This window comes from Mesorhizobium sp. WSM4904 (assembly GCF_029674545.1).
Classification (GTDB): domain Bacteria; phylum Pseudomonadota; class Alphaproteobacteria; order Rhizobiales; family Rhizobiaceae; genus Mesorhizobium.
The window spans coordinates 5,195,451-5,412,737 of sequence record NZ_CP121354.1; the positions used below are offsets into that span (position 1 = coordinate 5,195,451).

Here is a 217,287-nt window from a genome sequence, read left to right on the forward strand (position 1 = left end):
AGACGGGTAGCTGATCTTTGGCACAGTCCCTTCGAAATTCCGAAGGCAACCGCGTTGGCCCGGGCGGTGTCGAGGAGGCCGCCCATGGGAGGAAAGGAGGCCGTGCCGCGGACATATACGCGGCGCGGGCCTTTCGAGACTTTGGCGATGGCTTTGCCGCAGTGCTCTTGCCGGTATACCTGGCGTCGATCGGGCTTGGACCTCTCGAGATTGGCGTTGTCGCCACCGTCGCGCTCCTTGGTTCGGCACTGCTGACGCTCGGCATCGGGTTCCTGGCGGTGCGGGCAGATCGGCGCACCCTGCTTTTGGCCGCATCCGGCCTGATGATCGCAACCGGGCTGGCTTACGCACGATCGAGCACCTATGCAGTCGTTCTGCTCGTGGCCTTTCTGGGCACGATCAACCCCTCCTCCGGCAGCGTCAGCATCTTTGTACCGCTGGAGCATGCCGTCTTGTCGCGTCTCGTCGCGGATGCGGACCGCACGAAGGCTTTCGCACGCTACAGCCTGTTGGGCGCACTGGCAGCAGCGCTTGGCGCCCTTGCCGCAACCAGTCCGGACTTCCTGGTGACGATCGGCATGTCGCGGACCATGGCGCTGAAGGCAATGTTTGTCCTCTATGCGGTTCTTGGCGTGGCGGGGGGCCTGGTGTACGCGCGCATTCCAGCCGGTTCGAAAACATCTCCACGGGACCGGCCCACCGCGGCACTTGGGCCGTCGCGCACCATTGTCTACAAGCTGGCGGCTCTGTTCAGCATCGATGCGTTCGCCGGCGGTTTCGCGGTGCAATCGCTCATGGCTCTGTGGCTGTTCAGCAAGTTCGGGCTTTCGCTATCGACCGCCGGGGTGTTCTTTTTCTGGTCGGGTGTTTTGTCGGCGGTTTCATTTCCGGTCGCCGCATGGCTGTCGAACCGCATCGGGCTTGTGAACACGATGGTGTTCACTCACATCCCGTCAAGCATCTGCCTGATCCTGGCCGCCTTAGTGCCGAACCTCGATGCCTCCCTGGCATTTCTTCTTGTACGCGCGGCGCTGTCCCAGATGGACGTGCCGACCCGCTCCTCATATGTGATGGCGGTCGTCACGCCACCGGAGCGGCCCGCGGCGGCGAGCGTTACCTCGGTGCCACGCAGCCTCGCCGCCGCCGCTAGCCCCGCCATTGCCGGCGCGCTATTTGCCGCGGGATTCGAAGCTTGGCCTCTGGTGATCTGCGGTGCCCTCAAGATCGTCTATGACTTGGCCTTGCTTTGGGCTTTCCGCCACATCAAGCCACCCGAAGAACGATGAGGCTGGGCCTGTCCGCAAGACGGCAGCAAACGGCCCGATTTCGGGCTGGGCGACCTGAATTCAGCCACCTCTGAACGCAAAAGCCAGCGGCCTCAAGCAACCAAGAACTGGCGCACCGCGGCGCCGATCAGGATCAATCCTGTTCCGATCTCCAATAGCGTCGAGATACGCGCGGTACTGGATCCGAAGCGCTGAAGAACGACGGCGGAGCCTCTGCGAAACAGGACAGCCAGGCCAACGACGACACCAAGGGTAACCGCCACACCGGCCATCATGGCTATCGCGAAGACGATACCCGCCCACGGCACTCCGCGCGCTATCGCGAAGGTCATCACGAAAAGCGTCAACGGACACGGGATAAGCCCCGCCATGATACCAAACGCTTCCCCTTCATGGGCATGATGTTGGTGACGGCCGCGCAGCGCGCGCCAGATCATCCAAGCGCCTACGAGCCCGAGCAGCCCGCGGCTGAGAACTTCCAGCGCCGGGGCGCGGCCGACGCTGCCCAGCGCAATCGAGACCACCGGCAGCGCCAGCAGCGCAATCAGGACGGCAAGCGCGATATGCGTGAGGGAAAGTGCCAGCGATACCAGCAATCCTCGCGACAGCTTCACTTGCGATCCGGTGATATAGGCGGCAAGCAGCGTTTTGCTGTGGCCCGGCGTCAGCGCGTGGGCCGCGCCGAACACCACGCCCATCGGCAGCACAGCAAACAGGGCAAGCCAGTTGCCGTCAGCGGCGAAGGATTTGAGGTGCTGCGCCACCGCCAGGTAGATCTCGCGCTGGTAGTCGAAGAGCGCCTGTATCATCAATGCACGTGCTCGTGGTGACCTTCGGGCTCCACCATGGCGAAGGGCAGATCCTCGCTGTCAGCGCCGGCCGAAAGCTGCAGCCTGGCGCTGAATTCGTGCGGCTCGGCCGGGGCGGCCAGGCTCTGCAGGTAGTGGTGGTCGCCGCCGACCGGCGACAGCGGCAGGCGCTCGACCGTACCGCCCGGCCGCTCGATGGCGACGTTCGCCTGCAGGCCCTCGGCGTGGCGCGACAGGCGCAGGCGCATGCGCTCGCCCTGCGGCGTGTCGACGATCTCCAGCAGCCCGCTGGCGAGCTTGCCCGACACCAGGAACGGGTCGGGCGCGTGATGGTGGGCACCTTCGGCGCTCGACTCGGCGAAACGGACCGTGGCGACGTCGAGCGCCGGAATGTGTGCGAAAAGCTCTGCTTTCAGCGATGCGGCGATGTTGTTCGCGGCGGCGAGCAGCAGCCCGTCATTGACCGCGATCGCCACGTCGACATGCAGCTTGTGGCCGAGCCAGCGGGCCTTCGCCTCGGTCACCTTCTCGATGCCCGCGACATGTTCGGCAGCGTGATGGATCTCGTCGACCAATCCGGGCTCCACCCCGTCGAGCATGCGGGTCAGCACAGAGCGCGCCGACTGCCAGACGATGCCGAAGATGGCGGCTGTGATGATGAGGCCGATGATCGGGTCCGCCAGCGGAAAGCCGAGCCAGACGCCGATCGCGCCTGCGACGACGGCGAGGCTGGTCAATCCGTCGGTGCGGGCGTGATAGCCGTCGGCGATCAGCGCGGCGCTGTTGATCTCACGGCCGACGCGGATGCGGAACACGGCCACCGCCTCGTTGCCGAGGAAGCCTATGACGCCGGCAGCCGCGAGCCAGCCGAGGAACCGCACCGGCTGGGGATCGAGCAGGCGGTCCATCGCCTCGTATCCGGCGACAATCGCGCTCGCCAGGATGATGAGTACGATGACGATGCCGGCCAAATCCTCCACCCGGCCGAGGCCGTAGGTGAAGGTGCGGGTCGGCTTGCGGCGCGCCAGCACGAAGGCGATCCAAAGCGGGATAGCGGTGGTCGCGTCGGCGACGTTGTGGATGGTGTCGGCAAGCAGCGCCACGCTGCCCGAAAACACGACGACGACAACCTGCAAGGCCGCCGTGATCGCCAGGATGACGAATGACCATTTGATCGCCCATATGCCGCGATCGGTGGTGGCGATCGTGGCGTCGATCACGCCATGGGTGTGGCCGTGCGGGCCATGATGATCATGGCCGTGCCCGCCATGGTCATGACCATGTGCCCCGAACCCGAACCAGTCCAGAAGCTTTTCCCACATGGCGGCCTCACAAATATTTGGTGAGCTGCTTCAGCTCCTTGAGCGTGTCCCTGGTCGGCTCGCCGCCTTCGACCAGGCAATGCTCCATGTGGTCGTGGATCAGCTCGCGCTTGGCGTTGCCGACCGCGCTTTCGACGGCATGAAGCTGTTGCGCGAGGTCGAGGCAGGAGCGTCCCTGCTCGAACATGGCGAGCACGGCGGCGAGATGGCCATGCGCGCGCTTGAGCCGGGCGATGATGTCGGGATGGGAGCTGTGTATCGTCATGCGATTATCCTATCCCCCAGGGTAGGATAGGCAATGGACGAAACGCCAACAGTTCTGGTTGGCCTTGCGTGTCCATCCCCGGCCGATCCGTCGGGAGAAACTAGTGCCGCTTGAAGTACTGTACCTCGCGCTCGTGCTTCTCGGCGGCCTCGCGCGACTTGAAGGTGCCGAGGTTGCGGCGCTTGCCGGTCCTCGGATCCACCTTACGCGAATAGAGACGGTATTCGCCGGACTTCAGCTTGCGGATCATGGCGAGCTCCTCTGCGGTTTCATAGCCCTAATCCCCTGGCGCTGTCGGGGGTTCCAGCCGGGCCGAACGTGATCCATTTCACGGAAGGGATGGCCCGAATGTCGGAATCGACGTGGCAGCGACACAATTCGGTCGGATTATTTGTACTCAAATGACTTCCGCTACGTTATGTTCGCGTTGCGAGCATGCCGGACTGAGGAGGAGGGTGAGATGGTGACGGCGAAGCTTCACGGCGTCGAACTCGTCAAGGGCCAGAAGTGGACGGTGCGCGTCACCGCCTACGGCACCACGCTGACCTTCCCCTTCGAGGCCGAGCAATATGCGCGTTCCTATGCCGACGGCCAGGCCTTCCGCCTCGGCGTCGAAGTGGTCGAGCTCAAGGACTGCGCCTGAGTTTCATCGCCAAGCCGTCTCGTTCTTCTTCTCGTAGTCGCTGAACGCCTTTTTCAGCCCGCCCAGCACCTCGGCGGCGGTTTCGAACATAGCCCTCAACTGCGGCTCATCCACCTTGGCGATATCCTGGCGCAGGTGGTCCATCGTCTCCTGCAGCCGGATTTGCATGTTGTGCGTGTGGTGACGAGGGTCTTTGTCGCGTTCACTTGCCATGAGGGCGCTCCTTCCATTTGCTGATCCACCCGCCGGCGGTTCGGCGGTTGCAAACTCAACTCGCAAGGATATTATCGGTTCCCGATATCGAAACTCGATAGTGTGGAGTTGGCGGTGGCGATGCAGCACCAGGAGCTGCTGGCAGGATTCATAAGGCTTCACATCCTGCACCACGCGGCCGAAGGCGATCTCTACGGGCAATGGATGATCGAGGAACTGGCGCGCCACGGTTACCGCGTCAGTCCCGGCACACTCTATCCGATGCTGCATGCCATGGAGCGCAAGGGCTATCTCGAGTCCCGAATCGAGCGGACAGGCCGGTCGCAACGACGCCTCTACACAGCCACCCGCCACGGCCTCGAGGGCCTGGCGGCCGCGCAGGACAAGATCAGGGAGCTGTTTCGTGAAGTCGTCTCAGGACGCAGCGTCTGAACCGAGACATCGGGTCACCGCATTCCCGACCGGCGCGGCCTGGGAGGTGCTCGCGGCTTTCACCAAACTGGGCGTGAGCTCGTTCGGCGGGCCGATCGCCCATCTCGGCTATTTCCGCGACGAATTGGTGCTCCGGCGCAAATGGATCGACGAGGAAGGCTACGCCGACATCGTGGCGCTCTGCCAGTTCCTGCCTGGCCCCGCAAGCAGCCAGGTGGCGTTTGCGCTCGGAATGCTGCGCGCCGGTCCGTTGGGCGCGGCGGCCGCCTGGATCGGCTTCACGCTGCCTTCCGCCATCCTGCTCGTTCTCTTCGCCTATGGATCATCCGCTTTCGCGGGAACGGCCGAGGCCGGCCTGTTGCACGGCCTGAAGGTGGTGGCCGTTGCGGTCGTCGCGCAAGCGGTGTGGGGCATGGCGCGGAGCCTCACGCCGGATCGTGAAAGGGCGGCAATCGCGCTTGCGGCAGTGCTGATCGTAACTTTCGCGGCCAGCTCCGTCGGCCAGATCGCCGCGATCGCTCTTGGAAGCCTTGCCGGATTATGGCTGTGCCGAAGCGGAAGCACACCGGCGATCGGTGAGTTGCATTTCCGTGTTTCCAAAGCGTTCGGCATGCTGGCGCTCGGTGCCTTCGCCCTGCTCTTCGTGCTGTCGATGCTGCTTGCGGGACAGGCCCAGGCCATCGCGCTCTTCGCAGCCTTCTATCGCGCGGGTTCGCTGGTCTTCGGCGGCGGGCATGTGGTTCTGCCCTTGCTGCAGGCGCAGGTCGTTGCACCCGGCTGGGTGGACAACAACGCCTTTCTCGCCGGCTATGGCGCCGCCCAGGCGGTGCCGGGTCCGCTCTTCACCTTCGCGGCCTATCTCGGAGCGGTCATGGGGCCGGCGCCGAACGGCATCGCCGGGGCGACGATCGCGCTTGTCGCGCTCTTCCTGCCCGGGCTGCTGCTGGTCGTCGGAACGCTGCCGTTCTGGGACGACTTTCGCTCAAGGCCGACGGCCCAGGCGGCGATGCGCGGCGCGAACGCGGCCGTCGTCGGAATTCTGGGCGCCGCCCTCTACAACCCGGTCTGGACCAGCGCCATCCGCGTGCAAGGCGACTTCGCGCTGGCGCTGGCTGGCTTTCTCCTGCTCACCGTCTGGAGGGCACCCCCGTGGATCGTGGTCGTTTCGCTGGCGGCGGCGAGCATGATCCTTGCTTTGACCTGAAAGGAGCAAGACCATGGCAACAGTGAATGTCCGCTACATCGTCGACGATGTGGACGCGGCCATCGCGTTCTACACGAAAGCGCTCGGCTTCTCCGTCGTGATGCATCCGGCGCCGAGTTTCGCCATGCTGGACAAAGGCGACCTTCGACTGCTGATCAACGCAACGACCGGGCCGGGCGGCGCGTCCCAGCCGATGCTCGACGGCCGCAAACCGGCACCCGGCGGCTGGAACCGGATCCAGATCGAGGTTGCGGATATCGAGGACGAGGTCGCCCGTTTGAAGGCCCTCGGCGCCCGGTTTCGCAATGACACGGTTGCCGGGATCGGCGGCAAGCAGATCCTGCTCGACGACCCCGCCGGCAATCCGATCGAGCTGTTCGAGCCGCCACGCAAGTAGCTTCGCCATTCCGTAGCCGGCTATTTCGGACGAGCAACCGCGGATGGATCGTAGAGAGGGATATCGCTCGATCCTATCTGCCCGTACGCCAATGGCGGTGCACCCTCACCCCGCTCGCATTCGCCCCATATCCTGCGTACCAGCGCTCGCAGGCGATGCCGTCGTGGTCGGCGTCGTGCGTCGCTCAATTAAAATTAGCAATCCATTGTATTCAATGCAAATCAGGGTCATGCTCGACTTGTTCATGAAACCACATGCGCAGCATGCGGGTTCAAACGGAGTAAAGCGCCATGGAATTTGCTGTCTGCTACGACCACAGCGGGACCGAGCTGGCGCGGTCGATCTTCCTCCATATCACGGCGTTCCTCGTGATCCTGGCGCCCTTGGCCGCGGGCGCGGCTGATCACGATATCGCGCGCGGATTCCGTCGAGCGGCTTCAGATCGCGTAACGGCGTGAGGGTCGTTGCCGGTTAGGACGAACCCAGCTTCGACATCTTCGCGGAAAAGCGCGTCGACCTCGAGTCGGACACTTTGGGCGACATGCATCAGTTCCAGTAGCGGAACACCCTGCCCATTCTGTTGGGCATCATGAAAATCTCCTCCGCGTGCGAAAAGCCGGCGTCCCTGCCCATCGCAAGCCATGTCGCGACGGTTTCCGGGAAATCGGCCAGAAGCATGTGCCTTTCCATCGACGCGAATTCCTCGTCGGAAACGGCCGACCATTCGTCGCGCAGCAGGGAGAAGCGCGCAAGCCAGGCGGCGCGGTCCTCTCCCTCGAAGAGAGCCGGCTCCCAGATGGCGAACAGACCCAGCCCTCCCAGGGCTCTGTGGGCGTCCCGCATCAGTCTCGCCTTGCCTTCGGTCGGCAGATGATGCAGCGACATGCCGATCCAGATCACATCGACCGGCTCCGACCATTTCGCCATCGCCTGCGCGAAATCACCGCAACGCAGCTCGACGGGACAAGGAAGGCTGTCGAGCGCCTGCGCCGCAAGCCGCAGCGACGCCTCCGACAAGTCGATGCCGACATAGTTGCCGATCGCCATGGTCCTCAGCATCGCCGCTGAGGCGCTGGCATCCCCACAGGCAACGTCAAGGAACCGGAACGACGCCGGCGCCTGCTCGACGAGCAGGCCGCGAAGAAGGCCATAGACCTCGCGATGGTACATGAGGTTCGCACCCACGACCCTGCGGTAGGTGTCGAGCTCCCTGTTGAACATGTCCTGCGAGCCGGCGACCTTCGTGTCCATCGTCGCCGGCATGCTTTCGGTCGATGCGCTTGCCATGATGTCCTTCCTCGAACCTCGATGAGCCTGGCAGAGCGGTTCGTCGGTTCACCGAAACGTCGAGCTGCTCTAACTCTTTGTTTTCACGCAATTCCGGACGGAAACGGTCTTCACGCTTTTTCTGGAATCGCTCCAGCACCCCCACCCGATGCGTGGAGATGCAGGGCGCGGAACACCGCGGTGTGGCCGGGCGTCGCCACGCCCAGTTTCATACCCAATTCGTGCATGCGCCCGGACAGCCAGGCGACCTCGATGGGCTTGCCTCTGTCGAGGTCGTTGGCCATCGACGATTTCACATGTGGAGGGAGCACGGCCCACCTCGCGACGACACGGTCCTCGAACCCTTCGGCCAAAGGATGGCCGGCAGCGGCGGCGATCGCCATCCCCTCGTCACGCAATTGCTCGATGAAGATGCGGGCTTCGGCATCGGCCAGGATCGGACCGATCCCCGAACGCATGAGCGAGGTACCGCCGGAGAAAGCCGCAAGCACCACGAACTTCTCCCAAAGCACGCTGTCGATGTCGGCAACCGGCTTCAGATCGAGCCCGATGGCTCGGTTGCAAAGCGCCTGAAGATCGTGGATGAGAGGGTCGCCATGCCCGCCGACGAGGATATCCCGGTGCCCGCCAGCATGGACGATTTCTCCGGGCTTGCCGATGAAGCCGGAAAGGTAAGTGGCGCCGCCGATCACCTTGTCGCCGCGAACATGGCGGCGCAGAATCTCGATGCCGTCGATGCCGTTTTGCAACGTCACGACGCGGGTATTGCCGGCAATCAGCGGTCCCAGAGCCGCTGCGGCCGTCTCGGTGTCGTAGAGCTTGACCGCGAAGATCACAAGATCGACGGGGCCGATGTCGGCCGGAGCGGCGCTCGCGGACACGGTGGGCAGGAAGACGTCGCCGGTGTCGCTCCGAATTCGCAGGCCGTTCCGGCGCATTGCTTCAAGATGCGCACCCCGAGCAATGAAGCTGACGTCGCCCCCTGCCTCGGCGAGCCTTGCGCCGACATAGCCGCCGATGCCGCCCGCTCCCATCATTGCGATCCGCATGCCGTCCCTTTCGACGCCAGCTGCCGCTATCGCCGCGACGCCGGAACGCATCCGCGGGTCACTACAATATTAGCTGTTTCTTTATTAACTTGCCAGTCGGCGCTGCGGTCGCCCGGTTAACCTTCGCCATGGGCACGGACCAAGGTCGGTGTCACAATCGTCGCACCTGGCCTATAATCCTTGCCGGCGGCGGGGTGATTCATGCGTATGCTCAGGGAGATCTTGAAACGACTTGTGCAAATCTGGAGCGGGCGTTCGCTGGCCTGGCAATTCGTGATTGCCGGAGGCATCGTCCTTCTGGCGGTGATGCTGGTTGTTGGCCTGTGGGTGACATCGCAGATCCGCCAAGGCGTCATGCATAATTCCGCCACTACCACCGCGCTCTATGTCGACAGCGTGATCGCGCCGCTGTTGCCTGACCTGCGCAAGAGCCAGGAGTTGGACTCCACCGTCAAGCGGGCGCTGGACGAGACGCTCGGACAGGGAGCCTTGGGAAAGCGGCTGGTGTCGTTCAAGCTGTGGCGACGCGACGGCACGATCCTCTATTCGAAGGATTCCGACCTCATCGGCAAACGGTTCAAGCCGAACCCCAACCTGATCGCCGCCTTCGCCGGCAACGTCATGGTCAAATACAACCAGTTGGAGGACGAGGAAAACGACAAGGAACGGGCGCTCGGCCTGCCGCTGCTCGAGATCTACAATCCGGTGCGCGAGCCTTGGTCCGGCGATGTCGTCGCCGTCACGGAGTTCTACGAACTGTCCGGCGACTTCGAGGAATCGCTGCGCGCCGCCCTGTTGTGGAGCTGGCTGGTGGTGGCCGCCGCCACCGCGGCCTCGCTGGCGCTTTTGTCGGGCATCGTGTTTCGCGGCAGCCGAACCATCCAGACACAGCGCGCGGCGCTGGAGGCCAAGGTCGCCGAGCTGCAGACAGCGCTGGCGCAGAATTCGTCGCTGCGCCAGCGCGTGCAGCGTGCCTCGCGCCGCGCCACCGCCATCAACGAGCGGTATCTGAGACGCATCGGCGCCGACCTGCATGACGGGCCCGCGCAGCTGGTGGCGCTCGCCGCGCTCAGGATGGACAGCCCGGTGCTGGTCGATCCGTCGACGCCGAAACCGCAGCGCGAGGCCGAGATCGCCGGCATCCACAAGACGCTCGGCGAGGCGATGCGCGAGATACGCGGCATCTGCAACGGCCTGGTGCTGCCGCAGATCGAGACGCAGGCAGTGGCCGACATATTGCGGCTGGCGGTGGCCGAGCATGAGCGCCGCACCGACACCAAGGTGCTGCTCACCCTGCCGGAGCGCTTGCCGGAACTCGGCACCTCGGAGAAGATCAGCATCTATCGTTTCGTGCAGGAAGGGCTGAACAACGCCTACAGGCACGGCAAGGGCAAGGGCCAGCAGGTGAGAGCCACGATGAAGGGCGGCAAGCTGCTGGTCGAGGTGCAGGACACCGGACCGGGCTTCGATCCCGCAAGGAGCGAAGGCCTCGGACTCGCCGGCCTCAGGGAGCGCATCGAAAGCATCGGCGGACAATTCGAGACGCTTTCGGGTCCTGGAGGAACGAGACTGGTAATCACATTGTCTGTCGAGGAGCAGCCGTGAACACACCCATCCGCATCGCCATTGTCGACGACCATCCGCTGTTCCGCGAGGGCGTGGCGCGCAGCCTCGGCGAGATCGGCGGCTTCGAGCTTGTAGGCGAAGGCGCCAGCGCCGAAGATGCCGAAAGGCTGGTCCGCGCCAGCGCGCCCGACATCCTGATGCTCGACATCAGCATGCCGGGCGGCGGGCTCAATGCGCTGGCCAGCATCCTTTCCGCCGCCCCCGAGCAGAAGATCGTCATGCTGACGGTTTCGGAAACAAACGCCGACGTGGCGCAGGCGCTGAAGGCGGGCGCGCGGGGCTACGTGCTGAAGGGCGTCGGCTCCAAGTCGCTGGCCGAGATCCTGCGCGACGTCGCCAACGGCCAGAGCTACGTCTCGCCGACGCTGTCGGCCCGGCTGCTGTCCGACCTGTTGCAGCCCACCGGTCGCAAGCCCGATCCGCTCAGCCAGCTTACCGGCCGCGAGGCCGAAATCCTGAGGCTGGTGGCCGAGGGCCTGAGCAACAAGGAAGTCGCCGCCCGGCTGTCGCTGCAGGAAAAGACGGTCAAGCACCACATGACCAGGGTGCTCGCCAAGCTCAACGTGCGCAATCGGACGGAAGCGGCGCTGCTGATGCATGAGGCGAAGGAAAGGTGACGGAATTGAGGAATTGAGGAATTGAAGAACTGAAGAACTGAAGAACAGAGGAATCATCGGGAAGCCTGGCCGCCGATGCTCCAATTCTCCAGTTCTTCAATTCTCCCGTTCCTCAGTTCTCCAGTTCCTCAGTTCCTCAGTTCCCCTAAACGCAAATCACCCCCGTCTTCCGGAAGACGGGGGTGACATGCAAGGGTACGGGAAAAGGGGGTAGCTTCTCTCAACCCTCACAAGCTTAGCAGGCGGGCCAGATCCTCCTGTGTCGCCCGCCGTTCGACGATGGTGCGGCCTTGCGCATCGGTCATCTCGAAGCGGCCGTTCTCGATCTCCTCCTTCATGCCGTTGCGGTGGATCACCGTGATCTTGTTGCCGTCGATCTCGACGGTATCGCCGGTATTGGCATCGACATGACTTGCCTTGCCCGGGTTGGTGTTGCCTTTGCCGCTGTTGTTGCCGGGGCCGGCATTGGCATTGTTGCCACCAGCGTTGCCGTTACTCGAATTGCCCCCGCTGCTGTTGCCGCCGTTGCCGCCGCCATTGCCGCCGCCGCCGCCATTGCCTCCACCATTGCCGTTGCCGGCATAAGCGGCAGGCACAAGAAGCTTGGCCGCGCTATCGGGGGTGAAATGAGAGGTCGCGACGAAAAGCGCCAGCGCGACCGTGGCGCGCAGCGTGATGCGGGCAAGCCTTCTGAAGGCGGGATCGCGCATGCTGTCCTTTTCATGCCGGTCCCGCCTCGGCCATGCCGAAGTTCCGCTCTCGACCAAGCCAAGGCGGAACCGGTGTCTTCACCAGGAAAGGATTCACAGTTTGGTAAGGCTACGGAAGCGGCCCACGACCCATGCCATGTCCAGTCGGACTTTTTTTGCGGCCGTTTGGGGACCATTGTCGCAACCACTGGGAGAACAGCTCGAAGCCGCGACTGCCGCAGCGTTAACCAAATCGCTTGGAAATTCGCCGGCAATTCACTATGACTGGGGCTTGCGAGAACCACGCGGACGCTCAAACGAACCGCGGCATCCTATGGCGCAAAGCGTCACCTGGGCGCAAAAAGGCGCTGTAACACTTTGATTGCGTATGGATTCTCCCCCGACCAGTGGGGCCATGCGCCAAGGGTCCGTCTATCCGGCAACCGTGCCCAAGGGCCCAAAAAAGTACCCCCGCCAAAGGGCGGGGGCAAGGTGAGCAGCGGGAGTTCTGTCATAAGACGATCAGGACCGAAGAGACGAAGCAAAAGGTGGCAACCTGATTTTGCAGCGCTGGCCTTTGGCCCCTTAACGATCTAATCCAGATAGAACCTCGCTCTCACAAACTCTCTTCTCACAAACTCTTCAGGCGACTGAGATCGGCCATTGTGGCCTTGCGCTCGACGATGGTGCGACCAAACTTGTCCTCCATCCTGAAACGGCCGTTCTCGATCCTCTCCTTCATTCCGTTCCGGTGCGTGACCTGGATGCTGTTGCCACTGACCTCGACCTTGTCGCCGGTCGCCGCGTTCACATGATCGTCGATATCGGCGGTGCTGGCGGCACTGTTGGAGGCGCTGTTCGTCGCGCCCTTGCTGTTGCCGCTGTTTCCGCCGCTGTTGCTGTTACCCCCGGCGCTCCCGCTATTGCCGTTACCGTTCGAACCGCTGTTTCCGTTGCCGCTGTTGCCGGCGCTATTTCCACCGCCGTTGCTGCTGCCGCTGTTGCCGCCGGAGTTGCCGTTAGAGCCGCCGTTCCCGCTATTTCCGTTCCCGCTGCCGTTTCCGCCGCTATTTCCGCCGTTGCCGCTATTTCCACCGCCATTGCCATTGCCGCCTTTGCCGGCATAGGCCTTGGTCACAACAGAACCGTCTAAGGAGAGTTGAAGAGGCGCGACAAACAACGCCAGCGCAGTGAGCGCCCGCAAGCCAAGCCTGCAGCCCATGCGCGCTGCGCGCATCCCATTCTCCCCATACCGGCCATCCAGCCCTTCGGCCGAACTACCCCACCGGCAATGTCGCAGCATCAGCATCCCCAATCAGCGCGTCATGGGGAAGTGGCCCACGACCCTTGTCTTGTTTTCTCAGACCTTTTCCGCAAAGGCATAAGACCTAAGTCTTATCTCAACCACCGGATGTGGTCCGGCGCAGCTGCGCGCACGGCTTTTTCCTCGCCCTGCCAGCGGCTTAAAGCACGCCGCGATCGTTCTCCCAAAACCGCTGCGCACTTTTGGGCGACATGCGTCCTTGGTTTACGCATGTCGTTCTCCCAAACCGCTGCGCACTTTTGGGCGACATGCGTCAGCCGGGCGACGGAACCGGCGCCCTCGCCGTCACGGCCGCGCCGAAAGCGGCGGCGATCACGGCGCCGATACCAGCGCATTGCAAGGCGCTCAAGCTCTCATGCAGGAAGAGAAAGCCGGTCAGCGCGCCACCGGCAGGCTCCAGACAGACGATCATGCCATAGACTTTCGCCGGCATTCTGGCCAGCACCATCATCTCCAGCCAGAAGGGCAGCGCGCTGGAAAACAGCCCGACGACGACCGCGCCCGTCATGACATGCGGGTCGGTGAGATAGGGTTGCGCGGCGGTGAAGCCGAAGGGCAGCGCAACAAGCGCCGCGATCGCCATGCCATAGGCCGAGGTACGGGCGCCAAGCCCGGCGCCGGCCTTCTGCGCGAAGATGATGTAGAGCCCCCAGCAGCAGCCTGCGGCAAGCGCGAGCAGCACCCCCGCCGGATCGAGCCCGCGGCTGACATCGGCCACATGGTCGACGTCAGCAAACGGCGAAAGCAGCACGATGCCGGCGACCGCCAGCACCACCCAGACGAGGTCGAGCAGGCGCCTGGAGCCCAGCGTCGCGACGAAAAGCGGGCCGGTAAATTCGAGCGCGACGCAGACGCCCAGCGGAATGCGTTCGAGCGCGGCATAGAAGAGCAGATTCATGACCGAAACGGTGACGCCGTAGGCGGCAAGCCAGGGCAAACCTTGGCGCGTCGGCAGCACCTTCCACGGCCGCAGCACCGCCGCCAGCATCAGCGCGCCGATGGCAAGCCTCAGCATCGTCGTGCCCTCCGCCCCGAGGACCGGGAACAAGCCCTTGGCGAAGGCGGCGCCCACCTGCACCGATAGAATGGCGCCAAGCAGGCCGAGGACGGGCAAGGCGCCCAGCCGCGCCTGCGGTTTTGCGATCGACGTCGGCGTCACTTCCTCTCCCCGCCAGCATGGTCGGATGCGGAGATAGGGCCTGGCGGCCGCGCTGTCGTGAGGCAGCGGGCGGCGGATGCTGGGACAGGGCGAGGCGACGACCACCGCCCTCTCCCCGAGGCCTGCTGCGCTGCACAAAGCATTGAAATCCAAAGGCTCTTTGGTACGTAGCGACGTAAGAATCAATGGTTACGCCGGAGACCTCCGTCCAGTATCAGGCGTTTCCCGCCGTGGTTGCCGGCAAACCTTCTCACCATCGTTGGCGATAAATACTTCCGTGAGGATCAGACCAACTGCCCATAAATATATGGGACCATTGGACAGTTCAGATCGTAATTTAAGGGGCAACTATTCCCCCGGTTGTCGGCATCACATCTTTATTTCAGCGCTGTAAGCATTTTGTGTTGCGCTGCAACATCGACCGCGACAATCGTGGGCCGGGGGCATGCCCAGTGGAGGATGCCATTATTTTGACCCGCATGGGCATTCGGCTGGCCGGCAAGGATTGCACCCTCGGCTCGGACGGAGATTCGTCGGCAGGCAGCGGTAGGATTTGCGCGGCCTATGCCGCCTGGCACCACGGACCTTGTGGAAGCCGCTGATGGCGAACGCGCGTGATGTCCAACTCGATTCGCTGCGGGCCGTTGCCGTGACGCTGGTGCTCTACGCGCATTTCCTTGCGCCCAACGGCACGTCCTTCCTCGGCCATCTCGGGGTCAGGCTGTTCTTCGTGCTTTCCGGCTTCCTGATCACCCGGCTTTTGCTGGACGCGCGCGATACCCACGCATTCGCCGCGGGACCGGCGCTGCGTTCCTTCTATGCCAGGCGCGCGATCCGGATCTTCCCGCCCTATTTCGCGGTGCTGGGGCTCGTCTGGCTCACCGACCTGGAGCAGTCCAGATCCTCGCTCGCCTGGCATGCGCTCTATCTCTCGAATTTCTGGTATGCGCTGCGCAACGATTGGAACCCCTGGCTGCTCTGCCATTTCTGGAGCCTCAGCATCGAGGAGCAGTTCTATCTCGCCTGGCCGCTGATCGTGCTTCTGGCGCCGCGCAAGCGCATCGAGGCGATCACCATCGGCGTCATCTGCTTCTCGCTCGCCTACCGCTTCTACTGGCCGATCGCGGCCAATCCGGCGCTGGCGCGGGACCTTTTGCCGCCGGCCTCGATGGACGCGCTCGCCTGCGGCGCCCTGCTTGCCGCGCGCCGCGCCAGGGGCGCGGACATCCCGCATTGGATGCGGCTCTCCTGGCCGGCCCTGGCGGCGGTTTTCCTGCTCGTCGTCTGGTCCGATCCGGGGCCGGCGAGCTCGACATGGGAGTGGCCGCGCTGGGTGCTGGTGCAGGTGCTGCCGCTGGCGCCGCTGGCGGCGATCGTCGCCGCCTGCTCGAACGGCCTCGGCGGCAGGCTCGGCCGGCTGGCCGAGCTGCCGCCGCTGCTCGCGCTCGGCCGCATAAGCTACGGCGTCTATCTCTACCACCCGATCCTTCTGGCCTATGCCGTCAAGGCGCAGCCATGGATCCCGCTCAACGTCTCGGAACAGGGACCGGGCCGTTTCCTGGTCGCCGGCGCCGCCACGCTGATCGCCGCCTCGCTCTCCTGGACCTTCTTCGAGAAGCCGCTCAATGGGCTGAAGCACTATTTCCCCTATGTGGCGCGGTCGGGCGCGTCGGACGACGCCAAATGGACCAGCCGCACGGCTGGCGCGCTCGAGCTTCAGCGGACGGAGGCAAGGCGATAATGGCAAGCGCTCCTCTCATCTCCGTGCTTTTGCCGGTCTACAATGCCGAGCCCTATGTCGGCGCTGCAATCGGTTCGATCCTGCGGCAGGACTACGGCCGGTTCGAAGTCATCGCCATCGACGACGGCTCGACCGACCGATCGCTGGAGATCCTCGAGCGCTCCCGCAAAGCCGACAGCCGCGTGTCCATCATCTCGCGCGAGAACCGCGGCCTGGTCGCCAGTCTCAATGAGGGGCTGGCGATCGCGCAGGGCGATCTCGTCGCGCGCATGGACGCCGACGACTTCGCCTATCCGTGGCGGCTGTCGCGCCAGGCGGCGCTGTTTGCCGCGCGGCCGGAACTCGGCTTCTGCGGCGCGCTCGTCGATCCGCTGCTGCACGGCCGCATCGCTAAGGGGCGGCTCGATCCGGTGTTCCGGCTCGGCCTCCCGGTGCTGTCGAAGTTCTTCACGATCTTCATCCACCCGACCGTAGTCTACAACCGCCGGGTCATCGGCGAGGCCGATCTGCACTATGACGGCGTCTACCGGCATGCGGAGGATTTCGACCTCTTTCGGCGGCTCACCGACCTCTATCCGGCTGCCTTGATGGAGGAGAGCCTGCTGGTCTACCGCGGGCATCCCGGCAGCGTGACCAGCCGGCACACCAGCGAGATGCGGCGTACGCATCTCAGGATCGTCGGCGAGAACCTCGAGCGCGAGGGCCTGGCGGAAGACAGTGAGGATTTGCGCGCCATCGGCGATCAGGTTTCCTTCGACACCGTGGCCCGGGCGGCAGCCTTCATCCGCGCGCTGGAAGGGCGGATTGCGGCGCTGCCCGCGGCAGTGCGGCCGGGCTACGAGGCCGGGGCGCTCAACCTCTTCTATTTCCTCTATCAGCTCGTCAACGACGAGGAGCAACCGGCGTTCACGCATGAGCTTCTGACGCTGAGCGCGAAATGGAAGGCGATCCGCCGCCGCGAGCAGTATGCGCTGCGCCCCGGCGCCTGGGCGCCATGGCTCAGCCAAGCCTCGATGTGGGCGGGCAAACGCGCTGACTGGGTCGCCTACCGCTTCAAATCCGCGCCGGCGGCGTCCGTGCTTGCGCCTTATCGGATGGGGGCGGCATGAGGCGAGGCGTCGCAACCGCCAATCTCCCCCCTTGTGGGGGAGATGTCCGGCAGGACAGAGGGGGGCGCTGTCCCGCCCTACTTTTCAGCCATTGGCGGCCCGACTTCGCCAGTCTGAAACCAGCCAACCATCAAAGCAGGCGTTCCTTCGCGCCCCCCTCTGGCCTGCCGGCCATCTCCCCCACAAGGGGGAGATTAGCAGCTTCGGCGCCCCGCTCGCCCCGCGACGTCACAGCGCGGAGCTCTCCCCATGAACGCCGAGCGCCGTCCATTGCCGTGGCACCCGGTCCTGCCTGCCCCTCCCTGGCCCAGGCAGCGGCCGCAGGTCTCCTTCATCGTCTGCACGCGCGACCGCGCGACGGTGCTGAAAGCCTGCATCGACTCGATCCGCGCCGCCTGCCGCGCGCACCCAGCCTTCGCCGCCGAGCTGGTGGTGGTCGACAACGGCTCGCGCGACGGCACGGCCGATTATCTTTCGCGGATCGCCGCGACCTCCGACATCGCGCTGACCGCGATCCGCGAGCCGCGTCCCGGACTGGCGGCGGCGCGCAATGCGGGGCTCGCCCGGGCGCGCGGACGGGTGCTGGTCTTCATCGACGACGATTGCAGGCTCGACCGCAACTACCTCGTCGACCTCGAGCGGCATTATGCAAGCGGCGAGAAATGGCTGATCCGCGGCGGCCGCGTCGAGATCGGCGACGCGCGCGACCTGCCCTTCACCATCAAGCGCTGCGAGGAGCGCCAGCGGCTGACGCCGGCCGTCCATCCGGGCGGCTTCGTGCTAGGCTGCAACATGACCATGCATCGCGACGTCGCCGCCCGCATCGGCCCCTTCGACGAACGTCTCGGCGCCGGCGGGGCGCTGCGCTCGGCCGAGGACACGGATTATCTGGTGCGCGCCGTGCTTGCCGGCATGGCGGTGGAATATGTGCCCGACATGACGATCTTCCATCACCACGGCCGGCGCGACCGCAAGGCGGTCGACCGGCTGCACCGCGACTATCATTTCGGCAACGGCGCGCTCTGTCTCAAGCATCTGCGCCGTGCGCCCTGGCTGCTTCGCCACTTCTACTGGGCGATGCGGTCGGCCATGCGCGAGCTGATCGGCGGCCCGCGCTTCGACCAGGAGCTCAGGCTGTCGCACTGGCCGATCGTGCTGATGAACCTCGCGGGCGCGGCGAAGTTCATGGTCCTCATGCTGGCCAGGCGGCCGGATCGGCAGCCGCAGCCGGCCCAGGAAACCACCGAGGCCAAGGCAGAGGCCGGCGCACGATGAGCGGGCGCAAGATGAGTGAGCGCAAGATGCTGGGGCTGTCGATGCTGCGACGGGCGCTCGACCGCCGCCAGCTCGGCCTGCTGCCCGTCGTCGTCGCGCTCGGGCTGGCCGGTGCTGCGCTCGAAGGGTTCGGCATCGGGCTGATCATCCCGCTGCTCGGCATCATCATGGGGCATGGCGAGGCGACCGGCATGGCGGGCCTGTCCGCCCTTCTGCAGAAGGTCGGCGCCGGGCTTGGCGAGCGCGAGCGGCTGATCGCGATTTCGGCCGCGATCCTCGGTTCGATCCTGCTGAAAAACCTGCTGGCTTTCGCCAATTCGGTGCTCACCGCGCATATCTACGGCAAGGCCGGCCAGGCGATCCGCGGCGCGCTGGCCGAACGGCTGCTCGATGTCGGCTATCCGTTCTTCCTGAAGGAGAGTCCGGGCCGGCTGCTCAACATCATCTCCAGCGAATCCTGGCGCGCCTCGGACGCCATCCAGGGGATGCTCGGCGCCATCGTCAGCGCCTCGGCAGCACTCATCCTGCTCGCCTTCCTGCTGCTGCTCTCCTGGCAGATGACGCTCCTGGTGATGCTGGGGCTGGCGCTCGTCCAGGCGGCGCATATGGCGCTGTCGGCGCATCTCAGAGCACCAAGCCGCAGCGTTTCGGCACGCAATAGCGCCTTGGCCTCGCAGATGCTGCATCTGGTCCACGCCGGCCGCCTGATCCGCATCTTCGGCCAGGAGGAGCGCGAGAAGGCGGCGTTCGACAGGGCGTCCGACAGCGTGCGGCGCGCGGCCTTCCTGCTCGCCAACCGCCAGGCCGCGCTGGCGCCGCTGACGGAGGTGCTGCACGCCATGCTGTTCCTGGCGGTGGTGATCGGCGCCTGGCTTGCGGGCTTGAGCTTCCCGCTGGTCGCGGCCTTCCTCATCCTGCTCTACCGCTTGCAGCCGCATGTGAGAGCCCTGCAGATGATCTGGAGCCAGTTGCAGGGGCTTTCGGGCTCGCTGGAAGAGGTGACCTGGCTGCTCGACCCCGAAGGCAAGCCCGCCCCGCCGCAAGGCAGCCGTCCGTTCACGGGCCTCGGCGAGAAGATCGCCTTCGAGGGCGTGAGCTTCAGCTACGCCAATGAGGAGCAGCGCGCGGCGGTGCTGCATGCGGCGAGCTTCGATATCGTCCGCGGCCGCTCGACGGCGCTGATCGGCCGCTCCGGCGCAGGCAAGACGACGATCGTCAACCTGCTTTGTCGCTTCGTCGAGCCGGACGGCGGCAAGATCCTCGTCGACGGCGCGCCGCTCGGCGAGATCGACCCGGCCGAATGGCGGGCCCACATCGCTCTCGCCAGCCAGGAACTGGAGCTGGTAGACGGCACCATTCTCGACAACATCACCTACGGCAAGGACACGGCCAGTGCGGAAGAGGCTGGCCGCGCGGCCATGCTTGCCGAGGCGCACGACTTCATACAAAGGCTGCCGCAGGGCTACCTGACCGTCGTCGGCTATCGCGGCGTCAATCTGTCAGCCGGGCAAAGGCAGCGCATCGCGCTCGCCCGCGCGCTACTGCGCGACCCGGATATCCTCATCCTCGACGAAGCCACCAACGCGGTGGACGGGCTGTCGGAAGCGGCGATCGTGGAAACGCTGAAATCGCGCGCCGGCCGCCGCACCACCATCGTCATCAGCCACCACCACTCGACGATCTCGTTCTGCGACGACCTGGTGATTTTGGAGCATGGCAGGGTGAAGAAGCAGGCGCCGTTCGCGGAGCTGGCAGCGCGCAGCATGGATGAGCTTTATCAGCCGGAGTGAGGCTGGAATCTCCCCCCTCGAGGGGGAGATGTCGCCGAAGGCGACAGAGGGGGTCGCCGCGCATGGAGCGCCAGCGCCTTGCGTGCCGTGAGATGAGGCCGGCGATTTACGTGAGACGACCCCTTCTGGCCTGCCGGCCATCTCCCCCTCAAGGGGGGAGATTACGCGCTCGTAAGTTTTACCCAGCCATCGCCAGCGGCACGGCGCTCTTGTTGGGGATCTGGATGTCGATCTCCAGCGTCGACATGGTCGCGCCGCGGTCCATCGAGACCTGGAGGTAGTCCTGGTCGATCTGCACGTGCTTGGCGATGACCGCCATGATCTCCTCGCGCAGGATGGAGACCAGGTCGGGCTGGCCGCGGCTCTGGCGCTCATAGGCGAGCAGGAGCTGCAGCCGCTCGCGCGCCACCGGCGCGCTGGTGCGCCGCTTGAAGAGGTCGAGGATGCTCATGCCGCCCTCCTTCCGAGCAGCCGGTCGAGGAAGCCCTTGCGTTCGAAGGGGACGACCACCGGCAGGTCCTCGCCTTCCAGGCGTCTTGCCGCTTCGAGATAGGCCTTGGCGGCGGAATTGATCGGCTCGCTGAGCGTCACCGGCGAGCCGAGGTTCGAGGCCCGCAGCACATCCTGGCTTTCCGGGATGATGCCGAGCAGCGGCGTCGACAGGATCTCCAGCACGTCGTCGATCGACAGCATCTCACCGCGCGACGCGCGCGCCGCGTCGTAGCGGGTGACCAGCACGTGCTTCTGGATCAGCTCGCCCTGCTCGGCCTTCATGGTGCGGGCGTCGAGCAGGCCGATGATGCGGTCGGAGTCGCGCACCGAGCTCACTTCCGGGTTGGTGACGATGACCGCCTCGTCGGCGAAGCGCATGGCGAGCTGGGCGCCGCGCTCGATGCCGGCCGGGCTGTCGCAGAAGACATAATCGAACACCGAACGCAGCCGGGTGATGACTTCGGCCACGCCCTCTTCGGTCAGCGCGTCCTTGTCGCGCGTCTGCGAGGCCGGCAGCAGATAGAGCGTCTCCAGCCGCTTGTCGCGGATCAGCGCCTGCGAGAGCTTCGCGGTGCCCTGGATGACGTTGACGAGGTCGAACACCACGCGCCGCTCGGCACCCATGATGAGGTCGAGGTTGCGCAAGCCGACGTCGAAATCGACCAGCGCCACCTTCTTGCCGGTCTTGGCCACGGCAGCGCCGAGCGCGGCCGTCGAGGTCGTCTTGCCGACGCCCCCCTTGCCCGAAGTGACCACGACTACCTTGCCCATATATCCAGCCTCCATTGGCGATTTTTACTCATGACCGTGCCGGGCACGGCGGATTCGTTAACAACTTTGGCACGCGAAACCGGTCCGAAGCTTGCCGCCCTAACAAACTCAGCCGAGCGGCACCACGCACAGCGCATCGTTGTCGAGGAAGGCCTGCACGGCCTTGCCGCGCGAGACGCCTTCCATTTCCTCGGCCGTGGTGTACCAGCCGTCGACGGCGAGCAGCTCGGCCTCGTTCTTGCGGCAGAAGATGCGCGCCGAAACATTGCCCTCCGAGCCGGCGATAGCGCGGCCGCGCAGCGTGCCGTAGACATGGATCGAGCCGCCGGCGACGATCTCGGAGCCGGACGCGACCGAGCCCAGCACGATGACGTCGCCATGCGGGTGGAAGACCGACTGTCCGGAGCGGATCGGCGCCTTGATCATCAGCGTGCCGGCGGCGGGCTCGTGCCGCGCTTCCACGGTGCCCTGCCCCGACCTCGCCGGTTCGGCCTTGGTTGCTTCGGCGACTTCAGCGTTCTCCGCATCGAGCTTTGCCAGCTCATCCTGCGGTGCCCTCACCTGCCCCGGCTGCACGTCTTCCACAGCGGCCGTCTCGACCGTGATTTCTTCCGCCTTCGCCTTGCGCGCGGCCCTGCCCAGCAGCCCTTCGGCGGTCGCCTCCTTGGCGCCGGCAAGCAGCGGCGGCAAATCGGGCCCGAGATCGGCGCCCTCGAGCTCGATGGCGTAGACGCGGATGCCGCGCCGGGCGAGCGTGCCGACCAGCGCCGCGATCTCCTCCGGCCCCGGCTTCAAAGTGTTCAAATCGAGCACCACCGGGCGGCCGGCAAAATAGCCCGGCGAGTTGCCGATCCAGTGGTCGAGACCCTCCAGCCAGTCGTCGATGGGAGCTTCCGGGGTGAGAGTGAAAGCGACGAACGAGCGGGCGCGGAAGCGGATGGATTTGTTGTGCAAAGGGGCGGCGAATGTCACGGCCAGACGAATCCTTACTCAATGGTTAAAGGGTGCCGGCCGAATGGTTAACAAAAGGTTAATTTTGTGGGTGCGGGCCGTTAAGGAACTGGCACGGCTAAGTTTTGTGGCGGGGCGGTCACACGGGCCGTCCTTGCTGTCATGCATGTCGCTCTCGAAACCGCCGCACACTTTGGGCGACATGCTTTGAGCCCCCGCGTCGGGCATGTGAAGTTCCTAATATACGAAAAGACGCCGTACCGGCACCATCCGACACGGTTAATTTTTCATTTCCTCCAGGGCAAGGAGACGGGGCATGCGCATCAATCAGGCAGGCAGCAGGCGGGCAGGCAGCAGGCGGGCAGGCAGAGCAAGCGCAACAATCGCTGTGCTGCTGCTGCTTACGGGATGCGCGGCATTCCGGATGAGCGGCGGGGACAGGTACCAGACGAGCGCCATTGCCGCCTACCAGGCGAACGGCATAGACCAATGGCTGACAACGGAAAATGCCGACGCGGTCGTCAACGCGATGGCGGCGAAGGGAATGATACCGGAGACCATCGACTGCCGATTCGACAGCAACGTTCCGGGACAGCTGGCCTACGGCACGAAATTCACCTGGAAGCGCGCGCCGGCAAACTCGCGCTACCATTGGGAAGTCGGCGATCCGGCCTACCTCGCGAGCAAGGAGGTCAAAGCCAACAGGGTCGGTCTTCGCCGCGCCTATGCGAAACTCGTCCAGGACCCCGTTACGGGGCAAAAGGTCGGGTGCTCGATCTGGACGAGTTAGGCGGCAGATTGGCTTGAGCCTCGCCGCCCAGCGTGAGCGCGGCGGCGGTGGCTAACCGCTGCGACCTTGGCGCCATGAATGAGGCTGCGGAGATCACATCGCCGCCGATAGAGCGAGCGCTGCCATGTCCCGAAGCCGTCCGTCACAAAGGCCATTGATAATATTATTTGTCGCGCCTTGTCGTGACCTCGATCAAGCGCTATGCTTTTTCAAATCGATCTTGTGGAACGAATGTTGTTTCCGCGCCTTGGCGCCCTGACGATCTTCCCTCTCAATTTCGAAGACTGCGACGTTTGGCATGAAGCCAAGCGGCGATGATTTGCGTCGATTTGAAAGGAAAATCGTATGACTACCGGGACCGTGAAGTTTTTCAACACCACCAAAGGCTTCGGCTTCATCGAACAGGGCAATGGGCAGCCGGACGTGTTCGTCCATATCTCCGCCGTCGAGCGAGCCGGAATGCGCTCCCTGGCCGAGGGCCAGAAGGTGAGCTTCGACATCGTGAAGGACCAGCGGAACGGCAAGAGTTCCGCGGAGAATCTCCAGGCGGCCTGAGTGCATCCATGGCCTTTGACCACGGATGTACTGGCATCTGGTCTTGGAGCGCTTTGGTTTTCACGCATGTCTCGAAACCGGTTCCCACTTTCGGGAGACATGCTTTGTGATCTCACGCATGTCCTTGTCCCGAAACCGGTTCCCACTTTCGGGAGACATGCTTTGGTAGAGGGTCGGGCTTGCCCGGCCTTCTTTGTTTCAAGCAGCGAGGTAGACCATGGCTGAAACTGGTTTGTTCAAGCCGAAGGGCGACGCCAAGAGCGAAGCCACCGCGAGGACGGCGCGCGCGATAATCGATGGGGAAACGGCAGCCCGGCAGGCAAAGACAGAACGGCTTCGCGCGGCCAGGCTCGCCCGCGGGCCTGTCGAAGCACCGCCAAAGAAAAAACCAGCAAGGCGGAAATAGCGGCGGCCGCTTCGCAGTTTCCTGGAATTGCACTCTTTGTTCGCGCAAATCCGGACGGAAAACCGCTACGCACTTTTCCTGGATTGCACTCTTTTGTTCACGCAATTCCGGACGGAAAACCGCTTCGCACTTTTCCTGGAATTGCTTATAGCCTGGCTCTTAGTCTGGGATCGGCAGCGGATCGTCAGCCGCCGCATTCGCCGAGCCGGCAAGGGCAGCGGCGAGGATCTTGCGAACCTCGTCAGGCATCAAAAGGCCATCCGTTCCGGTCTTACGAAGGATCTCGTCGATCAGCCTGCCAGCATCGATGCGGTTGTCGCGGAAGAACCGCCGGGAAAGGTTCGGCAGCCTTGCGCCATCGTCGCGCGGAACCTGCCTCGGCTTACGGGCGACCATAGGATGCCCCCTCGCCCGGAAATCCGAACTGCCGCATGATCCTGGCGATCTGGTCGTCATTGCCGCGCGAGGCGACGTTGGTCAGGTGCAGCGCGGTCTCCTGCGTTCCGGTCCAGGCAATGGGGGACCAGTCGCGCGGGACCTTGACGTAGGAACTGCCCGCGCGCCGGCCCATCCAAAACAGCCAGACGTCGTCGGCATTGGGACAGAGTTTCAGGAACAGGGCCTCGTCCGTCACTTCCGCGGAAAGCGAGCCGGGTGGATAGAGCACCCCGCCAACGCCGGTCGGGAACAGCAGCCGCGGGTCGGCTTCTTTGTCGAAATGCCATTTCTCGTAGGGAGCCAGATCACCATACTGGTCGAATTTGACGGCATGCGCGCGGTGGCACACGATCGTCTTGTCGCGGGCAAGGGCAACGAGGGCCTCGAGCCAGCGTCCCGAATAATAGACGTCATCATCCGCGGTGACGATGGTTGCCGTGGGGAACTCGGCGAGCGCCGGGATTATCTTCTTGTATGAGCGGATGTTCCTGCAGGTGCGGATCTCGAGACCGGCCGCCTGAAGGTCGAGCACGGCATCAGGCAGCGCATTGAAATCCTCATGCGCGACCCACAGAATGGTCCGGTCGGCCTGGACGGATTGCGCAAGAAGGCATTTCAGCGTCAGGGCCAGGCTCGGATAGCGCTTGGGGTACGAGGTCAGCGACACGACCAGTTCCTGCGGCAAGCCGTGGGAGCGGCCCTGCCGCCTCGCCATCCAGCGGACGGAGATGGCCAGCCACGCCACGATCGGGGCGACGCTATCCAACAGGCTCGCTCGGAAGCGAATCAGGCGCCAGGACAGGCTGTGCGCCAGCCGGTCCAGCAGCCTGGCCGGCAGGCCTCCGCCGGTTCCAAGAAACCACGGCGAGAGCTCTGGAAGGCGCTTCAGCGCCAGATAAGCGAGATAAGGAATGGTGACGCTTGCAAGAAGCAGTGCCGGCTCGTTCGAAATCCCGATGTCGCGCAGCGAATATTGGATGAACTGATGCAGGAACATGATGACGAGCGAGGCTTCGCCCAGCCTGGCGAGCGGTCCGGTCATCCACGAGACCGGCTCGAAAGACCGCATGATTATCAGGACGGCCAGAGACATGGCCAAGGCGATCAGAAGCCCGAGCAGCGGCAAGCCGAAGTTTGAATATTTCATGCTGAACGAGAAGTCCGCGCCGTGGCTTGCGGCAATTCCCGCGGTGAGACCGACCACCGCGATATAGGCGCAGGATGCGAGAATCCCGGGCCGCCTGCGGCCGATCAGATGCCCGAACCAGTAGCACCCTATCGCCAGCGGAACCGCAGCGATTGCCAGCGGGGAATAGTTTCCCGGCCACATGGCCTGGATGGTGTAGGCCAGCGCGACCGATAGGCCGACGAAGCCCAACATCCTGGGATCGGATGGACCCTTGGTGCGGTTGGCGGCCTCGTTGTAGATCAGCTGCGTGAAAAAGAGGCAGGTGACAAACCAGAAGACGCCGAATTCGCGCACCAGGTGCATGCCGCCGCGGAGGTCATTGGCCAGCACCGCCCGAACCTGCCACAGCGCCGGGATCTTACCGGCGGCGGCATCCCGCGCGATCACGGCCGCCGTCAACAGTGCCAGGAAGGCGACGTAGGGGACCGCAAGCGAGAGCAGCTTCTTGCGCAGCAGAGGTGCTGTTTCCGCCGGCTTATAGAGATAGCCGGACAAGACGAAGAACAGCGGCATATGGAACAGAAATGCCGCCCTGGTGAATTCGGCGTTGAAGACGCCCGGGCCCTCGCCGGCGACATGCGCCGCAACGACCAGTAGAATCCCAAAACCCCTCGCCGCATCCAACCACGCTTCGCGTCGCTGCATCCCCGAGCCCCACCTAATTTAGGCAAGGCTAACTCGCGTCTTTCGCAGGTGCAACGTAAATTTGTGCACTGCGCAATTTTTTGGTGTGGACCGCGGTCAATCTTGCATGAGCGGCACGAGGCGATCGAGGACGTGCTTTATGAGGGACTCAACCAGGCCGGCGGCTCTTTCTCGGCCGAACATTGGGTTGGGCTCGACAAGCGCGGACGGTTGTGGGCTGGGGCGCAGGCGCTTATCTCCCGCTTGCGAGGAGGCGCGCGTCGAAGCTCCTACGCCGTCAGCGGCATCGCCGGCAGGACCTGCCGCATGGAGCTCGGCGCGAAGCCGAACATGCGGCGCGCGGTGCGGCTCAGATGCGCGGAATCGGCGAAGTTGGCGGCATGCGCGGCGTCGGTCCATGAGGCTCCGGCGTAGCCGAGCTCGAGCGCCCGGTTGAGCCTGGTCCAGAGAAGATAAGCGCGGAAGGAAATGCCGGTTTCGGCGACGAACAGGTGCCTGAAGCGTCCGGCCGAGAGGCCGACGTGGCCCGCCACGGTTTCAAGGTCGAGCGGCTCGGCCAGCCGCGTGGCGATGAAGGCCGTGGCGCTGAGAATGCGCGGATCGGCCCCGCCTGGCGGAACAGTTCCGGAAAGGGCGTAGAGCACTTCGAGCGCTGCGGCTTCGAGTTCTTCGTCCGTTTCGCCGTCGTCGAATTTCGAGCGCAGCGCCCGCGCGTGCGGTTCGATCTCGGCGGGCGGCACGCCGACGATGCGCTTGCTGCCGAAGCGGTCGATCAGGCCGCGGCCGAGCGCCGATTCCGGCGCGCAGAACAGATGCGCGATCATCCTACCCGGCGCCTGGAAGGTGTGCGGCAGGTCCGGCGGGATGACGGCGGCTGCATAGGCCTGCCACGGCACGCTGTCGCTCGTCCGGAACTCGACATGGTCGGAAAGAGCGATGCCGACCTGCACGGCGTGGTGGGCGTGCAGCTCGCTCGGTCCGAGGGCCTGCCCGATCCACAGGCTGCCGCCCGCCCAGAAGATGATCCTGCCTACGCCCACAATCCCCATCGCGACGGTATCGCACAAATCGCCAAAGCCGGCAGCCCCTACGTTCAATACAGCGAGGACACGGGCGGACATTCGGCGCGCCACCGAAGAAACATGGAGCCAAAAATGTCGACCACGCATTTCAGCGGCGGCCTCACCGCCATCACTCCCGACCGGCACGATGCCGCCGGCGGGCAACCTTCCAGCCAGTGGGGATGTCTGCGCCTCTCCTCCCGACTGTTGCTTGCCGGACAGATCCTCCACATCGTCGTCACGCAGTTCCACGCCGGCGGCGACGCCAACGACCATCACGCCATCTTCGCCACCTATGCCGAGAACGCGATCTGGAGCGCCGTGCATGTCGGCCAGTTCGCCGGCATGGCGATGCTGCTCGCCGGCCTGGTCGCGCTGTCCTTCGCACTGGATCAGGAGGACGAAGCGGTGCGCTGGCTGGGTCGCGTGGGCGGCGCCGCGGCGGTGGCGGCGCTGGCACTCTACGGCGCGTTGCAGGCCGTCGACGGCGTGGCGCTGAAACAGGCCGTGAACGCATGGGCGAGCGCGCCGGAGGCCGAGAAGGCCGCGCGCTTCGCCAGCGCCGAGGCGATCCGCTGGCTCGAATGGGGAATGCGCAGCTACCAGGATTTTGCGATGGGGCTCGCCTTGCTGCTCTTCGCGGCCGCGATCGCCCGCACCGCCTGGACTGCGCGGCCGGTCGGCTGGCTGATGGGCCTTTGCGGCCTCGCCTATCTGGCGCAGGGCTGGGTGGCCGGCACGCAAGGCTTCACGACCGCGCAGTCGGCCGCGATCGTGCTTTCCTGGGTTCTCGGCCTGGCGTGGATGATCTGGCTGGCCGTCGTCGCTTCGCGGCGCCGTCGCGAAGGCGAGAAGCCCAGCGACTGACAAGCCTCCAGGACAGACGGAACACGACGGTGGTCCAGCTGGGGTCACGCGACAGGTTCGCCTGCCACCAACCGTTTTGCTGCGGCCGCAGCGGCGCTGCAATAGCTCTGGTCGCCATGGATCAGGACCATCACCATGGCGCCTTCGATCAGCAGGGAAAGCTCGCGCGCCCGCGCCTTCGGGGCCGCTACATTCGCCTGGACAAGCAGGGTTTCCAATTGCTGCTCCATCAGCGCCTTGTGCCGTCGGGCGATGGAGCGCGCGGGATGGCCTGACAGGTCGGCTAGCTCGATGGCCAACCGGGTGAAACCGGAGCCCGCCCAGCGCGGCTTGGAAGACCATTTGACCAAGCCTGCGAACAGTTTGTCGATCAGCGCGTCCGCGCCGCCCGACAGGTCGATGCCGTAATTCTGGAAGTCGGCGAAGGTGCGCTCGTGCTGCGAGGCGAGCACCGCCGTCAGCAGCGCGTCCTTGCTGTCGAAGTGATAGTAGAGCGTGCGCTTGGTGACGCCTGCGGCGTCCGCGATCTCGTCCATGCCGACACGGAAAAAACCGCGGCGGCGAAACAGCTTATAAGCCGCCTGCAGGATTTCGGGCCTGGTCTGCTCGGACGCTCTGGGCATGGGGCGCGCTGCCATCGCCGGTAAGTATACTCGCTAGTGAATTTACATCAGCGGGCGCGCGGCCTTCAATGATCAGCGCAAGCTAATATTCGATGGGAGGACGACGATGGAACGGGTAGTCCCCACGGTGCTCGATGTCCCGACAGGGATCGTGACACTGCCTGACACGGCCGGCGCAGCGTCGGTGGCGCCAAGGCTCATGACGAATATGACCTGCATCGAGGACCTGCGCAGGGCGGCGCGTCGCCGGGTGCCGCGCGTCTTCTTCGACTATGCCGAGGCCGGCTCCTATGCCGAGCAGACGCTGCGCGCCAACCGCACCGACCTCGAGCGCATCACGCTCAGGCAGCGTGTGCTGGTCGACGTCGAGCGTCGCGACACGGCAACCACCATCCTCGGCCAGAAGGTGTCGCTGCCGGTGGCTCTTGCGCCGATCGGCCTCGGCGGCATGCAATGGGCAGATGGCGAAATCCTCGCCTGCCGCGCCGCGAAAGCCGCGGGCATTCCCTATACGATGAGCACGATGTCGATCTGCTCGATCGAGGACGTTGCCCAAGCGGTCGGCGAGCCGTTCTGGTTCCAGCTGTATGTGATGAAGGACCGCGGCTTCGTACGCTCGCTTGCCGAGCGCGCGCACGCGGCCCGCTGCAGCGCGCTGGTGCTCACCGTCGACCTGCAGGTGCTGGGGCAGCGACATGCCGACGTCAGGAACGGGCTTTCGGTGCCGCCGGCGCTGAAGCCGCGCACCATCCTCGACATTGCCAGCCGACCGGGTTGGGCTGCCCGCATGCTCACGGCAAAGCGCTGGACCTTCGGCAACCTCGCCGGCCACGTGAAGGGTGAGGACGGCGTCAAGGCCGTTGCGGACTGGGTGGCTCATCAGTTCGATCCGGCGCTGAACTGGAGCGACGTCGACTGGATCAGGAGCATCTGGCCCGGCAAGCTGATCATCAAGGGCGTTCTCAACGTCGACGATGCGCGCAGCGCCAGCAAGGCCGGCGCCGACGCCATCGTGGTGTCCAACCATGGCGGCCGGCAGCTCGATGGCGCGCCCTCGACCATCTCGATGTTGCCCAGGATCGCCGAAGCGGTAGGCTCGGAGGTGGAGGTGCTGTTCGACGGCGGCGTGCGCTCGGGCCAGGATGTGATGCGGGCGCTGGCGCTTGGCGCCAGGGCCTGCCTGGTCGGTCGCGCCTATGTCTACGGCCTCGGCGCCGGCGGCGAGGCCGGAGTGGCGACGGCCATCGACATCCTGCGCAAGGAACTATCCGTCACCATGGCGCTGACGGGGACGCGCAGTGTCGCCGAGATCGATGGGAGAGTGCTGAACTAGCAGCTGGCCCTAGAGGGCGGCGCGAAAGACTTGACCGCCGGACGCCGGGGAGACAGCACGCCCCTTTTGGAGCCAGTCGGAGCCGAGACGGAGAAGGGGAACTCGCTACAACGCCCCCTCGCCGCCCCGCCGCACTCGGTCCCTCGCTCCGCCAAGGAGGGACCAAAGCCAACTCAAGCCGCCAACTGCACCTCGCGCGCGGCGGCGATCATGACGCCGGCGAGCAGGCCGTAGGCGGCTGTCCAGGCTTCGCGCATGTCGGCCGTGAAAGCCTCGCCGAGGCCTGTCTCGAGCGTCTCGATCAGCGCCTGGCCGACGATCGGGTAGTGGCGCTCCTCGACGCCGTAGCCGACGTGGCGCCTGGCGAGATCCTGGACGGTGGGCAGGATGGTCTCGGCGCGGGAAAGCCCGTGCACGACGAAACCCAACGCCGCCATCAACTTGGCGCCCTGCTTGCCCATGTCGGTCGCGTGAAACAGCGCCTTGAGGCTGCCGTCGATGGCAAACAGCTTCTCGTAGAACAAGGCGGCGGCCGCCGTCTTGATCGGCACGACCTCGCGAAAACTATCCTGCACGAGCTTGATCTGGTCGGGTGTCATCGGCGCGCTCCTCGGCGTTTTTTTCCTGCGCGAGGATCATGCCCAGGCGTTTCGCGGGGATGCCGGTTGTGGAGGCTTTGTGTTTCAGGCTTGTCTCTGCGAGGTATCGGGTTCCGCTCGGTCCTTGCGTCACGCAAAGCCAACCGGAAACGAGTGGCGCGAGGCACCCCCTCTGGTCTGCCGACCATCTCCCCCTCAAGGGGGGAGATCGCCGCGTCCGCGATGGCGCCTCCTTCACCGTGGCGATTGGCGCCTTTCAGTGGTTGCTCTGCAAGGACGAGGAAAGCGCCCTACTCGCATTGCCGGCGCGGGCCGCCGTCATAGGGCTGGTAGGTATTGTCCTGCGGATCGTAGGTGCGGTAGCGGCTGAAGCAGTAGTCGACATGGTCGCCCGACATTTGCGGGCCCAACAGCCGATCTCTGGGGGCCGGTTCCCCAGGCGCGATCTCTTCCGGCGGGCCGCCGTAGGTGGCGGCGTAGCCGTCCCGCGTGGGGGCGTAGCCTTCCATCTCGGCCTGGTCGTCGGCCGTCGCGCCTTGATCGACTTGCCCATTCTGGCCTGCATCGGTCGAAGCGGTGCTGTCGCCACCGGGATCGAAATAAGGCGAGACGCAGGGGCGCAGTTCGCCGCTGTAGGAGCGGTAGCTGTTTTCTTCCGGACGGTAGCTGCGGTAGCGGTTGGCGCACCATTCGAGATGGGCGGCGGGCAATTGCGCCTGCTGGGCCGGAGGCTGCTCGGAAGGCTGGACGGCGGCATCGGGCTGGCCCGTCTGCGACGCGCTGGGCGGGGTGACATCGGGCAAGGGTTGCAATTGCTGCGGCGCGGCGGTTTGCGGCGTTGGGAGAGCGGCGGTCTGCGTGCCGCTATTCGCCTTGGCGCCCTCACCGGCCTTGGCAGGCGCGCCGGCCGACTGCTGGGCCGGGATGCGTTCAAGATCCTGCTTCGCCGGATCGACCGGCTGGGCATCCTTGGTCCAAAGCTCGGAAACGCCGATCGCCGGCGTCGCCTGGCGCACCGGCTTGGCGGCCAACAGCCAGGTGGCGAAGGCAAGCCCGCTGGCGAACACGGCCAAGGTCAGCACGAAGCCGCCGACAATTCCCAACAAAGCCTTCACGCTGCACTCCTTAAGCCCCCGCGCATAGAATGCGGGGCGCGGGACGGAAGTTCCTTGCAGAGAGCGAGGAACTGATCCCTGAAAAGTCGGCGGGACAGCGCCCCCCTCTGTCCTGTCGGACATCTCCTCCACAAGGGGGGAGATTGGCGGTTTCAGCGCTCCGCTCAATTCTGCCAAGTGGACAATTAGCGAAAGTCGCGGTGAGGTCTGATCTCCCCCCAAGTGGGGGAGATGTCTGGCAGGACAGAGGGGGGCGCGAAGGAACGCCGTGCTGATGTCGTCAAGCCACCACTTCCTTGTAGTCCCTCACCTTCCCGTCCTGCCCGCGAATCCGCCATATCCCGCCATCGCAACCTTCGATATGGCCTGCGCCGAGGGGCACCTTGCCGCCGCCATCGGGCAAATCGATGACATAGGTCGGATTGCAGACGCCGGAGAGCCGGGCGCGCAGTTCGGCGACCAGCGCCTGGCCCTCGGCAATCGTGGTGCGGCGGTGCGCCATGCCGCGCGCCAGGTCGCCATGATGCAGGTAATAGGGTTTTACCCCAAGGCGATACATCAGCTCGCGGCAGAGCTCTTCCAGAACCTCGACGCGATCGTTGACGCCCTTCAAGAGAACGCTCTGGTTGAGCAGCACGAAACCGGCCTGCCGCATCGTGCGGCAGGCTGCCTCGGCTTCGGCGGTCAGCTCCCGCGGGTGATTGAAGTGGGTCACCACCGTCACCATCAGCCTGCCCTGCAGGGCCGCCACCATGCCTGGCGTGATGCGCGAAGGCAGCGCCACCGGCACGCGGGTGTGGACGCGCAAGAGCCGCACATGCGGGATAGCCTCAATGCGGGAGCGGATTTCGGCGAGCACCTTGTCTGGCAGCGACAGCGGATCGCCGCCGGTCAGGATCACCTCGCGGATCTCCTCATGCCCGGCGATATAGGCGAGCGCCGGCTCCAGCGCTTCCCGTGTGTAGCCGCGGCCGATCGATGTCAGCGACTCCTTCCGAAAGCAGAAGCGGCAGTAGACCGCGCATTGGTAGGTGGGAAACAACAGCACGCGGTCGGCATGGCGATGCGTCAGACGCGGCACCGGGCTGAATTCATGGTCGCCGATCGGGTCGTCGAGCTCGCCCTCGGTGGCGACGAGCTCTTGCGGCGACGGGATCACCTGGGCGCGGATCGGGTCGTCGGGATCGTTCCAGTTGATCAGGTCGAGATAGGATTTCGGCACGCGCACCTTGTGAGCGGCCGCGGCTTCCTGCGCCGCCGCGCGCTCGGCCGGCGAGAGCGGCAGCGCCGCAAGATCGCGCACATGGCGCACACCGGCGCGGACGTCGTCCTGCCAGGCAGCGTCGGCGTCGCGTGCGGCGGCTGGTTGTTTGAGGTCTGCGGTCATTGAGGGTCTCGGGATGATTTTGAGCGGGATATCGTCCGGATGGGCAGCAGGGTCAACCGCCAGCGTTGCCCCAGCGCCGCAGACGCTGCGTCTCGCCTCGGCCCTTCGGATAGTTGTTTCGGCGGAATGGTATATTAGTCTGCGTTATCCGGGGCTTCGGGGGACGCGAATGGATTTCAACGCAGGCCATGGCTACCTCCTCATCGGCGGGCTCATCCTGGTCGGCGCCGGGCTGCTGATCCTTTCGCTGATCGTCAATCTGCATGTGGCGCGCAGCGTGCGCGACGACATACGCCACCGCGAAAAGCTGCTGGAATATTACCGCAACATCTTTTCGCAGTTGGGCGTGATCCTGATCGGCATCGGCGTTTCGCTGTTCATCTTCTTCTTCCAGCAGAACTATCAGGACCAGCGCAAGCGCGAGACGGAGCTGCAGCAGGTCTTGGCCAGGCTCGCCGCGCGCGTTGCCCGCGGCGCCGCCGTCATCGAAACGCTCGGCGAGTTCGACGAGGTGCTGGACCAGGGCGGCGCCTATGTCGGTCCCGAACTCGGCGGAAACAACGCCGCGATCAGCGCCAAAGGAGCCGAACTCGGCAAGCAGGTCGAAAAGATCCTGCTGGTCGAACGTGACATCGATGTCCGAGATTTCGATATCCTGAACCTGTCGCGCGACCTCGAAAACACCTTCGTGGTCAACGAGCTCGATCCGACGCTGTGGTTCAACATCGTGCGCGACGAGAACGAGATCAAATACGCCACGACGCAGCTCGGCCTCGACTACAAGGACCTGCATGACGCGATCGGCGACGAGCCGGTCGAGGCGGCGGTCGCCAAGCCCGACAAGGAACAGAAGATCAAGCACGAGGTGCTGGACATATTCTATGACGCCGACCTGCTGCGCCAGCGCAGCAGGCGGTTTCTCGCCCGCGCCTGCTGGCTCTTCAGCAAAGGCAAGAGTTTCGTCGCGCTTCGACCGGCCGACGCGATCGAGGCCGACGCCAAGTCGCAGCAGGAATGGATCGACCGCGCGAAACCGATGCTGACGCAGACAAAGTCGGGCAGCGGCGATTGTTTCAAGCTGCTCCGCTACGGGCAGGCGCGCTGACCTGCTGCGTTATTCGCCCACGCGCGGCAACGTGCCGAGGCGATTGTCGTCGAGGAAGTCGATGGTGATCGCGGACGCCTTGCCGTCGGCGCCGACGACGAAGCTGACGCCCGCCGGCCTGTCCGGCGTTTCGGCGTCGGGATAGGTCAGGAATAGGTCGCCGTCATAGTGCCTCAGCACATAGGACCGCGCCCCGGCCGGCCCGAGTTTGAGCACAAGGCCGTCTCCCGTACCAGATACGACCGCGTCGCCGATGAAGTCATTGGCATAGCGGCCGGCATAGGCGCTGGCCGGTGCCGCCGGCCGCGCCGGTGACGGCGGCGCGGCATATCTGGCCTTGGCCGCCTCGACCACCGGACCGAACATGTCGGCGTAGATCGCGTCCCACGCCTCGATCCAGTCCTGCTCGACTTTGCCGTCGAAGACCAGATCGGCAAAGCTGTCGGACAGCCCCTCCGGCACGCCTGTCGGAAAGGCGTTGGCAAGAATGACGATGCCGAGCTTGTCCTTCGGGAAGATCGTCACCAGGGTGCGCGCGCCGACGCTGAAGGCGCCCGCGTGTCCCCAGCTCAGGCCGTGCCGGCCGAACTCGACGTTCCAACCGAGGCCGTAGAAGGATTCGCCGCCGGAGACCGGGTTCTTGCCGCGCGTCATCAGCGGCACATGCGTCTGGTCCAGCGCATCGGCGGCAATCAGCGTCTTGCCGGCATAGACGCCGTCGCCGAGCAGCAGGCGCACCCATTGCGCGAGGTCGCGCGCGGTAGAGCTGACGCCGCCGGCAGGCGCCTGCGCGTCCGGATCGCGCTTGATCTTCGCCGCCCAGGCGCCATCCACCTTGACGTGAAGCGCGGCACGATTGGCGCGCTTGATGAAATCGGCGTTCCGGGAACTGGTCGAGGCCATGCCGAGCGGACGATAGAGCTTTTCATCGGCGACCTCCTCCCAGGATTTGCCCGTCGGCCTCGCGGCGGCGACTGCGCCCTCGGTCAGCCCGAAATTGCTGTAGGAGTAGCCGGCGCGAAAGCTCGACGATGGCGGCACGAAGCGCAGGCGGTCAAGGATGGTGGCGCGGTCGTAGCCGATGTCCTCGAGGTCGTCCCCGGCGGTGCCCGGAAGCCCGCTGCGATGGGCGAACAGGTCGCGGATGGTGAGCTCGCTGGTCGGATAGGGATCGGCGAGCCGGAAGCCCGGATCGAGGTCGGCGATCCTGGAATTCCAGGACACGACGCCGTCGCTGACCAGCGCCGCCACGACCGTGGCGGAGACCGGCTTGGAAAGCGAGGCGATCTGGAACACGGTATCGGCGTCGACGGTCTCGGGTTTGCCGGCCTCGCGAAGGCCGAAGCCTTTCAGGAAGACAATCTCGTCGTCGTGAACGACCGCGATAGCGAGACCGGGCACGGCGCCGTCCGCGACTGCGCTCTGCGCCAGCGCCTCGAGCTTCGACAGGGCGACCGTGATCCGTTCGGGCGTGATGGCGTCGGCCGATGCCGCATGGGGCCAAAGCGCCATGATGGCGATGACGGCCCAAACCCTCAAATGACAGAGATTCCAATCAGGCCGCAAGCTCGCGCCTCCCCTCCCTGCATTCACCTTACGATTGTACAGGTCGGCGCTGTAGCGGCCAAGCCCTTCGCCGGAGGGCTCACCTCTCCACGTTCCTGGAGGCGCAAGGCCTGCGCCTGCCCTGATCCCTAAATCTCCGCGTAGATCTCCAGCACGTTCCCGTCGGGATCGCGGAAGAACAGCGTGCGGTGGCCCCAGGGCTGGTCGGTCGGCTCCATCTCGATGGCGACGCCCTTCTCCCGCAGGGCCCTGGCGCATTGGTCGACATCGGCCGGCGCGACGCGGAAGGCGAGCTGCAGCGACAGCGCGCCCGCCGGCGCCGGCGCATCGTCGAACATCACGCCGCGCTTCGTCAGCGCCAGCAGGCAGGAGCCGACCTGGTAGGCGGTCCAGCCCTCGCCCAGGGTCGAATGGACGGGAAAGCCCATAATGTCCTCGTAGAAGCCGCGCATCGCTTTCATGTCGCGGGCGAAGATGACGGTGTAGTCGATGTTCCTGATGTTTTTCAGCGCATTCATTTTTGGATCCTTGGCCAGTCGGCCGCGTCAGGTGCGACCGGTGCGTTGTCATACGCGCTGCTCCATTTATACTGGTAGCCAGGTGGTACAAGATGAGTGGCGCTGCCGGTAGCGCCGCTACCCCTTTCGAGGTACGGGCATGCTGGAACGAGCGGCCGAGGCCGACAGGCGCAAGGAGCTCGGCCGCTTCCTGCGCGCCATGCGCGAGCGGGTGGAACCTTCGCGGCACGGCATCAGCACCGGCACGCGCAGGCGGGCTTCCGGCCTGCTGCGGGAGGAGGTGGCGCTGCTCGCCGGCATCAGCGCCACCTGGTACACGTGGCTGGAACAGGGACGTAACGCCAATCCCTCCGCGCAGGTGCTCAATGCGCTCGCCGATGTTCTGAAGCTCCTGCCGATCGAGCGCGAGCACCTATTCAAGCTCGCGAAGCCGGAATGGCTGCCCGAGGCTTCGCCGGCGGGCAACCCCTCGCCCGAGCCGTGGATAGCCGGCCTGCTTGCGACGCTCTTGCCCAACCCGGCCTATGCGCTGAACCGCGCCTGGGATTTCATCGGCTGGAACGACGAGGCGGCAAGCCTGTTCGGTGGGTTCGACCCGGACGATCCGGCGAAGCGCAACCTGCTCAAGCGGCTCTTCCTCGATCCCGCCTGGCGCCAGCTGTTCGCCGACTGGGAGGTGGTGGCGCGCTCGGCGATCGCGCAGTTCCGCGCGGCGACGGTCGGCTACGCGGCGGCTCCCGACATCCGCGCCGTGCTCGATCCGCTCAGGGCGCTCAGCCCGGAGTTCGCGCAGCAGTGGGCCGAGATGCGGGTGGAAGAGGCGCCGATCTGGTCGAAGGGGCTGGTCGGGCCGTCGGGCGAAGTCGCGACCTATGATTACTTCATGCTGACGCCCGCGGGTGTCGGCAAGGAGATGACGATCAGCCTCTACCGGAAGCGTGTGTAGACAGCTCAGACGCGGATTCCGGAATGGACGCTAACTTGCTGGTTGGGAAGGCTTTGACCGACGAAAGCTTGCGTTCCTTCGCGCCCCCCTCTGTCCTGCCGGACATCTCCCCCACTTGGGGGAGATCGGATGTCTCGCCCGGTTTCGCCAATCTCCAACGTTGCGGGAGGATCGCCGTCAGCGGAACTGCCAATCTCCCTCCCGTGGGGGAGATGTCCGGCAGGACAGAGGGGGGCGCCGTAGAGAGCAACGTCGCTCGCCCGCCAGAATCCCCACCTTCGCCGCAATCGACCCGCGCCGTGTTTTCGGGCAATCTCTCATCAACCCGCGCCATGGGGAGATGGCGTGCCGCCTAGGGAGGATTGCCATGACCGAAATGCCGGCAGCGCTGCCGCGCTATGAGGACGCCGTGCGGCGCTTCCGCATCGAAGACGAGATCGCAAGGCTCGACGGCGATCCGGCGAGCGGCGTCAACGCCTATGTCGAATGCTGCGGCCGCTACACAGGCGAAAACCGGCTGGCGCTGCGCGCGATCTCGGCCGGCGGCGAGTTGCGCGAATTCAGCTTCGACGATCTCGGCGACATGTCGGGCCGCGTCGGCACCGTGCTGAAGGGCCTCGGCGTGCGCCCCGGCGATGTCGTTGCCGGCATGCTGCCGCGCATCCCCGAACTGGTGGCGCTGATCCTCGGCGTGTGGCGCGTCGGCGCGGTCTACCAGCCGCTGTTCACCGCTTTCGGGCCGAAGGCCATCGAGCATCGGCTGAGCTACAGCAATGCGAAGCTGGTGGTGACCAACCCCGCAAACCGCGGCAAGCTCGACGAGGTGGAAAACCATCCGCGCATCGCCACCGTCCTCGCTCCCGGCGACGCCCTGCCCGAGGGCGATATCGATTTCCGCGCAGCAACCGCCGCCGCCTCCCCCGAGTGCGAGCCGGTGATGCGCAATGGCTTGGACCTGTTCATGATGATGTCGACCTCCGGCACGACCGGGCACCCGAAAGGCGTGCCGGTGCCGCTCCGCGCGCTGCTTGCGTTTGGCGCCTATATGCGTGACGCGATCGGGCTGCGCGCCGACGACATCTTCTGGAACATCGCCGATCCCGGCTGGGCCTATGGACTCTACTACGCCATCACCGGGCCGCTCCAGCTCGGCATCGCCACCACCTTCTACGAAGGCGCCTTCAACGCCAGAAGCACCTACGAGATCATCGAACGACTGGGGGTGACCAGTCTCGCCGGCTCGCCCACTGCCTATCGTCTGCTGATGGCGGAAGGGCCAGAGGCGGCCAGCCGCGTCAAGGGCAAGCTGCGCGTGGTGAGCAGCGCCGGCGAGCCGCTCAACCCGGAAGTGATCCGCTGGTTCGACGCCCATCTCGCCGCGCCCATCCACGACCATTACGGCCAGACCGAGAACGGCATGATGGTGAACAACCATCATGGGCTCAGCCATCCTGTCCGCGCGGGCTCGGCCGGCTTCGCCATGCCGGGCTACCGCATGGTGGTGCTGGACGAAGCCGGCAACGAGCTCGGTCCCAACCAGCCGGGCGTGCTGGCGGTCGATATCGCCAGGTCGCCGCTGCGGTGGTTCGACGGCTACCATCAGGCGGAGACGCCGGCCATCGCCGGCGGCTACTATCGCACGGGCGACACGGTGGAATACGAGCCGGACGGCTCGGTCTCCTTCATCGGCCGCGCCGACGACGTCATCACCTCGGCCGGCTACCGCATCGGGCCGTTCGATGTCGAAAGCGCGCTGATCGAGCATCCGGCGGTCAACGAGGCGGCGGTGGTCGGCGTGCCCGACCCGCAGCGCACCGAGATCGTCAAGGCCTTCGTGGTGCTGGCGCCGGCCTACAAGGGCAGCGAGGCACTCGCCGAGGAGCTTGCCCAACATGTCAAGAAGCGGCTCTCGGCGCATTCCTATCCGCGCGAGGTCGAGTTCGTCGCCGAACTGCCGAAGACGCCGAGCGGCAAGATCCAGCGGTTCCTGCTGAGGAAGGCGGAGGTGGAGAAGCGGAAGGGGTGATGAGTGCTGATCTCCCCCCTCGAGGGGGAGATGTCGCCGAAGGCGACAGAGGGGGTCGTCTCACATAGGTCGCCAACCTCTCGCCAAGGAAGGCGTCGGCGCTCCACGCGCGGCGACCCCCTCTGGCCGCTCTGCGGCCATCTCCCCCTCAAGGGGGGAGCTTCGCCGTCGGCTCCCGCCGTCTTTTTTTGGCCCGATCTTGTCTTCAAATGTGCGTCTGTCATTGGGTAGAACGCAGCGCGGGGGTTGCATCATGCGGTTGATATGGACGCTTCTGTTCGCGCTCGCGGGCGGCACGGCTTTCGCGGCCTCGCCTGAGGACGACTATATCGCCGCGCGCGACAAGGCGATTTCCGACATCGCGACACTGGAGAGCTCGAACGCTCAAGTGGAAGCGCTCGATGCCGCGAATACCAAGGCGCAGGCCGATCTCGAAAAGCGTCTTTCGGCCATTCTCGGACCGCTTTCGGTCAAGGATTTTCCGGCAACCGGCACCATCAATCTGGAAAGCCTGAGCGCCTCCGATATCGGCTTCGGCATGCTCGACGGGCTGCGTTACGCCAAGAGCGACGAAGGCCCGAGCATCGTGGCGACGACGCGGGGGCTCGCCGACCGCTGGCTGCAGTCCAGGGCCGACGGGGACGATGAAAGCCTCAGGCTGCCCACCAGCCTCGACGAGGCGCTGAAGCTCGACGGCTTCTACACCCAGGCGATCGGCGCCGATGCCGCCTTCGTGAAGACGCTCGACTTTCCGCTGAAGAAACCGGAAGGCGCCGATATCGCCGTCGCCCGGCTCGGCGGCTGGACGCAGGATGTCGGGCCTATCTACGACCAGCAGGTCGTCATCGCGGTCGTCAAGGGCGACCGCGTGCTGATCGCCGAGGCGCCCGCATCACCGCCCGTGCCGAAGATCGCGGCCTGCGAAGCCATTTGGACCACGGCGGACGCGACCGCCCAGAAATTCCAGGAGACCTATCAGGGCTCGGACCTCAAGGACCAGCAGGCCTATGATTCCGCCAATGCCGCCTGGGAAAAAGGCGACGGCGACTATCGCGCCTGCATGGCCGCGCGCCTGCCGGGCGATCCGGCCTTCCCGGCGCTGCTTGCCGAGGCGCAGCAGCTTGCCGACCATATGGCCGGCAAGTAAGGGCTTACCGGCCTTCAGCTCGCGTTGGCACGCATGCTACGCCGGTTGTTGCGCCGCGCGGTCGGGCGCGCGGCCTCCGCGATGATGCCGTTGGTTATGGGCACGACGTCCTTGCGCGACCTGGCATCCGTCACCCTGTGCAGCCGCTCGTAGGGCAGCAGCTCCTGGATGCGGGCATTGAGCGTCACGATCTCGGCGCGCAGATCCTCGCATTCCTGCTTCTGGATATCGAGCTGGATCTGCTCGGACGCCTGCTGCAGGGAAAGCTGCGAGAGATTTGTGCTGACCACCGACAGGTTCTTCTTGTCCATTTCGCTCTCGTTCCTGAGAACCGCCAGCCGTTCCTCCGCGATCTGCCGTTCGGTCACGGCATCGTTCAACTGCGCCCTGAGCCTCGTCATCTCGGCCGCGGCTTCGGTCTTGTCGTTCGAGGCCTGCTCCAGCCGCGATTGCAGCTCCTGGATCTCGGAACGCAATCCGCGCATCTCCGCCTGGCTCCGCGCCAGCTCGGCCGCCCCGTCGCTTTCGGCGATGCGGGCTGCCTCGGCCACTTCGGCAAGCTTGGCCTGCGTCGCCTCCAGCGACTTCTGCAGCCGAGCCTCCTCCTTTTCGTGGCTGCCGATCTGGGCCATCAGCTCGGCAATGCGCGCGGTTTCGTTGGCGTGGGTCGCCGAGAACTCGTCGAACTTGTGCCGGGCCTCCGCCTCGCGCTTTTGCGCCTGCTCCAGGTCGACCGAAAGACCGACCTGCTTTTCGCGCAGCAGCTTGTTCTCGGCGGCACGCTTGTCGGCTTCGACGGTCTTGGCCGTCAGCGTCTTGACGATCTCGCCGAATTCCGCCTCGCGCCTGGCGCTCTCGTTGCCCATCTCGACCAGCTCGAGCCGCACCGCCGCAAGCGCCTCGCGCAGCGCCTCCCGGTCCTGTACCAGGCTTGCCTCGCGCTGCTGCCAGGCCTCGGCCGCGCCGTCGCGTTCGCGCTGCTTCCTGGCGGCATCGAGCAGTTGTTCCGACATGGTCTTGTGCTCGGCGCTCAGAGCGGCGTTCGCCAGCTCCAGCTCGTTGGCGCGCAGCGCGTCGCGATGCAGGACATTCAGGATGTCGCGCGTCATCTGATGCGCGGTGGCGATTTCCGCCAGCCTCGCCTCGATCTCCTCCAGATGGCCCTGTCCGTCGCGGAAAAGCCCGGAGACCGCTTCCAGCGCGGCCAGCCGCGTCTGGGTATGCGGCGTCAGCCGCGAGGCCACCGCCTCGGGCTGGCTCTCGGTCGGAGGATCCTCATCGCCCGGCGCCGGATCGGCGACCATGTCGTCCTCACTCGACGTCTGTTCGTCAGCCGCAAGACATTCCTCGAAAGCTTCCGCCAAATCCGACTGAAGCTCTTGAAATTCCTTGTCTACGTTTTCGGCCCGCTTGATCAGGGATTTGAAATTCATAACGGCACACCTCTTACGCTCACACCCGCCGTATTAATTAACGAATTGCTAATCTAGCCCTTTGCATTCCGTACGGGAACCCTCTCCAAAAGACGGAAGAAATTAAGGTTATCGCACCTTTCCAGAGGCTTGCGCGATGTTCCGCCAGCGACATCTGCGCCAAGCGCGGTAAGTGGTTCCAGTGGAGCAGCGTTCGGCGGAACGACATCGACGCGCGTTGCATGGCAGTGCCAGCCCGGCTCGCGTAAGAGGCAATCATCCCACGCTGTCGTCAGCACCCGCGCCAGCGTCGGCCGTTCCGTATGGCGGGGGTTGTTGCCATCAGTCCAACCCCCGCGCCGTAATATCAGCTCTTGATTTCGATACGCTTGGCCTGCGACTGCGCCTTCGCGGTCTTGGGCAGCGTAACCGTCAGCACACCGTTCTTGAAGCGAGCATCGATCTTGTCTTCTTCGATCTCATAGCCCAGCGGGATGCGACGCTCGAAGCGACCATAGACGCGCTCCGAGAACTGCCGTTCCTTGTCCAACGTCTCAGAGCGCTTTTCGCCCTTCAGCGTCAGCACGCCGTCATCGAGCAGGACCTCGATGTCCTGCTCCTCCAGGCCTGGCACTTCGGCCGCCACCCTGATCTCCTTCTCGTTGTCGGAGATCTCGACGCTCGGCCAGCCGCCACCGAGGGCCGAGACGCCGCCCAGCGACGGGATGCCGGGGCCGAAGCCGCGGAAGACGTCGTCGAACAGCCGATTCACCTCGCGATGCAGCGACAGGAACGGATCGCGTTCGCCATCACGAAAGACACTCGGTAGCTGGTTGCCATTGCTTCGGCCCCAGGGAATCAGATCACGGACACTCATTGCTTTCCTCCTTTCCGTTCGTCCGGAAGACAATGCCTCAAGCGCCGGGACACATCACCCCGGCGCTCCGCACGTAGCGCCGAGAAGAGGCCTCAGGCGGCCTGTTTCTCTTCGATCTTTTTCGTCGCGGCTTTCGGCACTGCCTTGTCCGCCGCGATGTCGATCCGGCGAGGCTTCATTTCTTCCGGAATCTCGCGCTTGAGATCGATCGTGAGTAGGCCGTTGACGAGGCTGGCACCGACGACCTTGACATGGTCGGCAAGCTCGAAGCGGCGCTGAAACGCGCGGCCGGCAATGCCGCGATGCAGGTACTCACCTTTGTCTTCGCCTGCCTTCTGACCAGAAACCATGAGCATATTCTGCTCCTGGGTAATGGCCAGTTCATCCTGGCTGAAGCCCGCCACCGCCATGGTGATGCGATAGTCGTCTTCGCTTGTCTTAGCGATGTCGTAGGGTGGCCAGTTATCGGCGGTTTCGATACGGCTTGCCGTCTCGAGCGCACTCAGCATTCGATCAAAGCCGATGCTCGACCGGAACAGGGGAGAGAAGTCGAAACTGTTTCTCATAGCTACATCCTCCATTGAGCAACATAGATACGAGGAGCGCCAAGGACGCGGCGCTCCTTGACCTTGCCGGCCTATTGCAAGCGCCGGCGAAAATCGATTTGGGAATTGATTTCCCTTGCGTCAAGGGGCCTGAGCCGTTCAGCTTTGCACCAAGAACCTGCGCCCGGGACCCGCCTTCAATGCATGGCAATAGCCCATCTAAGGGTCTTACAGGGCGATGGTGGGCGGCGCGCACGAAGAAGTGCAGCGCCCTCGCAGCGCCCTCAAAGCCGCATAGTCATCGTAGAAGATGTCATGCATCCAGGCGGTCAATAATTTGCCGACGGTTACCCGTGCGCGTCGACTGCGCGGCCGCGGCGTCCAGTTGGCATAGCGCATTCATGATCTGATCGAAGGAGACCGGCAGATCGCTTCCCGGAGCCAGCCGCAACGCCGGGACGGATTCAACGGCACAGGCATCCGAAGCCCAGGACGACAGGATTGCCCGCTTTTCCTGAAGGTCAAGGGTGTCGTCCTTCACGACCTCGTCGGGGTGCTTGAAATGCCTTGCCGGCGACAGCAGCCGGTCCAACGCAAGGTCACATGTTTCGGGAACAAGAGAAGGGATTATCGGCGAGACATCCTGTCGGTTCATCTGGTCCTCCGTCTTCCAAAACTCCTTTCGACAGCTTCAGCTTCAATGCGCAGAGGGCGCTCGAATGATTTTGTTCCGCCTTCCGGAAAATTCAAGCGGAGAAGCACCGTACCCGTTCTGATTAGGCTCATGTTTTCATGGCATTAGCACTCGCATGGCGTGAGTGCTAAAAATTTTTTCGCGGCCTCTTGAAAAACCAGAAAGGGCAAAACCACATCCACATGCGCGCGATGCCGAAAGGATCGCGAGCCCTGCTCCGGTCCTTCCGGTCCGGAGTGGAGGAACCTCTCAAAATCTGTTTGTCCCGAAGGAGAACGATATGAAGTTCCATCCATTGCATGACCGTGTTCTGGTCCGCCGCGTCGAGGCAGAGGAGAAGACGGCCGGCGGCATCATCATCCCCGACACAGCCAAGGAAAAACCGCAGCAAGGCGAGATCATCGCCGTCGGTCCCGGCGCCCGCGACGAAAGCGGCAAGCTCGTCGCCCTCGACGTCAAGGTCGGCGACCGCATCCTGTTCGGTAAGTGGACCGGCACCGAGATCAAACTCGACGGCGAAGACCTGCTCATCATGAAGGAAAGCGACGTGATGGGTGTGATCGAACAGACATCCGCGCTCGGAAAAGCGGCCTGAGCCGGCCCAACTCTATCCGGTCAACGAAAGCTGCCTGCTGAAGGAGTGTTCCAATGGCTGCCAAGGAAGTGAAGTTCCATTCCGACGCCCGTGAGCGCATGCTGCGCGGCGTCAACATCCTCGCCGACGCGGTAAAGGTGACCCTCGGCCCCAAGGGTCGCAACGTCGTCATCGACAAGTCGTTCGGCGCCCCACGCATCACCAAGGACGGCGTCACCGTCGCGAAGGAAATCGAGCTCGAGGACAAGTTCGAGAACATGGGCGCGCAGATGGTGCGCGAGGTTGCATCGAAGACCAGCGACATTGCCGGCGACGGCACGACCACCGCGACCGTTCTCGCCCAGGCCATCGTCAAGGAAGGCGCCAAGGCCGTTGCCTCGGGCGTGAATCCCATGGATCTGAAACGCGGCATCGACAAAGCAGTCGAGGCTGTTGTCCAGGAGTTGAAGACCAACGCCCGCAAGGTGACCAGAAATGACGAGATCGCCCAGGTCGGCACGATTTCGGCCAATGGCGATGCCGAGATCGGCCGCTTCCTAGCCGAAGCGATGCAGAAGGTCGGCAACGAAGGCGTCATCACCGTCGAGGAAGCCAAGACCGCCGACACCGAGTTGGAAGTCGTCGAAGGCATGCAGTTCGATCGTGGCTATCTCAGTCCGTATTTCATCACCAATCAGGACAAGATGCGCGTCGAGCTGGAAGAGCCTTATGTGCTGATCCACGAGAAGAAGCTCTCAAATCTGCAGGCCCTGCTCCCGGTGCTGGAGGCGGTGGTGCAGTCCGGCAAGCCCCTGCTGATCATCGCAGAGGATGTCGAGGGCGAGGCGCTGGCGACGCTGGTGGTCAACAAGCTGCGCGGCGGCCTCAAGGTCGCGGCCGTCAAGGCTCCGGGCTTCGGTGATCGCCGCAAGGCCATGCTGGAAGACATCGCCATCCTCACGGGCGGCACCGCCATCAGCGAGGATCTTGGCATCAAACTGGAGAACGTCACGCTGGAAATGCTCGGTCGAGCCAAGAAGGTAGTGGTCGAAAAGGAGAACACCACGATCGTCGACGGCGCCGGCAAGAAGGAGGAGATCCAGGGTCGCGTTACGCAGATCAAGGCGCAAATCGAGGAGACCACCTCGGACTACGATCGCGAGAAGCTGCAGGAGCGTCTGGCCAAGCTTGCCGGTGGCGTCGCGGTGATCCGCGTCGGCGGCTCGACGGAGGTCGAGGTCAAGGAGCGCAAGGATCGCGTCGACGATGCCATGCATGCGACCCGCGCCGCGGTCGAGGAAGGCATCCTTCCGGGTGGCGGCGTGGCGCTGCTCAGGGCCGCCAAGGCGCTCGACGCGGTGGCCGTCGACAACCCTGACCAGAGATACGGCGTCGACATCGTGCGGCGCGCCATTGAGGCTCCCGCTCGCCAGATCGCCGAAAACAGCGGGGCGGAAGGCTCGATCATTGTCGGCAAGCTGCGCGAGAAGACCGACTTCGCCTATGGCTGGAACGCCCAGACCGGCCAATATGGCGATCTCTACAGCCAGGGCGTCATCGACCCTGCCAAGGTCGTGCGCACCGCGCTGCAGGACGCCGCCTCGGTCGCCGGCCTGCTCGTCACCACCGAAGCGATGGTGGCCGAGAAGCCGAAGAAGGAAGCCGCGCCCGCTATGCCCGCTGGGGCCGGCATGGACTTCTAAGACGCTGACCAAAGGCCCGCACCCAGCTTCGGGAGCGGGCCTCGTGCGACAGATTGGGAGGCCATCATGGATGCGATGAGCGGTACCGGCCCGGTCCCGGCACCGACACATAAGCCGGGCGAGTTCCTCGCCTATGAGGCGGAGTGCCGAAACGCCCTGCAGCCGCAGCTTGCTGCATTGCTCGACGCGGCCGAAGCCGCCGGCTGGAGACGCCGTACCGCCGCCTCGACGCTGATGTTCCTGGCGGCGCAGCAGGTGTCGGCGACGGCAGGCGCTAAGGGCTGAATAAGGAACTGGGCCTCGTCCCGCCAGGCGGGGTCCTTCGTCAATTGCACCGCATCGATGACCGCATTCGATACGGGCATGCTGAAGGAGGTTACTGTGATTGCGGGACGTTTGCGTGAATGCATGAAGGTGCTGAGGTGGGACGCCGTCGACCTGGCTCAGGAGCTCAACCATCCGCAAAGCGAAGTGGCACGGTGGGTCGACGGCCGTGCGCGGATACCGCTCGCCGTTGGCGCCTGGATCGAGGCGCTGGTCAAGGCCCACAAGGCGCTCCCGCCGCCGGGATTGCTCCAATCCAAAGCCGTGGCGCACACCGGGCCGGCCGCGGCGGTTCAAAGCCTCGAGGCCAATATCCTCAACCATCCGGAATCGCACGGCATCGTGCTGCTGCAGTCGCCCTATCCGCGTCGCCATGCATCCGGGGGACTTCGCCCCGGCCCGATGGCGGTGCAGTCGAAAGGAGGTTCGGACCATGGCCCACGACCACTTTGAAGAACCTGTCACCATTCTCGTCGGCATGGGCTTGCCAGTAAGGCTCGAAACCGTGATGGAGGCGCATGCCCTGCTTCAGGACTGGCCTTCGGCGAACAGGAACAGCGCGCATGAGATCGCGCTCAACGCCTGCAAAGCCGGCATTGCCGGGGAGATCGACGCGGAAACGGTCAGGGCAACCCTTGTTGCCTTCGCGCGCCGCCACGATATTCTGGTGCCGGACATAGTTTCGCAGGCGCCAGCGGCGCTGGCGGGCGGTACCCTTAGTACAAACAGCAACGGCTGAAAGATTGATGACCCTCCGCGCGCAGGCGCGGCGGATAGAAAGACTAGCGCAGGAATTCTGAATGACGACGGATACAAAGACGACGGAAACCAGGACATTCGAGGCGGACGTCTCGCGGCTGCTGCACATGATGGTGCATTCGGTCTATTCGGACCGGGACGTCTTCCTGCGCGAGCTGATCTCCAACGGCGCCGACGCCTGCGAGAAGCTGCGCTTCGAGGCGATCACCCGCCCCGAGCTGCTGGGCGAGGACGCAAAGCCGCGCATCACCATTTCGGCCGATCCCGACAACAAACAGCTTGCCGTCGAGGACAACGGCATCGGCATGGGCCGCGACGAGATGGCCGAGGCGCTGGGCACCATCGCCCGCTCCGGCACGCGCGCCTTCATCGAGCGCGTCGAGGCCGGAAAGGCGAGCGAAGACTCGGCACTGATCGGCCAGTTCGGCGTCGGCTTCTACTCGGTCTTCATGGTGGCCGATCATGTCGACGTGATCAGCCGCCTGGCCGGCAGCGAGGAAGCCTGGCGCTGGTCGTCCGACGGCAAGGGCACCTACGAGATAGCTTCCGTGCCGCTTGCCGCGGCGCCGAAACGCGGCACGCGCGTCGTGCTGCATCTGATGGAGGATGCAGCCTCCTACACCACGCCTTACCGGCTGGAGGGGCTGGCCAAGTCCCACTCCGGCCATGTGCCGGTGCCGATCGCGCTTGTCGAGAAGCCGGGCGCGGAGCCGCGCGACATCGCCGACGGCACTGCGCTGTGGGTACGGCAAAAGAGCGAGATCAAGACGGAAGAATACACCGACTTCTACCGCAGCGTCGCCGGCCAGTATGACGAGCCGGCCGCCACCATCCACTTCCGCGCCGAGGGCCGGCAGGAATACAGCGTGCTCGCCTTCGTGCCGGGTTCACGGCCGTTCGATCTGTTCGACCAGGACCGCAAGGGCCGCATGAAGCTTTATGTGCGGCGCGTCTTCATCACCGACGATGCCGACGTGCTGCCGCGCTACCTGCGCTTCGTGCGCGGCCTGGTCGATTCCGCCGACCTGCCGCTCAACGTCTCGCGCGAGATGATCCAGGAAAGCCCGCTGCTTGCCGCAATCCGCAAGGGCGTGACCAACCGCGTGCTTGGCGACCTCGCCAAAACAGCCGAGAACGATGCCGAGGCTTATAGCAAGATCTGGGAGAATTTCGGCGTCGTGCTCAAGGAAGGGCTCTACGAGGATTACGAGCGGCGCGAGCAACTGCTGAAGCTTGCCCGCTTCCGCTCCACCACCTCCGGCGAAACCCTGCGCAGCCTAGCCGACTATGTCGCGGCGATGAAGGAAGGGCAGAAGGCGATCTTCTTCATGGCCGGCGACGACCGCGCCCGGTTAGAGGCCTCGCCGCAGCTCGAAGGGTTCCGGGCGCGCGGCATCGAAGTACTGCTTTTGACTGATCCGGTCGACAGTTTCTGGACGACGATGGCGCCGGAATTCGACGGCAAGCCGTTGAAGTCGGTGACGCAGGGTGCCGCCGATCTGTCGGAGATCCCCCTGCTCGACACCGGTTCGAAGCCGGATGCCGAAATCTCGTCCGAGATCGCGACCTTCCTGGCCTTCGTGAAGACGGCGCTGGGAGACGAGGTCTCGGATGTGAAGGCCTCCGATCGGCTCACCGAAAGCGCTGTCTGCCTGGTCGCGCCGGAGCACGGCCCCGACCGCCAGTTCGAGCGGCTGCTCAACGCCGCCGGCCGCCTCGACAAGGCGGCCAAGCCGATCCTCGAGATCAACCCGCGGCACGAGCGGGTCGCAGCACTCGCCAAGCTCGGGGTCGAGGAGCGGAGCTTTAAGGAAGACGCCGCGCATCTCCTCTATGACGAGGCGCGCGTGCTCGACGGCGACAAGCCGGCGGACGCCAAGGCGTTCTCGGCGCGGCTTGCGAGGCTGATCGAGCGCGGGTTGGCGAAGGGATGATTTGGCGGCCACGGCTCTCCCGCCAGGAAGAGTGCGCCGCCCCTCACCTTTGTCATCCTAGGGCGAAGCAAGGAGCGTAGCGACGCAGCGCAGACCCTAGGATCCATGCCATAGCCTGTGAGCGTTGCCGCGGTCCAGAATTCTGACCTGCCGCATTCCTCGGCAACCGTTACGGCATGGATCCTCGGGTCAAGCCCCATAGGCGCTAACTTAGCAATCGATGTGCGATGGCGCGTCGTCGTCGGGGTGGTTCGCGCAAGCGGTGGAGCAGCAGGTCGAGGGAGATCAACCTGGTAGGCCCCAGTAATACAGCCATCGAGATGTTGGAGATTGCCAAGGCCACGAGACGCCAGATCGGCAGGGCGGATCGGTTCAGGCGGCCAGGGGGAGAGAGTCCGGCGCCTCGGGATCGAGGGCCGGCAGGTCATCTTCGGCCAGCAGGGCGGCCAGCAGAGCGGTGTTGATCCACAGGCGAGCCAGGTCGGGATCCTTTGCGCGGAGATCTTCCAGACCCACCAGCGACTTCATGCGTTTGAACGCCAGCTCGATCTGCCATCGCAGACGATAGGTCGAGGCGAGCCGCTCAGGCGGCCAGTCATCCGGCGGCAGCGATGTCAACAGCACCAGATAGCCGGCCATCTCAATGCCGGCCTGGCTGGGTTTGTATCTCGCCTTGGCCGCCAAACGGCGCGCCGCTCGTCTGGCCTTCTCAGCCGCCTCGGGCGGCATGGGCAGGATCACCACCCGAGCGGGTATCGCGACCCTGGACTTGCCGTCCTGGACGCCCACCGAAAGATCGAGCACGCCCTTCTTGCCCGCTTCACGGCACAGCGCCAAGCGATCCAATAGCCGGCCTTGGCCATCCAGCAGGCGTGGATAGTTTGAAGGGGCACGAACCAGAAAATCAGCCCCTGCCTCGATTACCCGAGCCAGATCGTCGGCCTTGGGCGTGGGCACGGTCGGCGATCCGAAGCTCTCCGGCCCTGGCGCCGCGCGACAGCCGCTCGGCTTCATGGCGATCCGTGACCTCCACCGAACAGAGCTTCAGCGTTGCAAGATCGAACACCGTGTGCACCATCCAATAAACCCGCTTGGGACCAGGCGGCGCAACTACCGTGGCCCACCACCGCCATCATCCGCAGGCCTCCGTACAAGCCGGCGAAGGCTTCGGGGCAGCGCTCGGCAAGCAATTCCGAAACCAGGCCGCCCACCCAATCAGCACTGGCCTTCAGACGCTTCAGCATCGCCACGTCCGACATCGACGCCACTCCCCGCTGCTCGGCCCAACCAGCCAGCATCCGAAGCGAGAAGCGACCCAGCACATAGGCAAAACACAGCCGCAGCAGGTCAGCAGCGCTAGCCACCTGCCGTTTGCGCAGCAGCGCCCCAGCCTCCCGCGCGCTGGTCTCCAACTCTTCTGCCGAGCCCAATCGTCCGACCAGCTCGTCCCAATCCAACGCTTGCAGCGAATCGCTCATAACCACGGTGAATCACTCACCACGATCACCGTCAAGCCTAAGTTAGCGCCTATGGGGTCAAGCCCGAGGATGACGACCGGATAGGCGACGACTGCCATCGGCAGAGGCCGCGTCGCTCCTAGGCCTTTCCCCTACCCGCGCAGTCCCGGCGCTTCCTGGCCGGTGCGGGCGACATACTCCGTGTAGCCGCCGCCATAGGTGTGGATGCCGTCGGGCGTGAGCTCCAGCACGCGGTTCGACAGGGCGGCCAGGAAATGGCGGTCGTGCGAGACGAAGAGCATGGTGCCTTCATATTGCGCCAGCGCCTCGATCAGCATCTGCTTGGTCGCCATGTCGAGGTGGTTGGTCGGCTCGTCGAGCACCAGGAGGTTCGGCGGATCGAACAGCATCAGCGCCATCACCAGACGCGCCTTCTCGCCGCCTGACAGCACGCGGCACTTCTTCTCGATCTCGTCGCCGGAGAAGCCGAAGCAGCCGGCAAGGGCTCTCAGTGGCGCTTGGCCGGCCTGCGGGAAATTATTCTCCAGCGTCTGGAAGACGGTGCGCTCGCCGTCGAGCAACTCCATGGCGTGCTGGGCGAAATAGCCCATCTTGACGCTCGGCCCGCGTGCGACGGTGCCCTCATCCGGCTCGGAACCGCCGGCGACCAGCTTCAGCAGCGTCGACTTGCCGGCGCCGTTGACGCCCATCACGCACCAGCGCTCGCGGCGGCGGATCTGGAAGTCGAGGCCCGAATAGATCGAGCGGCTGCCATAGGATTTGTGGATGCCCTTCAGCGTCGCCACGTCCTCGCCGCAGCGCGGCGCCGGCTGGAACTCGAAGGCCACCGTCTGGCGGCGCTTCGGCGGCTCGACGCGGTCGATCTTGTCGAGCTTCTTGACCCGGCTCTGCACTTGGGCTGCATGGGAAGCTCGCGCCTTGAAACGCTCGATGAAGGCGATCTCCTTGGCGAGCATCGCCTGCTGGCGCTCGAACTGCGCCTGCAGCTGCTTGTCGGCCAGCGCCCGCTGCTCCTGATAGAATTCGTAATTGCCGGAATAGGAGGTCAGCGCACCGGCGTCGATCTCGATGATTTTGGAGACGATGCGGTTCATGAACTCGCGGTCGTGCGAAGTCATCAGCAGCGCGCCGTCATAGTCCTTCAGGAATTTCTCCAGCCAGATCAGGCTTTCGATGTCGAGATGGTTGCTCGGCTCGTCGAGCAGCATGACGTCGGGCCACATCAGCAGGATGCGGGCGAGCGCGACGCGCATCTTCCAGCCGCCGGAAAGTTTCGCGACGTCGCCGTCCATCATTTCCTGGGAGAAGCCGAGGCCGTCGAGCACCTCGCGAGCGCGGCCGTCCAGCGCATAGCCGTCGAGCTCCTCGAAGCGGTGCTGCAACTCGCCGTAGCGCTCGATGATCTGGTCCATCTCGTCGGCGCGGTCGGGGTCGCCCATGGCGTGCTCGAGCTCGCGCATCTCGGCGGCCACCGCACTGACCGGACCGGCGCCTTCCATCACCTCGGCGACGGCGCTCATACCACCCATGTCGCCGACGTCTTGGCTGAAATAGCCGATGGTGACGCCGCGATCGACCGAGACCTGGCCTTCGTCCGGCTGCTCCTCGCCGATGATCATGCGGAACAGCGTCGTCTTGCCGGCGCCGTTCGGGCCGACGAGGCCGATCTTCTCGCCCTTCTGCAAGGCGGCCGAGGCTTCGATGAAGACGATCTGTCGGCCGTTCTGCTTGCCGATGTTTTCGAGACGGATCATGGGGCGGTCCGGGTAAATGCGCTTGGGTGGCGGGATTTGGCCGGGGCATACGCGAATGAGGGTGCGGAGGGAAGAGCGCAAACGCCGCAGTTGAGCTGATCTCCCCCCTGTATGGACTGGGGACATCGCGAACAGGTGTGCGAAGACATCGCGAACAGTTTCCCATGCTAGCGCTGGAACTGGTTGAGGTCGATGGTTTGGATCTTCTGGTGTCGGAAGAAGACATCGAAGACGCCGTCGATTTCGGTCGGCCTGAAGGCGACGACCTTGCCGGCGACGGCGTTGCAGATCTTGAAGGCACGCCCGAACAGCGAGGTCGCTCCCTTCTGCTGGATTTTGCGCAGGAGGTCGCCGGCGGCGTAGTCGAAGGGCGCCACGGTCTCGCAGAAGTCGCGGCCGGAGGGCCGGTAGCGGTCGAGCGGCACAGCGCCGGCAAGGCCGTCGTGCGGGCGCTTGGTGTTGTAGAGATGGCGCCAGCTGTCGAAGGCGCTCTGGGCGTGCTGGAGGCTCTCGAAGGGCGGCCCCTGCAGCGCCTCGGCCTTGAGGGAGCGGTGGAAGCGCTCGTCCTTGCCCAGCGTCTGGGGATGGTAGGGCCGGGAATGACTGATGGCCACGCCCACCTCGATCAGCCAGACGCCGAGCACGGTGAGGTTGTTGCGGCCGCCGTCGCCCCAGGGCGGGCCGTTGTCGATGGCGATGCGCCACGGCAGGCCATAGCGCCGGAACGCCGTGATCAGCCGCGCCTTGACGGTCTCGGTCGTCTCGTCGGAGCAGGCCTCCAGGGCCAGCGAGAAGCGCGAATGGTCGTCGAGCACGGTGAGCGGATGCAGCCGTCCCTGGCGCAGTGGCACATGGCCCTTGAAGTCCATCTGCCACAGATCGTTGGGGGCTTCGTGCTCGAAGCGGATGAAGGGCTGAGCGCCGCCGCCCAACGCACCCAGCTCGACGCCGTTGCGCCGCAAGATGCCGCTCACCGTCGAAGGAGCAATGGCGCCGATGCCGTCGCGCTCGAGCACGCCAGCGATCTTGCGCCCACCCCAGGCCGGGCATTCCTTGCGCAGCGACACAACCGCTGCTTCCAGCGACGGCGGGCTGCGCCGCGGGCTCGACTTTGGCCGCCGCGAACGCTCCGCCAGCCCGGCTACGCCTTCCGCACCAAACCGCGCGATCAATTTGTGCCCGCAGGTTCGTCCGATCCCGAAGCGACGGCACAGCGCGCTCACATTCGCCCCTGGCGCCAGCGCCAGTCTTACAAACTCTTCTTTCTGGCTCATCACGCTCCTGGCCTCGAATGGCACCACGAACCTCCCCGCGCAAAACGCACGAAACTGTTCGCGATGTCTTCGCACACCTGTTCGCGATGTCCCCAGTCCATACACCCCCTTGAGGGGGAGATGGCCGGCAGGCCAGAGGGGGTCGTCTCACATAGAGCGCCGACGCCTTCGGTCTCCGCAAGAAAGACGCTGGCGCTTCACGCGCGGCGACCCCCTCTGTCGCCTTTGGCGACATCTCCCCCACAAGGGGGGAGATTGGCGCTTCGGCGCCGCATCCTACTTTGCGTCGTGAAAGATAATGCCAACCGTATGCCGCTGCCCCGACCGCAAGCGGCTGACGCCGTGGCGCAGGTTCACCCGGTAGTAGCCACGCGTTCCTTCGACCGGCCGGTTGTGCACGGCGAAAATCACCGCATCGCCGCGCTTGAGCGGCACGACTTCGGCGCGGCTTTGCATGCGCGGGCGCTGTTCAGTGAGCACGAATTCGCCGCCGGTAAAATCCTCGCCTGGCTCGGACAGGAGGATCGCCACCTGCAGCGGAAAGGCGAGCGCGCCGTAAAGGTCCTGATGCAGGCAATTGAAGTCGCCGGGGCCGTATTGCAGCAAAAGCGGCGTCGGCTTGGTCTGGCCCTCGTCGTGGCAGCGCTTCAGGAAGGCGGCATGGTCGGCGGGGTAGCGAAGGGCCACGCCCATCTTCTCGTTCCAGTCGTTGGCGACGGTGGCTAGCCGCGGATAGAGCTCGGTGCGCAGGCCCTCGATCAGATCGGGGAGCGGATAGCGGAAATAGCGGTACTCGCCCTTGCCGAAGCCGTGCCTGGCCATCACCACATGGCTGCGGAAATGTTCTTCATGCGGATAGAGGGAGGCGATTTCGGCGCATTCTTCGGGCGAGAGCAGGCCAGGCATGACCGCGCAGCCTTGGGCATTGAGCTCGGAAACCAGAGCGCGCCAGTCCTGTGCTGCGACGCGGGATTCGGCGGAGCGGCTGGCACGCTTGGTGTTCAGGGAGTGGATGGTCATGGGTTGGCTCCATCGCTTGGTTGTCCCGAAGATGGGGCGAAGGAAATGCCGCGGCCACCCGATTCTTGCTGAGCCGGGCGCCCTCTCCTTCTCCCCTTGTGGGAGAAGGTGGCCTCGCGAAGCGAGGTCGGATGAGGGGTGCTGGAAGGAATGAGGCGGCGGCGATTTCACGCTTATCGCCAAGCTGGAACACCCCTCATCCGTCTCGGCGCGATCGCGCCGAGCCACCTTCTCCCACAAGGGGAGAAGGAGAGGGTTTGCGATACCTCTCCAACTCCTGATCCATATCCACCTTCACCGCACTGGTGAACATGCAGGTCGCCACCATGATGCCGGCGAAGGCGACAAGGTTGACCAAGAGCGTCTCGTCGTAGCGTGCCTTGAGCGCGACCCAGATTTCATCGGGAACGGCATTCGCGTCGGCGGCGATTGCCCGACCGAAGCCGATCAGCAGCGCCTCGTCGGCGGTCGGCTCGATCGCCTCGGGATCGACGCCGCTATCGATCAGCGCGCGGCGGAAGAAAGTGACTGGGACCTCGGCGCGCATCGTCTCGGCGATCGCCTTCGAAAACAGCCATACCGCGCGGTCGTCGAGCGCGGGTTTGAGCAGGTCGCGCAGCGTGAACCACTCGGCGTAGATGCGGTGCGCTGCCGGCGAATGAAGCAGGATGCGCTTCATGCTGGTCATGCGGCCGCGCAGCGCAAGCTCGCGGTCGTGCTCGGCACGGATTTCGGCGGAAGCGGTCGTGTAGTCGATCGGGGAAAGATGCGCCATCGCCGTCACCCGAGCGTGGTGTGAAGTTGAGGCGCCCCGCGCAGCGTGTTGGAGACGGTGCAGATCGTCTCGGCATCCTTGACGATGCGCCGCTTGGTGGCCGCGTCGAGATCGCCCGCGATCTCCAGCCTGACGTTGAACGTCTCGACCCGCGAGGGTTCGTCCTTCGCCTTCTCGCCGCTGACCTGCGCCCTCACCTCGCCAAGTCGGTCGGCGACGCCGAGGCGCGTTGCGGCGATGCGGGCGCTCAGCACCATGCAGGCGGCCAGGGAGGCATAGAGCAAGTCCAGCGGGTTGAAGCCGGGCGCGCTTACCGAAGTCACCACATCCACCGCGCCGCCGGTAGGCGTCGTGACGGTTGGAAGGCCGCCGGGCGGAAGGATGGCGAGCGCGCCGACTTTTCTGGTCCTCACCTTGAGCTCGCTCATGGAATGTCCTTCGTCCAATCTGTCGAGCATCAATAGCGGACGGGAATTCATCTCTGCAATCGCCGAAGCTTGGCGCTGCCCCTCATTGTCCTGCCGGACATTTCTCCCCGTATAGTGACGGGAAGAAAGGGCTTGGCGCCGGCGGCGGCTCTTGCCTTCTCCCCGTTCACGGGGAGAAGGTGCCCGAAGGGCGGATGAGGGGCAGCGCGACGCTGCGGAGTCGACGCCGACGCCCTGCGAAAACCCCCTCTCCGTCCGCTGCGCGGCCACCTCTCCCGCCTTCGGCGGGGGAGAGGAAAGGCACCTCACTTCGTCAGATCAAGCGCCGCCGTCAAATCCCCCATCGGCGGCTCGTTGTTGGCGGCCAGCGCCTTGTCGCGAGCGACGAGGCCGGGCAGTACCGGCAGGTCGTAGCGGGCGGTGATGAAGCGCGGGATCGAGGTCGTGTCATACTGCGTGTGGTCGACCGTGCCCATCTTGGCATAGGGCGAGATGATGAAGGCCGGAACGCGGTTGCCCGGGCCCCAGCGGTCGGCCTTGGGCGGCGCGACGTGGTCCCAGAAGCCGCCATTCTCGTCATAGGTGACGACGACCAGCATATGCTGCCATTGCGGGCTCTTCTCCAGATGCGCGACGATATCGGCGAGGTGCTTGTCGCCGGACGACACGTCGGCGTAGCCGCCATGCTCGTTCAAATTGCCCTGCGGCTTGTAGAAGGTGACGGCCGGCAGCTTGCCGTCGTCGATCGCCTTGATGAACTCGGCGCCGTCGAGGCCGCCATCCTTGAGGTGTTCGGCCCGCGCGGCCGTGCCCGGCGCGTAGGCCGCGAAATAGTTGAAGGGCTGGTGGTGGAACTGGAAGTTCGGCACCGGCGTCGCGTTCTTACCGTCGAGCGCCGCCTGCCAGGCGCCGCTATACCAAGCCCAGGAGATACCTTTCAGGGACAGCAGATCGCCGATGGTGATGTCGTGCTGCGGCGGCAGCGTGGTCGGCGCGGCCGGATCGGCGAGCGCCTTGTCGCCGCCCTCCGCCGGCTTGTTGGCGCTCGGCTGGTAAGGCGGCTGCATGGTGTTGACGACATAAAAGTCCGGCGTGATCGCGCCGTCATTGGCGAATTTCGGCACGCCGCCAAGTGCGGAGGCGGGCGAGTTGTTGGCCACCTTCAGCGTCACGCCGTCGGGCTCGACGACGGCGATCTGGCCCTTCGCCGGGCTGGTGTCGGCATGCGGATAGAACGGCACGCAGGCACAAGCCAGCAGGAAGTGGTTGAGGAAGGAGCCGCCGAAGGCGCCTTGGAAGAAATTGTCTGCGAGCACGTATTTCTTGGCCACCGCCCACATCGGCAGCACCGAGCCGTCATAATGGCCCATCACCAGCGCGCCGGAATCGGCCCAGGCGACGAACTTGTCGTTCTTGCCTCCGTCGATCTGCATCTGCTCCTGGTAGAAGCGGTGCCAAAGATCATGCGTGATGACGTTGGTGCCCTCGTTGAAACCCTTGGGATCGTCGATGGCGAAGACAGCATTGGCGAGATGCGCGGTCTGGGCTTCCGTCACCGCAGGGGTCACACCCTTGCCGGTCAGTCCGCCCCAGGCCGGCGGCAGCTCGGAAAGCGGCTTGCCGTCGCGGTCGAGCTGGCGCGCCTGGTCGGTCGAGACGTTGGCGAGGCCATTGGCGCCGGAGAAGCCGCCATAAAGATTATCGAAGCTGCGATTCTCGGCATAGATAACGACGACGGTGTCGATCTTGTCATAGCCGGGAGGAGCCGCCTGGGCAGCAGCGGCGAACGATGCCAGCGCCGTCGAGGCGAGGCAAAGGGAGAGGAAGGACCGGATCATCTGGGGATGCCTCGTGGCTGGGGAATGGCTGGAGGAACCAGCCGACGCTAGGGCGGGTGCTTGTCAGCTTTGTGACAGGGGGTGGAGCGCGATGGGTATTAAGCGAACCTGCTACGCTGGCGAGACAGCGCCCCCTCTGTCCTGCCGGACAGAGGGGGCGCGAAGGAACTCGACGCGCGCAAAATGACCACGTCCCAAATGTCATCAATCCGTAGCAATCCACGCCTACGCAAAGCCATGACACGCTGGACCTCCGTCGCCTTCGCAACGCTCGCTGGCGCCATCCTCTGGCCGGCCGACAGCCTCCCGTCCGGCAGCGTCCACCCCGGCCCGATGACGCGCGAGCAGGCCTATGCGCGCGCCGAGGCGCTGACGGCGCTCGGGCGGCAGATGTTCTTCGACCCGTCGCTATCGGCCTCGGGAAAGCAGGCCTGCTCGTCCTGCCATGATCCCAACCGCGCCTTCGGCCCGGCTTCGGCCTCGCCGGTCGAGATGGGCGGACCGAAACTCGACCAGCCCGGCCTGCGCGCCGTGCCGTCGCTGCGCTACCTGCAGGCGGCGCCGGCCTTCACCGAGCATTTCTACGATTCCGAAGACGAGGGCGACGAGAGCGTCGACAACGGTCCGACTGGCGGCCTGACCTGGGATGGCCGCGCCGACCACGGCAAGGACCAGGCGAGGATCCCGCTGCTTTCGCCTTTCGAGATGGGCAACAAGAACGAGGCACAGGTGGCCGCCAGCTTGCGCAAGGCGCCCTATGCCGAGGCCTTCAAGGCGGCGTTCGGCGCCGACGTGTTCGACCGCCCGCGGGACGCCTTCGACGCCGCGGTGGAGGCGCTCGGCACTTTCGAGCAGAGCAGCGCCGACTTCTATCCCTATTCCAGCCGCTATGACGCCTTCCTCGCCGGCAAGGCGCAGTTGACGGCGCAGGAGCTGCGCGGCCGCGTGCTGTTCGAGGACGAGACCAAAGGCAATTGCGCGAGCTGCCATCTCAGCGAGCCCGCCAATGACGGCGAGCCGCCGCAATTCACCGATTACGGCCTGATCGCCATCGCCGTGCCGCGCAACCCGGCGATCCCGGCAAACGCCGACCCCAACTATTTCGACCTCGGTCTCTGCGGCCCGTTGCGCACCGATTTCAAGGGCCACGGCGAGTATTGCGGCCTGTTCAAGACGCCGACGCTGCGCAACGTGGCGCTGCGCAAGAGCTTCTTCCACAACGGCTATTTCCACACGCTGCGCGAGGCGGTGGCCTTCTACGCCAGCCGCGACAACGACCCCGGCCGCTGGTATCCGAGGAACGCCGACGGCACGGTCGACAAATTCGACGACCTGCCAAAAGCCTACTGGGGAAACCTCAACACGGACCCGCCCTTCAACGGCAGAAAACCCGGCGACAAGCCGGCGCTGACCGACACCGAGATCGACGACATCGTCGCTTTCCTCGGCACGCTGACGGATGCGGATCAGGCGGGACAGTAAGGCGGCGAAGGCTCCGCCGCCTTGGTACAGTGCCCAGAATTTGCCGTTCAGCCTCGAATCGAGGATATCGGACTAAGGTGGGCCTCTATGTGGGCCAGATCACAGGATCAACATGAAACGCCTGTCATATTAGGCGCTCTTCATGGATGGAGTCTCGCATGAGATTCGTCGCGATACAGGAACCGACCGGCAGTTGGGCCGTGTTTGATACGGCCAATGAGGAGCCCGCCGAATTTGCCGGCCGCGTGCTCATCGGCCTGACGCCGCATGAGGCCTGGCGGCTCACGGCAGCAGCGAATGATGAAGCGGGGGGCAGGGATATCGACGCACAAGGCCCATTTCGGGACCAGTGAGGCGGAACGCCAGATATTCCCGCGTTCCAAGGAAAAGCGAAAGCGAACAAGCGGTTGAAGCGGCACGCTGCGAGATCGATTCAGGCAGCGCGCCTTGAAATGCCCCTCAGCCGGCCGGCGCGTAGCGGCTCACCACCATGCCGCAGGCATAGGCTTTGGACCCGAGCAGTTTCAGCCTGGCGAAGCCGCCCTGGTCGAAGATGCGGCGGCCGGCGCCCAGCACCGCAGGATTGATGAAGAGCTGGAACTCGTCGACCAGCCCGGCGGCAATCAGCGCCGAGGCGAAGCCGGCGCCGCCGAACACGGCGATGTCGCCGCCCTCGCCCGCCTTCAGCGCATTGACCTCGCGCGGCAGGTCGCCGCCGGCGACACGTGTGCGCTCCCAGCGCGAGGCCTTCAGCCTGTCGCTCAGCACCACTTTTTGCGCTTCGACGATGCGCTGGGCGAAGGCGTGGAAGCGATCTTGCGGATACTTCCTCGCCGCATTGCTCCAGTGGCCGACATAGTCATCCTCGGCCATCTTGCGGCTGAGCAGAATGGTGTCGACGGTGTCGAAGACGGCGTTGAAGTCCGCCTTCAGCTCGTCGTCCCAGTCGCTCTCCTCGCCCCAATCCCAGAGCTGCCAGCGATGGTCTTCAACCGCGCCGACGAAGCCGTCGACCGACATCTGCATCTGCAGGATAAGCTTCTTCATCTCCGGGCCTCCTCATGTCCCAATTGATTTACTTTTGGAACTGTTTGACGCGTGGGACGAATGATGTCAATAGTAAAGTGATTTAAAAATGGAACCGAATTTATGTCAACCAAGGAAAGGTCCGGCTGTCCGATCAGCCTGTCGCTCGAGCTTATCGGCGACCGCTGGACGCTGCTCATCATCCGCGACCTTGTCTTCGCCGGAAAACGGCATTTTCGCGAATTCCTGCAGTCGGACGAAGGTATCTCGTCGCGAACGCTGGCCGAGCGGCTGCAGACGCTGCAGGACGAAGGCATCCTCACCCGCAGCGACGACCCCAGCCACGGGCTGAAGGCGATCTACCGGCTGACGGAAGCGGGCATCGACCTGCTCCCGGTGCTGGCGACGCTCGGTGCCTGGGGCAGCAAATACCGCAAGGCGGACGGTGATCTCGCCCGGATCGCCAGGGAGCTCGCGGCCGGGGGCGAGCCGGCACTGGCGCGGATGAAAGAGAAACTGCGGGCGGAGCATCTGGGGTAGCGCGCCGCAACTGCCGATCTCCCTCCTCGTAGGGAGATCGTAGCCTCTCAGTTTTGCCTGACAATTAAAAGTTGACTCTTTCACTCATCTTGAATAGCGCTGCGCGCAGCTATCGGAGATGGGGATCAGGGGTGATGACGAACCGGCGCGTTCTGGCGGGGCTTTTGCTGGCAACGACTTTCCTGCGTGCGCCACATGTGCTGGCGCAGGAGAAACAGGACGTGCTGGCGCCGATCCAGATCGAGGGCGAAGCCGGCACCGGCAGCGCCGGGTTCGACGGCTACAAGGCCAAGGAGGACGCCAGCGCCAGCAAATCCGACCAGCCGCTGGAAAAGACGCCGCAAGCGGTGAGCGTGGTCGGCAGCCGACAGATCGAGGACCAGGCCGCGCGCAGCGTCGTCGAAGCGACGCGCTATTCGCCGGGTATCCGCTCAGAAACCTTCGGCAACGACACCCGCAACGACTGGTTCCTGATCCGAGGCTTCTCCTCGCAGGTCAGCAGCTACTTCCTCGACGGGCTGCAGTTGCAGTCGAGCGACAGTTTCGCCACCTGGAAGGTGAATCCTTACCTCCTCGACCGCATCGACGTCCTGCGCGGGCCGTCGTCGGCACTCTACGGCGCCTCGAATCCGGGCGGTCTCATCAACCTCGTCTCCAAGCGGCCGACGTTCCAGAACCGCGGCGAGACCGCGATCGGCGTCAACGAGTTCGGCAATATCTGGACCGGCCTCGACGTCGAGGGCGTCAACAAGGACGGCACGCTCGCCTACCGCTTCATCGCCACAGGCAATTATGGCGGCACCCAGGTCGACTTTACCGACAACGACCAATTCGCCATCATGCCGGAAGTGACCTGGAAGCCGGACGAGGACACCAGCCTTACCGTCTATGCCAACGTCTCGAAGCTGAAGACGCGCGGCCAGAATTTCTTGCCCTATGTCGGCACCGTGGTCGACGCGCCATTTGGAAAAATCCCGCGCGACCTGTTCACCAGCGAGCCCGCCGTCGACAAGTTCGAGCGCTCGCAGCAGATGATCGGCTACGAGTTCGAGCACCGCTTCGACAATGACGTGACGGTCAGGCAGAACCTGCGCTACGGCCATCTCGAGGTCGATTTCCGCAACGTCTATGGCGAAGGCTGGGTGAGTCCGCCGACCACCACCACGGCGTTGCTCGATCGCGCCAACTTCCTGTCGAAGCCGGACCTCGGCCTGTTCACCGTCGACAACCAGGTCGAATGGAAGACGTCCACAGGCTCGATCGACCACACGCTGCTTCTCGGCCTCGACTACAAGCGCTTCGACCTGCATGACGAGTCAGGCTTCGAGGACGCGCCGCCGCTCGACGTCTTGAACCCGGTCTATAACGGCGCGCCGCCCGTCGCCTCGCGCTACGACCAGTCGAACAGCTTGCAGAACCAGACCGGCCTTTATGCCCAGGACCTGATGACGATCGACCGCCTGAACCTGGTTTTCAGCGGCCGCTACGATGACGCCCATACCACGGTCACCGACCGCCCGACCGGCATGCGCGCCAGCTATTCCGGCGACGCTTTCAGCGGCCGCGCCGGCGCCATCTACAATTTCGACAACGGCATCTCGCCCTATGCCTCGATCTCGCGCTCGTTCCTGCCGCTGACCGGCAAGGATTCCTCCACCGGCGAGGCCTTCAAGCCCGAAACGGCGGTGCAATACGAGGTCGGCGTCAAATACCAGCCGACCTGGCTGAGCGATGTGCTGCTCACCGCTTCGCTGTTCGACCTGACGCGCCAGAATGTCGTGACCAGCGACGGCGTGCTGTTCAACCGGCAGATCGGTAAGGTGAATTCGCGCGGCGTCGAGCTCGAAACCATCGGCCAGCTCACGCCCGACCTGACGCTGACCGCCGCCTACACCTGGTACGACCTCAAGATCAAGGAAGGCAATCCGGCCGAGATCGGCAAGGTGACGACCGGCACGCCGGAACAGTTCGGCTCGCTCTGGCTCGACTATGCCGTTCCCACCGACCGCCTGCCGGGCATTACCATCGGCGGCGGGGTACGCTATGTCGGGTCTTCCTTTGCCGACAGCGCCAACACGCAGAAGGTGCCCGACTATGCCGTGGTCGACGCCGCGATCCGCTACGAGAAGGACAACTTCAAGGCTGCGCTCAACGTCTCCAATCTGTTCGACAAGGTCTATGTCGCTTCCTGTAACATCACTTGCTTCTACGGAGAGAGCCGCGAGATCAGCCTGACCATGGGCTATAAATGGTGACGATTGGTAGGCACTCACTCGTGATCGCAAGGCTCTTGGCGTCGTTGCTCGCGCTGCTGCCGGTGCTGCCGGCGGTGGCCGATGAAGCCGTGCCCGCGCATGCCGAGCGGGTTGCGACGATCGACTGGGGAACGGCCGAGACACTGCTGGCGCTGGGCGTCACGCCGGTCGGGCTTGCCGAAACCGCTGGCTATCGCGACTGGGTCGGCTCGCCTGCCCTGCCCCCCGATGTCGCCGAACTCGGTCTGAGAGCCACGCCAAGCCTCGAATATCTGGCGGCGCTGAAGCCCGACGTCATCCTGTCCACACCGCAATTCACGGCGATCGAGCCGGTGCTCGGCAAGATCGCGCCGGTCATCAGCCTCGCAACCTATACCGACGACCTCGAGCCCTACCGCCATGCGCAGGAGAACACGAGGCGGCTCGGTGCGCTTCTCGGCCGCGAGCAGGCGGCGACCGATCTCGTTGCCGCCACCGATGCGCGCATCGCCAAGCTCAAGGATGCCGTCGGCGCGGCGGCGACCAGGCCGGTGCTTGTGCTCTACTTCCAGGACGACCGCCACGCCTGGGTGTTCTGCCGCGGCAGCCTGTTCGACGATGTGCTGAAGCGCGCCGGGCTGAAGAATGCCTGGACCGGCCCGGACAATTTCTGGGGTTTTGCCAATGCCGGCGTCGACCGGCTGTTTGCAATCCGCGACGCGGCCGTGCTGGTGATCGAGCCGGTGCCGCCCGCCGTGCGCGCCAAGCTCGAGGCGCGCGACGGGCTGCTCGGCCAGTTGCCGGTGTTCGCGCCCGGCAACCATGCGATCCTGCCCAGCGTCTGGGGTTTTGGCGGCCTGCCTTCGGCCGGCCGTTTCGCCGACCAGCTTTTGCAACACGCAGAGCTTTTCGAGCGCGGCCATGCTTCATGACCGCCGCCGGCTGGCGATCCTTTTCGCGGGCGGCGTCTATCTGCTGCTCGCCGCCGGGTTGATCGCCACCAACATCGCCGATATCCAGGGCAGCGAAGCGGTGCGCGCGCTGCTCCTCGACTATGCCTATTGGCCGCGGCTCACCGTTTCGCTGCTGGCGGGCGCGGCCCTCGGCCTGGCCGGCGTCCTGATGCAGCAGGCGCTGCAGAACCCGCTCGCCGCGCCCGAGACGCTCGGCGTCAATGCCGGCGCGCATCTGGCGCTGACCGTCGGCGTGCTTGCCGCGCCCGCCTTGCATGCCGCTCATCCCGAGCCGCTCGCGATTGCCGGCGCCCTCACGGCCTGGGGGCTGATCGCGGCGATCGGCTGGCGGCGCCGCGCCGATCCGACGACGCTGATCCTCTCAGGCTTCGTCGTCAGCTTCGCGCTCGGCTCGGTCTCCAGCCTCTTGACGCTGCTCAACCAGCAATATCTTGCCTCGATGTTCATCTGGGGCGCCGGCTCGCTGGTCGAGGACGGCTGGACCGGCGTCGAGCAACTGGCGCTGCGCGTCGCTGTCGGCGCGATCGTCACCGCCGCCCTGGCGCGACCCCTGCTGATCCTCGGTTTCGGCGAGCAGCAGGCAAAAAGCCTCGGCCTGTCGAAGCTCTCGAAGCCGCTGCTGCTTGCCACCGCCGTGCTGCTGTCGGCAAGCGTGGCGGCCGCCGTCGGCATCATCGGCTTCGTCGGGCTGGCGGCGCCGCATCTGGCGCGTGTGCTCGGCGCGGAAAAACTCGGCGAGCGACTCGTCGCCGCGCCGCTGGCCGGTGCCGGCCTGGTGCTCCTCGTCGACCAGCTCATCCAGCGCCTGCCGCCCGACCAGGCGGCGAACCTGCCCACCGGCGCCGTCACCGCGCTGATCGGCGCGCCAATGCTGATCTTCTTGCTGAGACGGGTGCCGCGCCTGATGCTGGAGACAGGCGGCAGGATCGTCACTCGTCTCGGCGGCGGCAGCGCAGGGCGGCCGATGGTCGTGCTTGCCGGCTTGGCCATCCTGCTCGCCCTTGCGCTTGCTCTTGCCTTCCTTCTTGGCCGCGCACCCGATGGCTTCGGTCTCCATCCGGAGGCGTTTGCCTGGCGCCTGCCACGCGTCGTCGCCGCCTGCGGGTCGGGGCTTGGGCTCGGCGTCGCCGGCTGCCTCGTCCAGCGCCTGTTCGCCAACCCGATGGCGAGCCCGGAAATCCTCGGCATCGGCGGCGGCGTCGCCATGGGGTTGATCGCGGTGCTGCTCATCTTTGCCGATGCCGGCGCCGGGCTGCAGCTCTTCGGCGCGACGGTCGGCGCGCTTGTCGTCACCGGCACCATACTGCTGCTCGGCCTCGACCGCGGCTTCACGCCGGAACGGCTGCTGTTGACCGGCATCGCCATCACCGCCCTGCTCGACGCTTCGAGCCTGCTGTTTCTCGCACTTGGCGATCCGCGCTCCGGCCAGGTGCTCGCCTGGCTGAGCGGCTCGACTTATTGGGTGGAACCCGACTTCGCGATCGTCGTGCTCCTGGCCGGCCTCGCCGGGCTGGCGCTCTCGGCGCTTGCCTGCCGCTGGCTGGAGATCCTGCCGCTCGGCGCCGGCGTCGCGACCGGCCTCGGCGTTCCGCTTAGCGCCGCGCGACTGGCGGTGCTGGTGCTGGCGGCGATCGCGACGGCGGCCGCGGCGCTGGTCGTCGGCCCGATGAGCTTCGTCGGGCTGCTCGCGCCGCATCTGGCCGGGCTGATGGGCCTGCGCCGCGCCGGGCCGCAATTGTTCGGCTCGGCGATAGCAGGGGCGGCGCTGGTGGTGTTCGCCGACTGGACCGGCCGCGTTGTGTTTGCTCCGACGGAGTTGCCGGCAGGGGTGCTGTCGGTGCTGATCGGAAGTTTGGCGGCGATGGGGGTTTTGCTCGGCAGGAAGGCGGCGAGCTGAGATTGCGAGACAATCTGCCTCGTCCGCGCTCTACGGCGCCCCCCTCTGTCCTGCCGGACATCTCCCCCACTTGGGGGGAGATTGGCAGTTCCCGCGACGGCGCCGCTTCTTCAACGCCGGGAGATTGGCGAAGACCTGCGTCATCCGATCTCCCCCCTTGTGGTCCCACAAGGGGGGAGATGTCCGGCAGGACAGAGGGGGCGCGAAGGATCGCGGCGCTGAAATAACCGACTCTGTCAGCAAGCTCATTATCCGCCGTTTCCGCTTCGCCCTGCCTGCGCTAGATTCGCATTTGCAACAGGATCGCCGCCATGATCGTCCAGGCCTGCATCAACGGCGCCCGCGCCGCCGATTTCCATCCTGCCCTGCCGCTCGACCCGGACGCCATGGCGCGTGACGGCGCCGCCTCGGTCGCTGCAGGCGCAGCCGAACTCCATGTCCACGCGCGCGGCGCCGACCGCCAGGAAAGCCTCGCCCCGGAAGCGATGGACCGGACGGTGGCGGCGCTGCGCCGTGCCTGTCCGGGCACGCTGATCGGCGTCTCCACCGGCGCCTGGATCGAAAAGGACGACAGGCGCACGCTCGCGGCTATCGCCGCCTGGCACGAGTTGCCCGACTATGCCTCAGTCAATCTCAGCGAGGCGGCGGCGCCCGAGGTGATGGAGGCCCTGCGCGAGCGCGGCGTCGGTATCGAGGCCGGGCTGGCCTCGATCGGCGACGCGCTCAGGCTCGCCAGCCTCGATCACGGCCGCCGGGTGCTGCGGGTGCTGATCGAGATTTCCGAGCAGACGCTGGACGAGGCCTTTGCCGTCGCCAACGGCATCGAAAAGGTGCTGCAGCGCGAGGGCATCCACCGCTCGATCCTGCTGCATGGCGAGAACGCCACCGTGTGGCCTTTTGTTCAGCGGGCGGCGCTGCGGAAATTTTCGACCCGCGTTGGGTTGGAGGATGGCAAGGAGCTGCCGGACGGCAGCGTGGCCGACAGCAATGTGGCGCTGGTGGCGGCGGCGGTGGGGATTTATCGCTCGCGGTGAAGGTAGCTGGTTAGGCCAGCGGGACAGCGCCCCCCTCTGGCCTGCCGGCCATCTCCCCCACTTGGGCTACGCTATGCACATCTTCTGTGACTGGCGTGACTGATCGGGCCGAGGCTTGATTGCCACGTGGTTCCCCCAATCCGTCGCTGCTTCGCAGCGCCACCTTTCCCCCCTCCGGAGGGAAAGGAAGGGGAGCGTTGCTGGACGAGCGTTGACGGCAAAAAGCCTGGCGCCTTTCCTCTACCCCGTCGATCGGGGGAGAGGTGGCTCGGCGAAGCCGAGACGGAGTGGGGGTCGACCAGCGCTATATCAGACAATGCATGCGCCAAGCCGCCATGCACGCTATCGCCAAAGACCAGCCGCTTGGAAATGTGTGCATCCCCTGCGAAATCTCACTGCGTGTCCGCGTTGGCCCTCAGCTCGGCGCGCTTCTCGTCGGACACCACGGCGAGATCCAGCACCTTCTGCAAGCCCGCGGCGTGGCGGAAGTTCGGCTCGGTCTGCACGCCGCTGCCAACGGCATCGACGAAGCGCTGGTAGTTGGTCGGCACGGTGCCGGCATCGAGTTCTTCCCATTTGGCGTTCTCGACATTCTCGCCGACGCAGGCCTTGAGCAGCGAGCCGTTGAGATTGTGCACCACCTCGATGCCGCCCTTGTCGCCATAGACGCGCAGCCTGAGCTCGTTCAGATGACCGGTCGCCCAGCGGCTGGCGTGCACGACGCCGAAGGCGCCGTTGGCGAAGTCGAGCGTCATGGCGAAGCTGTCATTTGCGTCGAGCTGATATTCGCCGATGCGGTTGTCCGGCGCCTTGTCGAAGGCGCGCAGCCGGCAGAAGACATGGTCGATGTCGAGCGCCGCGCCATAGCTGGCGAAATCGAGGATATGGATGCCGACGTCGCCGAGCACGCCGTTGGAGCCATGGCCGCGCGACAGCCGCCACAGCCATTTCGGATCGGTGCGCCAGTCGCCCCAGAATTTCGACACCAGCCAGCTCTGCAAATAGGACGCCTCGACATGGCGCACCGTGCCGATCTCACCCGCCTGCACCATCTTCCGCGCCTTCTGCAGCGGCGCCACGTTGCGATAGGTGAGGTTGACCATGTTGACGATGCCTGCGGCCTCCGCGGCATCGGCCATCTCGCTCGCCTTGCCGAAATTCTCGGCCAGCGGCTTTTCGCACAGCACCGGCTTGCCGGCGGCGATCAGCGCCATGGTGGTTGGGTGGTGGATGCGGTCGGGCGTGACATTGGCGACGGCGTCGAAATCGCCCCAGTCGAGCGCCGCCTCCAGCGAGGTCAGGCGCTTCGGGATGTTGTAATTGTCGGCGAATTCGCCGACGCGGGCCGGGTCGACATCGACCGCGCCGACGATGTCGACGCCCTCGATGGCGCTGAAGCGGCGGGCATGTTCCTGCGCCATCCAGCCGGTACCAAGTATCAAAAGCCGCATTTTCTTGCACTCCGAGCAAATTGGTTCGATTCAAATGATGCGGCGCAATGTGGCCTAAGCCTCGTCGTCGCGCAATTCCCGAGTGCTTCTAGCGGAAACCGGCCTCGCCGGATGCGTGCAGCTTGCCGCCGCGCTCGACGATCGGCTCCAGCGCCTTCTCGACCGGCACGTTCGGCGCGTCGAGGATGGCCGGCTTCGAGCCTTGCGGGTTATGCGCCCACTTCACCGCGTTGCGCAGCACCTTGTGCACGGTGGCGTCGTGATAGGTCGGATAGGTCTCATGGCCAGGTCGGAAGTAGAAGACGTTGCCCGCGCCGCGCCGGTAGGTCAGGCCCGAGCGGAACACCTCACCGCCCTGGAACCAGGAAATGAAGACCGTTTCCAGCGGCTCGGGAACGGCGAACTGCTCGCCATACATCTCCTCGTTCTCGAGCTCGAAATACTCGCCGATGCCTTCGGCGATCGGATGGCTGGGGCTCGTCACCCAGAGCCGCTCGCGCTCGCCGGCCTCGCGCCATTTCAGCGTGCAGGGCGTACCCGTCAGCCGCTTGAAGATTTTCGAGAAATGGCCGGAATGAAGCACGATCAGCCCCATGCCTTCGAAGACGCGGCGGGCGACGCGCTCTACCACCTCATCGGCCACCGCGCCGTGGTCCTTATGGCCCCACCAGACGAGCACGTCGGTCTCGGCAAGGCGGGATTCCGGCAGGCCGTGCTCCGGCTGCTCCAGCGTCGCGGTCGATGCGGAGATCGCCTCGTCGGCGTTGAGCGCGTTGGCGATGGTGGTGTGCATGCCTTGCGGATAGATGGAGGCTACCACCTCGTTGGTTCGCTCATGGATGTTCTCGCCCCAGACGACAGCGCGTATTGTCATGGTTTCCTCGTGCACGATTGTGAGGGTGGAGCCGCCCCGGCGGTCATTCATAAAGACTTAGGGCTGTATTGGAAGGGTGTTTCGAGCGCCGCGCTTGCGCCCCGGCCTCGCAAGTTCGTCATTCTAGGGCGGAGCAAGGAGCGAAGCGACGCGCGCAGACCCTAGAATCCATGCCGTGACCGCTGCCGAAGAGCAGAGCGGTGCAGAACAAAGGATCGTTCTGCACCGGAGCGACGTTCATATGTAATGGCATGGATTCTAGGGTCTGCGCTCCGCTTCGCGTCGCTTCGCCCTAGAATGATGGGTGGACGGCCCCTTGCGGCATCGAATGTGCCAAACTGGTCGTGTTGGAACCCAGCGGAGGAGACCGTCCGTCATGCAAGCTATCAGATTTGGAATCGATTTGGCCAAGAACGTGTTTCAGGTGCACGGCGTGGATGCAGCCGGGCAGGTGGTGGTGCAGCGCCAGCTGCGGCGCGCGCAGGTGGAGAAGTTCTTCGCCGCGCAGCCGCCGGCGCTGATCGGCATGGAGGCGTGCGGCTCGGCCCATCATTGGGCCCGCACGCTGAGCGCGCTCGGCCACGAGGTCAAGCTGATGCCGCCGGCCTATGTGAAGCCCTATGTTGCGCGCAACAAGAACGATGCCCGCGATGCGCAAGGCTGTTGCGAGGCGGTGAGCCGGCCCGACATGCGCTTCGTGCCGATCAAGACGGTCGAACAGCAATGGGCCCGAGCGCTGCATCGCACACGTGACCTTCTGGTGCGCCAGCGCACGCAACTGGCCAACGCCATGCGTGGGCAGCTCTATGAGATGGGTCTGATAGGTGCCAAGGGGGCCGCAGGCATCGAGGCCCTGCTGCAGCGCATCGAGGCAGCCGATGAAGCCATTCCCGCGGCGCTGTTGATCTGTCTGGCGCCTCTGGCCGGGCAATGGCGGGCGCTGGATGGCGAGATCGGCAAGCTGGACAAGCAGATCCTGGCTCAGGTCAGGCAGCAGCGAGCGGCCTTGCGGCTGACGACGATCCCGAGCGTCGGCCCGATCATCGCGCATGCAGCCGTCGCCACCATCGGCGATGGCCGCCAGTTCGCTTCGGCCAGGGACTTCGCCGCCTGGCTGGGCCTGACCCGCAAGAGCCATGACACCGGCGGCAAGCACAGCTTGACGGGCCATATCAGCCGCGCCGGCGACAGGGACCTGCGAAGGCTGCTCATTCTGGGCGCCAGTTCCTGGTTGCGCCAGGTCAGGGCCAAACCCGACAAGGGCTCACCCTGGGTTCGCGGCCTGCTGGCCAGGCGGCCGGTCAAGGTCGCCGTCGTCGCCCAGGCGGCCAAGACCGCCCGCATCATCTGGGCAATGCTGCAATCGGGACAGGAATACAGGGCGCCGACTGCGGCATAAACGCAAATCGAGGCCCTCAACAAGCGTAAGGAGCAAAAAGCAGCACGGCAAAATGGTCAGGACCTGGGTCGAGACACTCCGCCTTCGTCATCGCGATACAAAGCGCGCTAGAATGATTGGAACTCGATCCGCGTAACCCTTGCGGGCCAGCGGTCTTCGAAATCGACCGCACTAAAGGCCGAATACATGACCGCTCCAGACCTGCGCCGTCGTTGCCATTTTGCCTCTTGCCCAAAAGGGGCCGTCCATACATGACGAATTCACACCGCCAATTGGCAAGCGGCCTTTGCCGTGCGCAATATTGGCAATGGGCGAAGTGCTTGTAGGGACAGCGATCTTTGCTTGTCTGGCCGGGGCCTCGCTGGTCAGCCTGATGGTGCACGAGCGCTTCCCCGCCCACCACCGCCAGGACGACACCAGCGCCGTGGTGCGACTTGCCGCGAACCTCTTCGTGGTGATGTCGTCGCTGGTGCTCGGCCTGATGATCAATTCGGCCAAGAACACGTTCGAGGCCATCGACGGCAATGTCCACGCCTTCGCCACCGATCTCATCCTGCTTGACCGAACGCTCCGACAGTACGGACCGGAGACGGACAGCGCCCGGCAATCGCTCACCGCCTATGTCCAGCGCGTCGTCGACACTTCCGCCGCCGACAACGACACGACCGTCGTCCCGAACAAGCTGTCGGAGCTGCTGCTCAATCAGGTCGGCGATATCCTGGCGGGCTTGACGCCCGCGGACGCCAAGCAGACCGCCGCGCAGCAGGCCGCGACACAGCAGCTGCGGAAGGTGATCGAGCAACGCTGGATGCTGGCCGAGCAGTCCGAGGGCGCCATCCCCGCGCCGCTGATCGCCTTGCTCGTCGCTTGGCTGACACTGATCTTCGCCAGCTTCGGCTTCCGGGCACCGCGCAACGCCACCGTCGTCTGCACTTGCCTCATTTCCGGGGCGTTGGTGGCCGCGGCGATCTATCTGATCATGGACATGGACACGCCCTTCTCCGGCCCGATCCAGGTCTCGCCGGCGCCGCTGCAAAGGGCGCTGGCGGAACTGACGCAGTGAAATCACCCGCCACCCAATGCTTCAATCAGCAACTTTGCCGCCACCGCCGCGCCGTCAGGGCGGATCAAGTGAGCGGCCGCGCCTGCCCGGACACGGGTCTCGGGCGCCAGCGCCGTCTCCAGCGCCTCGGACAATGACTCCGCTGTTGGCGTCGGGCCGTCATGCGCTGCGCCTATGCCGAGCTCAACCACCCGCCGCCCCCAATAGGACTGGTCGCCGATCTGGGGCACCACCACCTGCGGCGCCCCTGCCCGCGCCGCGGCGACGGTCGTGCCGGCGCCGCCGTGATGGATGACCGCCGCCAGCCGGCCAAACAGCGCCTGCTGGTTGACATCGCCGACGGCGAAGCAATCGTCGCGCTCGTCGATCGGGCCGAGCTCTGCCCAGCCATGCGCGATGACCGTGCGCCGGCCCTTGGCGCGGATCGCCTCGATGGCCGCGCGTCCGGCTTCGCTCGCGACCGCAATGGAGCCGAAGCCGACATAGACCGGCGGCGCGCCGGCTTCGAGGAACGCCTCCAGCCCGTCGGGAAGCGGCCGTTCGTCGGCCAAGATCCAGGCGCCGGTCTGCAGGGCGCCGATCAGGTCCGAGGGCAGCCAGGGCCCGAGCGTCGGGTCGCAGGCAAGCAGGACGGGATCGCCGTAGACATAGTCGCGGACGTTGTCCAACGGAGGCAGCCCGAGCGACGCGCGGTGACTGTTGATCGCGCCGCCGAACAGCGCGTTCTTGGTCCGGATATCATGGTCCCAGAGCGCCATGTTGTCGGTCACGCCAGCAGGAAGCGGATGTCCGGGATACTCAAATGGCCGGTTGTGCGCCGACGGGAGCCAGATCGGACAAAAGGTGCCAAGGATGTAGCGGATGCCCCGCTGCTCGGCGACCAGCCGCGCCGCGGCGCAGGAAGGAAAAAGGCCGCACGCCACCACTGCATCGCAGCCTTCGGCGGCCGCCATGAGCGTATCGTATTGCCTGGCGACGATCTCGGCCGCCTGGCCGGAGATAAGCTTGGCCCGGCCCTCGGGCGACGCCGATCTCCTGCGCCGCATCATCTCCTTTGTCCATTCACGCACCGGCGCGAAGGCCGGCGCCAGCGGCACGCCGGCGCGGGCGCACAGCGCGGCAAATTCCTCATCACCGGGGACGCTCACCCGCACCTCGGCGCCGAGCGCCTGCAGTCGCGAGCCAAGCGCCACCACTGGCTCGACGTCGCCGCGCGAGCCGTAAGTCGACAACAAAATCCGCATTCGGGAATTCCCTTTCCTAAAATTCAGGCCAAGGGCAGCGTACATACGGCACGTCCAGGGTCTTGCCGCAAGCCCGGGGTGCGCCATATCTATATCCTGGGAGGGGCGGATATTTTTTTGTGCTCGCAATCCCCGCAAGTCGATGATCTCACTGTCGCGCGTGTTCGGTGCGCCGACCGTGGCATGGACCATTTGGCCAAGCAGAAGCAGGCGATGGCGACCAGTTCGCTAGCGCAGGATCTTGAAGATTGCAGGCTTGTCGGAGGGTCAGCGCAAGCGCTGGGGATTAGCTGAAGCCTCTCAACCTCGTCATCCCCAGGGCGAAGCAGGAGCGAAGCTCCGTCGCGGAGACCCTGTGATCCTGTTACCTTGATCGAAGGGTGCAAGCGGAACAGAATTCTGCATCGCTGCAGCGCTCTGAAGTCACGGCATGGATCCTCGGGTCTACGCGGTATGCTTCGCTTCCCGCTCCGCCCGAGGATGACGAAGGTCTGGCGTTCGTCATCCCGGAGCGGATCAAGGACTGAAGCGACCCGGCACAGACCCTAGGATTGATGACGTTCGGGAGGCTTCAGCTGATCCAAACGTCGTGAAATCCTGATCAGCCCTGGCGCCCTTCCTGGGCGACCTGGGTGGGCGACCTGGTGAGCCGCGGGACGACGACGAGGCGCTTGATCTTGCCTTTCTTGTAGGCGGACAGGAAGCGCTGATAGTCCTTGAAGACGACGCAGCCATTGGATTCGGCGCGGCCGCCTCGCAGCATGTAGGTGTGGGCGAGCAGGCCGTTGCGGTTATATTTGTTGTTGCCGCTGGTCGGCGTCAGCCGGATCGCCTCGACCCCGTGGAAGCGCGATTCACGCATCGACAGATTGTAGGTGTCGGGCGGCGTCGGGCCGACATTCTTGCGGTTGACGAAGCGCGGCTGGTCGACCATCGAGCCATACCCGGAATGCGCCTCGAGCTTCGAACCGTCGGGCATGTAGACCGTCGCCGCCGAGATGTCGTAGACGGCGACGCCGTTGCCCGTCGAAGGCGAATTGAACAGGCTCCCGAAAGCCCTGCCGAGGCCGCCGCGCTCGGGCGTGTCCGGCTTGGCATAGGCGAGCATCTCGGAGGGCTGCGCCTTGCTGCGCTTGGCCGGCCCGGCATTGATCGGTTTCGAGCCCTGCACGCCCGGAAGCTCCTGCTCGGAACTCCTCAGCGAACGCGGTGACTGCGGGCCTTCCGCGGTATCGACAGCGGCAGGCTCCGAGCTGGCAGGCTCCGGCTTGGTAGCTTGGGGCTTTGCCGCCTGGGTTGCCTGCGGCTTGGCCGGCTCCGGCTTCCGCGCGGCATTCTGTTCGGGCGCCTCCGTTGCGCGCTCGAGCGTGGCGCGCGGCCTCAGGCCGGGCACGTCGACGCTGTCTGGCAATTCATCCTGCGGCGGCAGCGAGGCGACCTGCACTTCGCCCTGTATTCCGGCGTTGTAGGGGGCGTCGGCCGTAAGGTCCGGCGCACCGCCGTTGGCGAGCGCGACGGCGGTCGGCACGTCAGCCGTCTCCTCAGGCATGACATTGGCCAGCGCCAGCGCCAATTCGGACGCACGCTGGACATCGACCTGATTTGAGCCGAAGCGTGCCTCGGCCGGGCCGCTCTCGGCCAGGTCGGGCTGGGTCGGATCGGTCCGGGCCGGGCCGGTCTCAGCCGCGCCGCCAAAGCGGTTCGCCGCCGGCAGGCTCGCAAGCAGGAAAGGCGCGCGCTCGGCGCGCTGGAAGGCATCGGCAAGTTTCTGCGGCGAAAGCCCGGCGCGCTTGACGACGCTGTCGAAACGGTCGGCGACGTCCGCGGCGGAAGCTACCTTCACGGCCTCCTCACGCGCAACTCTGAGCTTTTCAAACGCGACGCTGTCCGGCGCCGCCGGCTTCAAGCGCGCCGCCTTGCCGTCGTTAACCAGGGTGGTGCGAGTCGGGGTGGCGTGCGCGAAGCTGGTGGCGAGGCCGAGGCAGCCGGCATCGCAGCCGCCGGTGAGCGAACCCGTCTTGTAGGGGCCCGTCGCGGCCAGGCGCGGCGCCCAGGCATTGGCGAGCTTGCGGCGCTGGTCGGCGAGCGCGATGTTGCGCGGCGCAAGCAGGCTCTGCGGCAATCCGTTGGAAGCAGCGGTGAGAGAGGTGCTCACCGAGTAGAGGCCGGCCATGGTCGCCACCGACCACAGGGCAAGGGCGGCGCCGACAGCAGGCACCAGAACCCAACGATGACCACCAGATTTTTTCGAAGTTACCCCCTCTTCAGGAGTGTCACCCCGGTTCTTCAAACGCAAAAACGCCATACGACCACTCTCAATCGGCATGCCGGTTTGCGGACCTGGCACCCGTCACGATCACAGTTCGCCTGGTGCCCCCTGCACCTTCACGCGTCTGTTGCCGATTGATTCAAAAGATGGACAAAGATGGTTAACCAATCCCTCCACCAATCGCCACTGTGGCGACGGTCCATACGAAAAAAGAGCCCTCCATGGTCTCCGCCACGGTAAAAATGCTCTCCCTCGCCTGCTTTTGCTGCCCGTTTTTGCGGGCCGAGTCAAGCAAACACAAGGGTTTTGCCCTTTCGGGCAATCGCCGGCTACAGATGGATTGAGGTTAAAAAGCGGCAGGAACAGCGCGGCGAGATGCGACATCCCTTCGCGAGCGGGACGCAACGCGAGCCCGCGCTGCCGGATGGCATGTTTCGGCGCGTGCCGAAAATCATTGACAGACTACTGGCCAGGTCGCTTCACGCTCTGGCCGAGTGGCGCTTCGAAAGCGACTGCCATAACTCCGCTTCGGCGGTGAAGCCGTTCTGGAAAGCTTCTATGACTTCGCAGGCAAGCTGTTGTCTTTGGTCCCCGTCTTTAAGGGCCAGACGGCGCTCGTCGCACAACTGGTCGAATACCCTTTGAAGAAGTTCCAGCTCGATCGGCGTGAATACGCCGCTGTGTTTGGTGAAAGCCATCACGCTTCCTCCCCCGCAGATGGGCGAAAGCATGATCTACTCTTCCGTGTGCCTTGGCTCGGTGCGGACGACAAGGCATTTTACACTCTTCGCGGTGGCGTAGCGATTCCTTTGTGATCGAAGATCGAATTTCAAGCCGCCCCGCAACTTGTCAGCCGGAAGAGCCTGAGCCCGTTCAGCCTTTGAATCGCTTATCCAGCCTAACTGTTTGTTTTTACGCAGTTCCCTGGAGCAGCTTCAAACATCGTCAGGCGTCCGGCATTCAGTGCATTTCAGCCGGTCCGTCGGCGACGCCGACGTGATGCCGGTAGACCATTCCCCAGCCCTTCCAGCCGGTGAACAGAAGGATGAGGACGACGATTAGCGACAGGACCAGTCCGACCGGCACCACCGCCGCTTCTCCGTGGATATATCGAAAGTACCAGTTGTAGAGCTCGATCAGGACGACAATCACGTTGCCGCCGGCGTGAAGCCATACATCCCGAAGATTACGGATCTGAGCGTCGCCCAGTATGTCGGTCAGGCCGGCAAGAGCGGCCAGCGCGGCCATGATCAGACCGGCCCCGAGGAGCCAGAGCGACGGCGCGACCCAGGCCGGATTGCCGGTTCGCCAGAAGACGAGGTCGCAAACGAAGGTCGCGACGAAGAAGGCGATCGGGAACGGTATCAGCATTGCATGGACGGGATGGCCGGCAATGCTTGCCGTGCTGTGCGGATTGTGGGGAATCGTATGGTCAGCCATCGTAATGCCTCCCGCAGGCGTGGCGAGCGCCGCCCTCGGGCCACATCACAACTCATCGCAGGCTTGGCGGCGAAAGCCGGATACATAGCGAACTCCGGGTGCACCGGAATGTTCCATCAACCCGCGGCAGCCGACATAGCCGCATATGCCGTTGGCCGCCTCTCGGTCGAAACCGAGCCAGAACAAACTTTGTATGCTACCCTTGCGGACCAGACGGAACTGTGGGTGACGGCAATGCTGGAAACGGACAAGGTCTTCGCCGGCTCGATCCCGGAAAACTACGACCGCCACATGGTGCCGTTGATTTTCGAGCCGTACGCCGCCGATCTTGCGCGACGGGCAGCGTCGCTATCGCCCGGTGCCGTCCTCGAAACCGCCGCGGGCACCGGGGTCGTCACCCGCGCGTTGGCGCCAAGACTGTCTCCCGGCGCGACCTATATCGTGACCGACCTCAACCAGCCGATGCTCGACCATGCCGCTTCGCGGCAAGGTCCCGACCGCCGCATCACATGGCGCCAAGCGGATGCGCTGGCGCTGCCGTTCGAGGATGCGGCCTTCGATGTCGTCTGCTGCCAGTTCGGCGCGATGTTCTTTCCCGACCGCTCGACTGCCTATCGCGAGGCAAAGCGCGTTCTCAAGCCCGGAGGGCGCTTCCTGTTCAGCGTATGGGACCGCATCGAGGAGAATATTTTCGCCGATGACGTGACGAATGCGCTCGCAAGGATCTTTCCGAACGACCCGCCGCGCTTTCTGGCACGCACGCCGCATGGCTACCACGACAAGGACTTGATCCGCAGCGAGCTGGAAGCAGCGGGTTTCTCCCAGGTGGAGATCGAGACGCGAGCAGCGCAAAGCCGCGCGTCCTCGCCGCGCGTTCCTGCCGTCGCCTATTGCCAGGGAAGCCTGCTTCGCAACGAAATCCAGGCCAGGGATCCGGCAGGACTGGAGGCAGCGACGGATTACGCCACATCCGCGATTGCGGACCGGCACGGCAGCGGCGAAGTCGCCGCCAAGATTCAGGCACATGTGATCTTGACTGTGGCCTGAGGCAGGTTATCGAGCCAGGCCTGAAACGGCCAAACCGGGGACCGTTTTCGTCTTGCCGCTTAGCCGCGCTCCCAGGGTCAGTGTCCGCGGAAAGTTACGGACGACCGCCTCCATCAGCGCGGCGCCGCCGGGGCCGAGCGCCATGCGGGCAATCGCTTCAGCGGCAAGGACACGCGTCGAGAACAGTCCTCGCCAGGCCGCTTCGTAGCGCCTCCCGGCTGCCTCTCGCCCCGCCTTCCCTCCGGCCACCCTGCCGAGCTCCTCCGCCAGAAGCCAGCCGGACTGAAGCGCCATCGATATGCCCTCGGCGATGATCGGATGCGACTCGCCGGCGACGTTGCCGACGCGGAAGATGCCCTTTTCGTAGCCGGCGCGGATGCCTGGCCGGATCGGGCCGGCGGCAAGCCACGGACCGTCGAGGCGGGCTTGCTCCAGGGCATCCCGCGCTCCCCGGCATGTCGCCATGATGTGATGCCCGACGGCTTCGGCCGCCGAGACATGGCCGCCACGTTCGGCGGCAAGGCTGCCGCGCAGCCGGGCCAGCCTATCGCGCCTTATGCAGCAGGAGACCGACATGCGGCCATGGTCGGCAAGGACCATGCCGCCATAGCCGCCAGGGAACGTCAGCAGCGGCATCAGGTCGGAGGGCAGCGACGAATTGGTGAAATGCGCCTTGAAGCCGAGCAGGTCCGAGTGGCGATTGACCTTTCCGAGCTGGCTTGGCAGCGGCCCCGGCTCCCACGAGCCGTGCGCGGCAACGACCACCGGCGCCCGCAGGATCGTCGCCTCGTCGCCGGCCTTGCCGCCTGTCGGCTGGATCCGCACGGCCTGTCCGTCGCCATCGCGTTCGATGGCGACGGCACGGCAAGGCTGGAAGACTTCAGCGCCGGCCGAGCATGCCGCGTCGAGCAGCAAGGTGTCCAAAATGTCGCGGCCGAGCGCGCGGCCGAAGCCGTCTCTCGCTGGCCCGGATCGCGCGCCCGGCATCGGGGCCTCGATTGTGGTGTCGCCGGAAAACAGGCCGACCCGGCGGATTTCGGGACCGGCCTCGGCGCGCCAGGCATCGCCGATCCCCAGCCTGTCGAGAAGCGCGAGATTGCTTGCCGAGATGTATTCGCCGCACACCTTGCGGCGCGGAAACACGTTCTTCTCCACGATCGCGACGGCCCATCCGCGCCGGGCCAGCGCCAACGCCGCCGAAGCGCCGGCCGGACCGCCGCCGATAACGATCGCATCATGGGTGGATGGCCGCTTCATGCCGCATTCCTGGCCGGCATACGCGCTTCGCCGGCAAAGACGTGCGAGAAAAGCCCGGCGCGCCGCTCCTCGAGCGGGATGCCGCCGGCGGCGCTCCAGAGGTCGGAAAGCTCGCTGGCGCGGAAGCCGGCGCGCACGCTCTGGGCGGCGTCGTGCCTGGTGACATCGTTGGCGCCGATTGCCGGCAGAAGGCGGGTCGCGGTCAACGCCAAGCCCGCGCGGAGCGGTTCGGTCGCCAGGATGAGCGGAGCCTTGCGTTGCAGCCGCGAAAACAGGCGCAGCAGTCCGTCGTCGTCGAAATGATGCAGGAAGAGATTGACCGTGATCGCGTCGAAGGGCCAGTCACCGGCGTTCCCCATCGGGTCCTTCTTCGCCCAATCGAAGACGTCGGCGGTGATGGTTTCGAGCCGCCATCCCAGCGCGGCAAAATCCGCCGTGAGCTCCGGCGTGACAAGGCCGACGCGATCGAGCATCGTCAGTTCCACGTCGCGCCAGTCCCTTGCCATGCGCCGCGCCACCTTCAGCATGAAGGTGCCGTCGCCGGCACCGATCTCCAGGATGCGGCCGGGCGGCCTCGGCAGAAATTTCCGCATCAGCGACGCCATGATCGGCGCGTGGAGCATCAGCGCGTTGATGCGGGCGATATCGCGGCGCGAGCGGCGCGCCCGCGCGTCGTCGGGCGGAAGCCCGTCCAGGATTTCCGGAACGAGGCTGCGCGTGGCGAGCGCACTCATGAGACGGTCCTGAACAGCATAGTTTCGGCCGTCAGCCCCGGTCCGAAGGACATGCCGCAACCGAGCAGGCCGGCCGGCTTCTTCAGCATCTCCTCCATCACGAACATGACGGTCGGCGACGACATATTGCCGTATCGGCGCAGCACCTCGCGCGAGGGCTTCAGCGCGGCGGGCTCGAGGTCGAGCGCCCTTTCGACGGCATCGAGAACGGTACGGCCACCGGGATGCACGGCCCAGAGGTCGATCGCCTCAGGCGGCCGGCCGCCCAGGATGGCGTCCTGGTTGCCGCGCAGCGCTTGCTGGACCGCCGCCGGCACCTTGCCGGAAAGAACCATGTCGAAGCCGTGGTCGCGGATATCCCAGGTCATCAGGTCGCGCTGCTCGTCGGCGACGGCGCAGCGGAAGGAGTCGAGCTCGATGCCGGGCGGCTCGGCGGTTATGAGCGTCGCCGCACAGCCATCGCCCCACAGGCAGAAGGACAACAGCTTCTCCAGCTCGGTGGTTTCCCTCAGATGCAGCGTGCAGAGCTCGATATTGACGAGAAGCACCCTGGCTTGCGGGTCGGAGCGGACGATGTGGCGGGCAAGCTTGAGACCGTTGACGGCCGCGTAGCAGCCCATGAATCCGATGATCGTGCGCTCGACATCGTCCGGCAGGCCGCAACGCTGAACCAGGTCGAGGTCGATACCGGGCGCGGAGAAACCGGTGCAGGTGGTGACGATGAGGTGGGTGATGCGCGACGCCTCGTTGCCGAGATGGAGCCCGTCGACGCCGTTTTGCGCCAGAACGGGCGCGGCTTCGCCGAACATCGCCATTCTGGCGGCCGTTCCAGGAAACGCGCCGCGCCTGAAGGTTCCGCCGAGATCGGCCGACGGCCCCTCCGGGTCGAGAGCGGGCGCAAAGCAGGAAAAGCGGTGCTCGATGCCGGCCAGGCCGGCCAGGCGTTCGAATATCCTCCTGCGATCGTCGGCCAGCATCGAGGCGGCGTAGCGCAGGTAGAACCGATGGACTTCATGTTCCGGAACCGCTGTCGCGATCCGGTTGATATAGGCGTTGGCGGACATGTACTGTCTCCCTGGGCTTCGGGCGCGATGCGCGCTGTTGCCGGAGGGGTTTCTTTGCTCATGAGCGCCCTTGTAGGCGCCAGGCTCTGAGCGTTGCCTGTTCGATAAACGTTTCGGAAAACCTGTTTCTTCCCAGGCGCGCGATTCCTAACCTCGAAGGTTTGGAAGGGATGATAGGCAAAATCAAAGTGTTACAGCCTTTTCCGTGCCTGGCAGGCAAGGACTTTGGTCGATCTCTTGGGCCGATCTCTTGGGAGCCGATCACTTGCTGCCCTGCACCGCTCCCGGCACGATCAAGGCTCCCTGGTCGCGCTCGGAATATCTGAAGCCGATAAAGAACAAGGCAATGATGACGAGGCAGACCGCCAACACGGTGGCGAGGATCCTTCCCGGGTTATCGGCAGGCGGTTTGTCTTCCATGGCAGTTCGCCTCGCATAATAAACCCTGCGAGAGCGGCAAGGGTTCCGAGATCCAGGGCGCGTTCGTCGGATCTGGGAGTGGCGAGCGCTCCGCCGCGATCACGTGGCATCGATGACGACAATCAGCCCGCCGCCGCCCTTCTCCTCGACATTGTTGTTCGTCGTGTGGTGTGGGATGTGGCAGTGGATCAGCCATTTCCCCGGGCGCCGTGCCGTCCAGACGACATCGTAGCGCTGGCCCGGCCCGACATTGATGGTGTCGGCAAGGAAGCGGGCTGAGGGAGAAACCGTCTCGCCGTCGCGGGCGACCACCTCGAACGGTCCACCATGGATGTGCATCGGGTGGATGAAGCCGTTGTTGGTGCCGATGAAGCGGACCTTGAGCGTCTCGCCGACCTTCATATGGATGGTGTCGGTCGCTGGATAGGCCTTGCCGTTGATTGTGAAGAAGTTCGGCATGCCGCCGTCCATCGGCATCGAAGGATAGGTCAGGCCTTCCCGCACCAGCCATTCCTGCAGCTCGATGACATAGTCATGGTCGGCCGCGACCTCGTCGGCTGGGTTGGCGGGATCGATGATCAGCGCACCATAAAGGCCGAGCGCCTGGGTTCGGTCGGGCTTGGCGTGCGGGTGATAGAAATAGGTGCCGTGCTGGGTGGCGGTGAATTCATAGGAATAGGTCTGTCCGGGCTCGATCGGCGGCTGGGTGATCTCGGCCGGCCCGTCCATCTGGTTGGGCAGGATCAGGCCATGCCAGTGCACTGTCGTCTCCTCCGGCAGTCCGTTGGTGACGTTGATGCGCACCCGGTCGCCCTGGCGGATATGGATGCGCGGGCCTGGAATCTGGCCGTTATAGGCATAGGCGTCGACCGTCACGTCCGGCAGGATCTGCCAGCGGACCACCGACGGCCTAAGCTCGAACACCTTGACGCCGTTCTCCATGCGGAAAGGCAAATCCTTGTCGCCCTTGGCCGCGAGGCCGTAGGAGGCGGTCACCAGGCGCGGATCGGCCGCCGCCATGTCGCGCATGGTGTCGGCCGGCGTGTCGCGGTCCATGATCATGCCCTGCGGCATGATCACCCCGCCGACATCGCGGGCCGAGAGCGTGAGGTTCAGCCAGTTCGCCGGTGCCGCCAAGCCGAGCGCCAGCGCCAGCGCCGACACCGCGCCGAGCGCCGCGATCTGCGGCGTGGTCGCGTCCGAGCGCATGTGATGGCCAGCGTTGCCTTTGCTCTTGTGGGAGGCGGTGTCGTGCCCTTGCTCGTGGCGGCCGTGACCGCTCGCGTCGCCCTGCTGCATCTGCATCCGCGCGTGTTCCCCCACGGCTGACAGTTGTCTATGGCCTGCTCGGGCTTTCTGCGCGCGCTCGGTCATTAGGCCATGCTTCAACTCGCGCGCGACCAGCCAGACATTGGCGGGATAGGCAAACGCGAAGCCGGCGATCACGCCAAGCGACATAACGCCCCAGAACAGAAGCTCGGTCGGCTCCATGGCGCGCATGTCGCGGCCCATCATCAGGAAGCTCATGACCGGCGCCATGCCGGCCATCATGAAGTTCATCGAGATGAATTCGGGCAGGAAGCTGTTCTTCACATTCTCCCAGTAGCTGCCGCCCATCATCGATTTCATGAACAGCGACTGGAAGATGAAGAGGCCGAAGGCGAAGCCGGCAAGATATTCGACAATGAGGTCGAGCCACATCGGCAGGCCGAGCGTGGCGGTAACGACCGCGGCAAGGATGATGCCGGTGGCATCGCCGGCCACGCAATGGATGGTCGAGCCGACGCCCTGCTTCCAGAGGGGCCCGGTGAAGGCCTCATGCTCGCCGGGGCGCGGCTCCTTGTCGGCAAGGACGTAGAGCAGCAGGCCAAGTGGCCCCATATAGAGCGTCACAAGGATGAAGCCCCATTTCATCACCACCGGCTCGGGATTGTTGCGATACTGGTCGAAGCCGACATAGAGCGTCGAGGTCAGCGCCAGCACGAACCATGCAACGAGGAAATAGTCGATCGGTTGGATAAGCATGACCCGGCTTCTCGGGTTGGTTTGATGAAACGGCTGGTTGCACCTGCGGGTGAACGCCGCCGAGGCCATTACGATCCATCCGCCGAAATTTCCGGCTTCAACCGCCGGACCCCGCTTGACCTTCCAGCAACTGGAACCCCTAGTCTGCGCAAGCGGTCGCCATGGCGGCGTCCTCCCCAATCACGATCGAGGAGAAAAACGGTGCATCGACGCGGCTTTCTGGTGGCGGGCCTGATAACGGCTCTGGCGGGTTCTCGCGCGCTGGCGCAGATGAAGATGGACGGCATGTCAGACATGGATTCCATGCAGGGCATGGGCGGCCATGCTGGCCACGACATGGGCGCCATGGCGCAGGCGCCCGCTGCTCTGCCCGAAGGCGAGGCGCTGCGCGAATTGCCGCCGCTTGCCAACGACGCCGGACAGGCTGGCCTGTTCAGGGCGCGGCTGACGGCGGAGCCGGCCACGGCTCGCTTTGTCGCGGACAGGGACACGCCGATCCTTGCCTATAACGGCATGAGCCCAGGGCCGCTGATCGAGGTCTATGAAGGCGACAGAGTCGAGATCACCTTCGCCAACCGGATCGGGGACGAACCAAGCACCATCCACTGGCATGGTATGCCGGTGCCCGCCGATCAGGACGGCAATCCGATGGACCCGGTGGCGGCGGGCGCGGACCGCGCCTATGCCTTCGAGCTGCCGGAGGGCAGCGCCGGCTCCTATTGGTATCACCCGCATCCGCACGGCCGAACGGCCGAGCAGGTCTATCGCGGCCTTGCCGGCGCCTTCGTCGTCAAGGCCAAGGCCGATCCTGTTCCGGCCGCCTATGGCGACACCGTGCTCATGTTCACCGACCTTCGCCTTGCCGCCGACGGATCGATGCCCGACAACACCATGAACGACCTGATGAACGGCCGCGTCGGTGACCATGTGCTGGTCAACGGCCAGAAGAACCCGCGGCTCGCCGTGGCGATGGGCGCGAAGCGGCGCCTGCGGCTCTACAACGCCACCAATGCGCGCTTCCTCAGGCTCGCTTTCGCCAACGCCGCGATGACGGTGATCGGCAGCGACGGCGGCCTGCTGGAGAAGCCGGTGGCGGCCGACGAGATCCTGCTCAGCCCGGCCGAGCGCGTCGAACTGGTCGTCGCCTTCGACAAGCCGGGAACCGCTTCGCTCACCACGCTTGCCTATGACCGTGGCTGGATGGGTCCCGGCCGGCCCAAGGACGCCGGGCTGACGCTGCTGACGGTCGATGTCTCGAACGCACCGGCCGAGGCGATGCCGCCGCTGCCCGAGCGGCTGAGGCCGATAGCGCCGCTTGGCCAGCCGACGGTCAACCGCCGGCTTGTCTTCACCGAAACCATGGCGATGAACGCCACCGGCATGGAGATGGGTTTTCTGATCAACGGCAAGGCCTTCGACATGAAGCGCGTCGACATCGTCGCCAAGGTCGGCGAGATGGAACTGTGGGAAATCGTCAACCAGGCCGACATGGACCACCCGTTCCATCTTCACGGCACGCAGTTCCAGGTGGTCGAGCGCGAGCGCGACGGCAAGGTCTCCAAACCGCCTTATCTGGCGTGGAAGGACACGGTCAACGTGGCGCGCGGCGAGACGGTGCGGCTCGTGACGCGCCAGGAACGGCCGGGGCCGCGCATGTATCACTGCCACATCCTCGAGCATGAGCAGCTCGGCATGATGGGCATCGTCGACGTGCAGGCATGAGGTTCCGCGCCGTTCTCGGGGCGGCCATGCTTGCGCTCGCCGGCCCGCCGACCTTTGCTCCGTCGCTGGCGGCAGGTCCGGACAATCCGATCGTGGCGGCACGCCAGGCCTCGATGAAGGAGATGGCGGCCGCCGCGAAGGCGATCGCCGAGATGTTCGACGGCAAGCGCGCCTATGAGCCGGCGGCGTTCAAGGCGGCGGCGAAAACGCTCGGCGCGCGCACCGGCCCTGCCCTCATCGCCGAGTTTCCCGCCGGCTCGCTCGGCGCGCCGTCAGCCGCCAGGCCGGAGATCGACCAGGCCCGACCGGAGTTCGAGGCGCTCGCCCGCCATGTCGGCCGGCTCGCCGACGCGCTCGCCGCCAAGGCAGATCAGGCGCCGGCCGCGATCACCAGCGACATGCGCATGGGCGCCATGCTGCCGATGGACGGCGGCAGCCTGCTCGGCAAGCGCCCGGGCGCCGCCGAGACCGATCCGGCAAAGCTGCCGGCCGAGCATCTCCTGCATCTCATCCTGCAGGATTGCTCGAGCTGTCATTCGAAATTCCGGCAAAAGACGGAGTGAGGCGCGCACCGGGCGGTCCGGCCATCGGCAAACGCTTGTTCTGCACAATAAAATCAGCTTGTGCTAATATACGGAATGCCATGCTCATCCGTGCATGACAGGTTTAGGGAGGATGCGATGAAAACGATGAATCGCAGGTCTGCAATCGCTCTCGGCGTGACCGCAGCGACGGTGGCGCCCCTGTTCGCAACGGCGACATTTGCGAAAACCAAGAAGTACGGTGCGAACGAAGGCAAGGAGATCGCGCCCGGCGTCAGAGTGGTGGAAGTCGGCACCGGCAATTCCGACATTCCCGCCTATAAGAGCATTGCAATCGTCGACGTGGTGTTTCAGCCCGGAGCACACGCGCCTCAAAGCGTGATGGACAACGACATGGTGTGCACGATTACCTCCGGCGCATTCACCATCAAGAAGGTGGACAAGGAGTTCAAGCTGAAGGTTGGCGACATGTACACCTGCTCCAAGGGCAAGACCGACGAGGCGACGAACACAAGCAAGGAGGTCGGCGTCCATCGCATCGCCATGCTGATCCCGGCGTAAAAGTGATTCCTGCGCAGAAGTGATTCCTGCGTAGGAGACTGAGGCGGTTCGGCGTTAGGTAGGGTTCGCTGAACCGCCCCAATCGTTTGTTTTTATGCGCTTCCGCTCCCCCAGTCGGACCATATGACGCCGCATTGCCATCGCCGTTCACGAACCGCAGCGCTGCCGCTCGGCAAGCCGCATCACAAAAGTGACGTTCTGACGGAGCTATATGCCAGGGCTCATACAGCCAACACAGGGTTCTGGTCATGGATGCCAGCGAACTGCAGGCCATAGGCGACACGCTGATGCGCCTCGTCACACCCGAAATGACACCGAAGGAACTGGTCAAGGCCGTCCGCAAGGTGCATCCCGGCGCCAAGAAGAAGGACATCGCCCGCGCCGCCTTCCACGCCATCATCGCCAATGCCGACCAGGATCTCGGCAAATCGAGGAACCTGCAGGCCTTCGCGCTCGCTGAGCGCACCCAGCAGGCGGAATAGCGACCACCGAGGATAGCTGCAAATTGCACCGATCGAATTGTGAGAAAATTAATAAGCTATTTCTAATATTACAGGTCACCCGGCAACAAACCCGGCGACGGACCCCATGACAAAGAACCTCGGCAATGCCAAGCCCAACGCTCCAGCGAGAGAGATGAAACCCTCACCGCTCGGCAGGATCGCACCGGCGCTGTTCCCGCTGGTGGTCGTGGCGCTGGGCTATGTCGTCGGCAAGCAGTTCTTCGGCTTCTGATCCGAGGCTCGCCTCATCCCCGGCAAACCGATTGCAAAATGCAATCGGATGTGCATCCTTGACCTCGAACAGGTCACAAAGGAGGCGCGGATGGCCAGGATCATCTATTCCATGCTGATGTCGCTGGACGGCTATATTGCCGGGCCGGACGGGAGCATCGACCTGCCGGTGCCCGAGGAAGAACTGCACCGGCATTTCAACGAGGACATGCGGCGGACCGCGATCATGCTCTGCGGGCGCCGCCTGTACGAGATAATGCGCTTCTGGGACGATCCTGAGCGGGAGAAAGGCGGCGAGGTCGAGCGCGATTTTGCCCTGGCCTGGCGCAGAACGCCGAAGGTCGTGTTTTCGACGACGCTCCGCGAGGTTGGCGCCAATGCGCGCCTGGCGGATGGCGATGCAGTGGCGGTGGCAAGGTCACTCAAGGCTAAGACGGATGGCCAGATCGGCGTCGGCGGCGCCGAATTGGCCGGGCATCTGGCCCGTGCTGGCCTGATCGACGAGTATCGGCTCTACATGCATCCGGTCGTGCTCGGCGGCGGCAAGCCGTATTTTCGGCATAGCCAGTCGTTCACGCTGGCGCCGCTCGGCACGCAGCGCCTCTCCCAGGGCGTGACGCTGCTGCGCTACGCCCCAGCCTGAGCGCGGCAGGTTCAATGCCGGTCAGCGAAACAGGATCGGGAGGCCGCCGCTTCGGCCGTTTGCCCTCCCCTTGCTGCTTTGGTCCTAGGGCCTAGGTCGTTCTTGCCCTTGCATGAGCGCGAGCGCATCTTCGAGATAGCCGGCAGGCTCGCAAACTCCGGTCAGGCCCGGCCGCCGAACCCAATACACCCCCCCAGGCTGCCGGGCCGCCGGCGTGGCGCTTGGGTCTCGGAACCTGTGTTTTTGCGTGACGACCAGCGGTTTCTCGATATTCTTGTTTCCGTTGTCAAATCGGCGCGTTACCGGCGACTTTTCTCCTACTAAAGACCAAGGAACGGAAACCTTGCGGCAACCCTTCGGGCGTTGAATCGTATTGCTGTTCGAGGATTGAATTCTTGGGCAACGAGCTGGAGCTGCACATGGTGGCAGGCGAACCAGACAGTGTCCGCGTGAAATTCATCAACGCCCAATGGCTGGTGCGCGTCGTCGACGGCGGCAGGCTGACCCATCAGTTGTTCGACATCCACGCGGAAGCCGAAGCCTTCGCCGAGGAGGAACGCCACCGGCTGGGCCTGCCCGGCGAGCCGCCGGCAGAGGAGCCGGTCGAGACGAGGCGGCGCAGCGGGCGCGGGCGCTGACATTTCCTATAAGGTTAGCGCTCTACGGCGCCCCCCTCTGTCCTGCCGAACATCTCCCCCTCAAGGGGGGAGATTGGCAGCTTCAACGCCCCGCTCAATCCTGCAACGTCGGTGATTGGCGAAAGCCGACGCGACATCCGATCTCCCCCTTGTGGGGGAGATGGCCGGCAGGCCAGAGGGGGGCGCGAAGGAGCGCGGCCTCGGCGATTGGCGATCCTTGAAACCGCCCTTACGCCTTCACGCGCTTCAGCGCCTGCGCCATGCAGTGGATGCCGCCGCCGGTCTTGGAGATCTCGCTCATGTCGACGGCCGCGACCTCGAAGCCCTGCGCCTTCAGCTTTTCGATCAGCGTCTTGCTGGAAGTCGGCGCGATCACCCTGTCCTTGCCGAGCGACATGAAGTTGCAGCCGAGCGCCATCGTGTCCTGGAAGGGCACGTCGATGATCTCGTGACCCTTGCCCTTCAGCCAGTCGACGATGCCGGGCTCGGTGCAGGCGAGGCACACCGCAGTGAGCTTTTCGGCGATCGGCACCACCATCAGGTCGATGTGGACGTAGTATTCGTCGATGAAGGCGATGCGGGTTTCCCAGCCTTCCTTGTCGAACCAGGCCTGCACCTGGCGCGCGCCCTCCTCCTGGGTGCGGGCGCCGCCGCAGCCGATCAGCACCACACCCTCCTCGATGACGTTGAAGTCGCCGCCCTCGAAGGTGCCGGCCGTCACCATGTCGTAGATCGGGATGCCGAGCTTCTCATAGGTGCGGATGGCGGCATAGTTCTCGCCGCGCCGCCACCAGTTGGCCATGGCGGTGATGAAGGCGCCGTAGGGCGTCATGACGCTGGAGTCGCGCGAATAGACCTGCATCGGCAGTTCCGGCGTCGGCTCGTGCCAATGGATGTTGACGCCGAAATGCTCATAGGCCGCGACGAGGTCCTTATGCTGCGCCTGCGCGATCTGGACGTTGCAGGGCGCCTCGCGCAGATGTTTCCTCGACAGCGAACTGGTCGACAGATGCCGCAGGAAGTTGGGCGAGCCGAGCAGCACGTCGGTCAAGACATCGGTCTCGTTGGCGAAGCCCCAGGCGGTCAGCGGCTTGGTGCCGCCGGCGGGGTTGCGGCGCTGCAGCGAGAAGGGTTCGGCGACGATGCGGTCATGGACGGTCATGGGGTTCTCCTCGATTTGATATTGGTCATGCGGTGGAAGCGGACGGGATCCACCAGTCGTGTCCGCGCGGCGTGGTGACATATTCCGGCCAGCGGAAGTTTGTCGGCGGTTGGTAATCGCAGAGCGGCGCGATCCAGTTCGAGCCGCCGACGCCGCCGCCGGTGCGGGCGACGAACTCGTCCATCGCGGCGTCGCGCGCGGCCTTGTCCTCCAGCAGGCGCAGCGCGGTCAGCGCGACCGTCTTGGAGGCGCAGGTCACCATCGGGTCGATGGTGGCCGGAATGCCGCCCAGCGCATTCATCACCCAGGAAGGATAGGCGTGGCCGTTGGCCGAACGCAGCGCCGGCCGGGCGACGTAAAAGCGCGCCGTCGGCGCATGCCAGCTCATGTCGGTATAGTCGTCGGAGGTCGAGTTCACCTGCGAAGGCGGCAGGTCGCGGCGCAGGATCGCCTCGGCTTCCTGCGGCGCAATCAGCCGCTCCAATTCGTCAATGAACGGATTTTCGGTCGCCTCGCCGCCGGCATTGACCTGGACCTCTCGGGCGATCGCTTTCGCTTCTTCGCTCCACCGCGGCGGGCCGACAGCGGCGAGCGCTGCGTAAGTGATTTCGGCCATGGCGTGGTTGGCGAGGCCCGGCCGCGACTTCGACACCCAATGACGCTCGTAGCGGCAGCCGCTCATCCTGGCCGCCGCTTCCGCGTTGCGGTCGAGCACGGCTGTCACCTGCTCGGCCATACGAAGCGTCGGCACGCGGATCATGTACTGGATCTCGGCAAGGCCCGCCGGCAGGTTGTCGGCGGTCGCCTGGCCAGCGGTGAGGATCGCCTCGCTGATCGACCAGCCGCCCTGGTGCGTCAGCATGGAGTCGCGCAGCGCCTTGGAAGCCATGCACATCATCATCAGCGCATCGTTGGCGCCGGGCGCGCGCACTGCCGAATGCGCCTGCGGGATCGGTGCGCCGTCGCTTGCGCGAACCCAGTTTTCCGGCTCGTCGCAGATGAAGCGGTAGATCATCGCGTAAGCCGCGCCGCAATGCGTGTCCCAGCGCGCGGTGTTGCAGAGCGGCAGCATGTAGAAGGGATGGAAGGAAATCATGCCGGCAAGGCCGTCATAATAGCCTTTCGCGGCATGGATCGGCTTCGAGCCCCTCACCTTCTCGGCCGGCTCGCCGGTGAAGCGCAGCGTGCCTTTTATGCCATGCTGCTGCATCGCCGCCTTGGCGGCGAGCAGGCCGCCGAGGCTACCGATGCCGAGGCCCGAATGCGGATCGGTGTGGCCGCCGGCCTCGAAGCCCAGGCCGGGCCTCGGCTGCTTCACGGTCGCGGCGTCCTGGCAATTGCTGGGCACGGCGTCGTATTCGGCATACATGCCGACTGTAGGGCCATCCCCGTTCGTCCAATGGGCGCAGAAGGCGGTCGGCATGCCGCCCGAGCCTTCCTCGACCGAGAAGCCCTCGCGCTTCAGCCGGTCGACATACCAGGCGGCCGACTGGTACTCGCGCCAAGCGGTTTCGCCGAAGTCGAAAATGGTGCGCGTCCAGGCCGACAGCAGCGGCTGGATGCCGTCGATGCAGGCGAGCGCGGTTTCCTGCGCTGAAGTCGTCACCGGTTCCTCCATGCCATAAAGAAAGCAGTGAAGCGGCTCGTCAAAAAGTGATATGTTTTCCCGGCTCGTGCAAATTCGGTTCACCTGAGGCATCTTGCGAATACCTTCCACGCAGGCGCTGCGCGCCCTCGACAGCTTCGCCCGTCACGGCAGCGTGTGGCGCGCCGCCGACGAACTCCACCTCACCCGCAGCGCCGTCTCGCATCAGTTGCGGCTGCTCGAACGCGACCTCGGCTTCGATCTCTTGCAGCGCATCGGCAAGGGCGTGGCGCTGACGCCGCGCGGCCAACGCTACGCGGCGGATGTGCGCAAGGCGCTGACCGTGCTCGGCGACGCGGTGACACAGGGCGGCGGCACCGGCGTCGGCGGCTCCTTCGCCATCTCCTGTCCGCCGGGCTTCGCCTCGATGTTCCTGTGCACCCACATCGGCGAATTCCAGCAGATGTATCCGGACGTCGCGCTCTCGGTGCTGACGCCGCGGCGGCTCGACGACGTCAGCAATCCGGAGGCCGACGCCTTCATCGCCTTCGGCGTCGGCAACTGGCCGAACCGGGCGGTGGAACTGCTGTGCGAAGTCTCCTTCACGCCGCTCTGCAGCCCGACGCTGCTCAACAAGATCGGCGGATTTTCCAAACCCGCCGACGTGCTGCGCGCCAATCTGCTGCATCTCAGCGACACCGAGGACTGGGCGCGCTGGCTGGCGCTGTCCAAGGTGGAAAATCCCGATACCGAGGGCGGCATCTTCTTTTCCGACATGAACCTCGTCTTCTCGGCGGCGATCGCCGGCCAGGGGATCGCCCTGGGCGACGAACTGACCGGCCGCAGGGCGCTGAGCGAGGGCCGGCTGGTCAAGCCGTTCGAAGCGACTGTCCCTTCGCCGCGCGCCTATTTCCTGGTCTTCGAGCATGCCAAGGCGGGCCACCCCGTGCTCAATGCCTTCAGCGAATGGCTAAGGGCGAAGCTGTCGGAGAACAGGCTTTAGAGGGATTGAGCGGGCCGCCGACAACGCAGGATGTGAGACGGCGCTCAAGCCTTTCGGATCGTCATCCTCGGGTTTGACCCTGGGCTTGACCCGAGGATCCTGTGACGATCGCGAAAGGCACGCCCGATCAGAATTCTGCACCGTTGCAGCTCCCATAGGTCACGGCATGGATTCCAGGGTCTGCGCGCGTCGCTTCGCTCCTTGCTCCGCCCTGGAATGACGACGGCATGAACGCTTTCGCCAATCGCGAACGTCGGCGAGCGCGCCGAAAGCGCGCGTCTGTACACGCTGTTGCCACCTGCCAATGTGGGCCATCCGTGAATCAAATTTGCCGATCAGGCGAAAACTATTCGGTTGCGGTGAGCCGCCGGCGTGCCTACGATTTCAGACGAGACTGAGGATAGAGGCAGGATGCAGCAACCCGGCCGGGCCGCAGAGATCAAGGCGAACGGGATCGGCAAGAGCTTCGGCTCGTTCCGGGCGCTGGACAATCTGACGCTCGATATCGGCCGCGGCGAGTTCCTGACGCTGCTTGGGCCGTCCGGTTCCGGCAAGACCACTTTCCTGATGATTTTGGCCGGCTTCGTTCAGCCGAGCGAAGGCCGCCTCTTCAGCGACGGCACCGACATCACGGACCGGCCGGCCGAGCAGCGCGCCGCGGGAATGGTGTTCCAGGGCTACGCGCTGTTCCCGCATATGAGCGTAGAGCAGAACATCGCTTTCCCGCTCAAGGTGCGCAAGAAATCGGCTTCCGAGATCAAAAGCCGCGTCGGCGAGATGATCGAGCGCGTCGGGCTCAAGGGCCACGAGAAGAAATTGCCGGCGCAGCTTTCCGGCGGCCAGCAGCAGCGCGTGGCGCTCGCCCGCGCGCTGGTGTTCGAGCCGGGCGTGCTGCTTCTCGACGAGCCGTTCTCGGCGCTGGACAAGAGCCTGCGCGGCCAGATGCAGGCCGAGATGAAGCGGCTGCACCAGGAGACCGGCACCACCTTCGTCTTCGTCACCCACGACCAGAGCGAGGCGCTGGCGCTGTCCTCGCGCGTCGCCATCTTCAACCACGGCAAGCTCCTGCAGGTCGGCAGGCCGGACGAGGTCTACGACCGGCCGGCCAACCGCTTCGTCGCCGAGTTCCTGGGCGAGATCAACATGCTGCCGGTGAAGGGCGTCAAGCCCGCCGACAATGGCGCCACCGGTGTTTGCGAGGACCGCGCGGTCAACATGCGCTGCAAGGCGGAAGCGATCAAGGGCGATGCCATCCTGGCCATCCGTCCGGAGCACATGTCGATCGCGCCCGAAGCTTCTGCCGGCGAGAACGGCATCGCCGCGACCGCCGTCGCCTCGACCTATCTGGGTGCCGCGACCAAGCTCGACCTCACCACCCGCCAGGGCGCGAAGGTCACCGTGTCGGTGCCGAACGAGGTTGCGGCCTCCGCTCTCAGCAAAGGCAATTCCGTCTGGCTGACCTGGCCGGCGGAAAAGGGTTTCCTCCTGCCGGACGGAGGACAATGAGCGCCGACGCGGCCTGAAATCGCCGCACCGGCTTCCGGACCAGATCAACGAAAACAAGGGGAACTGAAATGAACGATACCAAGAAGCAAACCATCGAATCCCTCGCCGAGAGGGCAAAACGCGGCGAAATCTCGCGCCGGCAGTTCGCGCAGCTCGCGGGCCTGGTGCTTGCCGGTACGCCGATGCTGCTGCGCTCGACCAGCTCTTTCGCCGAGACCAAAGGACTGGTGCTGGTGAACTGGGGCGGCGACGCCATCACGGCTTACGATGCCGCCTACGGCCAACCGTTCACCAAGGACACCGGCATCCCGGTCAAAATGGACGGCTCAGGCCCGACCGAGGGTGCGATCGCGGCGCAGTTCAAGAGCGGCGCGCCGACCTGGGACCTCGTCGACGTCGATCCGTTCTCGGCGATCACGCTCGGCGGCCAGGGCATGCTCGAGCCGATCGACTACAAGATCGTCGACAAGAGCAAGATGCGGCCGGGCTTCGGCTGGGAATATGCCGCCTCGACCTACTTCTTCTCCTATGTGATCGCCTACGACTCGCAGAAATTCGGCTCCAACGCGCCGACCGGCATGGCCGATTTCTTCGACGTCAAGAAATTCCCAGGCAAGCGCTCGCTCTACAAATGGGGCGTGTCGAGCTGGGAAGCGGCGCTCCTTGCCGACGGCGTGGCGCCCGCCTCGCTCTATCCGCTCGACCTCAAGCGCGCGCATGACAAGATCGCCGCCTTCAAGGAAAACGTCGTCTCCTATTGGGGAGGCGGCGCCGAGAGCCAGAGCGTGCTGCTCAACGGCGAGGCCTCGATGGCGATCGTGTGGTCGACGCGCGCTTCGCTGATCGAGCAGGACTCGGGCGGCCAGATCAAGTTCATCTGGGACCAGGGCCTGATCTCGCCCGGCGCGCTGGCGGTGCTGAAGAACAATCCAGGCGGCAAGGAAGCGGCGATGAAGTTCATCGCCAGCACGCAGGATCCGCAGAAGGAGCTGGTGATGTTCGACAAGCTCGGCCAGGGTCCGGCGAACCCGGCGGCCGACGCGCTGATCCCGGCCGACAAGAAACGCATCAATCCCGTCGATCCGGACAACATGAAGAAGCAGATCGCGCTCGACATGGAGTGGTACGCCAAGAACTACGGCGCAGCGCTCGACGAATACACCAAGATCATCTCCGCCTGATCGGGGCGGAGATGCCGAGCTGACATGAGAGGCACCCTCTCCGACAGGATGGGCGCGGCGCTGCTGATGGCGCCGCTGCTCCTGTTCCTCGTCCTTGCCTATGCCTGGCCTTTCCTCGGCGTGGTGAAGTGGAGTTTTACACTCCCCTCGCCTGGCCTCGGCCAGTACCACGCCCTGCTCACCGATGACCTGGTGCAGTCGGTGTTCATCCGCACGCTGCGCATCGCGGCGATCGTAACGGTCGTGTCGGTGACCGCGGCCTATGCGATCACCGTTGTCTGGGTGCGCGGCAGCCCGGTGCAGCGCGTGCTTGCCGAGTTCTGCATCCTGGTGCCGTTCTGGATTTCGGTGCTGACGCGCGCTTTCGGCTGGGTGGCGCTGCTCTCCAACCGCGGCCTGATCAACACCTGGCTGCAATCGATCGGCTTCATCTCCGAGCCGCTGACCCTGGTGCGCAACGAGTTCGGCGTCATCGTCGGCATGTCGCATTTCCTCATACCTTTCGCGGTGTTTCCGCTGGCGTCCGCCATGCGCAGCCTCGACGAGCGCGTGCTGCTTGCGGCGCGAGGCCTGGGCTCCAGCCGCATGCGCACCTTCTGGACGGTATTCGTGCCGATGACGCGCTCGGGCATCATCGGCTCGGCGCTAATCACCTTCGTCTTTTCGTTGGGCTTCTTCGTGACGCCGGCGATCCTCGGCGGCGGCCGCAGCGTGATGATCGCGGAGCTGATCTACCTGCGCATCTTCCAGAGCCCGGACTGGGGGTTGGGCGCGGCGATCAGCGTCGTGCTGGTGGTGTTCGTCGGCGCGCTGATGGCGCTGCTCTTCCGCTACGTCAAACCGAGGCAATTGGTGTAGCGCTATGCCGACCTATCGCCCCGGCCCCGTCTCGCTCATCCTCGCAGTGCTCGTGGCGCTGTTTCTGCTTATGCCGTTGCTCGCCGTCATCCCCGTGTCGCTCACGCCGAGCCGCATGCTGACCATGCCGACGGGCGAATTGTCGCTGCGCCACTACCGCTCACTGATCGAGGATCCGCGCTGGCTCGATTCGATCCTGCTCTCGCTCCGGATCGGTATCGTCAGCAGCGCGCTCTCCACCGTGCTGGCGCTCACCTTCAGCCTGGGCGTGTGGATGTTCCAGCCGCGCTTCACCGCCGCCCTCGTCGGCTTCGTGCTGCTGCCGATGGTGGTGCCCCCGGTGGTCTCGGCGGTGACGCTCTATTTCCTGCTCACCTCGGTCTCCGGCATCTCGTCCTTCTTCGGCTACGACACCTGGCTGGGTGTCGCGATGGCGCATTCGGTGATGACGGTGCCTTTCGCCACCGTTCTGATCCTGGTGTCGCTCAGCCAGCTCGACCGCCGCATCGACCTTGCCGCGCGCGGCCTGGGCGCCAGCGTGTGGGAGCGCGCGACGCGTGTCATCATGCCCAACATCAAGTTCGGCATCGTCACCGCGGCACTGCTCTCCTTCGTGCTTTCCTGGGAAGAGATCGGCGTCACGCTGTTCATCACTTCGGTGAACGCCATCACCCTGCCGCGCCTAATGTGGATGGGCCTGCGCGACAACATCGATCCGGCGATCGCGGCGCTGTCGGTGATCCTGATCATCATCACCGTGCTGGTACTCGCCATGCGCAGTGTCATCACACGGCGGCGCCCGGCGGCGTGAACCGTGCTTGCCCGTGCCTCAAACGAAAGAGGCCCGCCGGGAGCGACGGGCCTCGTGAGGCGCCGAAGTGGAAGTTCGACCCGTCACGTGATCCGGGGGTATGGATCGCCAAAAGCTTAGCCAACGGAGGTCGAGCGGGCGATTTACAAATCCGTAAACTTCGGCTCCGCGAGCGAAGGTGGTGGCGACAAAAATTCTGTATTATCAATATTTTGAGCGTATGCGCCGCCGCGAGCGCGAGATCGCTTCAATCAAACGTGATGGAAAATGCCGGCGCAACGACTGCCGTTCGCGACGATACGGCGAACGGCATCGACCGGCCAGAGCATTTCACCGTTTCGCGGAAACGGCGAACCGCTCTATCTCTTGTTTTGACGCAATTCCGGACGGAAGACCGCTACGCACTTTTCCTGGAATTGCTCTGAAGCGCGTCGCGATCTTTCAGATCCGTGCGCTTCAGGTTTTTGATTTTGCGCATGTCTTTGTCCCGAAACCACTTTCGGGAGACATGTTTTAGCGATTCCCGGGAAGCATTCTGGTCAGGATCTCGTCACGGCGAACGAAGTGATGATAGAGCGCGGCAAGGGCGTGTATGCCGGCAACGATCAGTATGCCGTTCGCGCATAGCGAATGCAGCTCGCGGATGGTTCGCGCGGTCGCTCGGTCCGGAGCAAACGGCGCCGGCACGGTGAACAGGCCGAAGAAGCTCAACGCGTCGCCCCTGAACCAGGTCAACAGGATGCCGAGGACGGGAATCGCGACCAGCAGCGCGTAGAGGACGAAATGACCGACCTTCGCGGCGGCCTGCTCCGCGGCAGTCATCTCCGCCGGGAGGCTCGGCGCCCCTTTCATGCCGCGCAGGACCACCCGCCAAAAGACAAGCGCGGCGAGCAGGAGGCCGAAGGAAATGTGCAATCGCCAAATGGCGTCGACCGCCGGATCGCCACGGGGATAGAACTCTTCGCCGAAGGTTAGACCATAAAGCAGAATAACGAGGGCAAAGAGCACCCAATGCAAGAATTTCTGGCTGGACGTATAGGTGCTGATGACGGACATCACGCGGCTCCGCTGGACACACCCGTGTTTCGGGCGTGTTCCTGGCAGACTTGTGACAGCCAAATTAAGAATTGGTAAGGCTTCGACCAACTGACAGGTTGGCGCGAGCAGACGTCCCGCGTCGTAGGCAGTGCGGTTTTCACCTGCCTGCATTCCACGCCGGTCGAGCGGCGCCGCGCAAGGCGAAGGCCCCCCGGCCTCGCCTGCGTCGCAGCCGATCAGGCGGCCTGCGGCCGCCGCATCCTCTCGACGAGAGCCTGCCGGGCCGGGCCGGCAAGCGGCCTGTCCATAGTCAGCAGGCCGTCGAGCAGAGCGAGGAGCTCTCGCGCCGCGGACGACTTGCAGGAGTAGTAGACCATCTGGCGGTCGCGGCGGGTGTCGACCAGGCCAAACCTGCGCAGTTTGGCCAGATGCTGGGACAGTGCTGACTGGCTGAGTTCGACCTTGTCGGCGAGCGCGCCGACCGACAATTCGCCTTCGGCCAGGTAGTTCATGATGAGCAGACGCTTCTCGTTGCCCATCACCGCAAGAAAGGCTGCCGCGCTTTCTGCGTTGGCGGTAAGTTTCTTCGTCACCATCGATTTCCCCATGTTCATGCTCTTCCGAGGCCATGGGGGCGATGGCTTCAGAGTTCCAGAGCATTCGTGGACCTGCTCCGACATGGAATCGGAACCTGCCCTGCTTCTTTGGTCGACCAAATCCCGTCGTAACCCGGTTGCCACCACGTCGGGATATTGGCCTCGGACAGCATGCGCCACGTTGTTGCGTGACGCAAGTTGGCGCAGACTCGGAATAATTCCGCGCCGCTAATGAATATCAGTGCTTCGTTGTTTCAGCAAGGATATAGCGAGGCTGGCCCAGCATCCGGCGTGCTCGCCGGCCAGATCATGAGAGGAAAGGCCTGCAGGCCGCGGCCCCAGAAAGACGTATACCGTCACCATTTTTTTCGGAGACTCACCTCGTTTCCGAACCTGTGATAATATTAGCCGGGGAAGAAAAAGGGGGACATGGGCGGAGGAGGAAGCCATGTCCAATATGTCACGAAACACGTTCACACCGTTAGAGACGGCCCTGTTTGGGCGCGTCTTCGAAAGCGGCCGAGTCGACGGCGAGACCGAAGAGCAAAAGGAAGCGCGCGCCTCGCGCATCATTGCGAACTACATGGCCGGCATCACCGACGAGGCGGAACTCGTCGAACTGTCCCGCAAGCCGCTCGGAAGGTAGAACGGACGACGTCCGCCGCCGGCGCGCACTGCTCACATCCTGTTGAAATACCGGGATGAAACTCTCCGGGCAGTTGCGCGTTTCTGATCCGCTCACAACGCATCAGGGGGTTTCGCGATGATCCAGGGATGGTTTTCCAGGCCGGTTGAAGTCGCAGTCGGCGTGGCGGGCTCGATCCGGCACATTTCCAACGCGCAGCAGGCCGTCGAATTGCTGACGGGCCAGTGGCGCGACGCCGGCAGCGCGCAGCACAGCGCGGCGCTGCGCGCCTGCCGCCGGGCAATGACCGGCGACGTTCCGGCCGACAATGCCAGGGACGCCTTTGTCAGCGCCGCGCGCGAAGCGCATGTGCTGGTCGAATAGGCCGCTATGCACTTTGGGCGACATGTTGTTTTGATGCATGTCGTTCTCCCAAAACCGCTATGCACTTTTGGGCGACATGCACATGTTGTTTTGATGCATGTCGTTCTCCCAAAACCGCTATGCACTTTTGGGCGACATGCACATGTTGTTTTGATGCATGTCGTTCTCCCAAAACCGCTATGCACTTTTGGGCGACATGCACATGTTGTTTTGATGCATGTCGTTCTCCCAAAACCGCTATGCACTTTTGGGCGACATGCATTAGCGATAGAAGAGCCACAACAGCACCAGCACGGCGAATGCTGCCGGAGAGAGCAGGATTCCGGCCCGCAAAACACACATGACCAGGTAGAGCGGCGTGGACATGCCTGGCCGCTTTTATCGGTTGCGCAAACTGCCGTGCCGGTTGCGCGAATTGACGGGAAGCCGACGCGCCGGCCGAAACCGATGCGTGCGATCCGCCTCGGCATGCGAGCGGCTGCGCACAGCCTCCTCATAGAGCCCGAAAGCGGTCGCCATCAACGTGGCGACGGTCATGGCGGATGCAAGCACGGCGATCAGCATGATAGGTCTTCCCGCGTTTCAGCAGCCTGTCGGGTCTGATTATCGCCGCGGACTGCCGCGCAGCCAGTGACTTTGGTCACGTGTTTTTTTGGGGTCACGTGTTTTCGGGCAGCGCGCCAAGTTGTCGGGGCGGCTTGAATCCGGCCCGTATGCCGACCCGCGCGGCGCATCGCCGGTCTCAAAAATTCTTCGGAACATTATCGGCAGTGGTTGGTTAACGCGCGGGTCCGCCAATCATCCCGGACCCGCATTCCAACAGGCGCCCCGCCGGCGCCGTTGCTTGTCAAAAGACCACCATACGAACGGAGGATGTGATGAACGACGTCTGGTTTTCCGAGCCGGTCGTGATTGATTTCGAGCCAAGCGGACAACACAAGGTTTCAAGCTGCTTCGAGGCCGTCGAATGCCTCGACCAGCGCTGGCCAAGACGGGCGCGCGACGGCGCCTGGCGGTCGGCAAGCCGCGTCTGCCGCGACGCGCTCGACGGTTTGAGAAGTCCCGTCGAAGCCCGCAAAACCCTGCGCAAGGCGGCGAAGGCCGCCGGACTGCTGGCCTGAGGCGCGTCGCGCTGCCTCGGGCGTTGTCCGTAGCCGCCCGCGACCTGGGAAAAACTTCGGAACATTGCAGCCGCCGGCCTGTTCTTCCATCGTAGTCTCCTGACTACGGGTTCCAGACCCAAGCCGAGCCCGCCCTGGCTTCCCCTCGCCGGGGCGGGCTTGATTTTTACGCCCTGGAGATTGGCCGAAACGCTATCCCGTCGTCATCCTCGGGTGGAGCGGGAAGCGAAGCGTACCAAGTAGGCCCAAGGATCCAGGCCGTGCACCTTTCCTGGAATTGCTTGGTAGTGTGCTGAGAGTTCTGCAAATTCGCTGAGAGAGGGCGGTCATGGCAGGCTGGTGATTGTTCACGTCACCTGATTCCCGCGAAGGAACGCCACCATGACCAAGATCGAAGATAAATCCGCCATAGCTGCCGTCAAAGACATTCTGCTTTCGAACCCGGATGGGCTGCACGAAGTGATCCGCGCAGTGATGCAGGAGGTCCTCGAGGCCGAGATGGACGAGGCGCTGGGCGCTTCGAAGAGCGAACGGACACCGGAGCGGCTCGGCTATCGCTCTGGGTATTACGGCCGCACGCTTGTCACCCGTGTCGGCAAGCTGGAGCTGCGGGTTCCGCAGGACCGGCAGGGGCGCTTCTCCACCGAGCTGTTCGAGCGCTACCAGCGCTCCGAGCGGGCCTTGGTGGCGACGCTTGCCGAGATGTACGTGCAAGGCGTGTCGACCCGCAAGGTCAAGGCGATCACCGAGGAGCTGTGCGGGCATGCCTTCTCGGCCTCGTCGATCTCGGCCATCAACAAACGGCTGGACGAAAGCCTGAAGGCCTTTGCCGAGCGCCCGCTTCAAGAGCCCTTTGCTTACCTCGTGCTCGATGCCCGCTACGAGAAGGTGCGCGAGGCGGCATCGTCATGAGCCAGGCGGTGCTGATCGCGGTCGGCATCGACTGGGACGGGCGGCGCCAGATCCTGGCCGTGGAGATGGCCAATCGCGAGAGCCGCTCGGCCTGGAAGGACTTCCTCGTGGCGCTCAAGGCGCGCGGTCTTAGGGGCGTCGAACTGGTCGTGTCCGACGACCATGCCGGCCTGGTCGCGGCGATCGGCGAGGTGATTCCGGAAGCGGCCTGGCAACGCTGCTACGTGCACTTCCTCAGGAACGCGCTCGATCACCTGCCGCGCAAGCACGGCGACGACTGCCTGCAGGAGCTCAGATGGCTCTACGACCGGCGCGATCTCGCCGAGGCCAAGGCCGATCTCGCCGCGTGGCTGGCCAAATGGTCGGGCCGCTATCCGCGGCTGACGACGTGGGTGGAGGAGACCATCGAGCGCACGCTGACCTTCTTTCGCCTGCCGCGCCAGCACCACAAGCACCTGAAGTCGACCAACATGCTGGAACGCCTCAACGAAGAGATCAGGCGCCGCACCTATGTCGTGCGCATCTTTCCCAACGCCGAAAGCTGCCTGCGCCTGGTCAGGGCGCTGGCCGTCGAAACCAACGAAAACTGGATGGAGGCCAACCGCTACATCAACATGGACGACCTGCGCGAGCATAAGAAGCTCGCTCTGCGCCAAGCCGCATGACCAGCCTCATGGCCGCCCCTTTTTGCAGAACTTGACGCACACAACCAATTGCTTTGGCGAAGCGGCGACCGACGTATACTCGAGAGCGTTCGGAGCGCATCCCATGGGGTACATGAAAACGTCGGCCGCCGGGCTTCAGGGGTGCCTATTGTCCAGGCCCCTTTATCTCGGCGAGTCGGCTGCCCGACAGCAACGCGAAGACCGGTTCGTGGTGAACGGGAGGTTACTATCCACAGGATGCGCCCGACCGGCGCGGATGGTTTCGGCGTTCGATCAGCCGAACCCGCCGAGCACTTCCGGAAACCGAACCGCCATGGCTCCGTCGTCCGCTTGCCTGGCGTAGATTTCATGCATCTTCCTGCCGTCGTATCTGGCGCGGCGGCGCTGGACGTCCTTGCCGAAGAGGCCTGCAACGGCGTCAAAACGCCGGAGAAAGCGCTTGATCACGCCGCGTTCGAACGGCACGCGCTGCTCGAAGGGCTTGCCCCACGGCGTGCCCTTTGCCAGATCGCGCCAGATCCCGAGCGCGTCGAGTTCCACCCCAACCTGGTTGCCCCATGGCTTGCCGCCCGCGAAATGCCGGGCATAGGCTTGGGAAAACCGAAATTCGTTCGAGCCGTTCGACATCAGATTCCAGTTCGGGTGCATCGTCTGCCACTTGCCCTCGAAGACGATGTTGAGCGCATTCTGGTCGTTCATCTGCCCTTCGACGGCGAGCCTGCGGGCCTCGCTCAACAGGTCCTGCTCGCGCACCGGCGGCATGTTGAAGACGATGATGCCGGCATTGAAATAAGGCGCGCCTGGCTGCATCGACATCTCTTTCCGGTAGCGCGGGCGGAAATACATGTAGTCGTCGTGGGCCGCCAGCAGGTGCGCATGGATTGGCTGGTCCACCAGATCGGCAATGTCGCGGTTGAACAGGACGTCGCAGTCGATATGGGCGATGCGGTCGTATGACGCGAATTCGGGGAAACGGTCGGCGAACAGCCGGATGAAGGTGGCGACGCTTCCCGGCCGAAAACGGTAGCCGGAGTCAGCCATGAAGTTCGCCACGTCCACGATCCGGATACGGTCTTTCAGCAAGCGATCGGCAATGTCGATGTCATCCTTGCTTGCCCCGACATGCATAATGAAGCCGGGCGTCATTTTGCGTGAGACGTCCAGAATTCTGCGAGCCGCCAGGCAGGCGTAGGGAAAGTATTTGGCGTCCGCTGCCAGGAAGAAACAAGAATTTGTCATTTGAAACGGCTATTGTAACCTTCTTCGTTCGCAATTCCTGAGACGCAATGCCTCTCGATGAAAGTCTCGATGGGGCCAGTTAGGGCGTCCGCCTCCCTTTTGACCTTATCGTCGTCCCACTCCCACCACCGGATCGCCAGCAGCTTCGAGATGACGTCTTGAGAAAAGCGGTATCTGATCAGCCGGGCCGGAGACCCGCCCACGATCGCATAGGACGGCACGTCCTTGGTGACCACGGCCCCGGCGCCGACGACAGCACCGTCGCCGATCGCCACCCCCGGCAATATTATGGCGCCGTGGCCTATCCAGACGTCATTGCCGATCGTGATGCCGCCCGGCCTGCCGCCATTTCCCATCGGCTCGGGCCGCTTCAGTATCCGGCTGTGGATCGGGAATGAAGTGGCGCTGCCGGTCGGATGTTGGCCGGAGCACATGAAGAGCACTTCGCCAGCGACCGAGCAGAAGGATCCGACCTTCAACGGTGCTTCCTTCGACGGGAACAGAACCTTTCGCCATGTCACGCCGTAAGTGTGGCGGCCGACGGCCACATGCTCCGGCAGTTTGGAGCGAGCATTCCTCAGCCATTGGGAAAATACGGACATTCGCACAGCCCCCACCCGTAGCCCTTCCGCAACTTAGCGGCAGATGGGCCAATCATGACTCTCGAGATTCGCAGCCTGAGATCAGCCCCAGTCGATGTTGTTGATGCCCTCTCTGCCGATGCGGTCGCGAAGCGCTGCGATCCTGTTGGACAAGTCCCGCGACAGCCTTTCGTGCGTCTCCACCAGAACATGACCGATGGACCGATAGACGCCGTCATCGAGCATGGACTCGATGCATTCGGCTTCGGCACCCTCGATGTCCATCTTGACGACGGTAGCGGGCTCCTCCAGCTCTTTCAGGAATTGCAAGGGCCGTGGGGTCCGGCTCAAAGGCGATTACCCTCATGCCGTAGCCGAGAGCATACCGGGTCACATCGCCTGCATTGGCCCCGAGGTCGATGAAAAGGCCACGGCGCGGAAGGGATTTCATCAGCCGATGAAAATCGAACTCGGCCTGCCTCTTCGGGCGCGGCGAGCGATGCCATCTGCGGTACAGATGCCAGCGTAATATAAATTCGAGATAACTTTCCTGTAACACCCCGAAGCCCCCGCTTCCTTGGCGCGGATATACTGACCACCGGGCGCGTCTTCAAGCATGGAATTCCTCGCCGAGCGCCACGCGGTGACATTCCGGTCGAGCAGCGAGGTTGGCCGAGGGCGTCAATTGAAGGGCCGCGTCAGCGATCTTGTGCTTTGGGCCAGGCGCAAAGCACCGCACGCCGATCGCACAGGCTCCTTCGCTCGTATGTGAGCAAGGTCGGACTGTTCAATTCAGACTTGGGTCGCACATGTCGCAGGACTGCAGGTCCATTTCCAAGCGCCGTGCAAGCCAAGTATTATTCAGTGGGCGAAAGTATCGGGATGCATTGACCACAAGTTCGACGGGGCAGCGGTTGGCGGATGTCCGTATCGACGGTCCAATCCGGCAGACCCGTGTCGCTGAAGCCGGGGGCTCTTGGGAATGACCTACGTCGTCAGTGTATTCGAAACGTGGTATTGGCAATCCGTCCTTGCCACGAAGGACTGGGCCGAAGCATTGGCGCTGGCCAGAGAGATCGGCGACAAAGGGCGCGTCGAGCAGAAGCCGGAACCGGATACGCCTTGGACTGGCGTGACCTCCAGGACCTCTTGCATGTCGCCAGCCAATGATCGATGGACCAAGGCCTGAGCTTCTCGACCATGGCAAGCATGTCAGGCGCTTAAAGCGCTTCGCGACGAAACAGATTCAGGCGACGCGCTTTTAAGTCTTTGTTTTGATGCATGTCGTTCTCCCAAAACCGCTGCGCACTTTGGGCGACATGCATTAGGCTCGCCTGCGGCGCAACACCCAGCCCATACAACGTCGCGTTCGGGCTCCGGACCTTGGCCTGAAGCGCGTCGCGATCCTGCGGATTCGCTCCATGCGCTTAGGCTTTGATTTTGCGCATGTGTTGTCCCGAACCGGTTTCCATTATCGGGAGACATGCGTTTGGAGCGCCCCTTTGGCCCACCCGTTCAACTGCAAGCGCAACGCGATCCTTGAGGAAGAAATGCCGTAGGCGTCTCCGCGGTCGCCATCTGCCACAAACATATATCGACACATACTTTATTATAAAAAAATAATATTAAAGGAATCTTTAACTCATCTCTTTAAGACCAAATCAAGTAGATGTTCTTATTAAATAGCCGCTGTCACGTAGCTTACTTAAGCTACACATTAAAGAAGGGGCATCTAATATGCGTAATCTGATGAAGAAGTTCGTCGCCGATGAGTCTGGCGCCACTGCGATTGAATATGGCCTGATCGCTGCTCTTATTGCGCTTGCGATCATGGTCGGAGCGACCTCCCTCGGCACCGCTCTGAATGCCAAGTTCGTGCTCATCGCGAACAAGGTCGCCGGCGCCAAAGCGAAATAGGCGATCCAACGCTTTTCTTGCTCCGCGTTTACAGCACGGACAAGTGCTGGCCGTCCGGCTACGGGCGGCCTTTTTTATGGAGAGGGGCCGGACTCGAACCAGCCGCAGACGGCGTGAGTCGAGGCCTCCATGGCGGAGTCCAAACTTTCATGTCGTCCAGTGAGAGATGGCGATCCCGGCAGGATTCGAACCTGCGACCATCGGCTTAGAAGGCCGGTGCTCTATCCAGTCGCGGGGCGTCGGCGATATTCTCACGCAGCGTGCAGGGTCGGAATGGCGCTTACGTCCACTTCCCGCTCAGCATGCCAGGCATCATAAGCGGCCTGCATGCGAAGCCAGATGGCGGCGCCGTCGCCGAACATCTTTCCGAGCCGCGCCGCGACGGCCGGCGAAACCGGCTTCCGCTCACGGGTGATGTCGTAGAGCTGCTGCCGCGAGATCCCGAGCAGCCTGGCAATTTCCACCTTGGTCTTTCCGGTTGCCGGGATGATGTCCTCGAGCAGCGCTCCCGGGTGGGACGGGCAGCGCTCGATCGGACGCTTCGGCTTGTGCTCGCTCATAAACCGACTTCTCCAATCTGTCCGCCTCAATGATATTGCTCGAAGTCGACGCGGGCGGCGTCCTTGCCATCGAATTCGAATGTAATGCACCACGGGCCGTTCACATGGACCGTGTAGCGGGTCGCGTCGAAGCCTTTCAAAGCGTGAAAATCAAAACCCGGCAGGTTCATGTCTTCAGGCCGTTCGGAGACTTCGAGACGGTCAAGCCTGACAAGGATACACTTTTGTATCTTGGCGTCGATCTTTCCGGTTTTCCCGGTTGAGAACAGCTCCGCCAGCGCCTTGCTCTTGAATGACTTGATCATGCCGACATGTAAGCAGATAGCATACATATGTCAAGGTTTCTGTACGCGGATAGCTTACACAGCTAGCCCTAGGTCCACGACGCTACTCGAGATTTGCATACAAAAATGGCGATCCCGGCAGGATTCGAACCTGCGACCATCGGCTTAGAAGGCCGGTGCTCTATCCAGCTGAGCTACGGGACCGCTGGCCGGCCGGGGCCGGCTGATGCCACTACGCCAAGCGCCGCTCGACTCTCAGGTCAGTGCGTCCAGGGCGTCCTGCGGTCATAACGGAAATTGTCCGAATAGGAAATCTGCCGCCGCTTCGTCTCCTTCGGCTCCTCGACACGGAAGGCGATGCCCTGCTTCTCGGCGTAGGCGACTGCCTCTTCCTTGGTGTCGAAGGTGAGCCGCACCTGGCTCAGCATGTCGCCGGAGGTGGTGTAGCCCATCAGCGGGTCGATCTTCTTGCGCTGGGCTGGATCGAACTCCAGCACCCAGTGGCCGGTCTTGGCCTTGCCGGACTGCATCGCGGTTTTGGCTGGGCTGAAAATGCGCGCGGACATGACCACCTCTTTGCCGCCCGACGACCGGGCACCCCTGTTCACGGCGCACGTCCGAAAGGCCGGGTTGGAGCCTCCGGGGCCGCGCGCCAACCCGTCAATACTGTGCAACGGCGCCGCCCGCAAGCGGCCATGACTTGCCGAGCGGTCACTGCCGGCAAGCGATCATGGCCGATAAGGGGGAACCACGCGCAGGCCCGGACATTAACGGGAAGTCAGGTGACCAGACTGGCCGCTCCGGCCATCGGTCTCGCCCCGCGGTGCGGGCCGAGCACCGCGAAGCGTCGCCACCCTCGTCAACAAGTCCGGGACAGCGCCATGACCATGACAACCGAACATCCCGTCCTGCAGCTGGCCGTGCTTGTCGGCAGCCTGCGCGCCCAATCCTTCAGCCGCAAGATCGCCAAGGCGCTGGCGGTGCGCGCGCCGGACTCGCTGCGTTGCCGCTTCATCGAGATCGGCGAGCTGCCCCTCTACAACGAGGATCTCGACGGCGACACGCCGCCCGCCGCCTGGTCGGCGTTCCGCGCCGCCATCAGGGAGTGCGACGCGGTGCTGTTCGTGACGCCCGAATACAACCGTTCGATCCCCGGCGGCCTGAAGAACGCGCTCGATGTCGGCTCGCGTCCCCATGGCAAGAACGTCTTCAAGGGCCTGCCCGCCGGCGTCGTCAGCGTCAGCCCGAGCAAAATCGGCGCCCTCGGTTCCAACCAGGCGCTCAGACAGACCTTCGTCTTCCTCGACATGCCGGTGATGCAGCAGCCGGAAGCCTATATCGGCAATGTCGCGGAGCTCCTCGACCACAACGGCTCGGTGAAGAACGGCGACACCGCCGCCTTCCTGGAAAATTTCATGGGCGCGCTGGAGACATGGATCCGAACCGTGCGGCCGGGCGGCTCGTCCTTCGACACCTTCATGAAGCAGCGCGAGAAGATCGCCGAGGATTATGTCAACGGCAACGCCACGTCGCTGAAGGCGATCGTCACCCATAGCGAGCCGGCCACGTTCTTTTCGCCGCGCGGCGACCATCTCGAAGGCGCCGACGCCGTCGCCGGGCGCTACGAGCGCGACGCCGCCAGCTTCCACGAAGGCGGCAGCACCGACCTCGAGGTGCTGCAGGCTTCCGCGAGCGGCGAGCTGGCGTTCTGGACCGGACTGCAGCACGCGAAGGCGCGCATGGGCAAGAACGGCCAGCCTGCCGAGATGACGTTACGGGTGACGGAAGTCTTCCGGCTGGAGGACGGCGCCTTCAAGCTGGTGCATCGCCACGCGGATCCGGCGAACGGCCGAACCGGCTAAAAGCGCGTCGCGATCTTTCAGATACGCTCCCTGCGCTTTAGGTTCTTGATTTTGCGCATGTCTTTATCCCGAAGCCGGTTCCCACCTTCGGGAGACATGCTTTAACCTCCCCATCCGCGACACAATGCCGGGGCTCTTTGCAACCACGGTCTATTTCCATTGCCTTGTCGGCGGCATATGTCGGATACATGGCCGTGGCACCTGAAGGCGATGACGACGACAAAGACAAGAATGGGCATGGAAGCGGAAATCTCGTCGGATTGGACGGGCGAGCCGGAGATCCTCGAAGGCGCGATCGTGATCGGCGCCGGCGCGGCGGGATTGGCGGTGGCGCATGCGTTGATCGAGGCCGGGATCGCCACCGAGGTGCTCGAGCGCGAGGGACGGCTGGCCGAGCCCTGGCACCATCGCCATGAGAATCTGCATCTCAACACGCATCGCGACCTCTCGACCCTGCCCGGCGTTTCCTTTCCGAAAGGCACGCCTGCCTTTCCGCACCGCAGCGCGGTGATCCGCCTCTTCAACGACTTCGCCCAGACGCACCGGCTGCCGATCGCCTTCGGCGTCATCGTCGATGAAATCGAATTCCGCGGCGACCACTGGCTGGTGAAGACCAGCACGGGACCGCGTGCGGCCCGCCACGTGGTGATCGCCACCGGGCGAGACAGGCAGCCCTTCATCCCGGCCTGGAAAGGCATGAAGGATTTTTCGGGCAAGATCATCCATTCGGCGCGTTTCGGCCGGGCGACAGACTATGCCGGGAAAAAAGTGCTGGTGGTCGGCGCCGGCAATTCCGGCTTCGACGCGCTCAACCATCTTTCCGGCGTCGAGACCGGGCAGATGTGGCTCTCGGCGCGCAACGGGCCGTCGCTCTTGCCCAAGCGCATCGGCAAGGTTGCCGTGCATCGCTTCTCGCCCGTCATGGCGCGCCTGCCGGCCCGACTGGCGGATGCGGTGATGGCGGCGACGCAGCGACTGGTCTTCGGCGACCTCAGGAAATTCGGCCTGCCCCCTGCCCCGTCGGGCGGCGCGAGCCGCCTCGGCTCGGACTATACGGCGATCGCGGCCGATGACGGAGCGGTCGATGCGATCAAGTCCGGCCGCATCATCGTCGTGCCGCAAGTCAAGGAATTCAGGCACGACGGCGTCGTTCTCGAGAACGGCCAGACGATCGCGCCCGACATCGTCATTGCCGCCACCGGCTATCGCACCGGGCTGGAGACGATGGTCGGCAGGCTCGGCGTGCTCGACGCCAAGGGTGTGCCGCTGTTCAATGGCGGGGCCAGCGACCCGAAGCTGCCGGGCCTCTGGTTCACAGGCATGCGGCCGAGCATTCGCGGCTGCTTTGCCAACGCCCGCATCCAGGGCACGGCGATCGCGGCCAGAGTGGCCAAGCTCAAGCGTTGAAGCGCTATCTCCTCACAGAAAGCTTCCGTTTTTGGGTTGCCTTCCGGGCCACGGAACCCTATACGCCGCGAGCGTCGGAGTGTAGCGCAGCCTGGTAGCGCACCTGATTTGGGATCAGGGGGTCGCGTGTTCGAATCACGCCACTCCGACCAGTTTCTTTCCGGCTATCCGGCGGCCTGTGCCGCGTCGGCGGCCACAACAGCGCAGTCCGGTTCAGATTGGCTTCAGCCGTGACGGCGGTGGTGGTTGCTATCCTCGACAGGGATAACTGGACAGCCAACACCGATATCATCGTGGTGGTCGATGTCGCCAGGCGCCGCCTGACATGGGTGCCGCGCGACCTGTGGCGCCGATGAGGTTGGCTCTTCAGAGCGCGCTTTCGATGTCGGTCTTCGAAAAATCGTTGCCGACATAGAGCAGCCGGCAGCCGCGGTCTTTCGCCACCTCATAGGCGAAGCAGTCACCAAAGTTGAGCGCCGCTGCGTGAATGCCTTTGCCCCATTGCGCATGGGCCTCGGCAATGCGGCGCGCGGCACCTTCCGTCACCGGCGCGATCTCGAAGCCGAGCCCGGCAATCAAGGCCGACGCTTCCTCGGCCACCCCTCGCCTCGCCGCAACGATCAGCAGTTCGGCCACGGTTCCCGCCGATATCAGAAGCTCGTCTTCCGCCTCGAGCGCCGCCGCGCAGGCACCAGCCTCCGGCTCGTCGAGGACAATGGCCATCAACGCGGACGTATCGACCGCGATCATTCCGGCAGGCCGTCGTCGCCATAGAGGAAATCCTGACTACGCGCGGCAGAAGGGCCGGCACTGGCCTTGACCGCGCCTGCCGCGCGGGCGGCCTCCAGCAACGCCCGCCGCTCCTTGCGGTCCGGTGCGGGTCGTACTGGAACCAGGCGCACGGCCGCGTGGCCATGACGGGTCAGGATGATTTCGTCTCCCGCTTCGGCACGGCGCACCAGGTCGGTCAGTTGGCCCTTGGCGTCTGTCACGGATATTCGCATGATCGTCCCTACTGGACCATTATCTGGTCCATTTCAATAGACCATTTTCTGGTCCACTTCAATTGAAGAGCGAGAACGACCGTAAACCCGCCGGGCGAGTCCCCAACAACCTCGAGCCCGGCGAGCCTACAACCCGATCTGGAACGCGACCGGGGCCGGGGTCAACCGGCGCCGTTGGCGTTGCAAGATGGATGCCAGCGAGATCGTCTCGGAATGAGACAGCTTACGCCGCATTGTCCCACGGATTGATGACCGGCACGCCGGCGGCGTGAAATGGCGCGGTGTCGCGCGAAGCGACTTGAAAGCACTTCGCAGCGGCAATCGCCGCGATGTACCCATCGGGAACGGGAAACCCCTTGCCTGCAGCCCTGGCCTTCACGGCAAGACCTGCATAGCGCCGCGCTGCCTCGACATCGAGCACCAGAATGCGCTGGTCGAAAACTGCGAATATGCCCGAAAAGACTTCAGCCAAGGCGCTCTTACGGCGGCCCGCTGGCATCGCCTCTATCCCGAACAGGATTTCGGCCAGTGTCACGCTGGAGAGGTAGAGGGTTTCGGCGGCCTGATTGTCCAGCCAAGCAAGAACTGCGGGATGAGGTTCCGCTCTCATCATCTCCGAAACGACATTGGTGTCCAGAAGGATCATTCAAAGCTCAGAGGTTCGGCGGGGCGTTTGCCAAGGGCCTGCTCCAGGGCATCGACATCCTCGTTCTTCACGCCGGCCCGGCGAGCAATGTCGGACAACAGAGAGCCTAGCTTGACACGCCCCTCCGGCCGAACGGCATCTTCAAGAATGGCGCGGATTTCCCCCTCCGTGCTGCGGCCATTGATGGCCGCGCGTACACGCAGAGCACGGTGCGTCTCTTCCGGAAGATTTCTGATCGTTACAGCAGTCATTGATATCAATCCGATGTCAGCGACATCATAGATATCACAATACGGCCTTGATGTCACTCTCAGGGTGATCCAACCCTAAATATCGAACTCGCCCTGCCCTTCGTCCATGGCGCTGACGGTCTCGGCGGCGAGCGCGCGGGTGATCGGCGTCTTGCGCTCGAGCGCGGCGCGGTCGAGGCGTTCGACGACGCGCATCGCGGTCGCCAGGGAGCGCTCGATGCGCCGCACCAGATATTGCACGACATGCGGCTCGACCTCGATCTGGCGGTCGGCGAAGAGCTTCGTGATGACGCCGGCAAGCAAAAGGTCGTCCGGCTCGTGGATCTCGATCGTCGCCGCCGCCTTCAGCCGCGAGATGAGGTCGGGCAGCGTGACGCGCCAGGCGGAGGGAAAGCGCCGTGCCGTCAGAAGCAGCGTGGAGCCGGCGCCGCGCACCGTGTTGATCAGGTGGAACAGGCCTTGCTCGTCGATCGGGCCTTTGTCGATATCGTCGATGAGCGCCGGGCTGCCGCCGAGTCCGCCTATGTGCTCGCCGATCCGGCCGGCATCGACGGCAACCGCGTTCGCATGGGACAGCCATATCTGGGCGAGATGCGTCTTGCCGGACCCCGGAGGGCCGGCAAGCACCACCACCGGCGAGGGCCAATCCGGCCAGCGGTCGACAAGCGCCGCCGCCTCCGCGTTGGTGCCGGAGACGACGAGCTCGTCGCGCGAATAGCCGGTGCCATGGCCGAGATCGAGCGGCAGCTGGCGCGGCGGATCGGTTCGTTGACCGGCCATTTCAGTCGCGCGCCGAACGATGCCCGCCGCCGCGATCCGCCGGCAGCGGCGGCGCCGGCTCGGCGGCGTGACCCTTGTAGAGCGGCGATTCGAGATAGCGCGAAATCGCGAAGCGCACCAGAACCGCGATCGCCGCCGAAGCCGGCACCGCGATCAGCAGCCCGACGAAGCCGAACAGCGCGCCAAAAGCGAACAGCGCGAACATCAGCCAGACCGGATGCAGGCCGACGCTTTTGCCCACCAGCCGTGGCTGCAGGATGTTGCCCTCGATGAACTGGCCGACGAAGAACACGCAGGCCACGGCAACCACCATGGTCCAGTCCGGCCAGAACTGGACGAAGGCGACGCCGACGGCGAGCACAAGGCCGGTCAGCGAGCCGACATAGGGGATGAAGGAGATCAGCCCGGCGAAGAGGCCGATGAGGATGGCGAAGTTCAAGCCCGTCAGCGTCAGGCCGGTGGCGTACATGGCGCCGAGCACCAGGCAGAGCGTGCCCTGCCCGCGCACGAAGCCGGCGGTGGCGGTGTTGATGTCACGGGCGAGCGCCCTGACCGTCTCGACATAGTCGCGCGGCACCCAGCTGTCGACCACCGCCACCATGCGGTCCCAGTCGAGCAGCATGTAGAAGGCGACGACCGGTGTGACGACGAAGAGGCTGACCACCGACACCAGCGCCACGCCCGAGCTCCAGATCGAGGTGAAGACCGTGGTCAAAAGGCTGAAGCCGGAGGTGAGCAGCGAGTTCAATCCGTCGCGCAGGCCGGCAGCGTTGACGCCGAAGCGCTGCTCCAGCCATTTCGGATCGAAGCTGGTGATCAGCGATTGCAGTCGGGTGAGATATTCCGGCAGCTTGCGGGCGAAATCGGCCATCTGGGTGGCCAGCACCGGAACCAGGATGACGAAGGCCAGCACGACGACGACGATGAAGGCAATCAGGATCACCACCGTCGCCATCAGCCGGGAAAGTCCCAGCCGCTCCAGCCGATCGGCGACGGGATCGAGGAAATAGGCGAGCACCATGCCGGCGACGAAGGGCAACAGGATGCCCGAGAAGATGTAGAGGAACAGCGCCAGAAGCACGGCGACGATCAGCCAGAACGCGATCTGCCGGCGCAACGCGGTCGATGCCGCGGCCGTCCAGGCTTCGCTGTCAGGTGCCCGTGTCGGAGCCTTCGCCATAGCCGCTCATATGCCTTAGCCAGGCCACGAGATAGGCCGCGGCCGAAGCCACGGTCAAGACCCCGGACAGCAATATGAGCGCCGGCCGAAGCGGATCGAGATGGGCCGAAAGGGCAAGCTCGCCCAGCACCAGCGCCGCCAGCGCGATCTGCACGGCGGTGTTCACCTTGGACACGAAGAGCGGCTTCATCTCGACCGGATGGCTCATCACGCTGGACAAAAGCACGGCGCAGATGATCAGCCCGTCGCGCGACACCATGATCACCACCAGCCACAGCGGCAGCTCTCCGGCAAAGCCCATGACGACGAAAACCGAGACCAGCAAAAGCTTGTCGGCCATCGGATCGAGATAGGCGCCGAGCCGCGAGGACAATCGATAGCGACGGGCGATGAAGCCGTCGACGCCGTCGGAGATGCCGGCGACAAGGAAGCCGGCAAAGGCCCAGTCCCAACGCGCGTTCAGCATCGCCAGCACCACGGCGGGCACCAGCAGCAGACGCATGATCGTGATCAAGTTGGGGGTGGTCACGTGATGTCCCGTCGTGGCCTTTGTTGGGAAATAGATGAGGGAGATGGGGGACAGGCGCAAGGGAGGAGCTGCCGATCTCCCCCCTTGAGGGGGAGATGGCCGGCAGGCCAGAGGGGGTCGTCTCACATAAATCGCCGACGCCGTCCGCCGTAAGTCGCTGGCGCTCCACGCGAGGCGACCCCCTCTGTCGCCTTCGGCGACATCTCCCCCTCAAGGGGTGAGATCGGCTCTCATCATCCTTGCTCCCCGAAACCATTCATGCGAAGAGCCCGCAATGGAAACAGGGACGAGCCGACGATGAGCAAGGGCGACAGGGCCAAGCGCAAGAACGGGCTCACCTATGCCGAGGCGGGCGTCAATATCGATGCCGGCAACCTGATGGTCGAGAAGATCAAGCCGCTGGTGCGCGCGACGCGCCGGCCGGGCGCCGACGGCGAGATCGGCGGCTTTGGCGGCCTGTTCGATTTGAAGGCCGCCGGCTTTGCCGATCCGGTGCTGGTCGCGGCCAATGACGGCGTCGGCACCAAGCTCAAGATCGCCATCGATTCCGGCAAGCACGACACGATCGGCATCGACCTGGTCGCCATGTGCGTCAACGACATCGTCGTGCAGGGCGCGGAGCCTTTGTTCTTCCTCGACTATTTCGCCACAGGCAAGCTCGACCCCGACCAGGGTGCTTCGATCGTCGGCGGCATCGCGCAAGGGTGCCGGCAGGCCGGCTGCGCGCTGATCGGCGGCGAGACCGCCGAGATGCCCGGCATGTATCACGACAAGGACTACGACCTGGCCGGCTTCGCCGTGGGCGCGGCCGAGCGCGGCCAGTTGCTGCCGACCGACGACATCGTCGAGGGCGACGTGCTGCTCGGCCTCGCTTCCTCGGGCCTCCACTCCAACGGCTTTTCGCTGGTGCGCCGGATCGTTGCCGCGAGCGGCCTTGGCTGGGACGACCCGGCGCCGTTCAACGAGGAGCTCAGCCTTGCCGAGGCGCTGCTCGAGCCGACGCGCATCTATGTGAAGTCGGTCCTGAAGGCGATCCGCAACACGCATGGCATCAAGGCGCTCGCCCACATCACCGGCGGCGGTTTTCCGGAAAACATCCCGCGCGTCTTGCCCAAGGATTTCTCCGCCGAGCTCGACCTCGAGGCGATCGACGTGCCGCCGGTGTTCTCGTGGCTGGCCAAGACCGGCGGGGTCGCGCCGGAAGAGATGATGCGCACCTTCAACTGCGGCATCGGCATGATCCTCGCCGTCGCGTCCGGCCAGGCGGCGCAGGTGGCGGCGGTGCTGCAGGAGGCCGGCGAGACGGTGACGCCGATCGGCCGCATCGTGCCGCGCCGCGACGCCGGCGTCATCTATCGGGGCTCGATCGGCCTATGAGCAGGAAGCGCACGGTCGTCCTGATCTCGGGGCGCGGCTCCAACATGACGGCGCTGATAGCGGCCGCCGCCGATCCCGCCTATCCGGCCGAAATCGTCGGCGTCATCTCGGACCGGGCGAATGCAGCCGGCCTCAGCATCGCACAGTCGCGCGGTATCGCCACCAAGGTCATCCAGCGCGCCGACCATCCGAGCAAGGACGCGCATGACGCCGCGCTCGACGCCGCTCTCGACGGCTTCGGTGCCGAGATCGTGGCCTTGGCCGGCTATATGCGTATCCTGGGCCGCGGCCTGGTCGAGAAATGGCAGGGGCGCATGATCAACATCCACCCGGCCTTGCTGCCAGCGTTCAAAGGGCTGGACACGCATGCGCGCGTCATCCGCGCCGGCGTGCGCATCCATGGCTGCTCGGTGCATTTCGTCACGCCCGAGATGGATGACGGCCCGATCATCGCCCAGGCCGCCGTGCCGGTGATGGTCGGCGACAACGAGGATACTTTGGCCGCGCGGGTGCTGAAGGTGGAGCACCGGCTCTACCCGCTGGCGCTGGGTCTGGTCGCCGAGGGCAAGGCGCGGATGGAAAAGGGCCACACCGTGCTTGCCCATTTCGCCGACGACGCCGACAACGCCACCTCGGTGGTGATGGCGCCGGACCCGCTGCGCGAAGAGCGCGACCTGGAACAGCTGGCGCGGATCACGCCGTAGAGTCCTTGGCCGGGAATTGCAGCATGGCGCTTACCCCTGAACTGCCGAGCCAACCCCTGGGTCAAACTGAAACGGACCGGCTGCGCAAGGCTTGGATAGACGGGTTGGGCCGCGGCCCGTTCGCTCCTTTCAACATCGACGAGATCAAGCGGAAGGCTCGCGCCCGACTGGACAGCAATCCTGGTCCTGAACAATGCCTATGAGACAACTGCTTATCCTGCGCCACGGCAAGTCGAGTTGGGACGATCCCAAGCTCGAGGATTTCGACCGGCCGCTCTCTCAGCGGGGACTGAAGACGGCGCCGCTGATGGGGCGGGAGCTTTCGCGGCGCGGTTGGCTGCCGGACCTGGCGCTGGTCTCGCCGGCGCTGCGCACCCGCGACAGCTGGCGACTGGTCTCCCAGGAACTGCCGAAGCATGTGCGGGCGGAATTCGTGGAGGAGCTCTACGAGGCGGCGCCCGGCGCCATCCTGGCGCATGTGCGGCAGGCAAAGACCACCAGCGTGATCGTGATCGGCCACAATCCCGGCCTGCAGAATTTTGCGCTGCGGCTCGCCGGCGCCGGATCGGATGAAAGCGTATTCAAGAAAATCGAAGCGAAATTCCCGACGATGGCGCTTGCGCGGTTCACCGTGAAGGATGATTGGGCAAATCTTGATTTCGGTGGCGCCCGGCTGACTCATTTCGTGCGGCCAAAGGATTTGGCTGTGTAATCTCCCCTCTCGAGCGGGAGATGTCGCCGAAGGCGACAGAGGGAGTCGTCGCGCCTGGAGCGCCAGCGCTTTCTGCGACGAGAAACAACGCCGACGTTCTACGTGAGACGACCCCCTCTGGCCGCTTTGCGGCCATCTCCTCTCAAGGGGGGGAGATTTGGCGCTTCAATTTCCCCAGATGCCCTGGCCCGGATCCGGCCAGGCCTGCGACGGCGCTGCTCCGGTCGTCACCGAGGTGTCGACATTGGCCGGCTTGGCGGCCTCATGCTTGCGCACCGAGGCGGTGAGGCCGCGGTCGACGCCGGCGGTCGGCTGGTTGGCGTGGTCGGCGCCATAGTGGTCGCTGCTGGCGAAGGCGGAACCCATGGCGAGAAGCATGGCGGCGGCGGTGAGAGCAATCCTGGTCATTTTGAAAAGGTCCTTGTGCTGTTGTTTCGTCGGCGGCGCCTTGGGAGGATGACCCCGCTGCCGACAAAGCCCCGGAGCGGCCCCGATTTATTCCCGGGCGAGTTTTTTTCCTTGCCCGTTGCCTAGTGACCTGGTCCTGAAAGCTCTTCTCGAACAACCGGTTGGAGAATGGTGCTGCCCGACTGATTCAGGGCGACCCATGGCCGGCTCGATAAAAGCAAAGCGGCGGGACAAGCCCGCCGCTTTGAGGTCTATCGAAGGCCGGAACCGGTTAGTGGTTGCCGAACAGGTCGCGGTCGGCGCCCTGGGTCAGCGGCTTCTGGACGTTCGCATCCGACTTCTTGACCGAAGCGGTGTACGAGGTATCGACCGAAGCGGCCGGCTGGTTGGCGCCGGCCGAACCGTAATTGTCGGAGCCGGCGAAAGCGGCGCCGGTGGCAACGAGAAGGGCAGCGGCGGTAAGAGCGATCTTGGTCATTTCAGGTACTCCAGATTTGCGAGTTGATGCTTTCGAGTTCGGGACGGGACCGCCTTAGCGGCCCCAGATGCCCTGGCCGGATTCCGGCTGAACCGAGTCCGGCGTTAGCTTGAACGCGCGGTGTTCGACCGGCCTGCGGATCGAAGCCGTCACGCTGCGGTCGATGTTGTCGCCGGCGCCGCGGTCAATATTGTCGCCGGACTGGATCACGGCGGACTGATTGGCGGTCGGCTGATTGACGTTGTCCGACCCGTAATGGTCGCTGCCGGCGAAGGCGCTGCCCGTGGCAACGAGAAGAGCCGCGGCGGTAAGAGCAATCTTGTTCATTTTAGGTACTCCAGATTTTCAAAATCCTGTCCGTCAAGTGGCGTGCCGTGATGGAAATTCGCGTCGCTCGGACCACCCCGAAATGGGTCGGACCTGCTGCCGTTTCCAATCACGAAAATGTGTGAACCGAACCGTTCGGTTCGACATTGAAATCACGCCAGTGGCGCAGGTGCCATATTCTTATCGTTTAATATCAAAGGGTTACGGTGAACGACGTGCGATGGCGCATCCAGGTTCGGCGTGCCAGCGTTCACCGTGATTACACGAACCGTCAACATAAATTGAACCGAACGGTTCGGTTTTATGATCTGCCGACCGATCGGGCGGCCCGTCGGCCGCCGTGGTCGCCCTCGGGCCGGCGTTTGCCTTGCGGGCGGATCGATACTATCGGTTGACCTCAAGGACCAATTCGGACGCTGGCTGCCGCATGTGGCGAAGGCCGACGCATTGGGAGGGAACAGCGACGGACGATGCGGCTCTTGCTTGTCGAAGACAATCGCGAACTGGCCGATTGGCTGAGCAAGACGCTGCGCCAGGCGAGCTACGTCGTCGACGTCGTCCATGACGGCGAGGATGTCGAGCATGCGCTTGCCGCCGGCGACCATGCGCTCATCATCCTCGACCTCGCCTTGCCGCGCATGGGCGGGATGGAGGTGCTGAAGCGGCTGAGGGCGCGCGGCAATCCCGTGCCGGTGATCGTGCTCACCGCCAACGCCAGCCTCGACGGCCGGGTCAAGGGCCTCAACGAGGGCGCCGACGACTATCTGGCAAAACCCTTCCAGATCGAGGAGCTCGAGGCGCGAATCCGCGTGCAGCTGCGCCGCGCCAACGATCGCACCGCGCCCCTCATCTGCTGCGGCGATCTCGTCTTCGACACCAACACCAGGCTGTTCTCACTCGGCGGCGAGACGCTCTCGCTGACGCCGCGCGAACATGCGGTGCTGGAGCAGCTGGTGGTCAAGGCCGGGCGAACGGTGAGCAAGGCCGCACTGTCGGCGGCGATCTACGATTTCGAAACCGACGCCGACCCCAGCGCCATCGAGATCTATGTGCATCGCCTGCGCAAGAAGCTGGAAGGCTCGCACGTCCAGATCGCCACCTTGCGCGGCCTCGGCTATCTGCTGCGCCATGAAGACCAAGCGCAATGAAGATTGGGCGCCATGCGGATTAGCAGCCTTCGCCTGCAATTGCTGGCATGGGTGGTGCTGCCGCTGGCCGCGCTGGTGACCGTCAACCTGTGGACCAGCCAGCGCAACGCGCTCACGACCGCAGACCTGGTTACCGACCGGATGCTGGTCGGCTCGGCGCGTGCCATCGCCGAGCAGGCGGCGATGGCAGACGGCGTGCTCGACGCCACCATTCCGCCGGCGGCGATCGAGATGTTCGACACCGGCGACCGCGACAGCGTCTACTACCGCGTCGAGACCGCCAATGGCCGGCTGCTCACCGGCTATCCCGATTTGCCCGAGGCGCCGCGGGGCGGCAGCATCGAGGCTTCTTATCGCGACCATCCGTTGCGTCTGGCAACGCTCAGCCATGCGGTGATCGGCGCCGGGGCGGATTCGCCGATCAGGGTCACGGTGGGCGTAACGCTCGCCGGCCATGATGCGATGGTGAAGCGGCTATGGTTCAGCGCCTTCGCCCAGCAGCTGGCGCTGGTGGCGATTGCCGGCGTGTTCGTGCTGCTCGGCCTGCGCCGCGGGCTGGCGCCGCTGATCCGGCTGCGCGATGCGGTGCGCTCGCCAGACCGCAGCGACCTCGACCCGGTCGAGGTGCCGGGCGCGCAAAGCGAGATTCGGCCGCTGATCGATGCGCTCAACGCCTATATGGAGCGCGTGCGGGCGCAGATGGCTGCGCAGCGCCGCTTCATCGCCAATGCCGCGCACCAGTTGCGCACCCCGCTGGCGCTCATGTCGACGCAAGCAAGCTACGCGCTGCGCGAGACTGCCGCCGACCAGCGCCAGGAAGCGCTGGTCGCCTTGCAGGCAAGCTCCGGCCGGCTGGCGCGTCTGGCCGAACAGCTTTTGACCTTGTCTCGCGCCGAGCCCGGCAGCCGGCGGCCGCGCGCCGACCGCATCGATCTCACGGAGGCCGCCCGCCAGGTGCTGGAAAGCCAGGCGCCAAAGGCAGTCGAACGCAACATCGACCTTGGCCTGGAGGAAACTGGGCCTGTTGCCGTCATAGGCGACGGCACCATGCTGCGCGAGATGATCGTCAATCTCGTCGACAATGCGTTGCGCTACTCCAAACCGGGCGGCAGCGTCACCGTGAAGCTCGCCGCTTCGAATGGCACGGCGGAGCTCACCGTGACCGATGCGGGGCCTGGCATTCCGGCGGAGGAGCGGGAACATGTCTTCGAGCGCTTCTACCGCATTGCCGGTACCGCCGAGGAAGGCAGCGGGCTCGGCCTCGCGATCGTGCGCGACGTGGTCGAGAATGCCGGCGGCAGCGTCACGCTTGGCGACGCCGCCGGCGGCGGGCTCAAGGTCGAAGTGCGGCTGCCGCTTGCCGCACCCGATGAAACCCCCGTCAGGTCCCCTGCTCGTTGAACGGCGCCGGCCGCCACTTCACCACATAGTTCTCGAAGCGGGTGATGAGGAACTCGACCACCAGCGCCATCACCGCCAGGATGATCATGGCTGCGAAGACACCGTTGGCGTTGAAGGCGCCCTGGGCGGTCGAGATCAGCAGACCCATGCCCTGCTTGGCGCCGAGGAACTCGCCGACGACGGCGCCGACCAGCGCGAAGCCGAAGCTGACGTGAAGACTGGCGAGGATCCAGCTCATCGCCGACGGGATGATGACGGTGCGGGTGATCTGGTAGGGCGAAGCGCCGAGGATCTGGGCGTTGGCGATCATCGCCCTGTCGGCCTCGCGCACGCCCTGGAAGGCGTTGGCGAAGACGACGAAGAACACCATGACGACCGCCAGCGCCACCTTGGAGGCCATGCCGAGGCCGAGCGCGATGATGAAGACCGAGCCCAGCACGACACGCGGCACCGAATTGGCGATCTTGATGTAGATCGAAAAGACATCCGCCAAGAGCTTGTTGCGGCCGAGGATGATGCCGGCGGCGATGCCGCCGACGGCGCCGATGGCAAAGCCGAGGAAGGTTTCCTCCAGCGTCACATAGATCTGCAGCCAGAGCGGCCCCTGCGAGGTGCCCTCGGTGACCCAAGACCAGATCTGCTCCCAGATGCCGGAGGGGCTGGAGAAGAAGAACGGATCGATGACGCCATAGTCGGCGCCGAGTTCCCAGAGCGCGAGGAAAACGATCAGGATGGCGAGCCGCAGGCCGACGACCAGGGCATGACGGCGGCGCAGGCGCGCCCTCGCCCGGGCTTCGGCGGCGACGATCGAGGTGGCGCGCGCGGCAGCCTGATCGGTGGGAGAGACGGCGGTCATGGCAAGTCTCCTTTCAGCGCAATTCCAGGAAAAGTGCCAAGCGGTTTTCCGTTTGGAATTGCGAAAACAAAAACCATTGGGGCGGGTCAGCGACCCGCTCTAATGGCCGGTTTGCAGGCCGCGGCTCTGGCCGAGCTGCACTTCCTCGCGCAGGTCGTTCCAGATCACCTTGGCGATCTCGATGAATTTCTGGTCGTAGCGGATGTCGGCCATGACGCGCGGGCGCGGCAGGTCGATGCGATAGACGCTTTTCACGGTGCCCGGCCCGGCGGTGAGCACATAGACCTTGTCGGCCAGCGCGACCGCCTCCTCGAGATCGTGGGTGACGAAGACGACGGAGGATTTCAGCTCCGACCACAGGCCGAGCAGCTCGTCCTGCATGGCGGTGCGGGTCTGCATGTCGAGCGCGCTGAACGGCTCGTCCATCAGCAGGATCTTCGGCTGGTTGATGAAGGTCTGGGCAAGGGCCACGCGCTTGCGCATGCCGCCCGAGAGCTGATGCGGATAGTGTTTCTCGAAGCGGGCAAGGCCGACGCGACCGATCCAGTCGCGCGCCCGCTCGTAGGCTTCCGCCTTCGGCGTGCCGCGATAGAGCGGACCGGCGGCGACATTGTCGATGACGCTGCGCCACGGAAACAACGCATCCGCCTGGAAGACGAAGCCGATGTCGCGGCTGATCTCGGTGACCGGATTGCCCATGACGCGGACATTACCGGTCGTCGGCCGCAACAGGCCGGTGACGAGGTTCAGCGTCGTCGACTTGCCGCAGCCGGTCGGCCCGACGACGCAGGCGAACTCGCCGCGCGCCACCGTCATGGTGAAATCGCGGATCGCCGTCATCATGTGGCCGTCGGGCGTGACGAAGCGCAGCGTCACGTCGTCGATGGCGATCGCGGCATCGGCCGGCGGCGCGGCCTGAGACAGCCTCTCGGCCGCCATGGTTTGCAACTGCATGGCACACTCCTGTGGCAATGGTGCGAGGATGCCCGCGGCTCAAGCCTGTTGGCCCGCCGCGCCTCGGCATCCGGAAAGGCGCCGCTGCCGAACTGATTCAGGCAAGCGGCGCAAGTTGTTGTTCTTCAACGACCGAGCCTGACGAGCCCGGCCCGTCTACCGGCGCTACTTGGCAGCGTCGACGAACTCGGTGGTGTAGGTCTTCGACAGGTCGATCTGCTTGCCCTGCAGGCTCTTGGAGAAGGTCGACAGAACCTTCAGCACCGTCTCCGGGCCGTCTGCCGGCATGCGGCCGTCGGGCGTGAACATCGCCTTGCCGCCGGCCAACCCTTGCACGTAGAGGTCCTTGCTACCGGCGTAATAGTCCTTCGGCATCTTATCGGCGATCTCCTCGGCCGAATGGCTGGCGATGAATTTCATCGTCTTGACGAAGGCATTGGCTAGCTTCTGCGCCTCGTCCTTGTGGCTCTCGATCCAGGCGGACTGGACATAGAAGGACGCTGCCGGATAGTCGCCGCCGAGCGCTTCCTTGGTCTTCTCGGGCGTGCGCATGTCGACCAATACCTTGGCCTCACCGGTCTGCAGCAACCTGGCGATGGTGGGCTCGGTGGTCATGCCGGCCTGGATCTGATCCTGCTTGACGGCGGCGATGAAGGTGTTGCCGGCGCCGACCGGCAGCAGCGTGTAGTCGCCGGGCTTCAGGCCGTTGCGCACGGCAAGATACTGCGTCAGGAAATCAGTCGAGGAACCGAGACCCGTGACGCCGAGCGTCGCGCCCTTGAAATCGGCCGGCGACTTGATCTCCGGGTGCTTGGCCGAGACCAGCTCCACCTCGCCCGGCGCCTGGCTGAACTGGACGATCGACTGGATGTATTTGCCCTTCGATTGCAGGTCGACGGTGTGGTCGTAGAAGCCGACGACGCCCTGCACGGCGCCCGCCAGCAATTCGTTCTCGGCCTCGACGCCCGCGCGTGAGTTGACCAGCTCGACATCAAGGCCTTCGTCCTTGAAGTAGCCGAGCTGTTGGGTGAGCACGGCCGGCAGGTAGATCTGCTTTTCCATGCCGCCGACGATGATGGTGATCTTGTCGGCCGCCGATGCCGCCGTCGCGCCCGTGGCGACAATGGCAAGCGAAAGCGCCGCCGAACGCAAGATGCACTTCGAGATGAAACCGGTCACGTAACTTCCTCCACCTTGGCGGCGCGCCATCCGGGCCGGGCCGCATTTCCTCCTTGCCGGCCGCTCCCAGGCCGGTCCCGTGGCGAACGCCACAAAACTGTCATGGCATGCCCAAGCTTTCAGCTGGCTTTCAGCCATTTTAGAGATGGTTGAAGTGGAATCCGGCGAAATTGCCGATCACGCGGCAAGACCGAGCACGTCGCGCATGTCGTATTCGCCTGGCGGCTTTCCGGCGACCCAGAGCGCCGCAATGGCGCCGCGCGCGAACATGGAGCGATCGCCGGCGGCATGCGAAAGCGTGAGCCTCTCGCCCTCGGCGAGGAAGCTGACGAAATGTTCGCCGACGATGCTGCCGCCGCGCAGCACGGCAAAGCCGATCTCGCCGGCAGCGCGCGGGCCGGTGACGCCGTCGCGGGCGCGCTTCGCCGCATCGTCCAGCCCGACGCCACGTCCCCGCCGTCGCCTCCCCCAGCATCAGCGCCGTTCCTTGAAGCGATGATGCGCTTCGAAAATCTCGATGTCGCAGTCGTCTCCGCCGAGCGCCCGCGCCGCCTGCTCGACCAGGCCGGTCAGCAGGTTGAGCCCCAGCGAATAGCTGCCGGAGCGCACGATGGCGATTTTCCTGGCAGCGTCGGCGATCGTCTTCAGTTCGGCGGCGTCGAAGCCGGTCGAGCCGATGACCAGTGCCGGGCCGCCGCGCTCCGCGCAGGCCCTTGCCAGTTCGGCGGACGCTGCCGGCGTGGTGGGTCGATGACGACATCGGCCAGCGCCAGCGCCTCGTCCCGCTCGACCAGCCCCTCGCCCGCGCTGCCCGGCCGGTGGAAGCGGGCGGCGAGATCGAGTCGAGGGTCGGCCTCGATTGTCTCAGTCATCTGCGGGCCCATGCGGCCGAGCGCGCCGGCGACGGCTATCTTGAGCGGCAGCGGCATGGCTGGCTCCGGCTGAAAAGCGAGTCCGAACAACGACATCGTGCCGGTCTCTGGCAAGACGATTCAATCGAGGGCGCGCAGCCAGACCTTGTTGTCGTGGAAGGCGGCGCCGCCATAGGGCGCCGGCGCGTCGGCGCCGGTGAGCACGTTGATGCCCTCGCCGCGCTCGTGCGCGCCGTTCGGCCAGATGCCTTCGGCCACCACCACGCCGCGCTTCACGCCGTCGAAGAGTTTTGCATGCAGCACGAGGTCGCCGCGCCGGTTGCCGACCTCGACGCGGCTGCCATCCTCGATGCCGAGCGCCGCGGCGTCGAGGGGGTGGAGCAACAGTTCCGGCCGACCTTCCCTGGCCTTCGACACCGGCGTCTCGGCAAAGGTCGAGTTGAGGAAATTGCGCGCCGGCGAGGTCGTCAGCCGGAACGGATGCTCCTCGTCGGCCACCTCGATCAGCTCGACATGGTCGGGAAATTCCGGCAGCCGTTCCACAGGCCCGAACAGGCCCATGCTTTTCGGCGGCCGGTTGGGCGCCGACTGCCCGGTCCAGTTGGCCCGGAAGTGGAATTTCTTGTCGGCATGGCCGAAGCCGTTGATGAAATGCGCGTCGTCGAAATCGGGCTGCAGGTCGACCCACTTCTGTTGCTCGAGGCTGTCGAAGCTGCCCAGCCCGCGCTTGCCGAGGATGATGTCGATATGCTCCCGCTCGGTCAGGCCGAAGCCCGGCCGGTCGCCGACGCCCAGCCGCTTGCCGAGCTCCTCATTGACATAGTGGTTGGTGCGCGGCCCTTCCGGCGGCTCGATCAGCTTCGGGCCGAGCGTGATGTGCTGGTTGCCGCCGCCCTTGTAGATGTCGTCATGCTCCAAAAACATCGTTGCCGGCAGCACAACGTCGGCGAGCTTGGCCGTATCGGTCATGAATTGCTCGTGCACGCAGGTGAACAGGTCCTCGCGCATAAAACCCTGCTTCACCAGCCGCTGCTCCGGCGCGACGTTGGCGGGGTTGGTGTTCTGGATCAGCATCGCCGTCACCGGCGGGCCGCCGTAAAGCGCGTCCTCGGCTCCGGTCAGCACCGGGCCGATGCGCGAATGGTCGAGATAGCGGATGTTGGGGTCGCGCATCGCGGTGCCTTCGAGCACGTCCTGATTCAGCTTGAAGATGCCGGAATTGGAATGGAAGGCGCCGCCGCCCTCATGCTGCCAGGCGCCGGTGACGGCGGCGATGCAGGAAGCGGCGTGCATGTTGACCGAGCCGTTGCGCTGGCGGGCAAAACCATAGCCGAGGCGGAAGTAGGTCTTCTTCGTCGTGCCGACCAGATGCGCGAAGGCTTCGATCTCGGCGACGGCGAGCCCGGTGATGGCAGCCGCCCACTCCGGCGTGCGCGACCTCAGATGCTCTTCCAGCCCGCGCGGATCGTCGGTGTATTTTTCGAGATAGGCGCGGTCGGCAAGCCCATCGCGAAACAGCACATGCATGACCGCGCAGGCGAGCGCACCGTCGGTGCCGGGCTTGAGCACCAGGCCGAGATCGGCCTGCTTCATGGTGGCGTTGTCGTAGATGTCGATGACGACGATCTTGGCGCCGCGTTCTTTCCGCGCCCTGGTCGCATGGGTCATGACGTTGACCTGGGTGACCACGGCATTGGTGCCCCAGATCACCACGCAGTCGGACTTCGCCATCTCGCGCGGATCGGGGCCGCGCAAGGCGCCCGCCCCCATCATCCAGCCGGTCCAGGCGAGATTGGTGCAGATCGAGCCGAAGAAGCCCGAGTATTTCTTCGCATGCCGCAGCCGCTCGATGCCGTCGCGCTGCACCAGCCCCATGGTGCCGGCATAGTAATAGGGCCAGACGGTTTCGGAGCCGAATTTCTCCTCGGCCGCGATGAATTTTTCCGCTACCAGATCGAGCGCGGCTTCCCAGCTGGATTCCTTCCACGCGCCCTCGCCCTTGGCGCCCGCGCGCACCAGCGGCTTCAAGAGCCGCTCGGGATGATGGACACGGTCGGCATAGCGGGCGACCTTGGCGCAGACGACGCCGGCGGTGTAACTGTTCGCCTTGGCGCCATGGACGCGGCCGATGCGGTTGTTGTCGAGCAGCTCGACTTCGAGCGCGCAGGTGGAGGGGCAGTCATGCGGACAGGCCGAATGGCCGATCCTGAGCTTGGCGTGCTGGTTCATGTGAGGGTGTGTAGCGGGTTTTCGGAGAGAGGTGTAGGGCCAGATGGAAGCTCCTCCTTCTCCCCTTGTGGGAGAAGGTGGATCGGCGCGAAGCGCCGAGACGGATGAGGGGTGTTGGAAGGAATGAGGCGGTAGCGTTCCCTGGAACACACCTCATCCGTCGCCTTCGGCGACACCTTCTCCCGCAAGGGGAGAAGGGGGAGTCGCGCTACTCCGCAATCCCCTCCTCGTACTCCGCCGACATCGTCAGCCACTTGTCCTCGTTTTGCGCCAGCGTCTGTGCCAGCTGCGAGCGCTCCTTGGCGAGACGAGTCGCGGTCGAGGGGTCCTTCTCGTAGATCGCAGGATTGGCGAGTTCGTCCTCGATCAGGTCGATGCGCTTGCGGATGCGATCCATCAGCGCTTCGGTGGCGCGGATTTCCTTGGCTAAAGGCTCGAGCGCCGAGCGCCGGGCGGCCGCCTCGCGGCGGCGGTCGGCCCTGGACGCCTTGTCTGCTTCCTTCTGCTCGCGGCGGTTGGACGAGACGCCGGTGACCAGCGTTTTGTAATCCTCCAGGTCGCCGTCATAGGGATTGACCGCGCCGTCCTTGACCAGCCACAGCCGATCGGCCGTCGCTTCCAGCAGATGCCGGTCGTGCGAGATCAGGATCACAGCGCCCGGAAAATCGTTGAGCGCATGGATCAGCGATTCGCGGCTGTCGATGTCGAGGTGGTTGGTCGGCTCGTCGAGGATGAAGAGGTTCGGGCCCTCGAAGGCCGACAGCCCCATCAGAAGGCGCGCCTTCTCGCCGCCGGAAAGATCCTTGGCGGCGGTGTTCATCTTCTCGGTCGACAGGCCGAACTGCGCGACGCGGGCGCGCACCTTGGCTTCCAGCGTATCCGGCATCAGCCGGCGCACATGCTCGTAGGCGCTTTCCTCGGGGCGCAGGTCGTCGAGCTGGTGCTGCGCGAAGATCGCCACCTTCAGGCCCGGCGCGATCGTCATCGTGCCGGTCTCGGCCTTGAGGCGGCCGGCGAGCAGCTTGGCGAAGGTCGACTTGCCGTTGCCGTTGGCGCCCAGCAGCGCGATGCGGTCGTCGGCATCGATGCGCAGCGTCATCTTCTTCAGCACCGGATTGTTCTCGGTGTAGCCGACATTGACGCCGTTGAGCGCCACGATCGGCGAGGCGACCGTCTTCACCGGCTCGGGGAAGGAGAACGGCCGCACCGTGTCGTTCACCACTGCGGCGATCGGCTTCATCTTCTCCAGCGCCTTCAGCCGCGACTGCGCCTGCCTCGCCTTGGAGGCCTTGGCGCGAAAACGCTCGACGAAGGACTCCATATGCTTGCGCTGCGCTTCCTGCTTGGCGCGGCTCTTTTCCTGCAGCTCGCGCTGCTCGGTAAGCTGGCGTTCGAACTGGTCGTAGCCGCCGCGCCAGAAGGTGAGCTTCTTCTGGTCGAGATGGACGATGGAATTGACGGCGCGGTTGAGCAGGTCGCGGTCGTGCGAAATCAAAAGCACGGTGTGCGGATATTTGGAGACGTAGTTCTCCAGCCACAGGGTGCCTTCGAGGTCGAGATAGTTGGTCGGCTCGTCGAGGAGCAGAAGGTCGGGCTCGGAGAAGAGCACGGCGGCGAGCGCCACGCGCATGCGCCAGCCGCCCGAGAAGGACGAGGCCGGCCGCTTCTGCGCGGCATCGTCGAAGCCGAGGCCGGCCAGGATAGTGGCGGCGCGGGACTCGGCCGAATGGGCGTCGATATCGGCAAGCCGCGTGTGGATCTCAGCGATGCGGTGCGGATCGGTGGCGGTCTTTTCCTCCTCCAGCAGCGCCGCACGCTCGACATCGGCCTTGAGCACGATCTCGATCAGCGGCTCCTCGGTGCCGGGCGCTTCCTGCGCCACCTGGCCGATGCGGGTGTTCTTGGGCAGGCTGATCGAACCAGTCTCTGACGGGAAATCGCCGGTGATCGCCTTGAACAGCGTCGTCTTGCCGGTGCCGTTGCGCCCGACGAGACCGGCCTTGGTGCCGGCCGGCAGGGTCAGCGAGGCATGGTCGAGAAGCAGGCGCCCCGCCATGCGCAGCGAGAGGTCGTTGATGATAAGCATGGGCAGCGCTTTTGCACGGGACGTCGGCGCTTCGCAAGAGCCAGCCCGGAAGAGGCTCCTCGCGCGCGACTGCGGACCGTTCGACAAAAAACCTGGCCGCGACTGGAACCAGTTGCGGCCCAACGCGTTTGCAGGCCCGTGGTCCGTTATCTTGCGCTCGCCTTCATCTTCTTCCAGGTCGCCACGACAGCCGCGCTGGCGACGCAGGAGGTTCTGTTTGCGAACGATACCCCCTTGACAAGCGCGGCGCTGACACCGCCAGTCTTGCCTCCCGCGAGGGAGACGGCAGGCAGGCCGGAGGGACGCCAGATAGAGCACCTGCTGATCCAAATCGATCCGGGAAAACAATCTCAGGCGTCGCCTGTGAACGACTGAGAGACGGGTCCGGACAGCGCTGTCCGCTGGCCTGCCAGTCCTCCGCAGAGGCTGCGGAGTTAGACGCTGCCTTGGCGCGAGATTGCCCGCTCCCGCGCTTCGCCGACCACGACCCGCTTACACTTTGCTTGCCACGTCACCGGTTTGACGTTGATGGCCGCTATCGTCTCAACCTATGCTGGCGCGAGCGGCTGGGGCCTATCCACGCAAAGGACATATCCGATGACGTGCAAGACCATCCTTCTTTCGGCCGCGCTGGCAATTGCGGCTGCCGCCATGCTGGCGATCCCTGCCCGGGCCGCGGATTGCGCGGCGGCGAAGACGCAGGCCGACCTCGCCACCTGCACAGCCAAGGATGCGGCCTCGTCCGACGTCGCGCTCAACGCCGTTTACAAGGCGCTGGAGGGACGCCTCTCTCCCGCCGACCTTGAGCGCCTTCGCGACGCGCAGCGCGCCTGGATCCCGTTCCGCGACAAGGAATGCGCCCCTATGCCGACGGCTCGGTGTATTCGAGCCTGGTCGAAACCTGCAAGGCGGAATTGACCAAGGCGCGGCTGACGCAGTTGCAGCACCAGTTGCAATGCCCGGAAGGCGACCTTTCCTGCGTGCCGCAAACCGCCGGCGCCAAGCCTGCGACCGCTGCCCCGAGCGCCGCGCATGCGACGGCTGGCGCCGCGCAGGCAAGCCAGAACGACAGGAGGCCGTGCGTGCAATCGGCCGGCAAGGCGAAATCGGACCAATATGTCTCGCAATGCGTTCAGGTGTCGCCGTCGACACATCCGCCTTGCAACGGCCAGAACGCGTGCAGCATGATGATCGACGAGATCAAGCGGGGCTGCGCCATGATCGGCAACGACAATCCGCCGGCCTTCTGTTCCGCCTACAAGAACTGAGCGGCAAGGGCGGGCAGGCCCTATTGGCCAGGCCCGCCTGCCACCCAAATACCGGCACTGACCAATCCCTGCGGAAGATCAGATCAGTCGGCCAAGACAACCCGAAGTCGCGCTTTGGCTTATATTAGCGCGATGGATGCCGAAACGACCAAAAAAAGTCCCAAAACTTTTGATCCAGCCGCTATGCTTGGCGAAAAAATCGATTTCAGTTTTGCCGCAATCCTGCGAACTTATGAAAGCGTCGTGATTCGCGCGTAGGCGCCAATAAAAACCAACAATAACAACAATAACTTGACTGTGTCAGGAGCTCACGATGGGCGAGGCGGCTAACGATCTGCGCATGCTGAGATATGTCGCGGAGATCACGCGCAGGCTGGCGAAGATGCTTTCGCGCACGCGCTACCAGATGCTTGTCTATTTTCTGGAGATGACGGCTGTCGAGGCGGACAGCCTTGCGGCCGAGCAGGACCGCCGCGCGGCGGCTCGCAAGCCGCCCGGCAACTGAAGGCGGCCTGGCGGGAAGGCTGGTTGGCCATCCTGCGAGGCAATGCATCGAACGTCGCCAAGCAATCGGCCGACGGCACGGCGTCGGCCGTTGCAGGCAGCATGGCCGTCGGCTTCAGGCCTTGGCTTTGCGCTTGCCCTTGCCGGAATCCGCGGCCGGCTTGCGGCCCAGGCCGGAAGACTTGGCCAACGCCGAGCGTGTCGCCGAATAGCTCGGCGCCACCATCGGATAGTCCGCCGGCAGGCCCCATTTGGCGCGGTATTCGTCCGGCGTCAGCCCGTGGTCGGTCGACAGGTGCCGCTTCAGCGACTTGAACTTCTTTCCGTCCTCGAGGCAGACGATGTGATCGGGGAATACCGAACGCTTCGGATTGACGGCCGGCGTCAGCGGTGCGCTCTCCTTGACGGCGGCGCCGCCGGCGAGCTTGCGCACCGACGCGCTGACGCTGGCGATCAGATCAGGCAGGCCGGAAGCCGGAAGCGGATTGTTGCCTACATAGGCCGAAACAATGTCGGCGGTCAGCTCGATTGCGGTCTTGTCATCGATATTGGACAATTTTTTCACCTTCTGCTGGCTCTCAAATGACCAGCTGTTTTTAAGACTTTAGTCCAGGTATCATATTGGACCTGTCCCCCAACGGACCGTCCAGAGTCAGTAAAGGCACGCGACTCAATACCGAAGGTACGTTTTCACTATGGGTCGCGACCGCGCAAGTTAGGAATTCTAATACCTATAACAAACACTTTACAGCGCTGGAGGCCTACACTGGTGGTATGACGCAAAAGCACTTCAATTTCTGCGAGTAATTCCTGCAAAAATCGAAATTCAGGACGAAAGCCGATACTGTCGGACAGCGTGGCGTCCGGGTTGCCGATCATGCCCGATTCGCCACGGCGAGTCGCTTATTTCGCCGCGGCTCGACGTTCCGCCCGCCTGTCGTCAGCCAGGATCTCCAGCACACGCTTCCAGCGCGCGCAGCGGCCGAAATCCTTCTGTTCGATGGCCTTTTCGGCCTTCATGGCGGCATAGAGCGGCGCCTCGGCGCCGAACTCCTTCACCAGCCAGTGCGCCTCTTGCCGGGCGCGACGTTCGTCGTCGTCAAGTATGATCCTTGGCATGCTTCCTGGCATGGTCTTCAGACCTCCGAGCGTTCGATGCCGACGGCAATGCAACTGCCGATGACGAGAACGGCACCGGCAATGGCCGTCATCGACAGGCTTTCGCCCGACAGCGCCAACAAGAGCGTTGAAGCAACCGGCGTGAGATAAGCGACGACCGCGAGCCGTCCGCCCTGGTCGAGGCTCAGCGCACGCGACCAGAAATAATAGCCAAGTCCCATCGGCCCGGCGCCGAGATAGAGGCCAAGCAGAAGGGGTATGCCGCTCAGGCCGGCAGCGCCGTCATGCAGGCTCCAGGCGAAGGTCAGCGCCACGCCGATCAGCGCCGAGGGCAGCAGAAGCCGGTCCGGCGGCACGGCGAGGCGGCCGACGGCGAGCGAATAGAAGGCCATGCAAAGCGCCGAGCCGAAGGCCGCGCAATAACCGACGAGGCTGCCTTCGAACCAGGCCTGCGCCCGCCCACCCGAGATCACCAGCGCCACGCCGGCGAAGCCGAGCGCGGCGGTGAGCCCAAGCAGCAGCGGGCGCCGCGAGCGGCCAAGCGCGATGACCGCGGCGGCGATCATCAGCGGCCAGGTGTAGGCGACCAAATTCGCCTCGATGACCGGCATCGAGGCAAAGGCGATATATTGCAGCACCATGGTGCCGACCAGCCCGATGAAGCCGACGGCGTGGGCGAGCGCAGCATTCCCCTTCTCCCCTTGTGGGAGAAGGTGGATCGGCGCGCAGCGCCGAGACGGATGAGGGGTGCTAGAAGAAACTCCAGCGTCGGCGATCCGTCCAGCACCCCTCATCCGACCTCGCTTCGCAAGGCCACCTTCCCCCACAAGGGGGGAAGGGAAGAGCCTGATCAGCGCAAAGACCAGCGCGGCGCCGCAGAACTGCAGGAACTGCACATGCGATACCGGGTGGTGGGCGAGCAACGTCTTGCCGACCAGGGCATTGGTCGCCCAGAGCGCCACGGCGCCGAAGGCAAAGGCCAGCGCCGCCGCCGAGGCGGCGCCGGACCGGGATTGCTGGCTTTCGGCCATGACCGGGACGAGGCTCGGCGACGCCGAGGACAGCCGAGCCGGGTCATCACTCGCTACCACGACTCCCTGGCTCCGCCCGAGACCGGCTCCACGGCCGGCTTCGGCATGGGATGGTCTTCCGCGTGGCGGCGATAGGCCGGCAGCTGGTTGGTCCACACATCGTCGGCCAGCTCGTTCACCCAGGCCCGGTCGTGATCGTTGTCGGCGGCAAGGTAGAACATGCGGTTGTCGTCGACATAGGGCTTCGTCGCCGAGCGCTGGTTGAGCACCAGCGTGACACGCGAGCCTAGCTGGATCGGCGCGGTGCGATGGAGCACGCCGAGGAACTGGCCAAGCGTGGCGTAGTTCATCTTGTGGTCGATGCGCATGACCTTGTTGCGCGGCAGGTCGCGGCCGGATTCGAGAATGGCGCGGCCGGTCTCGGAATCGTCGCAATAGATCTCAAGATGGCCGCCGATCAGAGGGTCGCTGATCGAGAGCGGAACGAGTTCCGTCACCGGAACGCCATCGCAATGCCATTCGACGGCGCCGTCCTTGGGGTTCATGAAGGTGACGGTCGAGCCGACGATCGACAGCGGATAGGGTTCGAGCTTGGTGCCCATCATGTCGGCCAGCCGTTCCAGGCGCAGCTTGTCGTTGAGCAGCTCCTTGATCTCCGGAATGTAGCGGTCGGCGCCGGTGATGAAGGTGAGGTCGAGATGCTTGTGCACGGCATGGCTGGCCTTGAGCTTGAGCGCCGCCTCCTCGATCGCGGCGAGCAGTTGGGGGTCGTAGCCGTGAAGATACTGGGCGACGCCGAAGCTCGACACTTTCCACGCCGTATCATGACCGATGATGGCTTCACGGCTCATCGCATAGCGCAGTTCGGGGATTGTATGGGCGTTCATTCTACTTCTCCAAGGTGGGGGCAACACTTGGTAAACAGTCGATTAAGCCGCCCTCCCCTGTAAATTTAGGAATGCTGGTGCTACTTTAAGCCCAGCTAAAGGTCGAACCCCCGTGCGTCTGCTCAGTCAGGTCAACTTAAACTCGCTGAAAATCGTGGAGAGCGCCGCCCGGCACCGCAACTTCACGCGCGCCGGCGAAGAGCAGTTCATCACCGCTTCCGCCGTCAGCCAGCGGGTCAAAAGCCTGGAGGACCAGCTGCGCTTCAAGATCTTCCAGCGCGGCGGCAATGCGGTGTCGCTGACCCCGGAAGGCGAGACCTATGTGGCGCGGGTGCGCGAGGCGCTGGAGCGGATCGTGGCGGCCAGCATGGAGGCGACCGGACAATCGCAGGCGCATGTGCTGAAGATCTGCGTGCTGCCGACCTTCGCCGCGCGCTGGCTGTTTCCGCGGCTTGCCAGCTTCCAGCAGCAGTATCCGGATATCGAGATGCGGGTCTCGACCTCCTACGCCACGCATGAATTCGCGACCTCCGAATACGACTTCGAGATCCGCTATGGCGACGGCAACTTCCCCGGCCTCAAATCCGAGCTGCTGTTCAAGGAGGACCTGACGCCGGTGTGCAGCCGCAAGCTGTTCCACCAGGTGCTGGGCGACAAGCCGCTGTCCAGGGTGACGCCCGAGGACCTCAGGCACTTCACCCTGCTCCACTCCGACACCTGCACCCAGAACTGGCAGTCATGGTTGGGTTTTGCCGGCGCAAGCTTCGTGCTCGGCGAGACCAGGAGCATCTATTTCGATTCCTGCATGATGTCCTACGAGGCGGCCAATGCCGGCATGGGCTTTGCCGTTGCCAACCGCGCCTATATGGCAAGCGACATCCGCGCCGAACGGCTGGTGGCGCCCTTCGCGGTCCACCATCCCAACAGCGCCGGCTGGTATTTCGTCAGCCCCGTCAAGGCGCTCGGCGCGCGCAAGGTGGAGCTGTTCAAGCAGTGGATCATGGCCGAGGCGGCGCTGACGCAGCGCCAGCTGGACATTGAGATCGCCGGCATGCCGCTGGCCAGGGCGGCGATGGCGTGAGGCGAGCTACCCTGTCTTCAAGCCCTCCAGCCGATCAGACGCAGATGAAACTATGATGGGCCACATTAAATTAAAGGCATAGCCTCGCCAGTGTTGTTGGTGACCTCAGCTGTTGTAGATTCCACACAATCACAAGAATTCCAGGCGGATTTCCTCAAGCCTTGAAAGCCGTGCTCCTGACCCAGCGGCAAGACTCAGCTATGGTTTGTCTTGCGGCGGGCCTGATTTCCCGCTTGGCCGGCGCTTTCCAGCTTCCTCCCAAGCAGCGCCGGCCTTCTTCTGTGGCGGCAGGATCATTTCCCGATCACCGCCCGCCCGTTCCGGCAGAGTATTCCTGCCCGCTTCGGCGCCATCACTGCTTCGGCGGCGTGCCGGGCTGGTCGCCGCCGGTGGTCGATTTCGGAACCGGGTTCTTGTCGATCTGCGGGTTCTGGTCGGCAGGCGCCTTGGTGGGCGGCACGCTGTTGTCGCAGGCGGCGAGCGCGAGCCCTGCCGCAAGAGCCAGCAGCACAGGAAGCTTCATCATGACGACCTCCTCTCGTTCGCCCCTTTTCTCTGAGGCAAACGGGGCGGTGGCGGTTTGGTTGCGTGGCGGTTGGGGAACCAACCCGCTGGTCTCCGGTTGAATTTCGACAACACGCGAGGAGATGGTCATGATCCGTCTGCTGCTCGTCGGCCTGTTCGCCTACACAACTTACCGCGTCACGATGCGGATCATCGAGGAGATGTCCGGAGATGCCGCGCCGCCGGACGAACGGCGTAAGCTGCGGCGGCAGTCCGCGGCGATGGGGGTGGAGCCTAAAAGGTAATCTCCAGCATCGAGGGGAGATGGCCGCGAGGCGGCCAGAAGGGGTCGTCTCACGTAAATCGCCAGCGTTGTCTCTCGTCGCGAAAGGCGCTGGCGCCCTACGCGAGGCGGCCCCCTCTGTCGCCTTCGGCGACATCTCCCCACAAGGGGGTGAGATTGGCCGTCACTCCGGCCTTCGCCAATTGCGAACGCACTCGACACCTCAACCCCGTTGCGAACAAAGCGGAAACGATGCTTGATGGGCGATGAACATCGCCGCCCGTGATTCGTCCTTCGAAGCGCCCGCCTATCTTGCCCGGCTCAATGACGAGCAACGGCTGGCGGTGGTGCATGGCGACGGCAAGGTGGCGGCGCCCCTGCTGGTGATCGCCGGCGCCGGATCCGGCAAGACCAACACGCTGGCGCATCGCGTCGCGCACCTCATCGTCAAGGGCGCCGATCCTCGGCGCATCCTGCTGATGACCTTTTCTCGCCGCGCCGCGGCCGAGATGGCCAAGCGCGTCGAGCGCATCGCCGGCGAGGTGCTGGGGCGCGACGCCGCCATCATCGCCGATGCGCTCGCCTGGGCCGGCACCTTTCATGGCATCGGCGCAAGGCTGCTCCGCGACTATGCCGAGCAGATCGGCCTCGATCCCGCCTTCACCATCCACGACCGCGAGGATTCCGCCGACCTGATGAACCTCGCCCGGCATGAGCTCGGCCTTTCCAAGACCGAAAGCCGCTTTCCCACAAAAAGCACCTGCCTGCAGATCTATTCTCGGGCTGTGAACGCGCAGGCGCCTCTCGGCGAAGTGCTGGGTTCGGCCTTTCCCTGGTGCGCGGGGTGGGCAGAACAATTGAAGGAGTTGTTCGCCCGTTATGTCGAGGCCAAGCAGGCGCAGAACGTGCTCGATTACGACGACCTTTTGCTCTACTGGGCGCAGATGGCGGCCGAGCCCGAGATCGCCGCGCATCTTTCCTCGCGCTTCGACCATGTGCTGGTCGACGAATATCAGGACACCAACCGGCTGCAGGCCTCGATCCTCCTGGCGCTCAAGCCGGACGGCGCGGGGCTCACCGTGGTGGGCGACGACGCGCAGTCGATCTATTCCTTCCGCGCGGCAGAAGTGCGCAACATCCTCGATTTCCCAAAACAATTCGCGCAAGGCGCCGAGATCGTCATGCTGGAGCGCAACTACCGCTCGACCGAGACGATCCTTGCCGCCGCCAACAAGGTGATCGGCGAGGCGAGCGAGCGCTTCACCAAGAACCTCTGGACCGAGCGCCGATCCTCCCACAAGCCGCAACTGGTGAGCGTGCGCGACGAAGCCGAGCAGGCCAACTATGTCTGCCAGGCGATCCTTGCCGAGCGCGAGGCCGGCACGGCGCTGAAGGCGCAGGCGGTGCTCTTCCGCGCCTCGCATCACAGCGGGCCGCTGGAAGTGGAGCTCACGCGCCGCAACATCCCCTTCGTGAAGTTCGGCGGGCTGAAATTCCTCGACGCCGCTCATGTCAAGGACATGCTGGCGATGCTGCGCTTCGCGGAGAACCCGCGCGACCGCGTCGCCGGCTTCCGCGTGCTGCAGCTTATGCCGGGCATCGGGCCTTCGGCCGCCTCGCAGATCGTCGAGGCGATGGCGACCTCGCTGGACGAGACGCTGGGCCTTGCCCGCTTCCGGCCGCCGCAGCGCGCAGCGCAAGACTGGCCGGTGTTCCTCGACATCTACAGCGGGCTGCGCGCAGGGCCGAGATGGCCGGCTGATCTCGAGCGGGTCAGGCTCTGGTACGAGCCGCATCTGGAGCGCATCCATGAGGATGCGATCACGCGCCGGGCAGACCTCTTGCAGCTCGAGCAGATCGCATCGGGCTATCCCTCGCGCGAGCGCTTCCTGACCGAGCTGACACTCGACCCGCCCGACGCCACCAGCGACCAGGCCGGCCCGCCGCATCGCGACGAGGACTACCTCATCCTGTCGACCATCCATTCGGCCAAGGGCCAGGAATGGAAGAACGTGCTTGTGCTCAACACCGTCGACGGCTGTATCCCGGCCGATCTCGGCGTCGGCACCAAGGAAGACATCGAGGAGGAACGCCGGCTGCTCTATGTGGCGATGACGCGGGCCAAGGACAGCCTGCACCTGGTGGTGCCGCAGCGCTTCTACCCGCACAACCAGCCGGCGCGCGGCGACCGCCATGTCTATGCCTCGCGCACCCGCTTCATCCCAGCCACGATGCTTTCCGCCTTCGAGCAGACGTCGTGGGCTAGCGCCGCCATCAAGGACGACCCGCGCCAGCGTCCAGGCGTCAAGGTCGACCTCGGCGCGCGCATGCGCGGCATGTGGAAATAAAGCATGTCCCCCGAAGTGGGAACCGGTTTCGGGACAAAGACATGCGTAAAATCAAAACCTAAGCGTAAGGAGCGAATCTGAAAGATCGCGACGCGCTTCAGGCCGTCCGCCCAGAAATGTCGCGGACGCCGCTCTGCACCAGAACGCCAGGACGGCGACCGGCTTGCGCCTTCGCCGTGGAACTTTTCACCCGGGAAAGGGTTTCCGTTAGGAAAATCTAATGCAAGGAGGCAGCAATGAAGAACCTCATTCTAGCCGCCATGCTTGGCGTGGCCGCCATGGCGCCGGCAACGATTCCGACCCAGGCGACGAGCCTGACCATCACCACCGATGACGGCATGGGCAGGTACAATGACGACTATTACTGGCGCCGCCACCATATGCGCAGCGACGACTGGCGCTACAGAGGCCGGTACGAGATGCGCGACGGATATCGTTACGGCCACCGTCACGACTGCATGGTCAGGGTGCACAAGCGCTGGCATCACGGCCATTGGGTCTTGAAGCGAGTCTCGAGCTGCGGCCTCCACCGAGGCTGGTACCGGTAAGGCCGGGCCTACCGCCGACGTGTGACGCGGGCTTCGAAGCGGCACCGCCGAGGACAGGTGAGAAATGCGCTTAATTCCATCGGCGACGAACTGGCGGCAACGGCTGGGTGAGCTGGCCGGCCAGCTTTTCGTCAACATTGTCGCGATATTGTTCGCCGGAGTTGCGATCCTTCTGCTGGTGCTGTCGGCGCACTACCACGTGCCGCAACCCCCAGCAGAAGTGGCAATCACCGCCGGCTCCGGCCCGTGATGGCCGCTCTTTTTGGCAGGCGCGAAAAGATCCCTGGCCCGAGGAACCCTCCTGCCGCAAGGCGCGTTGAGTGGCGTCCCACCCCAAGACCGAGGCTGGCAGCCCCGCCACCTCCGCCCATTCGAGAGGTCTAAATGCACGACAGGATGTTCTTCACCCCGGTCGCGGTCAGTGTCGGCGCCGGCCACAAGCGCATGATCGCCTCGCTGTCAGGCATGCACGAGTTCCTGACCGAATTCCCGCCGTCGCGCCGGCGGCTGAGCTACGGTGCCGCGGTGAAGGCTTGCGCGGCCGCGCGGGCCGGCGAAATCTCCGCCGAGTCGGCGCGCGACGCGCTGATCACCTTCGCGGTAACCGCCGGGATCCTGTGGCCGTCGGACCAGCCGACCGTCTCGGTGAAGCCGGTCGCGCGCGGCCAGAGTGGCTTCGCCGCCTGAGATCAGTGCGCGGTGCGGCCTATGGAGGCCTAAAGCGCGTCGCGATCCCTCGGATTCGCTCCATGCGCTTTGGTTTTGATTTTACGCATGTCTTTGACCCGAAACCGGGTCCCACTTTCGGGAGACATGCTTTAGACGGGACCCGCCTGATGGTTCTCGGGCGGGTTTTGTCGTTCGATCCGGCCTTCCGACATGCATGCCCGCCGCCGGATTTCGCGAAACTTTTCCGGTGTTGCGTGAAACATCGCATAGAACGGGCGGCTGCGTGAAACACCGCACAGAACGTTCGCCTCCCCCATGCAGGTTTGCAGACATGCAGCAGGGGGGCGGATGTTGCTCGATCGCGACCAGTTCAAGCCGGCAGCGGAAATGAGGCTCGGCCGGGACAAGCCGTCGATCCGGGTCGCGATAACCGACCCGGCGGCGTGCGAGCTCGGTGAGGCCGTCTATGCCTGGATAACCGCCGACGGCAAGCCGGTCAGGATCGGCGCTTCGCGTGCGCCGGTCGGCAAACAGCTGCTCTCCTATCCCGGCTACCGGAGCCTGGCCGGGCATGGCGGCGCGACGCCGAAATGGGAAGCGCTGAAGTGGCTTGGCCTGCTCACGGCGCATGCATGCTGACGGCAGTCGTCCACCAGCCGGAACCGGCATTGACGGCGGCGGGCCTTATCCGACCCTATCTCGACGTCGAGCGCCAGCTGACCCGTCAGCACAGGCCGCTGCTCAACCGCAGCCACCAGTGACAGCTCTCCGATCTCTGCAGCGCAGAGCCGATCAATGAAACGTACCGGCGACGTCGTCCGGAAGCCCGCTGCGCGGGCTTTCGAAGCTCACCTGGTCGCGTCCGTTCGACTTCGCCCTGTAGAGATGCCTGTCGGCGACCTGGAACATGGCGTGATAGGTGGTAGGCCCGCTGAAGGCGATGCCGCCGATGCTGACCGAGAGCGGGCATGGCTGGCCGCCGGGCGCGAACTCGGCCTCGCGGATGCGCAGCCTGATCGATTCCGCGACCAGGAAAGAGCGCGTCGCGTCGGCGCCCGGAAGGAAGACCGCGAATTCCTCGCCGCCGATGCGCCCGACGATGTCGGCGCCGTGGAGCTGACCCTGGATCGTCCTGGCGATCAGCTTTAGCGCCTGGTCGCCGCAATCGTGGCCGAGACGGTCGTTGATCGACTTGAAATGGTCGGCATCGACGATCAGCAGCGCGCCGGCATCGGCGACGTCATGGCTGCGCGCCTGCTCGAGATAAGCCTCGACCAGCATCGAGAAGGCGCCGCGGTTGAAGACCGCCGTCAGGCTGTCGGTCGCGGCGACGATGCTGAGCTCCTTCTGGGCCATCGCCAGCTGGCGCATCTTCCACATCAGGAAGAAAAGGAAGGAACCGCCAAGGACAAGCGGCAGGAACAGGTCGGTCAGCTTGGCCCAGAGCAGCGCGTCGGGCGACAGCGAGGGAAAGTTGAAGGAATCGACAAAGAAGGCGACAGCAATGAAGAAGGCGGTACCGGCGACGGTGACGGCCACGACCCTGCCCCAACTGGTGGGGGACAAATCGATGCGCATGGCATTTGCTCCCACTGCAACTGCCTTATTGTGCAGCGCGAGCGCAAACGAAGTCCTAATACATTAGCTTCAATGCGGGCTTGGTTAACCGGCAGCCAAGCTCGGTTAGATGCGGCGCGGTTCCAGAAAGCCCGCCACCGTGGCGGGCTTTCCTGCTGCAAACCGCGCGGTCGGAGATCATGTCGGAGCGCTTTCCGCTTTGATGGGATTTGTTTCAAGCAGTTGCGGACGGAAAGCCGCCGGGCGCTTTCCCGATTGCTTTAGGGCGCGGTCGTGCCGCCCGAACCGCCCAAGGTACCGCTACCGCTGAGGCCACCGGTTCCACCGAACATGCCGGAACCAGTGGTGGTACCCGTGGAGCCGCCGATCGAGGTGCCCGTGCCGGTGTTGAGGCTGCCGGAGCCACCCACGGTGCCGCCGACGCCACCCGTGGCGCCGAACGAAGTGCCGGCGGTCGTGCCCGTGGTGCCGCCGATCGAGGTGCCCGTACCGACGTTGAGGCCGCCGATGCTACCCACGCCGACGCCGCCGATATTGCTGCCAAAGCCCGTGCCGAGACCGCTCGAGCTCCCCGTGCCGATGGTTAAGCCGCCCGAGCTACCGGTGCCGCTGTTATCGATGCCAAAGCCGATGTCGAGACCATCAGCATGTGCCGGCACGACGAGAATGGCGATGCCGCCGACCAACATGCCGGCGATTTTCTCTACGATACCATTCATGGCATTCTCCTTCGTTGCCACAATTTTTTCCGCACCGCATCGTCGGAGCACCGTGTCCGTGCGCATGCCTGTGCGAAAGGGAACGAAGGTATTACGAACGGAACCCGTCAGGGTTCCATCCTTTCAGGGAAAAATTCGTTGTTTCAAAATGATATACGAGTTTTCCTTAATGTTTGAACCTCATCAACGATCAGGACCTGCCGCGGCAGGGCGCGACAAGCAGCGTCGCATGGCTCGCGCGCGGCAAGGCCCGCGCCTTACCGGCAAAACGCGGGCCACGGGATGGGAGCGCCTGTCCGACGCATGATCCTTGCCCGAACCGCGACCTGGAACCGAGCCACCTGTGATGCATTGCCCAAAGCAACGGCTTTGGACGAGCGCCATGCATCAACGGCGCGAGATCATCAGGCAGAGCGCCCTCAGGTCGCTGTCGTAAGTTCCTGCGCTGGACAACACCTCGGCGCAGCGCTTCTTCATCCTGGTCAGTTGCGTGCTGGACAGCTGGGCAACGGCCGTCCTCGCTCGCGGCGTCACCGATGCCCCAGGCGTACTCGGCGCGCTCAGCGCAGCGGCGGTCCCGACGCTAACGCCAACTCCGGTGTCGCCGACCCCAAGACCAAGGGTTGTGCCGGCGCCGTCGCCAACATTTGCGTCCACAGCGGCGTCGACGCCGTTGGAGCCGCCGATGGATGCCGTGGCGTCGGCGTCGATGCCGTTCGAGCCGCCCACCGATGCGATAGCGCCGGCATTCACGCCGCTCGCCCCGCCGACCGAGGCGCCGAGGCCGGCATCGATGCCTCCCCTGCCGCCGACGGACGCGCCCGCACCAGCGTTAATGCCGCCGCCGACAGACGCGCCGACACCGACGTTTATCCCATCCGCATGGGCCGGAGCGGACAAAACAGCAACAATTGTGCCGCAGGCCAGAGTTCGAGCGACTTTCTGAGCGATGCTAGGCATGACACTCTCCTCTAAAATCAGCACCACTTGCACCGCTCATGCAAGTATTGATTGCCTACAAGAGCGGAGCGCACGAATAGTTACGCGCAGGTTTTCGCTCAGTTTCGCTAACGCATTTCGATAATCGGCTGTGGTTTTCCATTTATTGACTCAATGTATCGAAGTATATTATACCTTATTTAGTATTTTTACTTTATTTTAACTTTAATCAACATAATCCCGACCCCAAATTCGGCTGCCCAGGATATGGCCGGGCCGGTCCGCAGTGACTGTTCGGGAATGCGATGCGCCGCCGTGGCAACGCTGCTCGAAGGCGGAGCTCCTCCCGGGCGAACGCCTCAAGCGTAGGCGCGGCCTTCCTCGGAGCGTTGGAACAGCATCAGGTCGAGCGGCACGGAGGGCCTGCCGAGCACGGTGAGGCACATATGCACCTGGCCGCGATGATGGGTCTGGTGGTTGAAAAGATGGCTGAGCGCCGGCGCCAGCCGCTGCGAGACGGTGCGCATGTCGGTCGTCATATAGGAAAAACGTCCGGTGAACGCTTTGTCGCTCATGCCGCTCACCCAGTCGACGATCCTCCTGTCCTCGGCCTCGCGTGCCAGACGCAAGCCCGGGAAGGCGCTGTAGAGGATCGTCGCGAGGTTTGAGGGCGCGTCCCCCTCGCCCGTAAAGCGCTTCATCCAGATGCGATCGGTGACGAGCAGATGATTGAGCGTGCCCAGCATCGAGCCGAAGAAAGCGCCGACGTCGCGGCCGAGTTCTTCCTCGTGGAGATCGGCAGCGGCATCGTAGATGCGCGCGTTGGCCCATTGATTGTAGGCCGCAAACATCATGAAATGCTGTTTCATTCTTCCATCCGGCTCGCCACGAATCCCGGCTCTTCGTAACCCGCAGGAACCGCAATGACCATTCTGTTCTATGACCTCGTCGGCCACGACACGCAACGTCCGTTCAGCCCGCATTGCTGGAAGACGAAAATGGCGCTGGCTCACAAGGGGCTCGACGCCACCAAGGTGCCGACGCGCTTCCTGGAAGTGCCCAAAGTGGAGGGCGGCGTGTCGAAGACGGTGCCGGTGATCCGCGACGGCGACCGCGTGGTGGCCGATTCCTTCGCCATCGCGCTCTATCTCGACGAGGCCTATCCGGAGCGACCGACGCTGTTTTCCGGCGAAGGCGGCAAGGCGATGGCGCGCTTCATCGAGCGCTGGTCGCAGCTCACCATCCATCCTTACGTCGCCACGGTAGCGCTCACCGACCTCAACGCCATGCAGGACGAAACGAATGCCCGCTACTTCCGCGAGAGCCGCGAGCAGAGCTACGGCAAGCGGCTGGAAGATGTGGTGGCCGGCCGTGATGCTGGGCTCGCCGGCTTCCGCGCCTCGCTGAATCCGCTGCGCTCGATGTTCAGCTACCAGCCCTTCATCGGTGGCGAGGCACCGCTGTTTGCCGACTACATCGTGTTCGGGGCGCTGCAATGGGCGCGCATCGCCTCGCCCTACCGGCTGCTCGAGGCCGACGACAGCGTCGCGCAGTGGTTCGAACGCTGCCTCGACCTGCATGGCGGGATCGGTCGGCGGGTTGCGGCGGCGGCGTGACTCTCGTGATCTGCCCCCTCGAGGGGAGATGTCGCCGAAGACGACAGAGGGGGTCGCAGCGCGTGGAGCGCCGACCTGATTTGGCGTTTGCGGAAGGCGCTGGCGCTCTATGTGAGACAACCCCTCTGGCCTGCCGGCCATCTCCCCCTCAAGGGGGGAGATTTGCTGGTGCTTTGTCGACCAGCCTGACGCAGATCGGATCGCCTTTTTCCATGCGCGCGCATTGCCATTCCGGGCCGAAGCCGAAATTCTGCTGTCCGGTTTGCGGAAAGAACAGCAGGACGAAGACGATCGCGGCAAGAACCACGGCCATCAGCAGGATGCCGGCGACATCGCCGCGTCTGAGGTATGGCCAGTTCATCGCCTCCGGCTCCGCTGCCGCGACGCCCGGACCTGCATGCGAAGCGCGCCCGCAGCCGTCTAAAGCGCAGCGCGATCCTTCAGATCGCTCCATGCGCTTTAGATTTTGATCTTACGCATGTCTTCGTCCCGAAATCGGTTCCCACTTTCGGGAGACACGCTTGAATTATCCCGCAAACAGCCTGCCTTGACCAGAAGCCGCCTCCCCTTGGCAAGGTGCGAAGCGGCCTGTATAGAGCCCGCCACTCCAATTTCCATTCCCAGAACAAGGACGAGCCAATGGCGATCGAACGCACCTTCTCCATGATCAAGCCGGATGCGACCAAGCGCAATCTGACGGGCGCCATCACCAAGATGCTGGAAGACGCGGGTCTGCGCGTCATCGCTTCGCGCCGCGTGTGGATGAGCCGCCGCGAGGCCGAAGGCTTCTACGCCGTCCACAAGGATCGCCCGTTCTTCGGCGAGCTGGTCGAGTTCATGTCGTCGGGCCCGACCGTCGTGCAGGTGCTGGAAGGCGAAAACGCCATTGCCAAGAACCGCGAAGTTATGGGCGCCACCAACCCGGCCAACGCCGCCGAGGGCACTATCCGCAAGGTGCATGCGCTGTCGATCGGCGAGAATTCGGTGCACGGCTCGGACGCGCCGGAAACCGCCGCGCAGGAGATCCGCTACTGGTTCTCCGACACCGAAATCGTCGGCTGAACGGCAAGCTTCGGCTTTGCAATGAAGGGCGGCCTCGGGCCGCCTTTTTCGTGCGGCAGGGTGGGCGACCGAACCGCGCGCCCTAGATCAAGCTGATCGGCGACAGATGACACGGGCGTCGCCGGCTGTGAGCGACCATCGCGCTTCCGCCCACGAGTAGGGAGGGAAGCATGATTAAACCCCATGTTTCCAAAAGCGGCGTTGCATATCCGGACGATCTCGTCCTGTTGAAGCGTATCTATGACCAGGTCTGCGAAGAGCGGGGCATTACCCGCGGCAGCCCCGAAGCCTCCGAGTTGGCGATCGAAGCCATGAAGCTCTTTTCCGCGGGCATTTTCGACGAAGACGCGATCGGTCGCCGCCTTCGCCATGGCTGATCGAGCGGTCGGTCGGGTTCAATCCCCGTCGCCGTAGCGGATAACCTCGACCTTCTCCCTGGTGATCAGGCAGCTGTTGGTCAGCGCCTTGATCTGAGGGATCAGCGCATCGATCTTCTCCGGCGCATCGACGATCTCGACGACGATGGGCAGGTCCTGCGACAGGCGCAGGATCTTGGCGGTGTGGAGCACGCTCGAGCGGCCGAAGCCGAGCGGCCCCCTGAGCACGGTCGCGCCGGCCATGCCTGTCTCGCGTGCCTTGATGACGATCGCCTCGTGCAGCGGCTTGCCGTCGGCCGCTTTGTCGTCCTCGCCGAAGAAGATCCTGAGCAGCACGCATTGGCTGGGAAGTTCCATGTTCTCCTCCCTGATCACCTGGTGATCGGCAAGCGGTTGAACCTGGCCGCCATGAGATAGCCGAGCCAGGCCGAAGCGAGCGACAGCACCACGACACTGACAAGATAGGTCGTGGCGAGGCTAAGGTCGCCCTCGAAAAGCAGGATGAAGGTGTCGAGGCTCATCGCCGAAAAGGTGGTGAGGCCGCCGCAGAAGCCGCCGGTGACGAACTGGCGGCTGGCCGGGCCGACCATCAGGCGCCCGTCCGGCCGGGTCAGCGTGGCGAAGAACATGATGACCCACGAGCCGACGACATTGACGAAAGCCGTTGCAAGAAGCGCGCTCAAGCCCAGCAGCGAGACGATGACGTAGCCGGACAGGAAGCGCACCAGGGAGCCCATGGCTGCGCCGCAGCCGACCGCCAGATAAAGCCGCAGGGCCGTCCGTCCGTCGTTTCCGGACATGGCGCTTTACCCTGCCATCCGCGCGACGGCCCAAAAGCCGAGCGCTACGGCAAGCACGCAGAGCGCCGCCGAGGCGACGGTGTTGAAGACGGCGAGCCGCCGCTCGCCGTCGAGCGCCAGGTTCAGCGTCTGCAGGCAGAAGGACGAAACCGTGGTGTAGCCGCCGAACAGGCCGACCACGATCAGGTCGCGCACCAGCTCGGCGGAAAAGACGCCGCCGACTGCGCGGGCCGCGCCGGCGAAGGCGCCGATGGCGAGCGCGCCGGAGACGTTGACCGCCAGCGTGCCCCAGGGAAAGGTCTCGCCGACGCTGCGGCCGACGAGGCCCGACAGGAAGAAGCGGCAAATACCGCCGAAGAACCCGCCGATCAGGACCAGGGCGCAGGCCGCAAGGGTCATCGCTTCATGCCTTTCCAAATGCGATTCCACTCAGTGAACCACGTTAACAAAGAAGGCACGATGCGAGCGGGAAAAACAAATCCTACCGTGCAAAGCAGGGCTGCCGACGAAGCTGCCAATCTTCCCCCTCATGGGGGAGATGGCCGGCAAGACAGAGCGGGGCGCTGCTCCGCCGGCATCAGAAGGTGCGTTACTTCGCCTGGCGCTCTTTCACATTCGCATGATCGTTCGCCGCGTCGGTGTCGGTGGCCGGCGTCTTGGTCTCCTCGCCGGTGAACGGACTGCCCTGTCCTGGCGCGAGGTCGCCGCTGTGGCCGGCCTTATTGGTCTGGAAGGGCTGGCTGTCGGGACTGAGACCGTGCTGCTCGGCATTGAATAGATGGTCGTCCGCCCTGGCGAAACCGGCAAGCGCTATCAACGATACGCCTGCTGCTGCAAGGATGAGCGCGTGCTTTTTCATATCTGGTCTCCTTTGAGTGGCCAGATCGAACCGCGCCTTCGGTCTGGCAGTGTCAGTGAAGGGACATGTCCCTTTTGCCTGCCCGCCATCTCGGAAGTGAACGCTTTGGGTACCTGAATTATTCCCAAAAAGCGCGTCGCGCTGAAGCGAATTCAAGCGACGCGCTTCAAGTCTTGGTTTTGATGCATGTCATTCTCCCACCACCGCTTCGCACTTTTGGGCGACATGCATCAACAATCGCCGCCGTAGGAATTCCGGCATCCCGCTGCGTCCGTCCCGCGGGCGTCAGGACGCCGCCATCTTCAGCACGATCGTCTGCGGCTTGCCGTCCAGCGGATCGACCTGGTGCCGAGTGTCGGTGACGAACAGCAGCCGGTCGTCGACGGTGATGCGGGCCTGCAGCGCATAGGTCCTGCCGGGCAGAACCGTCTTCGGATCGAAGGCGATCTCGAATCTGATCGGCACCTGGCCGGCCGGCACGATCTTGCGCTGGCCGATGATCGTCGCCGGCGCGTCGGCCAGCGAGACGTCGGCGAGCTCAACCGAAAGCACAGCATCGGGCGGCAGCGCGATGCGCTCGCGATAGGTAACTTCGCCTGTCAGCGTCTTTTCGGCGGCGCCCGAGAGTTCCGGCACGGCAAGCACGCCGACCACCAGCGGCACCAGGCCGAAGATGAAGAACTCCGCGATCCTGTCCAGCATGAGATTGCTCCGCCAAGCAAATCAAACCGATTTGCAGGGTCGGCAAGGATTGCGGTCGTTCAATGGCCGGGGCCGGATTTATTTGTCTGATTTCTTCCAGCGGCCGGCGGCCTCGTCGTCGGCTTCCTTGGCCTCGACCCAGCCGCCTTCGGAGCCGTCGGCGCGGTGCTCCTTCTTCCAGAAAGGTGCGCGCGACTTCAAATAATCCATCAAGAAATTCGCCGCCTCGAAGGCCGCTTGCCGGTGCGCGGAGGCCGCAACCACCAGCACGATGTTCTCGCCGGGCGCGATCTTTCCGTGGCGGTGGATGACGGTGAGCCCCTGCAGCGGCCAGCGCAGAACCGCCTCGGCGGCGATGCGGCCGATCTCGGCCTCGGCCATGCCTGGATAGTGCTCGAGCTCGAGCGCCGCGAGCGCGCCCTCTTCGTCGCGGCAGAGACCCGAGAACGTGACCACGGCGCCGATGTCGGCGCGGCCCTTCGTCAGGGCGGCGATCTCGGCGGCGACGTCGAAATCCTCGCGCTGGACGCGAATGGCCGGCACGATCGTGCTCGCCACCTCAGCCTCCGGTCATCGGCGGGAAAAGCGCGATCTCGCGCGCGCCCGCGATCTTCTCGCGGTGGCCGACATGTTCCTGGTTGATGGCGACGCGGATGACGTCCGGATATTGCAGGGCGTTTTCATATTCCTCGCCGCGCGACTTCAGCCAGCGCAACAGGTCGGCGACCGTCTCGATGCCGGCCGGCAGCTCGACATCTTCTTCCGGCTTGCCGATCCGCTCGCGTACCCAGGCGAAATAGATGAGTTTCGTCGACATTTCACTCGTCCATGATGTGCTTCAGGCCGGCGCGGAAATAGTCGTAGCCAGTATAGAGCGTGACGAGCGCTGCGATCCACAGCAGCACCAGGCCGATCTGGGTGGTCAGCGGAAAGATCTTGTCGCCGGCCGGGCCGACGAGAAGGAAGGCGATGGCGACCATCTGGATGGTTGTCTTCCATTTGGCGAGCTGCGTCACCGGCACCGAGACCTTCAAGGCGGCCAGGTATTCACGCAGGCCCGAGACCAGTATCTCGCGGCACAGGATGATGATCGCCGCCCAGAGCGACCAGCCGGCGATGCCGCCATGCCGGTCGGTGTCGGCGGCCAAAAGCAGCAGGCAGGTGGCGACCAGAAGCTTGTCGGCGATCGGGTCGAGCATCTTGCCTATGTTGGAGGTCTGCTGCCAGGCGCGCGCGAAGTAGCCGTCGAAATAGTCGGTGATGGAGGCGAGCAGGAAGATGACCAGCGCCGACCAGCGGGCGAAGTCGGAGGACTTCAGATGGCCCTCGAGGAAAAAGCACAGCACCACCAGCGGCACCGCGATGATGCGGGCGTAGGTGAGGATGTTCGGCAGGTTGAACGCGCGCTGGGCCATATCTGATCGGGAACTCTTCTCCGCCTGCCTACTCAAATCAGAAGCCGATGTGGGGGGTCAACAGGCGAGATTCGATTGGTCAGCCCAAAATAGGCGCAAGAATGGTCAGCTGTCATGAAAATGGTTGTAGACCAGCTTCGCCACATGCTCGGAAATGCCGTCGACCTTGACCAGGTCCTCGACCGCGGCGCGGCTGACCGCCTTGGCGGTGCCGAAATGATGGAGCAGCGCCCGCTTGCGGCCGGGACCGATGCCGGCGATCTCGTCGAGCGGGCTCTTGACCATCTCCTTCTTGCGGCGGGCGCGGTGCGAGCCGATGGCGAAGCGGTGCACCTCGTCGCGCAGGCGCTGGACGAAATAGAGCACCGGGTCGCGCACCGGCAGCATGAAGGAGTCCCTGCCCTTGACGAAGAAGCGCTCGCGGCCGGCGTCGCGGTCGGGCCCCTTGGCGATGCCGATGGCGACGACGCGGTCCTCGATGCCGAGATCGGACAAGATCTTGCGCACCGCCGTCATCTGGCCCTGGCCGCCGTCGATCAGGATGACGTCCGGCCAGGCCGGGAAGCCGCCGTCGGCTTCGACAAGGTCCTCGGCCGTATCGTCCTCGGCCTCGGCGCCCGCCGCGCCTGAAGATTTGGTGTCGCCGTGTTCCCTGAGCAGCCGCGAGAAACGCCGCTCCATCACCTCGCGCATCATGCCGAAATCGTCGCCCGGCGTGATCTCGGTCGAGCGGATGTTGAATTTCCGGTACTGGTTCTTCACAAAACCTTCCGGCCCCGCGACGACCATGGCGCCGACCGCGTTGGTGCCCATGATGTGCGAGTTGTCGTAGACCTCGATGCGCGCGGGCGGCTTTTGCAGGCCGAAGGTCTCGGCGAAACCCGTGAGCAGCCGCGCCTGGGTCGAGGTTTCCGCCAGCCGCCGCCCGAGCGCCTCGCGGGCGTTCTGCAGCGCGTGGTCGGTCAGATCCTTCTTCTCGCCGCGCTGCGGCACCGAGATCGCTATCCTGCGTCCGGCGCGGGTGGAGAGCGCTTCGGCGAGCAGCTGCTGCTCCTGCACCGCCCGGGAGAGAAGCAGCGTGCGCGCCGGCAGCTTGTCGTCATAGAACTGCGCCAGGAACGAGCCCAGCACCTCGGCGGGCTCCAGCGCCGGATCGGCCTTGGGGAAGTAAGCGCGGTTGCCCCAGTTCTGGCCGGTGCGGAAGAAGAACACCTGGATGCAGGTCTGGCCGCCTTCCTGGTGGATGGCGAAGACGTCCGCTTCCTCGACCGTCTGCGGGTTGATGCCCTGATGCGCCTGCACATGCGAGAGCGCCGCTAGGCGGTCGCGATAGATGGCGGCGCGCTCGAAATCGAGTTCTGCCGAGGCCTGCTGCATGGCGGCCGAAATCTCGGTCTTCACCTTCTGGCTGCGGCCGGAGAGAAAATCCTTCGCCTCGGCGACCAGTTCGGCATAACCCTGATGCGAGATTTCGCCGGTGCAGGGGCCGGCACAGCGCTTGATCTGGTAGAGCAGACAGGGCCGCGTGCGGTTCTCGTAAAAGGAGTCCGTGCAGCTCCGCAGCAGGAAGGCGCGCTGCAGCGAATTGATGGTGCGCCCGACCGCGCCGGCCGACGCGAAGGGGCCGAAATAGTCGCCCTTGCGCGAGCGCGCGCCGCGATGCTTGTAAATGCCGGGCGAGACATGATCGCCGGTGAGCAGGATGTAGGGAAACGACTTGTCGTCCCGCATCAAGACGTTGAAGCGGGGCCTGAGCCGCTTGATGAGGTTCGCCTCGAGCAGCAGCGCCTCGATCTCGGTGCGGGTGACGACGAACTCCATCGTCGCCGTCTCGCGCACCATGCGGCCGATGCGCGCCGTGTGGAAGCGCCCCTGCGCGTAGTTGGTGACGCGCTTCTTCAGGCTGCGCGCCTTGCCGACATAGAGCACGTCGCCGGCGGCGTTCATCATGCGGTAGACGCCGGGCTGATTGGGCAGCCGCTTGACGAAGGTCTGGATCACCTCGGCGCCGACCATGCCGTCGGCGTCGCCGGCATGCGGCGTCCAGTCTATCGCGGTGAAGGCGACGTCGGGAGCGGCCAGAACCGCTTCGGGCTCGACGATCTCCTCCGCCGCCTCGTCCTCGATGTCGATTTCGGGGTCGACATCGGGCGGCAGATCGGCGGCGCCGTTTCGTCTATGCTTGTGGTCTGCGGGACTCATTCCACCATGCCTGTCACATCGGGCGTCTGCCATGCAAGATGCTGGCCGCCGTCGAGCGCGATCATCTGGCCGGTCACCGAGCGCGCCTCCCAGAGATAGCGGATGGTGGCGCCGAATTCCGGCAATTGCGGGCCCCGCTTCAGGATCAGGCCTTCGACCTGCCTGCCGAAATCCTCGTCGTCCTGGCGCTTGTTCTTCAGCGTCGGGCCGGGGCCGATGGCGTTGACGCGAATGCGCGGCCCGAGCGCCTGCGCCAGCATCTGCGTTTGTGTCCACAGCGCCGATTTCGACAGCGCATAGGAGAAATAGCGCGGCGTCGGCCGCCAGACACGCTGATCGACGACATTGACGATCAGCCCCTCTGCGCCTTCCGGCAAGGCGCGAGCAAAATTCTGCGCCAGCAGCGCCGGCGCCTTCACATGGATGGCGAAGTGGCGGTCCCAAGCCTGCCAGTCGAAATCCTCGATCCGGTCGTCGACGAACAAGGAGGCGTTGTTGACGAGCAGCGTTACCGGGCCAAGGGCGGCTTCGGAGCGGCCGACGACATCGCCGACCGCGTCCATGTCGGTGAGATCGGCGACAACCACGGTGGCGCGGCCGCCCTTGTCCCTGATGCGGCTTGCCAGGGCCTCGGCCTCGGCTCCGGAACGGTTGGCGTGGATGGCGACGGCAAAGCCATGCGCGGCCAGATCCTCGACAATCGCCTTGCCGATCCTTCTCGCTCCCCCCGTCACCAGCGCCACGCCAGCGGCTTCATTCATGTTGTCAATCCTCAATCGGCTTCACGATTCCGGGAAGCCGGCACAATATGACGGGCCAAGAGTTAAATGCCATTTCCACCTGGGGCAGGAATGTGGCGAAGCGGCCCGTACGCACGCTTGCCGGCCCGGATTCGGGGCTTCTCATAGCGCAATATATGTCGCCGGACCCCTTGAACCAAGCGGTGTGCAGCGCAACATGATTAGCCTGCTGACATTCGCTGTTGCGAAGTTGCAACGTCACCTTTCAGCCTCATTCGCGCCAGGGAATGACCCAAGTTCAGGTTCGCTTCAGCCGTATTTCAGCACGACATTTGGAACCGTTGAGCGCCAGGCCCGTTTATCCCCCCGGACGGGCCGGGGCATTCATGAACATAAAAGCCTAGTGTCTTGTGGCTTAAGGAGTAAAACAACAATGCAAGCCAATCTCAAGTTTGCGCGGCCGCTGGCGGTTGCGCTCGGGCTCTTCGCCCTCGGCGGTACCGCTTATGCCGCGGACGTGGTCCAGGAAGAGCCGCCGGCCCCCGCCCCGGTCGCCGAACTTCCCGTCGCCTCCTGGGCCGGCCCCTACGCCGGTATCAGCCTCGGCTACGGCTTCAGCGGTCATGCCGATGCCCGGGATCAGGGCGTCAACGTGAAGACCAAGGGCTTCATCGGCGGCGTCTTCGGCGGCTATCAGTGGCAGCAGGAGAACTTCGTCTACGGCGCTGAAGCCGATCTCGGCTACAACGGCGTCAAGGGCGACAGCGCCGGCATCCATGCCAAGGGCGGCCTCGAAGGCTCGCTGCGCGCCCGCCTCGGCTACGCGGTGACCCCGGAAATCCTGCTCTATGGCACCGGCGGTCTCGCCGCCAAGAACCAGAAGATCACGGATGACCTCCTCGGCACCAACGACAGCAAGGCGATGGTCGGCTGGACGGCCGGCGTCGGCTCCGACATCAAGATCACCGACAACGTGTTCGGCCGCGTCGAGTATCGCTACACCGATTACGGCGACAAGGACTTTGGTCCAACCGGCAACGTCAAGTCGAAGGACAACCGCGTCACCTTCGGCGTCGGTATGAAGTTCTAAGTCGTCCAAGCCACGACACGGAAAAGCCGGGCCTCGCGCCCGGCTTTTTTTGTGTTCGACGCCGGAGGATCAGGCGCCTGACTGATCCGCCGGCTGTTGCTGAAAGCCATCATGGACCGGAATCGACGGCAGCCGGTCGAGCCATTTCGCGCGCGAGGGCATGAAGACCTGCGCGTCCGGCAGGTAGTCCTGCGGATTCGCCATGGTGGCGGCGTGAACGTGGATCTCGTGAGGCCATCTGTCGGAACGGAAACAGAGCCTCGTGCCGCAGGATGGGCAGAATCCGCGAAACGTATTCGGGCTGCTTTCATAGTGCCTGATGTCGCCCGTCCATCTCAGTTGCTCCGGCCTCATGCCCAGGAAGGCGGTGAAGGGAGCGGATGTCGCCCGCTGACAGTCGGCGCAGTGACAGACCAGGTTTCGCGTGGTGTCCCCGGAATAGGTCCAGGTGACCGCCCCGCACATGCAACGTCCATCGAGCGCCATTGCTTCCTCCCCTGGCCCCTGCGTTTCTCAAGGCAGCTCGACAAATACTGGCACATCACAGTCCAGAAGGTGGCGGGCCAGCGGCTTATGCGCGCTTCTTTGCGACCTTGGCGGATTTGATCTTCGGCGGCAAAGTCTCAACGAAGGCCAGCGCGAGATCGAGCCAGCGGCCGAGCTCGGCTTCGCTCGCCGTGCCCTCCGGCGCGACATGGACATAGCCTTCCATCGAGCGCCCGCCCATTTCCATCGGGCTCGCATGGGGGCGGGCGGCGGCCTCGCCATGCGCCTCCTTGCCGACACGCACCAGCAGGCCGCGCTTGGACGTGCCGATCAGCATGTTGCCGTTGATCATGAAACAGGTGCCGCCGAACATTTTCTGTTCGGTGAAGGCGCGCCGGCCGAGGGCTGCTCGCAGGCGCTCGACCATGGGGTCGGGTGCCATACTGGTGACTGACTTTGCCATGCTCAGCCCTCCGCGATTTGCCCTCCCTTCTCCCCTTGTGGGAGAAGGTGGCCGAGCGAAGCTCGGTCGGATGAGGGGTGTTGGACGGATCGCTCCCTTGACGAGGTAGCAATCAAAATCTCTCCACTTTTAACACGCCTCGTTTCTTCCAGCACCCCTCATCCGTCTCGGCGCTATCGCGCCGATCCACCTTCTCCCACAAGGGGAGAAGGAGAGGCGCTTTCACCCCGGCACGCAGCCCTTGAGCTCCGGAAACTTCTCATCGAAGCGCGCGGCCCAGCGGACCAGCCGGCCGCGACCCTTTTCCCACTGGCCGCCGAAACGCAACGCGAGATAGCCAAGGGTGGCGCGCAGCGCCATCTGGCCGGCGGTTATCTTCTTCGGCAGTTTCGGCGGGTTGGCGTTGAGGAGGTCGAGCGCGGTGGTGATCTTCGCCCATTGGCGGTCGAGCCAGGGCTGATAGACCATGGTGTCAGGGCGCGTGCGCCGCTCATAGACCATCGACAGCGCGCAGTCGCAGATGCCGTCGGCCAGCGCCTCCAGTACCTCGGCCTCGAGCCGCTTGTCGGGATTGCGCGGGAACAGCGCGTTCTTCGACAGCCGGTTGAGATGCTGGGTGATGGCGCGGCTGTCATGCACCGTGCGGCCGTCCTCCAGCACCAGCACCGGGATCTTGCCCAACGGATTGGCCGATATCAGCTGCGCCGGCTTGTCCTCCGTCTTGACCGGCACGAGGTCGACGGCGATGCCTGCATATTGAGCGGCCATACGGACCTTCGAGCTGTAGGGTGACGCGGAGGCGTAGAGCAGCTTCGGCATTATCGGGGTTCCCAATTGTTTGCGCGCACTGTTGACCGAATGGGCTCCCGAGGGCAACGGCCAGCAGTAGTAAACAAGGCGGCCAATGTGCAGGGGAAACAAAGGCGACTGGCGAGGCCAGAAAGGAAAAAGCTCCCGGAAATTTGCCAAATGGCAAAGTTCCGGGAGCTTTAGCAGGAGCGTCCGCTCCAACCTCGCCCGCTGTCACGCTAAACTGGCGAGAGGGGTACCTCGACGGCACCCGTCCTCACCTGTCGGTCCGCGAGCGAAGCTACGCGATTACTTCTTGGCAGGCGCCTTCTTTGCCGGCGCCTTCTTCACCGCTGCCGTCGACTTGGCGGCGGCGGCCTTCATCGGCGCCTTGGCGGCGGGTTTCGCCGCTGCCTTCGCGGCAGGCTTGGCGGCCGGCTTCTTGGCCGGAGCCTTGGCTGCTGCCTTGGCGGCGGGCTTAGCCGCGGCCTTCGCGGCCGGCTTCGCCGCGGCCTTCGCGGCCGGCTTTGCCGCGGCCTTCGCGGCGGGCTTTGCCGCTGCCTTGGCCGGAGCCTTGGCGGCTGCCTTCGGTGCTGCTGCCTTCTTCACTGCTGCAGGTTTCGCGGCAGCCTTCGGTGCCGCTTTCTTTGCCGGCGCTTTCGCCGCCGGCGCCTTGGTTGTCGTCTTTGCCATGCGATGCCCCTTGCGTTTTGCCAAAGGTCGTGAGTGACCCGGCGTGCTCATGCATATCTGACTCGCGACTGTCTAGCCAGCGAAGCAACACAATGATTTTCAGATATTGAATTTTGGTTACACAAGCTGTGCTGCCAAGCGCATCGACGCAAAAATCGTCAGCGAATCTTTGTTTGTCGAAGTGAAGTTCCACTGCCGAGAATTCGCCATGCTCTCTATCGCCGGTTCATCCAGACATATTCTCGTTGTGCAGAATGTCAAATGTGAGCGATCTGCTCATAATGGAAAGAGCGTGCCTAACCCCGCGCTTTATCTTGTCCAGAAGACATATCTACAGACTGGGGCACAGCAAAACGGAGCGAGAACGGCGGCATAGCTTGTCCACGGGAAAGTGAGTTTTCTGCTCACATCTTGGAGCCTGCCTCAGGCGTCGGCGGCCCGGACTGCGCCCGCAGGCGACGCGACGGTTCCGCCCGGTGCAGATGGACGGCATAAGTGTCCCAGGGCGGGGTGACCGCGATGTCGGCAAGCATGCGGCCGACCTCGCCGCGATGATAGCCGCCGTGCAGGACGACGTGGGTCAACATCTCCTGGCGGGTCATACGGCCCCTGTCACCGTCGGTGAAAGTGAAGGCGACCGGCTCCGCAAGCCATTGCTCCGAAACGGTTTCGGCATAGTCGAGATACCAGCGGTCGCTTTCCGCCATGGCGGCGCGCAGCTCGGCCGGCTCCGGCGTCTCCTCGGTGTTGTCGCTCGCATAGCGATGCGCGATACCCGTCAGGTGCGCGGCAAAAATCCGCGACACGACATGGATGTGGTTCATCAGCCTCAGCGCGGCGTGACATTCCTTAGCGTTGCGAGACGGATCCATCCCGACAAGCTTCCCCAGCAGTTCGTCATTCGCCCAGGCCTGATAGACAAGCAGGCTCTTCAGCAAGGTCCTGGCACTCATCTGTTCGGGCCCCATTTGCGTCGGAGTTAAATGTGAGTATCCTGTTTATATTCTCGGGAGACCCGGCCAGGATGTCCACTCGCATTGCAAAGCCAGCCGCACGCATGCGCAAGGAGCCACGCCAGGCGCGCTCGGTCGCCACCGTCGAGGCAATTATCGAAGCAGGTGCTCGCGTTCTGTGCGAGACCGGCTGGGCGGGCTTCAGCACCAACAAGGTGGCCGAGGCCGCCGGTGTGAGCATCGGCTCGCTCTATCAATATTTCCCCGACAAGCTCGCCCTGGTCGACGCCATCCGACGCCGCCACTTCGATCATGTGCTGTCGGTCATCCGCGAAGCCGCGGCCGAGGAGAAGCCGCTCAGGCAGTTCGCGCGCGAGCTGGTGCGCGGCATGATCGCCGCGCACAGCATCCACCCGACGCTGCATCAGGTGCTGCTCGACGAAGCGCCGGGCGACCGCGGCTCGCGCGCCGCGCATGCCTCGTTCCAGACCCGCTATCTCGAGCACTATGCGGCGGCCGTGGCGCAATACCGCCGGCGCCGCAAGGATACCGAGACCATGGCGCGGGTGCTCTCCTCGGCGATCGAGGGCGTGATCCACAATGCGGCGCGCCGCAACATGCTCGACGCGCCGGAACTGCAGAAGCAGCTCGGCGAGATGATCTGCGCCTATCTTTCGGGTCAGGGCGCAAGGGCCTGACGATGGCAAGGGCCGGCGGTCGGCGCAATCAACCCTGCCACGTCGGTTCGCCGAACCAACGTGACGCAGCCCCGGAAGCTTCCTCATCGTCTGGAGTGTCCTCGCTGACCCAGGCAACGAAACCGTCGGGGCGCACCAGCACAGCGCTCAAACCCAGACGATCGCCGGCCTCGCCAGCAACATAGGCGATCCGTCCGCGCCATCGGCTTGCAAGCGCCCGAAGCGGCGCGCGAGAGTCGAAGTCCAGTAACAGACCTTTACCGGTACTGAGGAGGTCGCCGACCTTCGTCCCATCAGCCAGTTCGAAATCAGGAACGCTTCGGCCGACGAGCAGGTGGCTGCCGCCAAGATCATAGCGCAGCGCGACGCCCCACACGCGCTCGGCGAAATAGGTCGCGCCATCGCGGGTGTCGATGAGATCGCGGATGATGGCTTCGAGCGCACGCGTGCTGCGGGTCGGCCGCATCAGCGCGACTTGGGCGCGGGACCAGTCGAGAACCTGCACGCCCACCGGATGTCGCTCACTCGCATAGGTGTCGAGCAGGCCGGCCGAAGCGTCGCCGCGGATGGTGGCGGCAAGCTTCCATCCAAGATTCATCGCGTCGCCGAGCCCGAGGTTGAGCCCCTGGCCGCCCAATGGCGAATGGATGTGCGCTGCATCGCCCGCGAGCAGGACCCGTCCGTTGCGATACGTCGTCGCCTGATAGGCACGATCCGTCCAGGTGGTGCCAAGCCGAAGTTCGGTCACGGTGACGTCAGTGCCGGAAACGCGGCGCAGCACCGCCTGCACGTGCTCCAGCGTGAGCGGCAGGGCTCGGTGGGACGCGCCGCCATCGAACTCGACCATCGCGATCGTCCCCGGCCGCGTATAGGTATACATGCCCGTCGGGGTGTAATGGCGGCCGTGGCGGAGCTTGTCCGGATCGGCCATCTCGACTTCGACGGAATAGCCGGTGAACTCCGGATCGGTACCGGTGAACTCGAAGCCGCCGGCCTTGCGCACCGTGCTGCGGCCGCCGTCGCAACCGACAAGCCAGCGGCCGCGGAAGGTCTCGGCACCGGCGCGAATGGCCACCTCGTTATCGGTTTGATCGAACGCCTCGACACCGAGGCCGCGCCTGATCTCGACACCCATCGCGTTTGCGCGAGCGGCCAACACGGCTTCAAGAGACTCCATCTCGACCGCCATGTTGGTGCCCGCCCGACTTGGCAGCCGATACTGCCACTTCAAGGTGTCGATGTCGTCATGGTAGAACTGGATGCCAGCGAAATGGCCGGCTGGCCGACGCGTCTGTTGCATCCAGTGCGCGGCGGCGGCAACACCGCCGGCGCCATCTTTCGCAAGCCGCGGCGCGGCAACATCGTTCAGCAGCCCTCGGCGGTAGAAGGCTTCGATGGTAGGCGCCGAAAGGCCGCGCATCCCGAATGGAAGCCGCTTCAGCGGCGAGCGTGGATCCTGTGCCTGCTCCAGCACCAGCACCGAGAGATCGGCTAGGCGTAGCTCACAGGCAAGAAACAGGCCGACAGGGCCGGCGCCGGCAATGACAACATCATAGAGGGAGGGGTGGTTGTGCATGAACTGCTCCTTTGTCGATGTTCGACCGGAGCGTTCCTCACTTTTGAGAACCACACGGACGAACATTTGGACGCCAGGGCGTCCGATGTTCGTCGTGGGGATCTCCTGCACGAGGCCAAAGACCAGAGCTTTCGTTACCGAAAGGACTTGGGCTTACCAGACCAAGTCTGCCTTTTCCGACATGGGCCATATAACGTTGCCCCGCTTGCTTCGCAACGCACACGGGTGCAACTGCGGCAATAAGGCTGTTTGTCCCAGTCTGGAAGCTTGGCCGACCTTTATCTGAGCACGCGGCAGCGACCGTTATAGACCATCCAGCGGTCGAAGCCCGAGACGCAGAACTCGACATTGTCGCCGATCGAGGCAAAGCCCTGCCCCTCCTCGATCAGGTACCAGATGGTGCGGTCGCGGCCGTCCGACAGGCTGACGGTGGCGCCGCAATAGTGGCGGCCGATCGGCCATTCGTCGCTGGCCGGCAAATAGCGGTGCTGGTGGATGCGATGGAAGTCGGCGATCGCGACATTGGGCAGATGCGGTACGTGCTTTACCTGATAGGCGAAGCGGTCGGTGATCTTGTTCAGCACCCAGGCCTCACCGCAGACGCTGCCGTCATCCTCGGTGTAGACGGAAAGATCGGCGGCATGCGCGGCCTGGGTGAAGCCAAGCGACGTGCCTAGCGGCGTCAAAAGCGAAATCAGCGCGGCAAGGGCGGAATGAGCGAAGCGAGTCATGACAGCCTCTCAAGGTCGATTGCGCGCACTCTGCGGATTCGCTCGGCGGCGGTCAAGCGGTTGCGAAGACAATGGTTTCCGGAAAGCAACGGTCGCAGGGCGCGCTCGCTAACCCGCGCCGGCCAGCAGCAGCCCGCCGATGACTGCGACGTTGATAAGAAAGGCGTTGCGCAGCGCCTGCCGCTCCGGCTCCTCGGAGACCCAGAAGCGCAGCAGCATGAAGTTCGCCGCCAGCGTGAACAGGATGAGAGCGGCGGCGGCGAAAGGCACGGCAAGGCCGAACGCCAGCATCAGGCCGGCGATAATCTCGAGCGCGGAGCCGGCGGCGAGCATGAGAGCGGGAGCCGGGAATTTCCGGCTCGCCAGATAAGTGCACATCGCCTCGAATTTCACAAAATGCTCGATGCCGGCGACGACGAACACGCCACCGATAAGAAGCGCGCCTATCGCCTGGATGGTTGCAATGGGCATATCGGCCTCCTGTGGGCTTTCCCGCGGCTTAGAGTCCGTTTCGAAATTCGCTCCGGTGAGCCATATGGCGGTGGTTCGAGAACCGGCCTACGGCCGGAGCGCAGCGGACATTCAGGTCCGTGAGCACCGGAAGCGCAGATGGCCACCGGAGTAGAATTTCCAAACGGTCTCTCAGCCCTTCGGTATGAAAGCGGGGTTGTAAACGACCTCCCAAAGATGATCGTCGGGGTCCTGGAAATAGCCGGCGTAGCCGCCCCAGAAGGTCTTCTGCGCCGGCTTGACCACGCGCGCGCCGGCCTTGACGGCCTCGGCCATCACCGCATCGACTTCGGCCTCGTTCGCCACATTGTGGCCGACGGTGAGCTCGGTCGGGCTGCGGCCGCTCTGCGGCACCGTGGCGTCGTGGGCGATGCTCGAGCGCTCGAAGATGGCGAACTTCAAGCCGCCGGCGAGCTCGAAGAAGGCGACGGCGCCATGCTCGAATTCGCGGCCGATGATGCCTTCGGTCGGCAGGCCCAAGCCGTCGCGGTAGAATTTGAGCGATGCTTCCAGATCATCGACGCCAAGCGTGATGACGGTGATGCGAGCTTTCATTTCTCTCACTCCTTTCTATATTCGTGACCACGTCCGAGTACGAATGCGGCCTCATGGAAGCGCCTGAAGCGCCGTGACCTTGCATTCGTTTTGCCACGGATGAGGCGGCCGGCATTGAAGATTTCGGCCAAAATGGCAGACGTCGATCAGCCGGGGAATGCCGGAGCGGATCGGAGAAGACATGGAAGCGGTACTGGCCCAGTCCACCGGCTTCTTTCAGCAAAGGCCCGCTGCCGCGGGCCTGGCCAGCGCCTTCTGCGCGGTCTGGGTCCATCGCATGGCGGAGCAGGACGTTCCGCCGATCGTCATCACGCCGGACGCGACCATCGACCTGCAATGGATCGACGGCCGCTTTCGTATCGCCGGGCCGGACAAGGAGCCGCAGATCGAGAGACCGCCGGCCGGCTCGGTGATCGTCGGCTTCCGCTTCCGGCCAGGAGCCGCCGCCGGCTGGCTCGGCGTGCCGGCCGGCGAGATCGTCGGCGGCCGGCTCGACCTCGGTGAGCTCTGGGGCACGCGCTCCAGGCAACTGTCCGACCGCATCAAGGCCACGCCCGACCTCGCCGGCATGGTGCGGCAGCTGGAGAATATCGTCGGCGCGCATACCGAGGGGCACGATGCGCTCGATCCGTTGATGGGCAGAGCCTTCGAGGTCATCGATGAAGGCCTGCCGCCCGAGACGCCGCTGGTTCCCTTCCTGCAGCGCCACTTGCATATGAGCGAGCGGACGCTGCGCCGACGCTTCGAGGATGCTTTCGGCTATGGGCCGAAAACGCTCGATCGCATCCTGCGCTTCCATCGTTTCCGGCGCTTGCGCGAGAAGGCCGGCGACGCCTCGACAGCGGTGCTGGCGATCGAGGCCGGCTATGCCGACCAGGCGCACCTGATCCGCGAGAGCCGGCGGCTGACCGGCATCACGCCGGGGGCGCTGGCATAGCTCAATCTTCGTCCGGTCGCGATCTTACTCACCGGCCAGCCATTCGATCGTCCAGCGCGCGGGCTGTTCGACGGCAAGCGCTCCATGCAAGGCCGGCAGCAGCACCCGCAATTCCCCCTCCAGCGTGAAGGGTGGGTTGACAACCACCATGCCACTGCCGTCGAGGCTGGGTTCGTTCGAGGCCGGCCGGATCTCGAAGCCGATATCGAGCAGTTTCGGAATGCCGGTTTCCCGCAGCGCCGCGCGGAAGGCGGCGACCGCCTTGCGGTCCTTGATCGGATACCAGAGCGCGTAGATGCCGCCCGGCCAGCGGCGATGCGCCCGGCGCAGGTTCTCGACGAGACGGGGGAACTCGCCTTCCTCCTCAAAAGGCGGGTCGACGAGGACCAGGCCGCGCTTCTCCTTCGGCGGCAGATGCGCGCCGAGCGCCAGCCAACCGTCGAGCTCGATCACCCTTGTCTGGAAATCGCCGGCAAAGACGGCCTTGAGCCGCGCGGCGTCCTCGGGGTGCAATTCGATCGCCGTCAGCCGGTCCTGGTTGCGCAGGAGGCGCCTGACGACCAGCGGCGAGCCGGGATAGCGGCGGAGGCCACCGTCGGGATTTTCCGCGCGCACCGCATCCAGATAAGGCTGGAGGAGCGCCGCCGCCCGAGGCTCGAGGGCGTGCCCGAACAACCGGCCGATACCGTCCTGCCATTCGCCGGTCTTGCCGGCCTCCACCGAGGCGAGGTCGTAGCGGCCGATGCCGGCATGCGTGTCGATGACGCGAAAAGCCTTGTCCTTCTGCTTGAGGTACTCGACCAGCCGGCTGAGCACGGCATGCTTGACGACGTCGGCGAAATTGCCGGCGTGATAGGCGTGGCGGTAGTTCATGTGCGCTTACCTTTCAGAACCGCCGCGGCCCCAGCGCGGCGGTGGCGGCTGCGAGTTCGGGTTCTGCGGCGGCTTGTTGCCACGGCCAAGGACCAGCGACAGCACCAGCCCTGCCAGCCCGATACCCATAAGCGCATAGCCTGCCGGCCGCGCCCTTTCGTCGGTCGAGCCGGTGCCGGCGCGCAGGATCACATCGACGGCGCGCATGTCGATGCCGTCGGCGTCGCCCGGACCGACGGTGAAGAGGTAAGGTCCGGGTGTGACCCTCTCGATAACGCCGGCCTCGTCGCGAAAGATCTTGTCGGGCAATTGCGGGCTCACCTGGCGCGGATTGTCGGTGTGGTTGAAGGAGAGCGTCGATGCGAGCGCCGTGCGGCCGCCGCTTGCCGCGGTCAGCGTCAGCACGGTGCGCTGCTGCGAGGCGACGCGTTCGGCCCGCGCGGTGAGGTCGACCAGCACTCTAACGGGCGCATCCCCGGCCGCGAGTTGAACGGTGACCGGACGGAAGCGGCCGCCCTCATAGACGCGGTATGTGCCGATCGCATGGCCGGAGAAATTGCTCATCGCCCATGGATAGAAGACGCCGAGGGCTGCACCGGCGATGAGGGCAAGAACCGAGAGGAAGCGCATTCAGAGGCAGGCCTTCGAGCTATTTCGCTTTTGCAGCGTCGCGGATGCGCTCCATCTCGTCCAGCAGCATTTCGAGGCCGAGATCGAAGGTCTTGTCGAATTCAGCAGTGCCGAAATAACGCCCTGCAGCGGCGATGTTCGGGAAATCGCGCTCGAGCTGCTCGCTGGTCACCGTTGTGACCGCCGACGGACCTTTGGCGTAACCCGCGGTCTCGTCGAGCACCGCGCCCCCAAGATAGTAGCCGATGGCGCGGAACAGCCTTGCTGCCATCTCCTCACCGAAGCCGCCGTCATTGAACAAGCCGACGATGCCGTTGATATAGGCGAGGCAGGTGGGTGAATTCATCCGGTAGCTGAGGAAGTAGATCGCGAAGGCAGGATGCTCGCGACCGATGCGCCGATAGTCCAGAACCGCCAAGCGCATCCGTTCACGCCATGGCAAGCCCGGGTCCGGCATCTTCAGCGGCGCGATCAGCCGGTCGACCAGCGCCTCGTAGAGATGCGCCTGCGAGGGAAAGTGATGGTAGATGCTCATCGCCTCGCAGCCGAGCGCCGCGGCCAGCTTGCGCATCGAAAAGCCGGAGAGCCCTTCCCTTTCGATCACCTCGAAGGCGGCGTCCTCGATCATCTCGCGGGACAGCCTGCCGCGGGTTCGCTTTTTTTTGATCGGTGAGTCCATGGCGCCGCTTGACAACTTACACTGTAAGGTTCATGTTCCGAAACACCTTACACCGTAAGGCTAACAAAAACCAGAGGAGAATATCGTGTCCGTCATTCGCATCGTCTCGACCGTGCATTCCTGCCTTCGTTCCGCTTCGCTGCTCGCTGCCGCGGGCGTGCTTGCCACCATGCTGACCTCGGCGCCGGCCAGCGCCGACGACTACGACGCCGCCATCAAGGACATCCAGTCGACGATGGGCGGCGTGCCCGGTTTCGTGAAACAGTTCCCGAAAGCCGGTCTGCCCGGCGCCTGGGCCGAGGTCAAGGCCATCGAGCTCAGCGACAAGACGGCATTGTCGCCGAAGGTGAAGTCGCTGATCTCGCTGGCGGTCGCGGCGCAAATCCCCTGCAGCTACTGCATCTGGTCGGACACCGAGAACGCCAAGCGCGCAGGCGCCACCGACGAGGAGATCCAGGAGGCCGTCACCATGACCGCCTTGACGCGCCACTGGAGCACCATCTTCAACGGCATGCAGGTCGATCTCGCCCAGTTCAAGAAGGACATGGGCGGGGAGTGAAATCGGCCTTCCAACAACGCGATCGTCCATAAACATGGCCCCGTGAACTGTGGGCCATGTTTCTTGCCCCACGCACGATGATTGCCTGCCACGGGCCTGACAACTGGTGGGTGTGAGCGGCCCGCGAACGCCGCTCAGGCGCCCTTGCGCCTTGCATCGAAAATACGCTCAAACAGCCATCGCTAAAATTAACCATATTTGCATAATGTCACCGAGGGTGGGTTGCCGGCCAATGACTCGGCCGTGGGGCATGTCGCGCGCTCAAGAGGACTTTTGATGATCATCATTCGCGAACAACAAAGCGGACCATCACGAACCAAACATCTCCCCTTCGGTGGTAAATTTTTAAATAGATTTCTCGTTCTTGGAACAACCCTAGCAATCTTCGGCTGCCAATACTTTGGACCGGATCAATCTACTGCTTTCAACGGATCCGAGAGCGGTAAGGCCGCCTTGATCGATTTGAAACCAGGTCGGACTGCACATACAAGAACAGCACAGGCCCCTGCCGCTGCCGTGAGCGACAACCCCCATTTCGGAAATGCCACATATATTTGCAGTCCGAGTGGCTTCGGACAGCAATCGCATTGCTTCCCGAGAGTCACCGGACCGCTTTCAGTACAAAATAGCTGATGTCCGATTTGGCTCTGAAATAATGGTGGATGCGCCGAGCGCCGCAGCGAAGTCTATTCTTTGCGCTCTGCTTTACAATGTCATGATGCCAACCGACGCTCTTCGTGATGCGCCGCAGAATGCGCGCTGTTTCACTGCGTTCTCACGGACGACACGCCGGCAATAGTTTCAACCACCGACACGCCCAATCGCGCCGATTATGATTAACCGCCGGCAAACCGGCGGGGTTAACGAAACGCTAATTCAGTTGACTGTGCAGCGCACAGGTATATCTTTATATGCGTTGGGTGTGCAATTTGGGCGAGCAGTCCGCGATGGTGGCAGCCATTATTCGTGGATCGCGACTCAGGGGCGAAGGGACGCTGGAGCGGCGAAGATAAGCCGTACGGCAACGGCCCCGCGAACTCAGAAAAAACACATCGGTCGTAGCGGTTCCGCGCGTGCGGACCGCCGTGATTTGACCTGGTCGGGCGACGGTGTTGCCCCGGCCCGGAAGGCTAGTGTGTTGCGAGTATGAGGACGCCATGGGCAGGGTCGTCAAGGTTCTGAAGCTCGACAGCAGGTCGGGACGCAGGCATGCAGATCGCGCTCGCGCGCTGGTTGCCGGCGGAGCGGGTTTCTTGGGCTCTCATCTGTGCCAAAGGCTGCTGGCCGATGGCTATGAGGTTATCGCGCTGGACAATTTCCACACCGGCAAAAGATGCAATCTTGCCGGCATGGCCCGCGATGCCTCCTTCACCTGCATCAAGCACGACATCGTCGACGAACTGCCGGCGGATTTCGCCGTAGACGAGATCTACAACCTCGCCTGCCCCGCCTCCCCGCCGCACTACCAGGCCGATCCGATCCATACGTTCAAGACCAGCGTGCTGGGCTCGATCAATCTTTTGGAGCTCGCCCGGCGACGCAACGCCAAGATCTTCCAGGCCTCGACCTCCGAGGTCTACGGCGATCCGCTGGTGCATCCGCAGCCGGAAGGCTATTTCGGCAACGTCAACACGCATGGACCCCGCTCGTGCTACGATGAGGGCAAGCGCTCGGCCGAAACGCTGTTCTTCGATTATTCGCGGACATACGGCATCGATGTCCGCATCGCGCGCATCTTCAACACCTACGGCCCGCGCATGCGGCCCGACGATGGCCGCGTGGTGTCGAATTTCATCGTCCAGGCGCTGCGCGGCAAAGACATCACCGTCTATGGCAGCGGCACCCAGACGCGCTCCTTCTGCTTCGTCGACGACCTGATCGAGGGGTTCGTGCGCCTGATGAACGTGCCTTTGGCGCTGCAGCATCCGGTCAATCTCGGCAATCCCGTCGAGTTCACCATCATGGAATTGGCCGAGCTGGTGGTCGACTATACGAACTCCCGCTCACGCATCGTGCACCGGCCTCTGCCGGTCGACGACCCCAGGCAGCGCAAGCCCGATATCGCCTTTGCCAGGCAGTATCTCGGCTGGGAGCCAAAGGTCACGCTCAACGAAGGACTTGCCCGTACGGCAGCCTATTTTGAAGCATTGCTGGGCAACGGTCGCCCGCTCGCTGCAAAGCGGAGCAGCCGCCTGTCCCTCAGGGAGGCTACGGCGCCATGACCTCGCGCCCCGTTCTGGTCACGGGTGGCGCCGGCTTCATCGGCAGCCACACTTGCAAGCTGCTCTCGGCGGCCGACTACCTGCCCGTGGTCTACGACAACTTAAGCCGCGGCAACGAGAAGGCGGTCGCCTGGGGTCCACTGGTGGTCGGCGACATCCGCGATCGCAATGCATTGCAGCGGGCAATCGTTACGCACCGGCCGGAGGCGATCATTCATTTCGCCGCTCTTGCCTATGTCGGCGAGTCGGTCCGCGAGCCGGCGGACTATTATTCGACCAATGTCGGCGGCACGATCGCGGTGCTGGACGCGGCACGGGCAAACGGCATCGACAAGGTGATATTTTCCTCGAGCTGCGCGACCTATGGCGTGCCGCAGGCGCTGCCGGTCAACGAGACCTCGCCGCAGAAGCCGATCAGTCCCTATGGCCGCAGCAAGCTGATGGGCGAAGAGATCATCAGGGACTACGCCTCGGCCTATCACCTGAAATACGCGATCCTTCGCTACTTCAACGCTTGCGGCGCCGACCCCGAAGGCGAGCTTGGCGAGTGGCACACGCCCGAAACCCATCTCATTCCCAGAGTGCTGATGGCAGCGTCCGGCACGATCGGTGCGATCGAGGTCTTCGGCACCGACTACGCGACGGCGGACGGCACCTGCGTGCGTGACTACATCCATGTCAACGACCTCGCCCGCGCGCATCTCAAGGCGCTGGTGCATCTGGAAGCCGGCGGCAGGAGCCTGTCGGTCAATCTCGGCACCGGCCAGGGCATTTCCGTCAGGGAGATCCTCGAAGCCGTCGGGCGGATCACGTGCCGCCCGGTGCCGGTGGTCTACAAGGCGCGGCGCCCGGGCGATCCAGCCGAGCTTTACGCCGATCCGAGCCTGGCGCGGGAGAAGCTCGGCTTCGTGGCGAAATCGTCCGATATCGACACCATCATACGGACCGCCGCGCCCTTCTTCGGGCTGGGGCCGATCCTGAAGCCGAAGGCATTCAACGCGTCCGCGGCCGTTCGCGCGCAAGGCGCGCGCCGCGTGCCGGCGACGCCACGAAAAAAAGCCAGCCCACACGGGCTGGCAGTCGTCCCCGTGAGTAGTGTGTCGGGGCGCAGGGCTCGCTGAGCCGGGTCGAAGACTTGTCTCAGCGAGCCTCCTGCTTGATCCTCGAGCAGTTCCGGGAAACTCCATTTACGGGCGATGTAGTCTTCTTCGTCGCCGCCAGGTTTGCCCGTCGATAGAGCCGTCAGGTCGGATTTCAGCCTAAAGCGCGTCGCGATCTTTCAGATTCGCTCCGTGCACTTTAGGTTTTTGATTTTACGCATGTCTTTGTCCCGAAACCGGTTCCCACTTTCGGGAGACATGCTTTAACTCGACCCGCCGAACCGGACCGACGGTCGCGCCCGCCCGGCAGGCCAAACCAAGTATGTGGATTTGAGCAAGCCGCTGGTCTATAGGATCAGCCGCTTATGATGGAGCAGAGACGTTGAACGGGCCGAAGATCGGCGAAGGCTCGGAATTTTGGCGACCCCGCCACGCCGTCGGAAACCGGCAAGACATGCGGCGATGTAGGCCAACACTCGGCCGCGCCGCGGATTTGGAAATCAAAGCAATTGCCCGGAACGCGGCGGTCGACGCCACTTGGAGAACTGGTTGAAGCGAGCATTCTCGATAATCGTCACCCTGGCGCTGCTGGCATGGCTTGCCGGCGACTCGCGCTGGAAGATGGTGGGCGATGCATTCGCCAGCATTACGCCCGGCGCCTTCGTGGCAGTGACGGCGGCGCTGTTCGTCACCTATGTGCTGCGCGCGCTGCGCGTCTGCGACGAGTTCCGCGACGAAGTGAACGGCCGCTTCGGTGCCTGCCTGCGCGTCATCCTGATCCACAACGCCATGATCAACGTGGTGCCGTTCCGCGGCGGCGAGACCGCCTTCCCGATCCTGTTGCGGCAGGTGTTCGGTATTTCGATCGTGCGCGCCGGCGCCTCGCTTTTGTGGTTCAGGCTGCAGGATGCCTTCGTCGTCGGCGTGCTTGCCTGCCTTGTGTGGCCGAGCCTGCATCCGGCGCTCAGGGCCGCGGGCATCGCTGCGCTGATCGCCGTCGCCTGGTACTTGCCGCGTTGGGCGCGCGCGCCGCATGACTGGGCAAGGCGCGGCAGCATCGTCTCAAGGCTCGGCAAGCTGCGCGACATCTTCACCGAGGCCACCGGACGCTCGCGCTACGGCTGGTGGTGGACGGTCGCCAACTGGACGCTGAAGCTTGCCGTGCAGGGATGGCTGCTCGCCATGCTGCTCGGCACCTCCTTCCAGACCGCCTTTCCCGGCGCTGTCGGAGCCGAGGCCGCCGCCATCCTGCCAGTGCAGGGGGTCGCCGGTTTCGGCACCTACGAGGCGGGCGCCGCGGCGGCGCTGCTCTATTCCGGCATCGCCATGAAGAACGGCCTGCAGGCCGCGCTTGCGCTGCATCTCTTCATCCTCTGCTCGGCGGTCGCCACCGGCGCCATCGCCTGGCTGTTTCCCTCGAAATCGACGCTGCCGGAGAGCCCGGCCACGGGGCCCGCAAGGAAATGACCGCCATGAACGTGCTTCCCATTCCTGTCACGGGACTGCCCGAGGGCGCCGTCATGCCCGAGCACAAGCTGTCCATCGTCATTCCGATGTACAACGAGGCCGACAATGTCGAGCCGCTGCTGGTGCGCATTCACCAGGCGATGGAGAATTACAGCCAGCCCTGGGAAGTCGTGCTGGTGGACGACGGCAGCACCGACGCCACGCCGAACGAAATCCGCAGGCTCGCGGCCGAATACGGTCCGCACGTGCACGCCGTGGAGCTGGTGCGCAACTTCAAGCAGACCGCGGCCATGCAGGCAGGCCTCGATGCCGCCCGCGGCGACGTCATCGCGACGCTGGACGGCGACCTGCAGAACGACCCGTTCGACATACCGCGCATGGTCTATCGCCTGCTGATCGAGGACCTCGACCTCGTCGCCGGCTGGCGCAAGAACCGCCAGGAAGGTTTCTGGATGCGCCGGCTGCCGTCGCGCATCGCCAACTCGCTGATCGCGCGCGTCACCGGCGTGCGGCTGAAGGACTACGGCTGCAGCCTGAAGGTCTTCCGCGGCAGCGTCATCCGCAGCGTGCGGCTCTATGGCGAAATGCACCGCTTCATCCCGGCCTGGCTGGCGACAGTGACGACGCCGCGCCGCATCGCCCAGGAAGTGGTGACGCATCATGCCCGTATCCACGGCCAGTCCAAATACGGCATCTCGCGCACCTTCCGCGTGGTGCTCGACCTCGTCTTCATGTTCTTCTTCATGCGCTACCGCACCAGGCCCGGCCACTTCTTCGGCGGCATCGGCATCGTGCTCGGCGTGCTGGGCTCCATGGTGCTGGCTTATCTGTTTGGCCTGAAGGTGTTTTTCGGACAGGACATCGGAACGCGCCCGATGCTGTTCACCGGCTTCTTCCTGGTGATCGCCGGCCTGCAGATGGTGACGTCGGGCGTGCTCGCCGAAATGCTGTCGCGCGTCTATCTCGAAGCCAACGGCGCGCTCGCCTATGTGGCGCGCCCGCAGCCCGCGCATGGCGAAGGCGACGGCTGGCGCCGGCCGAGCCCGCCGGCAGGCGCCAAGAAAAGCCCGCGCCGGAAATGATCCCGCCCCTGCCCTCATCGGAGGTCCGCGCATGACCATCCTGGTGACCGGAGCCGCCGGCTTCATCGGCAGCCATGTCTGCCAGCGCCTGCTCGCGCGCGGCGACGCCGTTGTCGGCGTCGACAACATGAACGCCTATTACGATCCGGCGCTGAAGGCGGCGCGGCTCGGCCTGCTTTCGGATCAAAAGGGGTTCTCGTTCCACCAGCTCGACATCGCCGAGCCGGGCGCGCTGGCGGCGGCGCTGAAAGGCGAAAGGGTGAGCGGCATCGTTCATCTCGGCGCCCAGGCCGGGGTGCGCTACTCGCTCGAAAATCCACGCGCCTATATCCACGCCAACATCGTCGGCCACCTCGAGGTGCTGGAGTTCTGCCGGGCGCTGCCCGGGATCAAGCATCTGGTCTATGCCTCGTCGAGCTCGGTCTATGGCGGCAACACAAAGGTGCCGTTCGCGGAGGGCGACCGCGTCGACAATCCGGTGTCGATCTATGCGGCGACCAAGAAGGCGGACGAGCTGATCAGTTCGACCTACTCGCATCTCTACGGCTTGCCGCAGACCGGGCTGCGCTTCTTCACCGTCTACGGCCCCTGGGGACGCCCGGACATGGCGGCCTGGATCTTCACGGAGGCGATGCTCGCCGGCAAGCCGATCCGCGTCTTCAACCATGGCGAGATGTGGCGCGACTTCACCTATGTCGACGACATCGTCGACGGCGTGCTTGCGGTGCTCGACCGGCCGCCGCCGGCAAGCGGACCCAGGCATCTCATCTACAACATCGGCAACAGCCAGCCGGTGCATCTCGGCCGCTTCATCGAGACGCTGGAAAGCCTGCTCGGCGTCAAGGCGATCCGCGAAAACCTGCCCATGCAGCCCGGCGAGGTCGAGAAGACCTATGCCGACACCGGCGCGCTGGAGCACGATTTCGGCTTCAAGCCGAAAGTGTCGATCGAGGAAGGACTGGCGAAATTCGTCGACTGGTATCGGCAGGAATGGCGGCCAGAGGGCAAGAGGCAGCGCGCGCGGCCGCGCTGATCCTCTCGCCCCCGGCTCACCACGCCCCCCGGCAGCGACGCTTATTTCGGTTCAGCGCGACAGACCGCGCGCCGGTATCGATTCAGCGCGCGCGGCAGGCCGCGCGTTGGCCAAAGCCGCTCGGGCCGCAAATCCAGGGCGAGCGGCCAAGCAGCGGGCCGGCACCGCCCGGGTTGTAGGAAGCCTTTGTCGGCGCCGGCGCGCCGACACGCTGCGGCCGCACGAAGGCCGCGTAGGGCTCTTGCCTTATCCGCGTCACGCTGGTCATCTGCGTCAAAGGCTTGCGATAGAGCCGCTTCGCGGGCGCGTTCACCACGGGCTTGTTGCCGTCGATCGAGGCGGTCTTGGTCGCGTCCATGGCTTGGCAGCCAGACATCATGGAGACGAGCGCAAGCGCGGCAAAGGCGTGGGTGTATTTCTTGCCGGCCGTCGCGGCGCTTTCCACGAATTTCCTCATTGCCGCCCCCAGCCGTGAAATATAGTTCGCCAGAGAGCGGCGCTATATTTCCCTCTGCTTTTCTCCGTGTCGCGCGAACGGATTTCTCGCCGCTCGCACCATGGGATAATATTAGAGGGTACTTATTAAAATTCACGTAAACGACATGATGAGCGCCATCTTTCGGCGCTCGATCGACTTCCATTAAAATTTGAACTTTTTGGTAGATGGCGAGCGGTTCACCGTTTCACGGAAACGCCGAACCACTCTTTGTTTTTACGCATTCCGGGCGGAAAACCGCTCACACTTTTCCTGGAATTGCGCTAGCGCCGCGCGTCCCAGCCAGGATCGAAATAGAAATTGCGCGAGCCGATGTCGCCCATGCCGGCGCCGGAAACCACATAGGCGATCCTGACAATGCGGAAGCCGCCGGCGCCCTGCTGCAGCCCATAAATGCCTTCCAGTCCGCGATCGTAGAAACTTGCCGCCGGGACGCCAACCGCGAGCAGCGCCAGGGAGGCGTGCAACGCCAATTTCGCGGCATTGGCGCGCAGCGGGATCCGGTTTTCGAAAATGTGCCTGGCGATGATGACCACGACGAGCACGCCATAGAGGAAAGCATTGAAGGCCGCGAACCAGTAGAAGCCGGTGGCGTCGAAGGGATGCTTGACGAGCAGCACCGGCAGCGCGGCGCCGATCGCCAGAACAATGTAGGGCGCGAATGCCCGCGTGGGCAAAAGATGCTTCGGGCCGCTGCCCTTCGGGGTGACGCGGAAATCGACAAAGGATTTCGTCACATGGTCACGCACCGCCGACAGCGTGCCCCACAGCACCCAGGGCCAGCGCGCGAAGAACAGGAACAATGTGCCTTCCCAGCTGAGCGTCTTCGCGGTCAGGGGGCGCGACAGACCGAAGATTTTCAGCATCATCACCAGCCCGACCAGCGCCAGCGAGTTGGGCAGGTAATGGATGACGAAGTCGGCATACATGACGTTGGCGAAGTTGCGGCCGGTGAGCAGCGCATAGATCGGCATGACATACATCATCAGCGCAAAGAGCGCGAACAGCGGATACCAGAGCTGGCAGAACAGGAACTGGAATTTCAGCCGCGGCGACAGCTTGTGGAAGTATCGCGGAGTGTATTCGAGCAGGATCGTCACCAGGCTGCGCGACCACTGGAATTCCTGCGTGACGAGATCCGCGAAGGTCTGCGGACCATCGCCATGGGCGATCGCGTCGATGGCGTGCACGCCGCGCCAGCCGGCAGCGTTGATCAGCATCGATGTGGAATGATCCTCGGCGAGTTCCGGGCCGAGACCGCCGGCCTGGCGCAAGGCCTTCGTCCTGACCGCATAGTGCGAGCCGATGCACAGTGGCGCGCCGCCGCCGGTATGGCCGCACTGCAAGGGGCCGTGGAACATGCCTTCCGGGAACAGCCGGCCGCGCGCCGCCCAGCTTTCGGCGGCGTTGTTGTCGCATATGCTGGGCGCCGAGACATAGCCGACCGCAGGGTCGGCGAAAGGATAGAGGATTTCGCTGAGATAGGTCGGCGACGGCACATGGTCGGCATCCATCTGCGCGACGAAGTCGTAGTTGTCGTAGCCATGGTGATCGTAGAAAAAGGCGAGGTTGCCTTCCTTGCAGCGCGTCCGGCGCGGCCAGATCTTGCGGTGGTAGTCCTCGCGGCCGCGCCGTGTCGAGACCAGCACGCCATGCGCACCGCACCAGGCAATCGTCTCGTCGGCCGGATCCTCGTCGGCCAGCCAGGTGTCGTGCGGGCAATCCTGCGCCAGCATCGCCTCCAGCGTGCGCCGGACCACGGCGAACGGCTCGGACGGCGCCTTGGTGACCACCATGGCGATACGCGAGCGCTTCGGAATGCGATGCAGTCTGGAGGATTTGCGCGAGGCATGGACGTTGAGCAGGAAATACATCGGCATCAGCGTCAGCCAGGCCAGCACGATGGTGGCGAGACCATATGGCCCGATATGCTCGATATGTTCGGGCCGCAGCCACCAGGACCAGAAGAAGCCCAGCGTGACAAACCAGAAAGCGAGGCCAAGCCGCAGGATCAATTGCTGCCGGGAAGACAGAACCGGCACGAGGTAGGGTCCCTTGGGGCCGGCGCCAGGACGAGCCCCAGCGGACCGGCTCACAGGCCCCTGTTTGCCGCCGACAAGGCCGGCATCCAACAAAACGCTCATACCCACCGCCGCCGCCTCCTTGTCGCCCTTGCGACCGGGAAGCGTTCACATCCCACGGTAGAATCAGCGCCTCCTGATGGAGAGTCAACAGAATTAAGCTTTGGTTAACCATGCTCCTTGAGAACTGGTTAACCTAAGGCCTGGACCTGACGGCTCTTTGCGAGACGCGGCGCACGGGTCCGAGGGACTTTCGACAAACGCGAAGCCTGGCTGCCGGCGCCTCTTTGCAACCGCCGCGTTAACCATATCGGCTACTATAAGGTTAAGTAACGGTTAATTGCGCTTGACTCTTGGCAGGCATAGGATCTTATATCAGAAAAGGTTAATATCGTAACGTTGACGCGAATTTATGAGTATCGCGGCGACGCCCTCCCGGGCTTCTAGTACAGGCGCCCCGAGGGCAAAATTGATGGACGGCCTCGCGCCAAAGCGGCCTGGCCCAGTCGCTCAGACAACCCATGGTTCACGTCGGCTGACGATCGTTCGGGTTTGTGTGCCGGTTTCCCATCGGCACGCTGTGGCGAGCTTCAAAGTCCCGGCTGGGATATCGAAGCTATGGGAGGTCGGGCATGAAATACTCCACAACCACCGCGCTTGTGTCGGCATTCATCGCCGGCGGCTGCCTAGTGCTGCCAGCGGCGGCGGGATCGCCTTCGGGAACGGACCCGATGCAGACGAGCTCCGCCGCGTCGGCATTCGGTTCCTATGATCCCTATGGCGACTTCAGCAATGACAAATCGGCCACCATCGAGGAACTCTTCCTGCCTTGGGAAGACGTCGATCTTTCGACGCTGCCGCTGGCCGACGCCTACGCCCTGCAGCGCGGCCGCTCGCTGCTGATCACCATCGAGCCGTGGACCTGGTCGAAGGACTGGCGCATCACGCCGCCCGAGCTGCGCAACGGCATCTTGAGCGGCAAGTACGATGCCAACATGCAGGCGATCTGCAACCTGGTCGGACAGATGAAAAGCCCGGTGACGATCCGCTGGGCGCAGGAGATGGAAGACAGCAATGGCCGCTTCACCTGGGCCAACTGGGCGCCTAAGGATTGGATCGCCGCCTACAAGCGCGAGGTCGACGTCTGCCGCAAGGCGGCGCCCGCGGCGAAATACATGTGGTCGCCCAAGGGATTGGAAGGCCTCGAGAAATACTATCCGGGCGACGACTATGTCGACGTGATCGGCCTGTCGGTGTTCGGCCTGCAGAAGAAGGACAATGACGAAGCCGGCCGCGACCGGACCTTCGCCGAGATGCTGAAGCCCGGCTACGACCGTGTCGCGAAATTCAACAAGCCGGTGGTCGTGGCCGAGCTCGGCTATGTCGGAAAGCAGGACTATGTGACGAAGTGGGCGCAGGATTCCCGCAAATCCTATGCGGAATTCCCGTCTCTGACCTCGGTCGTCTACTTCAACCAGAAGGAAGTGTGGCCGTGGCTGGGCGGCTATGGGCTGCCCGACTGGCGGGTGACCCAGCACGTCCTGCCGTAGAACCGCAGAGATCATTACCCGCCCCGGCACGCCGGGACGGGCTCCAGCTTCAGTTTCGGGAGTGACAAGCTTCAAAGCCAACGCTTTGGAGACGAGTGCAGGCGTTGCGTAAATCAGTCGGGGAGAAGGTCGTGAAACGGGTGTTCTGGAAATTCGTCGGTGCAATGCTTGGCTGCTTCGTTCTTGTCGTCGGCCTGCAGGCCGCCGCGCAGGCCAAGAGCGCGAACAGGATCGCGGATCAGGCGTCGAAGGCCGCCATCGTCTCCGACGAGGCCATCTACCAGCTCTACAAGAACCATTCCTGGCTCTGGGGCAATCATGGCGCCGCCTATTTTGCGGTGGGAAAGCGGCAGTTCACCGCCTGGTCCACCGAGGATGGCAAGCCGAGCTATGGCGAAGGCATCTGGTTCATGCCCGGCGGCGGCAAACTGTGTTTCCGGGCAAGCTGGCACGGTTCATGGGGCGCAAAGACTTCGCTGAGCTGCTTCGAGCATCGCCAGGCCGGCAAGGTGATCTACCAACGCAAGTCGCCAGACGGCGCGTGGTATGCATTCAAGGACCGTCACGGCAAATCGGACCTGCGCAATGGCGACCACGCCAGCACGAAGGCAAAACGCTTCAAGGCGAAGCTGTAACCGGCATCCGCACGGGCGGTCTCAAGCGGCGGCGCGCCAGGCGCCGGGCGAAAGGCCTTTGATCGTCTTGAACACCCTGGTGAGATGGCTCTGATCGGCGAAGCCGGTCGCGGCGGCGATCTCGGCGAGCGGCATGTCGGTCCTGATCAGCGCCGACGCCGCACGGATGCGGCGGTCGCGCAGATATTGTCCGGGCGTCATGCCGGCGGCGCGGTGGAAATCGCGGATGACCTGGAAACGGGTGACACCGGCCGCAGCAGCCAACCGGGCGAGATCGAAACCGGCCGAAAGATCGGCCGCGATCAGCTCGCCATAGAGGCGGAAGCGCCGTGTGGTTTCGCCGCCGTCTGAAGCGCGGTCGCAACGCTTGCCGTCACCGAAGCGGCCGACGAGCTCGCCGAGCACCATCAGCATCGCCGTTTCCTGATCGAGCGCCTGTCCCGCCAGTCGATGCGCCTGGACGAAGGCTCGTGCGAGTTCCGGTGCATGCACGATCCCTTCGCCGAACATCGGCAATTCCGGCAGCTCCAGATCGTCGGCGATTTCGGCCATCAGCGTGGCGCCGGGATAGCAGGTGCGGTATGCCCAGCCGGCGGGCGCACCTTTCTCGCCGTCATGCGGCTCTTCCGGGTTGACGATGATGATCGAGCCCGCCGGCGCCAGATGCCGGCGGCGGCCGATCCTGAGCTTTTCCACGCCGGCCACCACGACCCCGAACACCCAAGTCGGGTGCGTGTGCAGCGCATAGGCATGGTCGCGGTAGCGGGCGGCAAGCATTTCGAGGCCGCCGAGGCCCTCATGCCGCGTCAGCTTTGCTGCCTCGCATTCCCTTTGCTCGCTGGCGTCGCTCATGCCGGAAGCCTTGTCGAAACCACCCTGCCCGTCAATCCCGTTCAAGACGCGAGCGGGGAACATCGGCAACATCGCCGCAAACGAAGCGGAGATAAGACGATGCGGGAAAACGACAGGATAGCGGCGATCGTGCCCGAGGTGATCGGCTGGCGGCAGGCGATCCACGCCAATCCCGAGCTCGGCTTCGCCGAATATGAGACGGCGGCTTTCGTCGCAGCGAAGCTGAAGGAATTCGGCCTCACCGTCCACTCCGATGTCAGCGCGACGGCCGTGGTCGGGACGCTGACGAAAGGCGCGGTCGGCAAAGCGATCGCGCTGCGCGCCGAGCTCGACGCGCTGCCTATCAAGGAAGCCGCCGATGTCGCCTACCCCTCGCGCAAGGATGGCATCATGCATGCCTGCGGCCATGACGGCCATACCGCCATGCTGCTTGGCGCGGCCAAGCTGCTCGCCGAGAGCGCGAGCTTCGACGGCACGGTGGTGTTCGTCTTCCAGCCGGCCGAGGAGGTGCTGGGCGGCGGCAGGAAGATGATCGAGGACGGGCTGCTCAAACGCTTTCCGGTCGAGCAGGTGTTCGCCGTGCATAACTGGCCGGCTTTCCCGGAAGGCCATATCGGCGTGCGCGCCGGACCGCAGATGGCGGCGGTCGACGATTTCGAGATCATCTTTCGCGGCAGCGGCTGCCATGCCGCGATGCCGCATCTGGGCGACGATCCGCTGCTCGCCGCGGCGAGCTTCGTCACCGCGATCCAGCGGCTGGTTTCGCGCAGCGTCGATCCGCTGTCGCCGGCGGTGCTGTCGGTGACGCAGATCCATGGCGGCCGCTTCAACAATTTCGTGCCGGGCGAGGTCAGGGTCGAAGGCACCTGCCGCTTCTATGACCACGCAATTTCCGACCATTGCGCGGCCGAGATCGAGCGCGTGGCGCAGACTTGCGCCACCATGCACGGCGCCAGCGCCGAACTTACCTACAGGCGCGGCTATCCGCCGGTGGTCAACCCGGCCGCGGGCGCGGCGCTCGCCGCCTTGGCCGGTGCGGATACGGTCGGTGCCGAACGTGTCGCAACCGAGTTCCTGCCGAGCATGGGCTGCGAGGATTTTGCCTTTCTGCTGCAGGGCGTCGGCGACGGCGCCTATGTCTGGATCGGCGCCGGCGATGTCGGCCCAGGCGCCGGCCTGCATGGCGACCGCTTCGTCTTCAACGACGCCATCGTGCCGATCGGTATCCGCTTCTTCCTCAACATCGTCCAGCGCGCGCTGCCTGTCGGGGGGAAGTAGCGCGATCCCAGGGAAAGTGCATTGCGGTTTTCCGTCCGGAATTGCGCAAAAACAAATACTTAAGATTGCCAAGCACGGAAATTTCGCGCAACGGTTCAAGCGACCGAAACATCCGCGAGACCTGATGTCGGGGGCCGACAAGACCGTGCTGATCACCGGGGCGCGCGCGCCGGTGGCGCTGCATCTGGCGCGCCTGCTCGACGGCGCCGGCCGCCGCGTCATCCTGGCCGACAGCCCTGCCCGGCCGATCGCCGCGGCAAGCAGGGCCTGCGCGCGTTATCATCGGCTGCCGCCGCCGCGTTTCGAGCCTGAGGCCTACGCCGAGGCGGTCGAGGCGTTGGCGCGGGCCGAAGGCATAGATTTCGTCATCCCGACCTGCGAGGAGGTGTTCTATCTCGCGCTGGCCTGGCGCGGCCGGGCGATGCCGGCCCAGTTATTCGCGCCGGATATCGAACAGCTGGCGAAGGTGCACAACAAGCACGCCTTTGTCCGGTTGGCCGAAGGCCTCGGCCTGGCGGTGCCGGAGACAACGCTCCTCAGCTCACGCGACGATCTGGAAGCGGTACGCGGCCGCTCGCGCGAGCTGGTGTTCAAGCCGGTCTGGTCGCGCTTCGCCAGCCATGTGCTGCTGCGGCCGACGCCGGATTTTCTCGACACCATCACCCCTTCACCCGCCGTGCCGTGGGTGGCGCAGCGTTTCATCGATGGCGACGAGATCAGCGCCTATGCGGCGGCGCGCGAGGGCAGGCTCAAGGCGCTGGCGCTCTACCGTTCGCTCTATCGCGCCGGCAAGGGTGCCGGCATCTTCTTCGAGCGGGTCGAGGATCAGGCAGCGCGGGAACTGGTCGAGCGCATCGTGGCCGGCACGTCATGGACCGGGCAGATTTCCTTCGACCTGATGCGCGAGGCGGACGGAAGGGTGCTGCCGCTGGAATGCAATCCGCGCGCGGTGAGCGGCCTGCATTTTTTTCGCGAGCCGGCGCGCTTTGCCGACGCGATGCTGGAAGACGGGCCGGAATTGATCCCCGACGTCATCGCGCCGCAAACGGTGCGGCTTGCGATGTGGGTCTACGGACTGCCGGCGGCATTGCGCTCAGGCGGCCTCGGCGGCTTTCGGGAGGCCATGCGCGACGGCCAGGAACTGCTCGACTGGCCGGGCGACCCCGCGCCTGTGAAGGCACAGTGGCTGGCGCTGGCCGAGATCGCCAGCGTGGCCTGGCGCCAATGGATCAGCCTGCAAGCGGCTTCGACGCGGGACATCGAGTGGAATGGGCCGGACGACCATTCTTGAAGTGTGAATTTCGTGACCTCGGCGGGACAGCGCCCCCCTCTGTCCTGCCGGACATCTCCCCCACAAGGGGGGAGATCGGCAGCTTCGCCGTCGCGCCATTCCTGCGACGCTAGCGATTGGCGAAAGCCTACGCGACAGCCAATCTCCCCACCTGTGGGGGAGATGTCCGGCAGGACAGAGGGGGCGCGAAGGAACGCGACGTCGCTGTCCCTAGTCTTGCAAACAGACTTTCGCCGATCAGTTACCGCTGATCTATGGGCTTCGCACTAAGCTGTAGGCCCAGCGCTCTGAGCACCGCTAGCAGTGTACTAAGAGGCGGATCGATTTCGCCCAGCGCCTTAAGAAGTGCCTGCGGGGTCATTCCGGCTTCCCGCGCCACAATATTCAAGCCGATGGAGCGCGCCACACTGCTGAGAGTGTGAGTGATAATCATGGGCTCACCATCCTCAAATGCGGCTTCGACATAGGCTAAGCGCTCTTCAGGGGTCTTGAGATAATCAAGGATATCGAAACGCGTGGTCTCAAGAGGCATCGCTCCATCTCCTTGAATTAGAGCTTATACCTAAAGCTCGATCTGATGCACCCTCGGCTCACTCGCCGCAGGCGGCACTTTCCCTTCCATGATCGCCGCAATGTCGCGGCGCAGGAAATCGAGCGGGCCGATCACCGGTAGCGCCTGCGGCGCGAAGCGGGCGTTGTCGCTTGCCGATTTCAGCACGCGACGGTCCTGATGCAGCGCGATGGTGAAGAGCGGCTTGAAGGCGAGCGCCTTCAGCTCGCCGAGCAGGCCCTGGCGCCGGCCGATCAGCCAGCCGACGCCCTCGACGGTACGCTCGTCGGCCTGGCGCAGATGGAAGGTCGTGGCGAGCACCAGCCCGTTCCCGCCCCAATATTCGAGTTCGGCGATGCCGGGATGGCGGAAGCGACCGATGGTTTTCACCCGCTCGCCTTCCAGCAGCCGGCTGATCAGCCCTTGCTGGCGATCCTCGCCGGTGTAGGTCGCCTCCACCCAGCCCTCGCCGCCGGTCACCTCGACCCGGACCTGATGGCGCTTCGAGGTCAGGCCGCGCAGCAGGCCCTTATGCGTGAAGTGGGTGTGGGTGGCATCGAGGATGTTCTCGGCGACATCGATGAGGGTCGACTGCGTCGATGAGCGCACCCGCCGCACGATGATGTCCTTGCCCTGCATGCAATGGAGGTAAGGTTCGCCCCGCGGCGAGCCGGACGAGACGAAGACGACGCCGTCGCGCTCGATCGCCGCGTAGCGGCGGACCCGGTAATGCGGCATCGCGCCGACATGGCCGGGAATGGCGGTGCAGCGGCCTTCGCCGTCATACCGCCAACCGTGGTAGGGGCATTCGATCTCGCCGCCGACCACCTTGCCGGTCGAGAGCTCGACCAGCCGATGCGGGCAGCGGTCGAACAGGGCGGCAATGCCCTGCGCCGAGCGGAACAGCACCATAGGCCGGCCATCGAGCAGGATGCGCTTCGGCCGCTTGCCGATGTCGGCCGAGAGCGCCACCGCCTGCCAGAAATCCTTGCTGTGATCACGGCGCTCGCTCACAGTTCGAACCTCCTCAGCAGGGGAATGCCAATTCCCGCCAGCACCGTTTCCATGATGCGGATTGCGACACGCTTGCGAAGCGGAAGGTGCGCGGCGTAGACCGCGTTGTACTCGATCGCGGCAATGGCGCCGCGCAGGCGTTTGAAGCTTGCGGCGCCGGCGCTCATGTTGAAGAACTGGCCGCGCGCGCTGGCATGGTCCTGCCCCATCGCCATCACCATGCGATAAAGCCCCTCGCCGAGCGGCAGGCCGGTGTCGTAGCCGACGATGGGCTGGGTGAGCGTGCCGCCATTTTCGAACAGCCCGGTGACCGCGACCAGCTCGCCGCCCGGCCGGCGCAGGCCGGCAAGGCTGATGATGCCGCGCCGATGCATCTCGGCGATGTAGCGGGCCGTGTAGTGTGGATTGAGCAGCGTGTATTTCTCCAGATAGAGCATGTTGTAGAGCTGCTCGGCGCGCGCATAGTCGGCCTCGGTGAAATCGGCATCGCCGATCCGCTCGAAGGGCGTGGTGCCGAGCTGCTTGCGGTCGCGTTTCAGGTTCTTCGTCACGGCGGGCGCGGCGCCGCGGTCGGCGAAGATATAGATCTGACGCGCCGCCAGCATGCGAAAGCCCTCTGCCTTCAGCGCTGCGATGCTCGCCGGATCGGCGATCTCGTTCAGCGAGCGGATGACGATGGCGCGATCGGGAAAGCGCGCGACCAGCGCCGATCTGAGTGCGGCAACAGTTTGCCGGTCGAGCAGCGGCACCGGATTGGTGGAATAGAGCCAGTTGTTGGCCTGCGCCTGATGGTCGAGGCCGCTTGCCCTGACCAGCGGCGCGCAGGCGCCGATCAGAGCCGCGAGCGAGCGGCGCAGCAGCGGGTGGGTGGCGAAGTTGCGTGTCTCGTCTATCGCATAGTCGATATAGGCGCCGGACGGACAGCAGATATAGCAGTTCGGCGCTTCACTGGCATCGTTGAGCGTCAGCGGGAACGTCCGGCCCGCGACCTCGAAGGTCTCGACCCTGGTCGTCAGGTTGGCGATGAGGTCGCCGACCGGTATCTCGTTGAACAGGTGCACGAAAGCTTCGACCTTGGCCGGATTGTTTTCGACCCGGTCAGCCTGCTGGATCAGCTTTTCCGCGGCGGCCGTCCGGCTCATGGCGCCCGCTCCAGCCGGCATTCGACGCGACGCAGCTTTCGGCTTGTTTCCAGCGACAACGAAGTGCGGACGAGATCGACCGTCGCATCGGCCTTTCGCGCTTCCAGCAGCACGCGCACCGCCTGATGAGCGGCGGCTGCCGCCTCGTCGGCGAGTGCCGGCGGAAGCCTGAGCTCGATCCAGTCCGGCGCAATCTGGACGAGCCGAAAATCGTCGATGCGGCGGTCGGCTTTGAGCACGGCGTTGCGCAGCACGTCCGGTGTGATCAGGATCGGACCGCCTTTCGAGGACAGGCGGAAGACATCGTCCATGCGGCCGACGATCTCGTCCACGCAACGCAGCGGCGAGCCGCAGCGGCAAGGCTGACCGGAAAGCCGCAGCAGGTCGTTCATGCGGTAGCGCGCCATGATCTGCGTTCGGCGGCGGAAAGCCGTGACCAGCGGCGTCACCAGCCCCTCGCCTGCCGGCTCGAATTCGAAGTAGACGGAGTCCTCGGCAAGATGTAGGCCGCCCTGCCGGCAGGTTACGGCGAACAGGCCTTCGGTCGCCATGTAGATCTGGTCGAGCGGCAACCGGAAGAAAGCTTCTATGACAGGACGGTCGACCGGATCGAGCGTCTCGGCGGCGGAGAAGATACGCTTCGGCTGGAGCCGGAAGCCTTCGATCGCGAGGTGCCGCAAGATCTTCGGCGGCGCGATGATCACTGTCGGATCGAAGCTTTCCAGCGCCGCACGCCAGTGCTCCGGCCCGAGCGTCAAGTCGAAGAAGGCGAGCTTGATCAGCCGCGACTTGCGGGCGCTGTCATAGAGCCCGGTGTTCTGCGGCAGGATGACGGCGACGCGCATGCCGCGCCAGAGAAGATCGGGGGCCGCCTTGGCGAGGATCGTGCCCAGCCAGCGGTATTTTTCCGCCTCGGAGATCACGAACAGGCCGCGATTGCCAGACGTGCCTGTGCTGGCGCCGACAGCAAGCGAACCGGCGCGGCCGTCGCGCGCCAGCGCCGCCCAGGCCTCGGCGGCGGCAAGGCCATGGATGTTGAATTCGTCGAAGCGCGCCATCAGCAGCGCCTTGTCGGTGACCGGCAGGTCGGCGAGACGGGCCGGCGCCTTGCCGTAAAACGGCGCGCGCGGCAGGTCGCGGTCGAGGAAGCGGCGCAAGGCCGCCGCCTGCCAGCGTTCGAAGTCGGCGCGGCTCTTGCGCGAGACCCGGCGCGTCAGGGCAAAGGAGCCAACCGCCTCCGCCAGAGCGCTCATCCCGCCTCCGGATCGCTCGATGAGAGATCGTAGGATGTCGGCGCAGGGTCATGGCAGAGCATCACCTCGCCGCCAGTGGCGAGGAAGCGGCAGAGCATGGCGCTGGTCGGCTCTATCGCCGCGGCATCCTCGGCAATCAGCGTTGCCGGGAAGCCTGGCGTGCGGTTTTCCGTCAAGGCGGCGAGCAGCCATTGCACGTCGACGGCATAGAGCAGCGGCCGCTCGAGGCTGGCGAACAGCAGGCCGAACTGGCCGTCGGCATGTCCAGGAAGATCGACCGCGATCACGCTGCCGTCGCCGAAAAGGTCCGTGCCGCCGGGGAAGCCGTCGCGCGCGTCGACGCACGGCTTGGAGGACAGGCCGTCCAACCGCGTTTCGAAATCCGGCGGAAAGAGCTCGGTGAAGACGCCGTGGCGCAAGTTCTGTCGCGGCGTGCGGGATCTGACCCGCGCCCAGGCCGCGTCGCTGGCGATGAAGCGCGCCTTGGGAAACAGCGACAGGCCGGAAATGTGATCGGCATGAAAATGGGTGACTATGACGGTGCGGATGTCATCAGGCGACAGGCCGAAGCGCTTCAGCACCGGCAAGACCTGTTCGGCGGCGTTGAGGTCGGGTTTCAGCAGCGCGCCGTAGAGCCGCAGCATCCGGCCGCGCCGCTCGCCGGTGAGCGCCTCCGGCGTGTAACCCGTGTCGACCAGCACCGGACCGGCGACGGGATGAAAGATCAGCCCGTAGCGGACGCGCAGCCGCACGCTCCGCCACGACCCACCGCGCAGGATCAGCCGCTCGGCGGCGCTGACGCAGGCACTGTTGGCAAAGACCATCTTCATAGCGTGGCCCTGCCGGCGAAGGTGCGATCGAGCCCTTGCTCGAAGGAAATCTTTGGCGCCCAACCGAGCACGCGCTTCGCCTTGGAGAGATCGAGGCTCTGCGCATAGGCGAAGAGGCCGAGCCCGTAGCGGGTGACCGGCGGCTCGGGCCGGCCGGGCAGTCTGAGCGCCACCGCTTCCATCAGTCCGGCCGCCAGCATCGCCGGCATGAGCGGCATCGGCCGCCAGCGCGCCCCGATCCCGGCGCGGGCGCAGGCCTCGTCGGCGATGCGGCGCACCGGCAGCACCTCGCCGCCGGAGATGTTGAAGATCTTGCTCTCGGTCTCCCTGGGTGCTGTGAGCGCCGCCATGACCGCATCGACGACATCGTCGACATGGGTGAGGTCGATCGCGGCCCGGCCGCCGCGAAACAGCGGCAGCGGCCTTCTCTTCGCCGCCTTGATCAGCCGCGGCAGCAGCGCGCGGTCGCCGGCGCCATAGATGCCGCGCGGCCGCAGCACCACCGGATGGACGGCTGGCGCGGCGAGCACGATCCGCTCCGCCTCGCGCTTGGTGAGTGCGTAGTGGTTGACGGGCTCCGGCAAAGCCGCGTCCTCAACAAGATCGAGCTGGTCGCGAAAGGCAAAGCAGACGGACGGGCTGGAGATGTGGACGAAGCGGCTGACACCTTGCCGCACCGCGAAGTCGAGGAGGCTTCGCGTCGCCGTGACGTTCGCGGCCGCGAAATCCTGCAACCGGCCGAAGGGCGCCGAGAGCGCGGCGCAATGGATGATCCGTTCGACCTTGCTAAGCCTCGGATCGAACACGCCGTCGAGCGGCCGTGCGAGATCGTGGCGGATGATGCGATGGCCGGCGGCTTCGAGCGCGGCGCAGCGTGCCGCATCGCGGCCGAGCCCGAGCGCCAGCGTGCCGGATGCAGCCAGCCGCCGGAGCACGTGAGAGCCCAAGAAACCGCTGGCGCCGGTGACGAGCACGACCATGGTCAGGCTTCCAGCGCCATGCCGCCGAACGACACGCCGGCCGACGTGCCGAGGAAGAGCAGCTTCGTGCCCGGCGTCACGCGCCCCTCGCGGCGTGCGACATCGAGCGCGAAGGGGATGGAGGCGGCGATCTGGTTGCCGAAGCTGGCGGCAATATCGACCAATCTTTCCGGCGCGAAGCCCGTCTGGCGCGCCATATGCGCGAGCGCGAACGGGCTCGCCTGATGCGGCACGACGAGATCGACGTCGTCATGCCGCCAACCGGCACGTTCCAGCAGCGCCGAGACGAAGCCGTTGAAATGGCGGGACGTCAGGCGGAACAGCTCCTTGCCATCCATATGGAACAGGCTGTGGCGGGCGAACTCTTCCGGCTGCTTGTGGAAATCGAAGCGCGTGCCGCCGGAACCGATGCCGCAGGCCTCCCAGGCGGACGGATAGGTGCGCATCAGGCTGGCCGCCAGCCTGCCCTCGCCGGGCTCGGCCCTGCGCAGCACGGCTGCCGCCGCGCCGTCGCCGAAGAGTGCTGCAACCTCCGGCGCGTCCCGCCAAGGCAAAGCACGCGAGGCGACCTCCGACGAGAACACCAGCGCCGCCTCGCATTGCCCGGCCTCGATCATGCGGCCGGCTGTCTCGAAAGCGGTGAGGAAGCCAAGGCAGGTGCTGTTGACATCGAAGGCGGCGGCCGTGCCGTCGGCAAGGCCGAGGCGATGCATGACGAGAGGCGCCGTCGCCGGCAGCGGCTGGTAGGGCACGCCGCTGCCGCCAATGATCAGATCGACATCGCTTGGACCAAGCCCGGCGTCGTCGAGCGCAAGACGCGCGGCGGCGCAGGCGAGATCGATCTGCGATTCGGCCGCGCAGACATAGCGCTGGACGACACCGGTGGCGCTTTCAAGCGCGCCCCGGCCGAGGCCCAGCCTCTCCTCCAGCGTACGAGTAGTGACGCACTCTGCCGGCACCGCCCTGCCGGTTCCGACGACCCTGATCCGCATCCTCCCCCCATGGGCGCACTCGCGTTTATCTAAACCAAAATGCGGTCGATAGCGATGTTCATGAGGCTCGGCTGATCACTTCAAGCAACAAGAAACTTGAGGCCTTGTTGCCAATTGCCGATGTGTCAAGCAGCGCGCCAAGCAGCGAGGGCGGTCCAAGCTACGGGTCAACCTTGTCCCAGAAACCGCCTCACCGCTCCCATGAATTCCGCCGGGCGCTCGACATTGAGCAGATGAACGCCCGGGAGCAGCACGAGCTCGGCGCCGGGAACCGTCGCCGCGATCGCCTCGCTGTGGCTGGCGAGCGTGACCTTGTCGTCTTCGCCGCCAATCACCAGCGTCGGCGCGATGATCAGCGAAATCGGGCGGCGCAGGTCGGCGTCGCGCACGGCGGCGAAGCATCCGGCAAGTCCTTGCGGCGACATTGCCAGGATCGCGGCGTGGAATTCCTCGACGGTGTCGTTCTCGCCGGCAAGCATCGAGGCAGGGAACCAGTTGCGCATGAACATGTCCGCCGTGGCCGACAGGTCGCTTGCCGCAAGCACGTTGCGGATCTGCTCGTCGAAATAGGACGCGGGTCCCAGATGCGGCGAGGTGTTGGAGAGAATCAAGCGCTCGATGCGTTCCGGCGCATGGATGCCCAGCCACTGGCCGACGAAGCCGCCGAGCGACAGGCCGAGGAAATGCACGCGGGCGAGCCCGAGGAAATCGAGCAGTTCGAGCACGTCGCGACCCAGCCGGTCGAGCGAATAGGCGCCGGCCGGCGCGTCGGAACCGCCATGGCCGCGAAAATCGTAGCGCAGCACCCGGAAGGATTTGGCGAGCTCTGCAACCTGGCCATCCCACATGTGGAAGGTCGTGGCGATGGAATTCGACAGCACAAGCACCGGCCGGTCTTCCGGGCCGTCGAACCTGTAGGCGATGCGCGCGCCGTCGCCCGCCGTGAAATGAAGCGTTTCGGTCATTTTGGATCCTTATCTTGATCAGGCGGGAGGTCGTCCCGCGTCGTTTCGATGAGGACGTTAGTCTGGTTACTATCGAAGAAAATTACTATGATTCGACGATCTCTGTAGGATGTTACGACAATGCACGATTTGAAGCTCCACGATCTGAGGTGCTTCGACGCCGTGGCGAGCGAAGGCAGTTTTCAGGCCGCCGCGCTTGTCCTGAGCCGGACGCATCCTTCCGTCTTCGCCGCGGTCGCACGACTGGAAGAGCAGCTCGGCCTCACCCTGCTCGACCGCAGCGGCTATCGGGTGAGCCTGACGGATGAAGGCCGGCAGTTCCAAGCGCGCGCCCGGCTGGCGCTACGCGAGCTCGAACATCTCCAGAGCTATGCGAGGCAGCTGGCGAGCGGCGAGGAAACCGTCCTGCGTGTGGTGATGGGCGACGTCTGCCCGAGGCCTAGAATACTCGGCCTGCTCAGCCGCTTCTTCGCCGAACGGACCCGCACGCGCCTGCATCTGGAATATGAGGCGATCAGCGGGCCGATCGAACGGCTGATGGACGCCGAGGCCGATCTCGTCTTCCATCGCGCCAACCCATCCGATCCGCAGCTCGAGCGGATCGATCTTTGCCAGGTTAACTTCGTGCCGGTGGCGGCGCCGAGCTTTCTGCCCTTCGACAAAGAACATGACATCACCCCGGAAGCGATGCGGCCCTTCACCCAATGCGTGATACGCGATACCGCGCGGCGCCCCTCGCCGGAGAATTTCTTCGTCATCGACGGCGCGCATTCCTGCTCGACGCCGGACCATATGATGAAGAAGGAGCTGATCCTTCACGGCCTTGCCTGGGGCCATCTGCCGGAATGGCTGATCGAGGACGAGCTTCGAGACGGGAGGCTGATCTCCATCGCCGGCAGGCATATCCCCGGCCGCACCGAAACCGTTGCGGCAGTGCGGCGCCGCGACCGGCCGCACGGGCCGGTGGCCGAGGCGCTTTGGCTTTATCTGCAGGAGCAGGGACGCGACCAAACCCCAGAGAATCGGGGCAGCGTTCCTTAAGCCTTGCGCTCCCAGCGCCGGTCAGGCGTCTGCTGCCAATAGGTGACGGCGTGGCCGGCTTCCTTCATCGTCTTCCAGTGGCCGCGCGCGCCTTCGAGCTGTGCCGCGTCGTGGCCGTCGAACAGAAAGACCGCCCGCTCGTAGCCGGAAAGATTGGGCGGGGTCGCGCCATCGACGAGGAAACGGATCTGCGCGGCGTTCGGATTGCCCTCCCCCGTGGTCAGCAGGATCGGTTGCTCGGCCGGGTATGCCTCGCGGTCGGTGGCATGCGCCAGGAAGGAATCGTCGCGGAAAGTCCACAGATGCTGGTCGAGCGCGTCGCGCCGCTCCTCGGTTCCGGTCTGCACGACGGCGCGCCAGCCGCGCTCGACGCTGCGCTCGAGCAGGCCGGGCAGCGCCTCCTCGAGCGTCGATTCCGTCAGATGATAGAAGAGGATGTCGGCCACCTCGAAAGCCTATCCTTCATAGTGGTCGCGCACCAGCCTGTCGAGCAGCCGCACACCGAAGCCCGAGCCCCAGGACTGGTTGATCTCGTTCGCCGGTGCGCCCATCGCCGTGCCTGCGATGTCGAGATGGGCCCAGGGCGTGTCCTTGACGAAACGCTGCAGGAACTGCGCGGCGATGATGGCGCCGCCGTAGCGGCCGCCGATGTTCTTCATGTCGGCGTTCTTGGAATCGATCAGCTTGTCGTATTCGGCGCCGAGCGGCATGCGCCACAGCCGCTCCTGCGTCGCCTGACCAGCGTCGGTCAGGCGGCCCGCCAGCTCATCATTGTTGGAGAACAGGCCGGCATAGTGCTGGCCGAGCGCGACCATGATGGCGCCGGTAAGCGTCGCCAAATTGACCATGAACTTCGGCTTGAAGCGGTCGTTGGCGTACCAGAGCGCATCGGCGAGCACCAGGCGACCTTCGGCGTCGGTGTTGAGCACCTCGATCGTCTGGCCCGACATCGAGGTGACGATGTCGCCCGGACGCTGCGCGTGGCCGTCGACCGCGTTCTCGACCAGGCCGATGACGCCGACGACATTGGCCTTGGCCTTGCGCGCGGCCAGCGCATGGATCAGGCCGGTGACGGCGGCGGCTCCGCCCATGTCGCCCTTCATGTCCTCCATGCCGGAGGCCGGCTTCATCGAATTGCCGCCGGTGTCGAAGGTGACGCCCTTGCCTATGAAGGCGACCGGCGCATCCTTGGCCTTGCCGCCCTTCCATTGCATCACCGCGATGCGGGCGCCGCGCGGCGAGCCTTGCGCGACGCCAAGCAGCGAGCCCATGCCGAGCTTCTTCATTTCCTTCTCGGTCAGGATGTCGACCTCGACGCCGAGGGCTTCCAGTTGCTTTGCGCGTGCCGCGAACTCGACCGGCCCAAGCGCATTGGCCGGCTCGTTGACGAGGTCGCGGGCCAAAAGCACGCCACCGATCACCGCTTCCTCCTCGGCGAAGGCTTTTTTCGCGGCGGACGGGTCGGCGCAGTGGATGGTTACCTTGGCGGGCTTCGCCGCCTCGGCCTTTTTGGCTTCGGGCTGGCCGTTTTCCCTTTCTTTCCTGGTCTTGTATTTGTCGAATCCGTAGCTGCGCAGGAGGATGCCGGCGGCGAGGTTCGCCGCCTGCCTGGCTTCCGGCTGTAGCTCCGGCAGGTCGAGGATCACGGCGACTTCCGCAGCCTTGCGCAGCGCGGCGGCAACGGCGCCGCCGAGCTTCAGCCAGGCATAGTCATCGAGGTTCGCAACCTTGCCGGCGCCGATCGCCACCAGCCGGTCGACCGACGTCCCTTCCGGCGCCAGCACCTCGGCCGAGCTCGCGAACTTGCCGGAGAAATCGGCGACCGGAAACGCGCGCGCCAATGCGCCGGCCGGGTCGCAGGCCTTCGCGGCATCGCCAAGGCCGCCGCCGTCGGCCGCAAGCACGAAGACGCTGCCTTTTTTGGGCGCGGCGAATTTGGCGAAGGCAATCGAAGGTCTCGAAGTCATCAGATCCTGCTTTCGGGGTGAGGCGCCGCGAACCGGCTTTCAAGCGTGCGCGACATTTGGTCGTTTTCGGGCATTTGGCAAGACTTTGGCCGAAATCGCTGTCTATATCGGCGCCGAAATCAACGAAGGATTCGTCGCGGCGCGACCTAAGCTTCCTGCCGCAACCTATTGTTAACCATCGATGTTTTGCATTTCTTATCGATTGACGCGGAGACTCCGCCGCGCCGGGGCGCGTGGCATGGGGGCGACGAACCAGATGAGCCGCTTGCGGACCCGGTTGTACAGGCGCCGGCGGATGACTACCTTGTCGGCGGGCATGATGCCGTTCGGCACAATCGAGAAAAGCCTTCATGAAGGTCGTTGAACGCTACATCATGCGTCGCACCGCCGCGATGTTCCTGGCCGCGCTGGTCTGGACGCTGGCGATCGTGTGGACGACGCAGGTGCTCGCCAAGATCGACCTCGTCACCGACAGCGGCCAGTCGGCGCTGACCTTCTTCGAAGTCGCGGCCCTGATCATCCCCTCGATCGTCCCGATCGTGGTGCCGTTCGCGCTGGTGGTCGCGGTGGCACAGACGCTGAGCGCCATGAACACGGATTCGGAACTGGCGGTGATCAATGCCGCGGGCGCCTCGCGCTGGACGATCGCGCGACCGATCCTTTTGCTCGCGCTGGCGGCCAGCGTCTTTTCCTTCGCCGTCGACAATGGCGTCGATCCCTATGCCAGGCAGAAGAACCGGCAGCTGGTGGCGGCCTCGCGCGCCGACCTGCTGTCGCTGATCATCCAGGAAGGCACGTTCCGCAAGATCGACGAAGGCCTGTTCCTGCAGATCGGCGAGCGGCTGCCCGACAACAAGCTCGGCGGCATCTTCGTCGCCGATTCGCGCGAAGAAGGCGCCAACCTCACCTATTACGCCAAGACCGGCAGCATCGTCGAAAAGGGCGACGAGAAGGTGCTGATGATGAATGACGGCGTCATCAACCGCAAATCGGTGACCGGCGACCTCTCCGTCATCCGCTTCACCTCCTACGCCTTCGACCTGTCCGCCTTCATGTCGGCCGCGAACGAGATCACGCTGCTGCCCAAGGACCGGACGACGCCATACCTGCTCAACCCGGATCCCAACGACAGGATGTATCAGCGCCAGCCCGGCAGCTACACGGCGGAGGTCAACCAGCGTTTCTCCGAATGGTCCTATTCGCTGGTGTTCGCGCTGATCGCGCTGGCCGTCGCCGGCGACGCGCGCTCGCATCGCGAGGCGCGCATCCATCCGCTGATCACGGCGATCGCCATCGCCCTTTTCGTGCGCTGGCTCGGTTTCTTCGCCGCGGGCAAGGCCGACAAGGTCTGGTACTACGCCTATCTGGTCTATGGCGTGCCGATCGCGGCGTCGGCGATCTCCGTCTGGTTCATCGTCTCCTCGCGCAGCATGGAACTGCCCACCGCCTGGGCCGACTGGATGACAAATCTCGCCGGACGGGTCAGCGAGGGCTGGACCGCGCTCAAGCTGTGGCTCGCCCGCCGCGGCACCTCCGGCCAGGGGGCCTGACGATGGGCTGGACACTGGGCCGCTATTTCTTCTTTCGCTATGTGACGATTACCATCTGGTTCTTTCTCGGCCTGCTGGCGCTGGTGTTCCTGATCGACTTCACCGAGCTCTCGGGCCGCACGACCGGGCTGCCGGGCTTCACCTACGGCACCGCCTTCGCCATTTCGGCGCTGAGGATGCCGATGATCATGCTGCAGACGGTGCCGTTCGTCGGGTTGTTCTCGGCGATGGCGACGCTGGTGTCGCTCAACCGCCGCTACGAGCTGGTCATCGCACGCTCGGCAGGCGTTTCGGCCTGGCAGTTCCTGTTCCCGTGCTGCGTCGGCGCGCTGATGTTCGGCGTGATTTCCGTCGGCGTGCTCAATCCGATCGCCGCGCATGGGTTCTCCTGGTCCGAGCAGATGGAAAACCAGCTCAGGGCCGGCAAGTCGAACGCCGTCCCGGAGGATACGACGCCGTGGCTGAGGCAAAAGACCAGCTCCGGCGACACCATCATCGGTGCCCGCGCCATCCTCAACCAGGGGCTGGAGATGGCTGACGCGGTGTTCTTCGTCCTCGACCAGAAGGGCAACATCGTCGAGCGCAAGGATGCCGCGCACGCCTTCCTGCGCGACGGCTATTGGGAACTGCAGGACGTCAAGGTGTTCAAGGACGGCAACATCCGTCCCGAGGCTTCCGACCGCGTGCCCACCAACCTCAAGCCGGAATTCGTGCAGGAGCGCCTGGCGCGCCCGGAAACCATCCCGTTCTACGAGCTGCCGGCCAAGATCGAGGTTGCCCGCTCCTTCGGGCTCAAGGCAAATGCCTTCGCCATGCAGTTTGATTCGCTGGTGGCGCTGCCGTTCCTCCTCGTCGCCATGACGCTGATTGCGGCAACAGTTTCAATGCGATTTGCGCGAATGGGGCAGTCGGCGACGATGATTCTGGGTGGCGTCCTGGCCGGCTTTCTGCTTTATGTCGTTTCGGTACTGGTCAAGGCATTCGGGGTCGCCGGATTCGTGCCTACAATGGTGGCTGCATGGGTTCCGGTTGTCGTGGCTATGTTCTTCGGGGTGACTTTTCTGCTATACAAGGAAGACGGCTAGTGAGGGAGGCTGGTTTGCGCAGCCATAGTAGGCAGGCCGGTTTGGCACGCCTTTATGGGGCGACCGCCTTGGCATGTCTGTTCGCTTGCGTGGTACCGTCGGTACCGGCGCTGGCGCAGACTATCACGGCAAAGCCTGTTCCCTCCGGCACGCAGATGCTGCTGGCCGCCGATACGCTCGTCTATGACAACGACAAGCACACGGTGACCGCCGTCGGCGGCGTGCAGATCGACTATGGCGGCAACAAGCTCGTCGCCCAGCGCGTGGTGTACAACCGCGATACCAAGCGCCTCGTCGCCAGCGGCGCCGTCGAGCTGATCAACAGCGACGGCACCAAGATCAATTCCGACCATATCGACATCACCGACGATTTCGCCGACGGCTTCGTCAACGCGCTGCGCGTCGAGACGGTCGAGAGGGCTTATTTCGCCGCCGAGAGCGGCGAGCGCATGGGCGGCGTGCTGACGACGTTCCACAACGGCATCTACACCGCCTGCGAACCCTGCGAGGACAGGCCCGATTCGGCGCCGACATGGCGCGTCAAGGCGAGAAAGATCATCTGGAACGGCGAGAAGAAGACGGTTCGCTTCGAGAACGCGAATTTCGAGTTCTTCGGCTATCCGCTCGCCTATCTGCCGGCCTTCGAGATCGCCGACCCGACGGTCAAGCGCAAGAGCGGCTTCCTGATCCCGGGCATCGTCTACAACAACCATCTCGGCGTCGGCGTCAAAGTCCCCTATTATTTCGCGCTCTCGCCGACCTACGACCTGACCACCACCGGGACCGGCTACACCAAGCAGGGCTTCCTCGGCGAGGCCGAATGGCGCCAGCGCTTCAACGATGGCCAATACAGCCTGAAGATCGCCGGCATCCAGCAGCAGGATCCCGACGCGTTCATCGCCACGGGCAATCGTCATACCGTCGATTCGGGAGATCTCAACGATCCCAACAAGTTCCGCGGCATGATGGGCACCAAGGGCCAGTTCGCCATCAACGAGCGCTGGAACTTCGGCTGGGACGTGCTCCTCCAGACCGACAAGAATTTTTCACGCACTTACAACATCGACGGCTACAACGATCTCGTCCACCAGTCGTCGATCTATCTGACGGGCCTGAGCGACCGCAATTATTTCGACGTCAGGGCCATGCGCTTCGAGGTGCAGGAAGACACGCTGTCCAGCGATCCGACGGCGCGCGCGGCCAAGCAGCCCTGGGTGCTGCCGTCGTTCGACTACGCCTATATCCCCGACATGGCGGTGGCCGGCGGCCAGTTGTCGGTCAACGTCAATGCGCGGGTCATCAGCCGCGACCGGCTGGATGCGGTGCTAGCCGATAACGCCGTTCCGACCTCCATCAACAACGTGCGCGGCCTCGAGGGCCAGTCCAGCCGGCTGACGGCGGAAGCCGAATGGAAGCGCACCTTCACCACCGATGGCGGCCTGCAGTTGACGCCGCTGCTCGCGCTGCGCGGCGACACCGGCTATGTGTCGGCCACGTCCGCGTCGCTGGCCGCGGTCAACCAGATGGCAGCGAATCTCGGCGAGGACGTCGACATGCGCTCCTCACTCGCACGTTACATGGCTACGCTCGGCCTGGAGATGCGTTGGCCGTTGCTGTTCTCGATGCCGAACTCCAGCCACATACTGGAGCCGACGGCGCAGGTCTTCGTGCGCCCGAACGAGCAATATGTCGGTGGCCTCGCCGTTCCAAACGAGGACGCGCAGAGCTTCGTCTTCGACGCCACGACGCTGTTCGAGCGCGACAAGTTCTCAGGTTACGACCGCATTGAGGGCGGCACGCGCGCCAATGTCGGCTTCCGCTATTCGGGCGCCTATGAAAATGGCTGGGGCACCAACGCCATCTTTGGCCAGTCCTACCAATTGGGCGGCGAGAACTCCTTCGACGCGCCGGACCTCGTCAATGCCGGCGCTTACTCGGGACTGCAGACCGCGAAATCCGACTATGTAGGCCTCATCGGCTTCAACAGCCCGAGCGGCTTCTCCGGCTCGCTCAGCGGCCGTTTCGACGAGCAGACCTTCGAGGTCAGGCGCGCGGAGATCAAGGCCGCCTATTCGGGCCTGCCGGTTTCGCTCAGCGCCAAATATGCCTTCATCCAGGCGCAGCCGCTCTACGGCTTCACCACGGACCGGCACGAGGTCACGCTCGGCGCCTCGACTCACCTTGCCGAGAACTGGCGCGTCTTCGGGACTGGCACTTACGATCTAGAGACAAGCGTCCTGGTCAAGGACGGCGTCGGCTTCGCTTACAATGATTCCTGCTTCACCTATGTGATGACGTTCTCTGAGAGCCGCGATACGGTCACCAAGGAAGTGTCGCAGAATATCGGCTTCAACCTGTCGTTCCGCACGCTCGGCGATTTCGGCACGTCGACCAGCGCCGTCGACACGATCCAGTAAGCGAAGGCAGGCGAGCATCGCGGCAGAGCGTCGATTTGGCGCGCGTAACGGCTGCAGAGCTTGATTTGGAGCGCATAGCTTCGAAAATGGGACCGATTCTCGGGGACATGCGCCGGCGACATCGTTTCGCCGCATAGGACGGGCAAGGGGTCGACCACGTAGCGCAAGCGTTCGGAGGACGTGCGGCGCCATCGTGGCGGGCAAGAATTGGGAAGGTGAGATGAGGAAATACCTGTTTTCGGCAGGGTTCGCGCTGCTGGTTGCGGCGACCTCGGTTTCGATCACGGCGATGACGCCGCCGGCGTTCGCCAGCCAGATCAAATACATCGTCAACAACATACCGATCACCACCGGCGACATCGCGCACCGCGCCGCATTCTTCAAACTGCAACGCAAGAAAGGCGATGCGGCGAAGGAAATGATCGACCAGACGCTGCGCCTTGCCGAGGCCAAGCGGCTCGGCATCCGCATAACCGACCAGCAGGTCGATGCCGCCTATCAGCGCTTTGCCTCCAACAACAAGATGCCGCTGGCGAAGCTCGACGCGATCATGTCGCAATCGGGCGTCACCAAGGAGCATTTCAAGGAATTCATCCGTGCGCAGATGGCCTGGAACCAGGCGCTCGGCGCGCGCTACCGTTCCGGCGAGGGCGGCTCGGTGACCGAGCAGGACGCGGTCCGCCGCATGCTCGACAAGGGCGGCTCCAAGCCGACCGCCATGGAATACATGCTGCAGCAGGTGATCTTCGTGGTGCCGGCGTCCGAGCGCTCGGCCACGCTCGCCAAGCGCAAGCGCGAGGCCGATGCCATGCGCGCGCGCTTCAACGGCTGCAACACCACGCGCGAATTCGCCAAGGGGCTGATCGACGTCACGGTGCGCGATCTCGGCCGCGTGCTGGCGCCGCAATTGCCGTCCGACTGGGCCGACCAGATCAAGGCGACCAAGGTTGGCGGCGCGACCCCGACGCGCGAGACCGAGCGTGGCGTCGAATTCATCGGCATCTGCTCTTCGCGCGAGGTTTCCGACGACAAGGCCGCGCAGATGGTGTTCCAGGCCGAAGGCAGCAACGACAAGGACGCCGACGAGCTCAGCAAGAAATATGTCGACGAACTGCGCAAGAAGGCCACCATCGTCGAGCGCTAGGCCGTTTCGGCGCATGACAAAACAAGGCTCGATCCGCCTGCCCTGCCGCGAGGCAGGCACGGCGCCCCGCAGGACACCATGAGCATGCGCAGAACCGACGCGCCGTTGGCGCTCAGCGTCGGCGATCCCTCCGGTGTCGGACCCGAGATCGCCATCGCCGCCTGGCAGGCGGGCGACAGCGCCGGCGTGCCGCCCTTCTACCTGCTCGCCGATCCGGCCCTGATCGAGGCCCGCGCGCGCGAAGTCGGCGCAACGATAGCGATCATGGAGACCTCGCCGGGGCAAGCGGCGCATCATTTTCCCCGCGCGCTGCCCGTCGTTCCGCTCTACGCCCGTCATCTGGACAGTCCTGGAAAGCCGAATCCGGCCAATGCCGCGGGCACCATCGAAGCGATCGACCGCGCCGTCGCCGACTGCCTCGCCGGCCACGCTGCCGCGGTGGTCACTTGCCCCATCGCCAAGAAGCCGCTCTACGACGCCGGCTTCCGCTTTCCCGGCCACACCGAGTACCTGGCGCATCTGGCCTCGCGCCACACCGGCGCCGAGGTGACGCCGGTGATGCTGCTTGCCGGACCCGAACTGCGCACCGTTCCGGTCACCATCCACATCGCGCTCGCCGAGGTGCCGAAAGTCCTGACGACGGAACTGATCGTGGCCACGGGCCGCATCACCGCCGCCGATCTCAAAAGCCGTTTCGGCGTCGCGCGGCCGCGGCTCGCCGTCGCGGGGCTCAATCCGCATGCCGGCGAAGGCGGTGCGATGGGCTCGGAGGACCTTTCCATCGTGCTGCCGGCCGTCGAGGCCCTCCAAGCCGAAGGCATCGATGCGGTCGGACCGCTGCCGGCCGACACCATGTTCCACCCGCGGGCGCGCGCCGGCTATGACGCTGCGCTTTGCATGTATCACGACCAGGCGCTGATCCCGGCCAAGGCGCTGGCCTTCGACGAGGCCGTCAACGTCACGCTAGGCCTGCCCTTCATCCGCACCTCGCCTGACCACGGCACGGCCTTCGATATCGCCGGCAAGGGCATTGCGCGCGCCGACAGCCTGATTGCCGCGCTGAGGCTCGCGCGCCGGCTTGCCGACAGCGGCCGACACGCCGCGGCCGCATGAGGCTTGGGTTGAGCGGGGGGCGCACGACCATCGACGGATTGCCGCCGCTGCGCGAGGTGATCGAGCGCCATGGCCTGCAGGCGAAGAAGTCGCTCGGGCAGAACTTCCTGCTCGACCTCAATTTGACCAGCAAGATCGCGCGCGCGGCCGGCGAGCTTGGCGAAGCGACGGTGATCGAGGTCGGCCCCGGCCCCGGCGGACTGACCCGGGCGCTGCTTTTCAACGGCGCCAGCCGCGTGATCGCCATCGAGCGCGACGAGCGCTGCCTGGAGGCTCTGGCGGAGGTGTCCAGCCATTATCCCGGCCGGCTCGAAGTCATTCCCGGCGATGCGCTCAAGACCGATTTCGCTGCGCTTGCCGGCACGGCGAATGGCGGGCCGGTGAAGATCGCCGCCAACCTGCCCTACAATATCGGCACAGAACTGCTGATCCGCTGGCTGACGACGGCCGAATGGCCGCCCTTCTATCAATCGATGACGCTGATGTTCCAGCGCGAGGTGGCCGAGCGCATCACCGCCGGTCCGGGCAGCGACGCCTATGGCCGGCTCGGCGTGCTGGCCGGCTGGCGCACCGAGGCAAAAATCGCCTTCGACGTGCCGCCGCAGGCTTTCATCCCGCCGCCCAAGGTCACTTCCTCGGTGGTGCACCTGGTGCCGCGCGCATCCCCGCTGCCCGCCGATGGCAAGAGGCTGGGCCGCGTCACCGAAGCCGCCTTCGGCCAGCGCCGCAAGATGCTGCGGCAAAGCGTGAAGAGCCTCGGCGGCGAAGCGCTGCTCACCCGCGCCGGCATCGACCCGACGCGCCGCGCCGAGACGCTCAGCGTGGAAGAGTTCGTGAGGCTGACGAACGCCCTATAGGCAGTCGGCGCGTCGGCTGGAATCGCCGTACCAACGCCATAGATAGGCAGGCGAGCAGCCCGGAGTGCAAAATGCCTGCCTATGTCATTTCCGATGTCACAATCCGCGACGCGGAGGCATTCGAATCCTATCGAACCCGCGCCGCGGCCTCCATCGCAGAGCACGGCGGACGCTATCTGGTTCGTGGCGGTGAAGTGGAGACGCTGGAGGGCAACTGGAAGCCCGGGCCGCTGATCGTCGTCGAATTCCCCGATATCGAAACCGCACGGCGCTGGTATCGCTCTGCCGAATACGCAGCGGCACTTGAGGTTCGCGACGCTGCCCTCAGCAGGAACCTCATTCTGGTCGAGGGGATTGGCTCGTGACGCACCCACGATTGCCCGGAAATCATCGGGCATGATAATGTGATCGCATGAAAAAGAACCCTGTCCGCTCGGCCCAAAATGGTCGGTTTATCCTGACCAGCGATAGGGGCGAAAAATCAGTGCCGTTGATGGTCTGAGGTTGTCACATCGAATGGCCGCCATTCTGAGAGAAAGTCGTGCACGCGGTCTGAGCGGCGATGAACGCAGGGCGTTGATCATGGAACAAGCGTATGATGTGTGGTTCAGCGGAAAGGTGCGCGAGGCGCTGGACGACTCCCGGCCTGATATTCCTGATGATCAGGTAGAGCTGCATTTTGCCGAGCTGCGCGCGGCAGCGCGTCGTAAGGACGGTGAAACCTAATCCTGAAGATCGCCTGGCTACTTAGCCTGCCTCACTCCGTCTTCTCGTCCAGCAGCCCGGAAACGAAGTCGAACAGGCCCGGCCGGCGGTCGCGCCGAAGCCGCTCCGCCGTCACGATGGCGCGGACTTCGGCGAAGGCGCGGTCGAGATCGTCGTTGACGATGACGAAGTCGTATTCCTTCCAGTGTTCGATCTCGACGCGGGCGTTCTTCAGCCTGGTCTCGATGACCTGCTCTTGGTCTTCGGCGCGGCGCTTCAGGCGCGCCTTCAATTCCTTCATCGAAGGCGGCAGGATGAAGATCGAGACGATGTCGGCGCGCATCTTCTCCTTGAGCTGCTGGGCGCCCTGCCAGTCGATGTCGAACAGCATGTCGCGGCCTTCGGCCAGCGCCATCTCCGCCGGCTCGCGCGGTGTCGCGTAGAAATTGCCGTGCACCTCGGCCCATTCCAGCAGCGCATCGGAATCGCGCAGCCGCTCGAACTCGCGCATCGTGCGGAAATGGTAGTGGACGCCCTCGATCTCCGAGCCGCGGCGCGGCCTGGTGGTGACGGAGACCGACAGCTCCAGGCTCGAATCGCTTTCCAGAAGATTGCGCGCGATCGTCGACTTGCCGGCGCCCGACGGCGACGACAGCACCAGCATCAGCCCGCGGCGGCGGATGCGGGCTCCCATGTCCCTGGCAGCCGTCGGCTCCTTGGCAACCATCTCCGTCACTCCAGATTCTGGACCTGTTCGCGAAACTGGTCGACCACCGCCTTGAGCTCCAACCCGATCGCGGTCACCGCGGCGGCGTTCGACTTGGAGCACAGGGTATTCGATTCGCGATTGAATTCCTGCGCCAGAAAATCGAGCTTGCGGCCGACGGCGCCGCCGCTGCCGAGCAGCACACGCGCGGAAGCGACATGCGTCTTCAGCCGGTCGATCTCCTCGCGGATGTCGGCCTTGGTGGCGAGAAAGGCCGCCTCCTGATGCAGCCGGACCGCGTCGAGATTGGCCGACGCATCCATCAGCAGACGCACCTGCTCGGCGATGCGCTCGCGAATCGCCGCCGGGTCGCGCGACGGGTCGGCCTCGGCCTTCAGCGTCAGGGCCTCGATGGCGTCGATGTGGCCCGACAGCAGTGTGCGCAGCGCGGCCCCCTCGCTCTGCCTTGCGTGCACCAGGCCGGCGAGCGCCGTCTCCAGCGCGGACAGGATCGCCGCGTCGAGGGCGGCACGCTCCTCCTCCGTCTCGACGGCTTCCGGGATGTCGAGCACGCCGCGCAGCGCAAGCAGCCCGTCGGCGGTCGCGGGCTGGGTGCCGAACTGCTCCTGCAGGCGCTTGGCCAGCCCTGCCAGATCCTTCAGGAAAGCCTCGTTGACCACCGGCTGCGCCTGCTGCGCGACGGCACGGCCGACGGTCAGCGTCGCCTGGAAATTGCCGCGAGCGAAGCGCTTCTGCACGGTCTGCCGTACAGAGGGTTCCAGCCGGTCGAAGCCTTGCGGCAGTCTCAGCCTGACCTCGACGCTCTTGCCGTTGACCGATTTGACCTCCCAGGCGATCGACGTGCCGTCGCGTTCAGCAACGGCCCGCGCGAAACCGGTCATGCTCTGCACGTTCATAACGCGTATCACCCCCTGTCGCATATCCGGGAGCGATTGCCCGAACATGCGCACCCTTGCAAGACGCTGACCTTCGGCCGGCGCCGGATGTTCTTCCTCAAAACATGAATACGGCCCGGCGTCAAAGGAGACGGGGCGGATGCGCGGCAGGCAGCCTACTGGGCGGCGTCGCCGTTCTCGCCGGAATCGGTGCCGGCATTGCCGCCGTCGGCATTGTCGTCGGGAGCGGCCGGCGCCGTCGTCTGGCCGGAGACCTTGGCGGCAGCGTCTTCCTGCTTCTTCTGCAGCGCCCGGTAGCGGGCGACGTTCTGGTTGTGCTCTTCCAGCGTCGCGGCAAAGACATGGCCGCCATTGCCGTCGGCGACGAAATAGAGGTCGTCCGTCTTCGACGGATTGGCCACCGCCTCGAGCGCCGCGCGGCCCGGATTGGCGATCGGCGTCGGCGGCAGGCCCTTGATCAGATAGGTGTTGTAGGGCGTCTGCTTGTCGATGTCGGACTGGTAGATCGGCCGGTCGGCCGGTTTGCCCTTGCCGCCGAACAGCCCGTAGATGATGGTCGGGTCGGACTGCAGCCGCATGCCCTTGGCAAGTCGGTTGAGGAAGACGGCGGCAACGCGCGAACGCTCGTCGCTCCTGCCCGTCTCCTTCTCGACGATCGAGGCCAGGATGACAAAGTCTCCCATGTCGGCGACCGGCAGGTCGGGCGCGCGGTGCTCCCAGACGTCCTCGACCAGCTTCTTCTGATCGGCGACCAGTTTGTCGATCATCTGCTGCCGGGTGGCGCCGCGGGTGAAACGCAGCGTGTCGGTGGCGATGCTGCCCTCTGGCGGCAGGGTCGTCGGCATGTCGCCGGTCAGCGCCTCCTGATCGGCCACGCGCTGCAGCGCCTGCTGGACCGTCAGCCCCTCGGGAATGGTCAGCGAATACATCACCGATTTGCCGCTCTTGAACAGCTCCATGATCTCGCGCATCGAGGCGCGCGGCTTGATGGCGTATTCGCCGGCCTTCAGCGCGGCATCATTGCCGGTGGCGCGCACGCCCAGCCTGAAGATGCGCGCATCGCTGACCAGGCCGCGACGCTCCAGCTGGTCGGCGATCTCCTGCACGCCGGTGTTCGGTTTGACCATGAAGGTATCGCCATTGGCCGACGGACCTGGCTCGACGAAAGCCTGCATGCCGAAATAGAGCGCCGCGCCGGCGGCGAGAACGACCAGGATGACCACCGAGAGGAAGAAATTCAGGAACACGACGACCTGGCTGCGCGACGCGCGCGAGCGTTTCGACGGCGGCGGCGTGCCGGCCTCGGGGCGCAGCGCCTCGGCGGCTGTCTTGGGCACGATCGGGCCTTGCGTCTGACGCTGTCCGAATTCCCCGCCGCCGCCCGGATTTGTATTCATGGCGCCCTACCGTCTGATCTTGCAACGAATCCCCTAGCCGAAGCGTAGGGACAAATTTGGCAAAAATGACGGCAGGCGGCGGACCTGCCGGCTAGCTATCTGCTTCTGAGCATTCCAGGACGGATAACCGCTTCGCACTGTTCCTGGAATTGCCCTGGCTGAATGCTCAGCCATTGTAACGTTGGAAGACGAGCGAGGCGTTGGTGCCGCCGAAGCCGAAGGAGTTCGACAACGCCACATCGATCTGGCGCTGGCGCGGCTTGTTCGGCACGAGATCGATCGCCGTCTCGCGTTCCGGATTGTCGAGATTGATGGTGGCGGGGGCAATGTTGTCGCGGATGGCGAGGATCGAGAAGATCGCTTCCGCGGCGCCCGCGGCGCCCAAAAGATGGCCGATCGACGACTTGGTCGACGACATCGAAATCTTGGAAGCCGCATTGCCGACCAGCCGCTCGACGGCGCCAAGCTCGATCGTGTCGGCCATGGTCGAGGTGCCGTGCGCGTTGATGTAGTCGACGTCGGCGGCCGAGAGCTTCGCCCGGTTCAGCGCCGCCGTCATGCAGCGAAACGCGCCGTCGCCGTCCTCGGCCGGAGCGGTGATGTGATAGGCGTCGCCGGTCAGTCCGTAGCCGGTGACCTCGGCATAGATCTTGGCGCCGCGCGCCTTGGCGTGCTCCAGCTCTTCCAGGACGACGACGCCGGCGCCCTCGCCCATGACAAAGCCGTCGCGGTCGCGGTCATAGGGACGCGAAGCGGTCTCAGGCGTGTCGTTGCGTTCGGTGGAGAGCGCGCGGCACGCGGCGAAGCCTGCCATGGAGAGCCTCGTAACCGGCGCCTCGGCGCCACCGGCCACCATGACGTCGGCATCGCCCCAAATGATCAGCCGGGCGGCATCGCCGATAGCATGCGCGCCGGTCGAGCAGGCGGTGACGACCGCATGGTTCGGGCCTTTCAGTCCGTGCCGGATGGAGACCTGGCCTGAGACCAGGTTGATGATCTGTCCAGGAATGAAGAAGGGGCTGATGCGGCGCGGGCCGCGCTCCTTCAGGATCATCGCGTTCTCGGCGATGCCGTCGATGCCGCCGATGCCGGAACCGATCAGCACGCCGGTGGCGCACTGATCCTCATGCGTCTCGGGCTTCCAGCCTGAATCGGCCAGCGCCTCGTCGGCGGCCGCGATGCCGTAGAGGATGAAATCGCCAACCTTGCGCAGTTCCTTCGGCTCGAGCACGGCCTCGGGATTGAAGGTGCCGTTGGAGCCGTCACCGCGCGGAACGATGTGGGCGATCTTGCAGGCAAGATCGTCCACCTCGAATTCGGTGACGCGGCGGGCGGCGCTGCGGCCGGAAAGCAATTCCTTCCAGCTATGCTCGAAGCCCATGCCGAACGGTGAAAGCAGGCCAAGGCCCGTGACGACGACTCGCCTCATCGCAGGTCCTCCCCGGTAATTCCCGCGGAAAGCCTCAGGCCGAGGCCTTGTCGATATACTTCACGGCGTCGCCGACGGTGAGGATGGTCTCGGCCGCGTCGTCCGGAATCTCGACGCCGAACTCTTCTTCGAACGCCATGACGAGTTCGACCGTATCGAGGCTGTCCGCGCCCAGATCGTCGATGAAGCTCGCCTGCTCCGTCACTTTGTCGGCATCGACGCCGAGATGCTCGATGACGATCTTCTTGACGCGCTCTGCGGTGTCACTCATTTGGGGCCTCGTCTTATGTTGTCTTGTCTTCGTTAGCGGGCGGAATGCCGCTAATCAAGCTGAAAGATGGTCCTGCGGGAAACGCAAGCCGCAGGACCGGTTTTTGCCCGAACCGCCGGGTTGCCGGCCGCATTACACGAAAAAAGGCGGGCGTCCAAGCCGAAATGGCTGTTTTCACAGCCCGCCGGACCTTGATCGGTCGGGGCGTATCGAGATTCAGCTCGGCCTGACCTGAATCCCAACACGCCCTAGATCATCGCCATGCCGCCATTCACATGGATGGTCTGGCCGGTAACGTAAGCCGCCTCATTGGAAGCGAGGTAGGCGACGGCCGAGGCGACCTCGGCGCTGGTGCCCATGCGCCTTATCGGAATCGCCGCCATGATCGTCTCTTTCTGCTTGTCGTTGAGCTTGCCGGTCATGGCCGATTCGATGAAGCCCGGGGCGACGCAGTTGACGGTGATGTTGCGGGTGGCGATCTCCTGCGCCAGCGACTTGGAAAAGCCGATCATACCGGCCTTGGAGGCACAGTAATTGGTCTGCCCCGGATTGCCGGTGACGCCGACCACGGAGGTGATGTTGACGATGCGGCCATGGCGGCGGCGCATCATCGGGTGGGTGAGCTCGCGGGTGAGCCGGAACACGGCGGTGAGGTTCACCTCGAGCACGGAATCCCAGTCGGCGTCCGACATGCGCACAAACAGGCCGTCCTTGGTGATGCCTGCATTGTTGACCAGAATGTCGACGCCTTCGAGGTCGGCTTCCGCCTTCTGCCCGAGCGCCTTGACCGCGTCGCGGTTGGTCAGGTCCGCCGGAAAGAGTTTCACGCGCTCGCCGAGGTCGCTCGCCAAGGTTTCCAGCTTCTCCACACGGGTGCCGTGCAGGCCGACGATGGCGCCCTGGCTGTGCAGCACCCTGGCAATCGCCTCGCCGATGCCTCCCGATGCGCCGGTGACGAGCGCCTTGCGGCCGGTCAGTTCGAACATTTTTCCAACCTCATTTTCCAGACGGCTGCAAGCAGTCGCGTTCCGTATACGTCATATCGTCCAAGTCACGCTAGACAAGCGTCGGACATTAGCGAAGGCCTCCTTCCCGTCGTCATCCACGGGCGGAGCGGGAGCGAAGCGGACGCGTAGACCCAAGGATCCTGTGACATTGGCCGAAGGATGCAACGGAGCAGAATTCTGCACCGCGGCGGCACTTCCAAGTCACGGCATGGATTCTAGGGTCTGCGCTGCGTCGCTTCGCTCCTTGCTCCGCCCTAGAAAGAATGACGAAAGCAGGGGCTCATCCCAACGCCGCCAGCGCCGTCTCGACCTCCGCCGGCGTGCCGATGGCGCCAGTGGCGATGTCGCGGTTGATGCGGCGCGCCAGGCCCGACAGCACCTTGCCGGCGCCGACTTCGTAGAGCGTCGCGACACCGTTCTGGCCGAACCATTCCACCGTCTCGCGCCAGCGCACGCGAGCGACCACCTGCTCGACCAGGCGGCGGGCGATCTCGTCCGGGTCGTTGGTGGCCGTGACGGTGACGTTGGAGACAATCGGAACCACGGGCGCGCTCTTCGCCACGCCGGCGAGCGCCTCGCGCATGATATCCGCGGCCGGCGTCATCAGCGCCGAATGGAAGGGAGCGGAGACCTGCAGCATCAACGCCCGCTTGGCGCCTTTCTCGGTGCAGAGCTTCGCCGCCAGCTCGACGGCCGCCTTGGCGCCGGAAATCACCAGCTGGCCGCCGCCATTGTCGTTGGCGACCTGGCAAACCGCCCCTTTGGCGGAGCCTTGCGCCGCTTCGGCGCAGGCGGCTTCGACATCGGCCTGTTCCAGCCCGATGATGGCGGCCATGGCGCCCTCGCCCGCCGGCACCGCCGCCTGCATGGCGTTGCCGCGGATGCGCAGCAGCCGCGCGGCATCGGCGACCGAGACGAAACCTGCCGCGGCAAGTGCGGCATATTCGCCGAGCGAATGGCCGGCGACGTAGGCCACCTTGTCCTTCAGCGAAAAGCCGCGCGACTCCAGCGCCCTCAGCGCCGCAAGCGACACCGCCATCAGCGCCGGCTGGGCGTTGGCCGTCAGCGTCAGCGTCTCTTCAGGCCCTTCCCAGATCAGCTTCGACAGGTTTTCGCCAAGCGCTTCGTCGACTTCCTCGAACACCCGGCGCGCCTCGGGGAAGGCATCGGCGAGGTCCTTGCCCATGCCGACGGCCTGGCTGCCCTGTCCCGGAAAGGTGAATGCGACGGCCATTTTCAAGTCTCCAGCGACTGGTTTTTCCCTGCCTCTGACGCAAGGCGGACGGCCAAGTCAAGCCCGGGGCTGCCCGCCCGGAGCCCATTTCAGCCCAAAAACCCGGCCCGAGTCCCTGTTCCGAAAGGCTTTTTGGCGATCACACCTGATGAAAACCGCTCACGAATCGTTTGCTGGCTCTTCTTATTTCCGCCACAGGCGCTAGCTTTGCGTGACATTTCGATGACAGAAGCGTGACGCGTGTGGAAGACGCGAAGCGCGAACGCAAGAAGCGCGGCAAGGGCCGGGGGAAGCGACGTGGCAAGGATCAGAAAAGGCGCGGCCAAGCCCGTGCCGCAATTCTTGGAAGACGATCCGTCCACCGGCTACCTGCCGGGGCGGAGATGGCCGATCGTCCGCTATGGTCTCGCGACGCTGCTTGCCTCCGCGCTCCTGGTGTTCGCCATCGAATGGATCGTGCGCGGCGACTTCTTCGGCACAGTAGGCTTCTTCCTGCAGCCCTTCAAGCCGGGATGGACCACCATCGTCGTCTTCGCGCTGGTGCTGGTAGGGCTCGATGCCGTACTCGGCCGCAGCCATCAGAGCCTGATGATCGTCGCGCCGCTGACGCTGGCGCTGGCCTTCGTCGGCCATCAGAAATCGCATTATCTCGGCGACCCGCTCTATCCGACCGATTTCCTCTATGCCCGCCAGATCATGGCGCTGATGCCGCTCCTGGTGCGCGAGCGCCCCTGGACGGCCGCGCTGCTCGGCGTGGCGATCATCGGCAGCCTGGCGCTGCTCGTCTATGGCTGGCGGCACTGGCGCCGGCGCGTGCCGATCCTTAGCCGAAAGGGACGGCTGGCGCGGCTGACGCTGGCCGTGCCGCTGCTCGCCTTCTTCGTCTCGATCATGGATTACGCCACCTTCTCGTGGACGCGCGACAGGCTGCAGATCATCCCGATCATGTGGGACCAGAAGGAGAATTATGCCTCGAACGGTTTTGCGCTCGCCTTCGCGATGAACGTTCCGATGGCGCATGTCTCGGCGCCGCCCGGCTATTCCGAGAAGACGATGGACGCGATCGCGCGCCCCGGCGTCGCCGCCACGGTGCCGGACGAGAAGCCCGACATCATCGTGGTGATGAGCGAATCCTTCTGGGATGCGACCGAGCTTCCCGGCGTCCGCATCAAGCCCGATCCGATCCCGACCGTGCGCGCGCTGCGCTCCGGCTCGATGTTCTCGCCGGAATTCGGCGGCATGACCGCCAATATCGAGTTCGAAGCGCTGACCGGCTTCTCCAACGCCTTCCTGCCGGCGGGCTCGATCCCCTACCAGCAATATGTGCGCACGCCGACGCCGTCGCTGGCGACCTTCCTGCGAAGCGAGGGCTACCGGGCGCGCGCCATCCATCCAGGCACCAACTGGTTCTGGAACCGGGGCGCCGTCTATGCCGATTTCGGCTTCAGCGACTTCCGCTCGGAGGAGACGCTGCCGCCGATGGAAAAACGCGGACCGCTGGCTTCCGACGCGGCGATGACCGACGAGATCATCCGCGAGGCCGACACCAGCGAGGACCCGGTGTTCCTGTTCGCGGTCAGCCTGCAGAACCACGGGCCCTATGAGCCGTACCGCTATTACAATCCGACCCATGCGGTCGACGCGCCGATCAGCAGCTGGGCGCGGGAATCGCTGCTTTCCTACGCAGAAGGCTCGGCCGATGCCGATCGCGGCCTGCAGCGCCTGATCGACTGGGCGAAGAAGCGCGAGCGGCCGACCATCATCGCCTTCTTCGGCGACCATCTGCCGCCGCTCGGCCCCGTCTATGTCGAGACAGGCTTCCTCAAGGACAATGTCGCGCCGCGCAAGGAGCCGACGCCCGAGGCCGCGCTCGACCATCACGACACGCCGCTGATCATTTGGTCGAACCGCTCTGGTCCGGTCGAAAACCTGGGCGCGGTGAGCCCGGCCTTCCTGCCTTACCATATCCTCACCACGGCCGGGATCACCCATCCCTACTACACCGGCTTCCTCGGCGCGCTGCGCGAGCGCTACCGGGTCGTCGACCGCAACCTTCTGCTGTCGCCCTCCGGCGAAGCGACGCCCGACTGGGCGAGGCAGAAGAAGGTCGATCCGGCGATCAACGATTTCCGGCTGATCCAGTACGACATGATGTTCGGCAAGCGCCATACCGCGCCCGACTTCTTCCCGGAGACCGTGGTCCCGCTCATCGCGCATATGAGCTGAGTGTGTTGGTTGGAGCCGACGGAACAGTTGTAGCCAATCAGTCGGCCCGCAACATCAGACCCTGTTGAGCGATGGTGTCGGCTTGACTGGGCGCCGCTTGACCAACAGGAAGAGAACCAATCCGGCGGTGGTTAAGGCGAAGCCTGCCCAGACTGCGGACAACAGGCCAAGGTCGGCTCCGATCGTGAGGCCGCCGGCCCAGGCTCCCAGAGCGTTCGCGACGTTGAGCGAGGCGAGGTTCATCGCACCCATGAGCGTGCCCGATTCCGGCGCGAGACTGGTGAGCCTGATCTGAATTGTCGGGATTGCCGCCATCATCGTCGCGCCTACACCGAACAGCGCCGGGAAGAGAACCCAGCAGTTGACCCCCCAGAAGCCGAGAGCCGCCAGCACGACGAGGGCACAGCCGTATCCGGCCACGATGCCGCTACTAGGATCCGCATCGGCGAGACGCCCGCCATAAAAGTTTCCGACCGTCATGCCGATGCCGAACACGGCCAGCCCGAGCGGAATGACCCGAGGCGGCAACCCCACCAGATCGGTGACGAAGGGGCCGATGAATGTATAGACGGCGAAAATCGAGGAGATGCCGAGCGCGGCGACCGCCATCATCAGCCACACTTGTCCATTCTGCAAACCACCCAGTTCGTGCATGATCGAGGCACCGTCGAGCGCGGAACTCCGCGGCACCAGGAACCACAAGGACAGCAGGGAAACGACACCCAGGCCGCCGACGCACAGATAGGTCGCCCGCCACCCGACGGTCTGGCCTAGGAACGTGGCTATCGGCGATCCCAGGATCGTGGCAATGGTCAATCCCGCCATGACGATGGCGAAGGCCCGGCCAGCATGTCCGGGGCCGACCAAGTAGGACGCCACCACAGCGCCGGCGCCGAAATAGGCACCTTGCGGCAAGCCGGTGACGAAGCGGGCGACCACGAACATGCCCAGCCCGTCCGCCACAGCCGACAAGACGTTGCCGGCGATGAAGATCCCGATCAACAGCAGCAGCAGGGTGCGCCGGTTGAGATGCGCGGCGAACAGCGTGAGGATGGGTCCGCCGAAGACGACGCCGAATGCGTAGGCGGTGATCGCGTGCGTTGCCGTTGGGATATTGACGCCGAAAGACGCCGAGAACAGCTGTATGATCCCCATCGAAGCGAATTCGGTGGTTCCGATGCAGAAGGTGCCAAGCGCCAGCGCGAACAGGGCCAGTCTGCTTTCCCGGTCCGTGACGACACGGTGGCCGTTCTCGATATCCAGCTCTTGCTTTGCTGTTGCGGCCAAAGTGCCTTCGTTCATCATGGCTTGTCTCGTTTCCGGGCATGTGTCGCGAAAATTGGTGGACCGGCGGCAGATGGGAGGGGCTAACGCCGCCGCCCGTGGGACGAGCCGCCTGCGCGGCCTTACCGGGTCCCCTCGACGGCCGCGAGGATCGCATCGGCCACCACCTGCGGCTGGGACAGCATCGCCACGTGGCTGGACGCCACATGGATGGTCGTCGCCTTCATCCTGTCGGCGAAAATCTGCTGCAGCTGCGGCGGTATGATCTGATCGTTGTCGGCGACGACGTACCAGCTCGGCTTGGACGTGTAGGCGGCCGCGGTCACCTTCCCGTCGAAGGCCCCCGAGAACAACGGCGCCTGGGTGGCGGCCAGCAGCGCCGCGGCCTTCGGGGCGATATCGGGCGCGAAGTACTTCGCCATCCCATCCGCCGACCAGGTGAGCCATCCCTGCGCATCGGCATGGATTTCACCTTGCCATGCCGGTGGCTGCGGCGCAGCCCCGACGATGGCGTTGACCGATTGTCCAGGCGCCGGCGCGAAAGCGGCGACATAGACGAGCGCCTTCACCTTATCGTTGTTCCCGGCTTCGGTAATGACGGCGCCGCCATAGGAATGGCCGACGAGGATAACCTTGCCCGGCTGATCGTCGATGACGCGGCGCGTTGCGGCGACGTCGGCCTCAAACGAGGACTCGGGGTTGTGGAGGGCGACGACGTGAAGACGGTGCTGCTGCAACAGTGGCACCACTTCCACCCAGCTCGATCCGTTGGCCCAGGCACCGTGCACAAGCACGATGGACGGCGCGTCTTGGGCGTGCGCGGCCGAGATCATGCCGGCAGTGCTGAGTGCGGCGGCAGTGATTGCAGTCTTCATGGACATGGCAGTCTCCTTAATTTGGCCCCGGTTTGGAAGCGACCGGCGGCGTGGCAGATAAGATGCAAGGAACGCGGACTTCAGATTACGCGCTCGCAACTCGGTCCAGCCGAGCACCGGAGCATGCAGGCTGTGGATGTAGAGCCGGTCCGCCGTTTCGGTCGCGCCGGTGGTTTCGGGATAAGCGCCGGTCGGATCCTGAAGGTCCTCGGTGACCTGGCCGTTCTCATTGATGGCGAAGACGTGCCCGTAGCGTTGGCCGGCGGGCAGCAGGAAGCGGGGAAGCCGCAGCAATATCTTACGCATGAAAGGACTGCCGGCGAGGGAATCGGCTGCCGGGTTGCGCGGCCTGAACAGACCGACCCAGATGCGCCCGTCGCGGCCGCGCATCAGGTTGTCCGGATAGCCGGGGAGATTGTCGAGCACGATGCCGGCCTGTGGCGACCCGCTCTTGACGTCGAGGTCGCGAGCATGCCCGTCTATGCGCCAGATGCGATAGCGGCCGGTCTCGCTGACGAACAGGGTGTGCCCATCACCGAGGAGCACGACGCCGTTGGCGAAGGAGAGACCGTGCGCCACGATGCGTATCGTTCGCGAAGCCGGATCATAGGCAAGCACGCGTCCGGTCGCGGACTGCTCCATGATGTCAAGAATGCTTGCCTCGAGCGTGTTGCCGTAGTGTGCCGGGGAAAAGCGCGTGCTGGAGTCGGTGAAATAGACCATGCCGTCGGCAGCAACAACAACGGAATTAGCGTAACCGATGGGGTCGTCCGGACTGACGTGGTCGCCAAGAAGGGTCACGCTGCCGTCGCCGGCGATGGCGATCAGCCCCTTCATTGCATCCGCGGCGATCATCAGACCGTTGCGGTCGAAGTCGAAGCCGAGAACCCGCCCACCCGTATTGGCAAAGACCTGCTGATTGCCGCCGTCGAGGTCCATCCGCACCAGGTCGCCGCTTGTCATCGCGGTATAAAGCCTGTTGTCCGGGCCGATCGCGATGTGCTCCGGCCCGAACTCGCTGCCGATGCCGACGGTGTGAAGGTCGGCGAGACGTGTATTGAGCGCATACACGCCGGTGTAGCCAGGCGCCGTCGGCGTCGACCACGCAACAGGCTCAGCCGGGATCGGCCAAAGGACAAGGTAACCCAGAACGCCGACCACCGCGGCGGAAACGGCCGAGATGATACGGAAGATCGGTGCGCGCATGCGGTGCTCCCGGCTGAGACCGTCGGCGGCGACGTCCCGGCGCCGCATGAGGGATTCACTACCCGACTGCCACACGCAACGATTTGTGGTTCTTGCGCAGTTATTGGCCAAACTTGCTTTTGGCCGGAACCAGGAATGCCGAACCGGCGCGCTGCAGGTCGCGGTATTCCGTGGGGCAGAGGCCTGTGGTCTTGCGGAAGATCCTGGAGAAATTGGCCTGCGACCCAAATCCTGTATCGAGCGCTATCTCGACCATCGACGCACGATTGTCGCGGATCATGCGCTTGGCGGATTCGATGCGGCGCTCGGTCAGATAGCGGTGCGGGGAACTGCCTGTCGCCTGCTGGAACAGACGGGAGAAATGAAACGGGCTGAGGCAGGCCTCGCCGGCGAGGTCGTCGAGCGACAGATTCTCGCCCAGGCGCGCCTCGATAAAACTCATCACGCGCTGCAGGCGGCGCGGCTCGAGGGTCGGCTGGCGGGACGGCTGCTTCCAGCGGTCGGTCGTGTAGCGCCCGATCAGATGCGCCGCGAGCGCCCTTCGCAAACCGTCGGCAAAGAGCCGGTCAACCGGCTGCTGCGGCCGGCCGACCAGGCCGTGGATCGCCATTCCGATCTGGGACAGCGTCGGATCGGCAAAGCCGCCGGCGTAGACGACTTCCGCGCATGCCGGGTCGATATCATAGTCGGCCAGGGCACTGTCCTCGATCAGGCTGGAAGGCAGGTAGACGATCAGGCACTCACTGTCGCCGTCGAATTCGAGCAGGGTTTCGTTCGCGCCGGCAGGCACCAGCCAGCTCGTGCCTGGTAACGCCAGGCCCTCTTGAAGCGGTCCGTCAGCCTGCCTTCGCACAGCCGATCGACCCGACAGAATGTAGGCGAATTCGACACAGGCCGGCCGATCGCACTGATAGGCGCCAGGTCCGATATGCCGGTGTTCGACATGCAGGCCAGTCCATGTCGCCGTGCCGGCGAGGCTGTAGCTGCCCTGTTTCTTGTCGTCCTGGACCGATAGCGTCATAGGGCGGGCTCGCTTGCCTGAACAGACCGTAGCTTCTTCCGCGCCCTCTACCCCGACAAGTTAAGTCCGGTTAAACCTGATCGCGGCCGTGCTATGTTGTGGCCGGTTTTGCCCCTAGGGAACGTATGACTGCGAGTCTGGCCAGCAGCGACTATCAATCCTATGCATTCGGGCCATTCCGGCTGATATCCGAGCGACGGCTGCTGTTCCGCGACGGCCAGCCGGTGCGCATCGGCGGCCGGGCTCTCGACATCCTGACCGTGCTGGTCGAGCGGGCCGGTGAAACTGTCGGCAAACGCGAGCTGATCGCGCGGGTCTGGCCCAATCTGGTGGTCGAGGAAAGCAACCTCAAGGTCAACATGAACGCACTGCGCCGCGCGCTCGGCGAAGGTACGGGATCGTCGCGATACATTGCAACGGTCGTCGGGCGCGGCTATCGTTTCGTCAGCCCCATCCACATCCGGCGATTCTCCAACCGGGACATCCCATCCAATGAAGTGTCGCCGGTGCGGCACAATCTGGCCGCCCGGACCACACGCATCATCGGCCGGGATTCCGTCATCGAAGCGATCCAGGCCGAACTGCGGGAGGCGCGGATCGTATCGATCGTCGGGCCCGGAGGTATCGGCAAGACCAGCGTCGCCCGTGCCGTCGCCGAACGGACCCTGGCCGCCGGCCGTTCCGATGTCTGGCTGATCGATCTGTCCTCGCTCAGCGATGCCGATCTCGTCCCGAGTGCCATCGCCACGGCCATCGGCTTGACGGCGCATTCGGCGAACATGCTCGAGTCGCTCAGCGAATATCTGCGTGATCAGGATATGCTCTTGATCCTCGACAGCTGCGAGCATGTCATCGACGCGGTGGCATCTGTTGTCGATCGCATCGTCGCAGGAGCGGCCAATCTCAGGATCCTCGCGACGAGCCGGGAACCGTTGCGCGTAAGCGGAGAACGCGTCCGCCGTCTGCCCGGGCTCGCGGCGCCGGAGGGATCGCACACCCTCAGTGCGGAAGAGGCCCTCACCTTCCCTGCCGTTCAGCTCTTCGTCGAGCGCGCCACCGATCGCGACGAGACGTTCGGCTTGAGCGATGCCGACGCCCCGGCCGTTGCTGAAATCTGCCGCCGGCTCGACGGCCTGGCGCTCGCGATCGAGCTCGCGGCCATCCATGTCGGCACATTGGGCGTCCGTGGACTGCTCAGCGTGTTGGACGACCGTTTTCGCGTCCTTGAGACCCGCCGCGGCGGACCCGCACGGCATCGCACCCTGTTTGCGACCATCGACTGGAGCTATGCTCGTTTGTCGGAGCCAGAACAGAGGCTGATGCGCCGGCTGTCGGTCTTCGCCGGCGCGTTCAATCTCGAGTCCGCCTGCGCCGTCGCACTGGATGCCGGGATGGATCGGAGTGGCATGATTGCCGATCTCTCCGAGCTCGTGTCCAAATCCCTGATCTCGGCCGAGCTTCGCGATGCCGAAATGGAATACCGCCAACTCGACTCCACACGCGCCTACTCGCTCGAAAAACTCGCGGAATGTGGCGAGCTCGATGGGGCTCGCCGGCGGCACGCGCAGCATTGCCTCGAACTGCTCGCGGTGGCAAAAGACGACATCGACCGGCTGCCGCGCCAAGAATGGATGGCCAGCTATGCCGGCAAGGTCGACGATGTGCGCGCGGCGTTGCGCTGGACGTTCTCGAAACCGGACAGCAATGCCTTGAGCGTAGGGCTGACGGTAGCGGCAATTCCCTTCGGCAAGCAGATGTCGTTGATCCAAGAATGCCGCATGGCCGTCGAACGGGCACTGGGTGAGAGCCTCGCGGAGTACCGAAGCGTTCGCGACGACCTGCTCTTGAACCTGACGCTAGGCGCCACCCTTCTTCATGCGCTCGGGCCGTTGCAAAGGGTGAAAGAGGCCCTCGGCAAGGCGCTTCGCATCGCCGAGGATCTGTGCGACGCGGACATGGAGCTCGAATGCCTGCGCGGGCTCTCGGAATACGAGCTTTGGACCGGCGACTCGCGATCCGCCTTGGCGCTCGCCGAGAGGATCCGCGCCCTGGAAAGCAAAGGGCGACAGGAAGCGGCCGGAGATGCCGATGCCCAGGCCGGCGCCGCGCTATCCTGGCTTGGCGCGCTCGGCATCGCGCGGCAACGGCTCGAAAGCATCGTCCACAAGCCTGCGATTGTCGATCGCCGCTCGGACGCGGTGCGCTTCGATTTCGACCAAAGGCTCATCGCCCGCGGCTCGCTCGCGACGGTGATGTGGCTGCAGGGCTATGCCGACCAGGCGCTCGAGACCGCGCGGCGCCAACTCGAGGACGCGGAGGCTTCGAACTATGCGGTGTCGCTATGTTCCGCGCTGCTGCACGGCTCGGCTATGATCGCTATGTATGTGCGGGATTACGCAGCCGCCAGGAACTTCATGGATCGGGGCATCGAGCATGCCCGGCGTCATGGACTGACGATCTGGAGAGCGATGGTGATAGGCGGGAGCAGCCGGCTCAACCTGTATCTAGGCCAGAAACTCAACCTGGCACATCTTCGCGACAACCTTGCCGAAGTGCGCGATGGCGGCTTCCGGATGCGCTATCCCAACTACCTGACAAATTACGGCGAGGCTCTGGCCCGGCAGGGCGACCTCGACGGCGGCCTCGCCGCCATCGACGAAGCCATGGCCATATCGAGAAGCAACGGTCAGGTCGTCGGTATCCCCGAAATGCTGCGAATCAAGGGCAATGTCATCCGCTTCCAAGCGCCCGACCGTTGGCAGGAAGCGATCGCGATCTACGAGGAATCGGTCGAGCTGGCCCGTCGCGACCAAGCACTCGGCTGGGAGCTGCGGTCGGCCATGAGCCTGGTCAAGCTTTGGCGCCTGCATGGCGGGAACGCGGCCGCCGAGGCGGCGCTTGCGTCGTGCTTCGGCCGCTTCACCGAAGGATACTCGACAGGCGACCTGCGCCAGGCGCAAGTCCTCATGGCATCGCGGCCGGCAGAATAATCTTGCCACGTTGAAACGAACTCATGCAGCGCGCTTCAAGTTTCTCTTTTGATGCATGTCGCCGTGCACTTTTGGGCGACATGCATCAAGCAGCCGCTCTCAGGGCCTCATTGCGAAGCGCCGCCAGCCCTTTTCGGACCGGAGGCCAGATCACGACTAAGGCAAGCAGCGCCGCCGCGAGGCTCACGGTCGCCATGGCCGGCTGCAAGCTGGCCTCGCCGCCAAGGATGTGGACGGCCACCAGGGGCACCAGCGACGGCCCGAGCCCAATGCCGAGCAGCGCCGTGACGGTCAGCGACAGCGCGATCGTCGTGGCACGCATTTCGTTGGGCACGCTTTCCTGCATGACCACGTGCCCGATCACATAGCCACCGATCGAGCCCAAGGCCCACCCCGCGAAGGCGAGCGCGATTTGTTGCTCCGTGGCGGCGAAGAAGCTGGTCGAAGCTCCGGCAATCGTCAGCGCGTAGCAACCGAGGAGCAGCACGACGCGTGTGGGCACGCCCCAGCGCCGAACGAACAGGTCGGACAGGAGACCACCGCCAACGGAAGCGACGACGCCGCTCGCCGTGATCGACAAGGCTATCAGCCCACCAGCCTCCAGCGGACTCATACCGTGCGACCGTTGCAGCAAGGTTGGCAGCCACGAGATCAAAGCGTAGTCGCCGATGCCGAGCACTCCCTTGACCAGGCACACCCGAAGCACCGCGCCGTTTCCGGCGCCAAGCCGGCGCAGCACGCCTGCAATCGGCAGCAGGCCCGATCTGTGATGTCGCGCCGGTTCGGGCACGAGCAGAAACAGCGGCAGCAAAAACAGGCCTGATATCCCTACCAGGACGAAGAGCTGCCGCCACGGCGCAAGAGGCCCGATAAACGGTATCGGCGCCAGCAATCCGGCCGAACTCCAGGCCAGCACCACCCCGCCCACGAACAGCGCGGTCCCCGTGCCGAATGTCGCGCCGAGCGAAAACACGCCAAGCGCAGTACCCCGGAGCCGGGGCGAGAACGAGTCGATTATGAGCGAAGAGGCAGCCGGGACCAACGCCGCCTCGCCGAGACCAACCGAAACTCGCGCCGCGAAGAAAGTCGGAAAGTCGGGGGCCAGGCCGCAGCCGATGGTCGCCGCCGACCAGAGCGTGATGCCGGCCATGATCACGTTGCGACGGTTCGCGCGATCGGCGAGGCGTCCACATGGCACGCCGGCCAGCGCGAAGATCACTGCAAATCCGGCACCCTGCAGCAGACTGATTTCAAAGTCGGTCAGTTCCAGCCCTGCGCGGATCGGATCGACCACGAGGTTGATGACCAAACGGTCGGTGAAAGACACCAGCAGCGCCAGGCATAGAACGACGACCGCGTACCAGCCGGCAGCGCCCGACACAGGCCGGCCCGAGCCTGGCAGGTCATTGTCGGCGATTGCGTTTCCCACCTGATTTCGCCTTGCCCCTTCTTCCGCATTCAAGCCTCGCGAAAAAAGCAATCCATGGCAAATGGATCGCAAGATCCCGTAAGCACGTCCCAGCGCATTTGCCCAAGCTCCACCTTCGGAACGCAGCTTTTCATTGCTGCCACTCAAACGCCTATGGAGAACGGCATAATGCAAACAAGTTCCGATCGACAGCATGGATTTCAAATCCACGCCTTTGTCTTCGCCGTCGGCATCGTGGCGAT

The 217,287-nt window shown here is 64.6% G+C and carries 233 protein-coding genes, 2 tRNA genes and 3 pseudogenes (2 of these 238 running past the window's edge); 107 read left to right on the top strand and 131 right to left on the bottom strand.

Annotation, left to right across the window (positions count from 1 at the left end; all coding sequences use genetic code 11):
* On the top strand, positions 1-14 hold the final stretch of the coding sequence (locus tag QAZ47_RS25105) for a DUF1259 domain-containing protein (protein ID WP_278231147.1). Its footprint begins 886 nt before the window's first position; only the last 14 of its 900 coding nucleotides appear in the window; its start codon lies off the left edge, out of view; its stop codon occupies positions 12-14.
* 99 nt (positions 15-113) lie between these two features.
* On the top strand, positions 114-1,286 hold the full coding sequence (locus tag QAZ47_RS25110) for an MFS transporter (protein ID WP_278233870.1): 1,173 nt from the start codon (positions 114-116) through the stop codon (positions 1,284-1,286).
* 92 nt (positions 1,287-1,378) lie between these two features.
* Here QAZ47_RS25110 and QAZ47_RS25115 read toward each other — a convergent pair whose 3' ends face one another.
* From QAZ47_RS25115 to QAZ47_RS25130, 4 genes are all read right to left on the bottom strand, one after another.
* Complete coding sequence (locus QAZ47_RS25115; RefSeq protein ID WP_278231148.1) at positions 1,379-2,095, bottom strand: sulfite exporter TauE/SafE family protein; 717 nt, start codon at positions 2,093-2,095, stop codon at positions 1,379-1,381.
* Positions 2,095-3,417: a cation diffusion facilitator family transporter gene (locus QAZ47_RS25120; RefSeq protein WP_278231149.1), complete on the bottom strand. Its 1,323-nt coding sequence runs from the start codon at positions 3,415-3,417 to the stop codon at positions 2,095-2,097. Before QAZ47_RS25120 ends, QAZ47_RS25115 begins: the two co-directional genes overlap by 1 nt.
* A 7-nt stretch (positions 3,418-3,424) precedes the next feature.
* Positions 3,425-3,682 carry a metal-sensing transcriptional repressor gene (locus QAZ47_RS25125; RefSeq protein WP_071036188.1) on the bottom strand — a complete coding sequence of 86 codons (258 nt, stop codon included), beginning with the start codon at positions 3,680-3,682 and terminating at the stop codon, positions 3,425-3,427.
* A gap of 100 nt (positions 3,683-3,782) precedes the next feature.
* On the bottom strand, positions 3,783-3,932 hold the full coding sequence (locus QAZ47_RS25130; protein WP_095770090.1) for a hypothetical protein: 150 nt from the start codon (positions 3,930-3,932) through the stop codon (positions 3,783-3,785).
* Positions 3,933-4,142: 210 nt separating this feature from the next.
* Here QAZ47_RS25130 and QAZ47_RS25135 point away from each other — a divergent pair, with 210 nt between their 5' ends.
* Complete coding sequence (locus tag QAZ47_RS25135; RefSeq protein ID WP_210324999.1) at positions 4,143-4,325, top strand: hypothetical protein; 183 nt, start codon at positions 4,143-4,145, stop codon at positions 4,323-4,325.
* 3 nt (positions 4,326-4,328) lie between these two features.
* Here the strand turns inward: QAZ47_RS25135 and QAZ47_RS25140 are convergent, their stop codons facing one another.
* Positions 4,329-4,538, bottom strand: a complete 210-nt coding sequence (locus tag QAZ47_RS25140; protein WP_278076816.1) for a hypothetical protein — start codon at positions 4,536-4,538, stop codon at positions 4,329-4,331.
* A 120-nt stretch (positions 4,539-4,658) separates the two neighbouring features.
* Between QAZ47_RS25140 and QAZ47_RS25145 the strand changes: the two genes are divergently transcribed.
* The 4 genes from QAZ47_RS25145 to QAZ47_RS25160 all read left to right on the top strand — a co-directional run bounded on the left by QAZ47_RS25145 (position 4,659) and on the right by QAZ47_RS25160 (position 7,029).
* Complete coding sequence (locus tag QAZ47_RS25145; protein WP_278076817.1) at positions 4,659-4,970, top strand: PadR family transcriptional regulator; 312 nt, start codon at positions 4,659-4,661, stop codon at positions 4,968-4,970.
* A gap of 46 nt (positions 4,971-5,016) precedes the next feature.
* Positions 5,017-6,174 (top strand): chromate efflux transporter, encoded by a 1,158-nt coding sequence (gene chrA, locus QAZ47_RS25150; RefSeq protein WP_278233871.1) that lies wholly within the window; start codon positions 5,017-5,019, stop codon positions 6,172-6,174.
* A 13-nt stretch (positions 6,175-6,187) separates the two neighbouring features.
* Complete coding sequence (locus QAZ47_RS25155) at positions 6,188-6,571, top strand: VOC family protein (protein ID WP_278231150.1); 384 nt, start codon at positions 6,188-6,190, stop codon at positions 6,569-6,571.
* A gap of 290 nt (positions 6,572-6,861) precedes the next feature.
* Positions 6,862-7,029 carry a hypothetical protein gene (locus QAZ47_RS25160; protein WP_278231151.1) on the top strand — a complete coding sequence of 56 codons (168 nt, stop codon included), beginning with the start codon at positions 6,862-6,864 and terminating at the stop codon, positions 7,027-7,029.
* An 88-nt stretch (positions 7,030-7,117) separates the two neighbouring features.
* Here the strand turns inward: QAZ47_RS25160 and QAZ47_RS25165 are convergent, their stop codons facing one another.
* Together QAZ47_RS25165 and QAZ47_RS25170 are read right to left on the bottom strand one after the other, a co-directional pair.
* A complete protein-coding gene (locus QAZ47_RS25165; protein ID WP_278231152.1) occupies positions 7,118-7,858 on the bottom strand; it encodes a class I SAM-dependent methyltransferase in 741 nt (246 codons plus the stop codon).
* A gap of 110 nt (positions 7,859-7,968) precedes the next feature.
* Positions 7,969-8,907 carry a 2-dehydropantoate 2-reductase gene (locus QAZ47_RS25170; RefSeq protein WP_278231153.1) on the bottom strand — a complete coding sequence of 313 codons (939 nt, stop codon included), beginning with the start codon at positions 8,905-8,907 and terminating at the stop codon, positions 7,969-7,971.
* A gap of 207 nt (positions 8,908-9,114) precedes the next feature.
* Here QAZ47_RS25170 and QAZ47_RS25175 point away from each other — a divergent pair, with 207 nt between their 5' ends.
* Together QAZ47_RS25175 and QAZ47_RS25180 are read left to right on the top strand one after the other, a co-directional pair.
* Entirely contained in the window at positions 9,115-10,512 is a 1,398-nt protein-coding gene (locus QAZ47_RS25175) for a sensor histidine kinase (RefSeq protein ID WP_278207939.1), read from the top strand.
* Entirely contained in the window at positions 10,509-11,150 is a 642-nt protein-coding gene (locus QAZ47_RS25180; RefSeq protein ID WP_278231154.1) for a response regulator transcription factor, read from the top strand. Before QAZ47_RS25175 ends, QAZ47_RS25180 begins: the two co-directional genes overlap by 4 nt.
* A 227-nt stretch (positions 11,151-11,377) precedes the next feature.
* Here the strand turns inward: QAZ47_RS25180 and QAZ47_RS25185 are convergent, their stop codons facing one another.
* From QAZ47_RS25185 to QAZ47_RS25195, 3 genes are all read right to left on the bottom strand, one after another.
* Positions 11,378-11,860, bottom strand: a complete 483-nt coding sequence (locus QAZ47_RS25185) for a hypothetical protein (RefSeq protein ID WP_278231155.1) — start codon at positions 11,858-11,860, stop codon at positions 11,378-11,380.
* A 610-nt stretch (positions 11,861-12,470) separates the two neighbouring features.
* Positions 12,471-13,076 carry a hypothetical protein gene (locus QAZ47_RS25190; protein WP_278231156.1) on the bottom strand — a complete coding sequence of 202 codons (606 nt, stop codon included), beginning with the start codon at positions 13,074-13,076 and terminating at the stop codon, positions 12,471-12,473.
* Between the two features lie 340 nt (positions 13,077-13,416).
* A complete protein-coding gene (locus tag QAZ47_RS25195) occupies positions 13,417-14,322 on the bottom strand; it encodes a DMT family transporter (protein WP_278231157.1) in 906 nt (301 codons plus the stop codon).
* A 601-nt stretch (positions 14,323-14,923) separates the two neighbouring features.
* Between QAZ47_RS25195 and QAZ47_RS25200 the strand changes: the two genes are divergently transcribed.
* The 4 genes from QAZ47_RS25200 to QAZ47_RS25215 all read left to right on the top strand — a co-directional run bounded on the left by QAZ47_RS25200 (position 14,924) and on the right by QAZ47_RS25215 (position 20,237).
* Complete coding sequence (locus QAZ47_RS25200; protein WP_278231158.1) at positions 14,924-16,063, top strand: acyltransferase; 1,140 nt, start codon at positions 14,924-14,926, stop codon at positions 16,061-16,063.
* On the top strand, positions 16,063-17,172 hold the full coding sequence (locus QAZ47_RS25205; protein ID WP_278231159.1) for a glycosyltransferase family A protein: 1,110 nt from the start codon (positions 16,063-16,065) through the stop codon (positions 17,170-17,172). Before QAZ47_RS25200 ends, QAZ47_RS25205 begins: the two co-directional genes overlap by 1 nt.
* A gap of 249 nt (positions 17,173-17,421) precedes the next feature.
* The gene (locus QAZ47_RS25210; RefSeq protein ID WP_278231160.1) at positions 17,422-18,447 is read left to right on the top strand and encodes a glycosyltransferase; all 1,026 of its coding nucleotides are present in this window, start codon (positions 17,422-17,424) and stop codon (positions 18,445-18,447) included.
* A gap of 11 nt (positions 18,448-18,458) precedes the next feature.
* Positions 18,459-20,237: an ABC transporter ATP-binding protein gene (locus tag QAZ47_RS25215; RefSeq protein ID WP_278231161.1), complete on the top strand. Its 1,779-nt coding sequence runs from the start codon at positions 18,459-18,461 to the stop codon at positions 20,235-20,237.
* Between the two features lie 178 nt (positions 20,238-20,415).
* On the opposite strand, the gene minE is transcribed toward QAZ47_RS25215, so the two are convergent.
* From minE to minC, 3 genes are all read right to left on the bottom strand, one after another.
* Positions 20,416-20,688 carry a cell division topological specificity factor MinE gene (minE, locus tag QAZ47_RS25220; RefSeq protein ID WP_040973218.1) on the bottom strand — a complete coding sequence of 91 codons (273 nt, stop codon included), beginning with the start codon at positions 20,686-20,688 and terminating at the stop codon, positions 20,416-20,418.
* A complete protein-coding gene (gene minD, locus QAZ47_RS25225) occupies positions 20,685-21,500 on the bottom strand; it encodes a septum site-determining protein MinD (protein WP_278203454.1) in 816 nt (271 codons plus the stop codon). The genes minE and minD overlap by 4 nt, the downstream gene beginning before the upstream one ends.
* A gap of 108 nt (positions 21,501-21,608) precedes the next feature.
* A complete protein-coding gene (minC, locus tag QAZ47_RS25230; RefSeq protein WP_278076838.1) occupies positions 21,609-22,472 on the bottom strand; it encodes a septum site-determining protein MinC in 864 nt (287 codons plus the stop codon).
* A 295-nt stretch (positions 22,473-22,767) separates the two neighbouring features.
* Here minC and QAZ47_RS25235 point away from each other — a divergent pair, with 295 nt between their 5' ends.
* The 3 genes from QAZ47_RS25235 to QAZ47_RS25245 all read left to right on the top strand — a co-directional run bounded on the left by QAZ47_RS25235 (position 22,768) and on the right by QAZ47_RS25245 (position 24,202).
* Positions 22,768-23,241, top strand: coding sequence for a hypothetical protein (locus QAZ47_RS25235; protein ID WP_278231162.1), 474 nt, complete (start codon positions 22,768-22,770; stop codon positions 23,239-23,241).
* A gap of 345 nt (positions 23,242-23,586) precedes the next feature.
* Complete coding sequence (locus tag QAZ47_RS25240; protein ID WP_278076840.1) at positions 23,587-23,796, top strand: cold-shock protein; 210 nt, start codon at positions 23,587-23,589, stop codon at positions 23,794-23,796.
* A 217-nt stretch (positions 23,797-24,013) separates the two neighbouring features.
* Positions 24,014-24,202: a hypothetical protein gene (locus QAZ47_RS25245; protein WP_278203456.1), complete on the top strand. Its 189-nt coding sequence runs from the start codon at positions 24,014-24,016 to the stop codon at positions 24,200-24,202.
* Between the two features lie 159 nt (positions 24,203-24,361).
* Here QAZ47_RS25245 and QAZ47_RS25250 read toward each other — a convergent pair whose 3' ends face one another.
* From QAZ47_RS25250 to QAZ47_RS25260, 3 genes are all read right to left on the bottom strand, one after another.
* Positions 24,362-24,598: a hypothetical protein gene (locus QAZ47_RS25250; RefSeq protein ID WP_278203457.1), complete on the bottom strand. Its 237-nt coding sequence runs from the start codon at positions 24,596-24,598 to the stop codon at positions 24,362-24,364.
* Positions 24,585-26,474, bottom strand: coding sequence for an acyltransferase family protein (locus tag QAZ47_RS25255; protein WP_278231163.1), 1,890 nt, complete (start codon positions 26,472-26,474; stop codon positions 24,585-24,587). Before QAZ47_RS25255 ends, QAZ47_RS25250 begins: the two co-directional genes overlap by 14 nt.
* A gap of 269 nt (positions 26,475-26,743) precedes the next feature.
* Positions 26,744-27,595, bottom strand: a complete 852-nt coding sequence (locus QAZ47_RS25260; RefSeq protein WP_278231164.1) for an AraC family transcriptional regulator — start codon at positions 27,593-27,595, stop codon at positions 26,744-26,746.
* A gap of 33 nt (positions 27,596-27,628) precedes the next feature.
* Here QAZ47_RS25260 and QAZ47_RS25265 point away from each other — a divergent pair, with 33 nt between their 5' ends.
* A complete protein-coding gene (locus QAZ47_RS25265) occupies positions 27,629-28,402 on the top strand; it encodes a hypothetical protein (RefSeq protein WP_278231165.1) in 774 nt (257 codons plus the stop codon).
* A 44-nt stretch (positions 28,403-28,446) separates the two neighbouring features.
* On the opposite strand, the gene QAZ47_RS25270 is transcribed toward QAZ47_RS25265, so the two are convergent.
* A complete protein-coding gene (locus QAZ47_RS25270; protein ID WP_278231166.1) occupies positions 28,447-29,025 on the bottom strand; it encodes a TetR/AcrR family transcriptional regulator in 579 nt (192 codons plus the stop codon).
* 199 nt (positions 29,026-29,224) lie between these two features.
* Between QAZ47_RS25270 and QAZ47_RS25275 the strand changes: the two genes are divergently transcribed.
* Entirely contained in the window at positions 29,225-30,358 is a 1,134-nt protein-coding gene (locus tag QAZ47_RS25275; RefSeq protein WP_278233872.1) for an alpha-hydroxy acid oxidase, read from the top strand.
* 173 nt (positions 30,359-30,531) lie between these two features.
* On the opposite strand, the gene QAZ47_RS25280 is transcribed toward QAZ47_RS25275, so the two are convergent.
* The 3 genes from QAZ47_RS25280 to QAZ47_RS25290 all read right to left on the bottom strand — a co-directional run bounded on the left by QAZ47_RS25280 (position 30,532) and on the right by QAZ47_RS25290 (position 33,459).
* Positions 30,532-30,957 carry a globin family protein gene (locus tag QAZ47_RS25280; RefSeq protein WP_278231167.1) on the bottom strand — a complete coding sequence of 142 codons (426 nt, stop codon included), beginning with the start codon at positions 30,955-30,957 and terminating at the stop codon, positions 30,532-30,534.
* Between the two features lie 290 nt (positions 30,958-31,247).
* Complete coding sequence (locus QAZ47_RS25285) at positions 31,248-32,072, bottom strand: BA14K family protein (RefSeq protein ID WP_278203461.1); 825 nt, start codon at positions 32,070-32,072, stop codon at positions 31,248-31,250.
* Between the two features lie 280 nt (positions 32,073-32,352).
* Positions 32,353-33,459, bottom strand: coding sequence for a KamA family radical SAM protein (locus QAZ47_RS25290; RefSeq protein WP_278231168.1), 1,107 nt, complete (start codon positions 33,457-33,459; stop codon positions 32,353-32,355).
* A 169-nt stretch (positions 33,460-33,628) separates the two neighbouring features.
* Between QAZ47_RS25290 and QAZ47_RS25295 the strand changes: the two genes are divergently transcribed.
* Positions 33,629-34,564, top strand: coding sequence for a hypothetical protein (locus QAZ47_RS25295; protein WP_278231169.1), 936 nt, complete (start codon positions 33,629-33,631; stop codon positions 34,562-34,564).
* 9 nt (positions 34,565-34,573) lie between these two features.
* Here the strand turns inward: QAZ47_RS25295 and QAZ47_RS25300 are convergent, their stop codons facing one another.
* A complete protein-coding gene (locus QAZ47_RS25300) occupies positions 34,574-36,130 on the bottom strand; it encodes a serine hydrolase (protein ID WP_278231171.1) in 1,557 nt (518 codons plus the stop codon).
* A gap of 128 nt (positions 36,131-36,258) precedes the next feature.
* Positions 36,259-36,648, bottom strand: coding sequence for a VOC family protein (locus tag QAZ47_RS25305; protein WP_278203465.1), 390 nt, complete (start codon positions 36,646-36,648; stop codon positions 36,259-36,261).
* Positions 36,649-36,787: 139 nt separating this feature from the next.
* On the opposite strand from QAZ47_RS25305, the gene QAZ47_RS25310 reads away from it, so the two are divergent.
* The 3 genes from QAZ47_RS25310 (at position 36,788) to QAZ47_RS25320 (ending at position 40,767) form a co-directional block, all read left to right on the top strand.
* Positions 36,788-37,594: a helix-turn-helix transcriptional regulator gene (locus QAZ47_RS25310; protein ID WP_278231172.1), complete on the top strand. Its 807-nt coding sequence runs from the start codon at positions 36,788-36,790 to the stop codon at positions 37,592-37,594.
* Between the two features lie 367 nt (positions 37,595-37,961).
* Positions 37,962-39,620 carry an acyl-CoA synthetase gene (locus tag QAZ47_RS25315; RefSeq protein ID WP_278231173.1) on the top strand — a complete coding sequence of 553 codons (1,659 nt, stop codon included), beginning with the start codon at positions 37,962-37,964 and terminating at the stop codon, positions 39,618-39,620.
* A gap of 253 nt (positions 39,621-39,873) precedes the next feature.
* The gene (locus QAZ47_RS25320) at positions 39,874-40,767 is read left to right on the top strand and encodes a hypothetical protein (RefSeq protein WP_278231175.1); all 894 of its coding nucleotides are present in this window, start codon (positions 39,874-39,876) and stop codon (positions 40,765-40,767) included.
* A gap of 14 nt (positions 40,768-40,781) precedes the next feature.
* On the opposite strand, the gene QAZ47_RS25325 is transcribed toward QAZ47_RS25320, so the two are convergent.
* From QAZ47_RS25325 to QAZ47_RS25340, 4 genes are all read right to left on the bottom strand, one after another.
* The gene (locus QAZ47_RS25325) at positions 40,782-42,200 is read right to left on the bottom strand and encodes a hypothetical protein (protein ID WP_278231176.1); all 1,419 of its coding nucleotides are present in this window, start codon (positions 42,198-42,200) and stop codon (positions 40,782-40,784) included.
* A gap of 346 nt (positions 42,201-42,546) precedes the next feature.
* Entirely contained in the window at positions 42,547-43,056 is a 510-nt protein-coding gene (locus QAZ47_RS25330; protein WP_278203470.1) for an Hsp20/alpha crystallin family protein, read from the bottom strand.
* 92 nt (positions 43,057-43,148) lie between these two features.
* Positions 43,149-43,622, bottom strand: a complete 474-nt coding sequence (locus QAZ47_RS25335; protein WP_278231177.1) for an Hsp20 family protein — start codon at positions 43,620-43,622, stop codon at positions 43,149-43,151.
* Positions 43,623-43,914: 292 nt separating this feature from the next.
* Positions 43,915-44,256 carry a hypothetical protein gene (locus QAZ47_RS25340; RefSeq protein ID WP_278203472.1) on the bottom strand — a complete coding sequence of 114 codons (342 nt, stop codon included), beginning with the start codon at positions 44,254-44,256 and terminating at the stop codon, positions 43,915-43,917.
* A gap of 319 nt (positions 44,257-44,575) precedes the next feature.
* On the opposite strand from QAZ47_RS25340, the gene groES reads away from it, so the two are divergent.
* The 6 genes from groES (at position 44,576) to htpG (ending at position 49,589) form a co-directional block, all read left to right on the top strand.
* On the top strand, positions 44,576-44,890 hold the full coding sequence (gene groES / locus QAZ47_RS25345) for a co-chaperone GroES (protein WP_278076853.1): 315 nt from the start codon (positions 44,576-44,578) through the stop codon (positions 44,888-44,890).
* A gap of 53 nt (positions 44,891-44,943) precedes the next feature.
* Positions 44,944-46,572 (top strand): chaperonin GroEL, encoded by a 1,629-nt coding sequence (gene groL, locus QAZ47_RS25350; protein WP_278203473.1) that lies wholly within the window; start codon positions 44,944-44,946, stop codon positions 46,570-46,572.
* Positions 46,573-46,638: 66 nt separating this feature from the next.
* A complete protein-coding gene (locus QAZ47_RS25355; RefSeq protein ID WP_278203474.1) occupies positions 46,639-46,857 on the top strand; it encodes a hypothetical protein in 219 nt (72 codons plus the stop codon).
* A gap of 57 nt (positions 46,858-46,914) precedes the next feature.
* Positions 46,915-47,349, top strand: coding sequence for a hypothetical protein (locus tag QAZ47_RS25360; RefSeq protein ID WP_278203475.1), 435 nt, complete (start codon positions 46,915-46,917; stop codon positions 47,347-47,349).
* The gene (locus QAZ47_RS25365; protein ID WP_278203476.1) at positions 47,330-47,635 is read left to right on the top strand and encodes a DUF982 domain-containing protein; all 306 of its coding nucleotides are present in this window, start codon (positions 47,330-47,332) and stop codon (positions 47,633-47,635) included. The genes QAZ47_RS25360 and QAZ47_RS25365 overlap by 20 nt, the downstream gene beginning before the upstream one ends.
* A 61-nt stretch (positions 47,636-47,696) precedes the next feature.
* Positions 47,697-49,589, top strand: coding sequence for a molecular chaperone HtpG (gene htpG, locus QAZ47_RS25370; RefSeq protein WP_278231178.1), 1,893 nt, complete (start codon positions 47,697-47,699; stop codon positions 49,587-49,589).
* A gap of 372 nt (positions 49,590-49,961) precedes the next feature.
* On the opposite strand, the gene QAZ47_RS25375 is transcribed toward htpG, so the two are convergent.
* The 8 genes from QAZ47_RS25375 to QAZ47_RS25410 form a co-directional block, all read right to left on the bottom strand.
* A complete protein-coding gene (locus tag QAZ47_RS25375; RefSeq protein WP_278231179.1) occupies positions 49,962-50,603 on the bottom strand; it encodes a transposase in 642 nt (213 codons plus the stop codon).
* Positions 50,600-51,067, bottom strand: coding sequence for a hypothetical protein (locus QAZ47_RS25380; RefSeq protein ID WP_278231180.1), 468 nt, complete (start codon positions 51,065-51,067; stop codon positions 50,600-50,602). The genes QAZ47_RS25375 and QAZ47_RS25380 overlap by 4 nt, the downstream gene beginning before the upstream one ends.
* Before the next feature lie 131 nt (positions 51,068-51,198).
* Complete coding sequence (locus tag QAZ47_RS25385) at positions 51,199-52,821, bottom strand: ABC-F family ATP-binding cassette domain-containing protein (RefSeq protein ID WP_278231181.1); 1,623 nt, start codon at positions 52,819-52,821, stop codon at positions 51,199-51,201.
* A 167-nt stretch (positions 52,822-52,988) separates the two neighbouring features.
* Positions 52,989-54,095, bottom strand: coding sequence for an IS481 family transposase (locus QAZ47_RS25390; RefSeq protein WP_278207931.1), 1,107 nt, complete (start codon positions 54,093-54,095; stop codon positions 52,989-52,991).
* 276 nt (positions 54,096-54,371) lie between these two features.
* Entirely contained in the window at positions 54,372-55,115 is a 744-nt protein-coding gene (locus QAZ47_RS25395; RefSeq protein WP_278231182.1) for a 2OG-Fe(II) oxygenase, read from the bottom strand.
* A gap of 196 nt (positions 55,116-55,311) precedes the next feature.
* Positions 55,312-55,890 (bottom strand): hypothetical protein, encoded by a 579-nt coding sequence (locus tag QAZ47_RS25400; protein WP_278231183.1) that lies wholly within the window; start codon positions 55,888-55,890, stop codon positions 55,312-55,314.
* Between the two features lie 5 nt (positions 55,891-55,895).
* Positions 55,896-56,318: an OsmC family protein gene (locus QAZ47_RS25405; RefSeq protein ID WP_278231184.1), complete on the bottom strand. Its 423-nt coding sequence runs from the start codon at positions 56,316-56,318 to the stop codon at positions 55,896-55,898.
* 305 nt (positions 56,319-56,623) lie between these two features.
* Complete coding sequence (locus QAZ47_RS25410) at positions 56,624-58,156, bottom strand: acid phosphatase (RefSeq protein WP_278231185.1); 1,533 nt, start codon at positions 58,154-58,156, stop codon at positions 56,624-56,626.
* A 237-nt stretch (positions 58,157-58,393) separates the two neighbouring features.
* Here QAZ47_RS25410 and QAZ47_RS25415 point away from each other — a divergent pair, with 237 nt between their 5' ends.
* Both QAZ47_RS25415 and QAZ47_RS25420 read left to right on the top strand, forming a co-directional pair.
* Positions 58,394-59,638 carry a cytochrome-c peroxidase gene (locus QAZ47_RS25415; RefSeq protein ID WP_278231186.1) on the top strand — a complete coding sequence of 415 codons (1,245 nt, stop codon included), beginning with the start codon at positions 58,394-58,396 and terminating at the stop codon, positions 59,636-59,638.
* A gap of 158 nt (positions 59,639-59,796) precedes the next feature.
* Positions 59,797-59,991 (top strand): hypothetical protein, encoded by a 195-nt coding sequence (locus QAZ47_RS25420; protein WP_278203484.1) that lies wholly within the window; start codon positions 59,797-59,799, stop codon positions 59,989-59,991.
* 106 nt (positions 59,992-60,097) lie between these two features.
* Here QAZ47_RS25420 and QAZ47_RS25425 read toward each other — a convergent pair whose 3' ends face one another.
* On the bottom strand, positions 60,098-60,685 hold the full coding sequence (locus QAZ47_RS25425) for a dihydrofolate reductase family protein (RefSeq protein ID WP_278231187.1): 588 nt from the start codon (positions 60,683-60,685) through the stop codon (positions 60,098-60,100).
* Between the two features lie 102 nt (positions 60,686-60,787).
* Between QAZ47_RS25425 and QAZ47_RS25430 the strand changes: the two genes are divergently transcribed.
* From QAZ47_RS25430 to QAZ47_RS25450, 5 genes are all read left to right on the top strand, one after another.
* Positions 60,788-61,204, top strand: coding sequence for a helix-turn-helix domain-containing protein (locus tag QAZ47_RS25430; RefSeq protein ID WP_278076871.1), 417 nt, complete (start codon positions 60,788-60,790; stop codon positions 61,202-61,204).
* A 134-nt stretch (positions 61,205-61,338) separates the two neighbouring features.
* A complete protein-coding gene (locus QAZ47_RS25435) occupies positions 61,339-63,459 on the top strand; it encodes a TonB-dependent siderophore receptor (RefSeq protein WP_278231188.1) in 2,121 nt (706 codons plus the stop codon).
* 20 nt (positions 63,460-63,479) lie between these two features.
* Positions 63,480-64,370: an iron-siderophore ABC transporter substrate-binding protein gene (locus QAZ47_RS25440; protein ID WP_278231190.1), complete on the top strand. Its 891-nt coding sequence runs from the start codon at positions 63,480-63,482 to the stop codon at positions 64,368-64,370.
* Entirely contained in the window at positions 64,360-66,309 is a 1,950-nt protein-coding gene (fhuB, locus tag QAZ47_RS25445) for a Fe(3+)-hydroxamate ABC transporter permease FhuB (protein ID WP_278231191.1), read from the top strand. The genes QAZ47_RS25440 and fhuB overlap by 11 nt, the downstream gene beginning before the upstream one ends.
* Before the next feature lie 311 nt (positions 66,310-66,620).
* Complete coding sequence (locus QAZ47_RS25450; protein ID WP_278231192.1) at positions 66,621-67,343, top strand: 3-keto-5-aminohexanoate cleavage protein; 723 nt, start codon at positions 66,621-66,623, stop codon at positions 67,341-67,343.
* Positions 67,344-67,735: 392 nt separating this feature from the next.
* Here the strand turns inward: QAZ47_RS25450 and QAZ47_RS25455 are convergent, their stop codons facing one another.
* Together QAZ47_RS25455 and QAZ47_RS25460 are read right to left on the bottom strand one after the other, a co-directional pair.
* On the bottom strand, positions 67,736-68,794 hold the full coding sequence (locus QAZ47_RS25455) for a Gfo/Idh/MocA family oxidoreductase (RefSeq protein WP_278231193.1): 1,059 nt from the start codon (positions 68,792-68,794) through the stop codon (positions 67,736-67,738).
* Positions 68,795-68,882: 88 nt separating this feature from the next.
* The gene (locus QAZ47_RS25460; RefSeq protein WP_278231194.1) at positions 68,883-69,668 is read right to left on the bottom strand and encodes a ThuA domain-containing protein; all 786 of its coding nucleotides are present in this window, start codon (positions 69,666-69,668) and stop codon (positions 68,883-68,885) included.
* 376 nt (positions 69,669-70,044) lie between these two features.
* On the opposite strand from QAZ47_RS25460, the gene QAZ47_RS25465 reads away from it, so the two are divergent.
* Together QAZ47_RS25465 and QAZ47_RS25470 are read left to right on the top strand one after the other, a co-directional pair.
* Positions 70,045-71,067 (top strand): IS110 family transposase, encoded by a 1,023-nt coding sequence (locus tag QAZ47_RS25465; RefSeq protein WP_278201928.1) that lies wholly within the window; start codon positions 70,045-70,047, stop codon positions 71,065-71,067.
* Positions 71,068-71,374: 307 nt separating this feature from the next.
* Entirely contained in the window at positions 71,375-72,130 is a 756-nt protein-coding gene (locus tag QAZ47_RS25470; RefSeq protein ID WP_278203491.1) for a DUF4239 domain-containing protein, read from the top strand.
* A 2-nt stretch (positions 72,131-72,132) separates the two neighbouring features.
* Here QAZ47_RS25470 and QAZ47_RS25475 read toward each other — a convergent pair whose 3' ends face one another.
* The 4 genes from QAZ47_RS25475 to QAZ47_RS25490 form a co-directional block, all read right to left on the bottom strand.
* The gene (locus QAZ47_RS25475) at positions 72,133-73,374 is read right to left on the bottom strand and encodes a glycosyltransferase (RefSeq protein WP_278231195.1); all 1,242 of its coding nucleotides are present in this window, start codon (positions 73,372-73,374) and stop codon (positions 72,133-72,135) included.
* Positions 73,375-73,975: 601 nt separating this feature from the next.
* Positions 73,976-75,592 (bottom strand): tlde1 domain-containing protein, encoded by a 1,617-nt coding sequence (locus QAZ47_RS25480; protein ID WP_278231197.1) that lies wholly within the window; start codon positions 75,590-75,592, stop codon positions 73,976-73,978.
* Positions 75,593-76,122: 530 nt separating this feature from the next.
* Positions 76,123-76,341, bottom strand: coding sequence for an RNA-binding protein (locus QAZ47_RS25485; protein ID WP_278203494.1), 219 nt, complete (start codon positions 76,339-76,341; stop codon positions 76,123-76,125).
* Positions 76,342-76,603: 262 nt separating this feature from the next.
* The gene (locus tag QAZ47_RS25490) at positions 76,604-77,083 is read right to left on the bottom strand and encodes a DUF2231 domain-containing protein (RefSeq protein WP_278231198.1); all 480 of its coding nucleotides are present in this window, start codon (positions 77,081-77,083) and stop codon (positions 76,604-76,606) included.
* Positions 77,084-77,317: 234 nt separating this feature from the next.
* Between QAZ47_RS25490 and QAZ47_RS25495 the strand changes: the two genes are divergently transcribed.
* Positions 77,318-78,130 (top strand): class I SAM-dependent methyltransferase, encoded by an 813-nt coding sequence (locus QAZ47_RS25495; RefSeq protein WP_278207940.1) that lies wholly within the window; start codon positions 77,318-77,320, stop codon positions 78,128-78,130.
* A 6-nt stretch (positions 78,131-78,136) separates the two neighbouring features.
* Here the strand turns inward: QAZ47_RS25495 and QAZ47_RS25500 are convergent, their stop codons facing one another.
* From QAZ47_RS25500 to QAZ47_RS25520, 5 genes are all read right to left on the bottom strand, one after another.
* Complete coding sequence (locus QAZ47_RS25500) at positions 78,137-79,387, bottom strand: FAD-dependent oxidoreductase (RefSeq protein WP_278231199.1); 1,251 nt, start codon at positions 79,385-79,387, stop codon at positions 78,137-78,139.
* Positions 79,384-80,121 carry a methyltransferase domain-containing protein gene (locus tag QAZ47_RS25505; RefSeq protein ID WP_278231200.1) on the bottom strand — a complete coding sequence of 246 codons (738 nt, stop codon included), beginning with the start codon at positions 80,119-80,121 and terminating at the stop codon, positions 79,384-79,386. Before QAZ47_RS25505 ends, QAZ47_RS25500 begins: the two co-directional genes overlap by 4 nt.
* Positions 80,118-81,185 (bottom strand): type III polyketide synthase, encoded by a 1,068-nt coding sequence (locus QAZ47_RS25510; protein WP_278231201.1) that lies wholly within the window; start codon positions 81,183-81,185, stop codon positions 80,118-80,120. Before QAZ47_RS25510 ends, QAZ47_RS25505 begins: the two co-directional genes overlap by 4 nt.
* A gap of 261 nt (positions 81,186-81,446) precedes the next feature.
* Positions 81,447-81,605, bottom strand: coding sequence for a hypothetical protein (locus tag QAZ47_RS25515; protein WP_278231202.1), 159 nt, complete (start codon positions 81,603-81,605; stop codon positions 81,447-81,449).
* Between the two features lie 99 nt (positions 81,606-81,704).
* Positions 81,705-83,630, bottom strand: coding sequence for a DUF4396 domain-containing protein (locus QAZ47_RS25520; RefSeq protein WP_278231203.1), 1,926 nt, complete (start codon positions 83,628-83,630; stop codon positions 81,705-81,707).
* Between the two features lie 201 nt (positions 83,631-83,831).
* On the opposite strand from QAZ47_RS25520, the gene QAZ47_RS25525 reads away from it, so the two are divergent.
* The 7 genes from QAZ47_RS25525 (at position 83,832) to QAZ47_RS25555 (ending at position 88,470) form a co-directional block, all read left to right on the top strand.
* Positions 83,832-85,352, top strand: a complete 1,521-nt coding sequence (locus QAZ47_RS25525) for a multicopper oxidase family protein (protein WP_278231204.1) — start codon at positions 83,832-83,834, stop codon at positions 85,350-85,352.
* Complete coding sequence (locus QAZ47_RS25530; protein WP_278203502.1) at positions 85,349-85,915, top strand: cytochrome c; 567 nt, start codon at positions 85,349-85,351, stop codon at positions 85,913-85,915. The genes QAZ47_RS25525 and QAZ47_RS25530 overlap by 4 nt, the downstream gene beginning before the upstream one ends.
* 117 nt (positions 85,916-86,032) lie before the next feature.
* On the top strand, positions 86,033-86,455 hold the full coding sequence (locus QAZ47_RS25535; protein ID WP_278231205.1) for a hypothetical protein: 423 nt from the start codon (positions 86,033-86,035) through the stop codon (positions 86,453-86,455).
* A 248-nt stretch (positions 86,456-86,703) separates the two neighbouring features.
* On the top strand, positions 86,704-86,937 hold the full coding sequence (locus tag QAZ47_RS25540; protein ID WP_278231207.1) for a hypothetical protein: 234 nt from the start codon (positions 86,704-86,706) through the stop codon (positions 86,935-86,937).
* A gap of 106 nt (positions 86,938-87,043) precedes the next feature.
* Entirely contained in the window at positions 87,044-87,190 is a 147-nt protein-coding gene (locus QAZ47_RS25545; RefSeq protein ID WP_278203505.1) for a hypothetical protein, read from the top strand.
* A gap of 90 nt (positions 87,191-87,280) precedes the next feature.
* A complete protein-coding gene (locus tag QAZ47_RS25550; RefSeq protein WP_278231208.1) occupies positions 87,281-87,832 on the top strand; it encodes a dihydrofolate reductase family protein in 552 nt (183 codons plus the stop codon).
* 395 nt (positions 87,833-88,227) lie between these two features.
* Positions 88,228-88,470: a hypothetical protein gene (locus tag QAZ47_RS25555; protein WP_278203507.1), complete on the top strand. Its 243-nt coding sequence runs from the start codon at positions 88,228-88,230 to the stop codon at positions 88,468-88,470.
* 229 nt (positions 88,471-88,699) lie between these two features.
* Here QAZ47_RS25555 and QAZ47_RS25560 read toward each other — a convergent pair whose 3' ends face one another.
* Both QAZ47_RS25560 and QAZ47_RS25565 read right to left on the bottom strand, forming a co-directional pair.
* Positions 88,700-89,632: a dimethylarginine dimethylaminohydrolase family protein gene (locus tag QAZ47_RS25560; protein WP_126101026.1), complete on the bottom strand. Its 933-nt coding sequence runs from the start codon at positions 89,630-89,632 to the stop codon at positions 88,700-88,702.
* Between the two features lie 25 nt (positions 89,633-89,657).
* Positions 89,658-91,250, bottom strand: a complete 1,593-nt coding sequence (locus tag QAZ47_RS25565) for an amidohydrolase (RefSeq protein WP_278231209.1) — start codon at positions 91,248-91,250, stop codon at positions 89,658-89,660.
* An 82-nt stretch (positions 91,251-91,332) separates the two neighbouring features.
* Between QAZ47_RS25565 and QAZ47_RS25570 the strand changes: the two genes are divergently transcribed.
* The 6 genes from QAZ47_RS25570 (at position 91,333) to QAZ47_RS25595 (ending at position 97,093) form a co-directional block, all read left to right on the top strand.
* Positions 91,333-92,220: a LysR substrate-binding domain-containing protein gene (locus tag QAZ47_RS25570; protein WP_278203510.1), complete on the top strand. Its 888-nt coding sequence runs from the start codon at positions 91,333-91,335 to the stop codon at positions 92,218-92,220.
* Between the two features lie 411 nt (positions 92,221-92,631).
* Positions 92,632-93,726 carry an ABC transporter ATP-binding protein gene (locus QAZ47_RS25575; protein WP_278203511.1) on the top strand — a complete coding sequence of 365 codons (1,095 nt, stop codon included), beginning with the start codon at positions 92,632-92,634 and terminating at the stop codon, positions 93,724-93,726.
* A 68-nt stretch (positions 93,727-93,794) separates the two neighbouring features.
* Positions 93,795-94,907 carry an ABC transporter substrate-binding protein gene (locus QAZ47_RS25580; protein ID WP_278231210.1) on the top strand — a complete coding sequence of 371 codons (1,113 nt, stop codon included), beginning with the start codon at positions 93,795-93,797 and terminating at the stop codon, positions 94,905-94,907.
* 24 nt (positions 94,908-94,931) lie between these two features.
* Positions 94,932-95,765, top strand: a complete 834-nt coding sequence (locus QAZ47_RS25585; RefSeq protein ID WP_278203513.1) for an ABC transporter permease — start codon at positions 94,932-94,934, stop codon at positions 95,763-95,765.
* Positions 95,766-95,769: 4 nt separating this feature from the next.
* Entirely contained in the window at positions 95,770-96,576 is an 807-nt protein-coding gene (locus tag QAZ47_RS25590; RefSeq protein WP_278203514.1) for an ABC transporter permease, read from the top strand.
* A gap of 181 nt (positions 96,577-96,757) precedes the next feature.
* Positions 96,758-97,093 (top strand): hypothetical protein, encoded by a 336-nt coding sequence (locus QAZ47_RS25595; RefSeq protein WP_278203515.1) that lies wholly within the window; start codon positions 96,758-96,760, stop codon positions 97,091-97,093.
* Here QAZ47_RS25595 and QAZ47_RS25600 read toward each other — a convergent pair.
* Positions 97,090-97,632: a cytochrome b gene (locus tag QAZ47_RS25600; protein ID WP_278233873.1), complete on the bottom strand. Its 543-nt coding sequence runs from the start codon at positions 97,630-97,632 to the stop codon at positions 97,090-97,092. The two genes, QAZ47_RS25595 and QAZ47_RS25600, sit on opposite strands and share 4 nt — an antisense overlap.
* Before the next feature lie 218 nt (positions 97,633-97,850).
* Positions 97,851-98,210 (bottom strand): metalloregulator ArsR/SmtB family transcription factor, encoded by a 360-nt coding sequence (locus QAZ47_RS25605; protein WP_278076578.1) that lies wholly within the window; start codon positions 98,208-98,210, stop codon positions 97,851-97,853.
* 448 nt (positions 98,211-98,658) lie between these two features.
* Between QAZ47_RS25605 and QAZ47_RS25610 the strand changes: the two genes are divergently transcribed.
* Positions 98,659-98,856, top strand: coding sequence for a hypothetical protein (locus QAZ47_RS25610; protein WP_347566925.1), 198 nt, complete (start codon positions 98,659-98,661; stop codon positions 98,854-98,856).
* Positions 98,857-98,973: 117 nt separating this feature from the next.
* On the top strand, positions 98,974-99,219 hold the full coding sequence (locus QAZ47_RS25615) for a DUF982 domain-containing protein (protein ID WP_278203517.1): 246 nt from the start codon (positions 98,974-98,976) through the stop codon (positions 99,217-99,219).
* A gap of 378 nt (positions 99,220-99,597) precedes the next feature.
* Here QAZ47_RS25615 and QAZ47_RS25620 read toward each other — a convergent pair whose 3' ends face one another.
* Complete coding sequence (locus tag QAZ47_RS25620) at positions 99,598-99,783, bottom strand: hypothetical protein (protein ID WP_278203518.1); 186 nt, start codon at positions 99,781-99,783, stop codon at positions 99,598-99,600.
* A 314-nt stretch (positions 99,784-100,097) separates the two neighbouring features.
* Here QAZ47_RS25620 and QAZ47_RS25625 point away from each other — a divergent pair, with 314 nt between their 5' ends.
* Both QAZ47_RS25625 and QAZ47_RS25630 read left to right on the top strand, forming a co-directional pair.
* Positions 100,098-100,340, top strand: coding sequence for a DUF982 domain-containing protein (locus tag QAZ47_RS25625; RefSeq protein ID WP_126084872.1), 243 nt, complete (start codon positions 100,098-100,100; stop codon positions 100,338-100,340).
* 381 nt (positions 100,341-100,721) lie between these two features.
* Positions 100,722-101,917: pseudogene (locus QAZ47_RS25630) on the top strand (IS256 family transposase).
* A gap of 273 nt (positions 101,918-102,190) precedes the next feature.
* Here the strand turns inward: QAZ47_RS25630 and QAZ47_RS25635 are convergent.
* From QAZ47_RS25635 to QAZ47_RS25645, 3 genes are all read right to left on the bottom strand, one after another.
* Positions 102,191-103,156 (bottom strand): glycosyltransferase, encoded by a 966-nt coding sequence (locus tag QAZ47_RS25635; protein ID WP_278203519.1) that lies wholly within the window; start codon positions 103,154-103,156, stop codon positions 102,191-102,193.
* A complete protein-coding gene (locus tag QAZ47_RS25640; RefSeq protein WP_278231211.1) occupies positions 103,153-103,704 on the bottom strand; it encodes a CatB-related O-acetyltransferase in 552 nt (183 codons plus the stop codon). Before QAZ47_RS25640 ends, QAZ47_RS25635 begins: the two co-directional genes overlap by 4 nt.
* A gap of 135 nt (positions 103,705-103,839) precedes the next feature.
* Entirely contained in the window at positions 103,840-104,067 is a 228-nt protein-coding gene (locus QAZ47_RS25645; RefSeq protein ID WP_278203521.1) for a hypothetical protein, read from the bottom strand.
* Positions 104,068-104,719: 652 nt separating this feature from the next.
* Between QAZ47_RS25645 and QAZ47_RS25650 the strand changes: the two genes are divergently transcribed.
* Both QAZ47_RS25650 and QAZ47_RS25655 read left to right on the top strand, forming a co-directional pair.
* A complete protein-coding gene (locus QAZ47_RS25650) occupies positions 104,720-104,926 on the top strand; it encodes a hypothetical protein (RefSeq protein ID WP_278203522.1) in 207 nt (68 codons plus the stop codon).
* A gap of 548 nt (positions 104,927-105,474) precedes the next feature.
* On the top strand, positions 105,475-105,654 hold the full coding sequence (locus QAZ47_RS25655) for a Flp family type IVb pilin (protein ID WP_278203523.1): 180 nt from the start codon (positions 105,475-105,477) through the stop codon (positions 105,652-105,654).
* A 251-nt stretch (positions 105,655-105,905) separates the two neighbouring features.
* Here the strand turns inward: QAZ47_RS25655 and QAZ47_RS25660 are convergent, their stop codons facing one another.
* The 4 genes from QAZ47_RS25660 to QAZ47_RS25675 form a co-directional block, all read right to left on the bottom strand.
* Positions 105,906-106,214 carry a HigA family addiction module antitoxin gene (locus QAZ47_RS25660; protein ID WP_040972222.1) on the bottom strand — a complete coding sequence of 103 codons (309 nt, stop codon included), beginning with the start codon at positions 106,212-106,214 and terminating at the stop codon, positions 105,906-105,908.
* 26 nt (positions 106,215-106,240) lie between these two features.
* The gene (locus QAZ47_RS25665; protein WP_278203524.1) at positions 106,241-106,519 is read right to left on the bottom strand and encodes a type II toxin-antitoxin system RelE/ParE family toxin; all 279 of its coding nucleotides are present in this window, start codon (positions 106,517-106,519) and stop codon (positions 106,241-106,243) included.
* Between the two features lie 106 nt (positions 106,520-106,625).
* Positions 106,626-106,702 (bottom strand) — tRNA-Arg (locus QAZ47_RS25670).
* 56 nt (positions 106,703-106,758) lie between these two features.
* Positions 106,759-107,064, bottom strand: a complete 306-nt coding sequence (locus QAZ47_RS25675) for an ETC complex I subunit (protein ID WP_126084876.1) — start codon at positions 107,062-107,064, stop codon at positions 106,759-106,761.
* A 315-nt stretch (positions 107,065-107,379) separates the two neighbouring features.
* Between QAZ47_RS25675 and QAZ47_RS25680 the strand changes: the two genes are divergently transcribed.
* The 4 genes from QAZ47_RS25680 to QAZ47_RS25695 all read left to right on the top strand — a co-directional run bounded on the left by QAZ47_RS25680 (position 107,380) and on the right by QAZ47_RS25695 (position 110,123).
* Complete coding sequence (locus QAZ47_RS25680) at positions 107,380-108,360, top strand: NAD(P)H-dependent oxidoreductase (protein ID WP_278231212.1); 981 nt, start codon at positions 107,380-107,382, stop codon at positions 108,358-108,360.
* Between the two features lie 237 nt (positions 108,361-108,597).
* Positions 108,598-109,767, top strand: a complete 1,170-nt coding sequence (locus tag QAZ47_RS25685; RefSeq protein WP_278231213.1) for an NAD(P)/FAD-dependent oxidoreductase — start codon at positions 108,598-108,600, stop codon at positions 109,765-109,767.
* Between the two features lie 75 nt (positions 109,768-109,842).
* A tRNA-Pro gene (locus tag QAZ47_RS25690) sits at positions 109,843-109,919 on the top strand.
* 66 nt (positions 109,920-109,985) lie between these two features.
* Positions 109,986-110,123: a hypothetical protein gene (locus tag QAZ47_RS25695; RefSeq protein WP_278203527.1), complete on the top strand. Its 138-nt coding sequence runs from the start codon at positions 109,986-109,988 to the stop codon at positions 110,121-110,123.
* A 10-nt stretch (positions 110,124-110,133) separates the two neighbouring features.
* Here QAZ47_RS25695 and QAZ47_RS25700 read toward each other — a convergent pair whose 3' ends face one another.
* From QAZ47_RS25700 to QAZ47_RS25730, 7 genes are all read right to left on the bottom strand, one after another.
* Positions 110,134-110,517 (bottom strand): type II toxin-antitoxin system VapC family toxin, encoded by a 384-nt coding sequence (locus QAZ47_RS25700; protein WP_278231214.1) that lies wholly within the window; start codon positions 110,515-110,517, stop codon positions 110,134-110,136.
* Entirely contained in the window at positions 110,514-110,771 is a 258-nt protein-coding gene (locus QAZ47_RS25705) for a type II toxin-antitoxin system prevent-host-death family antitoxin (RefSeq protein ID WP_278231215.1), read from the bottom strand. The genes QAZ47_RS25700 and QAZ47_RS25705 overlap by 4 nt, the downstream gene beginning before the upstream one ends.
* A 223-nt stretch (positions 110,772-110,994) precedes the next feature.
* Positions 110,995-111,417 carry a type II toxin-antitoxin system VapC family toxin gene (locus tag QAZ47_RS25710; protein ID WP_278231217.1) on the bottom strand — a complete coding sequence of 141 codons (423 nt, stop codon included), beginning with the start codon at positions 111,415-111,417 and terminating at the stop codon, positions 110,995-110,997.
* The gene (locus QAZ47_RS25715) at positions 111,414-111,668 is read right to left on the bottom strand and encodes an Arc family DNA-binding protein (protein WP_278231218.1); all 255 of its coding nucleotides are present in this window, start codon (positions 111,666-111,668) and stop codon (positions 111,414-111,416) included. Before QAZ47_RS25715 ends, QAZ47_RS25710 begins: the two co-directional genes overlap by 4 nt.
* A 75-nt stretch (positions 111,669-111,743) precedes the next feature.
* A complete protein-coding gene (gene hdaA, locus QAZ47_RS25720; protein ID WP_278203532.1) occupies positions 111,744-112,448 on the bottom strand; it encodes a DnaA regulatory inactivator HdaA in 705 nt (234 codons plus the stop codon).
* A gap of 1 nt (position 112,449) precedes the next feature.
* Positions 112,450-113,628 carry an AI-2E family transporter gene (locus QAZ47_RS25725; protein ID WP_278203533.1) on the bottom strand — a complete coding sequence of 393 codons (1,179 nt, stop codon included), beginning with the start codon at positions 113,626-113,628 and terminating at the stop codon, positions 112,450-112,452.
* A complete protein-coding gene (locus QAZ47_RS25730) occupies positions 113,600-114,157 on the bottom strand; it encodes a CDP-alcohol phosphatidyltransferase family protein (RefSeq protein WP_278231219.1) in 558 nt (185 codons plus the stop codon). Before QAZ47_RS25730 ends, QAZ47_RS25725 begins: the two co-directional genes overlap by 29 nt.
* Positions 114,158-114,454: 297 nt before the next feature.
* Here QAZ47_RS25730 and purM point away from each other — a divergent pair, with 297 nt between their 5' ends.
* The 3 genes from purM to QAZ47_RS25745 all read left to right on the top strand — a co-directional run bounded on the left by purM (position 114,455) and on the right by QAZ47_RS25745 (position 116,950).
* A complete protein-coding gene (gene purM, locus QAZ47_RS25735) occupies positions 114,455-115,534 on the top strand; it encodes a phosphoribosylformylglycinamidine cyclo-ligase (RefSeq protein ID WP_278231220.1) in 1,080 nt (359 codons plus the stop codon).
* Positions 115,531-116,238 (top strand): phosphoribosylglycinamide formyltransferase, encoded by a 708-nt coding sequence (gene purN, locus QAZ47_RS25740; protein WP_278231221.1) that lies wholly within the window; start codon positions 115,531-115,533, stop codon positions 116,236-116,238. The genes purM and purN overlap by 4 nt, the downstream gene beginning before the upstream one ends.
* A gap of 199 nt (positions 116,239-116,437) precedes the next feature.
* Entirely contained in the window at positions 116,438-116,950 is a 513-nt protein-coding gene (locus tag QAZ47_RS25745) for a histidine phosphatase family protein (protein WP_278203539.1), read from the top strand.
* A gap of 165 nt (positions 116,951-117,115) precedes the next feature.
* Here QAZ47_RS25745 and QAZ47_RS25750 read toward each other — a convergent pair whose 3' ends face one another.
* The 3 genes from QAZ47_RS25750 to QAZ47_RS25760 form a co-directional block, all read right to left on the bottom strand.
* On the bottom strand, positions 117,116-117,358 hold the full coding sequence (locus tag QAZ47_RS25750; protein ID WP_278231222.1) for a DUF680 domain-containing protein: 243 nt from the start codon (positions 117,356-117,358) through the stop codon (positions 117,116-117,118).
* A gap of 271 nt (positions 117,359-117,629) precedes the next feature.
* The gene (locus tag QAZ47_RS25755; RefSeq protein WP_278203541.1) at positions 117,630-117,836 is read right to left on the bottom strand and encodes a DUF680 domain-containing protein; all 207 of its coding nucleotides are present in this window, start codon (positions 117,834-117,836) and stop codon (positions 117,630-117,632) included.
* 54 nt (positions 117,837-117,890) lie between these two features.
* Complete coding sequence (locus tag QAZ47_RS25760; RefSeq protein WP_278231223.1) at positions 117,891-118,163, bottom strand: DUF680 domain-containing protein; 273 nt, start codon at positions 118,161-118,163, stop codon at positions 117,891-117,893.
* Between the two features lie 470 nt (positions 118,164-118,633).
* Here QAZ47_RS25760 and QAZ47_RS25765 point away from each other — a divergent pair, with 470 nt between their 5' ends.
* Positions 118,634-119,311 (top strand): response regulator, encoded by a 678-nt coding sequence (locus QAZ47_RS25765; protein ID WP_278231224.1) that lies wholly within the window; start codon positions 118,634-118,636, stop codon positions 119,309-119,311.
* A 12-nt stretch (positions 119,312-119,323) separates the two neighbouring features.
* Entirely contained in the window at positions 119,324-120,712 is a 1,389-nt protein-coding gene (locus QAZ47_RS25770) for a sensor histidine kinase (RefSeq protein WP_278231225.1), read from the top strand.
* Here QAZ47_RS25770 and QAZ47_RS25775 read toward each other — a convergent pair.
* From QAZ47_RS25775 to QAZ47_RS25805, 6 genes and pseudogenes are all read right to left on the bottom strand, one after another.
* Positions 120,693-121,568, bottom strand: a complete 876-nt coding sequence (locus QAZ47_RS25775; RefSeq protein WP_278231226.1) for an ABC transporter permease — start codon at positions 121,566-121,568, stop codon at positions 120,693-120,695. The two genes, QAZ47_RS25770 and QAZ47_RS25775, sit on opposite strands and share 20 nt — an antisense overlap.
* A 99-nt stretch (positions 121,569-121,667) precedes the next feature.
* Positions 121,668-122,522, bottom strand: a complete 855-nt coding sequence (locus tag QAZ47_RS25780; RefSeq protein ID WP_278231227.1) for an ABC transporter ATP-binding protein — start codon at positions 122,520-122,522, stop codon at positions 121,668-121,670.
* 165 nt (positions 122,523-122,687) lie between these two features.
* Positions 122,688-123,674, bottom strand: a complete 987-nt coding sequence (locus QAZ47_RS25785) for an ABC transporter substrate-binding protein (RefSeq protein ID WP_278233874.1) — start codon at positions 123,672-123,674, stop codon at positions 122,688-122,690.
* 204 nt (positions 123,675-123,878) lie between these two features.
* Positions 123,879-124,630, bottom strand: a pseudogene (gene dapB / locus QAZ47_RS25790) (4-hydroxy-tetrahydrodipicolinate reductase).
* 63 nt (positions 124,631-124,693) lie between these two features.
* A complete protein-coding gene (locus QAZ47_RS25800; protein WP_278231229.1) occupies positions 124,694-126,802 on the bottom strand; it encodes a molybdopterin oxidoreductase family protein in 2,109 nt (702 codons plus the stop codon).
* 208 nt (positions 126,803-127,010) lie between these two features.
* Positions 127,011-128,888, bottom strand: coding sequence for an ABC-F family ATP-binding cassette domain-containing protein (locus QAZ47_RS25805; RefSeq protein WP_278231230.1), 1,878 nt, complete (start codon positions 128,886-128,888; stop codon positions 127,011-127,013).
* Positions 128,889-129,026: 138 nt separating this feature from the next.
* Here QAZ47_RS25805 and QAZ47_RS25810 point away from each other — a divergent pair, with 138 nt between their 5' ends.
* The 4 genes from QAZ47_RS25810 to QAZ47_RS25825 all read left to right on the top strand — a co-directional run bounded on the left by QAZ47_RS25810 (position 129,027) and on the right by QAZ47_RS25825 (position 130,661).
* On the top strand, positions 129,027-129,263 hold the full coding sequence (locus tag QAZ47_RS25810) for a hypothetical protein (protein WP_278231231.1): 237 nt from the start codon (positions 129,027-129,029) through the stop codon (positions 129,261-129,263).
* Between the two features lie 222 nt (positions 129,264-129,485).
* Positions 129,486-129,806, top strand: a complete 321-nt coding sequence (locus QAZ47_RS25815; protein WP_278231232.1) for a lysozyme inhibitor LprI family protein — start codon at positions 129,486-129,488, stop codon at positions 129,804-129,806.
* Positions 129,743-130,156, top strand: coding sequence for a hypothetical protein (locus tag QAZ47_RS25820; RefSeq protein WP_278231233.1), 414 nt, complete (start codon positions 129,743-129,745; stop codon positions 130,154-130,156). The genes QAZ47_RS25815 and QAZ47_RS25820 overlap by 64 nt, the downstream gene beginning before the upstream one ends.
* A 313-nt stretch (positions 130,157-130,469) precedes the next feature.
* Complete coding sequence (locus tag QAZ47_RS25825) at positions 130,470-130,661, top strand: hypothetical protein (protein ID WP_278203552.1); 192 nt, start codon at positions 130,470-130,472, stop codon at positions 130,659-130,661.
* A gap of 114 nt (positions 130,662-130,775) precedes the next feature.
* On the opposite strand, the gene QAZ47_RS25830 is transcribed toward QAZ47_RS25825, so the two are convergent.
* From QAZ47_RS25830 to QAZ47_RS25850, 5 genes are all read right to left on the bottom strand, one after another.
* On the bottom strand, positions 130,776-131,216 hold the full coding sequence (locus tag QAZ47_RS25830) for a MucR family transcriptional regulator (RefSeq protein ID WP_278076537.1): 441 nt from the start codon (positions 131,214-131,216) through the stop codon (positions 130,776-130,778).
* A gap of 137 nt (positions 131,217-131,353) precedes the next feature.
* Entirely contained in the window at positions 131,354-131,539 is a 186-nt protein-coding gene (locus QAZ47_RS25835) for a hypothetical protein (protein WP_278231234.1), read from the bottom strand.
* A 24-nt stretch (positions 131,540-131,563) separates the two neighbouring features.
* Positions 131,564-131,767 carry a hypothetical protein gene (locus tag QAZ47_RS25840; RefSeq protein WP_347566956.1) on the bottom strand — a complete coding sequence of 68 codons (204 nt, stop codon included), beginning with the start codon at positions 131,765-131,767 and terminating at the stop codon, positions 131,564-131,566.
* A gap of 29 nt (positions 131,768-131,796) precedes the next feature.
* Complete coding sequence (locus tag QAZ47_RS25845) at positions 131,797-132,810, bottom strand: DMT family transporter (protein WP_278233875.1); 1,014 nt, start codon at positions 132,808-132,810, stop codon at positions 131,797-131,799.
* A 53-nt stretch (positions 132,811-132,863) separates the two neighbouring features.
* Entirely contained in the window at positions 132,864-133,697 is an 834-nt protein-coding gene (locus QAZ47_RS25850; protein ID WP_278231235.1) for a hypothetical protein, read from the bottom strand.
* 112 nt (positions 133,698-133,809) lie between these two features.
* On the opposite strand from QAZ47_RS25850, the gene QAZ47_RS25855 reads away from it, so the two are divergent.
* Positions 133,810-134,778, top strand: coding sequence for a LysR substrate-binding domain-containing protein (locus tag QAZ47_RS25855; RefSeq protein WP_278231236.1), 969 nt, complete (start codon positions 133,810-133,812; stop codon positions 134,776-134,778).
* 352 nt (positions 134,779-135,130) lie between these two features.
* Here the strand turns inward: QAZ47_RS25855 and QAZ47_RS25860 are convergent, their stop codons facing one another.
* The gene (locus QAZ47_RS25860) at positions 135,131-135,304 is read right to left on the bottom strand and encodes a hypothetical protein (protein ID WP_278203557.1); all 174 of its coding nucleotides are present in this window, start codon (positions 135,302-135,304) and stop codon (positions 135,131-135,133) included.
* A gap of 127 nt (positions 135,305-135,431) precedes the next feature.
* Here QAZ47_RS25860 and QAZ47_RS25865 point away from each other — a divergent pair, with 127 nt between their 5' ends.
* The 7 genes from QAZ47_RS25865 (at position 135,432) to QAZ47_RS25895 (ending at position 139,891) form a co-directional block, all read left to right on the top strand.
* Positions 135,432-135,587, top strand: a complete 156-nt coding sequence (locus QAZ47_RS25865; protein WP_278231237.1) for a hypothetical protein — start codon at positions 135,432-135,434, stop codon at positions 135,585-135,587.
* A 244-nt stretch (positions 135,588-135,831) separates the two neighbouring features.
* A complete protein-coding gene (locus tag QAZ47_RS25870) occupies positions 135,832-137,913 on the top strand; it encodes an ATP-dependent helicase (RefSeq protein WP_278231238.1) in 2,082 nt (693 codons plus the stop codon).
* A 236-nt stretch (positions 137,914-138,149) separates the two neighbouring features.
* On the top strand, positions 138,150-138,461 hold the full coding sequence (locus QAZ47_RS25875; RefSeq protein ID WP_278231239.1) for a hypothetical protein: 312 nt from the start codon (positions 138,150-138,152) through the stop codon (positions 138,459-138,461).
* 64 nt (positions 138,462-138,525) lie between these two features.
* A complete protein-coding gene (locus QAZ47_RS25880) occupies positions 138,526-138,711 on the top strand; it encodes a hypothetical protein (protein ID WP_278203561.1) in 186 nt (61 codons plus the stop codon).
* 134 nt (positions 138,712-138,845) lie between these two features.
* Positions 138,846-139,148, top strand: coding sequence for a DUF982 domain-containing protein (locus QAZ47_RS25885; RefSeq protein ID WP_278231240.1), 303 nt, complete (start codon positions 138,846-138,848; stop codon positions 139,146-139,148).
* Positions 139,149-139,478: 330 nt separating this feature from the next.
* Positions 139,479-139,769: a hypothetical protein gene (locus QAZ47_RS25890; protein ID WP_278231241.1), complete on the top strand. Its 291-nt coding sequence runs from the start codon at positions 139,479-139,481 to the stop codon at positions 139,767-139,769.
* A complete protein-coding gene (locus QAZ47_RS25895; RefSeq protein WP_278231242.1) occupies positions 139,763-139,891 on the top strand; it encodes a hypothetical protein in 129 nt (42 codons plus the stop codon). Before QAZ47_RS25890 ends, QAZ47_RS25895 begins: the two co-directional genes overlap by 7 nt.
* 31 nt (positions 139,892-139,922) lie before the next feature.
* On the opposite strand, the gene QAZ47_RS25900 is transcribed toward QAZ47_RS25895, so the two are convergent.
* The 4 genes from QAZ47_RS25900 to QAZ47_RS25915 form a co-directional block, all read right to left on the bottom strand.
* Entirely contained in the window at positions 139,923-140,708 is a 786-nt protein-coding gene (locus QAZ47_RS25900) for a GGDEF domain-containing protein (protein WP_278231243.1), read from the bottom strand.
* Between the two features lie 260 nt (positions 140,709-140,968).
* Positions 140,969-141,427 (bottom strand): hypothetical protein, encoded by a 459-nt coding sequence (locus tag QAZ47_RS25905; RefSeq protein ID WP_278231244.1) that lies wholly within the window; start codon positions 141,425-141,427, stop codon positions 140,969-140,971.
* Between the two features lie 387 nt (positions 141,428-141,814).
* Positions 141,815-142,387: a hypothetical protein gene (locus QAZ47_RS25910; protein WP_278203566.1), complete on the bottom strand. Its 573-nt coding sequence runs from the start codon at positions 142,385-142,387 to the stop codon at positions 141,815-141,817.
* A 338-nt stretch (positions 142,388-142,725) separates the two neighbouring features.
* Entirely contained in the window at positions 142,726-143,235 is a 510-nt protein-coding gene (locus tag QAZ47_RS25915) for a DinB family protein (protein ID WP_278203567.1), read from the bottom strand.
* Positions 143,236-143,289: 54 nt separating this feature from the next.
* Between QAZ47_RS25915 and QAZ47_RS25920 the strand changes: the two genes are divergently transcribed.
* Positions 143,290-143,982: a glutathione S-transferase family protein gene (locus QAZ47_RS25920; protein WP_278203568.1), complete on the top strand. Its 693-nt coding sequence runs from the start codon at positions 143,290-143,292 to the stop codon at positions 143,980-143,982.
* A gap of 148 nt (positions 143,983-144,130) precedes the next feature.
* On the opposite strand, the gene QAZ47_RS25925 is transcribed toward QAZ47_RS25920, so the two are convergent.
* On the bottom strand, positions 144,131-144,343 hold the full coding sequence (locus QAZ47_RS25925) for a hypothetical protein (protein ID WP_278203569.1): 213 nt from the start codon (positions 144,341-144,343) through the stop codon (positions 144,131-144,133).
* A gap of 278 nt (positions 144,344-144,621) precedes the next feature.
* Between QAZ47_RS25925 and ndk the strand changes: the two genes are divergently transcribed.
* Entirely contained in the window at positions 144,622-145,044 is a 423-nt protein-coding gene (gene ndk / locus QAZ47_RS25930; protein ID WP_278203570.1) for a nucleoside-diphosphate kinase, read from the top strand.
* 227 nt (positions 145,045-145,271) lie between these two features.
* Positions 145,272-145,421, top strand: a complete 150-nt coding sequence (locus tag QAZ47_RS25935) for a hypothetical protein (RefSeq protein ID WP_278203571.1) — start codon at positions 145,272-145,274, stop codon at positions 145,419-145,421.
* Between the two features lie 18 nt (positions 145,422-145,439).
* Here QAZ47_RS25935 and QAZ47_RS25940 read toward each other — a convergent pair whose 3' ends face one another.
* The 10 genes from QAZ47_RS25940 to QAZ47_RS25985 form a co-directional block, all read right to left on the bottom strand.
* A complete protein-coding gene (locus tag QAZ47_RS25940; protein ID WP_278203572.1) occupies positions 145,440-145,778 on the bottom strand; it encodes a DUF190 domain-containing protein in 339 nt (112 codons plus the stop codon).
* A gap of 14 nt (positions 145,779-145,792) precedes the next feature.
* On the bottom strand, positions 145,793-146,221 hold the full coding sequence (gene crcB / locus QAZ47_RS25945) for a fluoride efflux transporter CrcB (RefSeq protein ID WP_278203573.1): 429 nt from the start codon (positions 146,219-146,221) through the stop codon (positions 145,793-145,795).
* Between the two features lie 6 nt (positions 146,222-146,227).
* Positions 146,228-146,620: a fluoride efflux transporter CrcB gene (gene crcB, locus QAZ47_RS25950; RefSeq protein WP_278203574.1), complete on the bottom strand. Its 393-nt coding sequence runs from the start codon at positions 146,618-146,620 to the stop codon at positions 146,228-146,230.
* A 190-nt stretch (positions 146,621-146,810) separates the two neighbouring features.
* The gene (locus tag QAZ47_RS25955) at positions 146,811-147,080 is read right to left on the bottom strand and encodes a hypothetical protein (protein WP_278203575.1); all 270 of its coding nucleotides are present in this window, start codon (positions 147,078-147,080) and stop codon (positions 146,811-146,813) included.
* 285 nt (positions 147,081-147,365) lie between these two features.
* Positions 147,366-147,782, bottom strand: coding sequence for a YbaY family lipoprotein (locus QAZ47_RS25960; RefSeq protein ID WP_278203577.1), 417 nt, complete (start codon positions 147,780-147,782; stop codon positions 147,366-147,368).
* A 78-nt stretch (positions 147,783-147,860) separates the two neighbouring features.
* Positions 147,861-148,340, bottom strand: coding sequence for a molybdenum cofactor biosynthesis protein MoaE (locus QAZ47_RS25965; RefSeq protein ID WP_278203579.1), 480 nt, complete (start codon positions 148,338-148,340; stop codon positions 147,861-147,863).
* 1 nt (position 148,341) lies between these two features.
* Complete coding sequence (gene moaD, locus QAZ47_RS25970; RefSeq protein ID WP_127861528.1) at positions 148,342-148,599, bottom strand: molybdopterin converting factor subunit 1; 258 nt, start codon at positions 148,597-148,599, stop codon at positions 148,342-148,344.
* A gap of 1 nt (position 148,600) precedes the next feature.
* Positions 148,601-149,197, bottom strand: coding sequence for a CDP-diacylglycerol--glycerol-3-phosphate 3-phosphatidyltransferase (pgsA, locus tag QAZ47_RS25975; RefSeq protein WP_128257719.1), 597 nt, complete (start codon positions 149,195-149,197; stop codon positions 148,601-148,603).
* 105 nt (positions 149,198-149,302) lie between these two features.
* Positions 149,303-151,399, bottom strand: coding sequence for an excinuclease ABC subunit UvrC (gene uvrC / locus QAZ47_RS25980; protein WP_278203581.1), 2,097 nt, complete (start codon positions 151,397-151,399; stop codon positions 149,303-149,305).
* Positions 151,396-152,160, bottom strand: coding sequence for an SDR family oxidoreductase (locus QAZ47_RS25985; protein WP_278231245.1), 765 nt, complete (start codon positions 152,158-152,160; stop codon positions 151,396-151,398). Before QAZ47_RS25985 ends, uvrC begins: the two co-directional genes overlap by 4 nt.
* Positions 152,161-152,572: 412 nt before the next feature.
* Between QAZ47_RS25985 and QAZ47_RS25990 the strand changes: the two genes are divergently transcribed.
* Positions 152,573-153,229 carry an outer membrane protein gene (locus QAZ47_RS25990; protein ID WP_278203583.1) on the top strand — a complete coding sequence of 219 codons (657 nt, stop codon included), beginning with the start codon at positions 152,573-152,575 and terminating at the stop codon, positions 153,227-153,229.
* A gap of 69 nt (positions 153,230-153,298) precedes the next feature.
* Here QAZ47_RS25990 and QAZ47_RS25995 read toward each other — a convergent pair whose 3' ends face one another.
* The 5 genes from QAZ47_RS25995 to QAZ47_RS26015 all read right to left on the bottom strand — a co-directional run bounded on the left by QAZ47_RS25995 (position 153,299) and on the right by QAZ47_RS26015 (position 156,613).
* Positions 153,299-153,715 carry a GFA family protein gene (locus QAZ47_RS25995; RefSeq protein WP_278203584.1) on the bottom strand — a complete coding sequence of 139 codons (417 nt, stop codon included), beginning with the start codon at positions 153,713-153,715 and terminating at the stop codon, positions 153,299-153,301.
* Between the two features lie 85 nt (positions 153,716-153,800).
* On the bottom strand, positions 153,801-154,178 hold the full coding sequence (locus QAZ47_RS26000) for a TfoX/Sxy family protein (RefSeq protein WP_278203585.1): 378 nt from the start codon (positions 154,176-154,178) through the stop codon (positions 153,801-153,803).
* Positions 154,179-154,400: 222 nt separating this feature from the next.
* Positions 154,401-154,997, bottom strand: a complete 597-nt coding sequence (locus QAZ47_RS26005; RefSeq protein WP_278203587.1) for a glutathione S-transferase family protein — start codon at positions 154,995-154,997, stop codon at positions 154,401-154,403.
* Positions 154,998-155,276: 279 nt separating this feature from the next.
* Positions 155,277-155,660 (bottom strand): hypothetical protein, encoded by a 384-nt coding sequence (locus tag QAZ47_RS26010; RefSeq protein WP_278203588.1) that lies wholly within the window; start codon positions 155,658-155,660, stop codon positions 155,277-155,279.
* A gap of 404 nt (positions 155,661-156,064) precedes the next feature.
* Positions 156,065-156,613 carry a DinB family protein gene (locus QAZ47_RS26015; RefSeq protein WP_278203590.1) on the bottom strand — a complete coding sequence of 183 codons (549 nt, stop codon included), beginning with the start codon at positions 156,611-156,613 and terminating at the stop codon, positions 156,065-156,067.
* Between the two features lie 104 nt (positions 156,614-156,717).
* On the opposite strand from QAZ47_RS26015, the gene QAZ47_RS26020 reads away from it, so the two are divergent.
* Positions 156,718-157,311 (top strand): TetR/AcrR family transcriptional regulator, encoded by a 594-nt coding sequence (locus QAZ47_RS26020; RefSeq protein ID WP_278233876.1) that lies wholly within the window; start codon positions 156,718-156,720, stop codon positions 157,309-157,311.
* Positions 157,312-157,339: 28 nt separating this feature from the next.
* On the opposite strand, the gene QAZ47_RS26025 is transcribed toward QAZ47_RS26020, so the two are convergent.
* The 4 genes from QAZ47_RS26025 to QAZ47_RS26040 form a co-directional block, all read right to left on the bottom strand.
* Positions 157,340-158,887, bottom strand: a complete 1,548-nt coding sequence (locus QAZ47_RS26025) for an FAD-dependent monooxygenase (RefSeq protein ID WP_278231246.1) — start codon at positions 158,885-158,887, stop codon at positions 157,340-157,342.
* Between the two features lie 278 nt (positions 158,888-159,165).
* A complete protein-coding gene (locus QAZ47_RS26030) occupies positions 159,166-159,618 on the bottom strand; it encodes a hypothetical protein (protein WP_278231247.1) in 453 nt (150 codons plus the stop codon).
* Between the two features lie 108 nt (positions 159,619-159,726).
* Positions 159,727-160,089, bottom strand: coding sequence for a DoxX family protein (locus QAZ47_RS26035; RefSeq protein WP_278231248.1), 363 nt, complete (start codon positions 160,087-160,089; stop codon positions 159,727-159,729).
* A gap of 171 nt (positions 160,090-160,260) precedes the next feature.
* Complete coding sequence (locus QAZ47_RS26040) at positions 160,261-160,683, bottom strand: VOC family protein (protein WP_278231249.1); 423 nt, start codon at positions 160,681-160,683, stop codon at positions 160,261-160,263.
* 181 nt (positions 160,684-160,864) lie between these two features.
* Here QAZ47_RS26040 and QAZ47_RS26045 point away from each other — a divergent pair, with 181 nt between their 5' ends.
* Positions 160,865-161,620 carry an AraC family transcriptional regulator gene (locus QAZ47_RS26045; protein ID WP_278231250.1) on the top strand — a complete coding sequence of 252 codons (756 nt, stop codon included), beginning with the start codon at positions 160,865-160,867 and terminating at the stop codon, positions 161,618-161,620.
* Between the two features lie 24 nt (positions 161,621-161,644).
* Here QAZ47_RS26045 and QAZ47_RS26050 read toward each other — a convergent pair whose 3' ends face one another.
* From QAZ47_RS26050 to QAZ47_RS26060, 3 genes are read right to left on the bottom strand one after another with little or no spacing between them, the layout of a single operon-like run.
* Positions 161,645-162,493, bottom strand: coding sequence for a 23S rRNA (adenine(2030)-N(6))-methyltransferase RlmJ (locus tag QAZ47_RS26050; RefSeq protein ID WP_278231251.1), 849 nt, complete (start codon positions 162,491-162,493; stop codon positions 161,645-161,647).
* A 6-nt stretch (positions 162,494-162,499) separates the two neighbouring features.
* Positions 162,500-163,123, bottom strand: coding sequence for a hypothetical protein (locus QAZ47_RS26055; protein ID WP_278231252.1), 624 nt, complete (start codon positions 163,121-163,123; stop codon positions 162,500-162,502).
* A gap of 19 nt (positions 163,124-163,142) precedes the next feature.
* Positions 163,143-163,751 (bottom strand): TetR/AcrR family transcriptional regulator, encoded by a 609-nt coding sequence (locus QAZ47_RS26060; protein WP_278231253.1) that lies wholly within the window; start codon positions 163,749-163,751, stop codon positions 163,143-163,145.
* A 136-nt stretch (positions 163,752-163,887) separates the two neighbouring features.
* Here QAZ47_RS26060 and QAZ47_RS26065 point away from each other — a divergent pair, with 136 nt between their 5' ends.
* From QAZ47_RS26065 to QAZ47_RS26095, 7 genes are all read left to right on the top strand, one after another.
* The gene (locus QAZ47_RS26065; RefSeq protein WP_278231254.1) at positions 163,888-164,361 is read left to right on the top strand and encodes a carboxymuconolactone decarboxylase family protein; all 474 of its coding nucleotides are present in this window, start codon (positions 163,888-163,890) and stop codon (positions 164,359-164,361) included.
* 276 nt (positions 164,362-164,637) lie between these two features.
* Positions 164,638-164,994: a hypothetical protein gene (locus QAZ47_RS26070; protein WP_278231255.1), complete on the top strand. Its 357-nt coding sequence runs from the start codon at positions 164,638-164,640 to the stop codon at positions 164,992-164,994.
* Positions 164,995-165,518: 524 nt separating this feature from the next.
* A complete protein-coding gene (locus tag QAZ47_RS26075) occupies positions 165,519-166,583 on the top strand; it encodes a UDP-glucuronic acid decarboxylase family protein (RefSeq protein WP_278231256.1) in 1,065 nt (354 codons plus the stop codon).
* Positions 166,580-167,704, top strand: coding sequence for a UDP-glucose 4-epimerase GalE (galE, locus tag QAZ47_RS26080; RefSeq protein WP_278231257.1), 1,125 nt, complete (start codon positions 166,580-166,582; stop codon positions 167,702-167,704). The genes QAZ47_RS26075 and galE overlap by 4 nt, the downstream gene beginning before the upstream one ends.
* Positions 167,705-168,232: 528 nt before the next feature.
* A complete protein-coding gene (locus QAZ47_RS26085; protein ID WP_278231258.1) occupies positions 168,233-169,150 on the top strand; it encodes a lysylphosphatidylglycerol synthase domain-containing protein in 918 nt (305 codons plus the stop codon).
* A 5-nt stretch (positions 169,151-169,155) separates the two neighbouring features.
* On the top strand, positions 169,156-170,232 hold the full coding sequence (locus tag QAZ47_RS26090; protein ID WP_278203605.1) for a glycosyltransferase family 2 protein: 1,077 nt from the start codon (positions 169,156-169,158) through the stop codon (positions 170,230-170,232).
* Between the two features lie 31 nt (positions 170,233-170,263).
* Positions 170,264-171,265: an NAD-dependent epimerase/dehydratase family protein gene (locus tag QAZ47_RS26095; RefSeq protein WP_278231259.1), complete on the top strand. Its 1,002-nt coding sequence runs from the start codon at positions 170,264-170,266 to the stop codon at positions 171,263-171,265.
* An 82-nt stretch (positions 171,266-171,347) separates the two neighbouring features.
* Here QAZ47_RS26095 and QAZ47_RS26100 read toward each other — a convergent pair whose 3' ends face one another.
* Positions 171,348-171,722, bottom strand: a complete 375-nt coding sequence (locus tag QAZ47_RS26100) for a hypothetical protein (protein ID WP_278203608.1) — start codon at positions 171,720-171,722, stop codon at positions 171,348-171,350.
* Between the two features lie 302 nt (positions 171,723-172,024).
* Entirely contained in the window at positions 172,025-173,905 is a 1,881-nt protein-coding gene (locus tag QAZ47_RS26105; protein ID WP_278231260.1) for a glycosyltransferase family 2 protein, read from the bottom strand.
* Positions 173,906-174,573: 668 nt separating this feature from the next.
* Here QAZ47_RS26105 and QAZ47_RS26110 point away from each other — a divergent pair.
* Both QAZ47_RS26110 and QAZ47_RS26115 read left to right on the top strand, forming a co-directional pair.
* On the top strand, positions 174,574-175,392 hold the full coding sequence (locus QAZ47_RS26110) for a glycoside hydrolase family 26 protein (RefSeq protein WP_278207945.1): 819 nt from the start codon (positions 174,574-174,576) through the stop codon (positions 175,390-175,392).
* A 131-nt stretch (positions 175,393-175,523) separates the two neighbouring features.
* Positions 175,524-176,027: a DUF995 domain-containing protein gene (locus QAZ47_RS26115; protein WP_278231261.1), complete on the top strand. Its 504-nt coding sequence runs from the start codon at positions 175,524-175,526 to the stop codon at positions 176,025-176,027.
* Positions 176,028-176,048: 21 nt separating this feature from the next.
* Here QAZ47_RS26115 and QAZ47_RS26120 read toward each other — a convergent pair whose 3' ends face one another.
* Complete coding sequence (locus QAZ47_RS26120) at positions 176,049-176,942, bottom strand: AraC family transcriptional regulator (RefSeq protein ID WP_278231262.1); 894 nt, start codon at positions 176,940-176,942, stop codon at positions 176,049-176,051.
* Positions 176,943-176,978: 36 nt separating this feature from the next.
* On the opposite strand from QAZ47_RS26120, the gene QAZ47_RS26125 reads away from it, so the two are divergent.
* Together QAZ47_RS26125 and QAZ47_RS26130 are read left to right on the top strand one after the other, a co-directional pair.
* The gene (locus tag QAZ47_RS26125) at positions 176,979-178,157 is read left to right on the top strand and encodes an amidohydrolase (protein ID WP_278231263.1); all 1,179 of its coding nucleotides are present in this window, start codon (positions 176,979-176,981) and stop codon (positions 178,155-178,157) included.
* A gap of 124 nt (positions 178,158-178,281) precedes the next feature.
* The gene (locus QAZ47_RS26130; RefSeq protein ID WP_278231264.1) at positions 178,282-179,448 is read left to right on the top strand and encodes a hypothetical protein; all 1,167 of its coding nucleotides are present in this window, start codon (positions 178,282-178,284) and stop codon (positions 179,446-179,448) included.
* A 241-nt stretch (positions 179,449-179,689) separates the two neighbouring features.
* Here QAZ47_RS26130 and QAZ47_RS26135 read toward each other — a convergent pair whose 3' ends face one another.
* The 8 genes from QAZ47_RS26135 to QAZ47_RS26170 form a co-directional block, all read right to left on the bottom strand.
* Entirely contained in the window at positions 179,690-179,980 is a 291-nt protein-coding gene (locus QAZ47_RS26135; protein ID WP_278231265.1) for an addiction module antidote protein, read from the bottom strand.
* A 30-nt stretch (positions 179,981-180,010) separates the two neighbouring features.
* Positions 180,011-181,012: a Rieske 2Fe-2S domain-containing protein gene (locus QAZ47_RS26140; protein ID WP_278231266.1), complete on the bottom strand. Its 1,002-nt coding sequence runs from the start codon at positions 181,010-181,012 to the stop codon at positions 180,011-180,013.
* The gene (locus tag QAZ47_RS26145; RefSeq protein ID WP_278231267.1) at positions 181,009-182,154 is read right to left on the bottom strand and encodes a GNAT family N-acetyltransferase; all 1,146 of its coding nucleotides are present in this window, start codon (positions 182,152-182,154) and stop codon (positions 181,009-181,011) included. The genes QAZ47_RS26140 and QAZ47_RS26145 overlap by 4 nt, the downstream gene beginning before the upstream one ends.
* Complete coding sequence (locus tag QAZ47_RS26150) at positions 182,151-183,407, bottom strand: F390 synthetase-related protein (protein ID WP_278231268.1); 1,257 nt, start codon at positions 183,405-183,407, stop codon at positions 182,151-182,153. Before QAZ47_RS26150 ends, QAZ47_RS26145 begins: the two co-directional genes overlap by 4 nt.
* Positions 183,404-184,237: an MBL fold metallo-hydrolase gene (locus QAZ47_RS26155; protein WP_278231269.1), complete on the bottom strand. Its 834-nt coding sequence runs from the start codon at positions 184,235-184,237 to the stop codon at positions 183,404-183,406. The genes QAZ47_RS26150 and QAZ47_RS26155 overlap by 4 nt, the downstream gene beginning before the upstream one ends.
* Entirely contained in the window at positions 184,234-185,217 is a 984-nt protein-coding gene (locus QAZ47_RS26160) for an NAD(P)-dependent oxidoreductase (protein ID WP_278231270.1), read from the bottom strand. Before QAZ47_RS26160 ends, QAZ47_RS26155 begins: the two co-directional genes overlap by 4 nt.
* Before the next feature lie 2 nt (positions 185,218-185,219).
* Complete coding sequence (locus QAZ47_RS26165) at positions 185,220-186,209, bottom strand: 3-oxoacyl-[acyl-carrier-protein] synthase III C-terminal domain-containing protein (protein WP_278231271.1); 990 nt, start codon at positions 186,207-186,209, stop codon at positions 185,220-185,222.
* 167 nt (positions 186,210-186,376) lie between these two features.
* A complete protein-coding gene (locus QAZ47_RS26170) occupies positions 186,377-187,174 on the bottom strand; it encodes an alpha/beta fold hydrolase (protein WP_278231272.1) in 798 nt (265 codons plus the stop codon).
* Between the two features lie 120 nt (positions 187,175-187,294).
* Here QAZ47_RS26170 and QAZ47_RS26175 point away from each other — a divergent pair, with 120 nt between their 5' ends.
* The gene (locus QAZ47_RS26175) at positions 187,295-188,215 is read left to right on the top strand and encodes a LysR family transcriptional regulator (RefSeq protein WP_278231273.1); all 921 of its coding nucleotides are present in this window, start codon (positions 187,295-187,297) and stop codon (positions 188,213-188,215) included.
* Here QAZ47_RS26175 and QAZ47_RS26180 read toward each other — a convergent pair.
* Both QAZ47_RS26180 and QAZ47_RS26185 read right to left on the bottom strand, forming a co-directional pair.
* Positions 188,212-188,661 carry a DNA polymerase III subunit chi gene (locus QAZ47_RS26180; protein WP_278231274.1) on the bottom strand — a complete coding sequence of 150 codons (450 nt, stop codon included), beginning with the start codon at positions 188,659-188,661 and terminating at the stop codon, positions 188,212-188,214. The genes QAZ47_RS26175 and QAZ47_RS26180 overlap by 4 nt on opposite strands.
* A 9-nt stretch (positions 188,662-188,670) precedes the next feature.
* Positions 188,671-190,182, bottom strand: a complete 1,512-nt coding sequence (locus tag QAZ47_RS26185; RefSeq protein ID WP_278231275.1) for a leucyl aminopeptidase — start codon at positions 190,180-190,182, stop codon at positions 188,671-188,673.
* Positions 190,183-190,532: 350 nt separating this feature from the next.
* Between QAZ47_RS26185 and lptF the strand changes: the two genes are divergently transcribed.
* The 8 genes and pseudogenes from lptF to QAZ47_RS26225 form a co-directional block, all read left to right on the top strand.
* Positions 190,533-191,732 (top strand): LPS export ABC transporter permease LptF, encoded by a 1,200-nt coding sequence (gene lptF, locus QAZ47_RS26190; RefSeq protein ID WP_278203628.1) that lies wholly within the window; start codon positions 190,533-190,535, stop codon positions 191,730-191,732.
* A 2-nt stretch (positions 191,733-191,734) separates the two neighbouring features.
* Positions 191,735-192,817, top strand: coding sequence for an LPS export ABC transporter permease LptG (gene lptG, locus QAZ47_RS26195; protein WP_278231276.1), 1,083 nt, complete (start codon positions 191,735-191,737; stop codon positions 192,815-192,817).
* Complete coding sequence (locus QAZ47_RS26200) at positions 192,817-195,234, top strand: LPS-assembly protein LptD (RefSeq protein WP_278231277.1); 2,418 nt, start codon at positions 192,817-192,819, stop codon at positions 195,232-195,234. Before lptG ends, QAZ47_RS26200 begins: the two co-directional genes overlap by 1 nt.
* 220 nt (positions 195,235-195,454) lie before the next feature.
* Positions 195,455-196,378 carry a peptidylprolyl isomerase gene (locus QAZ47_RS26205; protein ID WP_278076455.1) on the top strand — a complete coding sequence of 308 codons (924 nt, stop codon included), beginning with the start codon at positions 195,455-195,457 and terminating at the stop codon, positions 196,376-196,378.
* 84 nt (positions 196,379-196,462) lie between these two features.
* Positions 196,463-197,491 carry a 4-hydroxythreonine-4-phosphate dehydrogenase PdxA gene (gene pdxA, locus QAZ47_RS26210; RefSeq protein WP_278233877.1) on the top strand — a complete coding sequence of 343 codons (1,029 nt, stop codon included), beginning with the start codon at positions 196,463-196,465 and terminating at the stop codon, positions 197,489-197,491.
* An 8-nt stretch (positions 197,492-197,499) separates the two neighbouring features.
* Complete coding sequence (rsmA, locus tag QAZ47_RS26215) at positions 197,500-198,348, top strand: 16S rRNA (adenine(1518)-N(6)/adenine(1519)-N(6))-dimethyltransferase RsmA (protein ID WP_278231278.1); 849 nt, start codon at positions 197,500-197,502, stop codon at positions 198,346-198,348.
* Between the two features lie 71 nt (positions 198,349-198,419).
* On the top strand, positions 198,420-198,713 hold the full coding sequence (locus tag QAZ47_RS26220; protein WP_278231279.1) for a DUF1330 domain-containing protein: 294 nt from the start codon (positions 198,420-198,422) through the stop codon (positions 198,711-198,713).
* 226 nt (positions 198,714-198,939) lie between these two features.
* Positions 198,940-199,074 (top strand): annotated as a pseudogene (locus tag QAZ47_RS26225) (type II toxin-antitoxin system RelB/DinJ family antitoxin); the annotation flags it as partial.
* 31 nt (positions 199,075-199,105) lie between these two features.
* Here the strand turns inward: QAZ47_RS26225 and gmk are convergent.
* The 7 genes from gmk to fabD form a co-directional block, all read right to left on the bottom strand.
* Complete coding sequence (gene gmk / locus QAZ47_RS26230) at positions 199,106-199,780, bottom strand: guanylate kinase (RefSeq protein ID WP_278207947.1); 675 nt, start codon at positions 199,778-199,780, stop codon at positions 199,106-199,108.
* Between the two features lie 5 nt (positions 199,781-199,785).
* On the bottom strand, positions 199,786-200,676 hold the full coding sequence (locus QAZ47_RS26235) for a YicC/YloC family endoribonuclease (RefSeq protein ID WP_278231280.1): 891 nt from the start codon (positions 200,674-200,676) through the stop codon (positions 199,786-199,788).
* Positions 200,677-200,831: 155 nt separating this feature from the next.
* A complete protein-coding gene (gene mltG, locus QAZ47_RS26240) occupies positions 200,832-202,073 on the bottom strand; it encodes an endolytic transglycosylase MltG (protein ID WP_278231281.1) in 1,242 nt (413 codons plus the stop codon).
* A 166-nt stretch (positions 202,074-202,239) separates the two neighbouring features.
* Complete coding sequence (gene fabF, locus QAZ47_RS26245; RefSeq protein WP_278203638.1) at positions 202,240-203,502, bottom strand: beta-ketoacyl-ACP synthase II; 1,263 nt, start codon at positions 203,500-203,502, stop codon at positions 202,240-202,242.
* A gap of 34 nt (positions 203,503-203,536) precedes the next feature.
* On the bottom strand, positions 203,537-203,773 hold the full coding sequence (locus QAZ47_RS26250) for an acyl carrier protein (RefSeq protein ID WP_006203723.1): 237 nt from the start codon (positions 203,771-203,773) through the stop codon (positions 203,537-203,539).
* A 248-nt stretch (positions 203,774-204,021) separates the two neighbouring features.
* Complete coding sequence (gene fabG / locus QAZ47_RS26255; RefSeq protein WP_278231282.1) at positions 204,022-204,759, bottom strand: 3-oxoacyl-[acyl-carrier-protein] reductase; 738 nt, start codon at positions 204,757-204,759, stop codon at positions 204,022-204,024.
* Positions 204,760-205,060: 301 nt separating this feature from the next.
* Positions 205,061-206,014: an ACP S-malonyltransferase gene (gene fabD / locus QAZ47_RS26260; protein WP_278231283.1), complete on the bottom strand. Its 954-nt coding sequence runs from the start codon at positions 206,012-206,014 to the stop codon at positions 205,061-205,063.
* 297 nt (positions 206,015-206,311) lie between these two features.
* On the opposite strand from fabD, the gene QAZ47_RS26265 reads away from it, so the two are divergent.
* Positions 206,312-208,240: an LTA synthase family protein gene (locus QAZ47_RS26265; RefSeq protein ID WP_278231284.1), complete on the top strand. Its 1,929-nt coding sequence runs from the start codon at positions 206,312-206,314 to the stop codon at positions 208,238-208,240.
* A gap of 54 nt (positions 208,241-208,294) precedes the next feature.
* Here the strand turns inward: QAZ47_RS26265 and QAZ47_RS26270 are convergent, their stop codons facing one another.
* The 3 genes from QAZ47_RS26270 to QAZ47_RS26280 all read right to left on the bottom strand — a co-directional run bounded on the left by QAZ47_RS26270 (position 208,295) and on the right by QAZ47_RS26280 (position 212,626).
* Positions 208,295-209,545 (bottom strand): MFS transporter, encoded by a 1,251-nt coding sequence (locus QAZ47_RS26270; RefSeq protein WP_278231285.1) that lies wholly within the window; start codon positions 209,543-209,545, stop codon positions 208,295-208,297.
* 101 nt (positions 209,546-209,646) lie between these two features.
* Positions 209,647-211,605, bottom strand: coding sequence for an alpha/beta fold hydrolase (locus QAZ47_RS26275; RefSeq protein WP_278231286.1), 1,959 nt, complete (start codon positions 211,603-211,605; stop codon positions 209,647-209,649).
* 100 nt (positions 211,606-211,705) lie between these two features.
* The gene (locus tag QAZ47_RS26280; protein WP_278231287.1) at positions 211,706-212,626 is read right to left on the bottom strand and encodes an AraC family transcriptional regulator; all 921 of its coding nucleotides are present in this window, start codon (positions 212,624-212,626) and stop codon (positions 211,706-211,708) included.
* A 125-nt stretch (positions 212,627-212,751) separates the two neighbouring features.
* On the opposite strand from QAZ47_RS26280, the gene QAZ47_RS26285 reads away from it, so the two are divergent.
* A complete protein-coding gene (locus tag QAZ47_RS26285) occupies positions 212,752-215,616 on the top strand; it encodes a winged helix-turn-helix domain-containing protein (protein ID WP_278231289.1) in 2,865 nt (954 codons plus the stop codon).
* Positions 215,617-215,701: 85 nt separating this feature from the next.
* Here the strand turns inward: QAZ47_RS26285 and QAZ47_RS26290 are convergent, their stop codons facing one another.
* Entirely contained in the window at positions 215,702-217,045 is a 1,344-nt protein-coding gene (locus tag QAZ47_RS26290; protein ID WP_278231290.1) for an MFS transporter, read from the bottom strand.
* Positions 217,046-217,213: 168 nt separating this feature from the next.
* Here QAZ47_RS26290 and QAZ47_RS26295 point away from each other — a divergent pair, with 168 nt between their 5' ends.
* Positions 217,214-217,287, top strand: partial view of a 2TM domain-containing protein gene (locus QAZ47_RS26295; protein WP_278231291.1) — the 5' end (the start) only. 124 nt of this gene lie beyond the right edge of the window; 74 of the gene's 198 nt are visible here — the first part of the coding sequence; its start codon is at positions 217,214-217,216; its stop codon lies off the right edge, out of view.

What these genes read in the sequence shown, in the direction of transcription:
- QAZ47_RS25435 (WP_278231188.1), top strand. Translation starts at nt 61,339, where the DNA reads ATGACGAACCGGCGCGTTCTGGCGGGGCTTTTGCTGGCAACGACTTTC.
- QAZ47_RS25610 (WP_347566925.1), top strand. Translation starts at nt 98,659, where the DNA reads ATGTCCAATATGTCACGAAACACGTTCACACCGTTAGAGACGGCCCTG.
- mltG (WP_278231281.1), bottom strand. Translation starts at nt 202,073, where the DNA reads ATGAATACAAATCCGGGCGGCGGCGGGGAATTCGGACAGCGTCAGACG.
- QAZ47_RS26170 (WP_278231272.1), bottom strand. Translation starts at nt 187,174, where the DNA reads ATGACCGAAACGCTTCATTTCACGGCGGGCGACGGCGCGCGCATCGCC.
- QAZ47_RS25410 (WP_278231185.1), bottom strand. Translation starts at nt 58,156, where the DNA reads ATGATCCGGTCCTTCCTCTCCCTTTGCCTCGCCTCGACGGCGCTGGCA.
- hdaA (WP_278203532.1), bottom strand. Translation starts at nt 112,448, where the DNA reads ATGGCCGGTCAACGAACCGATCCGCCGCGCCAGCTGCCGCTCGATCTC.
- QAZ47_RS25995 (WP_278203584.1), bottom strand. Translation starts at nt 153,715, where the DNA reads ATGGCGCTCGATGGACGTTGCATGTGCGGGGCGGTCACCTGGACCTAT.
- QAZ47_RS25470 (WP_278203491.1), top strand. Translation starts at nt 71,375, where the DNA reads ATGGGCGAAGTGCTTGTAGGGACAGCGATCTTTGCTTGTCTGGCCGGG.
- QAZ47_RS25635 (WP_278203519.1), bottom strand. Translation starts at nt 103,156, where the DNA reads ATGACAAATTCTTGTTTCTTCCTGGCAGCGGACGCCAAATACTTTCCC.
- QAZ47_RS25880 (WP_278203561.1), top strand. Translation starts at nt 138,526, where the DNA reads ATGCGCTTAATTCCATCGGCGACGAACTGGCGGCAACGGCTGGGTGAG.
- QAZ47_RS26090 (WP_278203605.1), top strand. Translation starts at nt 169,156, where the DNA reads ATGAACGTGCTTCCCATTCCTGTCACGGGACTGCCCGAGGGCGCCGTC.
- QAZ47_RS26250 (WP_006203723.1), bottom strand. Translation starts at nt 203,773, where the DNA reads ATGAGTGACACCGCAGAGCGCGTCAAGAAGATCGTCATCGAGCATCTC.
- uvrC (WP_278203581.1), bottom strand. Translation starts at nt 151,399, where the DNA reads ATGAGTCCCGCAGACCACAAGCATAGACGAAACGGCGCCGCCGATCTG.
- QAZ47_RS26045 (WP_278231250.1), top strand. Translation starts at nt 160,865, where the DNA reads ATGGAAGCGGTACTGGCCCAGTCCACCGGCTTCTTTCAGCAAAGGCCC.
- QAZ47_RS25280 (WP_278231167.1), bottom strand. Translation starts at nt 30,957, where the DNA reads ATGACACCCGACCAGATCAAGCTCGTGCAGGATAGTTTTCGCGAGGTC.
- QAZ47_RS25550 (WP_278231208.1), top strand. Translation starts at nt 87,281, where the DNA reads ATGGCCAGGATCATCTATTCCATGCTGATGTCGCTGGACGGCTATATT.
- QAZ47_RS25890 (WP_278231241.1), top strand. Translation starts at nt 139,479, where the DNA reads ATGTTGCTCGATCGCGACCAGTTCAAGCCGGCAGCGGAAATGAGGCTC.
- QAZ47_RS25715 (WP_278231218.1), bottom strand. Translation starts at nt 111,668, where the DNA reads ATGACTGCTGTAACGATCAGAAATCTTCCGGAAGAGACGCACCGTGCT.
- QAZ47_RS25375 (WP_278231179.1), bottom strand. Translation starts at nt 50,603, where the DNA reads ATGAAGCCGAGCGGCTGTCGCGCGGCGCCAGGGCCGGAGAGCTTCGGA.
- QAZ47_RS25205 (WP_278231159.1), top strand. Translation starts at nt 16,063, where the DNA reads ATGGCAAGCGCTCCTCTCATCTCCGTGCTTTTGCCGGTCTACAATGCC.
- QAZ47_RS25235 (WP_278231162.1), top strand. Translation starts at nt 22,768, where the DNA reads ATGCGCATCAATCAGGCAGGCAGCAGGCGGGCAGGCAGCAGGCGGGCA.
- pdxA (WP_278233877.1), top strand. Translation starts at nt 196,463, where the DNA reads ATGCGCAGAACCGACGCGCCGTTGGCGCTCAGCGTCGGCGATCCCTCC.
- QAZ47_RS25450 (WP_278231192.1), top strand. Translation starts at nt 66,621, where the DNA reads ATGATCGTCCAGGCCTGCATCAACGGCGCCCGCGCCGCCGATTTCCAT.
- fabG (WP_278231282.1), bottom strand. Translation starts at nt 204,759, where the DNA reads ATGTTCGAACTGACCGGCCGCAAGGCGCTCGTCACCGGCGCATCGGGA.
- pgsA (WP_128257719.1), bottom strand. Translation starts at nt 149,197, where the DNA reads ATGGCCCAGCGCGCGTTCAACCTGCCGAACATCCTCACCTACGCCCGC.
- QAZ47_RS25145 (WP_278076817.1), top strand. Translation starts at nt 4,659, where the DNA reads ATGCAGCACCAGGAGCTGCTGGCAGGATTCATAAGGCTTCACATCCTG.
- QAZ47_RS25395 (WP_278231182.1), bottom strand. Translation starts at nt 55,115, where the DNA reads ATGACCATCCACTCCCTGAACACCAAGCGTGCCAGCCGCTCCGCCGAA.
- purM (WP_278231220.1), top strand. Translation starts at nt 114,455, where the DNA reads ATGAGCAAGGGCGACAGGGCCAAGCGCAAGAACGGGCTCACCTATGCC.
- QAZ47_RS25800 (WP_278231229.1), bottom strand. Translation starts at nt 126,802, where the DNA reads ATGAACCAGCACGCCAAGCTCAGGATCGGCCATTCGGCCTGTCCGCAT.
- QAZ47_RS26155 (WP_278231269.1), bottom strand. Translation starts at nt 184,237, where the DNA reads ATGAAGATGGTCTTTGCCAACAGTGCCTGCGTCAGCGCCGCCGAGCGG.
- QAZ47_RS25530 (WP_278203502.1), top strand. Translation starts at nt 85,349, where the DNA reads ATGAGGTTCCGCGCCGTTCTCGGGGCGGCCATGCTTGCGCTCGCCGGC.
- QAZ47_RS25920 (WP_278203568.1), top strand. Translation starts at nt 143,290, where the DNA reads ATGACCATTCTGTTCTATGACCTCGTCGGCCACGACACGCAACGTCCG.
- QAZ47_RS26205 (WP_278076455.1), top strand. Translation starts at nt 195,455, where the DNA reads ATGAGGAAATACCTGTTTTCGGCAGGGTTCGCGCTGCTGGTTGCGGCG.
- QAZ47_RS25365 (WP_278203476.1), top strand. Translation starts at nt 47,330, where the DNA reads ATGGCCCACGACCACTTTGAAGAACCTGTCACCATTCTCGTCGGCATG.
- QAZ47_RS25655 (WP_278203523.1), top strand. Translation starts at nt 105,475, where the DNA reads ATGCGTAATCTGATGAAGAAGTTCGTCGCCGATGAGTCTGGCGCCACT.
- QAZ47_RS26075 (WP_278231256.1), top strand. Translation starts at nt 165,519, where the DNA reads ATGGGCAGGGTCGTCAAGGTTCTGAAGCTCGACAGCAGGTCGGGACGC.
- purN (WP_278231221.1), top strand. Translation starts at nt 115,531, where the DNA reads ATGAGCAGGAAGCGCACGGTCGTCCTGATCTCGGGGCGCGGCTCCAAC.
- QAZ47_RS25990 (WP_278203583.1), top strand. Translation starts at nt 152,573, where the DNA reads ATGCAAGCCAATCTCAAGTTTGCGCGGCCGCTGGCGGTTGCGCTCGGG.
- QAZ47_RS25725 (WP_278203533.1), bottom strand. Translation starts at nt 113,628, where the DNA reads ATGGCGAAGGCTCCGACACGGGCACCTGACAGCGAAGCCTGGACGGCC.
- QAZ47_RS25600 (WP_278233873.1), bottom strand. Translation starts at nt 97,632, where the DNA reads ATGTCCGTCATCAGCACCTATACGTCCAGCCAGAAATTCTTGCATTGG.
- QAZ47_RS25115 (WP_278231148.1), bottom strand. Translation starts at nt 2,095, where the DNA reads ATGATACAGGCGCTCTTCGACTACCAGCGCGAGATCTACCTGGCGGTG.
- QAZ47_RS25165 (WP_278231152.1), bottom strand. Translation starts at nt 7,858, where the DNA reads ATGGCAAGCGCATCGACCGAAAGCATGCCGGCGACGATGGACACGAAG.
- QAZ47_RS25925 (WP_278203569.1), bottom strand. Translation starts at nt 144,343, where the DNA reads ATGAACTGGCCATACCTCAGACGCGGCGATGTCGCCGGCATCCTGCTG.
- QAZ47_RS25815 (WP_278231232.1), top strand. Translation starts at nt 129,486, where the DNA reads ATGACGTGCAAGACCATCCTTCTTTCGGCCGCGCTGGCAATTGCGGCT.
- QAZ47_RS25765 (WP_278231224.1), top strand. Translation starts at nt 118,634, where the DNA reads ATGCGGCTCTTGCTTGTCGAAGACAATCGCGAACTGGCCGATTGGCTG.
- QAZ47_RS25585 (WP_278203513.1), top strand. Translation starts at nt 94,932, where the DNA reads ATGAGAGGCACCCTCTCCGACAGGATGGGCGCGGCGCTGCTGATGGCG.
- QAZ47_RS26030 (WP_278231247.1), bottom strand. Translation starts at nt 159,618, where the DNA reads ATGACTCGCTTCGCTCATTCCGCCCTTGCCGCGCTGATTTCGCTTTTG.
- minE (WP_040973218.1), bottom strand. Translation starts at nt 20,688, where the DNA reads ATGAGCATCCTCGACCTCTTCAAGCGGCGCACCAGCGCGCCGGTGGCG.
- QAZ47_RS25420 (WP_278203484.1), top strand. Translation starts at nt 59,797, where the DNA reads ATGAGATTCGTCGCGATACAGGAACCGACCGGCAGTTGGGCCGTGTTT.
- QAZ47_RS26055 (WP_278231252.1), bottom strand. Translation starts at nt 163,123, where the DNA reads ATGCGCTTCCTCTCGGTTCTTGCCCTCATCGCCGGTGCAGCCCTCGGC.
- QAZ47_RS25275 (WP_278233872.1), top strand. Translation starts at nt 29,225, where the DNA reads ATGACGAATATGACCTGCATCGAGGACCTGCGCAGGGCGGCGCGTCGC.
- QAZ47_RS26270 (WP_278231285.1), bottom strand. Translation starts at nt 209,545, where the DNA reads ATGATGAACGAAGGCACTTTGGCCGCAACAGCAAAGCAAGAGCTGGAT.
- lptF (WP_278203628.1), top strand. Translation starts at nt 190,533, where the DNA reads ATGAAGGTCGTTGAACGCTACATCATGCGTCGCACCGCCGCGATGTTC.
- QAZ47_RS25805 (WP_278231230.1), bottom strand. Translation starts at nt 128,888, where the DNA reads ATGCTTATCATCAACGACCTCTCGCTGCGCATGGCGGGGCGCCTGCTT.
- QAZ47_RS25775 (WP_278231226.1), bottom strand. Translation starts at nt 121,568, where the DNA reads ATGACCGCCGTCTCTCCCACCGATCAGGCTGCCGCGCGCGCCACCTCG.
- QAZ47_RS25960 (WP_278203577.1), bottom strand. Translation starts at nt 147,782, where the DNA reads ATGCTGGACAGGATCGCGGAGTTCTTCATCTTCGGCCTGGTGCCGCTG.
- QAZ47_RS25200 (WP_278231158.1), top strand. Translation starts at nt 14,924, where the DNA reads ATGGCGAACGCGCGTGATGTCCAACTCGATTCGCTGCGGGCCGTTGCC.
- QAZ47_RS25780 (WP_278231227.1), bottom strand. Translation starts at nt 122,522, where the DNA reads ATGCAGTTGCAAACCATGGCGGCCGAGAGGCTGTCTCAGGCCGCGCCG.
- QAZ47_RS26220 (WP_278231279.1), top strand. Translation starts at nt 198,420, where the DNA reads ATGCCTGCCTATGTCATTTCCGATGTCACAATCCGCGACGCGGAGGCA.
- QAZ47_RS26035 (WP_278231248.1), bottom strand. Translation starts at nt 160,089, where the DNA reads ATGCCCATTGCAACCATCCAGGCGATAGGCGCGCTTCTTATCGGTGGC.
- QAZ47_RS26280 (WP_278231287.1), bottom strand. Translation starts at nt 212,626, where the DNA reads ATGACGCTATCGGTCCAGGACGACAAGAAACAGGGCAGCTACAGCCTC.
- QAZ47_RS25425 (WP_278231187.1), bottom strand. Translation starts at nt 60,685, where the DNA reads ATGAAGAAGCTTATCCTGCAGATGCAGATGTCGGTCGACGGCTTCGTC.
- QAZ47_RS25215 (WP_278231161.1), top strand. Translation starts at nt 18,459, where the DNA reads ATGAGTGAGCGCAAGATGCTGGGGCTGTCGATGCTGCGACGGGCGCTC.
- crcB (WP_278203574.1), bottom strand. Translation starts at nt 146,620, where the DNA reads ATGACCCTTGCGGCCTGCGCCCTGGTCCTGATCGGCGGGTTCTTCGGC.
- QAZ47_RS25155 (WP_278231150.1), top strand. Translation starts at nt 6,188, where the DNA reads ATGGCAACAGTGAATGTCCGCTACATCGTCGACGATGTGGACGCGGCC.
- QAZ47_RS25405 (WP_278231184.1), bottom strand. Translation starts at nt 56,318, where the DNA reads ATGAGCGAGCTCAAGGTGAGGACCAGAAAAGTCGGCGCGCTCGCCATC.
- QAZ47_RS25510 (WP_278231201.1), bottom strand. Translation starts at nt 81,185, where the DNA reads ATGTCCGCCAACGCCTATATCAACCGGATCGCGACAGCGGTTCCGGAA.
- fhuB (WP_278231191.1), top strand. Translation starts at nt 64,360, where the DNA reads ATGCTTCATGACCGCCGCCGGCTGGCGATCCTTTTCGCGGGCGGCGTC.
- QAZ47_RS25485 (WP_278203494.1), bottom strand. Translation starts at nt 76,341, where the DNA reads ATGGCTTTCACCAAACACAGCGGCGTATTCACGCCGATCGAGCTGGAA.
- QAZ47_RS26120 (WP_278231262.1), bottom strand. Translation starts at nt 176,942, where the DNA reads ATGTTCCCCGCTCGCGTCTTGAACGGGATTGACGGGCAGGGTGGTTTC.
- QAZ47_RS25540 (WP_278231207.1), top strand. Translation starts at nt 86,704, where the DNA reads ATGGATGCCAGCGAACTGCAGGCCATAGGCGACACGCTGATGCGCCTC.
- QAZ47_RS25465 (WP_278201928.1), top strand. Translation starts at nt 70,045, where the DNA reads ATGCAAGCTATCAGATTTGGAATCGATTTGGCCAAGAACGTGTTTCAG.
- htpG (WP_278231178.1), top strand. Translation starts at nt 47,697, where the DNA reads ATGACGACGGATACAAAGACGACGGAAACCAGGACATTCGAGGCGGAC.
- QAZ47_RS26130 (WP_278231264.1), top strand. Translation starts at nt 178,282, where the DNA reads ATGTCGGGGGCCGACAAGACCGTGCTGATCACCGGGGCGCGCGCGCCG.
- QAZ47_RS25650 (WP_278203522.1), top strand. Translation starts at nt 104,720, where the DNA reads ATGACCTACGTCGTCAGTGTATTCGAAACGTGGTATTGGCAATCCGTC.
- QAZ47_RS26100 (WP_278203608.1), bottom strand. Translation starts at nt 171,722, where the DNA reads ATGAGGAAATTCGTGGAAAGCGCCGCGACGGCCGGCAAGAAATACACC.
- QAZ47_RS25660 (WP_040972222.1), bottom strand. Translation starts at nt 106,214, where the DNA reads ATGAGCGAGCACAAGCCGAAGCGTCCGATCGAGCGCTGCCCGTCCCAC.
- QAZ47_RS25705 (WP_278231215.1), bottom strand. Translation starts at nt 110,771, where the DNA reads ATGCGAATATCCGTGACAGACGCCAAGGGCCAACTGACCGACCTGGTG.
- QAZ47_RS25865 (WP_278231237.1), top strand. Translation starts at nt 135,432, where the DNA reads ATGATCCGTCTGCTGCTCGTCGGCCTGTTCGCCTACACAACTTACCGC.
- QAZ47_RS26175 (WP_278231273.1), top strand. Translation starts at nt 187,295, where the DNA reads ATGCACGATTTGAAGCTCCACGATCTGAGGTGCTTCGACGCCGTGGCG.
- QAZ47_RS25290 (WP_278231168.1), bottom strand. Translation starts at nt 33,459, where the DNA reads ATGACCGCAGACCTCAAACAACCAGCCGCCGCACGCGACGCCGACGCT.
- QAZ47_RS25240 (WP_278076840.1), top strand. Translation starts at nt 23,587, where the DNA reads ATGACTACCGGGACCGTGAAGTTTTTCAACACCACCAAAGGCTTCGGC.
- QAZ47_RS25750 (WP_278231222.1), bottom strand. Translation starts at nt 117,358, where the DNA reads ATGACCAGGATTGCTCTCACCGCCGCCGCCATGCTTCTCGCCATGGGT.
- QAZ47_RS25520 (WP_278231203.1), bottom strand. Translation starts at nt 83,630, where the DNA reads ATGCTTATCCAACCGATCGACTATTTCCTCGTTGCATGGTTCGTGCTG.
- QAZ47_RS25850 (WP_278231235.1), bottom strand. Translation starts at nt 133,697, where the DNA reads ATGAACGCCCATACAATCCCCGAACTGCGCTATGCGATGAGCCGTGAA.
- QAZ47_RS25535 (WP_278231205.1), top strand. Translation starts at nt 86,033, where the DNA reads ATGAAAACGATGAATCGCAGGTCTGCAATCGCTCTCGGCGTGACCGCA.
- QAZ47_RS26110 (WP_278207945.1), top strand. Translation starts at nt 174,574, where the DNA reads ATGCAGACGAGCTCCGCCGCGTCGGCATTCGGTTCCTATGATCCCTAT.
- groES (WP_278076853.1), top strand. Translation starts at nt 44,576, where the DNA reads ATGAAGTTCCATCCATTGCATGACCGTGTTCTGGTCCGCCGCGTCGAG.
- QAZ47_RS26125 (WP_278231263.1), top strand. Translation starts at nt 176,979, where the DNA reads ATGCGGGAAAACGACAGGATAGCGGCGATCGTGCCCGAGGTGATCGGC.
- QAZ47_RS25680 (WP_278231212.1), top strand. Translation starts at nt 107,380, where the DNA reads ATGACCATGACAACCGAACATCCCGTCCTGCAGCTGGCCGTGCTTGTC.
- QAZ47_RS25575 (WP_278203511.1), top strand. Translation starts at nt 92,632, where the DNA reads ATGCAGCAACCCGGCCGGGCCGCAGAGATCAAGGCGAACGGGATCGGC.
- QAZ47_RS25620 (WP_278203518.1), bottom strand. Translation starts at nt 99,783, where the DNA reads ATGCTGATCGCCGTGCTTGCATCCGCCATGACCGTCGCCACGTTGATG.
- QAZ47_RS26285 (WP_278231289.1), top strand. Translation starts at nt 212,752, where the DNA reads ATGACTGCGAGTCTGGCCAGCAGCGACTATCAATCCTATGCATTCGGG.
- QAZ47_RS25490 (WP_278231198.1), bottom strand. Translation starts at nt 77,083, where the DNA reads ATGGCTGACCATACGATTCCCCACAATCCGCACAGCACGGCAAGCATT.
- QAZ47_RS25250 (WP_278203457.1), bottom strand. Translation starts at nt 24,598, where the DNA reads ATGGTCGCCCGTAAGCCGAGGCAGGTTCCGCGCGACGATGGCGCAAGG.
- QAZ47_RS25125 (WP_071036188.1), bottom strand. Translation starts at nt 3,682, where the DNA reads ATGACGATACACAGCTCCCATCCCGACATCATCGCCCGGCTCAAGCGC.
- QAZ47_RS25245 (WP_278203456.1), top strand. Translation starts at nt 24,014, where the DNA reads ATGGCTGAAACTGGTTTGTTCAAGCCGAAGGGCGACGCCAAGAGCGAA.
- QAZ47_RS25120 (WP_278231149.1), bottom strand. Translation starts at nt 3,417, where the DNA reads ATGTGGGAAAAGCTTCTGGACTGGTTCGGGTTCGGGGCACATGGTCAT.
- QAZ47_RS26150 (WP_278231268.1), bottom strand. Translation starts at nt 183,407, where the DNA reads ATGAGCGCTCTGGCGGAGGCGGTTGGCTCCTTTGCCCTGACGCGCCGG.
- QAZ47_RS25860 (WP_278203557.1), bottom strand. Translation starts at nt 135,304, where the DNA reads ATGATGAAGCTTCCTGTGCTGCTGGCTCTTGCGGCAGGGCTCGCGCTC.
- QAZ47_RS25265 (WP_278231165.1), top strand. Translation starts at nt 27,629, where the DNA reads ATGTCGACCACGCATTTCAGCGGCGGCCTCACCGCCATCACTCCCGAC.
- QAZ47_RS25940 (WP_278203572.1), bottom strand. Translation starts at nt 145,778, where the DNA reads ATGGAACTTCCCAGCCAATGCGTGCTGCTCAGGATCTTCTTCGGCGAG.
- QAZ47_RS25315 (WP_278231173.1), top strand. Translation starts at nt 37,962, where the DNA reads ATGACCGAAATGCCGGCAGCGCTGCCGCGCTATGAGGACGCCGTGCGG.
- QAZ47_RS25565 (WP_278231209.1), bottom strand. Translation starts at nt 91,250, where the DNA reads ATGGAGGAACCGGTGACGACTTCAGCGCAGGAAACCGCGCTCGCCTGC.
- QAZ47_RS25675 (WP_126084876.1), bottom strand. Translation starts at nt 107,064, where the DNA reads ATGTCCGCGCGCATTTTCAGCCCAGCCAAAACCGCGATGCAGTCCGGC.
- moaD (WP_127861528.1), bottom strand. Translation starts at nt 148,599, where the DNA reads ATGTCGACGAAACTCATCTATTTCGCCTGGGTACGCGAGCGGATCGGC.
- QAZ47_RS25845 (WP_278233875.1), bottom strand. Translation starts at nt 132,810, where the DNA reads ATGGCCGAAAGCCAGCAATCCCGGTCCGGCGCCGCCTCGGCGGCGGCG.
- QAZ47_RS25905 (WP_278231244.1), bottom strand. Translation starts at nt 141,427, where the DNA reads ATGAATGGTATCGTAGAGAAAATCGCCGGCATGTTGGTCGGCGGCATC.
- QAZ47_RS26020 (WP_278233876.1), top strand. Translation starts at nt 156,718, where the DNA reads ATGCGCAAGGAGCCACGCCAGGCGCGCTCGGTCGCCACCGTCGAGGCA.
- QAZ47_RS25130 (WP_095770090.1), bottom strand. Translation starts at nt 3,932, where the DNA reads ATGATCCGCAAGCTGAAGTCCGGCGAATACCGTCTCTATTCGCGTAAG.
- QAZ47_RS25310 (WP_278231172.1), top strand. Translation starts at nt 36,788, where the DNA reads ATGCTGGAACGAGCGGCCGAGGCCGACAGGCGCAAGGAGCTCGGCCGC.
- QAZ47_RS25820 (WP_278231233.1), top strand. Translation starts at nt 129,743, where the DNA reads ATGCGCCCCTATGCCGACGGCTCGGTGTATTCGAGCCTGGTCGAAACC.
- groL (WP_278203473.1), top strand. Translation starts at nt 44,944, where the DNA reads ATGGCTGCCAAGGAAGTGAAGTTCCATTCCGACGCCCGTGAGCGCATG.
- QAZ47_RS25615 (WP_278203517.1), top strand. Translation starts at nt 98,974, where the DNA reads ATGATCCAGGGATGGTTTTCCAGGCCGGTTGAAGTCGCAGTCGGCGTG.
- QAZ47_RS25545 (WP_278203505.1), top strand. Translation starts at nt 87,044, where the DNA reads ATGACAAAGAACCTCGGCAATGCCAAGCCCAACGCTCCAGCGAGAGAG.
- QAZ47_RS25835 (WP_278231234.1), bottom strand. Translation starts at nt 131,539, where the DNA reads ATGATCGGCAACCCGGACGCCACGCTGTCCGACAGTATCGGCTTTCGT.
- QAZ47_RS25355 (WP_278203474.1), top strand. Translation starts at nt 46,639, where the DNA reads ATGGATGCGATGAGCGGTACCGGCCCGGTCCCGGCACCGACACATAAG.
- QAZ47_RS25755 (WP_278203541.1), bottom strand. Translation starts at nt 117,836, where the DNA reads ATGACCAAGATCGCTCTTACCGCCGCTGCCCTTCTCGTTGCCACCGGC.
- QAZ47_RS25710 (WP_278231217.1), bottom strand. Translation starts at nt 111,417, where the DNA reads ATGATCCTTCTGGACACCAATGTCGTTTCGGAGATGATGAGAGCGGAA.
- QAZ47_RS26135 (WP_278231265.1), bottom strand. Translation starts at nt 179,980, where the DNA reads ATGCCTCTTGAGACCACGCGTTTCGATATCCTTGATTATCTCAAGACC.
- QAZ47_RS26025 (WP_278231246.1), bottom strand. Translation starts at nt 158,887, where the DNA reads ATGCACAACCACCCCTCCCTCTATGATGTTGTCATTGCCGGCGCCGGC.
- QAZ47_RS26185 (WP_278231275.1), bottom strand. Translation starts at nt 190,182, where the DNA reads ATGACTTCGAGACCTTCGATTGCCTTCGCCAAATTCGCCGCGCCCAAA.
- QAZ47_RS26005 (WP_278203587.1), bottom strand. Translation starts at nt 154,997, where the DNA reads ATGCCGAAGCTGCTCTACGCCTCCGCGTCACCCTACAGCTCGAAGGTC.
- QAZ47_RS25255 (WP_278231163.1), bottom strand. Translation starts at nt 26,474, where the DNA reads ATGCAGCGACGCGAAGCGTGGTTGGATGCGGCGAGGGGTTTTGGGATT.
- QAZ47_RS26015 (WP_278203590.1), bottom strand. Translation starts at nt 156,613, where the DNA reads ATGAGTGCCAGGACCTTGCTGAAGAGCCTGCTTGTCTATCAGGCCTGG.
- QAZ47_RS25590 (WP_278203514.1), top strand. Translation starts at nt 95,770, where the DNA reads ATGCCGACCTATCGCCCCGGCCCCGTCTCGCTCATCCTCGCAGTGCTC.
- QAZ47_RS26095 (WP_278231259.1), top strand. Translation starts at nt 170,264, where the DNA reads ATGACCATCCTGGTGACCGGAGCCGCCGGCTTCATCGGCAGCCATGTC.
- QAZ47_RS25505 (WP_278231200.1), bottom strand. Translation starts at nt 80,121, where the DNA reads ATGAGTGCGCTCGCCACGCGCAGCCTCGTTCCGGAAATCCTGGACGGG.
- QAZ47_RS25665 (WP_278203524.1), bottom strand. Translation starts at nt 106,519, where the DNA reads ATGATCAAGTCATTCAAGAGCAAGGCGCTGGCGGAGCTGTTCTCAACC.
- QAZ47_RS25325 (WP_278231176.1), bottom strand. Translation starts at nt 42,200, where the DNA reads ATGAATTTCAAATCCCTGATCAAGCGGGCCGAAAACGTAGACAAGGAA.
- QAZ47_RS25885 (WP_278231240.1), top strand. Translation starts at nt 138,846, where the DNA reads ATGCACGACAGGATGTTCTTCACCCCGGTCGCGGTCAGTGTCGGCGCC.
- QAZ47_RS25340 (WP_278203472.1), bottom strand. Translation starts at nt 44,256, where the DNA reads ATGAACCGACAGGATGTCTCGCCGATAATCCCTTCTCTTGTTCCCGAA.
- QAZ47_RS26275 (WP_278231286.1), bottom strand. Translation starts at nt 211,605, where the DNA reads ATGCGCGCACCGATCTTCCGTATCATCTCGGCCGTTTCCGCCGCGGTG.
- QAZ47_RS25360 (WP_278203475.1), top strand. Translation starts at nt 46,915, where the DNA reads ATGACCGCATTCGATACGGGCATGCTGAAGGAGGTTACTGTGATTGCG.
- QAZ47_RS25915 (WP_278203567.1), bottom strand. Translation starts at nt 143,235, where the DNA reads ATGAAACAGCATTTCATGATGTTTGCGGCCTACAATCAATGGGCCAAC.
- QAZ47_RS25685 (WP_278231213.1), top strand. Translation starts at nt 108,598, where the DNA reads ATGGAAGCGGAAATCTCGTCGGATTGGACGGGCGAGCCGGAGATCCTC.
- QAZ47_RS26145 (WP_278231267.1), bottom strand. Translation starts at nt 182,154, where the DNA reads ATGAGCCGGACGGCCGCCGCGGAAAAGCTGATCCAGCAGGCTGACCGG.
- QAZ47_RS25295 (WP_278231169.1), top strand. Translation starts at nt 33,629, where the DNA reads ATGGATTTCAACGCAGGCCATGGCTACCTCCTCATCGGCGGGCTCATC.
- QAZ47_RS25460 (WP_278231194.1), bottom strand. Translation starts at nt 69,668, where the DNA reads ATGACAATACGCGCTGTCGTCTGGGGCGAGAACATCCATGAGCGAACC.
- QAZ47_RS25190 (WP_278231156.1), bottom strand. Translation starts at nt 13,076, where the DNA reads ATGCGCGCAGCGCGCATGGGCTGCAGGCTTGGCTTGCGGGCGCTCACT.
- QAZ47_RS25455 (WP_278231193.1), bottom strand. Translation starts at nt 68,794, where the DNA reads ATGCGGCTTTTGATACTTGGTACCGGCTGGATGGCGCAGGAACATGCC.
- gmk (WP_278207947.1), bottom strand. Translation starts at nt 199,780, where the DNA reads ATGGTTGCCAAGGAGCCGACGGCTGCCAGGGACATGGGAGCCCGCATC.
- QAZ47_RS25475 (WP_278231195.1), bottom strand. Translation starts at nt 73,374, where the DNA reads ATGCGGATTTTGTTGTCGACTTACGGCTCGCGCGGCGACGTCGAGCCA.
- minD (WP_278203454.1), bottom strand. Translation starts at nt 21,500, where the DNA reads ATGGGCAAGGTAGTCGTGGTCACTTCGGGCAAGGGGGGCGTCGGCAAG.
- QAZ47_RS25500 (WP_278231199.1), bottom strand. Translation starts at nt 79,387, where the DNA reads ATGAAGCGGCCATCCACCCATGATGCGATCGTTATCGGCGGCGGTCCG.
- QAZ47_RS25185 (WP_278231155.1), bottom strand. Translation starts at nt 11,860, where the DNA reads ATGCGCGATCCCGCCTTCAGAAGGCTTGCCCGCATCACGCTGCGCGCC.
- QAZ47_RS25390 (WP_278207931.1), bottom strand. Translation starts at nt 54,095, where the DNA reads ATGAGCCAGAAAGAAGAGTTTGTAAGACTGGCGCTGGCGCCAGGGGCG.
- QAZ47_RS26235 (WP_278231280.1), bottom strand. Translation starts at nt 200,676, where the DNA reads ATGAACGTGCAGAGCATGACCGGTTTCGCGCGGGCCGTTGCTGAACGC.
- QAZ47_RS25175 (WP_278207939.1), top strand. Translation starts at nt 9,115, where the DNA reads ATGCTCAGGGAGATCTTGAAACGACTTGTGCAAATCTGGAGCGGGCGT.
- QAZ47_RS26050 (WP_278231251.1), bottom strand. Translation starts at nt 162,493, where the DNA reads ATGAACTACCGCCACGCCTATCACGCCGGCAATTTCGCCGACGTCGTC.
- QAZ47_RS26010 (WP_278203588.1), bottom strand. Translation starts at nt 155,660, where the DNA reads ATGGCAAAGACGACAACCAAGGCGCCGGCGGCGAAAGCGCCGGCAAAG.
- QAZ47_RS25870 (WP_278231238.1), top strand. Translation starts at nt 135,832, where the DNA reads ATGAACATCGCCGCCCGTGATTCGTCCTTCGAAGCGCCCGCCTATCTT.
- fabF (WP_278203638.1), bottom strand. Translation starts at nt 203,502, where the DNA reads ATGAGGCGAGTCGTCGTCACGGGCCTTGGCCTGCTTTCACCGTTCGGC.
- QAZ47_RS25745 (WP_278203539.1), top strand. Translation starts at nt 116,438, where the DNA reads ATGAGACAACTGCTTATCCTGCGCCACGGCAAGTCGAGTTGGGACGAT.
- QAZ47_RS25770 (WP_278231225.1), top strand. Translation starts at nt 119,324, where the DNA reads ATGCGGATTAGCAGCCTTCGCCTGCAATTGCTGGCATGGGTGGTGCTG.
- QAZ47_RS25335 (WP_278231177.1), bottom strand. Translation starts at nt 43,622, where the DNA reads ATGAGAAACAGTTTCGACTTCTCTCCCCTGTTCCGGTCGAGCATCGGC.
- crcB (WP_278203573.1), bottom strand. Translation starts at nt 146,221, where the DNA reads ATGTCCGGAAACGACGGACGGACGGCCCTGCGGCTTTATCTGGCGGTC.
- galE (WP_278231257.1), top strand. Translation starts at nt 166,580, where the DNA reads ATGACCTCGCGCCCCGTTCTGGTCACGGGTGGCGCCGGCTTCATCGGC.
- QAZ47_RS25415 (WP_278231186.1), top strand. Translation starts at nt 58,394, where the DNA reads ATGACACGCTGGACCTCCGTCGCCTTCGCAACGCTCGCTGGCGCCATC.
- QAZ47_RS25380 (WP_278231180.1), bottom strand. Translation starts at nt 51,067, where the DNA reads ATGAGCGATTCGCTGCAAGCGTTGGATTGGGACGAGCTGGTCGGACGA.
- QAZ47_RS25760 (WP_278231223.1), bottom strand. Translation starts at nt 118,163, where the DNA reads ATGAACAAGATTGCTCTTACCGCCGCGGCTCTTCTCGTTGCCACGGGC.
- QAZ47_RS25985 (WP_278231245.1), bottom strand. Translation starts at nt 152,160, where the DNA reads ATGAATGAAGCCGCTGGCGTGGCGCTGGTGACGGGGGGAGCGAGAAGG.
- QAZ47_RS25430 (WP_278076871.1), top strand. Translation starts at nt 60,788, where the DNA reads ATGTCAACCAAGGAAAGGTCCGGCTGTCCGATCAGCCTGTCGCTCGAG.
- lptG (WP_278231276.1), top strand. Translation starts at nt 191,735, where the DNA reads ATGGGCTGGACACTGGGCCGCTATTTCTTCTTTCGCTATGTGACGATT.
- QAZ47_RS26000 (WP_278203585.1), bottom strand. Translation starts at nt 154,178, where the DNA reads ATGGCAAAGTCAGTCACCAGTATGGCACCCGACCCCATGGTCGAGCGC.
- ndk (WP_278203570.1), top strand. Translation starts at nt 144,622, where the DNA reads ATGGCGATCGAACGCACCTTCTCCATGATCAAGCCGGATGCGACCAAG.
- QAZ47_RS26060 (WP_278231253.1), bottom strand. Translation starts at nt 163,751, where the DNA reads ATGATCGAGGACGCCGCCTTCGAGGTGATCGAAAGGGAAGGGCTCTCC.
- QAZ47_RS25515 (WP_278231202.1), bottom strand. Translation starts at nt 81,605, where the DNA reads ATGGAAGACAAACCGCCTGCCGATAACCCGGGAAGGATCCTCGCCACC.
- QAZ47_RS25580 (WP_278231210.1), top strand. Translation starts at nt 93,795, where the DNA reads ATGAACGATACCAAGAAGCAAACCATCGAATCCCTCGCCGAGAGGGCA.
- QAZ47_RS26160 (WP_278231270.1), bottom strand. Translation starts at nt 185,217, where the DNA reads ATGGTCGTGCTCGTCACCGGCGCCAGCGGTTTCTTGGGCTCTCACGTG.
- QAZ47_RS26165 (WP_278231271.1), bottom strand. Translation starts at nt 186,209, where the DNA reads ATGCGGATCAGGGTCGTCGGAACCGGCAGGGCGGTGCCGGCAGAGTGC.
- QAZ47_RS25605 (WP_278076578.1), bottom strand. Translation starts at nt 98,210, where the DNA reads ATGGTGACGAAGAAACTTACCGCCAACGCAGAAAGCGCGGCAGCCTTT.
- QAZ47_RS26105 (WP_278231260.1), bottom strand. Translation starts at nt 173,905, where the DNA reads ATGAGCGTTTTGTTGGATGCCGGCCTTGTCGGCGGCAAACAGGGGCCT.
- QAZ47_RS25955 (WP_278203575.1), bottom strand. Translation starts at nt 147,080, where the DNA reads ATGAAAAAGCACGCGCTCATCCTTGCAGCAGCAGGCGTATCGTTGATA.
- QAZ47_RS25210 (WP_278231160.1), top strand. Translation starts at nt 17,422, where the DNA reads ATGAACGCCGAGCGCCGTCCATTGCCGTGGCACCCGGTCCTGCCTGCC.
- QAZ47_RS25875 (WP_278231239.1), top strand. Translation starts at nt 138,150, where the DNA reads ATGAAGAACCTCATTCTAGCCGCCATGCTTGGCGTGGCCGCCATGGCG.
- QAZ47_RS25170 (WP_278231153.1), bottom strand. Translation starts at nt 8,907, where the DNA reads ATGCGGATCGCAATGATGGGAGCGGGCGGCATCGGCGGCTATGTCGGC.
- QAZ47_RS25560 (WP_126101026.1), bottom strand. Translation starts at nt 89,632, where the DNA reads ATGACCGTCCATGACCGCATCGTCGCCGAACCCTTCTCGCTGCAGCGC.
- QAZ47_RS25900 (WP_278231243.1), bottom strand. Translation starts at nt 140,708, where the DNA reads ATGCGCATCGATTTGTCCCCCACCAGTTGGGGCAGGGTCGTGGCCGTC.
- QAZ47_RS25400 (WP_278231183.1), bottom strand. Translation starts at nt 55,890, where the DNA reads ATGGCGCATCTTTCCCCGATCGACTACACGACCGCTTCCGCCGAAATC.
- QAZ47_RS25825 (WP_278203552.1), top strand. Translation starts at nt 130,470, where the DNA reads ATGGGCGAGGCGGCTAACGATCTGCGCATGCTGAGATATGTCGCGGAG.
- QAZ47_RS25385 (WP_278231181.1), bottom strand. Translation starts at nt 52,821, where the DNA reads ATGATCCGTCTCGAAAACATCGGCAAGCAGAACGGCCGACAGATCGTC.
- QAZ47_RS26070 (WP_278231255.1), top strand. Translation starts at nt 164,638, where the DNA reads ATGATCATCATTCGCGAACAACAAAGCGGACCATCACGAACCAAACAT.
- QAZ47_RS25895 (WP_278231242.1), top strand. Translation starts at nt 139,763, where the DNA reads ATGCTGACGGCAGTCGTCCACCAGCCGGAACCGGCATTGACGGCGGCG.
- QAZ47_RS25260 (WP_278231164.1), bottom strand. Translation starts at nt 27,595, where the DNA reads ATGTCCGCCCGTGTCCTCGCTGTATTGAACGTAGGGGCTGCCGGCTTT.
- QAZ47_RS25140 (WP_278076816.1), bottom strand. Translation starts at nt 4,538, where the DNA reads ATGGCAAGTGAACGCGACAAAGACCCTCGTCACCACACGCACAACATG.
- QAZ47_RS25270 (WP_278231166.1), bottom strand. Translation starts at nt 29,025, where the DNA reads ATGCCCAGAGCGTCCGAGCAGACCAGGCCCGAAATCCTGCAGGCGGCT.
- QAZ47_RS25700 (WP_278231214.1), bottom strand. Translation starts at nt 110,517, where the DNA reads ATGATCGCGGTCGATACGTCCGCGTTGATGGCCATTGTCCTCGACGAG.
- QAZ47_RS25160 (WP_278231151.1), top strand. Translation starts at nt 6,862, where the DNA reads ATGGAATTTGCTGTCTGCTACGACCACAGCGGGACCGAGCTGGCGCGG.
- QAZ47_RS25320 (WP_278231175.1), top strand. Translation starts at nt 39,874, where the DNA reads ATGCGGTTGATATGGACGCTTCTGTTCGCGCTCGCGGGCGGCACGGCT.
- QAZ47_RS26040 (WP_278231249.1), bottom strand. Translation starts at nt 160,683, where the DNA reads ATGAAAGCTCGCATCACCGTCATCACGCTTGGCGTCGATGATCTGGAA.
- QAZ47_RS25135 (WP_210324999.1), top strand. Translation starts at nt 4,143, where the DNA reads ATGGTGACGGCGAAGCTTCACGGCGTCGAACTCGTCAAGGGCCAGAAG.
- QAZ47_RS25330 (WP_278203470.1), bottom strand. Translation starts at nt 43,056, where the DNA reads ATGAGTGTCCGTGATCTGATTCCCTGGGGCCGAAGCAATGGCAACCAG.
- QAZ47_RS25495 (WP_278207940.1), top strand. Translation starts at nt 77,318, where the DNA reads ATGCTGGAAACGGACAAGGTCTTCGCCGGCTCGATCCCGGAAAACTAC.
- QAZ47_RS25625 (WP_126084872.1), top strand. Translation starts at nt 100,098, where the DNA reads ATGAACGACGTCTGGTTTTCCGAGCCGGTCGTGATTGATTTCGAGCCA.
- QAZ47_RS25910 (WP_278203566.1), bottom strand. Translation starts at nt 142,387, where the DNA reads ATGCCTAGCATCGCTCAGAAAGTCGCTCGAACTCTGGCCTGCGGCACA.
- QAZ47_RS25305 (WP_278203465.1), bottom strand. Translation starts at nt 36,648, where the DNA reads ATGAATGCGCTGAAAAACATCAGGAACATCGACTACACCGTCATCTTC.
- fabD (WP_278231283.1), bottom strand. Translation starts at nt 206,014, where the DNA reads ATGGCCGTCGCATTCACCTTTCCGGGACAGGGCAGCCAGGCCGTCGGC.